The following is a 230,686-nucleotide window of genomic DNA, read 5'->3' on the forward strand; positions in this document are numbered from 1 at the left end:
GCGATGTCCATTTCTACAGGCAATGGGCGAATTTTTACGTGACCGATTTGTTGCCTATCACCATGTGCGTTTTGTAACACAAACATCACTTGGAACAGTGGTGAATAACCTGTGTTTCGTTCAGGACTCAGCTCGTCAACCAATTGTTCAAACGGAACGTCTTGATGCGTGTAAGCTGCTAAAACAGTCTCACGGGTGCGCCCTAACAATTCGTTGAATGTAAGATCGCCTGACAGATCAGTGCGCAACACGAGTGTATTGATAAAGTAACCGATCAACTTTTCCAACTCGGGGAATCTGCGGTTAGCAACCGGGCTACCGACCAAAATGTCCTCTACTCCCGTATAACGGAAGAGCCACGTTTTAAATGCCGCCAACAGCGTCATATACAACGTAACACCCTCACGTGTTCCGATTGCTTTTAAACCCTCGGTGATCTCTTTGGAAAGCATGATCGTTTCCCGAGACCCGCGGTAGGTTTGCTCGGCTGGTCGAGGATGATCTGTCGGAAGTTGCAAGATCGGCAGTTCTCCGCCTAATTTCTGCTTCCAATAGGTCATCTGCTCTTCCTTTATGTTTCCTTGCAGCCACTCACGTTGCCATACAGCAAAGTCCGCGTACTGAACTTCCAACTGTACGAATGGAGAAGGATGACCTTGGGAGAATGCTTCATACAAAACATGTAGCTCTTCCATCAGTACCCCAATCGACCAACCGTCAGATACGATATGGTGCATGTTCAGTAACAGCACATGTTCTTCTTCGCCTATTTTGACCAAGGAAACGGCAAACAACGGTGCGTTGCGCAGGTCAAACTCATGATAAACTCCCGTGGCGAGCATCTGCTGCAATTGTTCTTGACGTTGCTCTGGATCGGTTATATCGCTCAAATCTGTACATGTCATGTTCAGGCCCAGTTCTGGCAAGATCACTTGTTTGGCGATGCCATCGACTTCGACAAAGACAGTACGCAATATCTCGTGACGTCGAACAATTTCATTCAGCGCACACTCTAACACCGAAGTATCCAGCCTGCCATTCAATTGATAGAGCACTGGCATGTTATAAACGAAACGATCGGACAAGAATTGATCGATGAACCAGAGGCTTTGCTGAGCAAAAGATAATGGCAGTTGCTCCCTTGACTCTACTGCCTGTAGAACCGGTAACATAGACAACTCAACTTCAAGGTGCAGTTGTTCACACTTGATACAGAACGCAGCGAGAGTATCCGCTTCAAACAGGAGGCGAACTGGGATGTTCCAATTCAGAACTTCCAGTATGCGGGAAACGACTTGTGTTGCCAGCAACGAATGTCCACCTAATGCAAAGAAATTGTGGTTGCGGCTTATATGCGCTACATTCAACACATTTGCCCAAATTTCGGAAACCGTAATTTCCAATTCCGTAACTGGTGGCAAATACGCTTCATCAGTAGCCGTCTCCAGTTCCAGTACTGGAACTGGCAATGCTTGGCGATCCACCTTCCCGTTCGGAGTCAAAGGCATAGCTTCCAACACTACAATCGGCGACGGTATCATATACTCTGGCATGTGCTCTTTGAGCCTGTGGCGTACCTCATGAGCCGTTACTTCACCTGTAACGTATGCGACCAGACGCTTGTCTCCATCTTCACGCACGATCACGACCGCATGGCGGACTCCTGCACAAAGGCTCAAGGCGGCTTCAATCTCTTCCAATTCAATCCGGTGACCACGGATTTTCACTTGGTTGTCAGCTCTGCCCAAGTATTCAATCACTCCGGCTTTGTTCCAGCGCACCAAGTCACCCGTCTTATACAAACGCGCCGCTTGTTCCTCCGAGAAGGGATGTGAGATGAAACGCTCTGACGTCAGTTCCGGTTGATTCAAATACCCGCGTGCGAGCGCAACACCCCCTAGATACAACTCCCCTGGCACGCCGACTGGAACCGGCTGCAGATTCTGATCGAGCACGTATACCTGCGTGTTCATGATCGGCTTGCCGATTGGTGGATGGCTCTCCTCTTGCGGGTTGCAGAAATACAATGTCGCGCATACTGTCGATTCGGTCGGACCATATGCGTTGAAGAGGTTCCGGCCCTCCCCCCAGCGTTTGACCAGGTCTTGTGTGCAAGCCTCTCCCCCGACGATCAAATTGCGCAAGTCTGGCAACTCCTGTGGCGTTTGCATCGCCAAGAACGACGGAGGCAACAATGCCGCTGTGATCTTCTTCTCCCGTAACATGTCAACGAAATTGGCTCCCAGCAACGACTCTCGATCGGTCAGATACAAGGTGGCACCCGTTAACAGCGTCATCACCAGTTCCCATACAAACGCATCGAAGCTGATCGAGCTAAACTGCAAGACACGGTCTCCCGCCTGCACTCCAAAACTGCGCTTATGTTCGGTCATCAAGTTGCCGATCCCCGAATGAGTGACCACGACGCCTTTTGGTCGACCGGTTGAACCCGATGTGTAGATGACATACGCCGCATGGTCGAGTTGTGTTTCATACTGCAACCGTTCCGTGTTCTGCTCAGCGATCTGCTCCCAATCCGAGTCCAGCAAGATCGTTCTTGCTGAATGAGTCGGTAATGAATGGAGCCACTTCTCTTCTGTGACCAACACAGAAACTTGCGAGTCTTCCATCATGTACGCCAGGCGATCAGTTGGATAGTTCGGATCAAGCGGTACATACGCACCACCTGCTTTCAAGATGCCGAGCACACCAACGATCATCGAAGGCGAACGATCAAAGCTAAGACCGACCAATGTTTCCACTCCGACTCCCTGCTCGCGAAGATATCTAGCCAATTGATTCGATCGCACATCCAATTCGCAGTATGTCATCTGACCATCTGTAAACTCAATCGCCACCGCATCCTGCCTTAGCTCCACTTGCGATTCAAACAGTTCCTGGAACGTCTTTGCCGGATAGTCGAGCACCTCACAGTTCCATTCTTGAAAAAGTTGGTTCCGCTCGGCTGGTGACAACATTGGCAATTGAACAACTTGCTGATCAGGTTCGCTAACGGCCGATTCGAGCACCTGTTGGAAATGTTCTAGCATGCGCTTAATTGTTGCACCTTCAAATAAATCTCGATTGTATTCGATCGATACGTGCAGACGATCGCTCATTTCATGAACTTGCATGGTTAAATCAAACATCGTCATGCCCCGATCAAATTCATAGGCTTGCATTTGCAAGTCATCCATTTGGAACTGACCCAATCCATCACCCGAGGCATTTTGCAATACGAACATGATTTGAAACAGTGGGGAATAACCAAGACTGCGATCAGGACTTAACTCTTCGACCAATTTTTCAAACGGAACATCTTGATGTGCATACGCCTCGATTGTGACCTCACGCACACGATGCAACAGTTCTCGGAAGCTCAGTTGCTCCGACAGCTCCGTACGCAGGACCAGCGTGTTAACAAAAAACCCAATCAATTCTTCGATCTCCCGACGATTTCGGTTGGCGATCGGACTGCCGACGAGCAGGTCGTGTTGCCCGGTGTAACGGTGCAGCAGTACCTTGAAGGCTGTCAACAACGTCATGAATAAGGTGACACCTTCGCTTCGGCTCAGTTCTTGCAATGCCTGACCAAGTGCAACGGGCAATTGAATTTTCTGTTGCCCACCACGATAGGTTTGAATGTTCGGACGTGGATGATCTGTCGGCAAAAGCAACACAGGCAGTTCCCCGCTTAGTTGCTTCTTCCAGTAGTCCATCTGCTGTTGAAGTGCATCTCCTTGCATCCATTCCCGTTGCCAAGCAGCAAAATCGGAATATTGGATCGGAAGTTCTAGCAAAGGAGAGACTTGATTATGCGCAAACGCTTGGTAGAGCGATTTCAGTTCCTCAACCAACAGGCCCAGCGACCAACCATCAAAAATGATGTGATGCATAATCAAGACCAGGAAATGTCCCGTTTCTGCATATTGAATCAGGAAACCACGTACTAACGGCCCTTGCTTCAAATCAAAAGCACGCGCACATTCGCGCTGTGTAAATCGTTCCACTTCTGCCAATACATCTGTCGAACACTCTTGGAAGTCGACTTCGCTCAAGACCAAGTGCAATGCTGGTGCCACAACTTGTATCGCCACACCGTCAACGTTCGCAAATGTGGTACGCAGCGCATCATGGCGCCGAATGATCTCATTCAAACTTTTCTCGAGAGCCGCTCGATTCAATGCACCTTCGAGACGAAACGCAAACTGCACGTTGTAGATCGATGGATCTTCAAGATACTGATCGAGGAACCAGAGCCGTTCTTGAGCGAAGGACAACGGCGCACTTTCGCCGCGTCTGGCGAACATCGACTCCACTTTTTCAGATTTAACTGCGGCACGAACGACGTCTGCGAACTCCGGTATTGTCGGCGCATTAAACAGCATTCCGATTGGCACCTCGATCTGGAAGAGTTCTTTTACACGCGAACCCACTCGCGTTAAAGACAGCGAATGTGCGCCCAGATCAAAGATGTTATCTTCCGCACTGACTTGCTGCACCTGCAAAATTTCACACCAAATCTTCGCAATCTCCTCTTCAAGGGAATCGCGGAATTTTCCCGTTTCCCACTCGACTTGCTGAGCGACGTTCGGTGGTGGGAGCAACCTTTTTTCGATCTTGCCGTTCGGATTTAACGGGAATGCATCGAGGCAAACAAATGCAGACGGCATCATGTAAGGCGGCAGTTTGCCTTTCAACCAATGACGAATATTCATCACGTCGTCGAGCTGTTTATCAACTGTAAAGTAAGCGACCAAACGTTGATCATCCAACTGGTCTTCACGTAGGATCACAACCGCTTCCCTGACAGCGGGGCAGTCTCCCAACACCGCTTCAACCTCGCCAAGTTCAATACGATGTCCACGAACCTTGACTTGATTGTCAATTCGACCGATGTATTCGATCTCGCCGTCTTTTCTCCAACGAACCAAGTCGCCTGTTCTATAAACACGCTTACCAGTTTGCTCTGAGAAAGGATGCTCGATATAGCGTTCCTGGGTAAGATCAGGTCGATGTAAGTATCCACGGGCGAGACCAACTCCCCCTATATACAGTTCACCTGGTACACCAATAGGCACTGGTTGCATGTATTTGTCCAAAACGTAACTCTCTACATTGCGTATTGGACGACCGATCGCTGGGTTGGTTTCTTCTTCAACAGAGCATTGATACAGGTTTGAAGCCACCGTCGCCTCGGTTGGGCCATAAACATTAAAGAACTTTTGACCGCGTCCCCAACGTTGCACCAAATTTTTTGAACACGCCTCTCCGCCTACAATTAAATGCCGAAGGTATTTCATTTCCTTTGGCTCATGCATCGCCAAGAATGTAGGTGGCACCGTGACGGTTGTGATCTGTTTCTCATCTAATAAACCGGCAAAGTTGGGTCCTAGCAAGGTCTCTCGGTCTGTAAGGCATAAAGTAGCACCTGTCAGCAAACTTAACGTCAATTCCCAAACAAATGCATCAAAACTAATCGAGTTAAACTGTAAGACGCGGAATCCCGAACCTATTTCCAATTTCGCCACTTGTTCAGTCATCAAGTTGCCAATGCCTGCATGGGTGACTAAAACACCTTTGGGACGACCTGTAGAGCCCGAAGTGTAAATGACATAGGCAACGTTGTCGATGGTTGATTGGTGAACCAAACGCTCACTGCTTTCTTTCTCAATCAGGTTCCAATCCCCATCAATTCGCACGACTTCAATATCCTGAGTAGGCACACGGCCAATCCACTGTTCCTGCAGTATCAATACAGGTGCTGTTGTATCTGCCAACATGAAGGAGAGGCGATCCACTGGGTAAGACGGGTCAAGCGGTACATAGGCACCTCCCGCTTTTAAAATGCCGAGCAAACCAACGATTAATTCGATCGAACGGTCAACGCACAGACCGACCAATGTTTCCGGCTTGACCCCTTTACCACGCAAGTAATGAGCTAACCGATTTGAACGCTCGTCCAATTCGCGATAAGTAAGTCGTTGACCGTTAAATTCAACCGCGATTGCATCAGGAGTTCGTTCTGCCTGTTCCTCGAACAGTTGGTGAAAGCACTTGTCTGCTGGAAAGTCCTCACTTGTACGCAACCATTCATCAAACAACAATCGGCGCTCATCGGCAGTAAGGATTGAAATTTCTGACATTTTTACTTGTGGATTGTTTACAAAATCCTGCAAGAGATTACAATACCGCTCCGCAAATCCTTTAATTGTACTCTCCTCGTATAAAGAACCATTGTATTGCCAATACAGTTTGAGCGTATTACCTTGCTCCACAACGTGCAGTGCGAGATCACTTGTAAACTTCTCGTTGTTTACCCAATCATTTGAATGGTATCGATACATGATCTGAAACAGCGGGTCATCTCCCTGAGCTCCCTCGCTTTGCAACATCTCCTTGATCTGTTCAATCGACACATCAGCGTGGTCGCTTGCCTTTTCCCATGTGTCACGAACTCTGGTTAGGGATTCACAAAAACTGAGGTTTCCGCCCAAGTCCGTACGCAACACCACATCATTCTCCCATCGTTCATCTGCACCACGTGACGGACGAATGCGGGTTCCAATCCAAACATCATCGTGGTCAGTCAATCGATGTAACAGGATAAAGAAGGTGGTCATGAACATTAAAGGCCGGTCAACACATACGTCCTTACAGCACCTGGAAAGAGATTCGAGTAGATTTGGAGTCAATTCATAGCTCAACATATTCCAGTTTTCAAGGTTGCCATGCGTGCGTGGATAGTCAGTCTGAAGTTGTTGGCGCACGACATCTCCTCCTAATTTTTGTTGCCAATAGATCAACTGTTCAGTCACCTGAGCAGTTGTCTGTAGTTTATCCGACATATTGTTACTGCTCCCTTCGTGGAAACGTATTTTTCTGACTTAAATAAAATATGTCTAGATTAAAATTTACTACCATTTCAATAGAAATCCACCGAGATTATTCAGTTGATAAAACATTATCGTAAAATAGTTATTATTCGTGATTTATAATCTATTTATTATATACAACCTTGTAATTTTATACAAGTATCTTCCGAAAAATAAAATATTCCTTTTCAGGAAAACAACACAATCCCTTCATAGTATTCGTAGCTCAACTTTCGCAGCATGAAATAGGCAGATAAGCCTTGATGTAATTGGGCAGAGAAGGAATCCACTGTTGGAGTTGACGCTGAATGAGAGCCGAAAGCTTTTTCTCTGCTTTTGCGACAATTTCGTGGATCAAATCGACCAGTTGCTGTAACGACATGGCCCAGACTATCGCACCAACTTCGTCACACAGCAAATAAAACAAGCCGCCAAACGAGCGGTCGTCCGCGCTTTGCCGATGCTTCCAAGCCTGTACTATGCGCGATCATGCGTTTTCATCCGTGGAACACCATGCACGACAAACAATTGCTTGATTGTCCACCAAGAGTGCCCCGTCATATTGCCGAGCGCTTCGAAAGTTTATAGGTCTCCACAATACATGAGCACCAGCTTGTACAGATCCGGCACAAGACCTTCCAATTTGTAAGCAGAAGTCCGTCCCACCCCAACGCACCTTCGACATGTTGAAATCATCCTTTGATCGGTATAATTTTTCAAACCTTAGTCTTGACCATCGTGTCGATGGCCCCTTGCCCAAAATCTTTTTCACCGTCGCGTGCTAGCGATTACGCTTCATTGATAAACATAATACCGCCCAATGCTTTTTTGATATTGTCTCGCGTCTTTTGCGCCGTGTGTCCGATGTACTCCCCGACCAGATTGGCGCGTTCCACTTCGACCAGATGCCCTTTGGACAGCACGCCCATCTCGCGCAGAAGTTTTGCGAGAATGCGGGCGAGCGTCGTCTTTCTCGTGCCCGGGTTCCCTTTGAAAATCATTTGCAACACGATCGGCTCGGTTGCAAGGTTCGCTTGTGCGCGCTTTTGTTGGATTTGCACAAATGCGTTGCTTCCCACCTCACTTTGACAAGAGTGTTGTAAAGCCTATGTGGCTCTTGCAGGATGGTGAATGTCTTAGGTCACTCTTTCCAACGAAAAAAAAGCCGGAACTGATTTCCGGCTTGCTGAGATTCCTTGTAAAAGGAAAGTAATACTTTTCGGCCCAATTTCCCATCGGCAGTCAACGGAATATTGATCCATTTTTACAGCGGGTACGCAAAATGACACCGACTAGTAACGAAGTTCCTTCGGCGTAGGTAAACGTCAGTTGAGTAACACGCAGCCGTTCATCCCTTATAAGATAAACTTAGCTGTCAATCGAACCCAAACAGCAATTGGAAATAACTCCGGCTCCAGCCTGCCGTTTCACCAGTCGCACGAATACCTATTTATCGATACTCGTCTCGTTCAACGGTGTAAATAGAAAAGCAAATCGGCTCAAAAACATGTTTTCCGCTTTCCTTTGGTTTGTGATTGTCACAGCCAACATCGGATTGGTTTTATGCAATACGTATCTTACGAATTCAAAGGCATACGGTTCAAAACGGCAATCGCCTGTTCAACAGTATGCTGAACAATCTCGGCTGCGGAGCGGTCCGTAGCCTGTCGGACGCCTTGTCCCGCCCAAAGGGACATATACTCCGGATTGTTTGCTTTTGCGGCTGCCTGGCGAATGTCGCGTGTCAGGGCATTTTGAATCGGATAAGGAGGAATCGCACCGGAGTATTGATCCATATCCTTCACAAAATCTGTGATGATGCCTCGCGCAGCTTTGCCCGAATAGACATGGGTTATAACGGTCTCGTCCTCATGTGCCACAAGCACCTTCTGCTTGTATGCTGGGTGCGCCCCACTTTCGGTGCAAGCCAAAAATGCTGTTCCCATTTGTACAGCCGACGCGCCTAACGCCAGACTTGCGGCGAGTCCGCGTCCATCCATAATGCCTCCAGCAGCAATTACAGGTAGCGACACAGCGTCTACCATCTGCGGAACAAGCGCCATGGTGCCAACGAGCGGTTCGATCGGTTGGTTCAGAAAAGCGCCTCTGTGCCCTCCGGCTTCGCTTCCTTGGGCGACAATAGCATCCACTCCTGCCGCTTCCAGTCGAATGGCTTCTTCAACAGTTGTTGCCGTCCCGATCACCAGAGTTCCTCGCTGCTTAAGAGCCTTAATGATCCGTGATTCTGGGATACCAAACGTAAAACTGCATACAGGCACTTTCCCATCCAATACCGCTTGGACCTGCTCCTCAAACGATTCTGCATAGTTGGAGATATTAGGATTTTGCGTAATACCCAGCTGCACACGATAAGCATTGAGATGGTTTGTCACCTGATGAATCTCTTCTGCGGATTCTATGAATGGCTCTGGTACAAACAAATTTACACCAAACGGATGATCCGTCCGCTCCTTGACCTCTCGAATCGCTTGTCCAATTTGTTGCGGCGTGAGGTATCCCGCGCCTAAATTGCCCAATCCACCTGCGTTAGAGACGGCCGCGATCAAATCGGGGGTTGTTGGGCCACCGGCCATAGGCGCTTGAACGATCGGATGACGAATTTGGAGTTTCTGAGTAAATGGTGTATGCATCATGATGGAATTCCTCCTTCATTTTCATTCGAACCAAGCCTTGGAAAGAAGATGAATGCCTTCACGAATCCGCCTCTCACCTAGCCCGGCAAAACAGAGGAGGACTTGAGCGGGCTCCGCAGTAGGCGGCTGCTCGTAAAACGACGACTCCCGATAGATCCTAACCCCTCTGTTCTTTGGCAACAGCGGTAAGTTCCTGCGGTGGCATGTCATTTCCGAGTTCCACAGCAGGTGTAAACCAGAGTCCGAACCCCGAATTTCGGACGCGATCCCGCATTTTCGCCTGAAACGTTGCATGTAAAACGTGATGCCTCCCTTTTACGCCCCGTAACGGTTTTTGAGAATCACCGTAATTATCTATTATGTTCAGCATATCGAAGTAGAAATACATAAAACAAAACCGCAAAGTAGCGATCAGTGGCTATTTGTTATTCTCTCACCCAACGAAGCGTGCCGTCTGTAACTGAAGATACTGTTTGACCGTTGCAATCTGTTCGTCTGTTGGACAGTGCTAATTTTGTGGACAGTACCAAATTCGAGCGTGAATCCTTGATGAACTCACGTAGCCGCGTCATGTTGTGGTTTACTCGAGGCGAGTAGGCCGGAACGCTACACACCTGCGTACAAGCAGCCCCCCAAAAATCGTCAAGGCCTGGCGGGTAAAGTAACAAAGCAGTTTCCCCCACCAGCTCCAGATCCCAGTTCCAAAAGCAAGGGGGGGATCGCCCTCGCTTTGCAATCCAGTTCCACATAGGTCATGGACGCTTCTGCAAAATCGAGCAGGAAAGTATACATCTGCCAATCAGGTTGAACGATTTAGCGATGCTACAGATGAACGATCAACGAGACGCTGTCGAATGCAATGCTCGAATTTAAACTTTTCTTTATCTTTATCCACTTTCCCCCTTTTTCACCAGAATATAATGAACGATTGCCCATGCGTGGGAGATAAGTGGCGCGAGCTTGTCAATGTTCACTTAAACTTTGCCAGATCAACGCTGTCAATATTGCCGATCTTCACCAGTCCAGCAGGTGCCGCAGGGCCGTCTCCCATTCACAGAGCGCCGTCGAGATCTTCATTAGAGGCCTTCACTGGCTTGCCATGATAATTCATGATTGCGGCAAGGTTGTCATCGATGCCCTCCGCCCTCACTTTCAGCATAAAAAAAGCGCTTATCAGCATCGCTCTGCTCACGTACCCTTCGATTTGCAACGATCGACGGTACTTAGAGGATGTTGAAAGCGCTCAAAAACAAACGGACTCTCCTTCAAAACCTACGAATTCGCTTCGATTTCTTTTCCTTTCATCTGCACGACATCAGAGTCGGACGAACCTTTTTGCGAAGATCGTAGCGGGATTTCTTTCAAGAAGAACACGAGGAGCAACGCCACCACCAGCAACCCCGATCCATAAAGAAACACGGTGGATAAGGTGTCGGCTAATACGCTACGCAACATGCTGATCATTTGATTAAACAAAGTGAGCATTTCTTGTGGCATCGCTGCTTGCATCGACTCAAGTTTCGGTTGGTCGAGCAAGATTTGCGGATTGAGGTACGGTGCCAAGCGTTCAACAACCTGCGGATCTGCTTGCGACAGGTCCACGCCCGCCCCTTCAGCCATTGATTTTTCTAAGTTTCGGGTGAGTGTAGCGTTCATGACAGAACCAAGCACCGCGATCCCGATCGTCCCGCCCAAATTACGGAACAAGGTGGCAGTAGAGGTTGCAACTCCCAATTGATTCATCGGGACCGCATTCTGAACGGTCAATGTGAAGACTGGCATGCTCAGGCCAAGGCCCAAGCCGAATACGCACATACTTGCCACTGCCATCACAATGCTGTTCATGTAAACCATCATCAGCATCCCGATGATCATGAAGAGAATCCCAGTGATTGCGTAGCGTTTGTATTTGCCCGATTTGGACATCCAACGGCCGACCAATCCGCTAAGCACGATCATCGTTATCGACATCGGCATATTTACGAATCCAGATTGCGTCGGGGTTAACCCTTCCACGCCTTGTACAAAGAAAGGCAGGTAAACCATCGCTCCCATCATGCCTGCATTCATGAGAAAACCAACCGAGTTGGAGATGGTCACAATGCCGTTCCTAAATAATGACAGTGGTAATACTGGACTTTTCACTTTCCGTTCGATCAAAATCAGGATGACGGCAAAAACGACCGCTGCGCCAAACAAACCGAGGATTTCAGCCGAAGCCCACGCATATTTCGTGCCTGCCCAAGAAAAGCCTAACAGCAGTGAGACAATGGCCAAGGATAAGAAGAACGATCCCCCGTAATCGATCGATTCATTTTGAACGTTCCCTTTCTTGGGGAACATGCGCCAGATCATGATCATCGCGACAAAGCCCAGCGGCAGGAACATCCAGTACAACCATTTCCAATCCATATAATCTATAATGACTCCGCCTAAAGTTGGCCCGATGACGCTGGAAAAACCGAAAATCGCCATCATGAGTCCGGTCCATTTCGCTCGTTCACGAGGCGCGAACAGGTCGCCTACAGCCATGGTCGTAACCGACATGAGCACCCCGCCGCCTAAACCTTGAATCCCACGATAGGTGATCATTTGGAAAATATCATTTGATAACCCCGTCAGGAACGAACCCAACATGAACACAACGATACCGAACAGCAGAAACGGCTTTCGTCCATAAATATCGGACAGCTTCCCGACCAATACGGTCGCTACAGTAGAGGTGAGCATATAAATCATGATCACCCAGGAATAGTACTCCATTCCTCCCAAAATCGCGATGATCCTTGGCATCGCGGTACTGACGAGCGTCTGATTGATGGCTGCAAAGAACATTGAGGCCATTAATGCAATCATGATGGTAACTTTTTGTTTTTCCGATAAACTCTCCATCCCGATTCCTCATTTCTTTAGTTCCAGACTCAATATTTAGGTAGGCAACCTAAATAAATAGTATGTGATTCCCCTCAAATAATCAACCATTATTTCCCCTTTTCTTGAAAGGGCTTGTGTTGACGACTCCATTTCCTTTACTTATCATGAAGGTACACCATTATCGCAACACAGACTGGCGGTGACATGACATGAACAGTGATTCAAATAAATGTGTGGCCCATTCAAATGAAAATGCGGCTCAATTGATGGAAGTTTTCTCTCGATTCGCGAAGGCAGACTGGCGGAAGTCAACAAGATGGGGTCTCAAAGCTAGTGAAGTACGTGTCCTCCTCGCGATTAAAAAACGAAATGATCAGGGAATGGACAGGGGCATTTCGGTTTCAGAACTGAGCAAGATCTTGCAAGTCACCTCCCCAACCGTCACCCAAATGATAAATAGTTTGATCAAAGGCGGGTATATTCTTCGTTCCATCCATCCGACCGATCGTAGGATATCAGAAATCACCTTGACGGAAAAAGGTGAGCAGATCGCCCAGGAAGCCATGTCCGAATTCCGAGCCATTTTTACTGGACTGATCGACCATTTAGGCAAAGAACAGTCTGATCAATTAATCAGCATTCTAAACCAAGCGATTGATTATTTACAAAATGTAAATAAAACAGGCAATGATTGAGATCCAAATCGGGTCGAACCTGTTCAGATCTCAGATCTGCATCGAATAGAAGAAAGCCGAAACCCCATTTTTAAGGAGGTTTCGGCTTTTCTTGTCTTGACGCAGAGGTCATTGTGATAAACATTTTGATTTCACCGCAAGCGGTAGACAGACTCCCTCGTTGTAGCCCCTCTCCACTGCCTAACCCTTCAGCAGTCGCATTCTGCACGTGATTTGAAGCGAGCAATTTCCACCGTTCCTCAGACGAATGTCATCCGTCATGGCCAAGTCGAGCTTCCTGAACGGCGGTTTCTGTGCTGTTCAAGCTGTTTTTCGTGGGTCAGCTTCGGTAACCGATTGAACAGCCCCGAAAAGAAAAAATCGATACACTCCTCCTTCATTCCCCTCTCTCACACATGAAATTTAGTAGATTCACAAATCACACAAAAACATAATTAACTTTTATAGTAAACAAATATTACCCATTCTATTGACCCCTTCGTTTACACGGTGTACACTTATGCAAAAGGACAGGGCGCGGAATCCTTTAATTAAATTTGAAAATTCCGACGAAAGACAAACTAGAAAGGCGGTCGTTCCTCCTATGAAACTCACCATACGCCAAAAACTCCTTCTCGGGCTCGGCTCCTCCCTTTTGTTTACGATTCTGTCTGCATGGCTGATGTTTATCTCCCTTGATCGAGTCAAAATGACGTTTGAGGAATATGCGGATCTCAATGCCCGCAAACTATCGCTCGCCCAAGAAATTCAATACAAAGACTTATCCCGATCCTTCTCCGTGCGCGGCTTGTTGCTCAGCCCCAATAATCTCACTGAACAAAAGCGATATGCGCAAGACTTAGAAGAGATCATTCAACTCGCCACGGAGATCGAACCGTTGCTCTCAACCGCACCGGAAAAGGAAATCTTTGAGGATTTAAATCAAAAAGCCGATTCACTAGACTCGCTGGAAACGCAAATCATCGATCTGTCCAGCACAGATCTTTCACTTGCTACCGTTATGTATGAAGGTGAATACACGCTGACTCACAAATTGTTCGCAGATAAACTGCAAGAATTCAAAGAAATCCAGTATCGGCAAAACGCACAGGCTTTAGCTGAGACGCAGAAACTGATCCAGACACGTTCCTATTTCGCGCTCGGTTTTGCGATTTTCGCCTTGGTGGCCGGCAGTATCATGATTGCCCGCATCGCCCGCTCGATCATTCGGCCGTTGATGAATGTCGTAACGAAAATGCGCGAGTTGTCGGGCAACGCAGGCGACTTGACCGTTCGCTTCGAGAACACCGGGCGAGATGAGCTAGGCCAACTGGCCTCCGCCTTCAATTCCATGCTCGACACGATGCAAAGCTTGATTCGCAAAACGGTTCTCACCACCGAGCAAGTGGCTGCCGCTTCGGAACAGTTGTCGGCAAGTGCGGCTGAGACCAGCGAAGCATCGGAACACATTGCGGTGACTATCCAAGATGTTGCAGAAGGCTCCTACAAGCAGGTTCAAAGTATCGAACAGAGCTCACAGCTCATTGAGGAACTATCTGCTGGTGCCCAACAGATCGCATCATATGCAACCGATGTCTCGCATAGCGCCACGCACGCTTCCCAACTCGCGACAGAGGGCAACACAGCCATTCAAACGGCAATTACTCAGATGAGTTCGATTAACTCCACCATGCATGTCTTAGCTGACGAAGTGGAGAAGCTTGGCGGAAATTCACAACGCATCGGTGAGATCGTCACCGTGATCTCAGACATCGCGGAGCAAACGAACCTCTTGGCACTAAACGCTGCGATTGAAGCGGCGCGGGCTGGTGAGCATGGTCGTGGCTTTGCCGTCGTAGCAGGTGAAGTTCGTAAGCTTGCAGAAGGTACCACACGCTCCGCCAAACAGATTTCGGAATTGGCAACAGAGATTCAGTCGAACTCGAAGCAAACGATTCGCACGATGGAAACCAGCTCGGCCGAGGTCGCAGCAGGCATCACGCAAGTCGATCAGGCTGGAGCGTCATTCCAAGAGATTAATCACGCGGTGCAAGCGGTCAGCCTCCAGATTCAAAAAGTATCGGCAGCCGTCCAACAAATGTATGCCGGTACGGAGCAAGCCGTGCAATCGATCGATGCGATTGCCAACATCACAAACGAAACGTCGATAGCTGCGCACAACGTATCGGCCGGAGCCGAAGAGCAACTGGCCTCGATGGAAGAGATTCGCGCCTCTGCTGAACACCTCGCGCAAACTTCGGAAGAATTACAAGTGCTGATTGGTAAATTTCATGTCTAGTTCCTGAGTGCATGTTCTCACACGCACACATAGAAAAGCCCGCCTGTTATCGGCGGGCTTTTGTCATTGTACGATTCTTGAACAGATAGAAGCCTGCGAAGCTCAAGGCCAAGATCGGTATCACGATGAGGAAGCGACCGATTGACCACATCGATACATACGCAGCAACACAACCAATTCCTGCACTTGCCAACAGACTGGGAATCGAACGCTTGATCACGCCCATGACCCCCAAATAAAGGCTAAGCAGCAAGATCAAATAGAACAGCGGAATGATTAGCAAAGTTAGGGTATTCATCCTTTTCGATCGCCCCCTTTGCTATTCATTATCGCAAATTACCATGATTTAGAAAAGTGGTTTCACCATATGATCGAACAGGTAACCACTTACTGTGAGTGATTCATCGGCCAGAAAACCTCTTTTCTCATATAAACGGCGAGCTCGCTCATTGTTTTGTTCAACGAGCAAAGCTAACCGTTGCTGTCCTTCCAAGCGCGCTTTGTCTTCAAACGCTCGCATCAGTTCGGTACCGAACCCACGTCCCTCATAGGCAGAGGCGACTGCGATCGTATCGAGGTAGTATTCATCATCTTTCGCTTCTTTGGTGATCGTAAGCGTCGGGTCGCCCGTTTGTGCGATCAGACGATCGAGAAACGGTTGATCCAACTTGTACGTTTGGCTCCCCAGATAGGAGACGAGAACGCCGACGACTTGTCCTTCTTGTTCTTTGATCAGGGTGTTCTCGTAGCTGAGACGGTTGCCTTCTTGAATGAAGAAACTTTCCAACACCCGAGTCACTTCTACCGGGTCGTCAGTTCCGGCGAGCGTGTTGCCGATATTTCCGATCGTGGCGTAGATCAGTGCGATGGCAGGTTGGACGTCTTCTTTGCGAGCTGGTCGGATCATGATGGCTCCTCCTTGGTGTCTGTCATTGATTATCTACCATCTTACACGTTTCAAATAGGTAAAAAAAGACCCCTTCAACTCTTGCGCCTAGTCGGAGCAGAAACTGCTCTGCTTTTGCACGCTTTCATGACAGCTGGAAGTACCTTGCCGTGGATTTTACCCGCTCCGATGTCGTATACTCCTTCTTGAAAGGTTTTGACATCACCCTCCCCTGCCGTAATCGGTTGCTTGCTAGTTTGCCAACGTGTGGTTGGAGGGGCTTTTACGTTCCCCACTATTCTCATGTTCAGAAAAGTGTTAAGATATGAAAAGACTCTATTCCAAAAGAAGGTAGTTTTTGATGAACAGTTCAATCGACTTTTCACTCTTCGCGGGACAGATCGTGAATTCCGTTGAGTTCGACAATCTTTCCTCTCACTTAAAGTTTAGTTATGGCGCACTCCATATCGAGTGTTTTTGGAGAGTGCGCACTAGGGAATACATATTGTATGGAAAATATGATGCAGAAGCGTTGCCCCGTCTTAGGCAAGACCTGATGGGATGTACGGTGACCGCCGTTTTGCATCGCGAATTTCCGTCCGATCTGACGGTGGAATTGCGTGACGACCTGTATCTGGAAGTGATATGTTCCAGCACGCTTTCAGATAACTGGCAATTGACGAGGCCAGATGGGTTCTATTTAGTAGCCAGTCCGAGCGGGCGCTATACGTTTTGGGAACCAGAATTGAAAATAGATATCGCGGAGGATACGTAAGGAGGTGTTGGCTTGAATTTGCCGTTGCAAATTTATGATTTTATCGCCGTGCTCTTCCCTGGCGTCCTGCTGATGGCGATCATCGAGCGGGAAGCACCGTGGTTGCCATTTTGGGACAACAACATGGAAGTGGGAACGCTCGCTTTGATGCTGGTCGTCGGATACATCGTCGGACAGTTGTTGGCTCAGATCGCACGAATGATCGAAGCGGAGCCGCTGACACGGTGGATGTTGCAGTTCGGTCGCCGCAAGAGCCGTCGCAAAAAAGCGCTCGAAGGGCGTATGACCAAACTGAATTTTACCAATGAGATGAGTGAGGCGATCCTCTCTGCGCTCAGCGACTTTTATGGACGGCCCGTGCATCCCAATGACCCGGAACTGTTCAACCTCGCATTTTCTCCGGTGCAGGACAAGATGACCAAGCGCGATGTGTTCTTAGCCCTCGCCAACATGATGCGGTCGCTTGCGATCCTCGGGTTGCTGTACGCAGTCTACTTGGTCGGTGAAATGCTGCTCGGCCCCTTGTTGGGCCGCGAATTTGAGTATTATTCGATCCACCTGCTGGTGCTGAGCCTGATCGGATACTATTTCTTCCGGAAAGGCTATCAACAGTACGAAGCATTTGCAGACAAGATCCCGTTCCTCGCCTTTCTGGCCTGGTATCGACAACAGAAGATGAAAGCGTAAGAAACCGCCGTTTGCACGGCGGTTTCTTTGTTTCCCGTTATGGAAGTTGAATCTCGGAGATCGACTGCTCCGAATCGGTTACGAAAGCGACCAGAATCGATTGGTATTGCTCGATGAGTCGTTGCGCCGTCGCGAGCAGGTAGAGATCGGTGCTGAACTCGAGGAACCCTTGCAAACGTCCGTCCGATTCGATCATGGTGATCGTCAGGTCGAATTTTGCCACTTCCATCTCCGGAGAGAGCACCGAAGTTGCCACTCCCGGCAAGTCAGGCTGTTGCAGCGGCATATTTTGCAAGATGAACAAGGCGTTATACAGCGCCGATTTGCTCTGCAACCTTTGTGAGATCAGGAACTGCGGCACCATCTGATGCTCGTACGCACCGAGCGTGGATCGACGGATGCGTTGCAACAATTCGCTGACCGTCGGATCGCCAGAAAGATCGCCGCGCATCGGGACATTGCCGATAAAATACCCGATCATCTCCTCCGTCTCCTGACGGTAGCGGTTCGCCACCGGGGAACCGACAACGATGTCGTTCTGACCGCTCAGGCGGGAAAGCAGCAGCTGGTAGGCGCTCATCAGCGTCATGAACAGCGTGACCCCCTGCCGAGCGCTCAGTTCGTTGATCCGATTGGTCAGTTCTGACGACAGCTCAAAATTCAAGGTCTTACCCCGCTTGCTCGACTGTTCCGGGCGCGGCAAGTCGGTCGGATACTGCTGGGATGCACTGCCACCCAACTGATGCTCCCAATATTGCAATTTTGCTTCCAACACATCCCCTTGCAACCAGTTGCGAAGCCAAGCCGAGTAGTCGGCAAACTGGATGTCCAGTTCCGGAAGCGGCGATTCCTGCCCTGTCGAATACGCGGTATAGAGCACAGCTAATTCTTTGGAGAAAACACCCATCGACCAGCCATCGGTAATGATGTGATGAATGGTTAGCGACCAAATGTAGTCCTCTTCACCCACTTGCAGCAGTGCCGTGGAAAACAGCGGGCCAGTCGTCAGGTCGAAGTTGGTTTGCGCTTCTTGGCTGAGCAGTCGTTTCACTTCCGCTTCCTGCAGTTCGGCAGAGAGGTTGCGCAAGTCGTGGAACGCAATCGGCCAGTGACGATTCGGAAGAATTCGCTGGTAAACGCTGCCCGCTTCCTCGCCAAACACGGTGCGCAGCGATTCGTGACGTCTGACGATCTCGTTGAAGCTCTTCTCTAAACTGTCGATGTCGAGCGGTCCGGTCAAGCGCATCGCAGTTGGCACATTGTACGCCGGCGTGCCTGGGTCCATGCGGTCGAGGTACCAGACGCGCTCTTGGTTGAACGCAGTAACTAATTTTCCGCTTCTGTCGATCGGCACCATCGGCAAGGCAGAGACGTCATCACCTGCAGCCAGCACCTCAGCGATCGACTCGGCTAAAGCGGCCGCTGACGGTGCTTCGAACAGAACGCGCAATGGAAGTTGCAAATGGAACGCCTCATTGACCCGCGAGATCGCTCGTGTGGCGAGCAGCGAATGACCGCCCAGTTCGAAGAAGCTGTCGAAAATGCTGACCTGCTCCAGTTTCAGCACGTCCTGCCAAATCTCGACTACCCGTTGTTCCCGCTCATTGCGCGGCGGCTGATACTCCCCTTCTCCGCCAAAGGAGGACCAGTCTGGCGTAGGTAGTGCTCTACGGTCCACTTTGCCGTTTTGCGTAAGCGGCAAGGCGTTCAGGAACACGAAGGCGGAAGGCACCATATAGCTTGGGACACGCGCTTTCAGCGCGGCGCGCAGATCGCTTGCCGTCAGTTCTTCATTCGGATCAGTCACTACATAAGCGACCAGTTTTCCGTCCAGAGCGATGACGATGCTGTCCAGCACTCGCGCGTTCTGCCCGAGAATGCTTTCAATTTCGCTCAGCTCAATACGGAAGCCACGGATTTTTACTTGGTGGTCAAGACGACCGAGAAACTCGAGATTTCCATCGGCCAGACGGCGCACTAGGTCACCCGTGCGGTATAGGCGGTCCTCCGGTTTTTCACTGAACGGGTGGGGCAGGAAGCGCTCAGCGGTCATTTCCGGCTGGTTGAGATAGCCAAGTGCTACCCCATCCCCCCCGATATAAAGTTCGCCAGGCACACCGACCGGCAGTAGCTGGCCATTGGCGTCCAACACGTAGACTTGGGCATTGGCCACCGCCTGGCCGATCGGGACAACTTGCAGCTCTCGGTTCGCCTCGTGCACCTGATAAGCGGTCGCATAGATCGACCCTTCGGTCGGACCGTACAGGTTGGTCAGACGCGTTGTCGGCAGTTGGGTGCGCACTTTGTTGGCATGTGCGGCAGACATCGCTTCCCCGCCGATGATAAATTGCTTCACATTGCGCAGGTCGTCGATACGCTCGTCGAGCAATTGGTGGAACAAGGCGGTGGTCAGGAACAGCAAACCAACCTGCTCGTTTCGAATCACCTCGCCCAGCTCTTCAAGCGATGGCAGATACGGTGGGAAGATCACCAAGCGCATTCCGTTGAGCAGACTGCCCCAAATTTCCATTCCCGCGGCGTCAAACGAGATCGAGGAGAACTGCAAAGTTGTCTCACCCTCATGATAGTCAACCGTCGGGTTGTTCTTGAACAAGCGCACCAGGCCGCGGTGCGATACCATGACACCTTTCGGCTGGCCAGTGGAACCGGAGGTGTAGATCACGTGCAGAACATCGTCTGGGCTCAGCGTGCATGCCAGCTGGTCGGCACTTTCCGCCTCAAAGCGAGCGGCATCCGCATCGAGCAGGATCACGCGTGCCTCATGGGATGGGAGTTTGGCGACGAGATGCGCTTGGGTCAACAACACACGTACACCAGAGTCCTGCATCAAATAGGACAAACGCTCCTGCGGGTAACTCGGATCGAGGGCGACGAGCGACCCGCCCGCTTTTAGCACAGCCAGCATCGCGGTGATCATCGCAAAGGAGCGCTCACAAGCCAAGCCGACGAGGTCTCTTGCCGACACGCCCTGTTGTTGTAGGTAGCGTGCCAAGCGGTTCGAGCGCTCATCAAGTTCGCGATAGGTCATATGTTGACCTTGGAATGTAAGCGCGATCGCATCTGGTGTCGCGGCCGCCTGCGCTACAAACAGTTGGTGAATGCATTGGTTCGGATAGTCGGAGCGAGTATCGTTCCAGCCGCTCAACAACTGGTCGCGCTCCGCTATGGTAAGCATTGGCAAGTTGGTGATCAGTTGCTCCGGATGATCGGAAATCGCAACGAGCAGTGTTTCAAAATGCCCGATCAGACGGCGCACCGTTTCGCGATCATACAGGTCGGTCGCGTATTCAACGGTGCCAGTTAATTTCCCATCGACTTCTTCCATCGACAGGGTCAGATCAAATTTGGCAAACGTCTCTTCGATCTCCACTGGCATCAGTTGCAGCCCTGGCAATTCAGCGCGGGTGAACGGCGCGTTTTGCATGGCGAACATCGCTTGCACCAGCGGCGGACGGCTCAAATCGCGCTCCGGTTGCAGTTCCTCGACCAATTTTTCAAACGGTACGTCTTGATGTTCATAGGCGGAAAGCGCCGTGCTGCGGACACGTTCGAGCAACTCAACAAAGCTCGGGGCGCCCGACAGGTCGGTGCGAAGGACGAGCGTGTTGACAAAAAATCCGATCAGATTCTCTGTCGCCAATTGATTGCGTCCCGCGATCGGTGAACCGACCGCAATGTCTTCCTGTCCACTCCAGCGCATCAGCAACATTTGAAACGCGCCGAGCAAGGTCATGTACAGCGTGACATCGTGCTGCTGGCTGATCGCATGCAGCTTGGAAGTCAAGTTTTCGGACAAGGTGAACCGTTCGGTTGCTCCGGCGTGTGTCTGCATGTGCGGGCGCGGACGATCGGTCGGCAGTTGCAGAACGGGCAAGCTGTCCAGCGCTGTTCGCCAATAGTCGAGCTGCCCTTCCAACACGCCGCTATCCAACCAGTTGCGTTGCCAGACGGCATAGTCGGCGTAATGTACGGGTAACTCCGGCAGAGCGGGGTCGCCCCCTGTCACAAATGATTCGTACAGCGCAGCAAACTCGCGCACGAAAATCCCCATCGACCAACCGTCAGTCACGATATGATGCATGTTCAGTACGAGCAGATGGTCCTGCTCGGCCGTCTGGAACAGGCGGAAGCGCACCAATGGCCCCGTTGTCAAATCGAACGGTGTCTCCATCTCGTCGCGGACCAAGCGGAAGACTTCAGCATCACTCAGCTGTTGGACATCTGCAAACGCGGCTTCGACCATTTGGGAGTCGGCGATCACTTGCGTCGCTAGCCCGTTTACCGCTGGAAAACTGGTGCGCAGCGCTTCATGGCGATCGACGATCGTTTGCAGACTGCGCGTCAGTGCGATCCGGTTCAACTCGCCCTGTAGGCGCACAGTCCCCGGCATGTTGTACAGAGCGGTGCCTGGGGCAAGCTGATCCAACACCCACAGCCGCTGTTGGGCGAATGAGAGCGGCAACCCTTCGGTGCGAGAAACACGAGTGATCGGCGGTGCTTGCTCTCGACTTGGCTGTTCGGACAGCACCTGTGCCAACTCGGCCACCGTCGGCGCTTGGAACAGCGTGCGCAGTGGGATCTCCTTTGAAAAAGCATTCTGTAGTCTGGAGATCACCTGCGTCGCGAGCAGTGAGTGACCGCCTATTTCGAAGAAGTTTTCCTCCACACCCACCGCCTGCTGGCCCAACACTTCGGCAAATACGGCGGCAACTTTTGCTTCCGCCGCGTTGCGCGGCGCGAGCAGCATCGCTTCTGCGATCAGGTTTTCCGGCTTAGGAAGCGCGTGGCGATCGATTTTGCCGTTGCGGTTCACCGGCATGGCTTCCAAGAACACAAATGCGGCTGGGATCATATGCTCGGGCAGCGTTTCTTTTAGGTACCCGCGCACCTCCGCACTTGTAACCTCTTGATCTGGTTTGCTGACCACATAAGCGGCGAGGCTCTTGATACCTTTTTCGTTTTCGACGACGATCACTACCGTTTCCGAAACGGCGGGATGCTTGCTCAACACCATTTCGATCTCGCCAAGTTCGATGCGGAAACCGCGCAATTTCACTTGGTCATCAGTGCGTCCGAGGTATTCGATCCGCCCGTTCGGAAGCCAACGCCCGAGGTCGCCCGTCCGATAGAGGCGTTCTCCTTCGGCAAACGGATTGGGGAGGAACTTTTCTGCGGTCAGATCTGGGCGGTTGAGATACCCACGCGCCAGTCCGACACCGCCGATGAACAGCTCGCCTTGCACCCCGATAGGCACCGGACGCAGATTGCGGTCGAGGATATACGCCTTTTTGTTGCGCAGCGGACGACCGATGTCGGTGACAAGCAGTTCCGTCACATTTTGATAACGTGCATTTGTGGCGCTGACGGTGGTCTCTGTCGGGCCGTATTGGTTTTGCAAAACCCGCCCTTTCGACCAACGCATGATCACTTCCGGCATGACCGCTTCCCCACCGGTTGTCACGACTCGGAGGAACGGAAAGTCCGCTTCCGGAATCGCGGTCAGCACAGATGGCCCCAGATCGAGATGGGTAATTTTTTGCTCCTGCAAAAATTGAACCAGTTCCCACCCAGGCATCCGCACTTCCTCGTGTGCGATAACGAGTGTTGCGCCGACCGAAAGCGTCGTAAAGATCTCATGCACAGAAGCATCAAAATTGATCGAGATAAACTGCAATACACGGCTGTCCGTATCAAACAGATGAGTCGGATCGCTGACCAGGTTGACAACACCGCTATGCTCAATCAAGACGCCTTTGGGTCGCCCTGTCGAACCGGAGGTGTAGATCATGTAGGCCAAATTGTCAGCTTTGACCTCCGAGACGAGATTGCTCGCGTCTGCTTGCGCCAGGTCTTGGACAGTCGCTTCTTCATCGAGCACGAACAGAGGCGTCCCCGCGTCAGGCATTGCATCTCGATTTTTGGTCATCGTTACAATCAGCTGTGGGGTAGCGTCAGCGATCATGTACCGCAAGCGTTCTTCTGGATAATCCGGGTCAAGCGGCAGATAAGCGCCGCCCGCTTTGAAGACGGCGAGCATGGCGACGATCAGATCGTGCGAGCGCTCCATGAACAGTCCAACCACAATTTCAGGACCTACCCCCTGCTCTTGCAGTCGGCGTGCGAGACGATTGGCGCGCGCGTTCAGTTCCCGATAGCTCAGCACCTCGTCACGGAATTGCACAGCTGGATGCTCAGGACGAAGTTTTGCCTGCGCTTCGAACAGGTGATGGATGCATCCTGCTGGAAATTCTTGCTCCTGATCGATCCACTCGCCAAGCAATTGCTGAGACTCGGCGATGGTCAACAGCGGCAATGCAGAGATCGTCTGTTCAGCATCTGCCAACACCGCATGGAGCAGTGTGGTGAAGTGTCCGACCATACGTAAAATCGTCGTGCGGTCGAACAAACGAGTGTTGTACTCAAACTCTCCGACTAGCCCCTGTTCCCCCTCTTCCAGGCTGAGCGTCAGATCGTATTTGGCCGTATTTGTTTCGACATGGACACGCTCCACTACCAACCCTTGCAAGCGCAGTTCGGAGGCGGGCGCATTTTGCAAGACGAACATCGTTTGGAAGAGCGGCGCTACACTGCGATTGCGCTCTGGCTGCAACTCCTCGACCAGTCTCTCAAACGGTACTTCTTCATGTTCGTACGCTCCGAGCGCCGTTTCTTTGACACGACGCAGCATGTCTGCAAACGTCGGATCACCAGAGAAATCGGTGCGCATGACCAGCGTGTTGACGAAGAAGCCGATCAGCCTTTCTGTCTCGCTCCGGCCCCGTCCGGCGATCGGTGTGCCGACGAGGATGTCGTCTTGCGAGCTATACCTTGCAAGCATCGTTTGATAGACACAAAGCAGGGTCATGAACAGGGTCACACCGTGACGCTGTGACAGCTCTTGCAGTTGCTCAGTCAACGCCGCATCGAATGCAAAACGCTCCACCGCCCCGTCGTGCGTCTGCACGGGCGGGCGCGGACGGTCGAGCGGAAGTTGTAACACCGGGAGTTCGCCGCCCAATTTGTCTTTCCAATAGTCGAGTTGACGCACCAGCGCAGGTTCTGCCAAACGCTGTTGTTGCCACGCTGCGTAATCGGCATATTGCACCGGAAGCTCTGGCAACAGAGCCGCTTCTCTGCGCACCGACGCATCGTACAGCGCGACAAGCTCTTCGATAAACAACCCCACCGACCAGCCGTCAAACGCGATGTGGTGAACGTTGAACAGCAACAGGTGCTCCGTTTCGGTCAAGCGCAGCAGTGCCAAACGAAGCATCGGCCCTTGCGCAAGATCGAACGGCTTTTGGCCATGCTCTGCTGCCAAACGCGCCGCCGTTGCTTCACGTTCCTCCGCCTGCAAGGTGCTCAGATCGACAAGCGGCACCTCCACTCCGACCAACGCTGCCACTTGTTGCACCGCTTGCCCGTCCTGCTCAAGATAGGTGGTGCGCAATACTTCATGCCGCTCCCAAATGGCTTGCAGACTGTGTTTCAACGCCTCGACATCCAGCGGGCCGCGCAGTCTGAGCGCGTGCGGGATGTTATAAAATGCCGACTGCGGATTGATCTGCTCCAACATCCACAACCGCTGTTGAGCTGAAGAAAGCGGCAATTGACCGACGCGTGAAATCGGTACGATCGCATGCAGCCTTTCTCGCTCCGCTTCCAATTCCAACAGGCACTCCAGCTTTTCCGAAAACTCGGCCACCGTCGGTGCTTCAAACAGCGTGCGTAGCGGCACTTGCACACCAAACGCTTTGTTCACCCGCGCCACGACCTGTGTCGCCAGCAACGAATGGCCACCAAGCATGAAAAATTGATCGTGCACACCGACTTTTTCCACGTCAAGCACATCCGCCCAAACGGACGCAACCCGTTCCTCGACCGACGTGCGCGGTGCGAGATACTCCCCCTCGTCTTGCAAGGAAAAATCGGGAGCAGGCAACGCTCGGCGGTTGATCTTGCCGTTCGCAGTCAGCGGAAGTTCGGCAAGCATCACAAACGCAGACGGCACCATATGCTCCGGCAATTTCTCCCTTACGAACCCGCGCATCTCACTCGGGGTGATGGTTGCATCTCGCTTCGTCACCAGATAGGCGGCCAGACGCTTATCGCCCGGTCGCACCTCGCGTGCCACGACGACCGTCTCCACCACGGCCGGATGCTTGGCGATCACCGTTTCAATCTCGCCGATCTCAATGCGGAACCCGCGAATTTTCACCTGATTATCGATCCGTCCTAAAAACTCCAGCAGACCATCTGGACGGTAGCGCACCAAGTCACCCGTCTTATACAGCCGCGCACCCGGTTTCCCCGAAATATGATCGGGAATGAAGGACTGCGCCGTGCGATCCGGATTTTTTAAATAGCCGGGCCCGACCCCGATTCCGCCGATGTGCAGTTCACCGGGCACGCCAAGCGGTACCAACTGCATCTGTGCGTCGAGCACATACAGTTTCATATTCGGAATCACGCGGCCGATCGAAATATTGGTCACCTCTTGACCAGGCGGCTCTTTGATAAAATGGTGCGTCACATCATCGGAGCACTCTGTCGGCCCATACGCGTTGATCAGCCACGCGCTCGGATAGAAGGCCAGCCATTTTCGGCACAGCTCCGGCGGCAGGACTTCTCCGTTCGGGATCATCCAGCGCAGCGCCGACAGATCGGGCGGCGTTTCCCGCTCTGTCACTTCATCGATCATCGCGCGCAACAAAGAAGGCACCGTCTCGACGACGGTCAATTGTGTCGCTTCCATCTCATCAAGTTGTCGAGCCGGGTCAAAGGCCACCTCGTCTGGCAAAATGTGCGTCACAGCTCCCGCCATCCAGCCAGTCAGCAACTGCCACATCGAGATGTCAACACACTGGGAGGAGTTTTGCGCAATCCGATCTGCTGGCGTCACCTGTAGTTCATCGACTTTGGCAAGCAAGTGGTTGAGCATTCCTTTGTGCTCGACCTGTGCTCCCTTAGGACGACCTGTCGATCCGGAAGTGAAGATCACATACGCCACATCATCGGGCGTCAAGCCGCTTTTCACAGGCGCTGTACTCGCAAGCCTGATCACGTCTTGATCCGTATCCAAGCAGACGACCTGCGACGTGTGAGCAGGCAATTTTGCTACGAGGTCAGAGGTTGTCAGCATCACTTGCGGCTCGGTGTCCTCCACCATAAAGGTCAAGCGCTCCAGCGGGTATTTGGGGTCGAGCGGGACATAGATGCCGCCCGCCTTCAAGATGGCCAGCACCGCCACAGCCCACTCTAGATCGCGCTCGGCAAAATAGCCGACAGCAAGCCCTGGCACAACGCCTTTCTCTTGCAGATGGTGGGCCAGTCGATTCGCCTGCTCCTGCAACTCGCGATAGGACAGACGCGCCCCTTTGAATATCACCGCCGCATCATTCGGTGTTTTGTCTGCTTGCTCATCGAACAGATCGATCGCTGTCAAGTGATGCGGGTACGGTGCGACTTTGTCATTCAAACCATATAAAAGCCAATTCTTCTCCGCTTCTGTCAACAGCTCAAGCGTCGCCACCGGACGTTTTATAGCTTCGGGAAGACCGCTTAACAGCGTGGTGAAATGTTCTGCCATCCGCTGTGCCGTCTCCGGTAAAAAGAGGTCGGTGTTGTACTCGATGCGCCCCGTCAGCCCATCGTCCGTCTCCGCCACCGAAAGTGCCAGATCGGACTGCACAAAGCGCTGTTGCAATTCGACCGCTTCCATCACCAGATCGCCAAATGGCAACTGAGTGCCACCGTCGCCCAATGCAAATTTTGCAAAGTCTGCGCCCAGCTCAGCCAGATGCGATTTCTGGTAGGTGAACATCACCTGTACCAGCGGCGGATCGCTCGGGTCGCGGTCGGCGCCCAGTTCCTGCGCCACCAGCGGGTACGGATACTCCTGATGCGCCAGTGCCCCAAGCACTGTACGACGCACTTGTTGCAAAAAGGCTTCAAAGGTCGGTCGTCCTGAAAAATCGGCGCGCTGCACGACCGGGTTGACAAAATAGCCGATCAACTCGGCGTTCTTTACGCCGTTTCGCCCAGCTGTCGGTGAGCCGACCACCAATTCGTCCTGCCCGGTATAGCGGTGCAAAAGAACTTGGAACGCAGCCAAAAACACCATGTGCAAGGTCACTTTTTGCTCTTTGGCTAAACTCCGCAGTGCCGTAGTCAACTGCGGCGACACCTGAAAGGGTACTGCGGTTCCCACGAACGTCAGCTCCGGTGGACGAGAGAAGTCGGTCGGCAGGTTGAGCACCGGAGCCTTCCCCTGCAATTGCTCGATCCAATACTCTCGCAAATCGCGTCCGCGTGTCCCGGAGAGCAGCGCCGCTTCCTCCTGCACATGATCGGCAAAACTGCGAGATACGGCAGGCAATTCTGCCCCGCCATAAAGCGCTTGCAATTCTTTGACCAACACGCCAAGCGACCAGAAGTCGGACACGAGATGATGCACGGTCAGCAACAGCACAGCTTCCTGTGCCGAACGCAGGAACAGCATGGCGCGCAACGGGAACTCCGTCTCTAACGCAAAGGGTTGGTCGCCAAATGTCTGCAGTTGGTTCTGCAACTCCTGCTCCGACCACGTGGATGCATCGACGACGACAACCGATACTTCGTCCGCACGGCTCACAGAAAAGACTGGCTCCCCTGCTTGTTCCGTAACGAAGGCGCGTAGAAGTGGATGGCGCTCCGCTAACGCTTCGAACGCCGCGCGGAGGCGCTCCACCTCATAGGGTCCGGTCAAGCGAGCCGCCCTCGCGATATTATACGCCGCACTCTCAGGAGCCAACCGCTGCAAATACAAGAGCGCCCGCTGCCCCTTGTTCAGAGCGATCGTATTCGAAGCGGCACTCTTAGCCTCAAGCTCCTGCACGTCTGCCCCGTTTTCGATCCGCTGAAGCACCTGCTCGGCGATGCCCGCAACGGTCAACCCATCAAGCAGTTCAACCAACGGCAGGGCAACGCCAAATTCCTCTTCCACACGATGTTGCAGTTCGACTGCCGCGATCGAATCCATACCGAGCGACGTCAGGGGCTGGCTGGCATCGAGCCCTTGCGTGCCAAGGCGCAGCGCTTCTGCCGCCTTCGCCGCCAGATAAGCGGTCAACACAGCCTGCGCTTCTCCGTGCGGCAGGTTGCAGAGCTCCTCACAGCTTATCTGCTGCGCCACCTGTCCTGTCATCTCTTTTGCAGCTGCCACGCTCTGCTCCGCCTGGCCCAACACGCTTCCGTACACCACATCGAGCGCCTCTTGTAAAAAGCGTTCCTGGCACAGATGGCGCTGCACCTTCCCAGACGACGTTTTCGGAATCGAAACAGGTTTCAGCAACAGGACAGCATACAGTTGGAGGTCATGCTCTTCCGCCACCGCCTGCCGGACTGCACGCACCACCGCTTCCAGTTCGGCCTTGCGGAAAGCACGCTCAATCTCCTGCACCACGACCACGCGCTCTTCGCCGTCCACGTCAACCGCAAAAGCGGCGCCGTTGCTGTTCTTCACCGCCGGATGTGCCGACTGCACAGCAAACTCCACATCCTGCGGATAAATGTTGCGTCCGCGGACAATCATCAGATCCTTTTGCCGTCCCGTGATATACAGTTCACCGTCTTGGACAAAACCCAAGTCTCCCGTTCGCAAAAACGGACCTTCGCCCGAAGCCAGACGAGCCGCAAACGCTTGCTCCGTCTGCTCGCTGCGCTGCCAGTAGCCCCGTGCCACACTCGGCCCAGCGACCCAGATTTCACCGACGCTACCCGCTGCACAGGGCAATGCTGTCTCCCCATCGACGACCAGCACCGTCTGTCCGCTCCCAGTCAGGCGTCCGCTGCTCACCATCTCCTGACCGTCACCTTCGACCGCTCGATGCTCCTTCAAGTGCTCTCGATCGAATGTCCGCACGATTGGAGCTTCTCCTTTCAAGCCCCCCGAGACAAACAGGGTGCCCTCAGCCAAGCCGTAGCACGGATAAAACGCTTCCTTCTTAAATCCGCACGGCGCAAAAAACTCTGCAAACTTCTGCAAGGTCTCAGCCCGCACCGGTTCAGCACCTGTAAACGCGATCTGCCACGAACTCAAGTCGAGCGTATCACGCTGCTCCGGTGTGATTTTCTGCAAGCACAGTTCATAGGCAAAATTCGGCCCGCCGCTGACGGTCGCTTTCGTGCGCGAAATCGTCTCCAACCATCGCAGAGGCTTCTGAATAAAATCGACAGGTGCCATCAGCGTGACCGGATAGCCAGTAAAGAGCGGCTGTAAGATTCCACCGATCAGTCCCATGTCATGATAAGGGGGCAACCAGATCACACAACGATCTTCCGCCGACGTGCCAAAACTCCGTTCGATCTCTCCGAGGTTGTGCAACAGATTCCCGTGCGTCAGCATCACCCCTTTAGGTAGCGAGGTGGACCCCGACGTATACTGCAAAAACGCCAAATCGGCCGCCGACGTCACAGGCGGCACATATTGCGCTTCCATCTCGTCGAGCGCGTTCATCGGCACCAGCCATTCCAGCTCTTGCAACTCACGGCGATCACCAAAACGAGTCTCCACGCTTCTCAAAATGGCCGAGGTGGTCAAGGCAAACCGCGCCTGCGCATCCTGCACAACCGCCTGTAAGCGACTCAAATTTCCGTTTGCGCGTGGCGGATAGGCCGGCACTGCGATCACACCTGCGTATAAACATCCAAAAAAGGCAGCGATATACTCCATCCCCGGTGGATAGAGCAACAAGGCGCGCTCCCCAGTAGCTCCTCGTTGTTGAAGCAGTGCCGCCCATTGCCGAGCCTGACGGTCCAATTCTCCATACGTCATCTTTTGATCCGATCCATCTTCCGACACAAACGCATATGCCGCTCGTTCGCCTTGCTCCGCAGCCCTCCGTCGAAGGAGTTCTGACACCGTCATGTAAAAACCCCCAATTACCAAAGTAGTCTTGATTTCAATTCTACACGTTGCAAAAATACACCTGCCTTAAAATCTTTATTTCACAAAAAGAAAAAACCGGCTCTGCTACGCCGGTTTCTTCCTAAGCCTCTGCGGAAAAATTTTACGGAAGCGAAATTTCGGAGATCCGTTGCTCCGGATTATCCAGAAACGCCTGCACGATCGTTTCGAAATGCAGAAGCATCCGGTCGATCGTTTCCCGTTTAAACAGTTCGGTACTGTATTCGAACGATCCGACGAAGTGCCCTCCCGCATCCATCATCGTGATCGTAAAATCAAACTTCGACCCTTCCAGTGCCCCATCGACTCCATGCACCGTGAGGCCAGGCAGTTCCACATCGGAAGTTGGGAAGTTCTGCAACACGAACATGCTTTGATAGAGCGGTGTTTGACGCTGCAACGCTTCTGAGATCAGCACCTGCGGAATCATCTGGTGCTCAAAAGCGCCAAGCGTCGCCGCCCGGGTACGACGCAACAAGTCCCGCACGGTCGGATCGCCAGAGAGATCACCCCGAATCGGCGCGTTGCCGATGAAGAAGCCGATCAGATTCTCCAACTCTTTGCGATAGCGACCAGCGATCGGCGAGCCGACCGTGATATCATCGCCACCACCATTGCGCAATTGCATCGTCTGGAACGCGCTGAGCAGGTACATGAACGGCGTGATCGCATTTTGATCGCAGAACTGCTTGATTTGCGCCGTCAATTCTTCTGAGAAGCCAACTCGAATCCGGTCGCCCGTCTTCGCTGGCACTTCCGGACGTGGGAAGTCGGTCGGGTAGCTCGGCGGCTTCGCGTCGCCGAGGTGGTTGAGCCAGTATGCCATCTTGCGATCAAAGAACTCCCCTTGCATCCAGCCCCGCTGCCAGGCGGCAAAGTCTGCGTATTGGATGGTCAGTTCAGGCAACGGTGATGGCTGTCCGGACACATAGGCCGAATAGAGTACGGCAAATTCGTGGGAGAACACGCCCGTCGACCAGCCGTCGGTGATGATGTGATGCATATTTAGAATCCAAACGTGTTCTTCCTCATCGAATTTTAACAGCGCGCTGTACATCGGCGGCTCCGCTTCCAAGTCGAAGTTGCGACCCGCTTCGATTTCCATGTACCGTGCGACCTCCGCTTTGCGCTGCTCTTCGCTCAAGCCGGGCAGTTCGATCACGGTGAGCGGTGTCCAGTCTGGTGCCAACACGTTCTGACGCACGCCTTCACCCCGATCATACAAGACGGTGCGCAACGACTCGTGGCGACTGATGATCTCATTGAGCACTTTCTCCATCACCAAAACATCGAGCTTGCCTTTGAAGAGCATACCCGTCGGAATGTTGTAAATCGGCGTGCCCGGCGCCATGCGATCGAGTTGCCAGACTCGCTCTTGACCGAACGAGCAGACCAGTTCACCATTGCGGGAGACCGGAACAATCGGCGGGAAGTCCTCTTCTCGTTTATGGGTGAGCGCCACATCGATTTGCTCGGCAAGTTCTGCCACGGTCGGAGCTTCGAACAGGAGACGCAATGGCAATTGCACGTCGAACGCTTCATTGATCCGCGAAATGGTCTGTGTGGCCAACAGCGAATGACCGCCCGTCTCAAAGAAATTGTCACGGATGCCAATCTTCTCATGACCAAGCACGATCTGCCAGATCTGGCTCAATCGTTCTTCGACCTCGTTGCGCGGCGCTTCATACTGTCCCTTCAGCCCATAGTCGGCCGAATCGGGTGCAGGCAGCGCACGGCGGTCCACCTTACCGTTTTGCGTCAATGGCAGTTCGGAAAGCAGCACGAAAGCGGACGGCACCATGTAGTCGGGCAACAGATTTTTGAGATAGGTGCGCAGTTCGGACGCCATCGTGTCGTTGTCATCACCTACCACATAAGCGACCAGACGCTTGTCACCAGGGCGGTCTTCGCGGGCCAGCACGACGACAGCCTGCACGGACGGGTGCTCGCCAAGAATGCTTTCGATTTCCGCCAGTTCAATGCGGAAACCACGAATTTTCACCTGATGGTCGATTCGACCCATGAACTCCAAGCTCCCGTCGGACAGGTAACGCACCAAGTCTCCCGTCTTGTACAGCCGCGACCCGTCCGCTTTGAACGGATTGGCGATAAACATCGCTTCGGTCAACTCTGGGCGATTCAGATAGCCGCGTGCCAATCCCGGCCCTCCGACATGCAGTTCGCCCGGTACACCGACCGGAAGCGGTTGCAGATGGCGATCGAGCACGTACAATTCGTTGTTGTGAATGGCCGGGCCGATCGGCACCACCGCCGCCACCTGATCGGGATCGTTCATCCAAAGCGTGGCCGAAGCGACCGTATTCTCCGTCGGACCATACGCGTTGGCGAGCACGCAACCGGGCATTTTTTGTAAAAACTTCTTGGCGTGCGGTGCAGACATCACGTCACCGCCGACCGAGAGCAGTTTGAGGTGGCCGATGCTGTCCAGATTTGCGTCTGCCAACTGCGGCAACAGGCCAGAGGTCAACAGCGCCACGGTCACTTTTTCCTCAGCAAGCACGCGCACCACTTCATCGATCGTCGGTGTTTGCGCCGGAAACACGACCAGTTTCGCGCCATTGAGCAAGGCGCCCCACACTTCTGGCGTCGCCGCATCAAACGAGATCGCCGCCAGTTGCAAGAACACTTCATCCGCTCCGAACATCAGGTAGTTGCTGTTTTTCACCAATCGCGCGACCCCGCGATGCGGGATCAGCACGCCCTTCGGACGGCCTGTCGAACCTGACGTGTAGATCACGTAGGCAAGATGGTCGGGCGTCAAAGTCACATTGGGCGCCAACTTGCTCTGTGCCTCCACCTGCGACCAATCGCGGTCAAGACAGATCACCTCGGCACGATGTTCCGGCAACTCGGCCAGCAAACGCTCCTGTGTCAACAACACCTTGGCCCCGCTGTCTTCCAGCATGTAGGCGAGGCGTTCTTGCGGATAGGACGGGTCGAGTGGCACATACGCCCCACCTGCTTTGACAATCCCAAGCATTCCGATGACCATCTCGAGCGATCGCTCCACGCAGAGAGCAACGAGCACATCCGGCCCGACACCTTTTTGCTGCAGCATGTGTGCTAGCGCGTTCGCCCGTTCGTTCAACTCATCATAGGTGAGCGTTGCTCCGGCAAAACTCACAGCCACCTTGTGGGGAGAGCATGCCACCTGTTCCGTAAACATCTGTGGAATCGTCATGTCCTGCGGGTACTCGACCGCATTTTGATTCCACTGGACCAGTTGTTGGTGCAACTCCTCCTCCGTCAACAGCGACAAGGTCGCAATCTCTACATCGGGGTTGGCAACAATCGCTTCGATCAGTCGGGTGAAATGCCCGGTCATCCGCGAGATCGTCGCAGAATCAAACAAATCGACACTGTATTCAAAGTTCGCAACGATCCCGTGCGGGTGCTCGCTCATCGTCAGGTTAAGATCGAATTTGGCTGTGTTGAGGCCTGTCTCCAGGCCACTGATCGTCAGTTCGGATACTTTCTGCGCACCCACAGTTGCATTTGTCAGGCTGAACATCGTTTGAAACAAAGGCGTGTAGCTCAAGTTACGCTCTGGCTGAATCTCCTCGACCAGCTTTTCAAACGGCAGATCTTGATGCGCGTACGCCTCCAGCGCCGTGGTGCGCACACGCTGCAACAGCTCGCGGAAGGTCGGTCGATCGGACAGGTCGGTGCGCATGACAAGCGTGTTGACAAAAAAGCCGATCAGATCTTCGATCTGCCCGATGTTGCGCCCCGCGATCGGAGAACCGATGGTGATGTCATCCTGCCCCGTGTAGCGGTGTAGCAACACCGTATAGGCTGCCAGCATCATCATGTACATCGTGACGTTTTCCTGTTTTGCTCGTTCGCTCAACTTATCGATCAGCTTTTTAGGCAACGTAAACGGCATGAAGGCCCCGCGGTGATTCGGCACCGCCGGACGCGGGCGATCGGTTGGCAGTTGGAGCACTGGCGGATGATCGCCCAACTTCCCTTTCCAATAGGAGATCTGCCGTTCTAGCTCTTCACCTGCCAGATGCTGCATTTGCCAGTTGGTAAAATCGACATACTGGATCGGCAATTCAGGAAGCGGAGAAGGCAAGCCCCTGGAAAATGCTTCGTACAGCACCCCCACTTCCTTTTGCATCACCCCGCACGACCAGCCGTCGGAGATGATATGATGCATCGTCAGCAGCATGACATGGTCCTGCTCATCCAATTTTAACAGCGTCGATCGGATCAGCGGTCCTTTGGCCAGATTGAACGGACGGTTGGAATCTTCAGCGGCCAGCTTGCTCACTTGTTCCATCCGCGACTCGGCAGGAAGATGACGCAAATCGACAACGGGCATGGCAAACGGAATCTCTGGCAGCACAACCTGCACCGGCGCGCCATTTTCTTCTGCAAATACAGTGCGCAGCGTCTCGTGGCGCACCACGACCTCCTGCAAACTGCGCCTCATCGCCTCAATATTGAGATTGCCCAACATCCGCAAGGCAAACGGAATGTTATACATCGCACTGCCCGGCATCAACTTGTCAAGAAACCACAACCTCTGCTGTGCATACGACGCCGGAAAGACAAATGCCCCTTCTTCCAAAATCGCCTGGTTGCCTGAATGTTCCATTTCCCCTACCTCCTGGCTCTATCAAAATCCCAGTTCAACTGTTATCTAATTAATAGTCATTCGTTCTCCTTTCTATTTCTTTCTAAATCCAATCTAAACCTTCTGAAACTTTAAAAGTTCATAAAAAACGAGCCTCCCCACCGCCCGATCGGGCGATCGAAAACGCTCATTTTTCTTGCTACCGAACCAAAATCATTTTATCTGGATCATCGCGGTGCAACTTGTAAAAGGCAACCGCTTTTTCAATATAGGAATGGAAGTCGGGACACTTGATGCCTGCCGATTGCAGTACCCGTTGCGCCTCCGTTGCGTCATACTCGGCTTGGCAGGAAAAATAGACGATCGTCTCCTTTTCCACTTTTACAAATCGCCGGAACGCACCGATTGCCAAGGCAGAGCCGATCAGCGCCGACGGAAGTGTATACGTAGGCTTTTTGCCGATCAGCTCTTGGCAGATTCGCTCATACACCTCGCGCGCCCGATACGGATCAGGATCGGTCAGATGAAACACGCCGTCTGCCGCCTCGTCAGCATGAGCCAAATACACGGTCGCCTCCACGATATAGTCGATCGGCACCAGATTGATCCTCGCTTCCGAAGCGCCGACATAGGGTAGCGGGAATTTCGCAAACGCATCGAGGAAGCGCATCACAAAATACGGTCCGTCAAATTTGGCCGTTTCGCCCGTCTTTGAATCGCCCATCACGATGCCGGGACGAATGATCGTCACCGGAAGATCGGATCGCAGTTCCTGCACTCGTAATTCCGCCTCATACTTCGTCGCTTCGTAGTGATTTTTAAACTGCTGCCCCACGCTGAGCTCCGTTTCCAATATCCGTCCTGTGCGATCACCCGAAACATAGGCGGTCGAAAAATAAACGAAGCGCCGCAAATTGTGCAGACGTCTGACAAACTGGCAGACCTGCTCCGTGCCCTGCACATTGACCCGATAGGCGATGTCCTGCGGCACGGCCAGATCATAGACGGCAGCCAGGTGGAACACATGCGTCACACGGTCTTCCAGCTCATCAAGGTAATCCTCCCCGATCGCCAACCCTGTTTCGGTGATGTTGCCTGCGATCAGCACGAACCGCTCAGGATCGGCACCTTCTGCCTGGCACAGCTCATTCACCGCAGCCTGTGCCATTTCCACTCGATAGGGCTGTACCAACAGCTCAAAGCGCGCCGTTACATCTTTGTGCACCAGACTCGCGATCAGGCGGCTGGCGATAAAACCGGGAAAACCGGTGAAAAAATACGTATTCTGCACCTCTACCCTCTCCCTTCGGCATTCGGCAACAAGCTCGCGACAACCATCCGCTTACGATGTTGTAGACGTACTCGTGCCTACTTGCTCCTCAATGATCCTGTTTATGACACCGTAGCGATTGGCTCATCGCACGCCACATCACGAAGCGCGGGCATACGAGGGGCTGCTTCGCAACTTAGGCATCGATCAGCATGCTTCGCCGATCAATCGGTAGTCAAGTTCGGCAAGTCTTGACGTGATCTTGCGCTATGCGCGTCTCACTTCGATTCGCACAGGCAAGCATCTGACGGAACAACGCGCGTTTGTCCAGAGAGCAACAGCTCGGACAGCCCGGCTTTCAGCTCCTGTAATCCTTTGCGCCCGCGTTGCTCTGCGGCGATCTTCTGGTCAAAACCGCGCAAAATTTCCCCGATCCGCTTTTGTTCATCGAGAGGTGGCAGCGCGATCTGCAACTCCTCTTTAAACACTTCACTCGGCACGCGCTGGCGTCCCGTCGTGCCGCCCATCCGCGACATCGCATAGCTGCGCACCCGCTCGCTGCGCACCGTGTAGTAGAGAAATTCGGGGAGGATCTGCTCGGGCGACGGAGAGAGGACGATAAACTCCGTCGAGCCGACACCATAATTGCTCGGCAAGTCCTGCACCAGCCCGATCTTGCCATTTTCCGTGCAAGGCGTGATGCGAGCAAACAGCACGTCGCCGCTTTTAAAGCGCGAGCCACCTGGAGACTTGACCTCTCGCTCCAGAAGGTACTGAATATCGGGCAAAGTCGTGTCGAGCGCCGCCATTTCGATATATGGGTAGGTCTCACCTCTGTTCAACCGATAGCCAGGGTTGACCTTACACACTTTTTTGAGCGGCAGCGCCTGCCACGAAGCGGGCAACTCACCCAACTCGGTCTGCCGAAAGCTCTCGTGCCCGATCCCCTTTTGCAAAAGGAGATCCATCGTCCCTTGTTTGACCTCCTGCGTTTGTGCAAGTATCGCATCCGTCTTGACGAGCGCCTGATCGATCGAAGCGAGAATCTCCGCAATCCGACGTTGCTCTTTCAGCGTGGGCAAGTCGATCAGAATGCCCTCCACATCTTTCGCGCTCAGATTGGCAGGAGCACCGCCTGAAGCGAGCATGCGCAACGTTTTCTGAAAGGAGGCGCTTTTCACAAGCTGGGCCAAAAAATCGACGGAGAGCTGCGACTCATCGACCAAGAAGCGTCCGACGCGCTGGTTGAGCAGACTGGGTGTGTGCGCTTCTGTCACCTGCGCCGAAAAACCGATCGATCCGGACAGCCCGAGCAGCAGATCCCCCGGTTCGAGCAGGAAGCGTTCCAAGCCGAGCAACAACTCGTCCGGATAGCACACGGCGTCAGACAGATCAAGCCCTGCCTCCTTCATGTTCGACATGCGGACGATCGGGATGCCTCGATCTGTAAACGCAGCACTTTTAAAGGCGAAACCGCCCTGCAGGCGGCAGACGGAGCCCAAAGCGACCTGTTGCCAATCGTGGCGCTGGTCGGTCATGACAGCCCCAACTCCTTTAAGTATCCATACACCGTGCTAGTGATCTCCTCGCGCTCCGCTTCCAGCCGTCGCAGATTGGCGACCGCCTGCTCCAGATCGATCCGGTCGCCACGCTCACCGCTCTCCACATAGCGGGAGATGTTCAGGTTGTAGTCCTGTCCGCGAATGTCGGAGAGCGCGACCACCTTGCAGTATCCCGTTTGATCTTGAAACTGTTGGTAGGCGCCCACGATGTTCCTCAGATCTTCTTCGCGCAGGAAATTTTGATTTTTGCGAGCCTGATAGCCGTTCATCGCCTGAATCAGCAGCACTTTTTCCCGTCGCTCCGGTGGTTTGTTTTTCGAGAACACCAGAATCGAAGCCGGGATGCCCGTGCCGAAAAACAGGTTGGGCGGCAAGGCGATCACCGCTTCAAACAGGTCCGCTTCCAGCAGGGCTTTGCGAATCGGCTGTTCTTGCCCGCCGCGGAACAACACTCCATTTGGCATCACGACCGCCAATTTTCCCGTTTCATTGAGCGTGGCAATCATATGCTGTACAAACGCGAAATCACCATAGGAATGGCTGGGCAGTCCGTACTCAAAACGACCAAAGCGGTCCTCGCGCGCTTCCTCCAGCCCCCAATTTTTCAAAGAGAAGGGGGGATTGGCGATCACGCGGTCATAGCGTTTTAAGCGACTGCCTTCGGTGAGCTTAGGCGTGCGGATCGTGTCGCCAAACTCGATCTGGTGGTCGATCAAGCCGTGTAGAAGCAGATTCATTTTGCAGATCGCCCACGTGTTCATGTTCTTTTCCTGCCCGTGCAAGGTCAACTGCCGCTCCTGGCCGCCGCTGCGCTCCACATGCTTGGCGCATTCGATCAGCATTCCGCCCGAGCCGCAGGTCGGGTCGCAGATCATCATGCCAGCTTGTGGATCTAGCAGTTCGACGAGCAGTTGCACGACCTTGTGCGGCGTATAGTATTCGCCGCCTTTTTTACCAGCGTCATCGGCAAACTGCGCGATCAGATACTCGTAGGCCGCCCCTAAAATGTCCGGTTTTTCCAGATTGGAGTTGCCAAGGGGAGGGTTTCAAACTGGTGAATCAGCTGGGACAGCGTGCCGTCGGTGAGCGTCTTCACATCAAAATCGATCGTTTCCAGCACCCCTTCAAGCTTGTCCCGATTCGCTTTTTCAATGGCGGAAAACGCCAAATTGAGCTTTTTCCCCACCGCTGTGCGATACCGCTGTAGATCGAACCACAACGCATCTTCTGGTAGAAAAAACTGATGGGCTGTCGGCTCATACATCGCGAGGTGCAAATTGCCCGTTTGCGCGAAGATGCGCGCCGCTTCCTCTAAAAACACGTCGGACAGCCGTTTGAGAAACAACATGCCGAAAATATAGATTTTATAATCGGACGAGTCAACCGACCCCCGCAAAATGTTGGCCGCTTCCCACAGATGGGACTCTAATTGCTGTTGCGTCACGAGCGGCTGTGAACAATTCTCAATCTCTGTATGTAAATGAGTTAAATACTCGGCGGTTATCTGATCCATCGGGGAGCCTCCTACTTACGTGCAACCATTTCTCCACAACAGAAGAATATTTGACGCACTCAGGCGCATTCCTTCAAACGACACTTTTCATTTCGTGAAAAAAAGCCATTGGCACATCGCGGCCAATGGCTTTCTCGTGCATTTACACCTGTAAGAGCTCTGCTTCGGTCTTGAACACGCGATCGATCGTCGCACCGCCCAAGCAGACATCACCATCGTACAGAACGACCGATTGGCCTGGGGTGACCGCTTTTTGCGGTTGGTCAAACACGACCACACAGGTGTTGTTAGGATGAAGGTGCACGGTGACACCTTGGTCCGGCTGACGATAGCGGAATTTAGCTGTGCAGGTGAAGGTCTGCGGACGGTTCACCTCGGAGAACAGGTTGAGATCTGTCGCATACAATCCGCGTGAGAACAACTCCTCATGTTCACCTTGCTCCACATACAGCACATTGCGCTCCAAATCTTTCCCAACCACAAACCACGGATCACCCGAGCCACCGATGCCAAGCCCGTGACGTTGACCAAGGGTGTAGTACATTAGGCCGTCATGACGGCCTTTCACTTCCCCGGACAATGTCTGCATCTCCCCCGGTTGGGCCGGCAGGTAGTTGCTCAAGAACTCTTTAAAATTGCGCTCTCCAATGAAGCAAATGCCGGTCGAATCCTTTTTCTTCGCGGTGGCCAGACCTGCTTCTTCAGCGATCTTGCGCACTTCCGGTTTCGGCAGGTCGCCGATCGGAAACATCGCTTTGGAAAGCTGATATTGACTGAGCTGGTTGAGAAAATAGGTCTGATCCTTGTTCTGATCAACACCGCGCAACAAACGATATTCCCCGCCTTGCTGCTCCACGCGGGCATAATGCCCAGTCGCGATATAATCAGCTCCGAGATCGAGCGCCGCATCAAGAAACTCCTTAAACTTGATCTCGCGGTTGCACAGCACGTCCGGATTGGGCGTGCGGCCTTTTCTATATTCGTCGAGGAAGTAGGAGAACACTTTCTCGTAATATTCCTTCTCAAAATTCACCGTGTAATACGGGATGCCGATGTTATCACAAACGCGGCGCACGTCAGCAAAGTCATCCTCCGCCGTACAGTGGCCAAATTCGTCGGTGTCATCCCAATTTTTCATGAATACGCCAATCACATCGTACCCCTGTTGCTTGAGCAGCCAAGCGGTGACGGAGGAATCGACGCCCCCTGACATGCCCACGACAACCCGGGTTTCTTCCGGTCTATTACTCATATGCATCCCCAATCTAAAGAAAACGTTCTGTGTTTGTACCATAGACTATGTTGTCCATTTTAGCAAGGGTCTATTTTGATATTCCATATAAGATAAAATCGCATAGTTCCTCAACTACCTGTTCACGGTCATGCTCGCCTGCTTCCAGCACCAGCGTGTAATAGGCCATCTGATCGACCAAGGAAATGATCATCTGCGACACCAATAGCGGTGAACAGGTACGCAGTTCGCACGCTTCTTGCCCTTGTTTTAGCAGGTCAACAACGCGGGTACCGAGGATGTCACAAAACGAGCGGTATTTAAACAGTTGGAACTCGTGCCCCCGCCGGAGCGATAGACTTGCAGCAATTCTTTTTTATCAGCCAAGGCGTTGAAAATGGACCTGATGATCGTTCTTAGCACATCATCCCCGACCAGACTGTTGCCGCTGATACGCTCTACCTCTTCCCAGAGCAGGTCGGTTGTGTTGCGGAACAACTCCGTCAAAACGGACTCCAAGGAATCAAAGTACAGATAAAACGTTCCGCGAGCCATCTCACACGCCTTCACAATGTCGCTTACTGTGGTCTGCTCATAGCCCTTTTCGGCAAAGAGCCGTGCTGCTTCGGCCAGGATTCGCTCTTGGCGCGCTTCCTTTTTCTGTACATGCAATGGTCACACCTCAAATCTTTAAAAAAAGGGGCGTTCGCACGCCCCTTTCCCTAGTATTGTACCGCTTCTTCTTTCGGAACGGAAGATTTTTTCGATCGCTTCAGCGGCCACCAGTTCGCTTCACCAAACAAGATGGCAGTAGCAGGGACGATCAGTCCCATCACGATTGTGGTGTAGAGGATCAATCCGAGCAATACGGTCGCACCGATCTGCACCATCGAAGCCACACCGGAAAAGACGAGTGCGGCGAACGTGCCACCCATGATCACCGCGGCAGAAATGATCACACCGCCAGTGGTCGTCATCGCGCGTTTCATCGAGGTCATCACATCTTGGGAGTGTAGATACTCTTCACGGAAACGCGCCATCAGGAAGATCGAGTAATCGACCCCCAGAGCTACTAACAGCATGAACGCGAAGAAGGAGACGGTCCATGACAAGCCCGGCTGCCCGAGAAGATCGACGAAGATCCATTCGATGATCCCCATCGTCACCAGATAGGAGAACGCGAGCGATACCAGCAAGTAGATCGGTGCCAGCACCGAACGGAGCAACAGCGCGAGCACGATGTAAATCCCGATCAGGATCAATGCGCCCGTGCGGATGAAGTCCGCCTTCGAAATTCCGGAAAGTTCACTATATTGCGCGGTCGTGCCGGTGAACTTGATCTGCGGGTTTTTCAAAGCTGTTCCGTACGCTCCTTGTTCAATCGCCGAGCGAATCTGATCGAGCATGTTGATCGCGTCATTGGAATACGGGTTGATCGCGAGCACCACTTCGAGTTTCGCCACTTTGCCATCTGGCGACAAGTAGCTGTCGAACGCCTTCTTCAGGTCATCATTTTCGGCAACCATCTCCGGCGGCAGGTACCAGCCATCGATCTGCTTTGCACCATTTTCGACCATGCCCGTCTGTGCATCTTTGACTTGTGTTAAGCCATCAGCAATCTGACCGAGCGCGTTCGTGCCTTCGCCGAGCCCTTTGTTCAGGTCATTGAGGCCCGACTTCAATTCACCGACCCCACCGCCGGCTTGTTTCGTGCCGTCAGCCAGTTGGGTTTGACCGTCTTTGATCAGGTTCAAAGCGGAAACCGATTGGTTTAAGCCTTGCGCCAGTTGACCCATCTGCGCTGGAAGCGCCTGAACGCCTTTTTGCATTTGTCCTTGTGCGGCGGCGATCTGTCCGAGACCATTGGCGATCTCGCCCGTGCCGTCTACAAACTGCTTCATGCCTGGGTCGATCTGAGCCAACCCTTTTTGCGACTCTGACAACCCTTGCGTCACGCCCTGCTGTTTGCCTTGCAGGCTCAAGAACGCAGGATCGTTCGCCAACTGCGGGTAGTTTTGCAGGAGTTGTTGCAGGTCTGCAGACATCGACGCTGTCGTTTGCTGCAAAGTGCCAAGACCGTTCACTGCTCCATTCAAACCATCCTTCGTCTGTTGCAGACCGCCATTGATCTGTTGCAGGCCCCGTTGCATCTCAGTCGAGCTGGCCTGAAGCTTACCAAGCCCTCCGCCAAGCTCTTGTAGCTGCGGCAGACCTGCTTGAATCTGCTGCGCACCTTGCTTGAGACCTTGTGCGATCTGCTCGGTGCCCTTAGCGATTTCTGTTTGCTTCGATGCGATCGTGCCCAGACCATCTTCGAGTTTGACAATATCGCCTTGCCCGTTCGTAAGTCCGGACGATGCTTCGCTTAGACCGTCCTTCAACTCGCGAACACCCGATCTCATCTCACCAAGCGCATCGTTGACTTGATTCAACTGCTTGCTGAGCACAAGTTCCTCAAGCTGCTCCCCGAGTGGGCGTGCAGCGCTGCGAACTTCTTTGACATTCGGAACCTGGCTGGCATTGGCAGAGATCTTCTCCAGTGCCGCCAAGCTTTCTGCATTGCGCATCGATTCATCTGAAGTGATCGCCACCGTCACTGGGAACATCTCCCCTGAAGAGAAGGCGTTCTCAATGGTGCGGAAACCTTTTACCGAGCCGATCTCCGGATCGATCTCGGCGATCTCATCAAACGAGCGCTCGTTTTGGAACAGCAGGGTGAGCGGTGCGAGAATGATCACCGTGATCAACAGCACGAGCAGCGGCTTTCGCGAAACGAGCGACGCCATGCCGCCCCACAATTTCGAATCGCCGTGCCCTTGACCAGGTTTGATCTGAAACGGCCAGTACATCTTCGGCCCTAAGATCATCATCAGCGCCGGGGTCAGCGTCAAGCCAGCGATCAATGTGGCCGCCATCCCGATCGCCACGCCGACTGCCGATTGGTACAAACCGAATTTCGCAAATCCGATCATGAAAAAGCCAATCAAAACGGTCGAAGCCGAGAAAATAACCGTTTTACCAACCGTCTTCATCGTTTTCACCAGCGCATCCACGCGGTCCAATCCATTGGACAACTCTTCTCGGAAGCGGTGGATCAACAGGATACAATAGTCGGTTCCTGCACCGAACAAGACGGCCACGAGGAAGGTCTCCGTAAATGAGGAGACTGGCATCCCGAATTCTGTCGCCAGCGCCACCAGACCACGGGACAGGATAAACGACAGCCCGATGGTCAACAAGGGCACAAACGGCGCAATTGGAGAGCGGAAAACCACCAGCAAGATCGCGAGCACCAGACCGATCGTCAGGAACTCCGTCTTGCGCAAACCATCTTTCGAAGTGGTCATGTAGTCCTTCATGATGGCAGCGCCGCCTGTCACATAGGCTTGTGCACCTTCCGGGACTTCCGAAAGTCGCTCACGAAGCAAGTCAATGCTGGTTTGCGTCACTTCCGCTTGACCTTCACGCGGGAAACCGACGAGGAGCATCTGTGTCGTTTTGTCTTTGCTTTCAAACTTGTCGGCCAGCGACGGTTCTTCGTAGGCTGTTTGAGTGTTCTCGATACCGAGAGCTGATTTGTCTCGAATCAATTCTTCCCATTTTCCCTTCAACCAATCGCGGTCGTTTGCGGTCAAACCGCCGTCACGGTGCATCACTACGATGGCCGATGACTTTGCTTGATCATCTTGTGAGATCTGCTCCAGCAACTGTTTGGCCTGCTCTGATTCAGCGTCAGAAGGTACAAACGCCGATTCTGTCTCTGCGACGATCTTCCCAAGATCGGGCATCACAAAAACTGAACCTGCGACCAGCGCCACCCACAAGAGCACCACAAACCAGCGGGCCTTCGCCAAGCCGCGAATCCATGTTTCGATCAAAGGTTTCTCCCCTCCTTGACAGGACAAATGACACCGTGTCATTTTTAATCACAAGAGTTACTATACAGCGACAAATGACACGGTGTCAACATGAAAACAAAAAAGACCCAGTTCAATGAACTGAGTCTTACTTTGCCTAGCGGCGTCCTACTCTCCCAGGACCCTGCGATCCAAGTACCATACCTCCGCTCTCGCTTCGGTGGTTCTTCGCTCCACTTCGAACGTGGCACTTTTTCTATTGACCTTGGACAACGAAAAAGACCCAGTTCAGTGAACTGAGTCTTACTTTGCCTAGCGGCGTCCTACTCTCCCAGGACCCTGCGGTCCAAGTACCATACCTCCGCTTTCGCTCCGGTGGTTCTTCGCTCCGCTTCGAACGCGGCACTTTTTCTATTGACCTTGAACAACAAAAAAGACCCAGTTCATTGAACTGAGTCCTTCTCTTTGCCTAGCGGCGTCCTACTCTCCCAGGACCCTGCGGTCCAAGTACCATCGGCTCTGAGGAGCTTAACTTCTGTGTTCGGGATGGGAACAGGTGTGACCTCCACGACATTACCACTAGACGTACAAAATGGTGGGCCCAAGAAGATTCGAACTTCCGACCTCACGATTATCAGTCGTGCGCTCTAGCCAACTGAGCTATGGGCCCATTGTGGAGCGGATGATGGGAATCGAACCCACGCTGTCGGCTTGGGAAGCCGAAGTTCTACCATTGAACTACATCCGCAAATGGAGGAGAGCAAGGGATTCGAACCCTCGATACTGTTTCCAGTATACTCCCTTAGCAGGGGAGCGCCTTCGACCGACTCGGCCAACTCTCCGTGAAACATCATATGAAAATGGCGGAGCTGACGGGATTCGAACCCGCGGTCTCCCGCGTGACAGGCGGGCATGTTAGGCCACTACACCACAGCTCCATGTGGTTGCGGGGACAGGACTTGAACCTGCGACCTTCGGGTTATGAGCCCGACGAGCTGCCAACTGCTCCACCCCGCGATGATATGATGTTAGAGTACCTATGCGTAACAGAATACCGCTACAATCAATCGGATTTACTCTATTGTAAAGATGGTGGAGGTTGACGGGATCGAACCGCCGACCCTCTGCTTGTAAGGCAGATGCTCTCCCAGCTGAGCTAAACCTCCAAATGGTGACTCGTACGGGATTCGAACCCGTGAATGCCGCCTTGAAAGGGCGGTGAGTTAAGCCGCTTCTCCAACGAGCCTTACTGGCTCCCCGAACAGGACTCGAACCTGTGACCATCCGATTAACAGTCGGGCGCTCTACCAACTGAGCTATCGAGGAACAATGGTGGAGATAAGCGGATTCGAACCGCTGACCCCCTGCTTGCAAGGCAGGTGCTCTACCAACTGAGCTATACCCCCACAAAATGGCGTGCCTTGAGGGATTCGAACCCCCGGCCTTTTGATTCGTAGTCAAACGCTCTATCCAGCTGAGCTAAAGGCACATGTGAATCGAATAAAAGTGGTGCGGATGAAGGGACTCGAACCCCCACGGTCGCCCGCTGGTACCTAAAACCAGTGCGTCTGCCAATTCCGCCACATCCGCATACATAAAGTGGCTGGGGAGGAAGGGATCGAACCTTCGCATGACGGAGTCAAAGTCCGTTGCCTTACCGCTTGGCGACTCCCCACCGGCTGAGTTTATAATTTACCACATATCGCAATGCGAATCAAGTGGTAGTTGTTGTAAGAGTGGCAGGGGCAGTAGGACTTGAACCCACGACATCCGGTTTTGGAGACCGACGTTCTACCAACTGAACTATACCCCTGTATCGTGAGAACCATTCTATCACAGCCTGCATCTTCGGTCAAGCATTAATTTGTTGCCCGCCTGACGAGATATAATGTACCATGATTAGATTCCCCTTTTCAACAGCCGTGATCGAACAAAATGGCAGATTATCGTCAATTGACAACATCTAGGCTCATTTCTCTTCTCCAGAAACCATAAATCGTCCGGCACCTTCAAAGTCGCATGTTGCATAGCTTGGTAACAGCGAAGGAAGGTGAAACTGGCTCATGATGAACAATAACAACGGCAATCCGCTTGATCAGATGCGCGGACTTGGCAACATGAACGAAGGGTTACGCCGCATGTTCGGCCCACAGTTTTTGCAAAACGTCATGAAGCAGCTTCCGATGGCTGAGCTCAACAAATTACAAGCAATGCCCGATTGGCAAGGTCTGTTCGGCGGTCAAGGTTTGCATGGCACCGATGTGATGCATGACAGCCAGTTCCCGCGCATCGACATCTATCAGACCCGTCAGGAAGTTGTCGCGATCATCGAAGTACCCGGCTTAGAATCGGCCAACGACGTCAAAGTGGATGTGCAACCGGAGGAGCTGACCGTCTCGGGGTCGCTAGCCGGCCGTTTCCTCAACTTTGCCAAGGATCGCTTTCACTTGGATGAGCGGTTTCGCGGCTCCTTTGAGCGCAGCGTCACACTTCCCCACCGCGTTCGCCAGCAACAGGCACGTGCGCAGTACAAAAACGGCCTGCTCGAAGTGCGAATGATCAAAGATACTCGCAAAGGTCCGAAAAGACGCGGCCATAGCGTGCCGATCACTTTTTAATCACAAGCAATCGGCACAAAAAGACCGCAGTCGCTCCGCTGCGGTCTTTCCTATCCCTCTACGTCCAGAGGTCCTCGCCGTCATACAGGTCAGCTTCGGACGGTTCTTCTACATTGATTTCCCCCGTTTGAAACGCCTCGTGGTACCAATAGGCGAGCGAATCGACCGCGTCCGACACGGGGAGCTTGGCCGTCTTGACATCGTTTAGGATCTCGAAGATATGCTCGACGGTCATCCCTTGCGGCAGTTGATCTTGTTCGTTGTACACAGCTCTATCACCTCACCCCTCCAGTCTGCCCCACTCGCGCAGAAAATAAAAAAAGAAGTGTTCCAATGGAACACTTCCCAAGCGTTATCTATCTCAACGCTTATTCGGCAGCGTGAAAACTTACATTCTTCATCGGGGTAAACGTAGAGATTGCGTGCTTATAGACCATTTGCTGCTTGCCTTCTGACTCGACGATGATCGTGAAGTTGTCAAATGCTTTGACAACACCTCGAATTTGGAAACCGTTCACGAGGTAAATGATCACCGGAATGTTGTCCTTGCGGATTTGATTCAGAAAGTGATCTTGGATATTGATTTGTTGTTTGTTCAAAGTATTTACCCCCATCTCTTTTTATATAAGGTATTCGAACCCCTTCTACGAAATTCCTTCTAGCATGTTGCTGATTTTTCGTAAACATTCTGATTCGTTGAGGTGAGCTCCATCTTCGTTCAGATGGCCTCCATCGAACCAATGAATCCGTTCTTCACGCCGCCACCAAGACAGTTGCCGCTTGGCGTAGCGCCGCGATCCCTGTTTCACGCTTTCGACCGCTTCTTCGAACGTAGCACGCCCGTCGAGGAAATCGACGATCTCCTTGTAACCGATCGCCTGCATGCTTTGCAGGTCACGATGGTAACCTGCTGCTAATAAAGCTTTCACCTCTTCGACCAGCCCCTGCTCGATCATGATGTCCACTCGCCGATTGATGCGCTGATAGAGCTCCTGCCGATCTGCAAGGTTCAAACCGACCAGCACCGGGTCATAAGGCCCTTCCGTTGCCTGATTGGTGAACGATTGGGACAAAGGCACACCGGTCGCATGATGCACTTCCAGAGCTCGGATCACACGCTTTACATCATTTGGATGCAGACGTTCTGCAGTGATCGGATCGACCTCCTGCAGCCGTTTATGTAATGGATCGCCGCCTTGCTCCTCAGCTTGTTGCCAGAGCTGTTGACGAAACTCGGGGTCTTCTTTAGCTTCCGTAAAATCCATCGGATCGATCAGCGCTTTGACATACAGCATCGTACCGCCAACGATGATTGGCAGTTTGCCGCGCGCCTGAGTCTCTCGAATCATTCGATCTGCATACGCCTTAAACTCCACGACCGTATACGGCTGGTCTGGGTAGACGAGGTCGAGCCCAAAGTGCGGAACTCCTTCCATCTCCTCTGGCCGGATCTTTGCCGTGCCGATGTCCATGCCTTTGTAAATCTGCATCGAGTCGGCCGAGAGAATCTCGCCGTTCAAGGCTTTTGCACAGGCGAGGCTCAGCGCCGTTTTGCCAACGGCGGTGGGACCTACGATGATCAGAATTCTCGGTTTGTCTCCCATCATATGCGGTTCTCCTCCAGATCAATCACCCCATAATTTGTCGAGCCGGAAGATTTGCGTAAACGTTGGAACCCGAGGCGCGCAAATTCGGTGGAATACCAGCGCTCTTTCATCACGATGCGCCGTCTCGCCACACGCTTCGCCTCGCCGATCGCTTCCAGCAGGATCGGGCGATCATCGCCTAAGACGCGCATCGGTTCCATCGACTGCGACTTTAAAACGGTGTGGCGAAACATCGGGTCGAAATACACGATGTCCACCGAATTGTCCGGAAGCGTGCGCATATAGTCGAGATGGTCGGCTGCGACCACTTCGACGCGCCGCATCGCAACATTTACCGCTTGGACATCGACGGTGAATTCCTGCAGGCCACGCTGGACGATATAGGCGATAACCGGCGATGCTTCCACGCCGATCACCCTCCCTGTCTCGCCTACGACATGTGCAAAGACGATCGAGTCCGAGCCAAGGCCCAGCGTGCAGTCGAGAATCACATCGCCAGCCCGAGCTTCAGTATATTCGATCACGATATCATTCTCGCCAGATTTAAGCCGCTTAATTCTCGTATTGGCCATGCTGGGGTGAAAAAAGAATTCATTTTCTCCGATGTGCAACTTGACCCGTTCGGAGACGACGAGCAACGGATCACCGTACGTCTCCTGCATTTTGGCTAGAGAGTGCCTGTTGCGCTGGACGTACGTACCGCCGATCGCTTTGGCATACTCGTGCGCTTGTTTTACGTATTCATCGCGGACTTTCAGTCCGGTGGTTACGGTAATTGGACTGTGTTTCAACTACATCACCCTTTTGAATTGCTTTTCCAGATCATAGTTCGACATGTGGATGATGATCGGGCGTCCGTGCGGGCAGGTAAACGGGTTTTTCAACTCCCGCAACTGATCGCACAAAGCGATCATCTCAGGCATCGATAGCCACTGGTTCGCTTTGATCGCCGCTTTGCACGCTTTGGTGATCACTTTGTCTTCGATCAGTTGCAGTGGGCTTTTCGCACTGCCTTCCTGAAGCAGTTCATCGATCAGCTCCTGTAGGAGCCCCTGTGTGTTCAGCCCTTCCCAGATGTCGGGTACCGAACGGATCAGAAAGCTCCTGCCACCGAAGCTTTCCACCTCGATCTGGCATTCGGTCAGCGCCGGAATCTGTTCCTCCAACTGCGCCGCTTCGGCCGCTGTCAGTTCTAACGTGAGCGGAACCAGCAACGGCAACGGATTGATCTGACGAGCCGACAGCTTGCTCGAAAATTTCTCAAACAAAACTTTTTCATGCGCCGCATGTTGGTCGATTAGATACAGCCCCGTATCATCCTGTGCCACGATGTACATGCCCAACACCTGTGCGACCGGCTGAAACTGCGGGACGTTGGCACCCTCATGCCGTTCTGGTTCACCAACTGAGGTTGTCTCTTGTTGAGGAACCACTTCTTGGCGCGACACACTTGCCTGCTCGCTTGGTCGCCCATCAACAGACCGCGCCTGTCCATCCGACTGACCAGTCACCACTTCAGCTGCCCGGTCAGTTTTGTTCGAATGTGCAACACCGTCCGTCCGTTCTTCAGTCGGTCGGCGGTAGGCCCCCAATGCGGCATCGACCTGCTGACGAGTCAAAGTTGCATCGCGTTCTCGGCTGCGATCCTTGGCGCCATAAGAAGCGATCGGCGTTTCGCGCACGAGAGCGCCACCCTGTGGAAGCGATTCGCGATATTTCGGCCCGTTGGTGCCAGGCATGTATCGGGCCGGGCCGGGTGGAGTTGGTTCCGGCTGTCGAGCTGGGGAGATCACACGCAGATCCATCGTCTCTTGCGACGATTTTTCCTTCGGCTGCACATCGATCGATTTTGCTGTCGCCTTCGGAATAAAGGTCTGACCTTTTAAGGCATGTTCCACCGCCTGCTGTACGGCGGTCATCACGTCTTTTTCTTCCGAAAAGCGCACTTCCAACTTGTTGGGATGGACGTTCACATCGACCAAACCAGGATCGAGCGACAGCGACAACACCACGACAGGATAGCGATTGATCGGCAACAGCGTGTGGTAGGCCGACTGCACGGCATTCATCAATTGATAGCTTCTGACAAAGCGACCATTGATAAAAAAGGAACAATGGTTGCGATTGGCTCGGTTTAGTTCAGGGTATCCCACAACGCCTTCAATCTTGTAATCATAGGTTTCCCACTCGACAGGCACCATCTGCCGGGCCTGATCGCTGCCATAGATGGCGGCCACCGCATGCAGCAACTTCCCGTCACCTGGCGACTGAATCACCTGCCGTCCGTTGTGATACAGCCGAAACGAAATGTGCGGATGGGCCATCGCCATCCGATTGACATAGTCCAAAATGTGCCCGAGCTCCGTCTGAATCGACTTGAGGTACTTCAAGCGCGCGGGCGTGTTGAAAAACAGATCTCGAACGGCGATTTCCGTGCCCTTTTTGGCGGCGCATACATCATGAGCCACCAGTTTGCCCCCGTCGATCACCACCCGAGTGCCTTCGTTCGCCGCAAGCGTTCGCGTCTTCGCCTCCACCTTGGCCACCGAGGCGATCGACGGCAACGCCTCGCCGCGAAAGCCGAGCGTGCGGATGCGGAACAGGTCCTTATCCGTCTTGATCTTACTCGTCGCATGGCGTTCGAACGCTTTTAATGCGTCCTCGCGCTCCATGCCGACCCCGTTGTCCGAAACTTTGATCAGATCGAGGCCGCCTTGCTCAATTTCGACGATGATCTGCGTACTTTCCGCATCGATCGCATTTTCGAGCAGCTCTTTGATGACCGACGCCGGGCGTTCGACCACTTCTCCGGCGGCGATCTTGTTGGCGAGCAGGTCGCTCAGAACCTGAATGTTTCCCATCTATGCCTCGCTTTCCCGCGCTCGTTGCTGCAGTTGATAGATCAGATTGATCGCATCGAGCGGCGTCAATTTCATCACGTCAAGCGTGCGCAGTTCCGCCACGATCGGATGGTCGGCAGCCTGATCCGCAAACAAGGACAATTGCATCGAGTTAGCCGCTTCTTTTCCCGCTTTTTTCTTGCTCGGAGTCTCTTCAATAGCGGGTGCCGCCTCGCATTCCGCCTCCTCGCGCAAGATCATCGCACCGCCCAACTCCGCTTTGGGACGATACCCGCTCTGCTCGGCCCACTCCGGCTTGCCCTGCTCCAGTTCGGCCAAAATTTCCCGAGCTCGCACCAATACTTCCTGTGGTAGTCCGGCCAGTTTTGCCACTTGAATCCCGTATGAGCGGTCGGCCGCCTGCGGTAGAATCTTGCGCAAAAATACGATGCCTTCGCCTTGTTCCTGCACGTGCGTCGAATAGTGGCGCACCCCTGCAAACAGCTCCGTAAACTTCGTCAATTCATGATAATGTGTCGCAAACAACGTCTTTGCGCCCACCTTTGGATTTTGATGTAAAAATTCAACGACCGCCTGCGCGATGGAAATCCCGTCAAACGTCGAGGTTCCACGCCCGATCTCATCGAGGATGATCAAACTTTTCGGAGTCGCATGGTGCAAAATGTTGGCCAGTTCCACCATTTCGACCATAAATGTCGATTGTCCGCCAGCCAGATCGTCCGAAGCGCCGATGCGAGTAAACACGCGATCCACAATCCCGATCTCGGCGTGATCTGCCGGCACGAAGCAACCGATCTGAGCGAGCAATACGATCAGTGCCACCTGCCGCATGTAGGTTGATTTCCCCGCCATGTTCGGCCCTGTGATCAACGAAATCTGATGACTGGCATTGTCCAACACCGTATCGTTGGCAACAAAAGGTTCGCCCTTGAGCATCGCTTCCACCACCGGATGACGCCCTTCGGTGATCAAAATCCGATCATCGGTCGCAATCACAGGACGCACATAGCGGCGCTTCGCCGAAACGGTCGCCAGCGACTGCAACACGTCTACGAGCGCGATCGATTCGGCCGCCTGCTGAATCTTGGCCAGCCAAGTTGCGACCTCCTCCCGCACTTTGACAAACGTCTGGTACTCCAGATCGATCAATTTCTCTTCCGCTTCCAGAATCAGCGACTCTTTTTCCTTCAGTTCCGGCGTCACATAGCGCTCTCCATTGGTCAGCGTCTGTTTGCGCTCGTACGTGTCGGGCACATACTGCACATTCGTTCGCGACACTTCGATGTAGTAGCCAAACACCTTATTAAAGCCGACCTTGAGCGATTTGATGCCCGTCTTTTCGCGCTCGGTCGCTTCCAGGTTGGCAATCCAGCGCTTCCCTTCGCGGCTCGCCTGTTTCAGCGTGTCCAAGTACTCGTCAAACCCGTCTCGAATCACGCCACCATCTTTTAGCGAAACCGGAGGCTCGTCCACCACCGCGCGCTCAATCAGATCGACAACTGGCCCGAAATCTTCCATCCGCTCAGCGATTCCCTGCATCAGCCCGGACGCGGTGGCAGCGAGACGCTCTTTTACATGCGGCAAGATCGACAGCGACGATCCGATCGCCTGCAAATCCCTTGCATTGGCCGATCCGTACGCCACCCGCGCTACCAAGCGCTCCAGATCATAGACGAGATCGAGCAGTTGGCGCAGGTCTTCGCGCAGCAGCAGATGCTCGTGCAGTTCTCCTACCGCATCCAAGCGCTCCTCGATCCGCTGTTTGTTCGCCAGTGGCCGCTCGACAAAGCGACGTAAAAGCCTTCCGCCCATCGCCGTCACCGTCTCATCGAGAAGCCCGAGCAGTGCCCCATGCTTACCCTTGTCGCGAAGCGTCTCGATCAGCTCCAGATTGCGGCGTGAAAATGAGTCTAGCGTCATATATTCATCGCTCGTGATATAAGCGGGCATTTTCAAATGGCCTAAACTCCGCTTTTGCGTCGCGGACAGGTAAGACAGCAGCATCCCGGCCGCGGAGACTGCCAACGGGTACTGCGCCAGTCCGAACGAATCGACAGAGATCACGCCAAAATGCTCGAGCAGCGTTGCGCTGGCCCGATCATGGCGGTGAGTCTTCTCCCCGCCAGTGGTCAGAACCGTGCGCAACAGATCGTGCATGGTAATTGCATACTCGCTGTTCTCCTCTCCCGCCGGAACGACGACTTCGGCTGGCTGGAAGCGGATCATCTCATCGAGCATCGCCTGCTCATCTGCATGTTCCACAACTGACAATTCCCCCGTCGAGAGATCACAAAACGCCAACCCGAACATGCCGTCTTTGGGCACGACCGACGCGAGGTAAAGGTTGGTCTTTTCTTGAAGTGCTTTGCTTTCGATCACCGTGCCCGGCGTCACGACGCGCACGATCTCACGGCGCACGATGCCTTTAGCCGCCGATGCATCTTCCACCTGATCACAAATTGCCACCTTATAGCCTTTTTCCACCAAGCGTAGCACATAGTTCTCCGCCGAATGGTGTGGTACACCGCACATCGGAATTTTTTCATCCGACCCGCTACCCCGCCCGGTCAAGGTGATTTCGAGCTCCCGCGCAGCCGTCACCGCATCATCAAAAAACAGTTCATAAAAATCGCCTAAGCGAAAAAACAACAAGGCGTCGGGCGCCTGTGCTTTAGTATCCATATATTGCTGCATCATCGGTGTAAACTTCGCCATTCAGCTAAATCCTCCCGCTCTATGCTCATTCGTTGTCCATTATATCAAAAGTCGCGAAAATTAGTCCCTACCTTATTCAAACAAAAAAGCCTGATTCCTCTTGTGAGAAACCAGACTTTTCCATTCAATCATGTTCTTATGCTGAGCAAGTGGACGCGCTGCCGGTACAGCCTGCACTGGCGGAAACTCCGTCACAGCCAGTCGCGGGGCAGGATGAGCAACATCCGCCCTCCTGTTCCAGCACGATATCCAAACGACCCGACAGCGTCGCCGTCAAAATCTTCGTCACATGCTCAACCACTTCGGACAGCCCTTGCTGTGCGACCGAGAAATGTCGAACCACATCGAGCCCTTCCAGACTGTCGAGCAAGGTATCGACCGCCTCGCCTGCCGCTTGCTTTTGCTGCAATTCTGCAATCAGGTTCTGCGCTTCTTGGTTCTGATGCAGATCGCGTTCCGCTTGTTTAAAAATGGACATCTCCAGCGACCGCGTCACCATTGCGCCGATCTGTTCGGCACGTTCTGCGAGCACAGGATGTTCGGCGAGCACGTTGCTCATACGCCCACCCCCTGCGGAAGAATTTCACCACGCAAGTACCAAGTCTTGGCTTCGGTCACTTTCACATGGATCAGTTGGCCGATCAGCTCTTTCGAACCTACGATATGCACCAGTTTGTTCGACTCGGTACGCGCTTGCAGCACGTCTGCATTCGTCTTCGATTCGCCTTCCACCAACACTTCCAGCACTTGACCGATCAGCTTTTGGTTTTGCTCCAGCGAAATCTTGTCTTGCACATCATTCAGGCGGTACAGGCGTTGTTTTTTATCCGCTTCCGAGACATCATCGGGCAGACGGGTAGCCGGCGTGCCAGCGCGCGGAGAGTAGACGAACGTGTAGGCGCCTTCATAACGCACCTCTTCAATCAAGGTCACCGTTTCTTGGAACTGCTCTTCCGTCTCGCCTGGGAAACCGACGATGATGTCTGTGGTCAGCGCAACATCCGGAATGCGAGTTTTGATCCGGTTGACCAGATCGAGGTACTCTTCACGGGTGTACCCGCGCTTCATCCGGCGCAACACCTGCGAGGAGCCAGACTGCACCGGCAGATGGATGTAGTTTGGAATCTTCTTGTGACGAGCGATCGTATCGATCAGCTTGTCGGTGAAATTCCACGGGTTGGAGGTGGTGAAACGGATGCGTTCGATCCCTTCCACCTGCGCAGCCATCTCCAGCAGATCAGCAAAATCAACATCCTGCAGATCGATGCCGTAATCATTGACGTTTTGGCCGAGCAACGTGATCTCTTTGTAACCGTCCGCCGCCAACTGCTGGATCTCTTCGATCACATCTTGCGGCAGGCGGGAACGCTCTTCGCCGCGGGTAAACGGCACGATGCAATAGGTGCAAAACTTGTTGCAGCCATACTGAATGTTCACCCATGCGCGCACATCATCTTTGCGAACTCTCGGCAGATTTTCGATCGTGCCCTCATGCGCTGCATCCCAGACCTCAAAAATCGTCTCCTTGCTGTGGTGCGCCTCTTCGACCAAGCCAGGCAACACATGGATGTTGTGCGTACCAAAGACGAGGTCAACATGCGGGTGTGTGGTGCGGATGCGGTCACGAACTACTTCTTCCTGTGCCATGCATCCGCACAGACCGATGATCAGGTTCGGATTTCTCGCTTTCAACGGCTTCAAGGAACCGAGGTTGCCCCAGACTTTGTCCTCCGCGTTTTCACGAACGGCGCAGGTGTTATACAAAATAAAATCGGCATCAAGCATCTCACGAGCTGCCTTATAGCCCATCTCTTCCAGCATCCCGGACATGATCTCAGTATCATGTTCGTTCATCTGACAGCCGTGTGTGCGAATAAAATAGGATTTCCCCTCACCCAGGCGGCCAACTTCCTTGGCGATCTCGCGGTAATCGACGCGCTGTCGCTCCGCAATCGTCGGGCGGTGCGTGTCAGCAGCATGCTGGTCCAGATCGTCTATATGAATGAAACCTTCGTTGTTTGCGCTCATCAGAATCCCCTTCCTCTACTCGTTGACTAACTGCCATTATATCGAAATTCGCAAGTGAAATACAAGACAAGTTAACCAACCTCCTACCATATGCTGTCGATCCACGCTTGTCATCTCGGGGACTGAGACGCAACGAGGGCAGGAACATCTCGAGGTGTCATTTGCTCTGGGGGACGTCGTAGCTTGCCATACGCTCGCACAAATCAAGTGCGCGTCCTCTACTATGTAAAAAAACCCGCCTAGCCAGGGCGGGTCTTCGTCATTTTCCCTCACAAATGGTCATGAGCATTTGTGGGGGGATACCGTACAAATTTGCTCGATATCACGTTCCAAATCCAATCAGAAGGAGTACGTTGAATTTGTTGAGAACTGTTTCTTATATTAAAGAAATGTCTCCTTCTGCACAAGCTGTACATTTTTCTAGTCTTACATGATTTAACCATTCTCATGCTACGACCAGTTGAGTTCGTTCAGATGATCAGCAGCGAGCCAACCCCGCTTGTCACGAGCAGGTCCCTCGCACACCGGCGGCGCTGTTGCGCCGAAATCCGCCTCGCTCGATGTGAGGCGAAACGGACTGAGGAATCATGACGTCGCACCCATTCCTTTCCACCTTCTCCTTGCTGATGTGTGTCGCAGTCACTACTTCGCGAAGCAATCCAGTATAAAAATTCGTGCTTTAGCTCAAGTGATGACAGGATCGTTCAGGCCGCCAACGCTACCTTGATTGCGCCGCGTCTTCACCCTCACGCACTCATCCACTTTGTGTAAAGTACAAATTTTTATACCGCAAGGAACAATCCCCTCACCGCGACAACCTGCACGTCTTTGCCTGTGCAACACATCCAGACTTCGCCTAACACCTAGTCCCTATTTTTGGCAAATATAGACGAAGGCGGGCGGTACGTTCATCGGAACAAATCCGATCTTGACACTGCGAAAACGCTCTTGGAGCTGTTTTTTCATCTGTAAGGAGTATTGAAAAGCGATAAATTTACCGCCTGGCTTCAAGCTTTCTACCACTTCGCTGAGCAACTTGTCACGCATGTCCTGCTCAAAATTGGCAAACGGCAACCCAGAGAAGACAACATCGAGTTTGCCCATGCCAAACTGTTGCAACGCGTGATTCAACTCGGTCGCATCGCCCCAGTAGTTCAGGTTTGGGGACTGCTCTTTCAATCGGTTGCGCATCATCGGGTCCGCTTCAAAGATCACCGCCTGCGCTTTACGATGCATGCGACGGTTGATCGCCCGCGTAAACACGCCAGTACCCGCGCCAAGTTCAGCGACAGCGCGCACTTGGTCCCAATCGATCGGCTCTAGCATCTTGTTTGTCAAATAGCGCGAACTAGGCAGGACGGACCCGACCTGCTTGGGCGAAGTTAAAAATTTCGAAAGAAAAACAAATTTATCTGAACGTCGCGTATTTTTCACGTATTGAATATCCAAGTTACTCAATCTCCTTAGTCGGATTTTTGGTGATGATTTCATCATACGCGATAATCGGTCAGAAGTCATCGGGAAATTTTTTATAAAATAAAAAAAATAGAGCGCCTAGGCACTCTGTTTAGAATTTTCGATTTTTTATCGATAATGTCCGCCAATCTTCCCGGACCGCTCAAACGCCTGCCCCGCTTGTGTCAAAGAAGCGGCACGCACCAACGCGGTGTTGCCAAAGCGGTCTTTGATGCTGTCGATCGTGTACGCGAGACGACGTTCGCGCTCGCGATCATGGAAGAGGTCGAGTTGCTGTTCTCCGTCATCACCTAAGTTTTCCACCGAGATGCCGACGGAGCGCACCGCCGTACCTGACCATTTCTCGTGGAAAATCTGACAAGCCGCCGCATATACCTCGCGGGTGATGTTGGTCGAATAGGGCAGTGACACCTGCCGCGAAAAACCGCCGACCAAGCCATGATATCCGCAGTGCATGTGGACGGTTCGCCCGTTGCGTCCCATCCGCCGCAAGCGGCGACAGACATCCTCACACAGTTCGAGCAGCACCACCTCCACCTCGGCAGCCGTCTCGTAATCGCGAGGCAACGTCATCATATGCCCAACGCTTTTCATGTCTTGGCGAAATGTGTTTGGCGTGACCGGCGAATAATCGATGCCGTTGGCGGAGAGATGGTACACTTCGCCCATGATGCCAAACCGCTTTTTTAACAGATGCAGCGGATAGCGAGCGAGGTCGCCGATCGTCACGATGCCGCGCGAGTGAAAATGGCGCTCCATGCGGGAACCGACGCCAAACAGTTCGCGCACCGGAAGTGGATGCATCTCCCGAACGATGTCCTGCGGCTTCCACTCCCAGATCCCTTCGGAGGACTTTTTCGCCTTCGTGTCACAGCAGACCTTGGCGACCAGCTTGTTGTAGCCGATGCCCACCGAGCAGACCACGCCCGTCTCCTCCCGCACCAAGCGCCGAAACTGGCGCGCCACCTCCCAAGGCCCACCCCATAGCTTTTCCGTCCCCGACAAGTCGAGGAAAATTTCATCGATCGAAAACACTTCCACCTGTGGCGTGAAACGTTGCGCGATCTCCATAATGCGCACCGACACTTCCACATAGGTCTCCATACGCGGACGTACGATCACCGCCTGCGGACACTTTTGCTGCACCATCCACAGCGGATCGACCGTCTTGATCCCAAACTGCTTCGCCTCTTTGCTCGCCGCCAGCACAATGCCGCTGCGTCGCTCCGGATCGCCGCAGATCACGACCGGCTTGCCGCGCAACTCGAGGTTTTGCGCCTGCTCAATACTCGCGTAAAACGAATTCATATCGACCAGCAGAATCTGCCGCTTATCTGTTAAATCGTACCCTTCCACAATATCACCACCACTAAATTAAGAACAAATGTTCCTGTATTGTTCTTAGTATATGCGAACATAGGTTCGTGATGCAATCAAAAAATGTACCACTTCTCCCGAAGTGATACAGTAATATTGATGCATATTGATAGAGTGATTTAATATCGTCATTTCAACCGCCCTTTGACGCGCAGGTGCTGGAAGCTCATCGGTTCGGCCTTTTCATGGCGATGTTCATCATGAAAAACGAAGACGCCGAGCAGATAACAGCCAGCCATCGCCAGCAGTGCCACGCCATCCACCCACGGGCCATAAAAACCCACAAGGTTCATCGGATGTGAGAACATCGACAGCCACCCAGACAGCACCAGCAACAGTTGAGTATCCCAGGCCCCGCCGTTCAGCCATTTGTAAAGCAGGAACAGCCCGGCTGGGCCGTGGACGCACAGCATATACCAGAGCGACTCCGCCAGCATGCGCTCGCGCTCAAAATGGCGGGCCTGATAATAGCCGACCATCCCCATCGACAAAGCCAGCAGCGTCCCGAGCACGATCGTCGCCACATCGAGCACGACCATCGCCCCAGACGTTGCACCTAAGAAGCGCCAAACCAGATACGGCACCAGCAAAATTTTTATCAAGATAAACAGGACGATCACAACCTGAGCGGTGACAGTGTGATAAAAAAGCTGTAGATTCCTCACGCGAAGGCCCCCTTGCGCTTGTTCAAGTTCATTCTATTCAGCGCTTGGCCACAAAAGACGTACAATCTCCGACATCGTAGAGCGGATGCCTCGATCTCTACCGATAAGCAATCGAGGACCCCAACAAAAAAAGGCCTGCTCCGCACAAGGAGCAGGCAAACTATGATAGGAGTGGAGAGAAACCAGAACTAAGCTTCTTGGCAATAGAATACTCGATTCCCCTTCCGCTTGTCAATGAATTATCTGATATTTTGCACAAGTTGTGCAAACCCTGGAAACGACACATCGACCGACTCCCAGTCGCGAATCGTCGCAGGCCCGTCAGCAACCAAGGCGGCAACTGCCATCGCCATCGCGATACGGTGGTCATGGTGCGTCTCTACGATCGCACCGCCGCGCAGTTTCATGCCTCCGATAATGCGCAGACCGTCTTCCAACTCTTCCACCTGTGCGCCGAATTTGCGCAGTTCGGCTGCGGTGGTGGCGATGCGGTTGGACTCTTTGACCTTCAGCTCCTTCGCATCGCGAATCTCCGTCACACCTGCGGCTTGCGTGGCGGCGACGGCGAGCACCGGAATCTCATCGATCAGGCGAGGAATCATCGCACCGCGCACGGTGACGCCTCGTAACGCCCCGGCTCGCACGCGCAGGTCAGCGATCGGCTCGTCACCGGAGACCCGCTCGTTAAGCAACTCGATCTGCGCCCCCATCTCGCGCAGCACATCCAAGATGCCGGTCCGCGTCGGATTGATGCCGACATTGCGAATCAGCAGGTCGGAGCCGGGCAGAATGGCGGCGGCAACCAGCAAAAAGGCGGCCGAGGAAATATCGCCTGGCACTTCGATCTCCGTTGCCGTCAGCTTGGCCCCCCCGCGCACCGAGGTGTAGCCGTCCGCTTCGAATACGGGCACGCCAAACGCTCGCAGCATGCGCTCCGTATGATCGCGGGACGGTTCCGGCTCTTTGACGCCCGTGCTGCCATCCGCAAACAACCCGGCGAGCAAAATGGCCGACTTGACCTGAGCGCTTCCGACCGGAGAGTCATAGTTGATCCCGCGCAGATTGCCACCGCGCACCGACAGCGGGGCGAGCCTGCCGTCCTCACGCCCGTCGATCTTGGTGCCCATCTCCCGCAAAGGATTGGTCACGCGCCCCATCGGGCGGCGGCGAATCGAGGCATCGCCTGTGACCGTGCAGTGAAAGGGCTGTCCCGCCAAAATGCCGAGCATCAGGCGGGCGGTGGTACCAGAGTTGCCCACATCGAGCAGGTCGTCAGGCTCTTGCAATCCGTGCAAACCAGCGCCAGTGACGCGCAGTTCTGTCTCGGACAACCTCTCGATCGCCACACCCATCTTGCGAAAACAATCGATCGTGCTCAAGCAGTCTGCACCCGGCAAAAAGCCGCGCACATGTGTCACACCATCGGCCAACGCACCAAACATGACGGCGCGGTGCGAGATCGACTTATCGCCTGGCACCTCGACCTCGCCTTGCACGCGCCCGGCCGGTTCGATCACCATATCCATCGAATACTTCCTCCTCTACTTCATCCCGTCGCGAAACTCTGCCGCTTTGGAAAAAAAGTTCTCGATCTCAGGCCCTGCTTCCTGCTCTAGCATCCCCAAAAAATGATGAATGCTCTGCTGCCAGCCCTGTAGCAGGTCGCGGATCACATCGCGGTTGCTGAGCACGATGTCCCGCCAGATCAAAGGGTTACCGCTTGCGATGCGGGTCACATCGCGAAATCCGCCCGCTGCGAGCCGGGCATAGAGCGCCCCGCTTTCCGATTCCAGCGACAACTTGGCCACCTGTTCAACCAGTTGCGCCGCGATGATGTGCGGCACATGGGAGATCGCCGCCACCACCTCATCATGCAGATTGGGGTCGAGCACCATCACCTGCGCCCCGATGCGTTCAACTGCCCACTTCCATTTGGCAAACACGTCAGGATCGCTGTCCGCAAACGGAGTCAGCACATAGACGGACCCCTGAAACAAGCGCGAGGTCGCCGCTTCCACGCCAGAACGCTCCGATCCAGCCATCGGATGCCCGCCGATAAAAACAACGGAGGCAGGCAGCAAACGCCGCGCCTCCGCACAAATTTCCCGTTTGGTGGAGCCGACGTCGGTGATCAAGCAACCTGGACGAAGCGGCAGCTCGGCCAGAACTTCGAGCGTAGCAGCCATCTCGCGCACAGGTGTCGCCAGCACGATCAGGTCGGCATCTTGCACCGCGTCTTGCAGCGAATCTGCCACATGATCGACCACGGCGCGCGACAACGCCAGCTGACAGCTCTGCGGATTGAGTTCGACGGCGGTCAAATGTTTGACACAGTGGGATTGTTTCAGCGCCAAAGCGAGCGAACCGCCGATCAAGCCGCAACCGATCAACACCGCTTTTTCGAACATCGGCATCTCCTCCTTCGGGATGGGATTGAAGAATCGACAGGAATTGGGGGATTCCTGTAATTATGCTTCTTGCTTGTTCGGATACAACGGCGCTTTCAGGGAAGCCGCAAACTGAACAAGATCCTGCTTCGTCGCTTCAACAAGTGCCGCATCTCCAGCTTGAAGCGCATCGGCGATCGCAGCCGTTTTTTTCACGATAGCTGAGCCGACGACAACACCGTCTGCAAACTGACCGATGATCGCCGCATGCTCCGGTTTGCCAACACCAAAGCCGACCGCTACGGGGAGTGCGGTATGCTTTTTCACGCTGGCAACATAGCTGGACAGGTCGGCATCCAAGTTTTCACGCACGCCTGTGACGCCCAGGGCGGCGACACAGTAGATGAAACCTTGGCCTTGCGCCACAATCTTTGCGATGCGCTCCTGCGAAGTCGGAGCGACGAGCGGGATCAGATCGACCCCCGTCGCCAAACCGGCAGCGAGCGCTTCCTCGCTTTCTTCCAGCGGCAGATCGGGGATGATCACGCCGTTTGCCCCCACCTCTTTGGCGGTTTGGAAGAAGTCATGCACGCCCCACTGAAACACGGGGTTGGCATACGTAAAGAGCACGAGCGATGCTCGAACTTTCGGGCGTACGCGGCGCACCAGTTCAAACACGTCCGGCATCCGCGTGCCGCTGCTCAGCGAGCGCAAGGAACCTGCCTGAATCGTCGGGCCGTCTGCGAGCGGGTCGCTGTACGGAATGCCGATCTCGATGATGTCGGCACCGATTTTGTCCAATTCCACAATCACCTCTTCGGTGATCGCCAAGTTCGGGTCACCTGCGGTCAGAAATGGCATGAATGCTTTTTCACCCGTTTCCTGCAGTCGTCTAAACGTGTCAGCGATGCGAGTCATGCGTCGATCCCTCCCAACATCTCTGCGACTTGATGCACATCTTTGTCACCGCGCCCGGAAAGCGAGACGATGATCAAATGATCGGACGGAAGTTCTGGCGCCAGTTTGACCACCTGCGCGATCGCATGCGACGATTCGAGCGCTGGGATGATCCCTTCGACCCGGGAGAGCAGTTGGAACGCATCGAGCGCTTCTCCGTCGGTGATCGGCAGGTACGTGGCGCGACCTGAGTCGGCGAGGTGCGCATGTTCCGGACCGATGCCGGGGTAGTCGAGACCTGCGGAGATCGAGTGGGCCGGCTGAATTTGTCCGTGTTCATCTTGAAGCAGATAGGTCAGCGAGCCGTGAATGATGCCGGAGCGACCTTTGGTGATCGTCGCAGCGTGGCGCTCGGTGTCCACACCTTCGCCTGCTGCCTCCACGCCGATTAAGCGCACGCCTTCGTCTTCGAGGAACGGATAGAAAATGCCCATCGCGTTCGAACCGCCGCCCACACAAGCGACGATCGTGTCGGGCAGACGCCCCTCCTCTTTCAAAATCTGCTCACGCGCCTCATCGCCGATGATGCGTTGAAAATCCCGCACCATCATCGGATACGGATGCGGGCCGACGACCGAGCCGATGATGTAAAACGTATCTTCCACATGCTCTACCCAGTGCCGAATCGCTTCGTTGGTCGCGTCTTTCAACGTTTTCGTTCCCGATTTGGCCGGAACGACTTCAGCGCCCATCAGCTTCATCCGAAACACGTTGAGCTTTTGACGCTCCATGTCCTCTTCGCCCATGAACACGGTGCACTCCAGACCGAGCAACGCCGAAACGGTCGCCGTCGCCACACCGTGCTGACCAGCCCCAGTTTCTGCGATAACGCGTTTTTTGCCGGTCACCTTCGCGAGCAGACCTTGCGCCAAACAGTTATTGATCTTGTGGGCGCCCGTATGGTTGAGGTCTTCACGCTTCAAGTAGATCTTCGCACCGCCAAGATGCTTCGTCAGATTTTCCGCATAGTACAGCGACGTCGGGCGTCCCGAGTATTTATGGAGATAGTAGCGGAGCTGCTGCTGAAACTCCGCGTCGTTTTTGTAGTGGTTGAAATCCTGCTCCAACTGCTCCAGCGCGTTCATCAGCGTCTCTGGTACGAATTTGCCGCCGAACTTGCCAAATCGTCCTCTGATGTCTGGGAAAATGGTGCTCATTGCTGCTCCCTCACTTTCGTCACGAATGCTGTGATTTTTTCCGGGTCTTTCAAGCCGACCTTCTCCACGCCGGAAGACACATCGACGCCATCGGGGCGGTAGGTGTTGACCAGTTCGCCGACGTTGTCTGCGTCCAGCCCTCCGGCGATAAACAGCTTGGTGTCTTTCAGGTAAGCGCGCAACCGCGGGATCTCAGACCAAGCAAAAGGTACTCCCGAGCCGCCCCGCGCATTGTCGAGTAGGACCGCGTCCGCAATTCCGGCAAAAGCGCCCACTTCTTCATCGCGCTGGTCACCGCGAACACCCCAAGCTTTCCAGACCGCAAGACCCGTTTCACGTTTCACCCGTTCACAAAACTCCGGCGTCTCGTCCCCATGCAGTTGCAAAACGTGCAACCCTGCCGTTTCCGCGATCCTTTTAAGTTCGGTCGCGTCTACGTTGACGAAAACGCCGACGCGTTGCACCGTGTCGGGGAGATTTCCCCCCAGTTCTGCCGCCTCTTCCGCCGTCACCTGTCGCTTGCTCCTGGCAAACACGAATCCGACATACTCGACTGGCAGCGAGCCAACATGGTGAATCGTCTCATGCAGTCTCAGCCCGCAGACTTTGATCAACGTCATGCCTGCGCCCCGCTGCGACCGAGCAACAGATCGATCGACGGCGCGATCAACCGATCACGCATCAGCGTTTCACCGACGAGGATCGCCCCAGCCCCGGCCGCTTTGACCTGCTTGACATCCTCAAATGTCACGATGCCGCTTTCGCTGACCAACAGAGTGCCTGCTGGCACCATTTCCGCCAAGCGGGCGGTCGTGCCGAGATCAACGGTAAAGTCGCGCAGATCGCGGTTGTTGACGCCAAGCAGCCCGGCACCAGCTTCCAGCGCTCGCTCCACCTCCGCCTCATCGTGCACTTCGGTCAGCACATCGAGGCCGAGCAAAGTGGCCAGTTCGAGGTATTCCTGCATTTGTGCGGTCGAGAGGATCGCCGCGATCAATAAAATGCAGTCAGCACCGAGCAGGCGGGATTCGTAAATCTGCTTTTCGTCGATGATGAAGTCTTTGCGCAGCAGTGGCAGATCGACCGCCGCCCGCACGTTGCGCAGATAGTCGGCATGGCCTTGGAAAAATTGCTCATCGGTCAGCACAGACAGACAGTTGGCACCCGATCGCGCATAGATTTCGGCGATGGTCACCGGGTCGAAGTCGGGCCGGATGATCCCTTTGGAGGGCGATGCCTTTTTCACTTCCGCGATCAGGGCGATATACGCGTCGCTTTTGCGCAGGGCCTGCTCAAAACCGCGCGTCACCGGAAGTCCTGCAATCTCTTCTGTAACTCGCGAAAGGTCGAAGTTGCTGGCATACATCGCCACTTCTTCACGTTTGACAGCTACGATTTTGTCCAGGATCATTTAAGCCAGCTCCTTTTCCCGTACCATGCTTTGCGAGACGTTGACCAATTGCTGCAATAGTTCCTTCGCCCGGCCCGAGTCGATCGCCGCCTGCGCCAGTTGCACGCCTTCACCGATCGAAGTTGCCTGACCTGCGACATATAAGGTTGCCGCCGCATTCAGCACGACGATGTCGCGGGCCCCACCTTGTTTGCCGTCGAGAATCTGGATCAGAATCTCCGCATTCTCTTGTGCCTCCCCACCGCGAATGGCCTCGATGGGGTGCCGCTTTAGCCCAACTTCTTCTGGAGTGAACGTGAATACGCGCTCTACCTTGCCGCCGCGCACTTCCGCGATTTTCGTGGCATCGGTGACGGTGATCTCATCGAGACCGTCAGCACCGTGGACAACCAGCGCATGCTCAGTGCCCAATTCGGCCAGCGCATAGGCCATTTTCTCAACGAGGTCCGCGCCGAACGTGCCGATCACCTGCCGCTTCGTACCAGCTGGGTTGGTCAGCGGACCGAGCACGTTGAAAACGGTTCGAAACCCCAGTTCGCGGCGCGGCCCGATCGCATGTTTCATCGCCGGGTGATAGAGTTGGGCGAACAGGAAGGTCAGCCCGACTTGTTCCAGACAGTGGGCCGCCTGCGCCGGGGTCAGGTCGATATTTACCCCCAACGCTTGCAACACATCTGCGCTGCCCGAACGGGACGACACCGAACGGTTGCCATGTTTGGCGATCTTAACGCCAGCTGCAGCTGCCACAAAGGAGGCCGTGGTGGAGATGTTGAACGTGTCCGCTCCGTCTCCCCCCGTCCCGCACGTATCGACCAGCCCGCTCAGACTCGACTCAACTGGGGTGACGAACGAACGCATCGCCTTTGCAAACCCGGTGATCTCTTCCACCGTCTCACCGCGCATCCGCAGCGCGGTGAGCAACGCTGCGATCTGCGACCCGGTCGCTTCTCCCGCCATGATCTGCTCCATCGTCTGCTCTGCCAATTCTCGGGTCAGCATTTCACCGCTGATCACCGCTTGAAGTGCACGTTTGATCATCTACGCTCGCTCCTCTCAACTGTCTCTTCTCTGCTCGAAAAATTCAAAAAGGCCAGAGCAAAGACGCTCTGACCGTAAAGGACAAGAAAGAAGTACGTAGATAGATAGACCTATCCCGTAAATATAAACTCTTCTCGTCTCGGCTCGTCTGTGCTACTCTCATCTCTGCTCTGTTCAAACATGTCTCAGTTCAAAACACACCTACTACAACCTAAAAAACATACAACTCTACTCTGGCTCTAACTTAACTAATTAATATGATACTCGGCCTGCTGAGGGCCGTCAACCCTTTTGTTTCAAATCGGGTCGCAGCCCTTCCGCTTCCCGGAGGTAGATGTGACGAATCTCCTCCTGTGTCTTGACTGTGTTCACATGCAATAACAGACGAATGCACTTCGGCAGCGAGCCTGGCACCGGCACTTCCAATGCACACATCAGCGGAATGATGTCCCAGCCATCCATCGCACGGACCGCTTGGGCCGGAAACGTGGCATCGAGATCGGGAGTCACCGTAATGAAGCAGGACGCAATCTGCTCCGGTGTGATCAGATTTTCCTCCATGATCGTAAGCAGCAGTTCCCGGGTCGCTTGATGTATGCTTTCTGTCTCGTTGTGTTCGACCGTGATCGCCCCGCGAATCCCACGTACGATCATTTCCATGTCTTAGCGCTCCCTTCGGCTGGCAATCACTTCACGCACCCGCTCCGGCGGCACATCTTTGACGATCTCCACTTCGCCAATGCGGCACAGGAGCACAAAGGTCAGCGTACCACCGGATGCTTTTTTGTCCTTTTGCATCGATTTGATCAACTCTTCGGTGTTGATGTGCGCGGGAATCCTCGTCGGCAATCCGGCCCGTTCCACCATCGCTTCCACTTCGGCCGCCGCCGTTGGCGCACAATAGCCCAAGTTTACCGACAGTTCCGCCGCTGCCACCATGCCGATCGCAACCGCTTCACCGTGACGAAAATGCCCCGAACCGGCCAGCGTCTCGACCGCGTGACCGAGCGTGTGCCCAAAATTCAGGATCGCGCGCAGCCCGCGTTCCTGCTCATCGGCCGACACGACCCCCGCTTTGATCCGGCATGAGCGAGCTAGCAACTCTCCCATCGCCACCGGATCATTTTGCAAAATGGAAGGTGTCTGCTCCGTCATCCACGCAAACAGCTCGGCATCGAGAATGATCCCATGCTTGATCGCTTCGGCAAACCCGGAACGCAGTTCGCCGATCGGCAACGTTTGCAGTGCGGCGATGTCGTAGATCACCGCCAACGGCTGATGAAACGCCCCGATGATATTTTTCGCTCCAGACAGGTTGACGGCGACCTTGCCGCCGACCGCGCTGTCGTGAGCGAGCAGCGTGGTCGGCAGCTGTACAAACGAGATACCGCGCATATACGCCGCCGCAACAAATCCGGCAAAGTCACCGACCACACCGCCACCGAGCGCCAGCACGACCGAGTGGCGATCAAGACCTGCTTCGTACGCAAATTCAAACGCCTGCTCCGCAAGCTCCAGCCGTTTGGAGGCTTCACCTGCCGGAATCACAAAGACCTCCGCCCGATAACCCGCCGCTTGCAACGAAGCGAGAACGGGCGACAAGTGGCCTGCCGCCTGCACATTCGTATCGGTGATGATCAGATGCCGAGACGATGCTTTGACGTTCAATTCTTGCAAAAATTGCCCGATCTGCGCCAACAAGCCCGTACCGATGACGATGTCATATTGACTATGTCCAGTATCAACCCGTTCCCGTATCATCGCGCACCGATCATGTCAATATAGCTTTTATAGTTGCGCTCTATCTCTTCGATCGAGTCACCGCCGAATTTTTCCAAAAAGGCTTGTCCTAACACCCACGCGACCATCGCTTCCCCGACGACCGCTGCAGCCGGAACCGCACAGACGTCCGAGCGCTCAATCGTCGCCCGGTATGGCTCTTTCGTGCGCATGTCGACCGACTCCAACGGCTTATACAAGGTCGGGATCGGCTTCATCGCCGCCCGAACGATCACCGGCTGTCCGTTGGTGACGCCACCTTCCAGCCCGCCTGCGTTGTTTGTGCGGCGATAATACTCGCCTTTGCTGTGGCCGATCTCATCGTGAACTTTCGAACCTGGCGTGCGCGCCGCTTCGAAGCCGATGCCGATCTCCACACCTTTGATCGCCTGAATGCTCATCAGCGCTTGAGCCAAACGACCATCCAATTTGCGGTCTGGATGCGCATAGGAGCCAAGGCCGATCGGCAAGCCCGTGACGATGATTTCAAAAATCCCGCCCAGCGTATCGCCTGCCGCCTTCGCCGCATCGATCTCTTCGATGATTTTCTTTTCCGCTTCCGGATCGGCCACCCGCACTTCCGAACTTTCGGCGCGCTCGGCGATCTCCGGAATCGTCCCTTCCAGTCGATCCACCCGCACCGGACCCAGTTCGACCACATGGCCGTACACTTCGATCCCGAAATGGCGCAGCAACAAGCGGGCTGTAGAACCGACTGCCACCATCGTCGCTGTGTTGCGGGCACTGGCCCGCTCCAAGACGTTGCGGATGTCCTCTTGATTGTATTTTAAGGCGCCTGCGAGGTCAGCATGACCTGGGCGCGGCTTTGTAATCTCAACGACACTATCTGGCGCTTCACCTGTGATCGCCATTTTCTCCGACCAATTGCGCCAGTCTTTATTCTGGATCATCAAGGCGACAGGCGTACCCATCGTCTTGCCAAATCGCACTCCGCTCATAATCTCTACTCGATCTGACTCGATTTTCATCCGGCCCCCGCGTCCATATCCTTGCTGGCGGCGCCACAACTGATGATTGATAAAATCAAGATCAAGTGGCAGATTGCCCGGCAGTCCCTCGATGATCGCCGTAAGTGCGGGCCCATGCGACTCCCCGGCCGTCAGATACCTCAACATACTCAAAAACTCCTCTCTATTCTCAACTAGTATGCGCGAGAAGGCAGATGTGCGCAGATAAACTACATTATACCAAGAGAAAACGCCCTTGCACAGTGCAAGGGCGCTTTCGTTTACATCGAATAAGCCTGCAAAACGCGGACTGCCAGCTCCACAGTCGCTTCCACATCGCGCAGATCGACCGTCTCCGCTCCGTTTTCCACAGACACAGGAATGGACAGTGCGCCAGTCGGAATCCCATCTTCGGTCAGCAAGAGCGCTCCCGTATCGGATGTGCCTTCCGCGCTGACTTCCAACTGGTACGCGATGCCTGCCGCTTCCGCCTGCTCGATCAAAAAATGCTTGATCCGCGGCGGGACGATCGCTTGTCGGTCTACCACTTTGATCGCCGTGCCCGCTCCGACTTCCACCACCGAAGTCTGCTCGATGTTCACACCATCGAGCACCAGAGCGAAATCGGGCTTCAGCGCATAGCCTGCCGTCTTGACCCCGCGGGAGCCGACACCGTGCTGTACGGAGAAGACGACCGAGATGTCATGATGCGGCGTGCCCAAGCGTTTCAACACTTCAAGCGCAGCCGCACAACCCGCGCGATTGTCGAGCGCCTTGCCGACCAATCGATTTGGCGCCAACTCCAAAGCCTGTTGCAACGGCACGCAAGAATCGCCTACCTGCACCCGTTCTAACGCCAGTTCCTTCGTCGAGACGCCAAGATCGATGAACAGCGCGAGTGCGGTGACTTCTTTGCCTTCCTTCGCATCGGAGCCGACCGTTCCCACCGTGCCGTTTTGGAACACGACGCGCTTGTCGATCAGCGACTGCGGATCGATCGCACCGATGCCTCCAACGCGCACCCGTCCACCTTCTTCCACATGGATCGCCATCAACCCCGCTTCATCCATATGGGCGACCAGCGCCAGATGTTTTTTGTCGGCACCGTTGCCCTTTTTCGTGACGATCAGGTTGCCGACCACATCTTCGCGAACTTCGTCCGCATAGGAAGAAACTGCTTCCTTGAGCAGCGCGCGCACGATTTCTTCCTGCCCCGACGGGCCGCACGCTTCAGCCAGAGCAATGATCATCTCTTTCATGACTGAAATCCTCCTTGTTCCACACGGCGGAGAAACTGTTCCACCAGTTGAATGGTCTGCTCATAATCGTCCAGCGAAATCAGCTGCGACGGTGCATGGATGTAACGGGTGGGTACGGAGATGACGCCCGACAGAATGCCTTCCTTGGTCAGGTGAATCCGCCCGGCATCGTTACCGCCCGCCACCGTCTTGCGAATCTGGTAGGGAATGTCGGCACCTTCAGCTACTTCAATCATCTCTTTTAAAAACTTGCGGCTGTGCACCGAGCTGCCGTCCATGATCGACAGCGCCGGACCACCACCGCAGATCGTCGCCTGTCCGTGTTCCACCGTGTCCGGCACGTCCGAAGCGAGCGTCCCTTCCAGCACCAGCGCCAGGTCAGGGTTGATGCGGTAGGCGGCTGGACCTGCACCGCGCAGACCGATCTCTTCCTGCACCGTAAACGCATACACGACCGGGATGTCAAATTTCTTCTTGATCGTCTCGACCATCACGGCACAGCCGACGCGGTCATCGAACGATTTCGATTTGGCACGGCGGTGACCGATCTCTTCATAAGTCGTCGCAAAAACGGCCACATCGCCCGGCTTCACATGCTGCAACGCTTCCTCGCGGGTCGTCGCCCCGATGTCGATGCGAAGCTGGTCCAACCCGACCGGATTTTTGCGCTCACCGCTCGATTGATGATGCGGCGGCTTGGAGCCGATTACACCGTGAATTTTCTTTTCGCCGATCAGTACCGGCTTGGACAGTAGCACGCGATCATCAATCCCGCCGAGATGGCGGAACTTGATCAAGCCGTTTGCTTCCACTTGCGTGATGAACAAGCTCACCTCGTCCATATGCGCACACAGCATCACTTTCGGACCTGGACGAGTGCCGTCCACTTCGGCAAACAGGTTGCCCATCGCGTCTGTGTAGACGCGGTCTGCATAGTCTTTGACCTCTTCGTAGATCACTTGCCGAATCTCATCTTCGTACCCGGACGGGCCCATCGCTTCGGTCAGTCTTTTAAGTAGCAACTCAATCCCTCCACATACTCAGCATCAATTCCGGCAATATAGTGGGCGAGCAGTTTTCCGACTTCTTGGATGTCAGAATAGCGCACCGTCTCCACCGAAGTGTGCATATAGCGCAACGGAATCGAAACAAGCCCGGTCGGCACGCCCGCACGCTGCACCTGCATCACCCATGCGTCAGTGCCGGTGTCATCTTCCAAAAATTCGAACGTATACGCCATTTCCAGACGCTCCGCCGTCTCTGTCAGCCCTTTGGTAATCTTGCGGTGAATGTTCGGGCCAACTGCGATCGCGGGTCCCGAACCGAGCGGGAATGTAGCATCGGATGGCGACCCTGGCATCTCGCCAAAAGTCACGTCGATCGCGATCCCAATATCGGGCTGCACACCATAGACCGCCTGACCTGCCCCGACTCGGCCGCGCTCTTCCTGCACGGTGCCAACCACGTACACATCGACGCTGTGCTCCAAATTTTGCAGTTCGACCACACACTCCAACACCGAAGCGATGCTGGCGCGGTTGTCGAGCGCCTTGCCAGAGATGCGATCGAATTGCAGTTCCATCGGCTCGCGGCGAATGGTCACCGGATCACCTACGCTCACTTTTTCACGCACCATCTCTTCTGGCATGCCGATGTCGATGAACAGCTCATCGAGCGACCACGCTTTGTCGCGCTCTTCCTTTGAGGTCAGATGCGGTGGCTTCGAGCCGACGATGCCGACATAGTCACCGCTCTTCGTATGTACCATCACTTCCTGCGCTACCTGAGTGCGCGGATCGACACCGCCAAGTCTGGTCACGCGCAAAAAGCCCTGCGGCTCGATCTTCGTCACCATCAGACCGATCTCGTCCATGTGGGCCGCGAGCATCACGCTTTTGCGCGGCGCCGTGCCTTTGCCCTCAATTTTTGCGATCAGATTGCCAATTTTATCGATCCGGATGTCATCGGTAAAAGGCGTAAGCGCTTCCCGCAGTCGAGCGGCAATTCGGTCCTCATACCCCGGTATGCCCCACTCGGCCATCAAGCCTTTCATCACTTCACGAATGTTGTGCTGGCTCAAGATTTCAACCCCTTTTTCTCAAACTCCGACAATGTAGTATAACCTGACGATCATGAAAAAAAGAACGGACTAGACACCCAGTCTGCCGTTCATCATCCTTATTCACAATGCGTCTACCGCTTCGACTCCTTGGAGCGCAGCGGAGCGATCATTAAAAGCGAAAGACGGAAACTGCGCGCATGCAAATACTCGCCAAGCATGGCGGACAGCACTGTCGAAATGAAACTGACCGCTAGCACGGACGCATCTGGCCACAAGCGCTCCATCACGCTCATCGTCACAAACAAGCTGGCAGCCGTCCCTGCTGCAAGCGAACATGCATAGCCTAAGAGAGCGCTCCAAGCTTGTCCGAACAACTGGGCGCGCATCTGCAAACGAACTCCCCATGTATAGAGCAGATAAACAACTGCTGCGATCAACAAGAAATTCAGCATGATGCGCTCATCCTTTCATTGGGCAGTGGCCTACCAAAGCATACTCTTATTTTATCAATCACAGAATAGATGGTCAAATTGCGTAAAAGAGCCTGATTCTGCGCATACTAGCCCAAACTGGCTGATAAGGAAGTGTTTGCTATGAAAATGACGATTTCAGAAGCGATCGACTATTTGGAAGCAAAAGGCTTCATGGTCAAAGGGTACGACTTTCCAGAAGGCGAGTCGAGCGCAGGAGAACCTGCCTGTGCCAAACAGTATCGCGTTCTTCAAGGCGACTACGATACCGGGATGCTCGTTTCCTCGCAGTTGATCGAAGTCGCAACACGCATGAAAGCGCACTGATCCTACTCGATTCAAACCTCCCCTCTGTGCTAGACTAGTAGACATGGAGATTTCTTACAACCTACCCCTCGCATCACGTGACCTAGCACACCGCGTCAGGTAGCAAGATCAGGAGCACAATGCTCAGCAGACCTGTCACCCGACCGCGCTGCGCTGCACGACGCGGTAGTACCGTTCGCCAGCTGGGTCTTCGCTTGCTTTCCCTCGCTTCTGACGACGACCTGAGCGATCCGGTTGTTGCGCAGAAAGAAGTCAGCTGGCTACCCGAAACGACAGCAGCAGGAAAAGGATGCGCCTTTCTGGAAAAACGGTGCAGGTCACTGCATTCATCAAATCCCATCGTGGAGGCTACCAATCATGGAACCCAAATTTGCAGAAAAAGGCGCTTTTACCATCGTTGGCATAGAACTCACAGCCAACTATCTCGAGATGCACCTTGTCGGTGAACTCTGGAAACGATTCGTCCCCCGTTTCCATGAAGTGCAACATGTCATCAATTCACATAACACCTGGGGCGTCACATGGAATCGCCAAAATGACTTCACCTACGTCGCCTGCTTCGAAGTCAGCGAGCCCTCCAATCTCCCAGAAGGCATGGTCACCCGTGAAGTTCCGGGGAGCCGCTACGCGGTGTTCACGCATCATGGAAAAATCGACACCACCAGCCAAACCTACCACTATGCCTTTGACACTTGGTTCAAGCAAAGCGGCTACGAACACGACTTCACTTTGCCCAGTCTCGAACTTTATGACGACCGATTTTTAGGCACCGACAACGAGGAATCGCAGATGGAGATCTGGCTGCCGATAAAATAGAAAAAGCGCCCTTCAAATGAACATATCCGCTGTCTACTTTAACAGGAATATGTTCAAAGCGAGGGGCCTTTTTCTTTGAAAGCAAGCGGCGCGCATGTTCTTCGAGCAGGCCATTCGAGGTGTACGGCCTGTCCGTTTTCCGCTCAACTTCACGTATAAAATCGAATGTGGTACCTATATTCAAACGGTCTCCACGAGATTGTGACCCGTTCAGCGCCACTTGCCGTTCCTACGTTTTCGTACTTCTCACATCGAGTGGTTGAAACTTACTGAACGCAAAGAACGGATCGAATTCACCAACAAGCTTGGCCCTTGTGCATCGTGCACCTCGTTATTCAGGCCCACACTAAGCACCTCACTGCGCTGAGGAACCGTACCAGCTTTTGCTCCACGGACAGATCCTTTACCTCTGCCCACTTACCGCAAAATACTCATCAATCCCAGCGGCGAACTCCACCGCAAACTGTTGCTGCAGGGAGGCATCTTTCAACTTGGTCAGATCACTCGCGTTCGATAGGAAGCCAATTTCCACCAACACAGCCGGAACCGTATTTTTCCGGAGCACATAGAAATTGCTGTCCTTCGCACCGCGATTGTACGTCCCAAGCGCCCGAACTGCATGCTTTTGAATGATGCCTGCCAACTGCTTGCTTTGCACAGGAAACGGATTGACGCTACCGTCATACGTGTTGGTCGTGTTGTAGTAGGTTTCCGTTCCGTACGTTGCAGGGTTGGTAAACGAATTTGCATGTACCGAAACGAACAGGTTCGCATTGTTCGCCTTCGAAATATTTACCCGAGCCTGCAACTCCTTGACCAGATCGGACGTGTAAGGATCAACCTCCACATCGCTCTCCCTCGCCATCACGACCTTGTAGCCGCGCTTGATCAACTCTTCTTTCGCTTTCATGCTGAAGGAGAGCACAATCGACTTCTCTTGCGTTCCATCCGCGGCGATCGCCCCCGGGTCTTTCCCTCCATGACCTGGATCGAGCACGAGCGTCTTCACCGTGTAATTGTCCCACACCCACCGCTCATCCTCGATCTGACGCACCGACGATCCTGCCCACAACCGTGCATACGCGACCGCCTCGTCAAACAGTTTGTACTCTCTCAGCATCCGTTCTCCTTGATAGACCCGATACTTCGGATAGTTATCCCACAGCCAAGAACCTTGCCATGTCCGCACCGACGAACGAGCCCACAGTTTCGCGTAGTCCATGGCGGCCGATTGCGTCGTAAATTCTTTGAGCAGCCGCTCGCCTTGAAACACATGAAACCGCGGGTAGTTGTCCCACACCCACAGGTTGCCTGCAATTTTGATCACGGATGAATGATCCCACAACTTCGCATAAGCGACCGCCTCGTTGAACGTGGCGAAACTCTTCAAATAGGTACTTCTCTGCAAAACGTTATATTGATTTGTGGTCGTCGTCACTGTCGTCGTTGCAGCCTCCGTTGCCGAAACGCTCCCTACCAATAACAGTCCTGCCAATAGAAGGCTGATGTAGTTCTTCATGATCGTCATTCTTCCTCCTGGTTACCGATTTGCGCATGACCCCCTCTTCGACAAACTTCGACACGAACCTGTTCAAATTGCTACAGATAGTCCCCCCTCCGCGCAAAAATGGGGCCAATGACATATCTGGACCTGTCGGGTTCAGGACAAATCACAATAAAAAAGGTACCGGAGTAAGGAAACTGGTCGGTTGACAAAGGAAAGCGAAGTCCGAAACATGCACTTCGAGGAGGTCCAACTACTCCTGGCTTCCTCATGCCCCGATCCCATTTGGGCAAATAAAAAGCTGTCCTACAAAGGACAGCTCTCATCTATTGCTGTTCGATTCGGTCGTTCACATCAATCCCATTGGAATTTTTTAACCCCGATCAATGCACCGACGATGAAAATCCCGGCCAAAACCAGCGTCGGCATAACTGCCGCCTCGGTGTACAGATTACCAACCCAGCCAAGCTGAAGCAGATCTTTCACATAGGTCATCGGGATGAAGTTCGAGATCGTCTGCACCACAGCGGGCATCGAATCGAGCGGCATTGTAGAACCGGAGAGGAACATCATCGGATACATCGCCACCATCGAGATCGCCATCGCAGTTTGCATGCGCTTCGCAATGCTGGCGATCAGGAAACCCATCGAGAAAAACGCGAGCGAGCAAAGAATCATGGCAAGAACAAATTGGAATAGCGTATCGGTGATGGTCGCATCAAACATATATTTAGCGATCAAAATGATCTCCAGCGTACCGATCAGAATACAGAAAAACCCTTTGGTGATGATCGCAGAAAACACGTACGATGATTTGAGCGGTGTACCGCGCAGTCGTTTGTAAATGCCCTTTTCCCGGTCGATGACCACCTGTAGACCGATTGTGAAAAAGCCGGTCGTAAACATGACGATCGACACCATGCCAGGGATGTACGTATCGATGAAACTATAACCGTCGTACGTTTCCCCGCCAAACATCGTGCCGAAAAAGATAAAGCTTACCGCTGGCAAGAGGAACGTGAAGAAGACGAAGAGGATCTCGCGGAAGAAGAGCTTGATCTCCATTTTCGTATGTGTAAGCATTGCTGTCAGGTTCATCAGACCTACGCTCCCTTCGTCGCCGCAGCAATTTCCACGTACACGTCATCCATCGTACCTTGGCCGCTCGGCAACATCTTGATCAGGTTGGCTGGCGTGTCGCAAGCGACAAGTTCACCACTGCGGATCACGGCCACCCGATCACAATACTTGTTTGCTTCTTCCATATAATGAGTGGAGAGCAAAATCGTTTTGCCTTCCCCTCTTAACTGGAGGATGATCTCCCAAAGATCATGTCTCGCCTTCGGGTCCAACCCAGTCGTCGGCTCATCCAAAAAGATGATCTCCGGATCGTTGATCAGCGCCAAGGCCAGCGCAGTGCGCTGTTGCCAGCCACCCGAAAGCTTTTTTACAAATTGCTTCAGGTAGGGCTCCAAGCCGAGGAGACGAATGATCTCCTTCGAGTCGCGCGTCTTCTTATAGTACGATTGGAACAGATTGATCGCTTCGCCGACTCGGATTCGATCATAGAGCGAAGTTTTCTGCAATTGAATGCCGATCTTCTCTTTTAATTCCATCGGCTGCTTCTTTACATCATGTCCGAGCACACTCACCGAACCGGACGTCGGTTCGATCAGTCCCATCATCATCTCGAGGGTTGTCGTCTTCCCGGCACCGTTTGCTCCGATGATGCCGAGAACTTCACCCTTGTATACATTCAACGAGATACCCCGTACGGCCTGTACCGTCCCATAGGTCTTCTTGGCATCGTGTAGTTCGATCACCGTTTGTTCGTTCACGTTGCTACCTCCTCACTGATCTGCTGCTCCGCCTGGCACCCGCATACTGCACAACGCGGCTTCTTGACGATCGGATGCAGAGTCGCATCGAATGTCCGCATATCCATCTGCAGTTGTCTGTTTATCGTCAGGCTGGACTCTGTTTCAATACGTTGCGGCATGTTTCCAACAAGGTTCGGCACGTCAGATGCGAGCATTCCCGCTGCGACATCGGCAAAGGTCGGGCTGATCGAAAGCACAGCCTGTGCATCAGTATCGACGAGATGTTTGACATACTGGTCATACGAAGCCGGGTTGGCCAGCCTGCTGCGACGATCGCTTTCCAAGCAATGAAAACAGCCGGTGCGACCTGGCAGAAAAGTCGGCCCGATCTGGACGTTCCACCCGTCGATCATGATCATCGACCAAGTGATGTTCCGTTCGAGCGCCGCCCGATTCACCGCCTCATACAAAGCCGGAACAAAAGCATCCTCGGCCACAAGCACCAGCGTCCGACCTTCCATCAAACGGTGCAATCCTTCCTCATCGCGCACTTGCCAGTCATGCCCGGACGCGCGTTGCACTCCGGCCATGCGATTTAAACTGTCGGCCAGAGCCGTTGCACGCATCTCACCGAGCTCTGTGAACGCGTAAGCCATCGAATGTCGGTGGTCATCCTCGGTGACCGTTCGTCCGTCGGCGACCGCCACGTGACCTGCACCAAGCTGCATCAGACCAGCCGCCAGTCGGCTACCGATCATCCCAGCACCGAGCACGAGAATGTTCGCCTCAGCAAGCTCCTCCTGATAAAAGAATCGCGCTGTAGGACGCGTACCCATCAGATGCGGCAGCCATCGTTCCTCTCGAGTGCGTTGATCGGCAATCGGGGTCGGGGATTCTATCAAAAACGAGCGGCGCAGTGCGGCTGCAATTTTCAAACAGTCCTCGCGGCGTTCATCAGGAACGCTGGACATCATGTCCTGCAACGTGCGAGTGCCGTCCATTTCGCCAAAGACTTCTTGCAGCCAAGTCTCTCCAACATGTGCACCGATGCGGGCTAGACTGTCACCCCAATGAATGTGTCGAACCTGCATTTCATGAGCTTCTGGAAAACTAAAAAAATAACCATCGCGCAACATATAATATGAATTCAACAGCTTGGTTAGAAAACCCTCTTTATCCATTTATACTCCTCCTTCCCGCCCGATCGGAATCATGTACAGCGCCGCGCGCTCCACGCCGTCCAGCTGTAAAAACTGATTGACCCGTTCATCATAAAACCCAGCTAGCGTGACGCCCGTCATGCCAAGCGCCGTGGAAACCAACATGATGTTTTGCGCGGCATGACCCGCCTCGAGCAGCGTCAAGCGATAAGCACGCGCCCCGTATTTGTCAGACTGATGGCGAAAATCGGCCGCGAGGAAAAAATGAACGGCAGCCAGACTGTAGTCCTGCTTGATAAAGCCTGGATTGCTGTTCGGATCGGTCGAGGCGGTCATTCCGGCGATCTGCACGCTAAAGTCCCCCGCGACCTGCAGATAGAGTCGGTTTAAATACGGACAGAACCGATAGAGGCCCTGCTCCAGTCCTTGCACCTGATGCAGATAGAGATAGAACTGCACCGGATAGAGCGCACCGCCCGACGGATAGCTGCGCAGACGAAGTTGCAATTCCTTCGCTCCGTCTGGCACCGTCTTCAGCGCGTTGGTTCCCAACGCGTATTTGAGCAACAAGATCAGCTCTTCCCGTTCGATCGGCATCGTGAAATCCCATGAGCTTCTGCGACTGAGCAAGACGTCGCCAAACGCTCCTGGCAACGGCGGCAGTTCTTCAAAACGAGGGAGATCGAAGTAGTGTTCGGTCGCGTCCTCCATCACATCGGGCACCGAGTATTTGTCCAACGGCAACTGCAACGACATCAGATCGGGATCGAACTTGCTGTTTGCATGATACATTTCTGCAAGGTGAAACGGGTTGTCTATCTCGCTTCGCTTGAGCTCCATGCGCTCCTGCACAGACGAGGCCCGTCTGGATGCGGCCAGCCAACGCCCTTCGCGTATGTTATGGTGCGGCCCGTTGCTCTCCATCAGCGCCCCTCCTCTACCGTCGTGACCTGACGGGCCGCCGCCAGATGAAGCATGCAGCTCAGATAGTGTTCATAAGACATCAGCACACCCAATCGGTTGTTGGTCATATGGATCTGTGACACTGCAATCGAGGCGATCGCATAGCGTCGGCGGCGCTCATGATCGACCGGATCATCATCGTAGGGGCAGACCAGTTCACCGCGCAGTGCGATCTCTTCATAGCGAGCGAAGGCCGCCTTGAGGTGATCGACCCACTGCCGGTAGAACATGAACTCCTGATCAGAATCGACAAACTCGACCAGGGTGCGAAAGCGCGTGACCCACATGTCGCGCTGCCGTTCGAACATCTCCCCGATCTTGGCACGCTGCTCGTCCGGTTTGTCAACGAACCCCTGCCAACTGTACATGTATCGTTCAAAAAACATCCCGACATCCTCTGCGCGCACACCGAGGCAGAGCGCCGTCAAGAGCATCATGTCCATCGCGATGTTCATCCGCTTTTGGTACTCACCTCGCGTCGCCTGCAACACCTGCTCCACAATATCGCTAGAATGGGTGAACAGGTCTTCGCTCACCGCCATCGCCTTGATTCCACCATAGCGTTTGAACTCCGGTTCATAAGGCAGGTTGACGATGCTACCATTGCCATACCAAGAGAGGCTGTCTTGATCGACCGCTTCGCCGTCAAATTTGTGATTGGCATAGTACGTCGAAGCATCCATCTCCTGTTGCGGCAGATTGGCGGCGATGAAAGCGGCAGCCTGTTCCCGAATATAAGTCTCTACCTGTTCGGAAGGCTGCAAAAAGCGGATGCGGATATGGGGGCCTCCATCCCAGTAGCGCAGGAAGAACCATTCGTTACAATGACCCTCCGCCTGCAGTTTGCGCACCGCCGGCATCAGGCAGTCAAGCAGCAGGTCGTCCTGTTTTTCAAAATGGTGATAAAAAATATGGAGGGCTGTCCACTCCCGCTCCGTTGGCGCTGTCATCCTGTCTCCTCCCTTTACAAACCCATGTCAAATTCCAAATACGGCGTATCACTTTCCCCCATCACCAACTGATAGGCGACGATTTGTGTCGATTGTGCGATGCCGAGCATCTCTTCCGCTTCAGCATCGCGATAGCTTTTCAATGGTCGGGCAAACCAGCCGCGCGCCGCGGCCAATAGACACAGCGATTGTGCCAGCCGCCCCACCTTCATCAATAGAATCTGATACCCGCGATTGCCATACTTTTGCAACGTCCTCTCGAGATCAACTGCGAAATAGAAGCTGAGTGGAATCGAGCGGAAATTGATAAATTTCCCGTCTACCACGCTGGCACGTTCCATCGCCCGCCCGACATCTTCCTGAACTGTCAAGGTACACAAGGCGGGAACAGACAGATCACAGCGGTAGATCCCCGACTGCAATCCTTCAACGCGATGCGCAGCCAGATACAGGCCGACCTCTTGGGCCAGCTCGATCGCTTCTGGATTGGCAGCCAACTCACACAACAATCCGGACAGTTCGGCAAAAGGTAGCGGTCGTCCGACTGCGTTCAACCCGATGCGGTCATTGGCAGAGTTGCGCGACTTTAGCGCCTCCAGCAGATCCGGATGGCGACTTTTTGTCGAGCGCTGTACAAGCTCGACACAGGAAGCGGACGTGTGCACAAGCTCCTCAGTCACCCCTGAACTGTCGATCTCGGGTAGTTCCAGTTCAACACGGCTCGTCAATCGCGAAGCTTTCATCATCTGTTGCAAATCCGCGCATTGGTTCATCTCCCGTTCAAACCGAGTGGAGACCGACGCCATGTCAATCAGTTTCCGTTCCCGAACCAGCTCTCGTTTGGGCGACTCGCCCGCTGTCGCTTGTGGCCAAAGCACAATCACAGCGAGCGGCGTCTTCACGTCTTCGTTCATGCCCAGCAATTCCATCAAGTCTTGATCGAGAAACTGCTCATGAACGGTTGGCGTGTACCCCAAACGGGTCGCTATCATGTTCAATTGGGCGATCACATGCCCCGCTTCCAAACTGGCGATGTTGTACGCAAAGTCCGCGTAGAGCCGAGCGATGCGCCAGAAATCTGCACCCACCACCAGCACGCCTTCTGCGCCGGCCAGAGATCGCCCTAACGCATTTTCCAACACATCCCAATTCGTATGCAAATCAATACGTTCCAATGCATGCATGAGCGGATCATAGCGATAGATGCCTTCCTCGCCTAGCCAATCGGAATCGGCTGGGATCACGTACAGTTCGGTCGAATATAAACAACGCGCCGAAGGGGCCCCCCGATGAAATGGGCGTACGCTCCCGTATTCATATCGCACCAATCCAAGCGCGTTGTGCAGCAAGGTTGTCAATTTAACCAAAGGAGCCAAATGCGTCCCTTGCCGCAATTGATGCAACGGCTCGACCGTGCCGAGTTCTCGAACCGTTTCACGGCTCAACGGGACGTGTCCGCGATGAGAGGAAGCGGTGAGGAACGGCTCCGGTTCGGTGCGCACTTCTAAATCGCGCATCGTCTGAAAGCGTAGATAGCTCGTTTGTAGCCAAAAGGAGCGGCCGATCGAAAGGTTGCGATTGCTCATCCTCCGTCCCCCTTATGGGAACGGATGCGGTTGCAGATTGATTTCTTCCGGCGCGATCGGTTCCTTGCGGTATCCCATGGTGACCGGAGCTTGCTGCACACGCTCCATGACGATGCGTCTAAACTGATGGCCAAACGACATCGTCAGCATCCCTTGCACGATCACTTTGACCGCCCGAATCCCCAGCGGTTCCAACTCCGGTGGTGTCTCATCGATGATCAGAATATCCTGATGATGCTCGAGCAAACGGTCCATCAGATCGGTCAACTCGGCAGAAAAGTCCTTGGGAGGTGTGTTTTCGTACCAATTGGCGTACAGGTCGCGCACGCTTTTTACCTGACGCCCTTCGCCGAACAAAAAGTCATAGCGCGGCAACGTGTCCGGATGCGAGTAGAGCAACACGTGATCTTCCATCGTCTGCACCAGCGTCGGATCGTTCACCATCGCCTCCGCTTCATCGCGTTTTGGCGTCAACGAAATCTCGTAGATCGGCATCGAGGTCACCACTTCGACCATCGCTCCCATGATCGCTTTTTCCGGGTCGGCATGAGCTCCGGCAGCCGTATACGTTTTCACACCCGCGTCCTCTGCCGGATTGATCAGCGTCGCCCAGATACTCGGGATGCCACTTTCCATCGTCATGTCGAACAGATGCAAGCGGTACCCCATCGCTTCGACGCGGTCTTTCACAAGCAGGATGTTTTGGTCCTTTACGCCTTCCAGATCGATTTCGGTAAGCGGCAGACGATTGTACCAAGCGACGAGGAACGCATCGCGCTCGATCACTTCCATCAGACCATAGTAAATCGCTTCTTCGAGCGAACCGCCCATCGCACAGCCGTTCGAAGTCTCATAGACAAAGCGATTGACCGGAGGTTGGTCGGGCGTCGTCTGACTCAATCGATAGTAGACCATCTGTTCCGGGATCAGCACCGATTTTTGCTGACGCCACGAGTAGGCCCACACCCAGCCAACTTTTAGATCATCATCATAGGGATGGTAACGAAAGCCTGGCTCCGCGCGCTGGGCCGGATCGTGAATGCCCAGCTGAGGCGGATGGATCGCATGTTCACGGAACTCTTGATAGGAACCGAAGTTCACCGTCTTTCTGCCGCGTGGAATCATACCCGCATAACGTTCCAGCGCTTCCAAAATGGAAGTTAATTCCGAATCGTTAAACGTGACGGTGCGGCCAAATCCGATCTCCGTATGGTTCTCCGTTTCCAGAGGCAGTTCAGCGCCAGTGATCGGAATGAATTTCGAGTACGTCTCCCGATACAGGTGATGGATCAAGCCCATGCGCCAATCGTAAAATTCTTTGCGCAAATTCTCCCGGTTCAACTTGGGGTTGGGCAAACGGTAAGAGCGCGGGTCTGACTTCAGGCGCGATTCGATCCGCACCTCCGCCAATTCCGGGCTGTCATCTGGCACAACTGAACATTCAGGGCACTGCGGATGGGCGAGGAAATGATGAATCTGTCCCTTTAGATTGCCATCATATCCGGCGTACACCGCTTGTGTGAAGCGCAGCGTGCGACCTGCTGCGAACGACTCCAACTCCTCCGCGATCAACTCGCCAAACCAGTCGAGAAACGGTACGGTCCAGAGCTTAGGCGCAACCCGATACGACTCGCTTTGTTGAGCTTTGCTCACCGCGTTCCAGATCGGCTTGTTCGGATGGACATTGCGCATTCGAATCTCCGCGCACTGCAGACAACCTTCTTGCTCCGCGAACGACCACGGCCCGAGAAAGCCTCGATCGACATAGAGATAAGCGCGCAAGTAAGGAACGCCATGCGCTCGCGTCTCCCGTTGAATGTTCATCTCCCAGTCAGGGTCACGGCGATCTGACAGGCTCAATACCACACCGGGCTTGGCCCCTGACAGATCGAGCGCTTGCGAGTTCTGCAAACGAACCAGTTCAAAGTCAGCTTCCAGACGCTCGGAAACCGCTTCTGCAAAAAGACCTTCGCCTACGATCCATATCTGCCGCTTGTTCATCGCGCACTCACCTCCTCCAATCCGATCTGACCGATAAGCACGCCATACTGCAGCGGTGCTTCATCGACCAGCCAAGGCATCGAAACGACGGTGATTCCCTGGAACAGCAGTTGCTCATGCATCTCGCTGTTCCAAGCCTGCCAAGTCAGACTCTCCGCTTCTGGCACCCATTCGACCTGCTCGACGCGCTCAGGCAGTTGTGCTGGCTCAGCAGTCGCTGCCGCCGCCCGTTCCGGATGGTTTTCCTGCAGTTGACAAGCGCTCAGCGCCTGCAACAAAGCGGCTTTCAGCGCCTCACGCCGCGTGCGGCCAATTCCCGAAGCGATCCATTGATTGTCACACCAGATGCGAACCTGATGTGCTGACGAAACGCCCAGATCGACTGCGAACAGACGAACCTGCAAGCCATAACGCAGTGTCAGCATCTTCAGAAAAGACTGCTCGACATTCGCTTCCAAACGCACTCCCGTAAACTCTTCCAACCGTGTGCCAAGACGTCCAGCCCGCTCGATCAACGCTTGCAAGATCCCTCGTCCCTGCCACTCATGCACATCGCGCCCATGGCTCCAGGCCGCATCGATCGACAGGTTCACAGAAGATACTTGCTCCTCGACAAAGCGCGCATAGGCGGTCAGACCTTCCCGAACTGCCATCTCCATCGCCTCATCGATCTGCTCACCGCCAGTGACCACGGCGAGCGCTCGTCCGTCCACAGCGCCCGGCAAGCGGACGACCGCTTGCGCATGTGCGAACGGAAGCTGCCAGAGATCGCCTGGATGCAACAAGCTCAGCACACCGACCCGATCATCCTTGATCTCTTCCAAGTGTCCCAAGAAATCGCGCAGAGGTTCCGCTTCCTGTACCTGTAGGAAACGCTCCATCCCCTGCTCAGCCGAACTCTTGCCCGGTCGCTGTAGCGGTGAAGGCCAGAGGCGGTGATGCTTGGCTTCCAGTTCTCGCGGGTCGATCAGCGCAACCTGATCGCGCACGCTCAGCGTGTCCAAAGCGGTAATCGCTTTGAAAGCTTCCAAGGCGGCGACGTTTCCGATCATCACCTGAAAGATTGGCGATTCCGATTCCACCAAACGCTCACCCAGCGGCACAAAGCGATCGAGCAGACAATGCCAAGAGGTCGTCGCTTCCTCATCGAGCAGTGGCCCGATCACGCCAAGGCCAGACAACTGTGTGCCGATCAAAGCAGGAATCTTCAATTCGGCGCACACGTCAATCAGTTGGCCGACTGCCGCCTCTTCATACGCATCACTCACATGTACGACGAGCGATGGACGTTCTGTCTGTTCACGAAGCCACGTATCCTTGCGGCCCGCCGTGATCCAAGCAGGATCGAACGCCGCATCTCGTTCCTTCCAGCGATCGATCCAATTGCGCAATTCCGCATCGTCCGTCTCGGCGATCATCGGCGCCCGCAGTCCCATCTTGATCAAAGCGCGCACCAGCGCGCGGAAACTAAGCCCCGATCCGGTGAGCAGCACCTGTCGATCTCGATAGCGGCGGAACAGCTCACGACCGTTCGACGCCTGATCTTCTAAAAAGAGCAACGACTGTTTGTACAGCGTCTGTTCCGATTCGCTGATCGGCACTTCGCTGTCGCTCGTCGCATCGATGACCACGCCGCGTCGCACCAGCTCGTGCACCAGCGTGCGCACAAAATTTGCTTGCGCTTCCGGTAGCGGTGCAACCAATTCATCCAATGTCCGCTCTCCGGTGAGGTAAGGAAAGACCTGCTCCACCCATTGATAGATCGTCTGACCCTTGATGACAAATTCGTTTGTCCACGTCCGAAAATAAACACCTTCGTCTGTAGCTGCATAATGCACATGCGGTTTATACTTTGGCTTCATGCTCGTCAGGAACTCCTTCCCCACCAGATTGTCCAAACCCCTTGACCAACTCCTGCCAAGTGATCCCTTTCACACGCTCAACCGCACCGCAAAGCAGGTAGCAGAGCAGATGTTTATAGTTCGGATTGATACCAAACAAGGGTAGATAGGTGTAGAAAACATTGATCAACATTCGATAGGTGGCAAACTCCGGCGATTGGAAAAACTGCTCGTTGCCCTGTTTGGCAAACAAAGTTTTATGGAAATCGCTCATGCCAGCCTCTGGGTCATCCATCTTCCAACGATCGACCGCTTCCTGACCGATGCGCTCAGCCAGATCCTTGTAATGGTCGGTGCTCGAAGTGAGCTTCCCATCCTTCGCCATCGTGTAGCACTCCTGAAATAGATCACGAAGCGACTCCGACCAGATGCGCAGCGGACGTTCTTCTCCGATGTACACGCCGTTCGCATCCATCTTGCTCAACACGTCGCGAAGCGTCTCCTCTACGATGCCGCCAAGTTGCTCCTCCTGCTGTTTGTAGGCAGCCAGCAGTTGACCTTTTTGATCCATCTGTTTCAAAAAGCCCTCAACGTGTGAGCGGTAGGACAGATGACCGCGCAAGATTCCATCGCTCGGGAATTGCTCCGCGACCGCCGCCATCATCTTGATCATCCAGAGGTAGCGCTTGAGCGTATCACCGCGCGAGTCCTCCATGATGTCCAGCACCGCATCGAGCGCCTTCACCCAGAAGTTTTCGATGGCTGTCATCACGTTGACCCCGTTCACCACTTCCGAACGGCGCACAAACGGCAGTTCGACAACCGTATTGTCCGCCTGCAGCGGCTCGTAAGGACCCGCTTCTAACTCCCAGGCCCCAAGTGTCTTACTCAGTTGAATATACTGAGCCGGATCGAGTGTGCGAAGTGAAGGGTGCGCTTGTAGATAGGGAGCCAGCGCCTCGCGCACATAGGGCAGGATCGAATCGGTGAAACGATCATGATCCGCTTCCATCTGCAACACCACATGCGGACCAAATTTCCAGTGGCGACGCAAATGCAGTCGCTCCACGCCAAATTTCGTGCGCAGCTCTTGTAGCAGCGGACGAATGGCGTCCAGCAAGAGCGCCTCCTTTTGATCTTCATAGTAGTACACGTGAATCGCTTGCCACACCTTCCTCAACCCCTTCCACCCGGCTTGCCAAGTTCGACCGTCAATTCTGTCACATGAGTGCGACCCTGCTCGTTAAAAAACATCCCCTCAGCATCGGGTAGCATCTCTTCAATTTTCATGCCCAGCTTGGTGTCCACGATGATCTTGCCGAACAGACGAACCAGTAACGGACTTTCAAAATCGATATATTGCGGTTTAAAATTGGTGAAATTCACTTCCGTCTGCTCCGCCTCTTTCCCTTCGAACATCTGGGCAAACGGGTTCTCCTCGTCGGTCATCGGCATAAAGCGAATAAAGACGCGGCTGGGCAGCCCAAGTTTCGTACGCCACTTGTGTACACGGGAGAAGAATTCATAATCGCTCTCTTTCTTCTCACGCTCGATCAATCGACTGCGCGGCACCATCCATTTTTGACGTGAGACCACGACCTGTCCGAGACGCACGCGCGGATATCTGCGCACTTCCTGCAAACGCTGCTCATCGGTCAACGTGTGCTCATGGAAGGAGTGGAAATTGAGCGGGAGCAGCGAGTTGGTAAACAGGTTGGTGACCATGCGCACCAAGCTCGGTAGCATCAGCGGGATCAGCGTACCCAAAAATGCAGTTTGGAGCGGACCTGTTTCGGGATGATGAAGCATCACGCGGTCCGTCTGTTTGTCATAGACCCACGACAGGTCGCTCCAGCGCAGCGATTCGGGCGCCGCTTCGCTCGGCCAAGTCTGAGGCAGATCGGGAAATACCAGTTCGCGTTGGGCCAGTGGTTCGCGCAAGTTTGCGTTAAATCCGTACACACCCGATACTTCAGCAAAGGCACCGGTGCCTTCAAACAACGATTCCAAATAGGCGCGCAGTTCCTGCACTTCGTTCCCCTCTGCATACTCCAGGAAACGGGTGAAGAAGGTGAGAAAACCGTGATAGGCTTGGTTGAGCACCAGCAGGTTTTGTCCATCTGCCCGTTTCTCCCATTGAACGAAAAAGTCGTGCGCCATCGGGCGATTGCGAATGCTTTTTGGAATCCGTGACGTGAACGACTCCACATCAGCGTCGCTCAACACCACTTCTTCCCCGCTCAACAGCCGTTCGGTGATCAGGCGCCCAAACTCCAACTTCAGCTCGTTTAAGATGCGAATGTTTTCCACATCGTTCGCAAGCTTCAAATCTGCATGCAGTTCCTCCGGCACCATCGCCCGGAAGAATTCCTGATTGACCGTCACCAGTGCCTGAATCATGTCGGAAGCACGGGTGCAGACACCATCTTCCCCGTACTGCTCGCGGAACACCTGTGCCAATCTTGACTGCAGGCGGTACTTCACATCGAACAGCGGCGAGAGTTCTTGCAGGCGAGCGAGATCCTGTGCCATCGCTTGCCACTCGTCAGCAGGCAAACGAGTTGGCTCCGGCATGATCGCATCTTCATAGAGAAGCATGGCAAAACGAGTGCCGTCCGGCTCCAGGCCGACCGTCGCATACAGCCCCTCGAACAGCGCGGTCAATTGCGATAAAAGCTCCTTGCGCTCTTCCACCCCTGCCGTTTCAAACGTGGTGATCAGTGCCTGCACCGTATGCAGATCATTGGCAACTCTGTCCGTGATCTCTGTCGGCCACTGCTCAAGCCACCCCAGTACCTCGGCCAGAATATCGGGTGTCTGATCCAGTATTTCGGCGGCCGGTTCGAGAATCTGCAAGTCGATCAACTGCCCGAGGAATTTCGCGATCTCCTCTTGTTTGCCAAAACCGGACAGATCTTGGAGCAGATCGGCAAACGAGAGCCGCTCTCCCGGTGCAGATTTCACTTTATCCAAGACGGTCTGAATCGAGGGGTTATAATTAAGCGAGACGTGCGCTTCGGACGTGCGGAACACGCGCGGTCTGCGCTTCGGATTGTCTGTGCGGCGCATCATGCGGAATTGACCGTTGCTTACCATCGATGAGCGATTCGTTCGGTAGGTGAGCAGTGGACGAATCTCCGGCCGATTCAACAGCCCATCAAACAAGCGGAGCACATATGTATGATTGATCCGCAGGCGGCTGCTGTAATGTCCGACCGATGCGAGAGACTGTTTGCCGTCCTGATCCCATTCACCGAGTCCGACTAAGGTAAAGGAGCTAAAAGGTGATGTCTTAGCTCCTGTGCGCGTCAACACCGTGCTCAGGTTGTATTCCACTTTGCGCAACCGTGCACTCTGCTCTTCGATTGGTGTTTCGATGTACTTTTGCAGCTTAGTGTACAGCTCTTGACTTGTCTGCACCACGCCGTTGAGAAAATACGGATCTTTCGCCAGTTCCTGCATCTTAAGACGGCTTTGATGCAACTCGCCCTCATAGTGCGACTGAGCTTCCTGTTCCAAATCACGGTTTGATTGATAAACGACCTCCCAAGCTTGCATCTCGGCGATCAGATCGTCCGGGATATGTCCAGCAAACTCAGGAGGACGCTTTTTCGGAAAACGGCTGTTAAAAATGTCACGTTTATATTTGATCAACTGGTTGCGCACCGCATCATCGACCAGTTTGGGCACGGCGGCCTCGATGCGGTCAACAAGCGGCTGCGTATGTCTGCTCAACCAATTGGTTTGCTCCGTGATACGATAGAGGCAGTCCATCGTCTGTGGAGCTTGCCACTCCAGCAGACTCTGAATCGAGATGCCTGCCACGCGCAACATGAAGTTCGGTGCGAGCTTCGTTTCGACGCCCGCACGAACCGATGCGGTGTCAGTTGTCATTTCATTCATTTTAGATGCCCCCTTTGATGCTGGTAGAACTACCCCTAAAAAAAGAAAGAATGATTTCGAATGATATGTATTATAATAGTAGTGTAACTAGCAAAGCGCTCGATTTGACTGTATAAAGATTGGTTGGCGCTGCGGGAACAGCGTCAACCAATCGAATAAAGTATGCATAATTAGCAGCTTCCGCAGCAAGAGCTGGAACCGCAGGTGGAGCAGCCAGAGCTGGAGGAGGAACCGGACGATGCAGCAGTCTCCGGCAGAGCCATTGCATCATTCAGGTCCATTACTTCCAGACCAGTCACTTCGAGTGCTTTGATTTCCATTATGTACACCCCCCTCCTTTTTGAAATACACCCCAATCCCCATCATTAGCAGCTACCGCAGCAGGAGCTGGAACCGCAAGTGGAGCAACCGGAGCTGGAGGAGGAACCGGACGATGCAGCAGTTTCCGGCAGAGCCATAGCGTCGTTCAGGTCCATTACTTCCAAACCAGTAACTTCGAGAGCTTTGATTTCCATGTGTTTTCACCTCCTTTCAATTCAATCCCATACAACCTGTCCATCCATTAGCAGCTACCGCAGCAGGAGCTGGAACCGCAAGTGGAGCAACCGGAGCTGGAGGAGGAACCGGACGATGCAGCAGTCTCCGGCAGAGCCATTGCGTCGTTCAGATCCATTACTTCCAAGCCAGTAACTTCGAGAGCTTTGATTTCCATGTGTTTTCACCTCCTTTCAAGCAATTCCCTGCATTGTAGTCTGAATAGTAAGTTTATTCCCGCCAAAACCATACGGTTTTTAGTGTAATATTCAGATTCTAAACAAATCACATCACTGTTTATCTGATCTTTTTTCAATAGAATCTGTAGTCATTTCATTTATATTGATCTTATATTTGAATTCTATCACAAGAAACTTTCTTGTACAAGGAAATTTTAGGTTTTTCTATACATTTTTTCAATGATTATTCGACAATTATTATGTTTATTTACTTCGAATAGAGAATTATTCTAATTAATTCCAACTTCATACTCCATACGACTTGCTCATGAACCCCGTATTCATCGGTTATTTGGCACGATCGGCTGTCTGAAAGTGAAGACAAGCACTCGAATGTTTGATCACAGGACAACGACTCACGAGTTGAGAACCGATCAGTCCTGTATTCCAGCACATCACGTTTTAAAATATTCCACTATTAATTAATTTCTTAAACAAAGCCCATTCTTCACCACCGCATTTCCATTGAACATAAATAAAACACTTGAATTATCGCCACGCCTCCCCTCTTGCCTAAACTGCCTCTCGATTTGCTCTGGGTTCTATCTTCACCGCTCACTTCAAGGTGCGGACTTTATTTTTATTTCACACTCATCTTGATGCTTCCCAAATTTATTCTCCTTATGTATAATAATAACGAACACAATTGCATCACAAGGAGCGTTACAGGTGAGCATAAACCCTCTTGAAACACTCGGACAGAGAATCAAACGCCTTCGCCTTGAGAAAGGGATGACCCAAAGCGAGTTGGCCGATGACTATGTGACCGTCTCCATGATTTCCCAGATCGAACGTGGGAAAAATACGCCATCGGTCGAACTTGTCCAGCACATCGCAAAGAAACTGCAAGTTCCCTTGCACGACCTGATGAAAAATGAAGTTGAGCAGATGGAGACCGCTTGGAAGCACCAACTGGCCAAAGTGTATTTATTGACGAAACAACCGGTGGAAGCAGAACCGCTATTGCTGAGCTTGCGGGAAATGAAGGAGTTATCGCAGATACATCAGATCGAACTGACGATGGAATTGGCGGAGTGTTATTATTTGCAGAAACAGTCGGAGGATGCGTTGGCACTTTTGTTGCCCTTGGTCGAGGAGTTGGAATCGGTGACATTTGATGACATCCGCATCCTGTCCATGCTCCACAATACCCTCGGGAATGTCTATTATCAAAAACAAAACTACACAGACGCGAGCTACCATTACCGACGGGCACACGATCTGACCCTCCGCTTCCCTGTCTTCGACCAACTTGCGGCCAGGATTTCCTACAATGTCGGAATCACCTATCAACTGCATGGCCATCACGGTCAGTCCGAACTTTACCTCAAGCGCGCCTATGAGTTTTTCCAGAACACGGAACACATTTATGAAATCGCTGCAACGTTAGTAGCCAAAGGTATCACCTATAAGAATCTTCACGAGTACAAGCTCGCCTCGGAGTCGTTAACAACTGCTGCTGGAATCTTTTATGCCATGAACCTGATTCAAGAATCCTGCGATACCAAAGTCACCCTCGCGGCTGCCGTCATAGCAAAAGAAAATCCTGTCGCGGCGCTTACACAACTGGAGGAATGCCTTCGTTTTTACGAAACGGCAGAATCGTATGCTGATCTGCTCCTCGTGTACTCACAGATGGCCTTAATTCAGCTGGCAGCCAGTCAATTTGACGCAGCCTCTCAGCATTTATGCCAGGCTGCTGCCATCATCGAACGGTGCGCGGATGACCGCTCTCCTTCTATCGGAGTCTATTTTCAGACACATGCCCGCTACCACTTGCTTGTTCACAACTATTCTTTGGCGGTTGATTTCGCTTTTAAAGCGGCTGCTGCTTTTGCTTCGATCGAGCTGTTAGCCGATCAAGTCGATTCCCTGCAAATTGCTTGCGATGCCTACCACCTAAACGGTTGCGACACCCAAGCGTTTCAAACAGCACAACAATGTTGTGAGATTTTGAAACGACTAAACGGACGGAGTGATTCCTAATGAAAAAATACCTCATCTCAGCCATCCTGCTTGTGATTCTCGCCTTGAACGAAGATCCTCATGGTACTCCCATTCAGCAGCAAGCGTACGACAAGCCGATCGGCCCCTTGAGTCCACGTGCGGTCGCGGCCACTGCCCATTTCGGTTCGGAACACACGGTCAACTCCACTCTCGATACGCCAAGCGCTCTGCACGCTCGTTTGCATGGGTAGTGTTGGTGAGACCTGCACGTTCAAAAGGTCAACTTGTTGCTAAGTTGACCTTTTTATCGTTTTTTTGGCGTTGCTCAGCTCGTCTATTAACGTGCATTCAGCGACCCAGGCCGTTGAGACAGGTCTGCCGATTGACTCGATCCCTTTTCCCCCCAACAAAAAAACAACTGCCTTCTCTCCATTGAAGAGAAAGCAGTTGTCAGTCATCGTCCTGTCCTTACCGTGTTCAAAATCGTGGTAAGGAGCGCCGTTCGATTGTTTTGCTCCAACAAATAGAAGTGATCCCCCTCAAACATCTGCCACGCAAACTCCGCTCGGGTCAATTCCCCCCACGCTTGCATTCCCGATTCACTCAGCATCTCATCCTGCCAGCCACCAAATGCGAAGATCGGACAATCGAGGAGAACTCCCGCATTATATTCATACGTGTCACAAACCTCAAAATCGGCACGCACCGTGGGCAGCACCAAACGCATCAATTCTTCGTTTTCGAGCAACTCCTGCGGAGTACCGCCCAGTTTGACCAAATCCTTGATGAGGTCTTCATCCGACTTGGTGTAGTACGGATCGTCGTTGGTGTACGTATGCGGCCCTGGGTAGCCGGAGACGAAAAGATACTGCGGCTCCACCTGATCGTGTTGCTTCAAATATTGGGCGACCTCAAAGCTGACGATCGCCCCCATGCTGTGACCAAAGAATGCGAATGGCTTCTCACCCAGATGGGGACGAAGCTCATCCACCAAGGCTGTCAACAACGGAGCGAGCGACGTAAAGGGTGGTTCAAACAGCCGCCCTTCACGGCCAGGGAGTTGGATCGCGACAACTTCGATCGAATCGGGAAGCTCTTTGCTCCATTGATGAAAAGCAGAGGCACCACCGCCCGCAAAGTGGAAGCAGAAGAGGCGCATCACAGCCTGCGGATTAGGTTGTATGCAGTGAAACCATTTGGATAGTTGCGTCGCTTGGGACATGGTGTATCCTCCTCAGCTGTGCGGTCTAATTGAGCACTTCATCACGGGTCAACAAGGTGATGCTGCTCGGCAGGTTCGGTTGGTCAGAACAGATCGCAAAGCGGTAAGCATCATCTACGTCATAGCGCTGAAAATGCCAATGCGGCTGTGGTGTGCCGCTCTCATCTTTCAGCAGCACGCGGCCCGCCTTCAGACTCGGGATGTCAAATCCAAACGAGGTCAGCGGCGTGGACAAGCCCGTGCCGATCGCCTTGATATAAGCTTCTTTCAGTGTCCATAGCACGTAGAAAAAGGCGTTCTGCTCCGTCCCGTGCAAGCTGTACAGCTCGTCACGCTCTTCTGGGCAGTAACAATGTTTCGAGACATCCATCTCGATCTCCCGCAACCCTTCCACATCGACACCGAGTACGCCTTGTGTCGTAATGCCGCCGAAAATCCAATCACCCGAGTGGGAGACATTGAAATCGCCTTGCCATTGCGTCAAGCCTTGCACGTACGGACGGCCTAGGTCGCTCCGACCAATCTGCAACTCGCTCGCCGCAACCCCCAAGTGATCGGAAAGCATTTTCCGAGCCAGTTTTGCTGCGAGCAAGCCACTTTGACGGTCCTCCCAGCGTCTGTACCGCATGATGCGCTGTTGGTCTTCCAGCGGAAGGGTTTGCAGAGCCGTTTGCATGTCAGTGTCGGACAATTGTGCACCACGATGGATCGCGAAAAGCTGGATGTTTGTCATTTGTGGGGACGCTCCATTTTTCTTAATATATATTAATTTTCATTTTAGCATAACTTTCTGAGAATGTGGATAAAAAAGAGCCTGGCTGGTTTTAGCCGGGCTCTTTTTCAGCTAGCGTTTTTTGCGGGAACCAACACGGTCCAGACGTTTATAGACCGGTGTCTCCACCTTCTCTGCCGCTTCCACCGCTTCGGCAAGCTCAGCGATGGTCGTTTTTTCAAAGAGGTCACGCAGTTGGAGCGTCACTTGGAACTCTTTTTGCACCTTGACCACTAGTTGGGTGGCCATCAGGGAATGACCTCCGATGTCGAAAAAGTTGTCGTGGACAGAAATCTGCTCCACGAGTAGCAGTTCCGACCAAATCACGGCCAAGCGCTCTTCCGTCGAGTTGCGCGGCGCAACATAGGCGTCTGTGCGCTCCGCTCCCTCCGGTGCAGGAAGGAGGCGGCGATCAATTTTGCCGTTTGGCGAAAGCGGCAAGCTGTCGAGGTGCATAAAATACGCAGGGACGAGATAGGCGGGCAGACGCGTCTTCAGATAGGCACGCAACTCAGCAGCCGCAACTTCCTGACCCGAGTAATACGCGGCAAGATCTTGGCCCATAATGTTGACCACCGCCTTGGAAATGGACGGATGGTCGGCCAGTACCGCCTCGATCTCACCCAATTCAACGCGGTACCCGCGCAGTTTGACCTGTTGATCGAGTCGGCCCAAAAATTGAACATTTCCATCGGGCAGCCAGCGCGCCGCATCACCTGTTTTATAGAAGCGTTCGCCGGGCACAAATGGGTTGGCCAAGAAGCGCTCTGCTGTCAAATCTGGACGGTTATAGTACCCTCGTGCCACGCACGAACCGCCGATGTACAGTTCGCCAGCAATGCCGATCGGTTGTGGATTCAGATGCGCATCCAAAATGTACATCCGTGCGTTATCATTCGGTCGTCCGATCGGAACGGTGCTGTACAGGTGCGGGTCGAACTGCCCTGCTTCTGCCTCAAACGTGGAGGAGTCGATGGTCGTCTCCGTAATCCCGTAGCAGTTCGCGATGATCATCCGGTCACCGAAGCGCTCCAAGAGCGTCGCATAATCTGTGCTGGCCAAAGCGTCGGCGCCGGGGAGCACCACTTTGAGATGGTCGAGCGGCAAATTGTTCTGCCAGATGTAATCCATCAGCGGAATGATCAGCCCAGGCGTAGAGTCGATCACCGTCACTTTTTCGTCTTGCATCAAGCGGTGTAGCGCAGTAAAATCCAAGCGGACCTCATACGGGCAGATCACCAAGGCACCGCCTGTCAGCAGGGAGCGAATCAGGTCGCCGACAAAAACGTCGAACGACATGGATGCATATTGCAGGCCCCGAACGTTCATTTTGTCGAAACCAAATTTTCCATACCACACTTCGCTCGTGCTGTGCAACGTATCGTGCTGCACCATGACGCCTTTTGGCACCCCAGTGGAGCCCGATGTGAAGATGACGTAGGCAAGGTTGTGCGGCTCTACGCGGCTGATCGGATTTCGGGTCGGTTGTGCGGCGATGTCGCTGACCACCTCTTCCCAGGCCAAGACGCGCGTAGCCTCATGCGCACCTGACAGTTCTACCTTTTGATCGGTCAGCAACAGCGGCGGAGCACAGACGCTGAGCATCGACTCGATTCGGTCGACTGGATAGGTCGGGTCGATCGGTACATAAGCCCCACCCGCCTTCAGCACGGCGAGCGCGGAGATGACCATCAAAGGTGTGCGATCGACGCAGAGCGCGACGAGCGTTTCTTCAGTGACGCCCTGACCTTGCAGATAGTGGGCCAATTGGTTCGCACGCTCGTTCAGTTCGCGATACGTCAACCGCGCTTCGCCGCACACGACCGCTTCCGCCTCTGGCGTGCGCTCAACTTGCGCTTCAAACAGGTGGTGGAAGCACTGCACCTGTTGAGTCGGCGCTTTGATCTGCGTCCAGTCGAGCAATTGACGCTCTTCCACGTCGGTGAGCAGACGGAGTTCGTTGAGCAGGCTGTTCGGGCGAGCCGCGATGCTGGTGAGCAAGGTGACAAAATGCTCCGCCATACGCGAGATGGTAGCCGGTGCAAACAGGTCGGTGTTGTACTCGAGCACACCTCGCAGCCCGTCCGCTTCCTCCACCATATCCAAGCTCAAATCAAATTTAGCCTTGCTGTTCTCTTGCGGTTCCGGCGTCAAAGTGAGACCTTGCACTTCAAGTGTGCCTTTGGGCGCGTTTTGTAGCGCGAAGAGGACTTGGAACAGCGGAGAGTAGCTCATCTGGCGTTTGGGCTGCAACTCACCGACAAGTCGTTCGAACGGCACGTCTTGATGCGCATAAGCATCAAGCGCTGACTGGCGCACGCGTGACAACAGATCGCGGAAGGTCGGCCGCCCAGACAGGTCGGTGCGCAAGACGAGCGTGTTGACGAAGAAACCGATCAGTCCTTCGACCTCTTCTCTGCTCCGCCCAGCGATCGGCGAGCCGATCAGAATGTCGTCTTGACCCGTATAGCGATGCAGCAACGTGTTGAACGCCGCAAGCAACGTCATGTACAACGTCGCGCCTTCCTGTTGGCTCAGTTTTTTCAGACGATCCGTCAGATCGGCATCGAGTTGGAAGACCAGATTGGCCCCATTGTCGCTCAGCACAGCTGGACGTGAGAAGTCGGTCGGCAATTCCAGGATGGGCAGGTCGCCCCCGAGTTGCTGTTTCCAGTAGCCCAGTTGCTCTTGCAAAACGTCCCCTTGCAACCACTCTTTCTGCCAAGCCGCATAGTCAGCATATTGGATCACCAGCTCCGGCAAGGTCACAACATTCCCCGCGGCCAATTCGCCGTACAGCGATACCATTTCGTTAACCAGGATACCCATCGACCATTCATCGGTGATGATATGGTGCAGAGTCAGCAACAGCAGATGGTCTTCGCTACCCAACCGCAAAAGTTTGGCGCGGAGAAGCGGACCCTGTCGGAGATCGAACGGCGTTTGTGCTTCTTCCAACGCGCAGGCCCGAGCTTCCGTTTCACTTGCCACGTTTTGGATCGGCAAGTTGACGTCCACCACAGTGGCGATGATCTGCTTGACACTGCCGTCCACGCTGTCAAATGTGGTACGAAGCGATTCGTGACGTTGGACGATCATCTCGAAACTGCGAACTAGCGCTTCCGTGTCGAGCGCACCCTGCAAACGCAACGAGGCGGCCATGTTGTAGGTCGCTTGATTCGGCTGAAGTTGGTCGAGGAACCACAAGCGTTCCTGTGCATAAGAGGCAGGGCGCTCACGCTCTCTTGTGCCGGGGAGAATCGGCGCAAACTGGCGGTCGTTCACCACTGCGGACTGATGTTGCAAATAGTGAGCCATGTCGCGAACGGTCGGATTGCTGAACACATCGCGCAGTGTAAACTTCACCTTCAAATCTGTGATCACCCGCGACACAAGTTGGGTCGCCAGCAAAGAATGGCCACCAAGCGTGAAAAAGTTGTCTTGGATGCTGACTTCTTCGACAGACAGAATGTCCTTCCAGATCGAAGTGAGGGCCAGTTCGAGCGGTGTGGACGGCGGAACATAGCTTTGCTCCGATGAGAACGCGGCCGATTGGGGCGCGGGCAGAGCTTTGCGGTCCACTTTACCGCTCGGGGTCAGCGGCATCGCTTCGAGGCGAACATAAGCGGACGGTACCATATAGTCGGGCAGGTGTTCACGCAGAGCAGTACGAAGCTCTTGCACAGTCGGCATCACATCACCTTCTGTCACCACATACGCGACCAGTGTGTTGTCATGCGCGACCACGACCGACTCGCGGATCTCATCATGCTGGGAGAGTCGGGTTTCGATCTCGCCCAGTTCGATACGGTAGCCGCGCACCTTGACCTGATGGTCAAGACGGCCGAGATACTTGATCGTCCCATCCGAAAGATAGGTGGCGAGATCCCCCGTTTTATAGAGTCGCCCTGGCCCGAACGGATTCGGGATAAAGCGTTCGGCAGTCAGATCTGGACGTCCATGATAGCCTCGGGTCAGACCCGGCCCACCGATATGCATTTCCCCACCGACTCCGACAGGCACCGGTTGGAGGTATTCATCGAGAATGTAGATCGTGTAGTTGTCGATCGGACGGCCGAGCGGAATCGTGATCAGGCTTGTGTCTGTCACTTCGTATGCGGTCGAGTAGATCGTGGTTTCAGTCGGACCATACAGGTTGAACAGACGCGCGTTCGTGTGTCCTTTCAACTGTCTCGCCAGCGCGAGTGGCAACGCTTCACCGCCCAACATAATTTTTTTGAGCGGATGCAGAGCGGCCAGCCCCTCCGGCATCGCGGTGATCATACCCATCATCGACGGCGTGCATTGCAGAATCGTCGCGCCGTGGCGATGCAGTTGACTGCGCAACGAATACTCACTGTCCGATACGCCCGCTTCGAGGATGTCCTGATCGGAGAGCAAGATCACTTTCCCCCCTCTGGACATCGTCCAGAACAGTTCGACGACCGAGATGTCAAAGCCGATCGAGGTCACCGAAAGGATCGCATCTCCTGGCTGACAGCCGACCGCTTTGTCCATGGCTTCGAAGGTGTGCACCGCGTTGCGATGCTCGACGAGCACGCCTTTTGGTTGGCCGGTTGACCCGGAGGTATAAATCATATAGGCGAGGTGTTCCGGCCGCACGAGACTGTTCGGATTCGGGAGAGCAACAGATGGCTCCGCTCCTGCCAACACGATCACTTGAGCTTCTTGAGCAGGCAGTTTGTCAGCAAGCGATGCTTGCGTCAAGATCACTTTGGGCATCGAGTCCTTGATCATATAGCCCAAACGTTCCTGAGGATAACTCGGGTCGAGCGGCACATAACAGCCGCCTGCTTTTTGCGTGGCCAAAAGAGCGGTGACCATGTCCAATGAGCGTTCCAGATGAATCCCGACCCGATCGTCCGGGCTGATCCCCAGCGCTAGCAGTTGCTCGGCCACATGGTTGGCGCGATTGTTCAAGGCGCTAAAAGTCAACTCCTGATCTTCAAACACGACGGCGACCGCATCGGGGGTTCGTTCTACCTGTGCTTCAAACACATGGTTCAAGCAGGTAGAGTCAAATGATACTTCGTTCGTTTGATTCCAGTCGCTGAGTATCTTTTGCTGTTCTTCCTGCGGGAGTAGCGGAAGTGCGTGCAAAAGTTGATCCGGATTGTCCACAATTGCTTGGAGCATGGTTGTGAAATGACCGATCATGCGCGCGACCGTTTCCGCATCAAACAGATCGGAGTTGTACTGCCACTCTCCAGACAATCCGCGCTCTGTATCGTAGAACATCAGCGTGATGTCGAACATCGACGTGCCCGGATCGATCGGCTCTGGATGCAAGGTCAAGCTGTGCATCGCGAGCGAAGAAGGCGTGTTTTGCAAGATGAACATGACTTGGAACAGCGGCGAATAGGTCATGTTGCGATTGGGCTGTAATTCCTCGACCAACTTTTCAAAAGGCAGATCTTGATGGGCAAACGCTTCAAGCGTCGTCTTGCGCACGTTTTGCAAGAGGGTGCGGAAGCTCATCCCCTTTTCAACTTGGCTGCGCAGCACCAGCGTGTTGATGAACACCCCGACCAATCCTTCCACTTCTTGTCGGTTACGGTTGGCGATCGGGGAACCGATCAGGATGTCCGTTTGTCCGGCATAGCGGGCGAGAAAAGTTTGGAAGGCTGCGGTCAATGTCATGAAGAGTGACGTGCCTTCTTGCAAGGCAAGATTTTTCAAGTCTTCGCTCAAAGATTTTGACAATAAAAAATTGGTCATCACACCGTTAAACGTCTGCTGTGCCGTGCGAGGACGATCGGTCGGCAGCGCCAACGGTTCGAGTGAACCGCTCAACTGATTTTTCCAGTAAGCAAGATGTCTATCCAGCGCTTGCTGCTGTTCCGGCGATTTCTGCCAATGTGCAAAGTCGCTGTATTGAATCGGCAGTTCCGGCAGGGGCGACTGCTTTCCTTGCGCGAACGCATCATAGACGGCGGTGAACTCGCTGACCAAGATGCCGATCGACCAACCATCGCCGATGATGTGATGCATGATCAGCACAAAGAGATGCTCGGTGTCCGTTTTGCGAATCAAGGTCGCACGAACGAGCGGACCTGCGGACAAATCAAATGGGCGGCGCGCTTCGGCGGTGGCCAGTCGATCCGCCTCCGCTTTGCGCTCAGCCTCTGGAAGATGCCTGATGTCTTCGCGGTGAACCGAAAGGATCAGTTCGTCCTTGATCGCGATGTTAGGTTTTCCTTCTTTTGTATGAAACGTGGTTCGCAACGCCTCGTGGCGCGCGATCACAACGTTGATACTGCGCGTGAAAATATCAAAGTCAAGATCTCCCATGATCGTGACCGATAGCGGGATGTTATAAGTGACACTGTCCTCTTCGAGCTGTTCCATAATCCAAATGCGTTCTTGAGCGTACGATAACGGCACCTGACCTTCTGGTCGGCGGGGGATGCCCGTTTTCTTTGCAGCTGCAGAAGCAATCAATGGACCGGCTTGACCTTTGATTCGTTTTTCTAAAAGTGCGCGCTGCGCCGGGGTGAGGTTCGCTCTTTTATCCATGCTGTGCTTCCTCCTAGCTAAGCATATATTTAGGTAATAAATTTTAGTGAGTTTACAATAACTTAGTTCGTGACTACAATGCTCTTTCCTCCCTAAAAGACCACCAAGACATTAAACAGTCTTGGTGGTCTTCAACATGTCGGCCAAGAGATGAACGTGCGGTGGTTGTAGCAATCCATAGTGATCGGCCGGAATGTTTTGGATCTGCAAATCACCTGTGATTAGCTCCTGCCAACCGTGGGCTGCATCCCCTACTGCGTTGGAGCGGAAGAGAAGCAGGTCCCCCTGGTAGGCGACAGGTTGATAGTGAGTATAGGCATGAATATTCGCTTTGAAAACTTGCCACAGTCGGCGCAGACTCGCAAATTCGATCGCGATCGGCAACTGCTGTTGCAGGATTTCCAGCGCTTGATCTTCGCTTGTGATCGAGGTCGTCGGTACCTGCGGATCAACTCCCCCCAGCAGATCGCGGGCGAATACGGCAAGCAAGGTCAGGTCGTCCGCTTGTTCTTGGTAGGCGGGAACGGGAGCGAGCGAATCGAAGAGCGCGAGCAGTTCCACCTGCTCCCCTTGCATTTGCAATTGTTGGGCCAGTTCGTAGGCGATCGTGCCGCCGAGCGACCACGCTCCGATTCTGTACGGGCCATGTGGCTGAACGGAGCGAATCGCAGTTAGATAAGCAATTGCCAACTCTTCAATGGTCGTAAACGGCTCCTCCCCCGCTTCTAGCCCACAAGCCTGCAAGCCATAGAACGGTTGGTCGCTGCCCAAGCTTGCTGCCAAGGCGGAGTAGCAGAAAACACTGCCCCCGACCGGATGAATGCAGAAAAAGGGTGTCTCGGTGCCGTCCGCTTGGATCGGGATCAGCGGTGACCAGCTTCTGTGGCCCGTTTGTCGCAACAGGTTGGCCAGATGCTCGACGGTACCGCCTTCAAAAAGGGCAGAAAGCGGGAGCGTTTGGGAGAAACGGGTGGTGATCTGCGCCATCAAGCGCACAGCAAGCAACGAGTGTCCGCCGAGAGTGAAGAAATTGTCTGTAACACCAATGCCGCTTATGCTGAGCAAGTTTTCCCAGATCTGCACCAGTTCGCGCTCCAAATCACTTCGCGGCGCGACGTGGTTGTGCTCCGCTTCGAGGCGGATTCCGGCAGGTGATGGCAATGCTCGGCGGTCCAGCTTGCGGTTGGCGTTGAGCGGCATGGTGTCGAGATGCATAAACAGCGATGGAATCATGTACTCGGGCAGTTTGTCATGCAAGTAATCGCGCAGTTCCGCACTGCTTAGCGCAGGTTGCTGGCGTGCGACGAGGTAGGCGACGAGTCGTTTGTCGCCCGGGCTGAGTTCATGCGGGATGACTGCAGCTTCGAGTACATTGTGGTGCTGGCGAAGCACGCTTTCGATCTCGCCTGGTTCGATGCGGTACCCGCGGATTTTGACTTGGTGATCGAGACGGCCCAGATAGTCGATTTGACCATCGGTGCGCCAGCGGGCTCGATCGCCCGTTTTGTAGAAGCGCTCCCCTTCATGCAGGATGAAGCGCTCTGCGGTGAGCTCAGGGCGATTCAAATAGCCATTCGATAAGCACTGGCCGCCAATGCAAAGCTCACCGGGCACGCCGAGCGGGACAAATTGGTTTTGGCTATCCAAAATGCGTATCGCAGCCCCCGAGATCGGACGACCAATCGGCGGCATGGTGTCTGTTGTCTCCTCCGGCAAGCGATAGGACGTGACGACATGTGACTCGGTCGGCCCGTAATGGTTGTATAGCGTGCACCCAGGCAAACGCTGTAACAGACGTTTGATCGGGGCTGTCAGTTGCAGTTGGTCACCAGCGGTGTAGATTTCGCACAGGTGCAGACTGGTATCTCGCAGTCCCTCTGCCGCTTCGGCCAATTGCTGAAAGGCGACATAGGGCAAGAAGAGGCGCTCCACCTGCTGTGACGATAAGTAGGGGATCAACTGCATCGGATCGCGGCGCACCTCATCGGTGAGTAGCACCAATGTCCCACCGGAACAGAGCGTGGAGAAAATCTCTTGCACCGAGACATCGAACGTGATCGTAGCATATTGCAAGGTCCTTTGACCCGCAATAAATTTGGCGTCCTGAAGTTGCCAGTCGATCAGATTCTGCATGGCACGATGGGGCATGACGACCCCTTTGGGCTGCCCGGTGGTGCCCGATGTGTACAGGACGTACATCGTATTTTCCAGCGCGACGGTGCCTTGCTCGCGAGGTGCCTTCGCGTGATCGTGATGCTCTGTTCGGATCATCACGATGCTCGCACCGTTCTGGTTATCGATCGTGACGCTCGTCGATGCCGATGCTGAGATCGTATGCGCCGGACTGGTAAGTAGAACGGACACTTGGGCATCTTGCAGGATGTAAGTTTGACGCTCTTCCGGATGTGTAGGATCGACCGGTACGTAGCCGGCACCCGCCTTTAGAACGCCCAAAATGCTGATGATCAGTTCAGGCGAGCGCTCGAGGCGTATTCCGACCAGATCACCCGGTCCGACGCCTTGAGCTTGCAAGATGTTGGCCAAGCGGTTTGCCCGTTCGTTCAGTTCCGCATAGGTCAGGCGATCCTCACCCATGAGAACGGCCAGCGCTTGGGGCCATTTTTCCGCTTGTGCTTCAAAAAGCTGATGAACACAGCGGTGGTCCTTCCGCTCTACCAGTTGCCCCTGACCCAGCGCGATCAGTCCTTGACGCTCGGCGGCAGGGAGCAAGTTGAGTTCGCTCACTTTTTGTTCAGGGTTTTCGGTGATGCTGACCAGCAGTTCGTGGTAATGGGTCAGCATGCGCGCCATGGTCTCCCCATCGAAAAGGTCGGGGCTGTACTCAATCGAGCAAGTCAAACTGCCGTTGGTCTCTCCGACCGCCAGTGACAGGTCGAACATCGCCGTGTCCGTTTCTGCGATCAGCGGTGACCAAGTCAATTCAGGCAGGTGCATCTCCGTGTACAGCTCGGCGAGATGGCGGAAAAATGCTTGGAAGAGCGGCGTCTGGCTCATACTCCGTTCAACTTGCAGCTCCTCGACTAGTTTTTCAAAGGGGACGTCTTGGTTCGCAAAAGCATCGAGCGACGTTTGACGCACCTGTTGCAACAGGTCGCGGAACGTCTGCTCCCCATCGATGCGCACCCGTAGTGACAGCGAGTTGATAAACAGACCGATCAGCCCTTCGATCTCTACACGGCTCCGTCCAGCGATCGGTGTCCCGATCGAAATGTCGTCCTGTCCAGTCCAGCGGTGCAACAAGACGTGAAACCCCGCCAAGAGCAACATGAAGAGCGTGACGCCCTCTTCTTCGCAGAGCTCTTTTAGTTTGGCGGTGAGTTCATCCGGCAGCGGATGTCGCTGCTGTTCGCCTCGCGAAGATTGCTTCGGTGGGCGCAGGTGATCGGTGGTGAGTTGCAGTGCAGGCGGATGGTCACCCAATTGTTTTTTCCAGTAGGTCAGCTGTTTGGAAAGCACGTCCTCTTGATCCTGTTGCCATTTGGCATAGTCGGCATATTGAATCGGCAGCTCCGGCAACTGCGCCGACTCTCCTTGGTAATTCGCTTGATAAAGCGCGATCATCTCCTGCAACAACACGCCGAGCGACCAGCCATCCGCGACGATGTGATGCAACGTGAGCAGCAAAATGTGCTCATTTTCCGCAATGCGCAACAACGTGGCGCGAATCAACGGCCCTCGTGCTAAATCAAACGGCTTTCGTGCTTCTTCTCGGGCAAAGCGACGCCACTCGTTATCTGGTACTTCGAGCACTCGAACCTTGAGGGTCAATTCCTCGGCGATCGCTTGGTACGGCACTCCACCAGCCGCGTGGAAAGTGGTGCGGAGCGCTTCATGGCGGGCGATGATGTCGTTGATGCTTTGCGTTAGAACCTCCAACTTGAGATTACCCTGCATCTTAATGATCGAAGGGATGTTGTAGATGTGATTGCCCGGTTGAAAACGGTCGAGAAACCACAAGCGCGCTTGGGCAAAAGACAGCGCAGCCGTCGCAGCCGGTTCACGCTTGGCAATGCCTGTCGCTGCGGGCGTTTTGATCTCACCGCGCAGGCGTTTTTCAAGCAAGGCTCTTTTATCTGCGGACAAATTGGTCCGTCGTTGTAGCAGGTCTGTTTTGCGATCCATGGTGTCACCTACCTTTTTGAATGAAGGGAACCCCTTGCCCTGTTGTGCAAGGGGTTCCTTGCTTCTGACAACTAATTCTTAGATCGAACTGATCGAGAAACTAGCGACATGTTGCGCGAAAACCAACGGGAGCTCGACAATGCGATCACACGAGGTCAGATGGATCGGGTTCCCCCTGCGTGGTTGTGCCCGGCGGTTTTTGTCGATTGGCCACAGAAGTTGGCCGAACTGCCCTGCGCTCCCGAGACATCCGCTCGATGGTGATCCGCTCTCTGCGCAAGCCTTGCGACAGTTTCCCTTCGACCTCCTCGGCGATCGCGGCGACCGTCGGGCGTTCGAACAGGGTGCGAAGCGGTAGATCCACTTCGAATTCATGACGAATGCGAGAGACCAACGAAGTGGCCAGCAGAGAATGACCGCCGAGCGCAAAGAAGTTATCCTGAACACCCACTTTTTCCAAGCGTAGCACGTCCGCAAAGATCACAGCCAACTTTTCCTCGGTCGGGGTGCGCGGTGCGACATATGCCGCATCGGTTGCGCGAACTCGTTCCGGTTTGGGCAGCGCTTTGCGATTGACTTTGCCGTTGGCTAGTCGCGGCAGGACATCGAGGAACTGGAACGACCTCGGCACCATCGCAGCGAGCAAGTGACGCTCCAAATGGACACGCAGGTCTTCGGCGGTCGCCTTATGCCCCTCTTTTACTACGAGGTAAGCAACCAGTTCAGTCTGTCCAGTTTCGTCTTTCCAATCGAGCACTGCGCAGGCGTGGACAGCCTCGTGTCGCAGGAGCACAGAGGACACTTCATGCAATTGAATCCGCACACCGCGAACTTTGACCTGATCGTCCGTACGTCCGAGAATTTCCAACGACCCGTCAAGGCGATAGCGCCCTTTGTCGCCTGTGAAGTATAGCTTGTCGGCAGGATCATGCGGACAAAACGGGTTTTGCACAAAATTCGAATTCTCCTCTGGAGCGTTGACATAGCCGAGCGTACGAAACGGTGTGCGAAGAACGATCTCCCCTTGTTCACCGATCCCGCAGAGCTGTCCCGTCTCGCTCAGAACGAGCGCCTGCGTTTCTGGGAATGGAACGCCGGCCGGTTGGATTCCCGGTTCGGGCTGTTCCGGCACGACATGGTAACATTTAACCATCGTTGTTTCCGTCGGGCCATACAGGTTGATGATATTGCCGAGTGCCGGGAATGCACCGCGCAGGCGATTGACCAGCACATCGGTCAACGGTTCGCCCGCCAGGAACAGGTGGCGCAGCGAACGAAGCGAGAAGCCATGCGGATGATCGGTCGCCCACGCTTGAGCGACAGACGGTACGGTATGCAACACGGTGACCCCGACGCGCTCCAGCCACGGCAAGATCAAGTCGCCGCCTAGATCGTCTGTCGCTTCGGGGAGGCACAGCGTCGCCCCGCTGGTCAGCGGGAGGAACACATCGCGCAGCACTGCGTCAAATGACAGATGGATCAGTTGCGCGACACGGTCGCTCGGGCCGATCTGAAACGTGCTGCGCTGCCAGGCCAGGAAGTGGTTGAGCCCTTTGTGACAGCCGAGAACGCCTTTGGGCACGCCCGTCGTTCCCGAGGTGAAGAAAATATAGGCCGGGTCGTCTGGGGCCAGCGTCGGCAACACAGTTGTGTCAGGTGCCGACTTTTGCAATACGCTCCCGCTGTGTGGGTCGATGTGCACGATTTCGAAACGTAGGAACATCGTTTGCCAGTCGTCTGTCATTTCCTCATCGCTTGTGAAGAGCAGATGTTTCGCTTTCGACTGCTCGACCATCACGCTCTGACGATTCAGCGGCAGGTGAAGATCGATCGGTACCAAAACACCACCGCTCTTCAACACGCCGAGCATGGTGACGATAAATCCGAAATTGCGCGTCCCAGCCACAGCCACAGCATCGCCTGGCGCTACCCCGTTTGCGACCAGCACACGAGCCAGCGTGTCGGCGCGCTCTTGTAGGTCTCGGTAGGACCACTCTCGCCCGCCTTGCATAACGGCGCTCTGCTCAGGCGCTTCTCCCGCCCATTTGGCAAAAAGCTCGTTGATGAACGGGTAGTCCGGTTCTGCGATCGCCACGGTTGGATCGGGGAGTCGGTTCCGGCAGGAAGACGTTACCAGCGTGCAGGTATTGACCTTGCGATCCGGTTCCGCCAACATTTGCTCGAGCAGGAATTCAAATTGCTCCATGAAGGTTGCCATGCGCTCCGCTTTGAATAGCGCCGTCTGATAGACGAGGCTCATGCGCAACTGTTCGTCCTGCTCCGAGATGTAAAGCGTCATCATGAACTTGGAAGCTGGCTCTGCGCCCGCTTCAAGTCCGGAGATCGTCAGACCTGGGAGTGACAAGTCACTGCTTGGCGTGTTGACGAAGTTGACCATGACGTCGAACACCGGGTTGCGGTTCATATTGCGGTCCGGTTGGATTTCTTCAACGATCTTTTCGAACGGTACCTCTTGGCGGGCGAACGCATCCAAAGTCGTTTCACGCACACGGCTCAACAGTTCGCGGAAGGTCGGCCCGCCGCTAAAGTCGGTGCGCAGGGCAAGCGTATTCAGCAAAATGCCGATCAACCCTTCCGTCTCCACCGTACCGCGATTGGCGACCGGAGTTCCGACGATGATGTCATCCTGTCCAGTCATGCGGGCGAGCAGTGTTTTGAAAGCGGCAAGCACCGTCATGAACGGGGTCGTGCCTTCCTCCCGACCCAACTTTTTCAACTGTTGAGTCATCGATTCGGACAGCATGACCACCTGCCGAGCACTCTGTCCGCTGTTCGCTTCTGGACTAGAGTCGGTCGGCAATTCCAAAACGGGGAGGTCGCCGCCTAATTTGGTTGTCCAGTAAGCCATCTGCTCGTCCAACGTTTCACCATTCATCCAACCGCGCTGCCAGATCGCATAGTCGGCAAACTGCACGGGCAGTTCGCTAAGCGGCGAAGATTGCTGTTGCGAGTAGGCTCCATAGAGCGCCACGAACTCCTCGATCAATACGTTCATCGACCAGCCGTCCGAGATGATATGGTGCATGTTGACGAGGAGCGCGTGCTCTTCTGTCGCCAAACGGATCAAAGTAACGCGCAAAAGTGGGCCTTCGTGCAGATCAAACGGGTCGGTCGCATCCTTCTGCACCAGAAGATGCAGTTGATCGTCGCGGTCTGCTGCTGCAGTAAGGTCGATCACCGGCACATCCAGTTCCAAGACAGGCGCGATCACTTGCACCGCCTGCTCCCCTTCCATCTGGAAGGTCGTGCGCAGCGATTCATGGCGCCTGACAATCTCGTTAAAACTGCGTTTGACAGCTTCCACATCCAACACGCCCTGCAGTTTCAGTGCGGACGGCATATTGTACGCATTGCTACCCGGCGTCAATTGGTCGAGGAACCAGAGACGCTGCTGAGCGTAAGACAGCGGGATCGGCTCGTCGCGCAATGCTTTGCGAAGCGGAGGTAGTTGTACTGGCGTTACGCTTTGATTCTCATCGCTCAGCAGTTTCGCGAGCGCTGCCACCGTCGCATGATCGAACAGAGCCCGCAGCGGCATCTCGGCCTGAAACACTTCGCGAATGCGGGACACCAGACGTGTTCCGAGCAGCGAGTGACCGCCAAGTTCAAAGAAATCGTCAAAAGCTCCGACTTGTTCGACTCCCAACAGTTCTGCAAAAAGCGCTGCGATCTTCGCTTCGGCCTCGTTGCGCGGCTCGACATACTCCGTTTCCAGTTCGGGACGACCCTCTGGTGCTGGAAGCGCGCGGTAGTCCAGCTTTTGGTTGGCGGTGAGCGGGAAGGACTCGAGCGTGACAATCGCGCTTGGCACCATATAATCGGGCAGTTTGTCGAGCAAAAATTCGCGCACATCGCCAGATGATGCACTTGCCGCCGGGTCAAACACGAGGTAGGCGACAAGACGTTTCAGCCCTGGCACGTCTTCTCTTGCCATCACCGCCGCTTGGACGATGGCCGGGTGCTGTTCGATCACCGACTCCACTTCCCCGAGTTCGATGCGGAAGCCGCGAATTTTCACTTGACTGTCGATACGTCCAATAAACTCCAGCGTGCCATTTGCCAACCAGCGCACCAGATCGCCCGTCTTGTAGAGGCGCTCTTCGTGCTTGAAGGGGCTGGGCACAAACTGTTCATCTGTCAGATCGGGGCGATTCAAATAGCCGAGTGCAATCCCTTCTCCGCCGACATATAATTCTCCCACCACGCCAGTCGGCACCGGGTGCATCCGATTGTCCAACACGTAGACGCTCGTGTTCGCGATCGGTCGGCCGATCGACAGGCTGGTGCCAACATCGTCCCCCGCCCTGACCGCATGAGCGCTGGCGACAGAGGTCACCTCGGTCGGGCCGTAAAGGTTGAAGAAAGTGAGGTTCAACTGCTCGATCACCTTTTTCGCATGCGGTGCAGAGATCGCGTCACCGCCCGAAGCGAGCAAGCGTATGCCGCGCAGTCCTTCGAGATGTGCCTCGACCATCTGGTGGAATAGCCCGGCCGTCAGGAACAAAACGGTAATGCCATGTTCGCGAACCGCATGTCCGATCTCCTCCATCGACGCTTGATACGGCGGGTAGACGACCAATTTCGCACCATTCAGCAGCACACCCCAAATTTCCACCGTCGATGCATCAAAGGCGATCGGGGCATATTGCAGTCCGACATCGTCCGATATATAGGGAAGCGCGGCGCTCGGTCCGTACACCAGTCGAACGATGCCGCGATGCGGAATCAAAATGCCCTTCGGATTGCCCGTCGTACCGGACGTGTACATCACATAGGCCACACTGTCAGGAGTCACAGCTGATGTTAGATTGTCTCCACTCTCCTGCGCGAGCACCTCGTGCAACTGTTCGACGCAGACTTGCCGCGCGTTATGCGGTGGCAATTTATCGACCAGATGAGCCATCGTCACCATCACCGTGACGCCCGTGTCTTCCAGCATGTAGCGTAGACGTTCCAGTGGATAGGCTGGATCGAACGGAACATACGCCCCGCCCGCCTTTACTATCGCGAGCATTGCGATGATCAGTTCGCTCGAACGCTCCATCGCAAGCCCGACCAGATCCCCTGTCCCAACCCCTAGTTTTTGCAAATGGCGGGCCAGACGATTGGCGCTCTCATTCAGTTCACGATAGGTCAAGCGCTCCTTTTCAAACACGAGAGCCGTTCGATCTGGGGTCGCCGCAGCCTGTTGCTCGAAAAGCTCGTGTACCGCTCGCTTGGGCAGATCAACCTGTGTCTGGTTCCACTCGACAAGCAATCGTTGCTGTTCTGCTTGTGTCAAAATCGACAACTCGGAACAGGAAACGTCAGGCTGTTCGGCAACAGCATCGAGCAGTTGCTGGAAATGTTCGGCCATCCGTACAGCCGTCGCTTTGTCAAACAGATCAACGTTGTATTCTAAAATGCCATTCAGCCCTTCTGCGCCCTCTTCCATCGCCAAAGTTAAATCAAATTTGGCCAGATCCGCTTTCATTTCGATGGCGCTAAACGAAAAACCGTCCGCTTCCAATTTGCTCTCCGGAATGGTCTGCAAGGTGAACATCACTTGGAACAGCGGCGAATGGCTTTTGTTTCGATCCGGTTGCAATTCTGCCACCAACATCTCAAACGGCACCTCTTGATGCGCGTACGCTTCTAAAGTTGTCGCCTTGACGCGACGCAGCAGTTCGCTGAAGCTGTAATCGCCCGACAGGTCGGTGCGCAGCACCAACGTGTTGACTAAAAATCCGATCAAAGGCTCCAACTGCGTGTGATTGCGCCCCGCAATCGGAGAGCCGACCGCAAAGTCATCCTGCCCGCTGTAGATGTTGAGCAAGATTTTAAACACGGTCAGCAACGTCATGTAGGAGGTCGCGCCTTCCCTTCGTCCGTTGGAAAGCAGTTTCTCATACGATTCTTTACGAACCTTGAAGTAGATCGTGTGGCCGCGATTCGTCTGTACAGCAGGGCGCGGACGGTCGGTCGGCAGTTGCAGGACGCTGAGTTCCCCGCCCAGCTTTTTCCTCCAATAGGAAAGCTGATCCTCCAACACTTCGCCTTGCAAGCGCTCGCGCTGCCAATGAGCAAAGTCTGCATACTGAATCGACAACTCCGGTAGCGGCGAAGGCAATCCTTTTGCAAACGCATGATAGAGCGTCCCGATCTCCTGAATAAACACGTTCATCGACCAACCGTCCGAAATGATGTGGTGCATCGTGAACAGGAGAACATGTTCCTCCGGGGCGACTTTGATCAGAAGCAGACGCAGAAGCGGACCTTTGGCTAGGTCGAATGAGTACATCTGTTGATGATCTGCCCAACGCCTGATTTCCACTTCCTTGTTGCTCAAGTTCTGCACATCAAGCTTCGGAATGTTGCGGAACTTATATTCTTTGATCACTTGCATCGGCTCACCGTCGATCAGGCGAAACACTGTGCGCAATGACTCATGACGGTGTAGCATCTCGTTGAAACATTGTTCGAGGGCGTTCAGGTTCAATTTTCCGGTCAAACGCAAGGTGGCCGGAATGTTGTATAGCGGAGTGCCGGGGTCCATCTGATCGATCAACCACAGGCGCTGTTGGGCGAAGGAAATCGGCATCGCGATATCTTGGGCCGAATCTTCGTACCCCGCCTCTTCTGCCAACAGGTGGCTGATCTGCCTGGCATACTGCTCCTCCGCCGCCTCTGTGGCTTGCCTGCACATGCGCTCAAGATCGCCGCGCATCGCCTGTATCGCAGCCGCGTCTACATCTGGAAGTGGAGATTGCTGCCCCGTCACAAACGCGTCATAGAGCGCAGACAATTCGTGCAGGAAGACGTCTTTTGCCCATTCGGCTGTAATTACCGGATGCATGACTGCAAGGAAAACGTGCTCATCGGGTGCCCTTTTGATCAGCAACGTACGCAGCAAAAGGTCCTTTTCTACTTGGAAAGGAGTGGCTGCCTCTTGCACCAGCAGTTTCTCTAGAGACGATGTTCTGATTGCTTCAGGCAAATGAGTGAGGTCCAGCAAAGGCATAGCCACATACGGTTCCACTTGCAAAGCGGACACTGTCGTTCCATCAAGGAGAGAGACGGTCGTTCGCAACACTTCATGGCGGGAAATGATCTCGCGCACGCTTTTCGCTACTATTTCCAAATTCAACGAACCAGTGAAGCACAACACGATCTGAGTGGTTTCTTTCGCCTCTGTCGTCAGCTGTTCATCCCAACTCTTCAATGTCACCAGCTCCAGCATACGATTGTCCATGGTTCCACTCCCTCGCTCGCTTCTTGCGCACAAATTATGCTTGTGCAATATGCAATATGATTCCAACCATTCACGATATTGTCTTTTCGGTTCAATGCAAAAATTAATAATAATTGGTCAGCTAAATAACAATTACGACATGAAGATCGAACTTCCCTCTGTGAAACTTGAATGGCTTAAATAATAGTATAAAGACAATAATTCATTAGGGAAATTTTGTTTTATTTGTAATTATTATATAAGCACAAAGTTCCTCGCGACGACCATCCAACCGATCGCTCCCCTCCTGATTCAAAGTGGAAACAAAGGGCCGACTCGCGCATCCACAAATTTACGTTTCGCTCGACCTCCCCTCCCAAATGGGAAAAAGCACCCGCGATGTACGGATGCTTTTTCGTTCACTCGTCTGCTGTTTGTTCTTGCGATAAGGACGGGATGCGTCGGTCGAGCTCTTCCAGCGACCATTCGCCTTCTTCCAACCGCTTCACATCTACTTTCGTTTGTTCAGACTCTGTCGCTTGAGATCGTTGATTCTCCACCATCGTTCGATCACTCCCTGTGTTTGGGTAACACGCCTAGAGTGTACAAATTTTCGCTGAAGGATTCTCGATGATCGCCTCGATCAGGCTCAGCCAGGTTTGAGCAAAATGGTGGACAGTTTCAGCGCGGTGGAGGTCGGGGCTGTATTCGAAAAAGCATTCCAGACCCCATTCGCGTTCGACGAGCCCCAATGTCAAATCATACTTGGCAGTTCCAGCATCGAGCAGGTCGTACTCGATTTCCAAACCTGGCAGTTGCAACGGTCTGTCGTCCGCCTCTACGTAGACGAACATCGCTTGAAAGACGGGGTTGCGGCTTGAATCGACTGGCAGGTGCAACGCTTCTTTCAGCAGATGAAACGGCAATTCCTGATGGGCGAATGCACCGATCGCCGCCTCACGAACTCGATGGAGCAGATCACAAAACCTCAGCTCTCCGCTTACCTCAGTTCGGATGACAGAACTGGTCAATACATAGCCAAGCACGCGCGCCATCTCTTTGCGTCCACGATTTGCGAACGGCGTGCCGACCACGATGTCTTCTTGCCCGCAAAGACGGTGCAACAGAACTTGATAGGCCGCCAGCAAGACCATGAAGCTGGTGGCACCTTCCTGCTGTCCCAACGCTTTCAAACGCTGAAGCCCCGCTTGGGGAAGATCAAAAAACACTCTCACGCCTCGATGTGACTGCACAACAGGGCGCGGATAGTCGGTCGGCAGTTGTAACAAAAAGTCGCTCCCCGCCAATCGACCCTTCCAATAGGCTAACAACCTTTGCAACTCGTCACCTGTCAAATACTCTCGCTGCCACTCCGCATAGTCCGAATATTGAATCTCCGGTTCGGGCAGCGTTGCCCGCGCTCCCTGCACCAAAGCGCGATATAGCTCCGACAACTCCTCAAATACGATCGAAAAGGACACCCGATCTGTCACCAAATGATGCACCGTCAGCACCAAGCACCACTCATCCTGCGCCGCATGTACTAGCTTGACGCGCAGCATGGGTCCTTGTTCCAATTCGAAAGGTCGCTTGACCTCTTCCCCGATGACCTTTTGCATCGCCTGCTCCCGATCGACAAGCGCCACATCTGTCAGATCAACTTCGACCCACGGCAGGAGAATTTCAGGCATCACCACCTGCATCACCTGACCGTCGATCATCCGAAACACCGTTCGCCACGCTTCATGACGCCTGATGATTTCATGGAGCGCTCGTCGCATCGCATCAACTTTGAGCAAGCCTCTGATGCGGATCGATCCGTACACATTGTACGTAGGCAACTCTGGCGCTTGCTGGTGCAACTGCCACATTCGCTCTTGATCGAACGACAGCCGACTCGGTCCCTGATGTCCGCGACGCGAAATTGATCCCTTCCCACGCTCGCCTCGTGCGGACAAGCTCTTTCGCATCACCTGTTGCTCGAACAGGGCGCGTTGTTCCGGCGATAAGGCGGCCAGACGCTCTTGCAAACGATCCATGCTAGCATCTCCTCCACATAAAGCAGTGTCACTACTTCCCAGTCAAGATCGCTTGGGCTTCTTCTATAGACAAGCTCTCGATCTCTAGAAGCATCGCCTCCAACTCGTCCGATTCGGTATGTTCGATCTGCTGCTTGACAATGCTTTGCGCAAGACCTGCCACCGTCGGGGAATCATAGAGCATACTCATCGGCACATCCAATCCAAACGTCTGACGCAGGCGCATCACCAATTGCACGCCAAGCAGCGAGTTACCGCCCAACTCGAAGAAATTGTCCTGCACCGAAACTCGATCCAAGGTGAACAGTTCCTGCCAGAGCGCCACCACCGTCTGCTCCACTTCATTGCGCGGCGCCATGTAGGGCCGCAAAAGATCGCCTCCCGCAATCGGAGCAGTCTGGGGCAAAGATTTGAGGTAGGCGGACGTATGGAAAAATGACAGCTCTTCCAGCGCCGTTTGAAAATCTTGGGTGGACACAATCACCTGCTTCAAGCCGCTGCCCAACACGCGTTCAAACGCCACAAGCCCTTCTTCCGCCGACAAACCAAATCGCAGTTGCAACTGCTGTAAATGCTTTTGCAGCTCTGGCAAAATCATCGTCTGCGCAGCCTGCCACGCATCAAACTGCCAGCCGCTCCAATTGACGACCACTACGTCCGGCTGACTGCGAGCAAAAGCATCCAAAAACGCGCTCGCCGCCGCATTGTCCACCTGACCAAAACCGCCCGTGAAGGAAATCGTTCGCGAGAAGAGGGCGAAAAAGTCGAGTTTACAGTTGCGAAGCACCTGATGCAAAACGAGCGTTCCTTGCACTTTCGGACGCAACACACGATCTGCCAGCTCTTTTGTCTTCAGCTGGATCAGGCCGGAGCCGATCACCTCTTCGGCATGAAGCACACCATGAATCTCGCCGAAAGTTGTCAGCGCCTGCGCCACAACCGATTCCATCTGCTCAACATCTGCGACGTCGGCGTGAAAGAAGAGATGCTCCGTATCCACAACGGCCCGCGGCGTGCCGGGAGCAGCGACCAAGATCAATTTGGCCTTGACCGTTTGGGCAAGCTGTTCCGCAAACACTTTGCCCAGCGCATGACCCGCTCCTGTGAGCAGATAGACCCCGCCTTGGCGCAACTTCAAGTTTTGCAAGGCATCGGGAATACGGATCGGTTCGAACGTCTGCACGTAGCGGTGCTTTCCACGATAAGCGACAAAAGTTTCTTTGGCATCGTCCGCAGTAAACTCAGCCAACAACTGCTCGATTAGCCGATCTTCCTGTTTACCAAGCACCGCGTCTACAGCACGGCACATCAGGTTCGGGTACTCCTGCGAAATCACTTTCACCACCCCGAGCATCGTGGCCCGCTCCGGGTGAAGCACCTCATCATCTGTCACATCCTGCAAACGATTGGTGACAACAAAAATCTGACAATCTCTTCCTGATTGTTGCTCGCCAAGCGCCTGTGTGAGAAAGAGCATCGAATAGAATCCGGCATCTTGTGAAGGAGCGTCCAAGTTCCAGAGCTGGACGATCTTCGAGGGCATCACCTGCTTCAATAGCTGACTGTAGTCCGCTCGCTGCGTGGGATTGAGCGTAAAATGGCCACCCTCCAGCACAGCAAACTCCTCACCCTGTGCTACGGTACACACATCCTCCCCCGCATCACGCAACTGGCGAACCAGTTTGTCACCCCATCCGTCTTCGTCGAGAAACACCAGCCACAATGAATTGTGTTCCGTTTTCAAAACAGGTGCTGACTGTTTCCACAGCGGCAGATAAAACCATTCGGATCGATCGGCCAGTTTGCCAGCTTGACGAAACGGTTTTTTTGCGCCCGTTTCTACATAGAATTTCCGTCGCTCAAATGGATAGGTCGGCAAAGACAGACGCAGTCGACGTTCGTCCGCATGCATCGCCTGCCAGTTTACATGTACGCCGTGCAACACCAATTGCGCAACGGAGTTGAGCAAACATGCGACATCCGACTGTCCTTCGTCCCGATGGCGTGTCGTCGCCAGCACCACGGGGTGCACCTCTTTGACCAACGTGGTAAGCGACCTTCCCGGCCCGACTTCCAAAAACACACAATTTGGCTCCTGTAACACCGCCCCCACATTTTCGCCAAAGCGCACCGTTTCGCGCAGATGGCGCACATAATAGCTGGGGTCGGTCGCCTCCTCTGCCGTGATCCACGTTCCCGTCAGATTGGACAGATATCGCTTCTTTGGCGGGCTCAGCTTCATTCGCGATACAGCCGCTGCAAAGCGCTCCAGCATCGGCTCCATCATCTCCGAATGAAACGCATGCGACGTTTCCAGACGGCGATAGGTCACACCCCGCGCCGCCAAACGAACTTCCAGCGCCTCGATCGCGGCAAATGGCCCAGCGACCACTGTCGCCTTTACCCCATTGACGCATGCAATCGACAAAGAGTCGGTCCCTGCTCCTGCCGTCACCCCTGCCTCATGAGCCTGCCACGACTGCACCTCCACACCATCTTCAACCAGATCAAACGCTGCTTCTCGCTGCGCTGACTCCGCACTTCCATCACGTTCTGCCAGCAGCTTTCGAACGTCCGCCTCTCCCATCGCCAGTGCCATCATCGCCCCTGGCTGCATGTCCTGCATCAAGCGTCCGCGCACAACGATCAGTTCCAGCGCCTCTTCCAGCGACATCACGCCAGCCAATACCGCCGCCACATACTCACCGATGCTGTGTCCGATCATCGCCTGCGGTTCCACCCCCCAAGCCTGCCAGAGCTTGGCGAGCGCATAGTCAAAGACAAACAACGCAACTTGCGCATACTGCGTCTGATGCAAGTCCTCCCGTGCCCAAATCTCGAGCAGTGAACAGCCTAGATGCGACGCCGCCAATGCGGCCAAGCGATCAACCTCTTCACGAAACGCAGGCACGCTTGCATACAGCTCTTGCCCCATGTTCACATATTGCGCCCCTTGCCCAGAAAAAAGGAACACGACGAAAGGCTCCGCACTCTCGCTGACCACCCGAGTCTGCATCAAGCTAGGGTCCCGCAACGCGCGCAACGCCGCTGGAACATCCTGACAAACGACAGCCCGACGATGTCCATGCAACGTCCGCCCCACTTGGAGCGTATAGGCCACATCGGCAAGATCGATTTCCGGATGGCGTTCCAACTCATCGGCCAGCCGCGACGAAAGCGCTTCCAACGCCGAGTCCGTTTTTGCCGAAACCATCAGCAACTGATGCCCTTTTGCCGCACTCCCTTGTTCTAGGCTTGGAGCCTCTTCCAAAATCAGATGCGCATTCGTCCCCCCGATGCCAAACGAGCTGACTCCAGCCCGGCGCACGCCTTTCGTCTGCCACGCCTGCTGCTCGCCATTAATGTAAAAGGGCGAGTTGGCAAAATCGATCTGCGGGTTCGGCTCCTCGACATGTAGGGTCGCCGGTATCACCCGATGTTGCAAAGCCAGTGCAGTCTTGATCAAACCGGTCACCCCGGCCGCAGCATCGAGATGACCGACGTTCGTCTTGACCGACCCCACCGCGCAAAATCCATTCCCTGCCACACCCGACTCCCGAAACGCTTGCGTCAGTGCCGCGATCTCAATCGGGTCGCCAAGCGTCGTTCCCGTCCCATGTGCCTCCACATAGGAGATCGTCTCCGCCTCGACCTCTGCCATCGCTAACGCTTCCGAAATCACGGCCGCTTGCCGGGCTACACTCGGCGCCGTAAAGCCGACTTTTACAGAACCGTCATTGTTCACCGCCGACCCGCGAATCACCGCATAGATGTGATCGCCATCCGCCACCGCCTCGTCCAATCGCTTCAAGAGCACAACGCCTGCGCCATTGCCAACAACTGTCCCTTGCGCCTTCGCATCGAACGCCCGGCAATGTCCATCCGGTGAGAGAATCCCACCATCCTGATAGAGATAGCCTTCGACCTGCGGATCTTTTACTGCCACACCTCCGGCCAGCGCCATGTCACACTCATAGGTCAACAGGCTCTGGCATGCCAAATGAACGGCGACCATGGAGGTCGAACAGGCGGTCTGCACCGTCAAGGCAGGCCCGCGCAGGTTGAGCTTATAGGCCACGCGCGTCGCCAGATAGTCCGCATCATTTCCGATCAATGCCCCATACTTTCCGACGGCCTGCACCAGCTCCGGATTGGCGTAAATATGATTCACATACGTATTCCGACCCGTGCCGCCAAACACCCCGACAGCACCTGCAAACTGCTGTGGATCATAACCTGCATCTTCCAGCGCCTCATGGGCACACTCTAGAAACAGACGCTGTTGCGGATCGGTCACTTCCGCTTCCTTAGGCAAAAAATCGAAATAGTCCGCATCAAACAGTTCGGCCCCTTCCAGCACCGCTCCCCGCTTGACATAAAAGGGATCGCTCAAAAGCGCCGAGTCTACTCCCGCCGCCTTGAGTTCCTCCTCGGTCAGGGAACGGATCGATTCCGTTCCCACCGTTAAATTATGCCAAAACTCAGCCGTATTTTTTGCGCCCGGAAAACGTCCGGCCATCCCGATGATCGCAATTCCATGCAAAGACTGTCTCGCTGTCAACGTCACTTCCTCCTGTCTTTTCGGAACTGTTTCTGCCTGTTCAGCGCCTCCTTCTTCCGACTCGCCTTGTCGCGCAGTTGTTCGACGCCAAGCCGTGGTTCGGCCACCTCGTCACCTTGGTGTAAGAAACTGGCCAGCGCATCGATCGTCGGATGCTTGAACATCTCCACGATGGAGAACGTGTGCAAAAGTCGCTCCTGAATGGCATGGTGCGCCTTCGCCAAAGACAGCGAGTGTCCGCCCAAGTCAAAGAAATTATCGTAAATGCCGACCTGCTCGATCCCGAGCGCTTCCTGCCAAATGATCGCCAATTGTCGCTGTAGCTCATTTTTCGGAGCGGCATACTGGGTGCTCACATCGCGGCGACCGCTTTCTGGCGCAGGCAAGGCACGGCGATCGACCTTTCCGTTGCCAGTCAGCGGGAACGCGTCGATCTGCATGAACACGGATGGCACCATATACTCTGGCAACCGCTCCTTCACATAGGCTCGCAAGTCTCCGCCTGTCAAGCTCCGATCGGCGACCACATAGGCGACAAGACGCTTCTCACCTGGCACTTCGTCCCACGCCACCACCAATGCTTCGCGCACAGACGGATGCTGTTCCAACGCCGCTTCGATCTCCCCAAGCTCGATGCGAAAGCCCCGCACTTTCACTTGATGGTCGATGCGCCCGAGGTACTGCAACTGCCCGTCCGGCAGGAAACGCGCCAAGTCACCCGACTTGTACAATCGCCCTGGCCCAAATTGATTTTGCACGAAGCGCTCAGCTGTCAACTCCGCTCGGTTCAGATACCCTCGGGCCAATCCCGCACCGCCAACATACAGTTCGCCTGGCACCCCGATCGGTACCGGCTGTCCTTGCTCATCGAGCACATATACTTGCAAATCGGGAATCGGCCCGCCGATCACGCTCCCCACAGCCGTCTGCACATCCTGCATCGACAGCGCGCGATAGGTGACATGGACGGTCGTTTCGGTGATGCCATACATGTTGACCAGCACCGTTTTTTGTTCGTCGTGCCGCTCATACCAAGGTGACAAACTTGGCAAATCGAGCGCTTCCCCGCCAAAGATCACATAGCGCAGCGCAAGATCGGGCGATACGCCGACCGCTTCCTCAGCTGCGAGCAGTTGGCGGAATGCGGATGGTGTCTGGTTGAGCACCGTCACGCCTGCTTGCACCACCAGCCCGTAAAACGCCTGCGGATCGCGGCTGACCTCGTATGGCACGACAACCAGTTTGCCCCCGAACAGCAAGGCGCCCCAGATCTCCCAGACCGAGAAGTCGAACGCATAAGAGTGAAAGAGCGTCCAAACATCCTCTTCATCAAACTGAAACCAATGGTCGGTAGCATCTAACAGTCGCACCACGTTGCTGTGTTCGATCAAAACGCCTTTCGGTCGGCCCGTCGATCCCGAGGTATAAATCACATAGGCCAAGTGATTCGCCGCCGCTATACTAGGCGGATTGTCCCCGCTCGCTACGGCAATCTCGTCCTCGTCGCGGTCAAGAGCGATCACTCGCGCCGATTGTTCAGGCAGGATCGACAGATATTTCTCCTGCGTCAACAGCACCGAGATGCTGGCATCTTCCAGCACAAAAGCGATGCGCTCCGGCGGATAGGTCGGGTCGAGCGGCACATAAGCACCGCCTGCTTTTAAGATCCCGAGCACGCCGATGATCGTTTCCAGCGATCTCTCCACGCACAGTCCGACCAGCACATCCGGCCCGACACCGCAGGAGCGCAGGTAATGGGCCAACCGATTGGCCCTTTCGTTCAACTCCGCGTAGGTTAACGACTGTTCCTCATACGCCACGGCTACCCGATGAGGCGTCCGCTCCACCTGCTGTTCAAAGCGTTCATGCAAGCAGAGTTCCGACGCGAAATTCGCTTGACTATCATTCCAGCCATACAGCACTTGCTCGCGCTCAACAGGTGTCAAGAGCGGCATTTGCGAAACTTTGCGCTCCGGTGCTTCGCCAATCCCGCGCAGCAGTTCGGTCAGATGACCTGACATGCGTTCGATCGTAGCCGCATCAAACAGGTCGCTGTTATAGTCAAACGAAGCCAACAGTTCCCCATCATGCTCAGTCATCGTCAACGTCAGGTCAAACTGTGCCATCTGCCCAGCCAATGGATAGCCTGCGAACGGAAGTGCTCCTTCTAAACGAACGGTCGAATCTTGGAGCGCCAGTCCGGTCAAGCCGTCGCTGTCCAGATGTGATTTTTGCAGAACAAACATCGCTTGGAACAGCGGGGGGTAACTCAAGTCGCGTTTTGGGGCCAATTTTTCCACCAACAACGGGAGCGGATAGTCTTGATGATCCAGCGCTGCCAACACGGTCAGGCGCACCTGTTTCAGAAACTCGCTGAAGGAAGGCTGATCGCGAAAGTCTGCCCGCAACACGACCGGGTTGACGAAATACCCCACCGTATCAGCAAACTTCGCACTGCTGCGGCCGGCGGTTGGCGATCCAACGAGCAGATCATCCTGCCCGCTGTAGCGATAAAGCAGAACTTGGAACGCCGCAAGCAGTGTCATGTACAGTGTGGCCCCGTTCGCTTGGGCGAGTTGTTTTAACTGGTGCGTCACGTCTTTCGTCACGCGGAAACTTCTTGAATCACCGCGATAGGTCTGCACCGGAGGGCGCGGACGGTCGGTGGGCAGGTTCAAGAGCGGCAATGTCCCACCGAGCTGCTTTTTCCAGTAGGCGAGCAGCTCCTCACCGCGCACTCCTGCGAGCAGCTCCGCCTGACGCGCAACATGTTCGCCGTAGCTGTCGTTTGGCTGCCCCACTTCGACCGATGAGCCGCTTTGCATCAACGGGTACAGCTCACGCAGTTCCTTGACCAGCACGGCGAGCGACCAGAAATCTACGATGATGTGGTGCATCGAAAGCAGCAAAATATGTTCCTGCTCCGAACGTTTCAGCAGATAGACGCGCAGCAACGAATCACGCGCCAAATCGAACGGACGGTGGGCATAGACCGACAACCGTTCGGCCAACTCGCCTTCGCTCAGATGTGTGGCATCTTCGACGACAAAATACAACACGTTGTACTCCTGCATTTTCTGTACAGTTTCGCCGTCCTGCATCACAAAATTCATCCGCAATTGCGGGTGCCGACTCAACAACACTTCAAAGGACCGTTTCAGCGCCGCCAGATCCAACGCACCTGGAATGCTCACCGCGCGGGCGATGTTGTAGGCGGACGATTCTGGAGCTAGACGTTGCATGAACCACAGCGCACGCTGACCGTAGGACAGCTCATTTGGATGGACGGTGATCGGAGTGCTAGAACGTCCGTCGCCAGCGTTTGCCACCACCTGCTCAAGGACATCTCCGGCCAACTCCGCCACGCTCGGCCCATCGAGCAACCGTGCTAACGGCACGCTCACGCCGAAACACTCCTCCAACTCATTTTTCAACTCAACGGCCATCAACGAATCCAAACCAACCGCATTTAACGACTGGTCATTCGCCAATTGCGTAGCCGCAATCTTGAGCACCCCGGCCGCTTTTTCCAGCAAATGCGTCTCCAGTACCATTTGCCGCTCGACCGCAGGCAACGTCAACAGTTGCTCGCGATTTAAGCCTGCACCCTGATTCACTGCCAAATCTTCTGTGCTCGCAGTCACTCCATCGAGCGTGCTTTGCAAAAGCACATCCAATCCGCCCTGCACAAATCGCTCTTTGCACAGATGGCGCTGAATTTTCCCTGATGAAGTTTTGGGAATGCTGGCCGGCTTGATCAACACCACCGCATAGACTTGCAGCTCATGGTGCTTAGCCACCGCTTGCCTGATTGCTGTCGTCACTTCTTCCAGATTCGACTTGCGGTGCGTCCGTTCAACCTCTTGCACGATGACCAGACGCTCTTCACCGTCCACTTCCACCGCTACAGCCGCACCAAAACCTGCGGCGATCGCCTGATGACATTCGCCGACCGTAAACTCGAGATCCTGCGGATAGTGATTGCGCCCGCGGATGATGATCAAATCTTTTAATCGCCCCGTCACATAAAGCTCACCCTCATGCACAAAGCCAAGATCGCCCGTCCGCAAAAACGGCCCCGCGCCGTCTTGCTCCAGATAGGCTGCAAACGTTTCTGCGGTCTGCGTTGGACGGTTCCAATAGCCTTGTGCCACGCTCGGCCCAGACACCCAGATTTCGCCGACTTCATCCTCTGCACAGGTGATCCGCGTGTCTGGGTTGACAATGGCGATCTGTTGTTCGCACAACGCCACACGCCCCGAACTGACCAGCGTTCGTGTCGTATCATTCGGTGCATCTACCAAAATGACTTGGTTCTGTTCCAGCCCTTCCCCGTCATAATCCCGCACGATCGGCCGTTCCTGCCGCACACCGCCCGTCACGAACAGCGTCGCTTCCGCCAAGCCATAGCAGGGATAAAACGCCTCCTTGCGAAACCCTGCCGGAGCAAAATAATCAGCAAATTTCGCCAAAGTCTCCGGACGCACCGGCTCAGCCCCGGTAAACGCGTTCTCCCACTTGCTCAGATCGAGTGCATCGCGTTGCTCCGGTGTGACCTTTTGTACGCACAGGTCGTACGCAAAATTTGGCCCGCCGCCTAACGTCGCCCCTTTGCGTGAAATGGCTTCCAACCAGCGCACCGGTTTGGTGATAAAGGAAACGGGTGCCATCAGCGACATGTGATACCCGCCATACAGCGGCTGCAAGATTCCACCGATCAAGCCCATATCATGATACGGTGGCAGCCAAATCACGCCTTCCGTCTGTTTGGTGATGCCAAAACGCTCTTGCATCAAGGCTAAATTGTGGAGCAGATTGCCATGGCTCAACATCACGCCTTTCGGTGCGGATGTCGAACCGGATGTGTATTGCAAAAAAGCAAGCGACTCCGTTCCGATCACTGGCTCAACCCAAGTGGACGACAGCTGTTGGGACAGCGTATCGGTCACGATCCATTGTATTTTTTGCAATCCAGGCGTATCCGCAAAACGCTGCTCAATTCCAGGCAAAATCCCCGATGTGGTCAGCGCAAATTTAGCTTCGGCATCTGACACCACCGCCTGCAAGCGATCTAAATTCCCGTTCTGTCGCGGCGGATAGGCTGGAACGGCCTGCACCCCGCCGTACAAACATCCAAAAAAGGCGACCAGATACTCGAACCCTGGCTGATAAAGCAACAACGCACGTTCACCCGTTGCGCCTACGCCCTGCAAGACCGCGCCGAGCGCCCGCGCCTTTTGATCCAGTTCCTGATAGGTATAGCTTACTTCGCTCCCGTCTTCCAGCAAAAACGTATAAGCCAACTGCTCAGGCTGCTCCACCGCCCGCCAGCGCAACAATTCCACAAGTGTATGAAAGATCGTCGAAGTCTCCGCCATCGTGTCCTGCCTCCGTATCCGATTCTATTTCGAACCGTTTCTCTATTTTAAATAATACAACTTCTATTTCTAAATACCTTCTAATAGAAAAAGGCCTACCTCCGCGATCTACAACCCCAAATAAAAAGACCGTCCTCCCAAAGGAAGACGGTGCTCATTATTTCTTGCGCTTCTTATCCAGTAATTTGGACAGTGTTGACGAATCCGCTTGTTTCGACGGTTCAGGTGATGCTGGTTCTATCTTGGGCGGCGCGGTTTTCACAGGTTGCGTCACACTGCCTGTGCGGCGCTCCGTTGCCCCTTCCGCTTTGCGTTTTAGACCTTGCATCGCAGAGCTCTGCTCCACATGCTGTTGTCTCGATTGCTCGTGATGATCGGCCTTGAGCTGTTGCCTTGCTGCACGCCACGCTTGCAACCTCGAGGTGGAAAAATGTACCCGGCGCACGGCCACATCGAGCGGCCACAGACAGGCGGCCAAGAGCAGGAGCAGATAGGAAAGGTCCCGTGCCGACCATTTCGGGGGCAGATTGTCGGCATATACATCCGTTGGGTCATCAAGCACCCGACCGCCACCCGCCTGAGCGATCGCGGCCAGCGTCTCCTGCCCATTTTTCGGAAGATCGTACTCCGGAGAGTAGGCCACGGCGATTCCCGAGGATGCCGCCTTGAGCACTTTTCCTTCCTGCTCTTCGACGACCGATACGAGATAGGTACCTGGGCGGTTGGCGTTAAAATGGCCGACATACTCGCCCGGAGCTTTTAACAAAAGCGGCACCTCCTCTTTCATCGCTTCCCCGGTCACCACTTCCGCCTTGAGCACCGCGCCTGTGGCGAGCGGTTGCTGTAAGCGGATCGACAGTTCGCCTTTCCCTCCCGAGATGGCTGTGCGCAGGTCGAACGCGTCCGTCTGGTACTGTGGCAACAACCACGTCATCAACTGGTTCCAAAACGCGCTCGATCCGCTCCAAGCCGACCAGTTGTTGGACCAGACCCCTTTTGCATCGGACGTCCATGCGACAGCCCTGCCTAGTCCATACTGCCAGCGTGCTAGCACCGGTTCGCCTTTCGGATTGGCGAGCACCACATCGGCCGTCTCTTTTGCGGTGACGGCGATATGCGCGTTGATCTGGGGAAGCCCTTTTGCAAACAGAGGAGCCAGTTCCTTGGACTGCCCGATCCCCGGCGTAAACGGGTTGTCTTCGATGTAGGTCTTGCCTGCCAGCGCCGTCTCTTTTGAGAAGATCATTGGCACGCTGGCGCTGTCCACCGCCGAGTAGAAACGGCCCTTCGCCTTTTCTGCCAACTTCTCCAGCAAACCTTGATCCGCATCCTCCCCGACGGCGACCGTTGACATCGTGATGCCTTTTTCCCGCATTTTCGCCGTCAACCCGTCATAGTCGCCCTCCGGCGATTGACCGTCGGTGAGCAAAATGATGTGTTTGCGTTTCGTATCGACATCCTGTAGTTTCTTGAACGCCGCTTCTACAGCTGGATAGATCGAGGTCCCACCGCTTGCGACGATCCCAGAGATTTTATTTTGCAGCTCTTTGGGATCGGTCACTTTGGTCGGTTCGACCACCCACCAGTTGGTCGTATCAAAGGCCAGAACGCCAAGCGTGTCCTGCGCCTTTAGCATTCCAGTCGAACGGCGGGCCGCTTCTTTGGCCAACTCCATCTTATCCGTGCCCATCGATCCGGAGCGGTCGATGACGAGCATCAGGCCGAGCGATGGAATTTCTTGCTGGTTGCGCAGATCCATGTAGACCGGAAGCGCTTTTTCAATCGGCGTGTCAAAATAGCCACCGAGGCCAAAGGAATCTTCGCCGCCTGTCATCATCAAGCCGACGCCAAAATCGCGCACCGCGCTTTCGATCTGTTTTTGTACCGATTCGGCAAGATCCACGCCAGAGACGTTGGCGAGCACGATCACCGAATAGCGACGCAGATCCTCCAGCGTTTTCGGCATCGTTTCTGCCGTCGCGATCCGGTGCGGAAATTGGCCCGCGCGCAGTGCTTCGCTGAGCCACTTCGCATCACCAGGCGTCCCTTCGACGATCAGGGCCGCCGATTTGCCCAGCACTTCTCCGTAGGCGTATGCAGTATTGTTGACAGACTCCGTGTCCTCCGCAGGCAGCACTTCGACTCGGTAGCGATGAAATCCGGAATCGGTCGCCTGCAGTGGAATCGACAGGCGATTTTCGCCCTTTTGCACTTGCAACTGCGTTTTTGCGATCGGTTTGTTATCCTCATATACTTGCAAAGTCGCGCTGGTTTCCACCGTGCTTTCCACCACAGCGCTTAGAGAAAACGTTTCCCCTTGATAGAGCGTGGCTGGCACGGAGGCGTTTTTCACCAGCACCTCCGCGCCGACTTCGCGGGCGAGATAGGAAACATCCACACGAATGCCGCGCTCTTTCAGATAGCCGGCCTCGCGCACTGCGTCGCCTAAGTTTTGTTCACCGTCCGAGAGTAAGACGACGCGGGGCTGGTAATCGGCGCTGATCAAACCTTGGGCGAGACGCAACCCCGCGGAAAGGTCGGTAAAATCCTTGTTTGGCACGCCGCCGAGCTCAAATGTGCTCGACAGATCGGTGCTCAGCGGATACTCGACGGCGGGGCGTTCGCCAGTGCCGATGATGGCATACCCATCGTCCAGCCGCTTCGAACCAATCGCCGCTTGCACGAAGGCCACCGCCTGCTTTTGCGAGGTGATACTTTTCGACTCATCGACGACAAATATCACTTCCTGATGGTTGACGGGCGCTTTTAGCGTCAAGCCCGCCACCGAGCAAATCAACAGCAAAAACATCAAGGTGCGCAAGACGGCGGCCGTCTTTTTGCGGGCGCCGATCAGCCTGCGCTCCCCTTTGTACCACCAGTACATCATATAGCCTGCCGGAAGCAGTAAGCACAGCCACCAAGGGTGCAACAGATCAAATCCCACGCTTGTACACCCCCCATTCAGCAAACAGCACAAACAGCGCGAAGAACGCCAGGTAGCGCCAGATCTCGAACTGCCCGCTTTGCGCCTGATCCGATGCGCCTCGCTCTTCCGTGGCGTCAGTCGGCAGTGCTGTGCGTTGCAAGGATAGCTTCGACTCCGCTTCAGGGATGGTGACCGCCAACAGCTTTACCTCTTCGGCCGTCTTGCCTTGGAAGCGGTATAGCCCTGGCAGAGCAGGTTTGAAGCCCTGCTCGATCATCGCTTTGCTCACCACTCGTTGCTCACCGCTCGGATCGGTCACCTTCCATCCCTGTTCACGTACGGGCGGCAACAGTGCCACGCGCTCTCCTGCCGTCACCTGTCCGAGGGCAGTGCCTGAACTGGGCATGAGATATTCCTTTATCTGTTTGATCAGGATCGGGAACGCAGGAAGCAGTGGCAGGTCTGATTGATGCAGATCGAACGGGAGCATCGCGACGCGCCGTCCTTCGTGCTCACCTGCAAGCAACATCGGCCGTTCACCGCTTTTCGCAACCGTCTGCAGCCAAGGTGGGGCTTCTACTTCTCGCACCGCTTTCAGATGAATGCGCTCCAGCTCCACATGCTGCAAAAGCGGCGAATCGAGCTGAGCCGCCTGCAGTTTTCCAGGCTCGACCAGATCGCCCACCTTCAAAACTCCATCCCCCTGTGGAGGATTGATCAGCAGCACCGCTCCGTTGGGCCACGTTTTAGGAATCACACCATCATAGACATACAGCGCAGCATCATCTGGCGGAACGTCCGGGTCGGACCCGCGTTCAACTGTGGTTCCGCCGCCAATGCGCAGCGCTTTTTCCAAGAAGAGGTTGCCTGTGGTGTACAACCAGACCTTTTTTTGCGCGCTCACCTGTGGCAAAACGGTCACTCGGTCATCCAAGGAGAACGAGTCTTCTCCTTGCAACCTGATTTCATAATGCGTCTGTGCGGGCAGATGCGACCAGGTCAGCGGGGTTTGGCCGCCCGCCGCGACCTGCACCTGCTTCGCATCCACGACCTGACCTTGCTCATCGAGCACTTCCACCTCTGTCGTGATCGCTTCCTCACCATCATTTTTCACCGTCGCGACCAACTGACCCTGTGTACCGCTGACCAGTCCCGCCGCGTAGTAGATTCCGAGATTGGCGGTGACGCTCGGCGCTTCCACCGTCGGCTGGCGTCCGAACTTTGGAAACATCGCCGGTTCGATGCCCCAGTTGCCGTCCGAATAGATTCTGACATCGCTTGACGGCTCCTGTACCGACAGTGCAGCAGCGAGTGACAACGCCCCTTCGTAGTCAGCTTTGCCATACTCTTGTCCAGCTTCGTGCAACCGATTTTCCAACTCAGCCCGATCGCTGGTCGAGACGAGAACTCGCGGCTCTTGCCCCATGGCGATCAACGTCATCCGTTGAGGAGGTGTCAATCGGCCGATCAACTCGGCCGCCTGTTGCTTGCTCACCTCCAACCGCGTGCCGTTTTGCCCTTTTGCTGCCATCGAGGGCGAAAGATCGAGCACGACGATCGTGTGGTCGGCCACGGGACCGTCCCCGTTCAGCGCGGGACGCGCCAAGGCCAGTGCCAACAGCAAAGCGAGCAGCAGTTGCAACAACAACAGCAGATTGCGACGCAACTTCTGCCACGGACGGTTCGCTTCCATCTCGCGGAGCACCTGCCCCCAGAGCAGAGTGCTCGGCACCGTCACCTTTTCATAGGTCCGTTTCAACAAATATAAGATCAGGATCGCGGGCAACACAGCCAAAAAAGAAAGCATCCACGGTGAAACCAAGCTCATCGTCCGATCACCCCCGTCCGCAACAGGCGGCCAAACAGCGCCGCCTCCAGACTTTCCTCCGCGGGCACCAGCACATGATACATGCCCCGCCGACGGCAAAACTCGCCGAGCTCTGCCGTATAAGCGGTCACCGTGTCTCGATACCGCTTGAGCACAAAGGGAGACAGCGCCACATCCAGCCCTTTTCCGCTCTCACTGTCCACCAACTGCAAATCGCCCGCGTAACTCGGATCGAGTTCCTCCGCAGACAAAATCTGTATGACAACCACCTGATGCTGTGCAGCCTGTAGCCGCTTCAGTGCGTCCTCATACCCGTCAGCGAACAAAAAATCGGACAGGATCACCACCACGCCGGGCTCGGTCGGCATCGCGGAGCGGACCAACCACTGAAGCGACCCTTCCGTTCCCTCCCCAAGCGCTTTGGCCTGCTGGAGCATGGCAAACAGTCGATGCGCCGACTGCTTGCTCATCAGCCGTTCCAATTTACCGCGCACTCGGTCGGCAAAGATCAGCGCTTCCACACGGTCTTCTTCAGCAAGTCCGAGGTAGCCGATCGCCGCCGCCAAGCGCTGTGCCTGTAGCAATTTCCCGTGAAAATCCATCGAGCGAGAGGCATCGACCATCAGATACAGCAACACATCGCGCTCATCGAAAAAGGTTTTCAAAAACAGGCGGCCCAATCTGGCATACGCCCGCCAGTCCAGATGGCGCAGGTCGTCGCCCGGCAGATAGGGTCTGTATTCGGCAAATTCGACAGACGAGCCGAGCTGCTTCGAACGCCGCGCCCCACCGCGATGGCTTGGCATGTCCCGCACCTGCAATCGCAGCCGCTCGAGGCGGGCGAGAAACGCAGGCGTCAGAAACCCTTTGCTCATAAGCCCACGCTCTTGAGCAGGTGCAAGATCAGTTGCTCTACGCTGTACTGATCGGCTGCCGCTTCATAGTTCAACCCGATCCGATGGCGCAGTGCGGGCACCGCCACCTCGCGAATATCTTCGCCCGACACGTTGAGACGTCCATGCAAAAAGGCACGAGCTTTGGCAACTTTCACAATCGCCTGCGCTGCACGCGGTCCCGCGCCGTAGCGCACATAGCGGCGCACTTCCTCAGATGCACCGTCTTGGTCAGGCTGGGAGCGGAAGATCAGTTCCACGACCTGCCCGACCAATTCTGGCGTGATCAACAGCTCGCGAACCGAATCCTGCACTTCGATAATCTCCTCGCCCGAAATCAAGGCTTGCAAGGCGCCTTGCGCAGCACCTGTGGTCAATTGCACGATCTGCTGTAGTTCATCACGCGTCGGAAACGGCACCTGAATCTTCAGCAAAAAGCGGTCGAGTTGCGCTTCCGGAAGCGGATAGGTACCTTCCAACTCCAATGGGTTCTGCGTGGCGAGGACAAAAAATGGCTTGGGCAGTTTCCGCGTCTGCCCGCCGACGGTGACGGCCGCTTCCTGCATCGCTTCAAGCAGGGCGGATTGGGTCTTCGGCGTGGCCCTGTTAATCTCGTCCGCTAGGACGAGGTTGCCATGAATCGGGCCTTGCTGGAAGACGAATTTCATGCCTTCTCCCGGCTCTTCACGCAGGATTTCTGTGCCGACAATATCGGCTGGCATCAAGTCGGGAGTGAACTGAATCCGCGAATATTTCATCTCCATCACATCGGCCATCGTGCGCACGAGCAAAGTTTTGCCGAGTCCAGGTACCCCTTCAAGTAGAGCGTGACCGCCGGCGAGGATGCAATACAGCACCTGTTCCACCACGTTCTCCTGACCGATCACCTGTTTGGCGATGCCGCCTCGTACTTCATTCATGCGATCACGCTGTGTTTGCAATTGTTCCAGCATCAATCCAGTACCTCCTACGGAGCGATCTCCGAAAAATAATCGCGCACCAGTTCCTGTTCATTCAAGGGAAGCGAGCTGCGATCCACACTTTCTCGGGCATAATCTGCATATTCGCGGTATACCTCTTTGTACGGGCGCACGACACCTGGCGTCACTTGTCCGCTACCAGAGATCATCTCACCGGAGCCTTGCCCGAGCGGACCGCTCCCATCGCTGCCCTGCTCGCCGACACCAAACTCTCCGGCCGGAACCATCACCCACTCCCGACTGCCCGCTCCGTTGCCAGCGCCGGAACCACCGATTCCCGAGCCATTGCCTCCGGAACCATTGCCATTGCCGTTCCCATTTCCTGAACCGCTACCGGAGCCATTCCCGTTTCCATTTCCCAAACCGCCCTCGTTCTGCGATCCACTGCCTGAGCCTGTTGTTGACCCGTTCTGTCCACCGTTTGCGGACGAACCGGGAGAGTCGCCAGGCTGCCCTGTCCCGCCTGCGCTGGCATAGACGCCACTCGGCGTGCCGTTCGCTGCGGCAAGGGCCGTTCCCAGTTGTTGCAACCCTGCGGTCTGCGTTCCGCTCGAACCGTTCAGCATGTTTTCCAGCGAGCCGAGCATATTTTGCATCTGCTGCAAATCGCCTTGCTGCATCGCCTGTGCCGCCATCTGGAAAGCTTGTTGCAACTCCTGGTTGGATGCTTGCCCGCCTGCGTTAGCCAAAGCTTCGGCCAAGCTTTTGCGCTGTTCCTCGCTCAGCGCCGACAACTGCTCCTTCATCTGCTCCAGCGCCTTTTGCACCGCTTGCGAATCCTTTTTCTGCAGAGCCTCGCCCAGTTTCTTCGCCGCTTCAGACTGGGCCAGACTCGCTCCTGCTTTGGCGAGGTCTTTTTCACGCTGAGCCAACTCGTCTTCCAGCGCTTTGACCTTGAGCTGTGCCTTCGCGAGCGCCCGCTCCACATCTTCTTTTGTCTTCGCTTCCTTTAGCTCCTCGAGCAGTTTTTCCTTCGCTGCGTCCAATTTGGCCTGATCTTTCTCGCTGAGCGCTGCCGTTTTCTTCGCCGCCTCCAGCGCTTTTTTTGCTTCCTCTGCGACTTTTTCCGCATCTTTTTGCACCTGTTGACGCTCTTTTGCCACCAGGTTCAATGGATTGTCCCAGATGGTCAACGCCGACATCATCAGCGCCAGAACAAGCAAGATGCCTGCCGCCCGCCGTGGCACGCTAAGCTTCACAATCTGCGGAACTTCCGCACGCAATTGTAGCAGCATTCCGACAGCCTCTTGGCGCTGTAGCGCTGCGATCTTCGAATCATCTTCTGCAAAGGAAAGCGCGGTGCTCACGCGGTCTTGCAGCCCATAGCGATCGACCTCCTGTGCCGCCTGCTGATAAGACGGCGGGGTGGCCCAACTCCATACCACACCGATTAGCGCCCCACAGACGACCAAGCCACCCGCCCACAGCTCATTGCTTAGCATAGGAACGAAACGGGCGATCAGAAGCAGCAAACATGCTGCTCCCAGACCGCCGAGTACGCCAAGTCCTGTATAATTGATCGTTTGCCGAATCCACAACCGCCGTCGAACCGGGTTGAGCCCGGTGATCAATTCGCGCGGAATCATTGCGAAGCCTCTTTCTGCACAATCTTCTCACCGCTGCGGCGCTTGACCGGTGTCAACAACCGAACGCTCAGCCACATCAGCAAGACCGCAGCGACCAGGTAGACCACCGTAAAATACAACCACGGAGGCATGATCAGCAGATTGCTACCACCGCTACTGAAAAAATAGGCGTCTGAATCAAAAAGTCCCCAAATGTTCATGATCGGGTTGAGCGCCGTAATGTACATCAAGCTCGGACGCTGTCCGTAGTTGCCAGTCAGCGCGGATAAAAAGGCGTTGATCATTTCGCCTATGATCGCAGTCCCGCCTAGCAAAAACAGCGAAACCATGTACGACACGACCACAGCTATACCCGTTCGCTTGAACCACGTCGAACAAAACAGCCCGATCACGCCAAACGAGATAATGATGACCAGATAGAAACCGAACATATACAGCAGTTTGATCGGTTGCACGCCCCCGTAAAGGAGCACGATCGCATACAAAGGCAGCGTAGAAAACAACACCAGCCACAAAAATGCCATCGACGAGACCAGCTTGGAGAACAAAATCTTAAACGGTGACAGATGGGTGGTCAGCAGGATATTCAATGTCTGACGCTCCCGCTCACCGGAGATCGCCCCTGCAGTCAAGCCTGGCGCGATGAAGGCAAGCAACACCAGTTGGATGATCGCCACAGCCATCAGAATGGAGCGGTTCTCCCCCGGTCGCATCACATTGCCAATATTCGAGACGAAAATAAACGCCAACGCCAACCCGCCAAGCACGGCCAGATACAAACACAAAAGCACAATCGTCTTCGGCGTCCGCATCCGCACCCGAAACTCGCGAAGCAAGATCGGATTGGTCACAAACCCCAGCGACAACAACCGTTGGATCATGATCCCACCCCTTTCGTCACCGTCAGGAACACTTCTTCCAAATTGCCCGCTTCCTCAGCAAATGACAGCACAGGCAAGCCGTTTTTGATCAGCGCGGAAAGCAGGATCACCTGTCCCGCATCGTCACCCGTATAGGTGACGAGTAGTGCATTGCCTTCGATGTCAGCGCGGGTGACCAGTTCGGACTGCTCTAGCAGCTGTGCCGCTTCTTCCATGCGGTCGAGCAAGCGCACGCGCAACACGCGGTGCCCGGCGACTTGAGCTGCGATCTGATCGACCGGAGCCTGCGCAATCAGCTTGCCCTGTTCGATGATGCCGATCGTATCGCACATTTCGGCCAGTTCGGGCAGAATGTGTGAGGAGATCAGGATCGTCTTGCCCATGTCCCGCAACTCTTTTAGAATTTCCTTCATCTCGATGCGCGCACGCGGGTCAAGACCGGAAGCTGGTTCGTCCAAAATCAACACTTCCGGATCATGAATCAAACAGCGCGCCAATCCGAGCCGTTGCTTCATCCCTCTGGACAGCGTATCAACATAAGCGTCCGCTTTGCCAGACAGGTTGACCAACTCCAGCAAATCCTTGATCAGCGCCATGCGGTTTTCCTTCGGCACCTTGTACGCTCCAGCGTAAAACTCTAAGTACTCCACCGCCGTCAAGTTGTCATACACGCCGAAGAAGTCCGGCATGTAGCCGATCAGTTGGCGTACGTTTGACGGCTCTTCCATCACATCGAAACCGCCTACGTACGCGTGACCGGATGTCGGTTCGAGCAAAGTCGCCAAAACGGACATCGTCGTCGATTTTCCCGCACCGTTCGGCCCGACAAAACCAAAACAGGAACCTTTTGCGATATGCAAATTGAGATCATCGACCGCTTTGTACTTGCCATAAGTTTTGGTAAGACCTACCGTGCGGATCATGGTGACACCAACCCTTCCACGCCCATGCTCGGGAAATGCAGGAACGGTCCGCTTGCCAATTGCGAGTTGCCTTGCAATTGCACCCGGAACATCCCATCAGGCGACATGTACTTCTTCAAGTCGGCAGAGGTTAGTGCGGTCAACAGCTCTCCGCTCACCTTATCCCACTGCTGTGTCTGCCAGTTGAAATAACGTTTCTCAAGCAACGAGAACATCGACTCATCCAAATCGATCATCGCTTTTTCCGGAACAAAACCTGAAGCTTGCTTCAAGTTGTACTCCAAATCGATCGATCCGCCGTTGAGAATCAGTTCGATATTTCTGTTGATCACATCTCCGTCGGTGGCGATCATCTTCGGCCGCACCAACCCAAGCGGCCATTTCATCTGACCGCTACTGTGTGCCAGATTCAGTTCTTGCGTCACGAGGCTGCGCATCTCAGTACGCGGTTTGTCTCCGTTGACCGTATACAAGTCAAACGCGGTCGAGCTAAACCCGATCAGCGTCAACTCTCCTTGACCCATCTGATAGGGCAGCAAGCCGAAATCGACCAAAGCCCGTCTGCGCTCCTCTTCAATGTCTCTCGAGAGCCCAAACTGCGAGTAAGTGGGATTGATCAATCGGTCTCGCGTCATCTGAAACATTCCCATTCCTGCTGAAGGCGCCGAATACTGATACGTTGCATCGACAGACTTGCTTGCACCTGCTTTGAGATCGCCAACTTCAATTGCCGAATCACCGAGCAACAGGTAGGTGCGTTCCAAATCCAATTTGGACTTGTTGACCAGCGTCCCGGTGATTCTCCCAGTCGCGTCGAGCTTGAGGTCGCTCTCGACCAAGCCTAGCCCGCTGAGTGTCGTCGTCAGCTCCGCTTCCCGTGAGGAGAAATAATCCACTTCTTTAAAACGCACCGACTGCTGATCACCCGACTGAACGATCTGCGACTTCGGACTCCGTTCATTAATATAACGCTGCGAATTGATCGGTGCGATCCGTCCGCCTTCCAGCGCCTCGACCGAATACTCGCCGCCGTTCGGGACCACAAAAGAAGCGACTGCCAGCACGTTCGCCACGTCTTGTCCTTTGAGTTGAATCTCCCCTAACGTCTGTGTGATCGGACCTGTACCGCGCTCCAAGGAACCAAATCCGAAGATGCCAGCGGCAAAGAGGATCGATGTGACAGGGATGAGTCCCCAAGCCCATTCACTGCGGTTCTTGCGGCGCAAGAACAGATACAAGCCGGGCGCTGCGATCAGCACATACACGCCAAACGCCAGCGCCATCACCTGTACAGACGGCACGAGATTCGGAAAGCTCGCCGCCGTGCTGGCCAGATATGGGAACTGGTCGTACCGATCGGATTGCGCGATAATCGAGCTCGACACAACTCGCTCGGCCAACACCCGTTTCCATAACTCCTCATTACCAGCCCAAGAAGCGAGCGGTTCGACGCTCAAATCATACCCTGCATAAAACACTTTGCCCGCCCCAACGTGCTGCCAAGCGATCAGCGGCATGTCTCCAGACTGTATCAGCGCCTTCGCCCCTTGCTTCAGACGCGCGTCGGTCACGGTGATCGTTTCCACATTTGGCTTCTGTCCGGCGAGCTGTTCCAGACCCGACAGGTCGCTCACCTCTTTGGTACCGCTGATCGCAACGGGAGACAGATCGGTAAATTGCCCAGCTCCGCCTGGATACTGCGCGCCGCCGGACAAGACCAGATTGCCACCGCCCTGCACCCACGTTTTGATCGCTGCCATCTGCTCGACAGTCCATTTTTCTTTTGGCGCATGATTGATCACCAGCACGTCGAGCGATTTGAGCAAATCGGCTCGCTCCGGCAGATTGGTTCCGTCCAACGAGCGCACGTACACCCGATCGCCGATACCCGGTCCCGATGATTTGGTCAGAAAGGTCAAATCATTCTCTTTCGCAGCGACCGCCCCGATCAGCAATTGGTTCTCCATCGGCTTGCCGATTCCGGAGCTGTAGCTTGCCTCCACCTTGCCCTTTTCATCGACCAACTTGACGTTGACCGGCTGATACAGATAAGAGGCTGGCACTTCAAGCAGCACTTGTTTTGTCGTGCCTTTTGGCAACACGACCGGTTTCGTAAATGAACCGTAATGCCCCGAGGGCGTACCATATTGTGCATCTCTCTCTACAATTTCCACATGTCCCTGAAAATCGGGACCTTCTTGATTTTCCAGCATGACTTGTACAAGCGTCCATGTTCCGGCCTTAAACGAACCGTCAAAGCCATATTGAACATTCATCTTTACTTCAGCGTCTGCCAGTGTGGTACCAGCCAAGCTGGTCAACAGGCACGCCGTCGTGACCGCTACAGCTGCAAAACGCCACGTCCGTTTCCTTTTCCTCATGCCACTACCTCTCGAATTTTACAGGATTTTGAATTATTTCGAACATATCATTCTTTTCGACAAATGGCAAACAAAAAATGCCGTCTGCAAAGTCACAGACGACATCTATGAAATCTCCTGTAATTTATTTTTCATACTGAGCAAAGCCAGCATCAAAAACATCAGCGAAGCCGTAAGAAAAATAAAGTGCACCTCGATGTATTCCCCGCACACCCCACCGAGAAACAACCCGATTGGAGCGGCGATCCGCGCCAGCATCGACGTGGTGCCAGAGACGCGACCCAGCATATGATTGGGCGTCACTTCCTGACGAATCGTGTGGATATGGATGTTGGAAAACGTCGAAGCAGCGCCCAGAATGAACAGCCCGACGGCCAAAATCAGCCAATGCGCGGATAAAAACAGCACCGACTGACCCAACGCCGCCGTCAGTATGGCGCCGATCAGCAGTTTGCCGCGCCGTCCCCATTTCAGGCTCGGCTTGGCGACAAAAGTCGAACACATGCTGCCAAGCGCCGATGCGGACAGCACCAATCCAAGTGAACTTGATGCCAAATGCAGTTTATCGAGCGCATAAAAGACGATGACCGCACCAGCGAACGAAGATACAAAGTTCACACCGAGCACGAGCAGCGTGATCGTGAACAACTCCTTGGTCAAGAGCAGTTGTTTCCAGCCTTCACGCATCTCCTCACGAATCGATGTTTTACGCCCTTCTGGCGATGGCGGCTTTTCCACTTTAGGCAATTTCATCAACGAAGTGAACATGAACAGGATCAGAAAGCCACCGATCGTGATCAACAGTCCTAGGCGATAGTTCATCACGAGGAGTAGGCTACCTGCGATCGAAGGTCCAGCCATGGAGATCACAGTGCCCCAAAAGTTGATCGTCGCATTGGCCGACACATAGTGCTCCCGCTCCATCAACAGCGGTACAATACTGGTCGTTGAGTTTGAGAACACATAGCCAAACGTCGTCAAACAAAATCCGAGCAGATACAAAACCCAGATCTTCGCCAATCCTGCTGTGAGCAAGCCGAACATCAACAGCAAGATGGCGATTTGCAACGCCACAGCAGCCAGCATCAGTCGCTTGCGGTCGAAGCGATCGACAATCACGCCGACCAACATGCCAAACAGCACATATGGCAACATGTTCATGACCGCCATCGAACTCATCGCCAGCGTCGAACGAGACAGATCATAAATCATCAGCGGCAGTCCCAGCGTGTAAATGTGAAACGTCAGCCCGGAGAAGCAACTGCCAACCCACAAGTACAAAAACTGGCGATTGCGCCATAACGATTTGGGTTTCGCTACAGAGTTGACCTGAGCAAGCGGTGTGCTCACAGATCTCACTCCCCGCTAGAAGCCGCACAGTGCTGTGCGATCGCCGCGTCGAGTTCGAGCAATTCCTCGCGTGTTTCCAATCCAAAGCAGCTGGTCACATACCAACCGACAGGCGAGCGGACGACCATCTTCCCTTGCAAGCGAACCCAAGCGTATTCGCCAGGTGTACCGCTCGGCACAGGGATCAAATGCGCCATCATGCGCAATTTGTAGCGTGGCAACGTAGGGAGCAATTTTTCAAAAAAGCGAACCAGCTTCAACTTCTCACGCTTGGACACCAGTTTCGTCAGCTTGTTGCGGTAGATGTTGAGCACTTCGAGCAACAGCGCGTTGAACAGACCGCCGTTGTCCACATTGTACGGAATGTAATGGTAAAGACGCTTACGCCATACGTTTTGTTTGACAAACAATCTATTAGAGAAACCCTCGAGCATAAAATCGGGGATGTTCGCTTTCTGTCCGGAAACCTGCTCATAGTACTGCACCAACTGATAGAATTCCATATTCAAATGATGGCCTTTTAAACGCTCGTGCAATTTTACATAATCAAGGTTGGGAGCTTCCAGTAGCAAGTATAAATCGACCGCATCGCGCAACCTAAAAATTTTGTTGCCCACCGATTCTCCGGTGAGGATCAAGATCATGTCTTCGGCAGACGGAATCGGAACTTTTACACCATTTACCAACGTTGTTCGTGCTTCGCTCCAAAAGTCACCGGACAGCCAACTGACCTCGCCCATGACAAAAGAGCCGATGCTCACTTCCAATTCGAGCATCGTGTTCTCATCGATGCGCTTATAAAAACCAGCAGCACCAACCACTTCACCGTGCAACTGACAAATCGCCGGTGCATTTTGGTAATCGAATCCAATCCCTTCGATCAAAGCGATCAATTTCCAAAAATCATCGACCGATGGGACGACCAGGTCATAGTCGCCCATTTGACGCGGGCAACCTTCTGGGTAGAGATTTTTCATGGCGTTGCCTTTTATGTGAATATAGCGAACACCATTTTCATTTAATACCTGCGCAACTTGGGCGAACAGTTCATCCTGAGCCGCACGGTTCCGCACCCGCTCTGTATAGTCTTCGTGCAGTCCCATCGATTGCTCCAATTGCAGGATTGGCACCATCATCTTGTTGTCATTGGCGATCTTTTTGACCTCTTCCTTTAAGCCTTCGTATTCGCGGATCAGTTCCTCGTTTTTCTTATCGGGGGTCAGAGCCAGACGATACAAAAACGGAAGTAGCTGTTGTTGCACAATGGTTCACTCCTTTAGCACTTAACATCAGGAGAAAGGAGAGGAAGACTTCCTCTCCTTTCCAATCAAATGAAACGAATCACTACTTGCGGATGTTTACAAAATCAGTCTGCGGCAAAACGAAACCTTTGCGGACGTCGATAAAGTTCGGCAGTTCCATCACGATTGTGCGCTCCATAGTGGGCACCTCCTTTTTCTTGCAGGACGAGTCTTTTCGTCGTGCAAAATTACTTCTTGCGGATGTCGATGTACTCATGCGTGTACATAACGAGACCTTTGCGGATGTCGTTGAAGTACGGCAGTTCCATTACGAGTTTGCGCTCCATGTTGTGCACCTCCTTTCAATTAAATCTCGGTAAATATAGGAAGAAAAATTACTTCTTGCGGATGTCGATGTACTCAGGCGTGTGCAAAACGAGACCTTTGCGGATGTCGTTGAAGTACGGCAGTTCCATTACGAGTTTGCGCTCCATCATGTGCACCTCCTTTCAATTAAATCTTGGTGAATGTAAGAAGCAAAATTACTTCTTGCGGATGTCAATGTACTCATGCGTGTGCATAACGAGACCTTTGCGGATGTCGTTGAAGTACGGCAGTTCCATTACGAGTTTGCGCTCCATGTTGTGCACCTCCTTTACAACATTTTTTCCGAGATATCGAACTAGTGTGACGCACCACCAAGATCGTCTGATGTTGCTGAAACATTGCTCGACATTCCGGGATCATCATTACTTGCGGATATCGATAAACAATACCGGTTCTTGCCAGTACTCTTTACGGATGTCGAAAAATTCAACAGGCTCTTGCCAACGGTTACGTTCCATATTGTGCACCTCCTCTCCCAGCTAAGGCGTGTCCGATCCAATGTTACTTACGGATTTCGATGAACTCCGGCATCGTGATTGCGATACTGCGGATGTCAACAAATTCTACCGGTTGTGCTACGCGGTTACGGAACATGGTGGACACCTCCCTTAACACTTAATTAGGGACGGAAAATTTAGCAAGTTTAGTGCCTTGAAAAAACTTTCCGTTTACTCTATTATATAAATAATCAGAAAATAATCAAGCGAAGATTTGAATGTTTTTCAGTCGAATTGATTGGTGAATATTCTATACGTAAACAAAAATTATATATAAAATTCGGAAGGGTGGGAATTGAGATGAACCCGAGAAAACGATTGCGCAGTCTGATGCAGGAGCCGGATCGCATCATCCAAACGGTAGGGGCGCACAACGCGTTGGGAGCAAAGTTGGTGGAGCAGCACGGATTTGATGCGGTATGGGCGAGCGGATTTGAGATCTCCACAGCCCATGCCAAACCGGATGCAAACATCTTGACCATGGTCGAATTTCTTGAAGCTGCACGTCAGATGACCGATGCCACCCACTTACCGATCATCGCAGACTGTGACACCGGATTTGGCAATGTGAACAACGTGATCCGCATGGTGCGCGATTATGAGAAAGCGGGCATTGCAGCCGTCTGTATTGAAGATAAAGTCTTTCCAAAGATGAATTCCTTCATCCCAGGCTTCCAAACGCTCGCTCCCAAAGATGAATTTTCAGCCAAGATTCGCGCAGCAAAAGACACACAGCGCGACCCTGATTTTGTGGTGATCGCCCGCGTCGAGTCGTTGATCGCAGGACATGGGATGGAAGAGTCACTCGAACGTGCGGCCGCTTATGAGGAAGCGGGCGCCGATCTCATTTTGATCCATTCCAAACAAAAAGATCCCGGAGAGATCTTCGAATTCAGCCGCCGCTGGAACTCCGACACACCGCTGGTTATCGTGCCAACCACTTACCCGAGCATCACGCTGACCGAAATGATCGAACATAACGTCAAAATGGTCATCTATGCCAACCAAGCGTTGCGGGCGGCGGTCAAGGCCATGAATCAAGTCCTTGCCCAGCTCAAAGAGTCTGGGTCGTTGCTTGCGATTCAAGATCAATTAAGCCCGATGGATCAACTTTTTGAACTACAAGGGTTGAAAGACATGATCAAACAAGAAGAACAGTACCGCAGACAAGAGGTCAGATAAGAGGAGCGGTTAGAATTTGACAGCCAACGATTGCAAGCTGTTGCAATCTCGAAAGGAGTGCAGGAACTTGAAACCGTTTTTGGTTATTGAAGGTGTAGATGGCACCGGAAAAAGCACCGTCTGTGCAGCTTTGGAGCAGGAACAAGGGGCTGCATTTTATAAAGGGATGTCACCAGAGTGGCGCGATTTCCGCGATTTTGTCGATGAAGATGCGGATGACGATTCGCGCCTGCTATACTATTTTGCTTCGTGTATGTACACGTCGGGCAAAGTAAAAAAATCTGGTGAAAAAGTGCCGGTGATCTGTCACCGCTATTTTGCAACCTATATGGCGATCTATTCTCTGAACACCGGAACGCCGCTGGAGAAAGTGCTCGAGGCGTTTGCACCGATCCGCGAGCGCATGGTCACGCCGCACCTGTCGATTTTATTGACGGCAGACCACGAAGAATTGAAACGCCGCCTGCTCGCCCGTGTCGATGAACTAAAAGCGACCGATATGCGGGTCGTCAACTCGCACGAATATACCTTAAACTTCGAAGCGGCTCTGCGAGCAGTGATGAGTTGGGACGGGCCCTACATCGTTTTGGACACGACCGGCAAAACACCGGAACAAGTCGTGTCCGAGGTTCGTCAGCTCTGTGTCCAGCACATTCCCGGCTGGCCAACGGTCATCGAATCGTCCAACTAACACACAAGAAGAGTATCCCAGACCTGGGATACTCTTCTTGTGTGTTCTACACCAGTCTTACAACGCGATGCCGCGCTTTTGCAGATCTCCCATCAAATAATCGTGGAGTTGCTCCCAGCGGCGTGCAGACTCTTCGTATTTCCCTTGACGGTTGAGGAGACGGCAGAGTTTGCGGGTACCTTCCTCCAATTCGGAGGTCATGCCATACTGTTCGAACAATGCGAGCGCACGGTCGAGATGGGCCTGACCTTTTTGATCATCTTCTCGCTCAAAGAAGATCAGTGCTAGCAACTGATGGACTCGGCCCATGCACGGATGAAGTTCCGGCAAGCTCATTCGTGCCTTTTCCGCGTACTCACACGCTTCATCGATCGCCTCGTTCGTCAGCAAAATGGTGGCGATATCCGCATACAGCTCTCCGACCTTCGCACCTTCACAATGGTTGGTCATGGCGAGTAGCTCCTGTACGGAAGCTCTCCAGTCGATTCGATCGCGCTTGAGCAACACCGCTCTGCGCTTCCAGTCCTGATTGTGCCGAGTGTTTTCTTCCTCTTCCAGCAAGATCGTAGCCTTGGTCGCATATTCATCCGCCTTGAGGTAGTTCTTTTGACGGTAGTAGGCGTCTGCAAGCTTCAGCATCATCTTGCCTCGATCCTCCGCTTCTACCACCTGCAACGCCGCATTCCAACATTCTGCTGCTTTGTTTACCTGGCCGGTCTTCTCATGAACGTTCGCCAATTGTACCAACACTTTTGCCTGAAGCGCCGGGTCAGGCAGCTCAATCTTTTTCAATTCCTCAAGCGCACGCTCGGTGTGATATAAAGAGATTGAATATTCGCTCTTTTTTAGTGCATCCAGCCCCATATGGAGATACACTTTGGACAGCAGCTCTCCATCCTGCCGCAGAATCGCCAAGCCCTGCACCTCGTTCAAGAATGACATCGCCTCCGCGGCCCGTCCAACTTGGAGCAAGGAGAAGGCCAATTCCACCTGCACGTCCATCTTCGGAATCTGCTGGTCGGTGCTGTCGAGCAATTCCTGCAACTGCGTGATCGCCAACCCGTACTCCTTGGCTCGCACCAGCCCTTTCGCCATCTTATATTTGGTGATGTCTGCCAGATCGAGTTCAACATCTTTCAGCAAAAAGTCGAGTGGCACGCCCAATTTCTCTGCAATCCCAAACAATATTTTATACGAAGGAGTGGTTCTGTCCGACTCGATTTGCGAAATCATACTCGGCGTACAAATTCCATCTGCCAGCCCAATCTGGGTCATCCCCTTCTTCACTCTCAACTCACGAATTCTTTGTCCCAACGATGTCATCATTTTCATCGTACCTCCTCAGCGGTGAATGTCTTGAACACATTGTAACAAGAAACGGGTCAACTTTGATATATTTACAGACCATGTTATTGCAGGAAAAAAAAACGACAGAAGTTGTCTGACAATTCGCCTCCTTCAACAAAAAAAGCCCCTAAAAAGGGGCTCGTATTCGCACTTATCGTTTAAAAGTGTCTGTAAGGTATCTGAGCCTAGCCTATGTATCGTCTTGTATCATCAAAAAATGGAACCTGTAACTTCTCATCTAACGAATCAAAAAACGGCTAGATCTTCTCTTTTGGATCCTGCTCCCACGATTCTGCCTGCAAGATTCGTGCAACAGGCACATTTAGGTCCTGTGCGATTTTCTCCAACATAACGAGATAGATCGCCCGATCCCCGGTTAACATCAGCCGTAATGTTTCCCTGCTAATACTCAGGCGTTTTGCCATTGCGGAAAGACTGAAGGAGCTTTCCTTCTCCTTCATGATCTCCCGGATTCGTCTCAACCGTGGAATCTGATCTGCATTTGTATGTGTCGGTGCCATAAGTTGGCTCATCTACGGTTCCCTCACCTTCCATCTACTAAAAATTCTTGTCGAGCGGGAAACGTTTTTTCGTCAATCTCCCCTTCGATTTTCGGGTCAACACATGCCACTGCTGCAAAAACTCTTTTTGCTTAAAGGCAATCGTCAGATAGCGATACGCAAGGTACCTGCTCTTTTTCGGGTAGCTCAGATTCCGCGCCACGCCATCCGCATACCGGGTGTCTTGAGTGGCCCGGGACAGTAAGATTAGCATTCTTGCTTTTAAATCCAAGTTTTGATCAATAGGTTCCGATTGTAACGTTTTGCGAATTATTGACTCGGCTGCCTGAAATTCATGTAGTTTGATATACACTTTCGCCAATGCCTTAAACCCGCTCAGACGTACAATTTCATTTTCCCAATATTCGATCGAACCCGCGATTAGATCTCTTGCTTTCCTGTAGTTGAGATCAGCATATTCAGCCCAGGCGACATTGAGATAGGCCCGACCAATCCGATCACGATTCGTAGTTGTCAAATATAGTTCCAAACATTTATAGAGATACATTTTGGCTTCTTTATGTTCAAACGATGAGTACTTCATTTTGGCAAGTGCAACATACAAAACACCATGATTAAGCGGATCATTCTGCAAATAGGGCTCCACTTGCTCTTTGATCTCAAGTACTTTATCAAACTCATCAGTATGTGCATAAACATTCAAAAACAGGACCAAGCATCTGGAATATAATGCCTCATCTTGATAGTCCTGTTTGATTTTTTCTGCAATCACGTACAATTCTTGTAGATATTGCTTCGCTTTATCGAAATCCTGTTTCCAGAAACAGATGTATGCAATTGCAGAGAGGCTGAATGCTCTTTCCGACATACCGATCGATACAACGTGTCGAGCTTCGACTAGTTCCATGGCCTTCCCTAACTGGTTCTGTGTAATAAGTTGACGACGAAGGTCATTATTATTTTGTGCATGCAAATCTTCTTGCAACAATCGAGGCAGCTGCACTTTCAAATCTTGGGCAATCTTCTCTAATTCAAAGTTGTAGATCTCGCGTTCACCATTCAACATCAGCCGCAATGTCTCCCTGCTCATCCCAAGCCGTGCTGACATCGCTGTAATGCTGTAGGAACTGCCTTTTTCCTTCATAATCTCGCGAATTCGCCGCCAGAGCGGAATCTTATCTTCATACGTATGTGTAGGTGCTGTAAGTTGGCTCATTCATTTTCTCCTGCCATTACATATTGTTATCCAGCGAAAAAAGACGTTTCGAGTTACTCCGTTGCACCCTTGCTGACCGTGACCGACCCAGCCTTAGTATTCCTTTGTAATATCGATTGAGATAGCGCGATGCGATAAACCGTTCCTTCTTGTTGTATTGCATACCGGAGACGACTGCTTCCGCATAGCCAGGATTCCCTGTAGCTCGAAACAATAAGATAAGAAGCAAAGCTTTCACGTCCAGATGTTCAACAATCCGATCCGATTGTAAAGCTGACCGAATTACTTCCTCCGCTGCACGATTTTCTTTGAGTTTGATTAGCGTTTTTGCCAAACCTTTCTTCGCCAGAAACCAAATTTGGACAGACGGATCCGTTCTAAATACAGCTTCAAAAAGTTCTTTTGCTTTCTCATACTCGCGTGTGACATATTCAATGTACGCAATATTCATGTATCCTCGTCCGATCCTATCCGTAACCTTTGACAGCAAAAATTGTTCATGACTTTTGTAGAAATACATTTTCGCATCGGCCAGTTCATACCTCGATAATTCCATTCTAGCAAGCGTATAATACACCAATCCCATTAGAGGCGTATCGCGAAAAATTGGTTCGACCAATTCTATGAGTTCGAGCGCTTTGTCAAATTGCCCCATATTTGCATAGCAGTTCAAGAGATTATTCAGCGCTTTCTCAAGTATTTTGCTATCTTGATACTTCTTGTTAATTTCTTCTGCCATTGCATAAAATTCCAAACAATGTCGAGTTGCTTCTTCTAATTCGCCCTTCCAGAAGTGTACAAGTTGTAACCTGTTGGTCGCCTCTGCGCGCTCTGAGAGACCAATTGCAACATCGTTATGCTCCCTAGCGGCGCGCATCGACTCCTCCCACTGGCCATTAGATATATACTTCGAAAACTGTTTATCACTATGATAGTGCATCAAATCCGCTTGCGTTAGACGTGTCAACGGCACTTTCAAATCTTGTGCGATCTGCTCCAACTCGAATGTGTAAAGCCCGCGTTCGCCACTCAGCATCACTCGCAGTGTCTCACGGCTCATACCAAGACGACTTGCCATGGCTGACATGCTGTAGGAACTTCCTTTTTCTTTCATGATCTCTCGAATCCGCCGTCCCAGCGGAATTTGATCTACATAGGTATGCGTTGGCGCATCTAATTGGCTCATGTTCATTCCCCTGTCATCGCTCGTTTAAAGTTGACTGTCGAACAGATATCGTTTTTGGTCTGACTTCATGAACGATTCGCATACGGTTGTCGTCCTCTTTGAAGGTGTCACGTGCAAAGAGGAATGAGGAGCGACTCTTTCACCACAGCAGAAGCCGCTTGAAACTGGGTTGAGCGGGTGCCGCCTAATGGCGCCTCTTGATCCACTGCCATTTCTTGAACGACGATTCCAATATAGAAAAGTATACGAATCTCATTAATATTAGCATAGCTTATTTTGCAGAATAATTCCTCATACCTAACCGGAAAATTCTGTACTATATCGAATAAATAACAAATGTATAACTACGATTCAAGGCGTTTTATATCGAAAATATTTGTGATATGATAAGGTAGTAATTTCCCACCCTCATTCTGAGAGGAGATGCTGCTAGTGGAAAATTTGACTCGCCAACTTGAGCACCTGTCATTCGATTATCAACCGACGTTAAGTGAGGTCATTCATGATGAATCGATCTCCCGTTTGCACAGTGTTCTGGAAGGTCGTACCGGCTTTGATTTACCGTTTGGCACAGCACGGCTTGTGTTGCACATGTTCCCGGAAAGCGCGTTTGTTGATCCGAAGGAATACGACATTTGTCCCTTGGCTCCGCTCGCGGTCCAGGAATACATGACAGAATCTGAAACTTACAGTGAGACCTCTTTTGTCAAGATTCCCAATACCAGATCGATCATCTCGTACACCCAGTTCTTCCAAGATGGTTATATCGAAGCAGTAGACTCCTCTGATCTGACTGAAGCCCAACTTATCGAAAAGATTGTTCTTTACATGGAGGCACTCTTCAAATTTGGCGTTGACCTCCCCATTCAAATACGTCTCTACCAAATCGACGCGAACAACCGCGCTTATCAACTTCCCCCAGTCGTCACCCATGGCAACGTAGACTTGGCCGCGAAGCTTGGCAAGGTGCTGTCGTCGCAAGAAAAAGAGCCCCTCGAATGAGAGGCTCTTTTTTTACCCATTTTGACTTAGACGATCAATGTTCCTTTCCAATCGTCCTTCATACCGCCGCGGTTTTCATCACAGACGTAAAAATAGAGTTGGGCGATTTTGTCACTTGGATTTTGACGAATCACTTGCAGGAAAGCTTCACGGGCGTCATAGAATCGGCCCTGTTGGTATTTGGTAATCGCCGATTCGAACAGGTCTTTTGTCTTTTGTTTTAAACGGCGCGTCTCTTCGTCGTCCGCTTCAAAAACATCGTACAATTCGATCGGGCCGGCCAATTTGTCTTGAAGCTCGATCAGCCCAAGGCTGCGCGCTTGGAAGTTGTCTCGCTCTGGAATCGATTGCAGGACATGCGCCGGAAGCAGGATCGTCGCTCCGAGTTTGTCCGAGATCTCCTCGAGCAACATGGCAAATTGCACGCTGTCCGAGATGACGCTGACCTCAAGTCGCTCTTCCGCACCGATGATCCCAAGCATCAGCGGTCCGCGCTGGATGCCGATGCCCACTTCGATCCGCCCCTTGCCCTTCCCTTCTCGGATGTCATTATAGTCGTCTAACGAACGTTTCATCTCCACCGCCGCCGTCAGCGCCTCGCTCGGGCTATCTGGGAACACGGCGAGAATCCCATGGTTGAGGTATTTGCTCACTTCCCCGTTGTTATCATCGATGATCGGTGAAATCTCGTGCAGGAAGCGGTTGATAAAGTTGAAATTGTCGCGCGTTTTGTCTTTCATATCTTCCAAGAAGTCTTCGAAGTCACGAATGTTGATGACCAGGATGCTCATGTCCAACTCGACCTGATCGCCCAATATCACATGGCGAATATCGCGCTTGCCTAGGTAGTTTAGGAACTTCTCCGGTACGAAATGGCGATACGCATCGCGGAACTCACGCAATTCCAACACCTTTTTCTCCACATGCTCCGACATGTCGTTGAAGCTGTGCCCCAAGGCGGCCACTTCATCATGGGAGGTGACGGTCACTCGCGTGCTCCACTGGCCTTTGGCAATCTGGTTAGCGCTTGTGCTCAAGCGGCGGACCGATTTGAGTTGCAGAAGCGTCACCAACAGTACGACGAGCAAAATCAAGATCGTAAACCCGGTCAGTTTCTGTAACGTGCTGTACCAGTACTCCTCCATGCGCAGTTCAAAGCCGTGCATATTGATCCCTGCCTCATAGACCCCGATCACTTTTGTTTTGTCCGCGTTGTACAGCGGGCCGAGCGCGAACAGCCAAGTGCCATTTTGGTCTTGAGATTTACAAGTGACATACGACTGCTCTTCTAACGCTTTGTTGTAATCGAAGCCTGCATCCACAGCCTTCAAATTGCCTGTCACTTTGTCACGGGCCATACAAGCGGAAACGGCCGTTTCATCGACGGTGACCTGGAAGGAATCGAACATGCGAGTATCGTTATCATCTTCGAGCACATCGTACAGCCTGTTGTCGATGTATTTGTAGACCATCATGTAAAACTTTCCAAAGTTATCTTTAAAGGTCAGTTTGTCTTTGATCGCTTTGTAATCTTCGTTCATATAGTCCTGTGGCGAATTGATGCGCTGCAGATGCTCAGGACTGACCAGATTCTGCCCATCATGAGCGACATAGACCAGTGAGCTCCTGACTTCCCCTTCCGTGTCTTCGCGAAAATCTTGATGCACCAAAAAGGCCAAGAGCAACATTGACAAAGAAATCAACGGAATGATGATGAAGAGCTGCTTGTAAATCAGCGAGTACGGCATGATGTTGACGTACAAGATCTTCAGTACGCCAAGCAGCAATAACACCGAGACCACCGCGCCAATCCAGACCAAAAAATGACGCGTTTGGGAGCTACCCGAATATTCGAGCACCGTCATTTCCTTTTGTGGCGTATACAGCAAAGCATACTGCGCCATGGAGACGAACAAGGCGCCATCCGGGCGTATTTCCAAGCTTGCCAACGGATGGTCGATTTGAGCGGTGTCTGCAATCGATTTCCCCACCAAGAGATCCAGCGCCTCTTTTTGGGTGAACACCGTCTCGACATGAGTCGGATCATCCAAGGAAAAATGTTTGACGCTCCCGCCATACTCGTCGAGGAAGTACACGTCTCTGCCTGACACCTTGACATTCTCGGCGAATCTGCCATTTTGTCCCGTGAAATTCTGCGGGTAGAGGCGTTCACCAGCCTGGTAGATCTCACCGCGCTTCGTCGAATAGATCAACTCTTTCGATTTGACCCCGACGATGTCTGTCACACCGATGTCAGTAGCAAGATGTGTGCTGGTGATTTTTGTGAATCGATCGAGCGTTCGGTCCCATTCATGAAGAGCGAGCTCGATATCGCTTTCCTGTGTGATCAGGAACAGTTCGCCGTCTTTCAGCTCCAACGCACGAATGTTGCCGCCACGCAGCGAATTGCGTTCCGCCACGCTGTAAGGACGTGAGAAGCCAAGCCAGTTTGTATCTAGTTTCCCTTCCGCATTGTAACGGACGATGGCTTCGTGTTTCAACACCAGCGCATTGACATCCATGACCCGCACCACGACATACAGCATTCCGTCTGGAGCGGGCAAAACATGATCGTAAATGATATAGGACAGGGAATCATCGAGCAGCGTCGGGTCTTTCGAGTTCAGATTGACAAACTTTGAAAGCGACGGTGCTTTGATTTTAAATTTCTGAGTGCCATCGGCGTCGAGCTTGAGAATCGACTGCTTGGCATCCTCGATAATATACATGTTGTTTTCGCCGTCAGACGTCACTTTATACGGTTTCTTTAGGGCTACGAGCTGATTGGTCGGAAACCGCTTCAAATCATCCGCATTTCGAATGCTAAAAAAACCTAGAACTGAGAGAGCTAACAATAAAATGGTTAAGATCAGTAGATTTCGTCTCATAGATTGACCGTTCCTTTAATTTCTATCGCCTGCGTTTTGTCATGCCATACCACGTTAAGTCCCAACGCCTCAACAACGAAACGCAACGGGACGACGGTGCGTCCAGCGATCAGTCGCGGCGGTGCATCCAGTTTGACAGCCTTGCCATTGACGAGCGCTGTCATCTCCCCGATCTTGCAATAGACGGTGGTACCTTCTTTGCTGATCCAGACGCTTTGCTCGTCTTGGTTCCAGGTGACCGTCGAGCCAAAGGACTCAGAGATCGGACGAATGTGCATCAGCGTGCGATCTCCGAGGATCAGCGGCGGCATCATGAATTTGATATCCACCGTTTTGGAGATCACGTTTTCTACCGGCAAGACGGTCGCTTTCGGCTGCTCGACTTTGATCTGCTTTTGCAGGTCGGCCAAGGCGCTCAGGTCATTCGCGGTGTATTTCTGTCTTTCAATCGCTTTGATCTCCTCGATCACTGCACTCTGAGCGCTGTCGAGAGCAGGGCTAGACTTGCCACCCGTTTCCGCCTTCACTTCCATTTGTTTCTTTTCGAACTGCTCTTTAAGCAGAAAGCGCTCCGTTTTTTGTGCCTTGAGCAGTTTTGCATCGAGCACGGCGATTTCCTGATTGATCAGCACAGCTTCTGCATCGGAAGCCTGTGGCAATTTGGCGGTTAGTTTCTGCTTGCCTGCAACCAGTTGCTCGATCGAGTCTGCAACTCCTTGCTCCTCGAATATCAGCGCGGTCTCCGCCTCGACTAGTGACACCAGCAGATTGTCGGCAGATTCTGCTGCACCTTGCTCTTTGGCCTGCTTGATCTGGTCTTTGAGCGCGGTGATCAACGTTTGAAGATCAGCCATCCGAATCACTTTTCGCTCCGCTTGGATCTCATCGATGCGCAGGGCAATCGTGTTGAGTTTGGCAAGCAATTGAGCTGCTATGTCCTTTTGTCCGAGCTTTTCCGCTTTCTGAAACGTTCCTTCTACAATCTCGAACTCCGCTTGCCAAGCGGCTTTTTCTTTGAGCAGTAACGATTGCTTCGTTGCGGTGATCTCCGCTTGAATCTCCTTTCTCTCGTCGAGGCCGTTCGCCTCCTTTAGTCGCTTTTCCAGCGCGGAAACCTGTTGCGCGAGCAATCCTCTTTGCACGAGTAACAACTGCTGATCGGCAGCATCCAACTTCACCAGCAGTTCCTTCGCGAGTTGGGCCTGTGAGTTGTTGACCGCGCGATCGAGCTCCAGCGCCAGTTGCTTGCTGGCTGTTATCGCTTTGTCCACCTCGGCCGACAAGATCCCCGCTTTGAAGTCGTTCAGGTTCTTTTCGGCCTGTTTCTTCTGTTCCAACAGCTTCGCCTTCTCAGCCGGGTCGCTTGCCGATGCCAGTGCGTCTTCCACTCGTTTCAGTTCGGCTTCCAACTGCTTTTGCAAGTCGGCTTGAGCTCCCTTGACTGCGCTCTCCAGCAGTTTCTGTGGATCAGCGAGCTTTTCGAGCTCATTGCCCGCTTGCTCGCTGTTCCCAGCCTTCAACGCTTCGAGAAAAGCGACTTGTGCGCGTAACGTGGCCGCTTTGATCGCAAGTTGAATGGCGAGCGTGTCATCACCGGCTGCAACCGCTTGTTTGTTAGCCTCCTCCGCTTTCTTCTGCTGATCTTTGGCATCGGTGATCGCTTTGTCAAGCGCGGCTGCCGTGTCCAACCATTCGATCGACACCTTGCCGTCTTTCAGCCGCACCCAGATGTTGATTTTCATTTTGTCAATGTCAGCATTGGCAACCGTTGTACCGCTCGGATTGAGGATGGCCGACAGATCGTATCCGTTTTGGATGTTGAACCATGCACCGTCTGCTAGCTCCGACTTGTAATACATGCCTTGATCCGACTGGTCGATGCTCGCTTTTGCCGCATCGAGAACAGGATTGGTCAACGCCTCTTTTTGGATCAAATAGGTGCCGATCAGCAGATGCCCGCTTGCCAGCTTCGATGCTGCGGGGCGGTCGGCCGCCGACGCAGAAGGTGAGGCCGACAAGAGTGTGCCAAACAATGAGAGGGCGAGCAATAAGGTGACAAACTTACGGCGATGTTTCCTACTCATGGCGAGCCTCCTTTTACTTCTTGGTCAAAGTTCCTTTAGGAGCATAGCCTTCAAGAACGGCTTCGTCCCCTTTCTGATCTCCGTTGTACAACACGATGTACAGATCGCTGATATCGCTGAAGGCGAGGTTTAAGTGGAGCAGTTCACCTTTAATCGCAGTGCGCTCCCCGATCTGCTTGCCCGTCTTTTTCGAATGCAGCGTAAAATGGGTCGCCTGAAGGCCGTCTTTGAGATCGCCGACCGTAAACTTGCTGGTCATCCCCTCGGCAACCGGTTCGAGTTTCCAACCTCCGAGCAACAGGTCAACGCTCGGCGGCTGGACCAGCGGGTCGAGGCCACTGTCCACCTGATAGGGCAACAAACCATTGCGGTAGACAACGCTGCCTGAGGTGTCAAGGTCGAGCTTGGAAAGTGATAACTTATACGCGAGAAAAGCTGAGGTGACCATTTCTCCCGCTTGAACTTCCGACGCTTTGACCGCGTCCAATTCCTCCTGTTTTAGCACGCCAAACTTTTTCTTTTGCTCTGCATCTTTCGTTGCTTGGCGCGCATGATCCTGTGCTTTCATCGCTAAGATGTAGCTTGCTTCCGACTGCTTGACACCGAGGTAAGACGTTTTGATCTTGGTTACGAGCTTTTGGCGGGTGTCGCTTTCTTTTAAGCGCGCTTTATCAAACTCAAGCATGGCCAGTGGCAAGGAGTTCTGCATGTCTTCAAAATAGCGCATGCCTTCGTACTCCCCTTGCAGATCTTTTTTAGGCACTTGTTTCAAAAACGGGAAGGAGAAGACGAGAACCCACACTTTGCCGCGCCATTTCGCTTCGATGTTCGCCAACATTTCATTGTATTTGGCCATAAATGCCGCATAGTCGGTCTCTTTCGTGCTGCTGTAGGTCGATTCCAATATCTGCATCGTTTGGGCGCCAAATTTATTCGTATACAATTGACGGATCAGATTGACTTTCGCCTCTGCGAGGCGTCTAGCTTCAATCGCTTTCCACAGCTCAAGATCGGTCCCCTCGGCTCGAGCGATCATCTGCCAGAGCACCGTTTGATTGAGCCATGCATATTGACGTGGAACGTCAAACGTAAAATCGCCGTCGAGATCCATGCCCACCTTTTGCCCCAACTCATTGCGGCTGGACTTGAAGGCAAGCGTTGCTACCGTGACGGACGATTGCACCGTTTCCAGCTCTTTTTTCGCAGCATCGACAGCTGCTTGCTTGGCATAGCCGAAGATCGCCTTTTTGGTCAGGTCATCCACTTTCACTTGCGCCTGTTTCAGTTCGGACTGTGCCTTTTGAACGCCAAGCTGAGCTTGGTAAGCGTTTATGTAGAGTTGCTCGATTTCAAGCCCAATCTCACGTCGCTTGTTCTCGATCTCGCGTTCTGCTTTTTTCAGTTCCAGTTGCGCGTTCGGGACCTTGGTGCCGAGGTCGATGTCTCGACTCAAACTATGCTCTTTCGCATGCTTGCTCGCATCTTTCTCAGCTTGAATGTTGATCGCTTTGTAGGCTTGGATCAACTCTTGCTTCTTTTTTTCCAGATTGCTGTTTAGATCTTTCAGATCCGGACTAACTTGAATGGCGCGCGCTGTCAACTCCTGAAGGGACAAGGCGGCCGCAGCATAAACAACGGTCGAGGACTGCAAGATCGGCACTGTAGACTGGCCTGCCAGCAGGCAGGCGGTGATCAATGAGATGGCAGCCGTTTTCTTATTCAAAATAAAAATGTGAACCACTCCTGTATGCTCATCAACTTCAACATCAATTTTACTACATTTTCTTGTAGTCTAGCATCTAATTTACAAACAATAACTCAATAACTTGTGGTACATTTAGTAGAAGAGACATAAAGGAGCGAGTACAATGGGTTTTGTGGTATGCGGTGGCGCACAGATGCAGTGCAGCTTTGGTGCTGCGCCGAGTGCACTGATGCTGCTTCCGAATAATAAAGTTGTAACAACGATGCCGATTGCAAACATCATGGACAACAAGCCGATGGTAAACGTGATGCCTTTTGGAATGTGCCAATCGCTGGCCAATCCGGCGGTCGCTTCGGCCACTGCTGCGGCGTTAGGTGTGCTGACACCGATGCCCTGCATGCCGGTGACTTCTGCGCCTTGGGCGCCGGGCAGCCCAACGGTGCATATTGCGAATATGCCTGCTTTAAACAACAACTCCAAGCTGATGTGCAACTGGGGCGGCGTGATTTCGATCATCCAGCCCGGTCAGCAGACGATCCAGGTGCCCTGATGAAAGTATTGATGCAATTGTCTAACATGATCATAAGACCGGTTGTCACTCCAATAAAAGTCCGTGTCCAAAAGGTGATCACGGCGGTGAAAAATTGGCCTAGAACCGTGCAGTCCAAAGTTGAATCGATGCTCAAACCAAAAGAGCAATCGTTGAAGGACTATGTCCGCTTCGGTCGGCGTTATGTTTCAAAACGGCTGATTTTAATCATCATGATCTTGGCTTTGGCGCTCGGCGTCTTAGCGTATCAATACCTCTATCTCAACCCGCCCGCCTTTTTGCGCGAACTGCTGGGGCGCAACGTCTTTGTCGAGAACTCCCAAGAGATCGTCAAATATTCCGGCTACGGTAAAGTTGTCGATGAAAACGGGGTTCTGCTTTACGAAGGCGACCTGAAAAATGGGAAATTCACAGGCACAGGCACCATTTTCGGCCATAACGGCGAGGTATTGTACAAAGGCGAGATGAAAGACGGCAACAAGCACGGCAATGGTGAATCCTACAACGGATTGGGAGAGATCGTGTACAAGGGCAGTTTTGCTGATGACCTGTACAACGGTGAAGGCACGACCTATTACACCAACGGCGACATGCGTTATACCGGCAACTTTAAGCACGGCAAGATGAGCGGCGACGGCACGATGTATTTCCAACAAGGCAAGCTGATGTACAAAGGTCTGTTTGTTGAAGATAAATATGCGGGCAAAGGCACCGAATACTTCTTTAACGGTCAGGTCAAATATGATGGAATGTTTCTCGATAACGCCTATGAAGGTGAAGGCAAGCTATTTGCGGAAAACGGTAAAAAGGTATTTGAAGGCACGTTTTCCGGCGGCGACTATCAAGGAGCTGGGAAACTTTACGACAAGGCTGGTAAGCTCCTGTTCGAAGGCGGGTTTAAAGAAGGACAGTACAACGGTGACGGCAAGGAATATTACAGCAATGGCCTAGTGAAATATGAAGGGCAGTATGCAGCCGGCAAGTTCCATGGAGTCGGGACACTGACCACAGAAAAAGGCAAACCGCAATATGTCGGCTCCTTTGTCGAAGGTAAGTATGACGGCGAAGGCGAACTGTTCACCGCAGAAGGCACACTGCGTTACAAAGGCCAGTTTCAAGCTGGTCGTGAGAGCGGGCAAGGGGAACGTTACAATGCGAAAGGCATGGTGGTATTCAAAGGCCAGTTCCAAGATGGGTATCCCTTCTACCCTGGCTTCCTCGATCTCGCCCCGCAGAAAGTGGAAGAATTGCTCGGCAAGGCTACAGATGTGCGAATCTCTGAGCAAGGTGTTCCGGCATTGGAGATGGTCTATGCGGGCAACAACATGCTGTTCCGCTTCGAACTTGACCCTGCCAATCTCGATCCCGATCCGGAGAAGCAAAAGGAAGCAAAAGTTACCTCGATCCAACTCTGGGGCTCGGAGCAGTTGGCAGAGCTGCAGCAGATGCTAAAAGAGAAGCAGGAAGCCGCCACTAAAACTACCAGCGGTGCCGCTTCGCCCACCTCACCAGGCGGCAAGACGGGGGACGCTTCAAAAGATCAGCCGACTTCTCCGCCGCTGAAACTGGTACGCGAATCGGGCAATGTGAAAGTGTATGCAATCGGCGACGATTGGTATTACTGTTCCTACAATGGAAAAGTGATCGCGCGAGCTGAAATCGCCAAAGCAATTAAATAAGAACCCACTCGTCCAAATGTGACCCTATAAAAAAGCCCTCCAGACGGAGGGCTTTTTGCTGTCAATTCTGTTGCTTACAATTTCAAACTCGCCGCTTTGCGGCCCACTTCGTCAGCATCTTGCTCTAGCTTGGGGTCATCATTGACGGGGAGTCCGCCCACCGTCGTGGTCGGTTGAACGAGACCTTTTGCTTGTTGATCGACGTGTTTGAGTTCGTGACCGAGCAGTTCTTGGCCAGTTTGAGTATCAGGTTGATACTGTCCTCGGGCAAAGTAGATGTCCTTGCCCTGTGCAACGGCCAATGCCCCGACTTTTGAGGCTTCGTCCCCTTCATGAATCTCCACGTCAGAGAAGTCGGCATTCATCGCCGTCTCCATTTTCAACTGCACATCTTCCGGCATTTTGCTCGATGACGCGCTGCGTTGCAAAGGCGCGGCCGGTTTCATCTGCAGTTCCTCTTCATCCAATGCCATCCGCTGTGCCGGATCTGCTTTCAGTTGCAGTTCCTCTTCGTCCATTGCCATCCGCTGTGCTGGGTCTTGTTTCAATTGCAGTTCTTCCTCTTCAAGCGCAGACATCTGGAGCGCCTTGCGTTGGATTTGGCCGCTGAGAAAGCGAGTGGTGGCTTGATTGCCGTATGAACGCTGCATTTGCATCAAGGTGCTTTGTATCGGTGAACCTGTGTTTACCTGTGCGGCTTTCTTTTTCTGTTTGACTTGGGATGTATTTGAAATACCGGCAATGCCGCGATGCATCTTCCTTGCCACAGTCATCCCCTCCTAGAGCTCGTCGTCCGCAGGAGCTGCTTCTCGCTGGAACGGTCGTTGTGCAGCGGTCCCTTCCTCCGGATCTTGTACTGCCCACCAACGGATGCGCACTTTGCTCATCTCTGTTCCGCCGAACAGTTTCACACCGATGCGGAACGTGCCTTTTTTCGGATAGACAAGCACGCCGACCGACAGCTTCGGCATGAAGGATTCAAAATCGCTACCCGAAAACACGTCCTGATCTCCATAATAAACGGCCTCACCTTGATTGAGCAAGGAGTCGCACTCTTCCGCGCCAGCCTGCACAAACACATTCCCCGTGCCAAGACCGTGCTCAATCTCATCCGAATAGTAGGTGCGCTCCCCTCTGGCAAACGGATTGATGCCCGTGCGTTGTGTGGGGAACAAATGGATGTCGGTCGTGCCAGCCGCCGTTCGCGGCACTTGGCCTTTGCTGACGTTCGAGCTGCCACCCTGCACTGGCTTGACCTCAGGGACGCCGAGAGTAAAGGTAAATTCCTGCTTGGTCGGATCGAATGTCACATCGAACTGCGGCTCGGCATCGGACGGCAGTTTTTCCGACTGCGACTGCACGCTGAAGTTGGGCATTGCCATTTCGCTGCTGTCGAGCGGAGCCGACGAACCATTATCGAGACCGAGGTTCGTCAAAAGCGAATGGTTGTAGATGTGATCCCCAAACGGTACCGTCTCGATGCGGTCGATCATAAAGACCGCCCCAGCCTGCTGCAGATGAATCTTCGCCAGGTACAAGCATGGTTCGCTGTCCGCTTCCAACGCTTTGTCGAGCGAACGGGCAAAATACTCTTCCAGCACGCGCTCTCGGGCAGACGATGCGACCAGTTCGATGTTCTGAATGCTGACCTGCCCGACTTTCACCACTTCATTGCCGACCCCAAGCATCGAGTTCTCCGGCAAGATTGCTACGGTCGCATCATGACCTGGCGTATCATGCGCACGCAGTTGGTAGGTGAACTCAGAACGGGTTTCGCTTTGCCCCTGCATTTTAAAGGAGAGCTTGTTGCCACCGATCGCGTCGCAGCCTTTGGTCATCAGTTCAAACTCCAACTGCAATTCTGGAGTCTGCACCGATTTTTCCACGATCACTTTCGCTTCAAAAACACTGCCCGCCTGCACATAGCGCGGCACTTGATGCAAGATGCGAATCCCACCAGCCTGAAGCACCTCTTTTGTCGTGTGCGCCAAGTTGTGATGTTCGAACGCCGACAGTTCAGGCGCCTGTTCGCGGACGAACACTTTGTAACCTTCGAACATGCGGTTATATTCGTTTACTTCGTCTTTGCGCACGGTAGTATTAGCGATTGAGAAAACAGGCTCTTTGCCCTTTTCATCGTAGGCGAGACAAAGATAGATGTGCTTGCTGTAGTCGCCGTTGTTCACAAAACCCGGCACAACAGACAGATTGAAAGTCATCGGTTCGGGCACGACGATCTCGCGCCCGAGATGGTCAAGCGCTACACCCGCCTGGAGTGAAAATGATCGCTCATCGACACGGATCACCTGCAGTCCCGCGATGACACCAGTGCCATACAGCAGACGGTTGAGCAGGCGACGCTTGTCGTTAAAATAGGTCTGCTCCGATTCGAAATCGCGAACGGTAAGCAGTTTCCCGTAAAAATAACGATTGCGTTCGAATGGATAAAATCGTGATTTTTGCATCTCCAAACTCCTTTTTCTCCCGATTTATTCTAAATTGGCGTCCAGTTCTAGACGTGTATGCAAGCCGATCCGATTGTCGCGATCGAGATCGATCAGCACGGTGTTGTTCGGCATCGTCGTACGGTCATCGAGAACGAGTAGCGTAGGCTCTGAGAGGAACGTATTGATGCCCAGATAAGAATGCGTGCCCAGATAGATGCGCGGTTCCAGCACGACCAGCTGTGCCTCAGAAAAAGCTGGTTTTTCTTCGTCGATGATCTTTTGCAGAATCTTACGTTCTTCTTCACTCTTCACCACTTCCGGCTTGATCAGCACACAGAAGCGGTACGGATCGAGACCGTAGAGCTGCTCCATGTATTCTTTGACCTGCGCTTTTTCGAGCAGGTACTTGTACTGGAAATATTCGACGATGAACGGCTTTTCGCCCGTAAAGACTTCAATCATCTCTTCGAGCCCTTGTCGCGTTCCACGCTTTTTGAACAGCTCTGGACTTTTTTTCATCAGCCTGCGAATCTGTTCTTCACTCCAGCGCTCGTCAACAGCGATGCCAAGCCAGGTTGCCAACCACTTCAACAGATCACCTGACGAGGAATCGACGTCGAAAAAGCGGGACATGTGGTCGATCGTCTCTTCTATCTCATCGAAGAAGGTGCCAAACAAGGACAGATAGCGCTCCAGAAAATCGCGGCTTCCAGAGTCTTGCTGATACACGCCTGGCAGGTAGTCCAGATAGGAGTTGCGCGGGAAGTACACCCGGAGTTTTTTCATCAGCGGCGACTTGCGGTCATTGCCGCTCCACTCGACCTTGAACCAGATATAGCGTCCCTTTGCTCGCAACAAGGCATCTTTCGGATTGACGATTGGGACGGAGTACAGTTGGTCAAGCACCGGCAGTTTCTCTGCAAGCGGAATGTGTTCATCCTGTAGATAATCATCCAGCTGCACGCGTCGGCCGCCAACTATCAACTCTGTTTGGTCGGATGCATAGTAGGAGATGCGCAGTTGCGTTTCATTTGGTAATTCGCTGTCCACCGTGATTTTGTGCCAGACCGTTTCGGTTTCCGTACTATCGAACGCATGGGAGAAGTAGACCCCTTTTAAAGCACCTTGTCTACCCAGCGGCTGTGTCCGGCGCTTCTGTTCGAGCACGGTGATCAAGTTTTCATCTTCGTTCCAGACATACATCTTGCGAGCATAACCGGCCAGCAATTTCATCGCTTGGCCGCGGAAGCCGGTCACTTCATCGACATAGCCACCGTCTTCGTTAAATTGCAAGATAAAGCGATTGTCCTCCCAGGCCTGCTCGATCGGATGGTTATCACCGACATAGAGTGCGCCATGCGGATCGACGCCGATCCCCGACGGTGACCCACCGTACATTTGGATGCGCGAACACTTTTCATACTTGCCGTCCGCATGAAAGGACGTAACCTCTCGCTCCTTGCTGTCGAGGATGAAAAGTTTGCCATCCGGTCCGACCGTGATGTGGAAGCGCTCCTGCAAGTTGTGCAGCCTGCTCGCTTTCTTAATCATCAACGTGTGATGCTGATACAGATGTAGCGGCTGGCCGCCCGAGTTGACTTTTAACACGCCGTAAAACGAGTTGTCGGCCGCCTGAACAACGCCTTCGCGTCGGACTGGATCAAGTGGGAGCAATACGTAGGCATCGCCGTTCCGGTCGGTCGTGATCGCCAGCGGATGGACAGGGATGCCGCTGTATCGGTTCATCCGCCATACCGCTTGCCCCGTTCCCGGCGAGTAGGCGACCAACCGATTGATCCCTTCACTCTCAGCGATCAACAGGTGGCTGCCCACCCTCGTCAGCTTGGCTTGTGGAGAGAACAGACTGTGTCCGGCGCGGAAGATAAGATCGGCATAATGGTTCTCATAATCGTAGAGAAAAACATTGCTAGAGCGGTCAAGCAAGTAAATTTTATCGTTTTCCCCAAGGGCGAAATCGGCAACTCGATCCAAACCTTCGATGCGGTCAAGCCGGATCGTATGATAGAAGCCGTAGCGCTCAGAGCGTTGAATCCGCACGCCCCGCTCCGTGAAGACCAGGTTATGCAGTGCGCCTTTCTCCCAGTCAGCCTGCCGATTTAAGGAGAAAAAGGTCGTGTCAACATACAACGGGAATCACCTCCATTTCACCCGCTTTTTTACACGTCCATTCGGGAAACCAGTTCGATCTGGTGCTGGCCGGAGTAGACCACCCCGTGCGGCGGCAACAAAATGTCTCCGCTCGGGTCTTTGTGTACGCCTCGCCCTTCCGCTTCAAACCAGAGCGTCTGGATATACTCGACGCCCGGCATCTGGTTGATCATCGCGTAAATGTCACCTTTGTAGACCGCACGTCCGAACTCCCAGCCACGGCTGGGGTCCGACTCGTCGAGCACATCGAAATAGTTGTGCAGTACATTTTTGATCCGAGCGGCCAGATCTTTTGTATCGGGATTGACGACCACCACCGTATGCAAAGTGATCTTCACATACTCTGGTGGCACGACGTGAACTTCGGTAGTCAGCAGCCGGTGTTGGTCGAGATGGTTTTGCACCGTGCTCAGGAACCCTTTGCTTGGCATCGGCTTCGGGTCCTCGCTGTATGGCACGACGACGACCGTCACCTGTGCAGGCGCTTGTTGCTGCGGATATTCGCGCAAGCCGACCGTATAGAGCGGCACCGCTTTGACACGGGCGACACGCAAGCCAGGCGTGGCAAGGGCGATGTTTTCAAAATCCTCGCTGGTCACCGCTCGCGTCGGCAACTTCAGCTCACGGCGGATTCTCGCTTTCGCTTCGTCTAGCTTCTCACGCTCCGTACCACCTTTGGCAAAGTCGTGGTTGGTCAAGGTGATCGAAGCAAACAGCTCCGGTTGCGCAAACTCAGTGATCAGGTGCCGCTGCACATTGCCGCGATCGCCGCCCCCCAGTTGCAGTGCGATCAGACGAATGTTGTCATACTCACAGACATCTGGAATCTGCCCGTTTTCGCTGTTGCCAAAATAAATCTCACCGCTGGCCGCATCGAGTACAAAATGACGGTCGTCCGGGCCGGAGTGTTCAAAATCATCGACCCGCGACCAATCCTGCCAGTACCAGTCGCGCCCATCCGCCGAGCGCACCCCGACTTGAAGGCGCAGCGACTCGGGCAAGATCGGCGTGCCGACAAGTTCAAATTGCTGTCCGGGCAATCCATTGCTGCGCCCGATCAACATGTGCTCGCGATACTCTTTTTCATTAGCGATCACACGGATCGTCTGCGAGCCGCGCTGCGGAATCCTCCCGTGATCGCCATTTCCAAATCGCAAGTAGAAGCACTGTTTTTCATCATCGCGGTACAGCACGCAGCATCTGTCGTCCGGGCCGTACTCGTTCAAATCCTCGACCTGTTTCCAGATGCTCCACACTCCCCGCTCCTCAGTCTGCACCTGTACTTCGACCTCGCCATAGTAGGGAAGATACCCGTTGATCACCTCATTTTGAAACATCTCCCCCGTACCGTCGAACGACTGAATGAGGCTTTTTGTGTCGCAATGCACCGCTTGGACGGTGTTCAAGAGAATCTTTTCGATCTTCGGCGGGATTTCATAACCTGGTTCGTCCAGCGTGGCGCAAATCCAATAGCGGTCCTTATCGTTAGCTGGGTGCATCCGCATACCTGCCATCGCTTTCGGCAACGTGAAGCTGATCCGACCGCTTTTGGAGAGCTGCAGTGTTTCATCGCGATCGATGGGCAATGGTAACAAGCGCAGCGGACGACTTTCAACCGACTCGTCGATCGAGGAGAAGCTCCATTTCACTTTTGCGGGCGGAATCAGTTCCTCTTCCCCCTCTGCTAACGGGTTGACCGGAACTTGGTAGTTGTTAAAAAGATTGAAGGTCAAGGTGATCTGCTGTCCGACCGGAAGTTTGCGGTCAAAGGCGATGTAAAGGCGGCTACCCTGCAACGCGCTCGTGCCAAATGCGAAATAACCCACTTTGCTGTTTTCATTAGCCGATGTGTGATCGGTGATCTCCGCCTGCGCGCTGACCAAGATGCGGTCGATCTTCGCCGGAACGAGCAGAAGCGGTTCGGTCGTTTCAAACGGCTCGTTCAAACCGCGCAGTTTGGTGCCCTGCGGCATCCAATAGGAAGTCGTGGCCTGGTCAAAGGACACATCGACATGGGCAGACTTTGCTTCTTGTAGACGAATCCCCAACATCCGCAGAAATTTCAGCTCGTTTTTGGCGGTGACACGGTTGAGATAGTATTGCTGCATCTCCGAGAGGTGTGAAAACAGTTCCACCAGCGTGATTCCAGGGTCGTGGGCGTTTTCGTCCGTCCACTGCGGACTGAGTTTGGGAATCATCTTGCGGGCTTCGGCTACGATCTCATCAAAGAGGCGGTCATCTAAATTTGGCAACGGAAGCATGGGCTCACCACCTTTTTCTTACATGAAATAATGCATTTACAGCAGATCGACTTCAATCTGGTGCTTGCCGTTGATCACAATGCCGTGCTGGATGCGTATCGCTTGGTCCAGCGTCAGTTCGGTGCGGGTACGATCTTCGACTTTGTGCACGGTCAGTGAAAGCTTTTTAACATGGTTGACGCCTTGCACGCCTTTGAGCAACCCGTAAAAGACGGAAGAGTGTATCTGCTGACCGATCTCCCAACCCTTCCCGTCATAGTTTCCATTGTAAGGATCGAGAAAACGATCGAGCTTTTGCACAGCCGATATTTCGGCCGGGACGATCTGATCCATCGACGTGACAACAAGTTGGGCAAAGATCGAAATCTCCAAGTAAACAGGCTCAATCACAGCGATGCGACTGGCCGTGGCGATCGTATTTGCGGAACGCTCTTGCAAGTATTCTTCGACTCGCCGTTTCAACTGCGGGAAAAACGGTCTGCCATTTTCTCCGCCGCTGGCCAGCACGGCCAACGTAATACAGCCGTTCTCCCGCTGCATCTTGGCGTTAAATCCGGGCAAGCATTTGACTTTCGCAATATCGTGGTACGCTTGACGAGCCAGCCACTCATAATCGAGAGCGGTGATCGCACGGTCGCGGTGGCGCACCGTCTGCGGGCCGCGCTGCAAGGTGGTTTTCAGCGGTTCAATGTCGCTTCCGCCCCCTGTCGGCTCGATGTTGACCACCTCTTGCACAAAGGCGATCGACTGTTGCAGCGCATTGATCCTTCCGGCCTCCACATTGCCGCGCTTGCCGGCAATTTTTTTGTAATGCACCATCACCGGTTCCGGACCGTCATTCGGCAACGCTTTGCCATGCACGCCATCTCCGAAGCGAAGCGATCCTGTCGAGCGATCCAAGTGATAATGGCGATCGTTCGACTCGGACTGGTCAAAATGTTCGACAGGGTCGTATTTGACCCACAGTTGTAAAATCATACCCCCCGAATCGCGTATCACTTCGGTTGCTCTAGCCTCATCAGCAAGCAGAGCATCGAGGTCAAGCTCGCTCAGTTTCCCCGTCTCATCCACCCAGACTTCTTCAGAGAAGACAGGAGCGTTCTCCAATTGGAAGCGGACTTCGGTGTCACTTACGCGTATTTTTTTCGGCACTTCACGGCGGATCGTTTGCTGTTGGATCACTTTTGTCGTGTTCGGCTGGATGCCAGCCAAGTACGGACGGTGGTGATGTCCGGTTGTTTTCCGTTCAAATTGCCCATCCCGATTCAGCGCGCGAACCCAGTACAGCTCGCGGGTGAAACGGTTGCTACGGATAAAATCGGACGGCCCGACAAACTGGACCGTGCCGCTGCGAGTGAAACCGAGCGTCTCATCGATCGTTTTTAACGCCACCCACTCCGGTCCCGCTGGGCCATGGCGCAAATACTCCCACTCGATCAGCGGCAGTTCGGACGCAGTGACCGGCTGACCTTTGATCGAGAAGTACATCTGGATCGGGCCTTTGCGCGGCGCTTGGTCGAAACCCATGTAAAACGCGGGATAAGTGGCATCCAGCCTGGCAAAGGGCGCGAACAAGTTACTGCTTTGTGCCAACGTAGCGGTGTGGTCAATCACTTCCATGTTGTTTTCGGTCAAACAGCGTTCGACCGAAAAACCTGCATCCGGGAAGTAGCTGTACCGAAGGCGAACGTTTTCCATTTTGGGCGAAAGGTAAACCGGATTGTTTGTGTACAAATTTTCCACCTGCAAGACGCGGGCTCGAATCCAGCGCGCATCATGACCGTTAACCATCGTTTCGGCCATATCGGTCGGGCAGGTGAACTGCATCACCTTGTCGCTGCCCGCATCATTCGGTCGGTAAAAGATCTCTTCGTATTCCTGATTATGAAAAAGTCGAACCCAGCTGTTGCCATTCCAATATTCCCAGATGACGTGTAGCACCGAAGTCTCGTACACTTGGGGCTTGTCGAAGTCGGTCTCTTTCATGATCATCTTCCAATTGATCTTCTGCTCCTCTTCTGGGAGCAGACGGTGCTGCACCGACTTGAGTTTGAAAGACAACGTGACCACGCTGTCTTTCTTGGAGAACACTTCCTGACTGCCGATATAGAATAAGGCAAACGGAGCGAAGTGCTCACCAAAAGGATAGCAAGCGGCCGGATCGACCTGGATGTCGTTGTAAAAAAGCAATTCGGGCTCAATCCCGCCTGTGCGGTTAGCGTCGAGGTAGTTGGTCTTCACATGGAGCGCATCGATCAAAAGCGGTTGCTTTTGTGGTGAAACTTTCTCTAGCATATGCGGTTTCAGTCTACAGCGTATCCAGCGGTTCTCCACGCCTTGCAGTTCGCGAAGGGCGATCTCGCAGACTTTGTTTTTCGTGAGCAAAAGACGGTTGCCTTTGGCGGTCACTTCATCAAACGGCTCCCAACCGTGGGGGCTGAGATAGGACCATTCCAAAGCGCTCGGATCGGCGAGCTTTTCGCCGTATGTCTTTTCGATATTGCGCGCAGCCGAGCGGAAGAAATCAAGCTCGATCACGGCAGGCTGAGTGGCAATAAACAGATCGCGATGCCCGAGATAGAGGCAGTGCGACTGGAGATTTATCCCGTGCGAAAAGTCGAACAGCCGCGCAGGTTGATCAGGGCTTGGTGTCAAACGCAAGATACAGTCTTGGTCGGTCGAGGTAAGCATCGTCTCGACCAGACGGGCTGGCGTGACGAGCAGCGGAGCAGCCGTTTCGAACGGGATCGCGTCGCCGCCATCGATCGCTTCTGCCAACAGTTCGGTGCCAGCAGGGATTAGGACCGGCTTGGGCGTTCCTTCACTGACCGAAAAGGTGACATATCCGGTCGCCGGACTTGCCGGAAGTTGGGCCAATCCGGTCAGGTTGAGAAAGGCGATCAAATTTTTCATTGGAACGCGGTTTAAGCGCTCCACGTTTTGCAGATACATCTCAGCAAAGATGAAAAACAAAGCTGCACCCGCATCCGGGTCGCTTGGGGAGAATCTCCATTCCGGCGTGTAGTATGGAACCATTTCTCTCATGCGCGTGACTAAATCTTGCAAGGTGCGTTCGTCAATTCTGGGTGGCAGCATGCTCTCCCCTCCCTTCCGCTTGATGCTTATTTGGTACCTTCATGCATATAGAACGGGTAGACCTGGTTGTACAGGTTGTTGGTGGTGCGCACCACGTAGGAGACGCTGATGTGCAGTTTGCCCGCTTCGTTGTCGTCAAGACTGATTTTCACATCGATTTCGTGCACCCGCGGTTCCCATGCGGTGATCGCATCGGAAACGGCCGCCTCCATCAGCGAAATTGTGGTCGGATCGGTCGTTTCAAAAATGTAGTTGTGAATGGCACAGCCAAAATCGGGCCGCATCACCCGCTCGCCTTTTGCCGTCCAGAGGATGATCCGGATCGCTTCGGCGATGTCGTCTTCATGTTCGGACATGGCGATCCGCCCGGTGGTCGGGTCTACTTCGATTGGAAATTTCCAGCCGCGCCCTAAAAAACTTTTGCCCATGGGTTCCATCCTCCTGTTCCCGACTCTTCATCTAGTTGATCTTGACCATCGTGCCTTTGATCGTGACCATCGCGCTCGATTCGAGCGTCAGGTTACCCGTCGCTTTCAGCCCCATCATGCCAGACGATTCCAGATTGACCTGTTTCGATTTCACTTTGATCGATTTGTCGCTATCGATGATGATATCTCCATCCGCCTTCAAGGTGATGGTGGCTTTGGCCCCGCCAGAACTTTTAATCGTGATATTGCCGGAGTCCCCCCGTTGATGACGATCGAATTTTTGCTGTTCCCGTCTGCGATCGTAAGCGTATCCGCCTTATCATCGAGGACCACTTGGTGCTTCTTCGATGTTTTGATCTCGATTTTGCCTTCTTGGCCGTTGTCGTCAAACGTGATTTCATGTCCTGAACGGGTGACGATGCGACGCAGGTTGTTTTTCTCCGCATCGTATTTCGGCGGTAAATCTTTTGGATTCCACAGGGCGCCGATCACATACGGTTCGGCCATATCACCGTTATGAAACGCAACCAGAACTTCGTCGTCTACCTCCGGAACGAATACAGTACCGCGCTCTTTGCCTGCCATCAAACTGGCGATGTAGGCCCATTCGCTGACTTCTTCACCTTCGCGAATGGGGATTTTCAGTTTGACACGCCCGAGATTCTCCGGGTCTTTGTTGTCAGTAACAAGTGCGCGCACCACGCCGTGAATGTAGTTGCGCGCTTCCTGATTGGAAGGAGCTTGTGTCCACGAATAGATCATACTGCATTCCCCGCTACTTCAAATGTGGTGAGATAGCCGTCTCGGCCGATTTTGTGAGTGACGCTGCGCAGGTACATCGGTTGGCTGAATCGTGCGCCAACCCCTGTCAATTTGAGAAAACGTCCGGCGATCAACTCCGGGAGTCCGATCGAATCGCCGTTGCCTGTGATCAATTTCATCGACGCTTCTAACGCTTGGGCGTCGGCGATCGTTTGCAATTCGCTCAGGTCGGCCAAGTTGGTGTGCGTGTATTGCACTTTGTTATTGTCTGCGAATTTGCTGAGCAAGTCCTCTCCGGTCGCTGTGTTCGAGTTGATCGGTTTGATCGGTTTCGATTCTGCTTGCAGCGGCTTTTTCTCCTTTGGGTCGTAACCGTTGACGATAAACTTTTTGATTTGATGGTCAAGTTTCATCGAGGTTGAAAACGAGCGCAGGTTTTTGCCGAAGACGAGGGTGACGATCGGCGTTTTGTTTTGGTACGGCTTGCGGAAATAGACGTCTTTGCCAAGGACGAAAAATTCATAGTAGTCTTCCGCGGCCAGCTTTTTGATGAAATTGTAGTCGTCTTGACCCTGACGGTCGATTTTATTTTTGACTTTGGTGGTCGATTCGATCTTGGAGACGGACAGCGCGTACTTTTGGACGATCTCTTTGACAACGTCGCTGTTCGCTTTTTTCTCCCAAGAGTTGGCCGTTTTCTCGCCTTTGCCTTTCATCATCACGTAGGAATAGTCCATGCCCGTGATCGTCATCGTCGGTGTAGAGCCAGACGGATAGCTATACGAAACGTTTGTGATAATGCCATAGAAAAGCGTCTCCAGTTTATCAACATAGCCCATTTTGATCTCGACCGGTTTGCCGAGCACGAACGTGTCTTGCCAGTCAAATTCGCGAGAGACCCAGTTGTATGCATTGTTGATCGTAAACGAAAAATTGTTCGCTTTGTCGACGCTTTGGGTGACGGAGACGTTCGAAACGGCCGCTCCTTGCTTGACGATATCTTTGCCGCCTATGTCGATCAGAAAGGCGGGAGCGAAGAAGTTGCCATACTTTTTTTCGAGCTGGTCAAATTCGTAGGTCTGGGTGTCGAGCTTGATGGTCGGCGACATGCTTCATCACTCCAATCGCGGTATGGTCAAAGTGCGTCCTGCTTCGAGCTTTTTCGGGTTGTCGATCCCGTTGGCGTTAGCAATTTCCCGCCACTTGCTGGGATCTTCATATTCGTCGTTGGCGATCATCCAGAGTGCGTCCCCTTGACGGAGCAACTTTTGTTTGGTGCGGTCTGCCGATTGGCGCGGGATCTCCTGAAATTGTTCTTTGATCCCCTGAACCGCTTTAAACGTGACGTTTAGAGTAGCGCGGACCGGGTTGCCTTTGTTAGAGAACATGGTGAATTTTTGGGTGAGCTTTTCGATGATGCCTTGAAATTTGAGCGAACCCCAAACGAATTTGACGAGTGGCGGTGCGTGCAAGTCTTTGTCAACGTCGAGCAAGCCCGCGATCTGCCGCGTATAATTGCGGACGTCTGCATTCGCATCTTCGCCATAGCAGTCGAGGAACAGTTCCATCGACAGTGACGGCGTTTGACCGGAGACGAACTGGGCGATCGGCATGGAAAGGCCGGGGACGGTGTGCCAAGCAAATTGGTTGCTGTGGTCGAGCGAGTAGTTGTTGGGGTTGAACAGGACTTTGATCTGTGTGCCTTTTTTACCGCCATTTAATACTTCGATCACTGCTTTGGTTGTCATGTCCGGTTCTTCCTTTCCATGGGTTGATCGCGTTTAGAGACCGCGGAGGGTACGTTCAAATTCGATCCGTTTTTCCAACTCACGATAAAGTTGATCGACCAGTTCGTCCATATCGACGACGGCCAGTGGGTTGGACTTTTGCTGCTGCTCGATCGTTTCTGTCTGGAGTGGTGCTGTCGGAGTCGGCACAAGTTGAGTTGCAGGCTCCTGCGTTGGCGGTTTGAGATATTCCATTGACCCATCCTCACCCGAGTACACGCTACCTCCGCTCGGCTGTTGCGGGTGACGCAGAGTGTAACTTGCTTCCGCCGAGTAAGGTGAGGTGCTCTCATCACGCTGGCTGTCTCTGGTTTGTGGCAAATCGGCATGTTGTAGATGCTGACCGACCGTGATCGGCAAGGTTGTCGCTTGCGTGAAGATGCCCGGTGCATGATGATGGTTCATCTGCAGTGGCGTGATGCTGGCGATTGTACTCTCAGCCAAGCGATGCGTTCGCAACATGCCGCCAGAGTCGAGCGCTGTGCTTGGCAACCGATGTTGATGTTGCTTGGTCAGTTGGTTCGCCGGGCCGATCTGATCGGCGGTGCTCAGTTGGTGTATCCGTTCGGTGACTCGGTTCGCCATGCCGATCTGATCGAGGGTGCTCAGTTGGTGTATCTTCTTGGTGACTCGGTTCGCCGGGCCGATCTGCTCGGCGGTGCTCGGTTGGTGAAGCTGGTTGGTGGCTCGGTTCGCCGGGCCGATCTGATCGAGGGTGCTCAGTTGGTGTATCTGTTTGTTGGCTCGGTTCGCCGGGCCGATCTGATCGAGGGTGATCGGTTGGTGAAAATGTTTAGTGACTCGGTTCGCCGTTCCGATCTGATCGAGGGTGCCCGGTTGGTGTATCTGTTTGTTGGCTCGGTTCGCCATGCCGATCTGATCGAGGTTGCTCGGTTGGTAAAACTGTTGTGTCGATAGGTGCTTCGTGTTGATCAAATCTACTGTCTGTTGTTGGTGGACCTGTTCTGTTAACCGATTCGTGATGTTGATTGATTTCGTGATGCTTTCGTTGGTAATTTGATGAACCGCGTCGAGTGCGGTCGTTGTCAGCAAATTGAGCTGCTGTGCTCGTTGCATCACTTCACGTGCGACAAGTTGATCGATTGCAATAATTTCATCCGGTCCGCCTGGCTTGATTCGCTCAGCGTGAGTAATGTCCGGTGTATGGAAGGCGGTGTCAATTGGTTCCGCCGTGTTCGTCTTTTCGGTGTTCATTGAAGATCTGAAATCTGCTTCTTCATGGAACGTTGTGGTGTTGAGTGTGTGAATCAATTGCGCTGCGTTGATCAGTTCGTTCGGTTCGATCATGTTGAGCAGCGCAGAGACGGTGATTGGCTCGATCGATTGAATCGAGCGAATCTGCTGTGTGATGCCTTGATGTGATGCCTGGTTGGGCATGGTGGTGCTGAGCGCATTAATCAACTGGGTGGCGGTGTTGCTGTCAACTCGCTGGAGTGAGTGAAGCAATTGCGTCGTGTCACTGCCATCAAGCGCGGCCAGCCTGTTGATGAGGTTGGATGCGTTGGTGATGTCTACCTCTTGGAACATGCTCTGGATCAACTCATCTGCATTTTCCACAGCGCTCAGTGCGTGAATCAGACTCGTTGCCTCGGCGATTTCCGACGTGCTGAATTGGTGTGCCGCCAATCGGGTCATGCTGATTTCGGCTACAGGTTGCAACGTGTTGATCAGCTTGATTGCGTTCGTGACTTGGGTCGTGGTTAATCGACCGACGTGGAGGCCGTCGAGATTCACAGCCGTCAGTGTATTGATCAACTCGGACAACACCGTCATGTCTGTGGAAGTGATTCGGTCGATCCACCTGACTGCATCAAGACCGTCCGCTTCAGTAACCTTGCCAATCCAGGTTGACGTCAAGCTTTCAGACGGAGGGGTCAGTGCGGTGAGCAAATCGGATGCACGAATGTCTTCCGGCATGCTCAACATAGCAGGAGCCTCTCTTGTCTGCTCAAAATCTTGCGAAGCAAACCAATTGAACCATTCGGTCGAACCGAATATGTCCCGCGCCGAAAGCACATCGATCAATTCGGTCGTGCTAATTAGCTCCGAGGTTGTCATTGCTCCGAGCTTTTGGCTGGTGTAAACCAATTCCGGAGTCGTCAGTGCACGGAGCAGTTCGGTGGTTTGCACCATGTCAGGTGTTGAGAGCGCACCTAACACTTCAATGGAATGAATCATGTCATGCGCTGTCAGTGAACGGAGCTGATTGGTGGTAAAAATCATGTCCGGTGCGGTCAGCTCGCGGAGCAGTTTGGTGCTATGCACCATGTCCGGTGCGGTCATCGCACTGAGCAGTTCGGTGGTTTGTCTCATCTCCGGTGCTGTCAGCCCACGAAGCAGCTCGGTGGTTTGCCTTACTTCCGGTGCTGTCATTCGATTGATCAACTCGGTGGCTCTAAACACCTCCGGTTCGATCAATCGGTTGAGTGTCATCGTAGTTTCGGACACGTCCACTGTCGATAATTTTGTGAGCAATTCGCGGGTACGAGTTGCTTCCGACGCGGACAGCGTGGAGAACAAATCGGTCGCTCGGCTCACTTCCGAGTTGGTCAGAGTCTGGATCAGATCAATAGCTCCGATCAGGCTGGTGGTGTTGCGAAGTGTATGAATAAGCTGATTCACGCGGGTTACATCGATGGCTTGGAGTGCGTTGATCAGGTTGGTTGCGTTCGTGATCTCGGTATCACGAGGTACAGTCGCTCGAAAGACCTCGCCCGTGCTGTCTGTTCGGTGAAACGAGTGGATCAGTTTGATCGCATTCACAACGTTTGTGTTGTTCAGTTGGCTGATGAAGGCAGCCGTATCGGTAAGATCGGGCGCGGTAAGATCGCTCAACTGTTGCACAGCACCAGTGATCTCTTGTGCTTTCAGTTGATTCAGCAGTTTGGTTGCCTCGGTGTATTCGATCGTGCTGAGTTTGTTCAGCCGTTGTGTCACTTCAGTGAATTCTGCGGTTCGCAATTCGTCGAGCAATTTGCTCACATGAGTTAGTTCTTCAGTACGCACTTCCCGCAACAGCTTGGTCAACTTTGTGACATCTGTCGATTGCATTTCATCGAACAGTCTGACCATGGAAGACACATCTGTAGCCGACTCGTTCTCCACGGCATCGGTAGCAGAGGTCAACTTGGTCGCATACACGATGTCCGTTGCCTCAATCTCATCGACAGCATAGGCTCTGGTGATCGTGTTGATCATTTCAGATACGCTGGTGAGTTCTGCTTTGGACAGCGTGTTGATCACCTTCGTCGCGCTGGTGATATCAGTTGTGCGAAACGTGTTGATCAGTCTGCTCGCCTGACCAAGATCGGTCGTGCGCAATGTTTCGACAAGACGGATCGCGTACGACAGGTCAACGGAGCTTAGATGATCGATCAGTTCGTGTACGTGAGGAAGATTGGTACTGCGTACAGCTTCGAAAAACGATCCCATCAAGGCTGCTTCCGTGGGATCTAGCTGTTGGATCTGTTGGTTGACATGGATCATATCCAACTCGCTCAGCGCTTGTGTTACATCTTGCAACTTGGCAAGATCGGTGGTGCTCAATGTGTTGATCAGGTGATTCACACTGGTCAGGTTCGTTGTGCGAAGACTGTCGATCAACTGATTGAGCTGTGTTACTTCCGTTGTCGCAAGTTTCTGCAACATCTCCTCGACGCCGAGCAGATCGACAGATTGAAGCTGGGCAACAAATTGATTGATCGTTGTGAAGTCGGTCGTGCTAAATTCATGAACCAGTTGGTTCACATGTGATAGATCTGTACTGCTCAGCTCATCGACTTGCTGTATCGCATAGCCAAGATTGGTTGTCCCAAATCGCTGCACCAACTGACTTACGAGTGAAAGGTTTGCATCGCCCATCTTCTCGATCAACTGCGTCAATTGGGTTTGCTCAACGGCACCCGCTTCGTGAAGCAACTGGCTTACGCGTTCAAATTTGGTCACACCAAGCTCATGCACCAACTCACTCACTCGAGTGAGGTTTCGTGTACCAAATTCATGGACCAGCTCGCTCACTTGAACGAGGTTGGTGGCACCATATTCGCTGACCAGCCCACTCACTCGCATGAAGTTCGTCGCACCAAATTCATTGACCAATTTGCTCACTAATACGAGGTTGCTTGCACCCAATTCGTTGACCAAATCGCCCACTTGCACCAAGTTGGTGGTACCAAACTCGTCGATCACCCGACGCACTTGCGCGAGCTCGGTGGTGGTGATCCGATTCTGCAGATCGTTTACTTCACCAGATTCAGCACCAGCAGGATTTTGTAGCCGTCGGCTGTCTTGGGCAAGATCAGATGTGCCAAGCTCCGGCGACACTTGTGTTGCCTGCACCGCTTTGAGCAGCGGGCTCTGTAAATGGTGCTGGATGCTGGCCGACATGGTGCTCTCTGTCGTGACCAGTGATTGTATGGCTCGCGGCAACGTCCGCAACGGCCATGGAAACTCAGCGTCATCGAGCACAACTCGCTTACTCGCTGCCGCTTGCGCAGGTAGGTGCCTGCTTTTGTCCGCCAGTTTGCGCGGTACAGGCATCGGCATCCCGAGCAGGTCAGTGATCATGAGATGTCCCGCCAATTGGCGGTTCAACCGATGTTGGTTGCTAAAATAGGTTGCAAAGGGCCGCACATCCAGCAGATCAGGATGGGACTGCGACACAATCCGCAGCGCCTCCCGCACCGGATGGGCCTGGTACATGTAAGTTGTATCATGAAGCAAGCCAGCGCTTGCCTCATGGTTGCTCTCCTCTTTCATAACCGCTCGGTACTTGACCATCTGCTGACTTAGCTCAACATACGGCTGCAACACTTGCACGTGACGGCTCAGGTGCGTAGAAAAGCTTCGCAACACCTGATCGCCTCGCGAAGGTTCTAACTGCGTGCGGTCAAGTCGCGTTTGAAGCGTCTGATGATGCTCCAAAAGCGTCCGTAGCATCTCTCTCACCGTGCGCACAGTTCCATCCTCGAAAGCACTGCGCTCTGCTTGATCGAGGGCTACGGTCAACTGCCCTGTCTGAGACAGTGCGGTCATGCGTTGTGCCGCTTGGACAGGCGCTTGTGCCAACAGGGTTTTCAGTCGCTGGCGCACTGATAATAAAGGGAATGCATTGTCTTTCTTGTCTGTGTAAAAAATTTGAATCGGCGTCCGAATCCCCCCGGTCACCATGTTGGTAACCGAGTGTTTCAACACCTTCATTTCGTTTCGAACTTGCGTGGCAAATGCTCCCTTGCCCAGGGTCTCAACCGTATGCGTCGTCGCCTTGCTTTCGCGCTGCAGCATTTCGATCTGCCCGCGCAGCTGTGCCAGCAGTTCGGCCATTTCCGGACTGCCCTCTTCCGCTTCCAACAGCTCAAGTTCCCGAAACACCAGTCGTAAAAAGCCCAAGTAATCATCATGGGAAAATCCATATTTCCCAAGAATCCCTTGTGCAAAATCAGCGTTCAACAAGCTGCTAGAAGTGGTTTGCAGTTCAAACGGTTGAAGCACGTTCATCGCTGTCACTTTCCTTTGATAAACTTGATTCCCTGATGCACAAGTTCGATCGTCTCGATCGCCAAATTGCTCTGTGTTGCATTCAGATCAGGCCCCGACCATTTGACCGGGTACGCATTGACAAACGTCCAGCGGCATAACTCGTGATCCTTTTTGTCATACATGATCACCGCACCGCTTTTTTTCTGAATCTTGCCGTCTCTCGTGTTGAGAAACCATTTCCAAAGCTCGTCCCCGTTACTCACCCCGCGCTTCAATACGAGCGCCGGGTACTTCGTATGTTTCGGAAAACGGTGGACAAAAATGTTCACGCCGCCTTCCTGGTACTCTTCATACTCAATCTCTGCCTGCAAGCCGGTCACTTCGCTGAACCCGGCCACCTGGATCCCGTCCAGTTCCACTTTGAACCGAAAGCCGGCGACAACATTGCGCGGTTTGATCTGGGCCATTCGAAGTCACCTCATGTCCTTAAAACTCGCCAAATATATCAAACGGGTTATCGCTTGGCTTCTCCCCGTTCAGATTGCGGTTGATCCGCGAGATTTCATCACACCATCTGCGGCGCTCCTTGTGCTCCATCGACATGATCTCGTCATGCGACCAGTGGAAATAGTAAGCGATAAATCCTACTTCCTCATAAATCTTGTCGACGGGATATAAGGTTATGCTCCGCTCGTTCCCGGAAGAAAAGCCATGTCAACGTCAAACTCATGATCGCATTTGGGGCAAGCTGTCTTCACCTGTACACCATCTCCTTCATTAATCTGACGGTAGAAGTTTTGCAAAAACGCCAGATCGGCCGTAAAAAACCGCTCAACTGTGCGCGTGTCGATCATGTTCAAATCACCAAGACGCGTGATCACCCGCGACAGCAAAATGATCGAGAGATAACCCGGATTCGACTGAACTCGCGGATCGCGCATCGGGAGAATCTCATCGGCTGCCGTCGCCAAACGCATGACACCGCGCTTGTGCAACGTGCCTTCTTCGTCTACATACCCTTTAGGAAGAATAAATTCATATTCGGTCTGAAATGCCATTGCAAGTTCCTCCTCCATCATGCGGATAAATAGTAGGGAAAACAAGAGGACAAAAACGCCCTCTTGTTTTCCAAAAAATTACTTCGTACGTTTCATGCCTTCATGCGCGATTTCAAGCGATTCGATCGTCACTTCGGACGCGGTCGCGTTGAGATCCGGGCCGCTGTACTTCATCGGCCAAGCATTGATGATTTGGAATGCAGCTGCCTCGGCGCCTGTCTCATCCATCACGGTAATCGTGATCGACTTGCGCACGATCTCGCCTTTTTCGATGTACTGGAAGATCCAGTTGAACAGTTCCATGTTATCGGTCATACCGCGTTTGAGCGTGATGTTGCCATACTTGGTCAGGCCCGGCAATTTGCGCGGGGTCGTGACTTCGGTGCCTTCACGGTACTCGACAACATCGACAGATGCATCGTAGCCGGACACTTCGCTGAAGCCCGCCGAAACGATGCCGTCATATTCCACTTTAAATCTAAACTTGCGGTATGGATCTTTACGGTCAGACATACCTTTACCCCTTTCCTATGAAAATCGCGAATTAATTGTCGCTCGTTTTTTGCGTGAAGCGGAAGATGACAAATTCGGCAGGTTTGACCGGCGCGATACCGATCTCACAGATCAAACGGCCATTGTCGATGTCATCTTGTGTCATCGTCGTGCGCCCAATGTTGATATAGAAACCTTCGCCCGGGCTTGCCCCGACCAGAGCGCCGGTGCGCCATACGCCGGTCAAGAACACGTCCATCGTGCGTTGAACGCGTGCCCAGAGCGGCTCATCGTTCGGTTCGAATACCACCCAGTTTGTGCCGCGCAGCGTCGATTGCTCAACAAAGATGAACAGACGGCGCACGTTGACATATTTCCACAGGCCGTTGCTGGACAGGGTGCGTGCACCCCAAACGCGGATCCCTTGGCCGGTGAAAGAGCGGATCAGGTTGACGCCGATCGGGTTGAGCGACGCTTGCTCCGCGTTGTTGTACTGGCAGTACAAGCCGGTGCAGTTGCGCACCACTTCGTTCGCCGGTGCTTTGTGCACACCGCGGGTCGTGTCGGAGCGGGAGTAGATGCCCACGATCGAACCGGACGGCGGGATGTAGTTGCTGCGTTTCTCCAGCGGGTCGAATACTTGCAGCCACGGACCGTACAGCGCCGCGTAGGAGCTGTCGAAGTAGTTGCGGTGCTCGGCAACTTTGTCCACTTTGGTCGTCTCTTTCGGAAGATCGAGGACGGCGAAGCGGCTCTTCAGGTTTTCACAGTGCGCAACCAGGTTCAATTGCACGTTCGGATCGGTCACGCCAGGAATTGCCAAAATCGCAACTTCGTCGTTATCCACAAACGCTTCCAAACCGGTACGTCTGCCCGGGCCATCGTCCACGCCATTAAAGTCGGATGCGATCATCGCACGCGGATTGCCGTCAGTGCCTTGAGTCAGCACGATGTCGAACGTCTTACCGTCATCCACACGACCTGCGATGATCTGGAACGGAGTTTGTACTTCCTCCGCTTCCGAATGGGTGCGATACAAGTCGGTCACCGAGATGATGTTCGACTTGCCGAGCACGTTGACGACATAGTACGGGCTTTCGATGTTGAAGGAGAGGTTTTCAAACTTCTCCGCCTCATCGCCGTAGGACGCTTCCAACGAGAACTCGCAGGTTTGGATCGTCTTTTTCGGGATCAGGTCGTTATCGACCACTGCGCCATCCAGGGGATTAGCAAGTGTGATCACGCCGTCTTTTGCAAAGACGATTTTGTTGTACTGCTTGTTGCCTTCTGCGTCGGTGAACACCACCACATCACCTGCGAAGAAACCGTCAGCACTTTTCAGTTTGTACTTCGGCTCTGCATCTTCAACGATCGCGGTGATTTGGGTTTTCGCCTTGTTGTTGTTGCCGATGACCACGCGGACTTGGTTGCCCCATGCCCCTTGGTTCTTCGCATCGACTTGCAGGTTCAAGGTATCCTTGTTCTCCTCGGTGAGGTTGCTTGCAGCCACAGCATCGGACGGCACAACGCGCGTCACGAAGCAACGGCCACCGCCGTTCAGGAAAAAGTGCTCGACTGCGTACGCCAAGTAACGGTATTCACCGTATTGGTTTTCGGACAGGTAGCTCCCGTAGATGCGGCGGAAATCGTTAAAGCTGGTGACCAGTTGCGGCACCCCTACAGTCGGTCCGCGTTGTGCGCAACCGATGAATCCTGCGGTGCTGGTGCTGACGCCTTCCATCGGCACTGAGCCGCTGTCAAACTCTTCTACATATACTCCAGGCGTTTTGTACTCTGGCATCTATGCCCTTCCTCTCTGTTTGGATTTGATCTATCGTCAACTTGCGAAATCGTCAAGATTGACTGCGCGTAGATTGAGCAATTTACTTTCTTCGACCCTCACCTCCTTGCAGAATTCACGTTCCGCGACCCAGATGCTAAGCCGCACATCAAACGATGCGCTCTTGCAATTGCCAAAAGCGAGTGCGACTTCGCCCCGCGCATCTGTCCATGTGTCCACACATGGCAAAAGCGAGGCGCCCCGCGCATGGTTGCCCACAAGCGGCGTTGTCAGTAAGTAGGTGCGGCTCGCTTCCTTGACATCGGCGATCGACAACGTCTGCTCGCCGAGCGAGTAGCGTTCTCCGACCCGCACCCGCCCGCTCAAGCGGGACAGGAAAAGCTCGTGGGAACCACCTGTCGCTTCTTCCAAAAGTTTGGCCTTGGTCGAAGATTCCGACACCGCAACGCCACGCACCCGCACCCCTGCCATCGCAATCCCACGCTCATCCCTCAAGGCGGCGCGAATCAAGGTCGTCTCTGCTGCAAAGGGATAGGATGGCTTGGGCGTCAGCGGCACGATCACGACCGGGTACAGCGGGTCGAGTTCCTCAAGCGAGACGGTGACCGTTTCGGAAAAATAGAACTCGGCCTGCACATGAGCGGTATAGGTTCCCGTCTCCAAATTCTGAAACACATACATCCCATTTGTTTTCTGCAGCGGCGGCCGCAACAGCCCGTCCGCTTGTACAGCACACTTTCCAAGTGGAATACCTGCGTTAAAACTGTCGATCAAATGGAGCACAAGTAAGCGTTTTCCTTCTGTCATCACGCTTCTCCAAACGTATCGCCGCGCTCGACGATGCGTCCGACCGGTTTGTCCTTACCGGAATCGATGAAGATCGGACCGGCCACGAGGTTAAAGGACAGCTTGTACGGCTGATTCGGAAACAAGGTGATCGCCGTGTGCAAATTGATCGGCTCACGCATGACCACTTTAAACTCCTCATTGGCATCGGCGAGCGCTCCTTGTAGCACCGACCCTTTGACCCACGAGTTATCGTTCAACACCTGCAAGGCCCGACCCATGATTCTCTGCTCGTCGATCGATCGGGTCTGGAGGTCGGCGTTCGAGTGTGCTGTCAGCAGATAGTGCAGATCGACCGCCATCGGCGGGTCTTTCACCGAAGAGCCGTTGTCGATCAGATAGGACTGCTGAGCCATCCCATTCTGCTCAATCTGATAAAGAAAGAGGGAAAGAACAAAATCTCCCTTATCTGCAGGCGAGGCCAGACCGATCATTTCCGGCTGCGGAATCGGATCGGGCGTCATGTTCGTTCGCAACAGTTGCACGAGCGTTCTTCCGACATCAGCAACTACAGTAAAATCTGCCATGGGCCTACTCCCCCTACACGCCTAAATATTCTTGGAATTCATCAAGCTCGTGCTTGAGCAAAAGTTTTCCCGTTTTTCCAAGTTCATGCTTGATCGCTCGGATGATGTGTTTCATTCCGACGGGACTTCCCGTCTCTACCGCCAGAAACGCGGCCGAGATTACGATGTTTTTGATATTCCCACCTGCAAATTGGAACTTGTCGGCGAGATAGCGGAAATCGAGGTCGTCATCCAGCGGCGTTTCCTTGGGAAACGTGCCGCGCCAGATCATCTCCCGATGTTCAGCGTCAGGGAAGGGGAACTTGATCACATAATTGATGCGCCGCATGAACGCTTCGTCCATGTTCTGCTGAAAGTTGGAAGCCAAGATGGTAATACCTTCGTACTCTTCCATTTTTTGCAACAGATAGGCCGTTTCGACATTGGCGTATTTGTCATGCGAATCTTTCACTTCTGAGCGCTTGCCAAACAGTGCATCCGCTTCATCGAAAAACAGAATCGCGCTCGAAAGCTGCGCTTCGGCAAAGATCGCTTGCAGATTTTTTTCCGTTTCCCCAATATATTTTGAAATGACTTGTGATAGGTCAATTTTGTAGATCTCAAGGTGTAGTTCGTTGGCGATCACCTCTGCCGACATGGTCTTCCCCGTGCCCGGCGGTCCGGCGAACAGCATGGACAACCCTTTACCATATGACAATTTGCGGTCAAATCCCCACTCTCCGTAGACGATCGAGCGGAATTTCATCTGGTTGCAAGCATTTTTCAGGTTGTCCTTTTGCTCATCAGGCAGAATCAGTTGATCGAACGTGTAGCGCGGTGAGATCCGCACCGCTTTCTTCTCCAAATTATGCTGAACTTGCGCGTAACAGGCTTGGTACAAAGAAGCGAGGTCAATCGGGGCATCGGAGTCGACCTTCCAGTGTGCGTTCGCTTGGGCAGCACGCAGCGACTGCTCGATCTGGCCAATCGTAAAGCGAAACTTGCCTGCTACCGCCCGCCAATCGAGGTCGGCTGCCACCGGGTAGGTCGCACTGGCTTCCTCCCAAACCTTCTTGCGCACCAAGTCGGGAGGAGTTTGCAATGCCAAGTCGATAAAGACGTGCCCCTGCCGAAGTTCTGCCGCTTTCCAAGGCGTTTCAGACAGGAGAAACACTAACCCCTGAAAGCGGTCTAACGCACCCTTCAGCCAAAAGATATGTTTGCGCTGCAGGGCTTCCTCACCTTCGAGCAGCACGTGGACGTTCGAAAAACCGAGCGCCGCTTGCTGCAATTTTGCTTCCCGAACAGCTCGTAGCAAGATGTCGATCAAAGGTCGCTCTTGCTGCAACGCTTCGCGCAGGTTGACCAGCACCAATTTTCTACCAAGGTGCTGTGCCAAATGGCAAACTTGAAGCCTCTTCCCAGATCCAGGGTTGCCAGAGATTAGAAAAAGCAGCGCTGACTCATACCGACTGGTGTCTACAAAGCGGCGCAACCGCTCCTGTACTTCGCCTTCCCAACGCAAAGGTGGAAGTGCCGTATCAGGATCGAAACACACCGCACAGCCCGCCAATTCCTCATCGTAATCCCCGTTTTGCAACAAAAAGCGGATCATGCGCGGATCGAGGCGTAATTTGTTGGACAAGAGTGTATCTTGCGCCCCATCGTCCGCTTTCAGAAAATAGGAAACGAGCGTCCCATTCGGTGACAACTGCTCGATGACAGCCATCATCTCCTCTGGGGTCGTACACAATAGTTTGAGGATCAGATCGACCGTCGGGCTCTTGGCGGTCACATCGTCTTGCAGATAGGCATAGAGCTTTTCATATTTGCGATGCACTTCGACGGCGAGGCAGACCAACAAGATCTGCTGCTCCAATCCGGAGAGTTGAAACACGTCCGCCACATACGGCAGCGGCAAAAAGACGCCCTCCGCTTCGCTTTGCCCGAGCCGCTCCACGATCCCAGCTTCCAGATCGTACAACGCAGCCGCGCTGAGCAACGCTTCCCCCTGAAAGGAAAAGACGGGCTCTTCCAGCAAGCGGTAGACTTCCTGTTCGGAGACGACAAGCCCTTTGAACGGGTCCATCGGGTCGTCTGCAGGCAAACCTCCCGCCTGTTGTCGCTCCAAGAGCAAGCCGATTTTCACATCCAGCCATTCAAGCAGATCGGCCAGATGTTCAAGTCCGTTTTCGTATCCCCTCTGTTGTCTCATGGTGCCTCCCAATAAATTGACAAAAACCGACATAAATCTTGTTCGATTCTATTTTATACCATCTGAGCGGCTATATCTAGCTAGATTTTTCAAGTTTATGATAACTTCTTACAGAAAGATTTATATACAAGAAAAAGGAAATAAACAGATAAATGACTTGAGTTGTTTACACACCGCTCAGGATATACATGACGAATCGCAATTTGTAAGTTGGGCGCAGGCAAATGACACCCCTCACAGCTGTCCGTAATATGTTGTAGTGCTGAAGAAATAAGATTTTCTAATGATGATTATTAGATTTTCTTATGAATAAACGCACGAGGAGGACCGCTGTGAACCAATCTTGGTTGAAAAAAAGTTGGCAAGGCACGGTGCTGATCTACTTTCTGCTGCTCGTCGCCTTACCGATCATACGCGTGTATGGGGAAGGATTTTCTCTCGGTTGGGATCGCTTTTGGGAAGCGGTCGCACACCCAGTGGCCTGGCAGGCTGTGATGCTGACCGTAAAGCTGTCTGTGCTCGCCATGTTGTGCAACGTGATCATCGGCAGCCTTGTCGCTTGGGTGTTGGTTCGATACCGCTTTCCAGGGCGACGCCTCTTACATTCTTTAGTCGATTTGCCGTTTGCCCTGCCGACAGCTGTTGGCGGGTTGATGATTTTACTGCTGCTCGGTCCGTCCAGCCCACTCGGCCAATTTTTTGAAAAGAACGGCTGGGAGATCGTCTATCACCAGCCTGCGATCGTATTGGCCATGGTCTTTGTCACCTTTCCGTTCGTGGTGCGCTCGATCCAGCCCTTGCTTGAAGAACTCGACCCAGCCGAGGAAGAAGCGTCCTATACGCTCGGGGCGACACCAACGCGAACGTTCTGGCAGGTCATCCTCCCTGCGATCCGCCCAGGTGTGATCGGTGGCGCCTTGCTGGCTTTTTCCAGAGCGCTCGCCGAATTTGGGGCTGTGGTTCTCGTCGCTGGCAACCTGCCAGGCAAGACGCTGGTCGCATCGGTCTATCTCTATGGACAGATCGAGAGCTACAACCCACAAGGCGCCGCGGCGATATCGGTCGTGCTCCTCACCTTGTCCTTTCTGATCCTCTGGGGCGCCAATCTCCTTCAAGACAGGAGGTCTCGGGGATGAGAAAAGGGTTGATCCTGCTCACCTATTTCTTCTTTGTGGCCCTGTTGATCCTCCCGCTCGGAAAAATGATCGCATCGGCATGGGAAACGGGTCTGACCGGGGTGCTGGAGGTGCTCACGCGAAAAGAAGTGCTCCATGCGCTAGTGCTTTCCGGGCTCATCACCGTCATCGTCACCCTGTTGAACACGCTGTTTGGCGTCAGTTTAGCCTTGTTTTTGGTGCGCGGCAGGAGATGGAACCGACGCATCAAGCAGGTGCTGAACTCGATGGTCGACCTGCCCTTTGCAGTCTCTCCTGTGATCGGCGGTCTGATGATCTTGCTGTTGTTTGGACCCCAGACGGTGCTTGGCACGTTCTTCGAAGGAATCGGGATGCCAATTGTGTTTGCGCTGCCTGGCATGGTGATCGCGACGCTGTTTGTGACCTTCCCGCTGATGGTGCGCGAAGTGATGCCCGTGCTGCAAGAAACGGGCACCGAGCAGGAAGCAGCAGCCTATACGCTGGGGGCGAACGCCTGGCTGACCTTCTGGCGGGTGACATGGCCATCGATCCGCTTTGGTGTGCTGTATGGGTTCGTGCTGACAGCAGCCCGCTCACTCGGTGAATTTGGCGCGGTGCTGGTCGTGTCGGGAAACATCATCAATCGGACGCAGACCGCAACGACGCTGGTCTATCAGGAAGTGGAAGATTTTCATTTTGTCGCCGCCAACACGGTAGCCACCGTACTCGTGATGCTGTCGATCCTGATCTTGCTGCTGCTCGAATGGTCGAAACAGAGAAAGGACGGTATCCTTCATGCAGATTCAAACACATAACCTCAGCAAAAAGTTTGGCGCGTTTCATGCGGTGAACGATGTCTCCTTTACGATCGATTCTGGAAAACTGATCGGACTGCTTGGCCCGAGCGGCGGTGGCAAGACCACCATTTTGCGCATGCTGGCCGGACTTGAGAAACCGACCTCAGGTGAAATTCACTTCGAAGGCGCCCTCGTCAACCACTTGCCACCGCAGGAGCGCGGCATCGGCTTTGTTTTTCAAAATTACGCCTTGTTCAAACACATGAACATTTTCGAAAATATCGCATTCGGCCTCACCGTTCAAAAGAGAAACAAACGGGAGATCAAGGCGCGCGTCGATGAGTTGCTGGAGTTGACAGAGCTGGCTGGACTTGAGCAACGCTTCCCCCATCAGCTCTCCGGCGGTCAGCGTCAACGTGTCGCCTTTGCCCGTGCGCTCGCTCCTGCACCGCAGTTGTTGCTGCTCGATGAGCCGTTCGCGGCAATCGATGCGAAAGTGCGCAAAGAGTTACGTCAGTGGTTGAAAGCGATGATCGCACAGCTTGGCGTGACTTCAATCTTTGTGACGCACGATCAGGAAGAGGCGGTCGAAGTCGCCGATGAGATCATGATCATCAACCAAGGGCGCTTGGAACAAAAAGGGAGCCCTTGGGAGGTCTACAAACGCCCGGCCACTCCGTTTGTCGCCAGCTTTATCGGTGATTCGGTAGCCGTGCACGATCTGCGGGCCTTGAAAGGATTTGAAAGCGCGGTCGGCAAACTCCGTCACAACCATCAGATCTTCATCCGTCCGGAATCGATTGAAGTCGGACGAGAGCGTGAAGTTCCCTTTCCCCATGCGGCCGCTACCGGTGAGGTCAAACAGGTCCAGTTCCGCGGCCATGTCTGGCAAGTGGAAGTCGAAGTTGGCCAACAGCGTCTGCTCGCTCATCATTCGTTGGAAAAAGCACCACTGCAGATCGGAGAGGAAGTTGCCGTATTGGTGCATCAGATCCAGCTCTTCGATGCTGATGAAACTTTGCTTGTGGACAACGAACTGAAAGGGAGTGATGCGAGATGGCAGCAAAGAATTTTTGGGTAAGCGCACTGGTCGCGGTAAGTCTGGCCATTCTGCCCGCCTGTTCGGAAAAAACGGATCAGGCGGAGCTCACTCTGACACTCGGCGCCTACACCGTCCCCAAAGAAGCGTTCGGCAAAATCATTCCGAAATTTCAGGAAGCGTGGAAGGCCAAAACGGGCCAGCACGTCCTGTTTCAAGAATCCTACGAAGCGTCCGGCACGCAAGCGCGGGCCATCGTCGGCGGTTTCGAAGCGGATCTTGCCGCTCTGTCCTTAGAAGCAGACATCGATGCGATCAGCCAAGCAGGGCTGATCACCCATGACTGGAAAGCAAAGCAGCACGGCGGCATGGTCACCAACTCTGTCGTCGCACTCGGGGTTCGCGATGGCAACCCGAAAGCGATCAAGGACTGGGAAGACCTCGCAGGTCGCGGTGTGTCCGTCCTCTATCCCAATCCGAAAACGTCGGGCGGTGCGCAATGGGACATCAATGCGATCTACGGCGCAGGGCTTAAAAAATCGGAAGAGACGGGCGCAAAAAACCCCGCATTTGCCAAAGATTTGCTGCGTCGCATCCATGCGAACGTCAAATCGCTCGACAAAAGCGGACGCGCCTCGATGACCACCTTTGAATCGGGAACTGGCGATGTGGTCGTCACCTATGAAAATGAGTTGCTGGCTCGTGTCAAAGAGGGAGCGAAATACACCATCGTGGTACCCACTCATACGATCAAGATTGAAAACCCCGTTGCCATCATTGACAAAAATGTTGACAAACACGGCACTCGCGAAGTAGCCGAAGCATTTGTCAGCTTCCTCTACACCAAGGAAGCGCAGACAATTTTTGCCGAAAGTGGGTTTCGCCCGGTCGATCCTGATGTTGCACAATCGTTTTCCAACCAGTATCAAACCCCACCCGGCCTGTTCGAGATCGCCTACTTGGGCGGCTGGTCGAAAGTTCGCCATGATCTGTACGGAGAGGGAGCTTTGTGGGACCAAATTTTAGCGGGCAACTAAACGGTACCGCCGTACAAGACGAGTTCAGCATCTCGCCTTTGCTAAACCATTTTCACAGAAAAAAGCGCCTGGGGAGTGCCCCCAAGCGCTTTTGCTCGCTATTCCCACTTCTCATATTGTTTCCGGATCTTTTCCGGAAAAATTCGCGTCTTTTGCATCGGAAACGGACAGCTCATGTTATATTTCTTGATCTTCTCATTGATCGGGATGACGGCCACTTCCAGATCGACCTGCTTCCCGCTATCGAGCGCGTCGAGCACCGCCTTGATCTCATCGCGAATTTTATGCTGCAACTCAAGCCAAGGAGGCAGGACATTCGCATTTTTTAAGATCGAGTGCAACGCATAGTTCTCACTGTGATGCGCATCATCAACGGCCAACGGTTTGCCTTTGTGCTTGTTCCCTTCCAACCCACCGTTTTTCTCAAAATCATGAAATGCTTCATCGATCCAGGAGCTGACTTGTATTTCGGAGTAACGGGATTCTTCGGAACTTTCGCGCACTTCACTCGGCACAAATTGGTTTTTTTCCTTCGACATCTTCCCTGCCTCCTTTAACTTTTGCTCTCTACATCTCCATTATATGTGAATCAGTGTTGTCAGACCGGACGACCCGATCCACAAATGTGACGCTTTCCTGTCACTTCCTCGCCAGTACCATCCACTCTTCAATCTCCAGCGACTTGACTCGGCCACCCTCCACAACGATGTTGAAATACTGTTTCCAGGTCTCGTCGCCAGCGAGGATGAATGCCTCCGTCTGCCGCACCTGCTCATCGGTACAGGACATGCGCTCCATCCACGGGAGAAACTGGGACGTCTTGCGCCGCACTCTGCTCTGCACTTCGGACAGGCCCGCTTTTGCAAACAGTGCCTGCCATTCTTCCACGCTCAAGCAGCGCACGTGGCTTGGATCGCGCAGTTTCTCAATCTGGTCGCGCCACACCCCAAGCTCCGGCACAGGCGGCACCACGTTGTCGATCATCACAAATTGTCCGCCCGCTTTCAACACTCGTGCGACTTCATTCACAAATGCTTCTGGATTCGGAAAATGGTGTGGCGCAATCCGGCAGGTCACCACATCAAATGCACCGTCCACAAAAGGCAAATCCTCCGCATCTCCTCGCACAAAACACACATTTTCACAACCTGCTTCCGACAGATGATTCGACGCGGCCATAAGCATCTCACGTGTCAAATCACAAGCCACCACCTGCCCCACGTGCGGTGCTAATGCCTTGCTCACATGACCTCCACCCGTTGCGATATCTAGCGCTTTCATCCGCTTTTGCGGCTGTAGCCATTCGATCAATAGCCCGAGATCATCGCCTTTCGCATGCGCTTCACTTTGCACATAATGCGCCGCATTCTTCCCAAACTGCGTTTGCACCAGCGCCTTTGCTTCCTCCTGTTGTTTCATCGTCACAACACCTCCTGCTTCCATTCTATCCACTCATCGCCGATCTCGGTTATTGAAACTCGATATCTTGTTATCGAAAATTCGAATAAGAATATTCCTTGATAAGAATATTCTCTTTAGGGTATATTACTGATATGCATTCGACTCTGACTGCTCTCGCCGAGCCTAATCGCCTACGCATTGTCGAGCTTTTACGCGATCGCCCGCTCACCGTAGGCGAGATCGCGGATCGTCTTGGACTTCACCAGCCACAGGTATCGAAACATCTGCGCGTACTGAGCGAAGCCGGACTTGTCGAAGTACACCCGATCGCGAACCGGCGAATCTACAAACTTCGTCCCCAGCCGTTCCAAGTGTTAGACGACTGGCTGGCGACTTTTCACCGCGTCTGGGAAGATCGTTTCAACCAATTGGACGATTATCTGAACAAACTGCAAGGTAAGGATCAGGAACCTGACGACGACAAATAGTCTTGCTCGCAGTACGACCACACATTTTGCAAGGAGGGTCGTTCCGTTTTCTTTTTTTGTACACAACTATAGACAACACTTATTTGGAGGGATCACGATGTCTGAAAACATGGAATCAAACAATGAACTGGTGCTCACGCGCACCTTTGATGCACCGCGGGAGCTCGTATTTAAAGTGTGGAGCGAAGCGGAACATCTGATGCATTGGTGGGGGCCGAAAGGTTTCAAAATGGAAGTCGCCGCGTTCGATTTCCGTCCCGGTGGTGTCTTCCACTACAGCCAGCAAACCCCTGACGGCCAAAAAATGTGGGGCAAGTTTGTTTTTCAAGAGATGGTTGCACCTGAGAAACTCGTCTTCATCAATTCTTTTTCCGATGCGGAAGGCAATCTGGTACGCGCTCCCTTTAACGCGACTTGGCCGCTGGAAATCCTGAATACGCTGACGTTCGAAGAGCACGATGGCAAAACGACGTTAACGATGCGGGGATACCCGGTCAACGCCACAGAGGAAGAACGTCAAACGTTCGAGTCGATGCGCGGCGGGATTCAACAAGGTTTTGCCGGGACGTTCAACCAACTCACCGAATACCTTGCGAGTGTGCAAACCAAGTAGTCCAAAGCGGCTGATCGATTTGCCTGCATGAAAAAGAGAACCGAGTAGCTGATCCACTCATTGAGTCGGTCAGACGCTCGGTTCTCTTGTTTTGCTCGCCTTTGCTGTTGTTGCGCACACCTTACAGTTCAATCACTGTCGCAGCGCTGCGAATCTCTGTTGCAAAATCATCGGTCACCCACTCTTTGACATAGCCGAGCGGGTTGCAAATGATCTTCTTGCCGTTATGCACTTCCATCCCGTGGCGCCAATGTTTGTGTCCGAAGATGACATACTCGACATGCGCGTACTGATCGAGCAGTTCGCCAAGTTTCGTCGAGCCCATAAACGGTCGGATCAAGTTCCACACCTTGCCCATCGGATGCTCTGGTCGCTTGGAGAGCGGCACGTAGCTGGCATACGGAATGAAGTGATTCACAAACATGACCTTTCGATCCTGAAACTGCTCAAACTGCCCACGCAGCTTTTCCAGTATCAGTTCGGTCAACTCCTCATCTTCCATGCCCCAACGCGCCATCACGCTGTCTTTCCACATCATATTTTTATCCTTCACGATCTCAGCCCGCGTCTTGTGTTCCAGACCGTGTGTGTAATCGTACCAACCCATGTCGCCAACCAGCACCCACTCTTCGTTCAAGAGGAGCGGTTTATCGATCAGAGACGACTCATGGTCGCGCAATAGATTGTACTGCTTCCACGAATCGCCGTTGTCGCGCGTCGCCCAGATCGAGTGGTTGCCTGGCACATAGGAGAGCGGTACGCCCGACTTTTCCTGAATCTCTTCAATGTATCGAATGCAACGCTCTGCACCACCGGCCATATCACCGGCCACGATCACTCGGTCGGGGGCATGTTCCTTGATGCAGTCGGCAATCTCTTGTGTCAATTCGCGATTCAATTCGGTACTGTTATAATCTACATGCAAGTCAGAAAATGATAAGATCTTCAAAGCACTACCTCCCAGCCATTCAGCCTCATTCAACTATTATACCATTTCTTATCAAACTAACCTGCCTAGATTTAGACTTTGAGTTGAACCGACTGGAAACACAACAAAACCCCGATCCCTTTTTCACTCTCGCTACCTTCGAAAATTGTGGCATTGCGTAGCCCAAAATTCAAACGGAGTTTCGATCAGAACAACACTTTGAGAAATCATTATTCCTCAATTGTTTACAAAAATATTTCTCAATAGTATAATCAAAGTGTTGCTACGGCAATCTATTTTATCTCACTTAGAGGATTGGAACTTGATGGCTTCGGCTGACGAGTTCCTTTTCTCTTTTCTGCAATCATCACGATCCTGCACCATCTGCTGGTGGAAAAGGGCAGTTTCCCCCTTCTTCTGCTCATGGGGATCGGTCTGTTTGTTACGTTAGTTTTCAACAAACGGATGATCGATTCTGGCCTGATCGTAAAAGATACGGCGCTGGTCACCATTTTGGCAATCAGTTGCTATTCTTTAGGAATCGGAGCCGCTTGGATCTCGGAGCGTTATTCAAAATAACGGAAAGCGACCCGTCATGGTGAGACTGGGTCGCTTTTTCTGCTCAGGAATTGAAATGGTCACCATACTTCTCGCGTACTTCCAGAATCTCATCCAAACTCTCGAAAAACACGTCCACAAGCTGTGGATCAAAATGCTCCCCGCGCTCTTGGCGGAACAGTCCGAGAATCCGGTCAAGCTCCCAAGCTTTTTTATAGGGACGGTCGCTTGCCAAGGCGTCGAACACATCGGCGATGGCGGTAATGCGACCATACAGGTGGATCTGCTCCTCTTGCAATCCTTTGGGATAGCCTGTCCCATTCCATTTTTCATGATGTTCGATCGCAATCGTCGCCGCAGCGTTCAAAATACGGCCCTTCGAATTTTTTAATAGATGATAGCCGATCGTCGTATGTGTTTTCATCAGTTCATATTCATCTGCCGTCAACTTGCCGGGCTTGTTGAGGATCGAGTCTGGAATGGCGACCTTGCCAATATCGTGCATCGGAGACGCCGTCTTGATCAGTTCCGCCTCTTCCTCGCTCAGACCGTAGTGCAACGCTAAAATCTTCGAATATTCTGCAACCCGTTTGACATGGTTCCCCGTCTCTTTCGATCTCGACTCTCCAACTTCGCCCATCGTAAAAATGATTTCTTTTTGCGCCTCTTCGATCTCCTGTGCCAACATCGCCGACTCCAACGATTTGCCCGAATAGTACGCCGCCAGCGTCAGATGTTCTAAATCCTTTTGTGTAAACTTCCCAGCAGGCGTCATCTTATTGATCGCTTGGTATGCTCCCATCACCTTGCCCTCTTTATCCCGAATCGGGATCACCAAAATCGATCTCGTGCGATATCCAGTCTGGCGATCGACCACCGCGTTAAAGCGCTCGTCCTGATAGGCGTCATCAATGATGATCGGCTGGCCGGTGCGAATCGTGTGTCCAACGATGCCCGAGTCGACCGGAATGCGAATTTCCCCCACCTCATGCGCCACCGTTGTCCGCAATTCTTGGCGCTCTTCATCATGCAGCCACAAGGTACAGCGGTCGGCGATGATCATCTCGCGCCCCATGTCGGCCATCAGCATCAAAATGTGACTCAACCGCTTCTCCGCTGTGATCTTCGCAATATAATCAAAGATAATCTTGAGCATTTCCTCTGGATTTAAATCTACTCGTACTGTCAGCAAAGGGCCTCCCATGTTCCACCACACCTTATCGTTCCCATCAACTGAAATAATCGGAAATTACTCCTTCCTTAGTTTACCATGTCCCCCTTCAATCTGAATAGTTTTATTTAACGAATGATTCACATTTTCCTTAAAGGATAAAGTTATACATACTTATCCAGCACATACAAAGTCAAAAGATGCAACACGTTATCTGTCATGATATACAGCCACGGCAGGGGCTTCCCCCGATTGATTCGATTCACATACCAATGTACAAGACCGGTGCGATCCAACAGGTAGTGAGTTCCGTACACCCACAGAAAATGCGGCCAATCCCACCAGCCGGTAAAGACCAAGACGCTCAGTGTCCAGATCAGACAATGCAGATTGCAGGCGATCTCACCTTTTAGCGTCTTCTGCTTTTTGTTGTACGCCATCCAGTCGTTTTGCAAGAGGTAGTCCCCGACCAGATGACCGATGAACCATTCCATCCGCCTACGCCCCTGCTGCTCGCAGCGCGAGGTAGGTCCAGCATGCGGTCACAATATCAAAAACACCGACGAAGGCCGCGATGGACGGAAAGGCGCCGCTCAGCACAAACACCGTGCAAAAGGCAAACACCAGCGGACGTGTATACACGGTCCACCACATGAACTCCCTATGCTCCCTGCGCGCTGCCATAAAATAATACAAGGCTAAAAACAAAGCCATCATCCCAGAGAAGCGAATGAACACCGACGCTTCGCCCGGCACTCCGATTCCGATCAATTCAATCACCGTATTTGGCCAAATGAGGCAACTCATGCTGAGAATTAACAGGTAAATGCCAAATACGAACATGCTTTTCGCTGCACTGGTCATGTTTTCGCTCCCTCGTTGCTCCAATATTCGTCGTATCCAAATTCCAGACAATGCACACAGCGCTCGACATAGACCTGGGCCGATTGGTCATGTGGATTATGACGCAAACACTCGTCAAAGAGCGCTTTGGCCCCGACGAACTCCTGCTCCTGATACAACCGAACACCTTGTTCAAAAATCGGCTTGGTGCTTTGCTTCCCATCCCTGACGACCTGTGGATCGGCATCAAACACCTCATAGACGGAAACCGCTTCCGTCTTGCCCTTCACTTTCACACGGTCGATGATGCGAATCTGATAACGGTCTGGGTCTTGCAGGCGCGACAACGTCTGTTCTGAAATCAACAGCTGTACGCGGTACCGCTTGGTCAGTCCTTCCACGCGTGAAGCCAAGTTGACCGCATCGGAGATGACAGTCGAATCCATCCGGTTGTCGCCACCCAGCGTTCCAAGCATCAACAGCCCGCTGTTGATCCCGATGCCAAGCCCGATCTCCTGTTGCCCCGCCCGCCTGCGCGCTGCGTTGAACAAGGAGAGGCGCTTGAGCATGGACAAAGCGGCACGCACCGCATCATCCGCTCCTTGATCAAAAAGCGACATGATCGAATCCCCGATAAACTTATCAATAAATCCGTGATTTTCGGTGATCGCAGGCTCCATCTGGCTCAAAAATTCGTTGAGAAACTTAAAGTTCTCCTCTGGCGACATCTGCTCCGACAGCGTGGTAAAGGAACGGATGTCAGAAAACAGCACCGACATCTCCGTTTGCACGTAGTCGCCGAGCCGCACGTCGATGATGCTCTTTTTCTCCAAAAAGCGCAGAAACTGGTGTGGAACGAACTTCCCGTAGGCCCGATTCAGTTCGACCTGTTGGTTGTACAGTTTGGCATTCTCGATGGAGACGGCGATCTGGGATGACAGCAGGCCCATCACTTCCAGACGCGAGGAGGTGAACGCGTGGGTGGTCAGGTTGTTTTCCAGATAGAGCACGCCGACGAGCTTGCCCTGATTCAAAATCGGCATGCCGAGGATCGACTTCGGTTTGTTTTGCAGGATGTACGGATCTTTGGCAAACATGTCGGCCTCCATCGCATCATGCAGCACGACCGCTTCGCGCATCCGTCTGACATATTGGACCACAGAAGTTGCCAGATTTGGACTATCGCGGTATGGCGTGCCTTGCAAAACGCGCACCGTGTTGTCACCTGTTGTCCGTTCCGCTTCGATCAACAGACCGCCTTCCGCCTCGATCAGCAGAATGCCCTTTTCCGCCCCCGCGTTTTCGACGACGATGTGCATCATGTTTTCGAGCAATTTGTCTAACACGATCTCTCCCGAGATCGCGCCGGCTGCCTTCATCACGGTAATCAGATCGATCTTCTGCACCGAATTACCACCTGTTGTGCTGAAGCTCCCCACGCTTGTCGCCGCCACTTCGAGCGACGCTTCATGCTCAAAACGGGTCGCCAAAAGATGCGGATACGCTTGATCAAGCTGCTTGACTTTCGCCACCGCGCCCCATTTGAGGTAGCCGTACACGGCCTCCGTCATATACATCTTTGCGATCTTATGCTTGGTGCGTGATAGGTAGAACTTGGCCGCGCATTCATTGGCGAGCGCGACATTGTTCTGGAATTCATGCCGTTCTGCCGATTCGATCGCTTGGTCGTACAGCGTCATCGCCCGCTGGTCGTTGTTCGCGATTCGCGCCATCTCTGCTTTGACGAGCAAATATTTGTGCTCGGTGTTATGCGGTGCAAATCGGGCCCATTTTTTCAACTTGCGACAGTTTTTCTTGAGCTGTTTCCAATAGGCGCGCCGCTCTATTGGGGACACGTTCCCGTAGTCGGCTGCCATCGCCAGCGAATAGATGAAATAATGCTCGGGTACGTGCGGCTGAGCCATCGAGGCGGCAATAATCTTCTCCCCCTCACAGGACAGTCGCACCGCCTCAGATGGACGATCGTACAGCACACACAGCTTCGCTTTGACAAAATAGTACCAGTTGAGCTGATGCAGCCCTGCCTCCGTTTTCAACCGCTCCAGATAGGCTTCTTCCTGAAAATCATCGTCTGACAGACTGAGCAGACTGTCGGTGCGTCCGCGCAGATTTTGTACGAACGCTTTTAAGATCAGGTAATTGCTGACATGGTCATGAATCTTAGACCGCTTGGCAAAATCGAGATAGGTGCGGACTTCGCGATCGAGGGCGTCCAGTTGCGCACCGTGCATCACCATGCAGTTAATCATCTGCAAGGCCGAGAAAAAAGCTTGAATCAGATCGCCCGACTCCAGCGAGCGCTGGTGGGTTTGACGAAACATCTCGGCACAGGCTTGCAGGTGTTCTTTCCAATGCATCGTGAACAGTGCAAAAGAAAAGTCGCTCTTGTGCTTGAGCGGTGCAAAGTATTTGTCGTTGAGCTCCGTCGCCAACTTCCCATATCGATAGCCATTTTCGACATCGCCAAGCATCGTGCCGAGCAGTACACCATAGCCGCCATAGGCGATGCTGGACGCGATCGAATTGCCATGCCTGACCGTCATGTTCAGCACTTTTAGATTGAGCATGGCGAAATGCTCCGGATTCACAAAATAAAACGCGGTCGCGATGTTGAATATCTGCTTCATCGCCTCGTCCCAATACGGATCTTTCAAGAGCGGCAGGTTGAGCAATTCCTCGTGGCTGCGCTTGCGCAGGTTCCATTTCGCTTTGATCACTTCAAGCAGGAACGAGATCGGTCCTGCCTCATCTGAAAGTTTGACGCCGAGCATGCGAATGCTCTGCAGTCCTTGCTTGATCGCCTCTTCGTATTCGCCCAGGTTGATCAGCAACAGGGTTTTGATGTTGTAGACCCTGACCTGCTCCAGCCTCGTCTTGGCGTTGGCGAGGATCAGGTCGAAAAGCTGTTCGGCCCGCTCCAAGTTGCCACACAGGTACTCAACTTCCGAACACTCCAAATACAGTTGCATCGTCAACTCATACTGCTGCCCCCAAGCATCAGCGGGCAGCAGATCGATTCCTTGCGAGAGGTATTTCAGGGCTGGATCATAGGCGATGGAAGCTTTGGCGCGCTGTCCAGCCGTCAGATTGAGGGCGATCAGCTCTAAAGTCTCCTCCCCGATCTGGATCAGCTCCACCCCTTCGTTCAGGTGGTTGACCATATCGAACAGGCGCTCTTCCAGTTCCACTTTTCCCGTGCGGGCGAGCAGCAGACGTCCGATTTGCAAGTGCACCGCTTGGCGTCGCTCCTCCGTCAGCATGGCATAGGCCGCTTGCTGGACGCGATCGTGGAGAAATTTGAAGGAGACAGATAAGTCCTCACCTTCGGCGCGACCAAAGCTGTAGAGAAATTTGTAGTCGGTGCCAATCGGTTCAAGGAAGCCTTCTTGCAGGGCAGGCCAGAGTTCGTCGGCCGCTTGGTGACTCGAAAGCCCGACTGTCTGTGCTAACGTATGCAGATCAAAGGAACTGCCGATACAGGCGGCGACTTGCAGCATCTGCTGGGTATTCTCCCGCAATCCTTTGATCTTTTGCAGCATGAACTCGACCACATTGTCGGTGATGTCCGCATTTTCGATGCGCGGTGCATCCCAGGTCCATCGTCCGAGCGCCGAATCGAAGGCGATCATCTTTTGGGCATACAGCGCCTGCAAGAATTGCCGGGCGAAAAACGGGTTGCCGTTCGTCTTTTGCAAAACGAGCCGAGTGAGCGGAGCCGCCTGCTCCGCTGTACTACCGAGCGTGTCGGCGAGCAGATCGCCCATATGCTCGGGGCTCAGTGGGCGCAGCGTGATCTGTCGGTAAGGGCGCTGCTTTTGGCGCAGTCCATCCAGCATCCGCATCAGACGGTGGCCAGAGGTGACTTCGTTGTCGCGATAAGCGCCGATAAACAGAAGATACGCGGTCGCCGGGTCGCTCAGCAAATAGTCGATCATCGTGAACGAGGCCGGGTCGGCCCACTGCAGGTCGTCTAAAAAGAGCACCACAGGATGCTCGCGCTTGCAAAAAACGCTGAGCAGCTTCTGCATGGTCAGTTGGAAACGGTTTTGCGTTTCTTCGGGCGGCAGTTTTTGCACGTCAGGCTGTTTGGAGATGATCAGTTCCAGCTCGGGGACGACGTCGGTCATCACCTGACCGTTGTTGCCAAGCGCAAGCAAAATTTTGTCGCGCCACTGGGTGATCTCCTCTTCACTTTGGGTGAGCAGTTGGTTCATCAAGTTTTTCATCGCGAGAATCAGCGCGTGGTACGGAATGTGGCGCTTGAACTGGTCAAATTTTCCGCTGATGAAAAAACCGTTCTCCGCGACGACCGAAGCGTGGATTTCATGGACAAAAAAGGACTTGCCGATGCCGGAAAAACCGGACACGAGCAACAATTCGCTCGTGCCCTGCGCGGCACGGTCAAAGGAGGTACGCATCGCTGCGATATCCTGACCGCGCCCGTACAATTTTTCCGGGATGCGGAAGATTTCCGATTGATCTTGCTCACCGATTGAAAACTCACCGATCACACCATACTTCTGCAAACGTTGGCGGCAGATTTCTAAGTCTGCTTTCAGACCATATGCACTTTGGTAGCGGTCTTCCGCGTTTTTGGCAAGACAGCGCATGATGATGTCAGAAATGGCCTTTGGAATGCCGATGTTCCACTCATAGGGCTCTTGTGGCCGCTTGGCGATCTGGCAGTGGATCAGTTCCACCGGGTCTTGCGCCACATGCGGCAACTGCCCGGTGAGCATCTCATAAAAGGTCACGCCAAGCGAATAAAAGTCGGTCCGATAGTCGGTGACGCGGTTCATTCGCCCAGTCTGCTCCGGTGACATGTAGGCGGGCGTGCCTTCGAGCAGCGTGGGGTTGATCATCTCCGTCTTCTCGCTGATCAAAAGGGAGGCGATTGAAAAATCGGTCAGTTTCACGATGCCCTTTTCCAGCGCGACGATAATATTATGCGGCTTGATGTCTTTATGGACGATCTGCTGCTGATGCAAAAAGCGTAGCGTTTCGGTAAGCGATATGGCGATGTCGAGAAATTGGTGCAAGTTCAGCCGCTTCTGCTGCATGAGCTCGCTCAACGACTCACCGCCAAAATCCTCCAGCACCAGCACGACGCCGTTACCCCGCGTCTCCAGCGCCAAGGGCCGAACGATTCCGTCGCAATCGAGACTGCTGGCAATTTCATACTCGCGCTTCCAACGGACGACTTCCTGCAAAGGGGGGTATTCCGTTTTCATCGCCTTTATGATTGCGGTCTGCCCAGACTGCACGTTGCGACCGCGATAGACCAACGATTTACTGCCCTCGGCAATCTGCCCAAGAATGCGGTACCCTGCGATCGAAAACATAGCACTCCCCCCTTATGTATGTCTGACACGAAATTAAAAGATGTGCAAAATTGTTTTGCCGTCCCACGGCAGTCCTTTATCGAAGCGCTCTTGGTCATGTTTTTGCCAGATCTTGAACAGTTTGTGTTCATACATCTCAAAGATTTCACAGCGCTTGGCCTTTGATTCTGCCGTGTCGAGAATGGCGTTGACAGCGCGGCGAGCCGCCTCATTCGCCCCTTCCATCGTCGCGAGATCGGTGTTGGTGCGGACATAGTCGGAGGCGAGGAACAGGTTGGAGATCGTGGTGCTCGCTTCCGGGCGTTGCGTCCAAGTGCCTACTTTGTTGATCAACAACGGTTCGAGGTTAATCTTGTCGCGCGGGTTGATGAAGGCGATGTTTGGATCGAGGAATGTGGTATGAATCATGTCGTCACGCAGATGGATTTCATCTCCGTGGTTCAAGCTCTGTTTCAACTGGGCCCACACTTCATTGCGCAGTTGCAAGTAGTCGCATTCCATCGCAGTCAACCCGTTTAGACCTGGCATGTTCCAGTCGGAGATATCGACGGAGAGAATATCGACCACTCTGCCGTCGCCAAATTGACGCATGTCGATGTGCGGCCAGAATTGGGCCTGCGAGACGGAGGTGAGCGCCCATTGCGAGTCCATGTACAACACGTGGCCTTCGATGATCGGTGCAGGCTCTGTCAAGAAGAACTGCATGCCGGTCATCCAGTCCACCGACAGCGACAATTGTTTGAGGAAAAATAAGGTCGGGTCGGCCAAGAGCATCTCATCGGTCAGCAGGCTGGCCAACACTTCGACCGGAAGCGCAGAAATGTAGTAGTCGGCCGTCACTTCGTGTTTGACACCGTTTTCGACGATTGTCGCACCCGTGATCACGCCATCTGTACAGTGGATGCTGGTCACATCTGCATTTAGGCGGTACTCGACCCCTTGTTCGCGCAAGAAGGAAAGCCACGGATCGATCCAGACATCGTTGGTCGGACCGTTTAACACGCGGTCGTTTTTCATGCCCGGCGTGATCATGTCGAGAATCAGTTCAGCACCGACGTTGCCAACCGTTTTCGTGCTCGCTTCATGCGCTTTGGCGGCGACGAGCGTGCGGGTAAGCGCCGTGAACAGCTTCTGATAAGCTTCAGAATGCTGTTCCGCCTCAATGAAGCCCCACCACGGGATCTGCTCATACTCCTGTACTTTGCGGTCGTGGCAAGAGGTGATAATTTGCCAGAGTTTCGAAGCGGCCAGTTCCATCTCGTCGATCGACAGACCGAGGTCCGCGTCAAACATCGATTTGATGATGTCGATCACATCGTCAAGCGAAGTCGGAAAGTTGGCGACAAACTCGGTCAGCGGCAAATCATACCGAGCCAGTCCCATGCGCGGGGCGTGGACGAGGTTGTCAAAGACCGTTTTTTCTTTGCCGTTTCGGTCGATATAAGGGATGCGCTGCATCGTATCGGTCACATGTTTGTAGAATCCAGGGAAAAAACGGAACCCATGCTCGCCGGGAAGGTCTTTTCTGCCCTCTTTACCCGACCCGTACACCGGGATGCTGCGCGCTTTTCCACCAGCAATGTGTTTGTATTCATAGACGACAACATCAAATCCGCGCTGGATCAGTTCATGCGCGGCCGTCATCCCGGCGACTCCGCCGCCAAAGATCACAACTTTTTTATTGGTCGAACTCTTCTGATTCATAAAGTGGAATGATCTCCCTTCATTAGTTCTTCTTGGAGAAGAAACCTAATAACCCCACTCTATTTATATCATCAAACGGCTAGATGCTAAATAATAAATTTGTCAGGTTAAGTGGATTTTTGTAGAAAGTAGTCATCACGACAGAAAAAAGCTCCCCGCAAGGAGGAGCTGAAGCGACTAGTCGGAACCGTTGAGGTACGTTTGGATGTCGGCGTGGGTAAACGCTTTCCCGACCGCAGTGCCTGGGTTGAGCACAATTTTGACGTCTGGCGTTGCCGATGCGAAAATGTTGGTGGCTCGGAGAAGGATACAGGTGGGCTCTGCGTCAAACAGACTGCGCAGGTGGTCAGAAGCTGAGAAGACAGGAAGAACCGTCTCGCCGCCGACCTCAAAATGTGTGAGGTAGATCGTCGAATTGTCACTTGGGCAGACGGTGCCGTCTTCCTCGATGCGCGCGCTTTCTATGTGCCCGAGCACGTAGAGGTTGGATTGAAACAGTTGACGGTAGAAGTGCGGCTCCAGCTTGGGGTCTTGTTGGGCTTGCAGCAGAGCTTGATCCAATGGGACAACAACATGTTCATGGCTCTCGTCCAAGCGACAGCCTCCTTCGATCCTTTGCGTTACTCAACAACCTGCCCGCTTTGCACAAGCTGCAAGAGCGTCTGGCTATCGTTGCTCGACGGATCTTGCAGCACCGCTTGGGCGAGTCGTTTGAGCCACTGGCCGACGTGCGGGCCTTCCTCGATGCCGCAAGCGATCAGATCAAGTCCGGTGAGGGCAAGATCTGAGGTTCCCCAGATCGGCTGGCGTTTGCGGTGTTCTTCGGCGAGGGCGGTCCAGTAATCGAGCCGCTGTGCGTCGTGCATGACAGCGTAGAGCAAGCATTTACGCCAGATCGCACCATAGCCATGCGTGAACAAGAGCTGGCGCCAGCGCAGGTCGTTCCAATCGACGGGCGACTCCGCTTGCAAGGCGTACTGTTCACGAATCTCGCGTTTCAGCGCGGTGGACAGTTTGAGTCCTTGCAGATTTTTTTCCATGCGCGGCTCGTCCGTTTCGATGGCGAAAAAAATCAAGCAGTAACGAAGCGCGAGGTCGGGTGGAGACAGCGCCGTCCATGCTGCGGCGCGTTCCCATCGCGCGACCGCTAACGTGGGGCGGGAGAAAATAGAGCGCAAGGTGTCTGTCTGCCGGAGCAGGTCGAGCGCCGTGTCCGGGTGGGACAGCAACATTTTGTGCCACTCCTCGCGGATGCGCTCGCGAGAGATCTGCCGCAAGCGGTACGATTCCTCGCGAATCGCCTGCAAGGTCTCCTCTTCGATCACAAATTGCAGTTGCACAGCAAACCGAATGGCGCGAAGCATGCGCAACGCGTCCTCTTCAAAGCGCAGCAACGGGTCGCCAACCGCTCGAATCCGCTTCTCCAACAGGTCTAACTGCCCGTCAAACGGATCGTGCAACGTCCCGTCCCGCCCCAATGCCAGCGCGTTGATCGTCAAATCACGGCGTGCCAAATCGTCCAACAGCGAACGGACAAACACCACTTCGCTCGGTCTCCGCCCATCCTTATACTCACCATCCGTTCGAAAGGTCGTCACTTCGAATTGAAGATCAGCTTCGCACACCGTGACAGTTCCGTGCTTCATACCGATCGGAAGCGTGTGCGGAAACAAAGCCAACACCTCTTCCGGTCGGGCCGAGGTCGTGATGTCATAGTCGTAAATCGGCCGTTGTAACAGTTTGTCCCGCACGCAGCCGCCGACGAGATACGCCTCATGCCCGGCCTGCTCGAGCGCCTCCACCACCTGCCAAGCCACAGCTTCCGTCCGATCCACAACATCACCCCCCTGTCCCATTCGTCGCGCTCCCCGCTCGCTTAGCTTTGCTGACGACTTTCACGCCATGCCAAGTCGCCGCGGTCGAGCGCTTTGACAAGAATTTCTGCAGTGCCCATGTTGGTGGCGACCGGGATGTCATGTACGTCGCAGAGGCGGAGCAAAGCGAGGATGTCCGGCTCATGCGGCTGGGCCATCAACGGGTCGCGGAAGAACAGCACGAGGTCCATGCGGTCCTCAGCGATCAATGCCCCGATCTGCTGGTCTCCGCCTAGCGGTCCGGACAGGAATCGATTGATCGTAAGTCCTGTCGCCTCATGAATGCGCAGCCCTGTCGTGCCGGTCGCATACAGGGTCGCTTTGGCAAAGATATGCTGATAGGCGATCACAAAATTGATCAAGGTCTCTTTCTTGCGGTCATGTGCGATTAGTGCGATGTTCATCGGGACCCCTCCGTCCGTTAAAAGAGCAAGTTTTCCAGACCGTAGACCATGCCCTCATATTTCATGACTTCTTTGCAGGACAGAACAACGCCCGGCATGAACGACTCGCGGTTGATCGAGTCATGGCGAATCGTCAGCGTCTGCCCGAGGCCGCCGAAGATCACCTGTTGGTGCGCCACATAGCCTGGCAATCTCACACTATGCACGCGCATGCCTTCGATTTCACCACCGCGCGCGCCTGCGATGCTCTCATGCTCGTTCGGATGGCCCTGTCCCATCTGTTCCCGCGCTTGGCTGATCAACTCCAACGTCTTGATCGCCGTGCCAGAGGGCGCGTCCAACTTCTGATCGTGGTGCATCTCAATGATCTCCACATGCGGCAAAAAGCGGGCCGCCTCGGCCGCAAAGCGCATCATCAAAAGGGCTCCGATCGCGAAGTTCGGAGCGATCACCCCGCCGATTCCTCGCTCTTTACAAGCCTGATCCCAAGCTGCGATCTCCTCGGGTGTCATCCCCGTCGTGCCGACGACAGGTCTTACGCCGAACTGAATCGCCTTGTCGATATTCCCTTTCATCACCGCAGGCGTCGTGAAGTCAACCATCACGTCCGGCTTCGTCTCGACGAGAGTCTTCTCCACATCGTTGGAAAATTGCACGCTGCCCGCATCGACGCCGAGCACGTCCGAGACCGACACGCCGTCCAGCGTCCGATCGACAGCTCCGACCAATTCCAACTCCTCATCTTTCAAAATTGCCTGTACCGTTTCGCGGCCCATCCGGCCTTTGGCACCGATGACGACCACGCGAATTTTTTCTGCCATCTCAATCTCGTTCCCCTTTCCTTACTCCGCGTCCTTGCGCGTCCAGCGATTCGCATCGCGCGTGTTGAACTTGTGCATCACTGCGCGGTGCGCCTCCTCCAAATCGATACCAAGCGAATTGGCCATACAGGTGATCACAAAGATCATATCTGCCAGTTCCAACGCGATCGAACCGTCCGCCTCTTCCGCTCTCTTCGGTTTCTGACCGTGCGTGTGATTGACCTCGCGCGCGAGCTCGCCCAGTTCTTCTGTCAACCGCACGACCAAAGTCATCGGATGAAAATAACCTTCTTTAAATTGTGAGATGTAGTCATCTACATCTTTTTGCATCTCTTTGATTGTCAGGTCTGCCATACGCCTTGCCTCCTCAACTTGATCTTTTTTATAGAGTACCATAACTTTCCCCGATGGACGAATCCGTTCATAATGCAGGCGGGTCGTCCATATGAATGGGTAAGGGTAGTCCGTATTTTGACATGAAAAAGGAGATGAGGCTCACAATGTCCACTGCGCCGAAGCGTTCGTCAACAACGATCTTGGCCACCGTGGTCGTCTTTCTGACCTTGTCCTTGGTGTTGTACCCGCAAGAAGGGTTCAAAGCCGGGGTTGATGGGTTAAAGCTCTTCTGGGACGTTGTCTTCCCGTCCCTCTTGCCGTTCTTCATCCTCTCCGAACTGCTGCTCGGCGTAGGCATCGTGCATGCGCTCGGAGTGTTGCTCGAACCGCTGATGCGCCCGCTGTTCTCCGTACCAGGAGTCGGTGCGTTCGCCCTTTCGATGGGCCTGGCCGCCGGCTACCCGATGGATGCGGTCATCACGTCCAAATTTCGAAAGAACAAACTGTGTACCCGGATTGAAGGGGAACGGTTGCTCGCCTTTACCAATACGGCCGATCCGCTCTTTATGTTTGGCGCCGTGGCAGTCGGGATGTTTCACTCGCCGCAGCTCGGGATGCTGCTTGCTATCGCCCATTACATATCGGCTTTGCTGGTGGGCATCACCTTTAAATTCTACGGAGTGCGCTCCGAACATCGCCACATCGAAGCGGATATCGTCCGCGCCGACAAAGTGAAGGGTAACATTTTCAAACGCTCGTTCGGTGAAATGATGCGCGCTCGCGAAGAAGACGGGCGCACGCTTGGCAAACTGCTTGGCGATGCGGTCAATGACTCGGTGAAAACTCTGCTGATGATTTGTGGCTTTATCATCTTTTTCGCCGTGCTGTTCAAAGTGCTGTCCCTCTCCGGTATCGTTCCGATTCTGGCCCTGCCGATCGAGATGATCTTCCGCATGATCGGTCTCGATCTCGGTCTCGTGCAATCGTTTGTCGCCGGCATTTTCGAAATTGACATCGGTTCAGCGATGGCCGCACAAACGAGCGCGCCGCTGATCGAACAGTTGATCATCGTCTCCTTCATCATCGCTTGGTCCGGTCTGTCCGTGCATGCACAGGTCGCTTCTGTGCTCACCGGTACCGACATCCGCATGACTCCCTACGTGGTGGCCCGCCTCCTACACGCGGTGCTGGCAGGTGCGCTCACCTTGATTTTCTACAACATGGGTTGGGGTCAGACTGCCACCGAAGTGTTCGCACCGATCATGCCGATGTTGGCAGCGGTCGCCGACCCGAGCATGCAACATTGGGGACTTTCCTTAATCGTACTGAAAAACTGGTTCCTGATCTTTGGCGCTGTCATCTTGCTCGCATTGACCATTCATTTCTTTAAAAGCGCGCGCTTCGTGGCGTGGAGTTCCCGCTCTGAGCGGCGCTAAGCTTGACACGACAAAACCCCTTTCGTCCGAAAGGGGTTTTGTCGTGCCGTTAAAACTTGAACAAGAACTGTGTGAACAGTTGGTCGAGCAAGATCAAGCCACCGAGCAGCCACACATACCAGGCGAACATGCGCATTCCGCGTTTGACGATCAACGAAATCATGTACTTGATGGCAAAATAGCCGGCCACCGCTGCGGTCAACGTGCCGATGATCTCCGTCGCGCCGATCGTCATCCCCTGCTCGATCGCATCGCTCAGGTCGAACACTCCAGCACCAATGATGACGGGGATTGACATCAGAAATGAAAATTTGGCCGCAAACTCCCGGTCGAGGCCGCGCATCAAGGCCCCCATGATCGTCAGTCCCGAGCGTGACAGCGCTGGCATGATCGCAGCGCCTTGCAGCGTCCCGATGAGCAACGCGTCCACATAGCCCATCTCGCGCTCTTTTTTGAAGCCTTTGCGCACCGTGTCGGCCCACCAGATCACACATCCGGTGATGATAAATTCCATGCCGATCGTGCTCCCCGACGCGAAGACCGCATCAAAATAGTCTTTGAACAGGAAGCCGATCAAAGCGGTTGGGACCGAACCTGCGAGAATCAGGCGACCCATCTTGCCAAACGGGTTCTTGATCAACTCACGAATGTCACGCCAAAAGACGGCAAAGACGGCGAGCAAGGTGCCCAAGTGCAGCAGAATATCAAAGGTTAAGGCTCCTTCCTCAAGACCGAACAGCCGTTGAAACAAGACCAGATGACCCGAGCTTGAGATCGGCAAAAATTCGGTCAGGCCTTGTACCACTCCGAGGAATATCGCCTCCCAAAGAGACAACTGCCTCCCCTCCTCACACAAACCAGTATTTTGTCCTGTATATCTCCTATGCTCGTACAATCAAAAGCATGATTTCAGGTTTTTCATAATATGGTTGCTAGTAAGGGGGGAATCCGCTATGAATGGAACCGAGTTGAGACTTTCTCTGCAAATCGCCTTTACCTACATCGGAACGGTCGTCGGTGCCGGGTTTGCTTCCGGACAGGAGATTTTGCAGTTTTTTACTTTGCTAGGTCCGATGGCCTACCCTGCCATCCTCCTCGCTGTGGCCTTGTTTGCTTGGGTGGGTGTGCAAATGCTGATGCTTGGGCATAAACTGCGCGCCCGCTCCTATCGCGAAATGACCGCCTATCTGTTCGGCAGGAAGCTCGCCACCCTGATCGATGTCGCGATGATGGTGATGCTGTTCTTCGTCACGGTGGCAATGCTGGCAGGTGTTGGCGCGCTGTTCGAAGAGCAATTGCACCTTTCGTTTCAGATCGGCGTCCTCTTGACGATGGTACTGACTTACCTGACAATCCTGCGCGGCATGAAAGGCATCATGGCCGCCAACACGATCATCGTGCCGCTGATGCTGTTTGTGGTGATCATGATCTTCATACAGAGCTTCATGCAAACGGAGTACAAGCCGACCTTCGCACCCACCACCACGATTCACAACTATTCGTGGATCTTGTCTGCCGTCTCTTACGCGGCGCTCAATTTGGGACTTGCCGTGTCGGTGCTCGTGCCGATGGGCGGCGAGATGAAAAACACCAAGGTGCTCCAACTGGGCGGACTGCTCGGCGCGCTCGGACTCGGTATCATGCTTCTCGGCGCCCAGTACGCGATGTCAACACGAATGCCATTGATCGCCGAATATGAAGTGCCGATGGGGTTTCTATCCTCCACCTTTTCACCGCTGATGCAAGGAGTGTTTATCGTGGCGCTGTGGGGGGAAATCTACTCGACCTTGATCGCCAACGTGTTTGGTCTTCGCTCCCAACTCACCAATTCGCGCAACAGCACGCAAAGCTCGCTGATCACCATCGTCATTCTCACCGCCGCATTCTTCGTCGCCCAGATCGGATTTTCCAACATCGTGCACTACCTGTATCCCGTCTTTGGCTACGTCAGTCTGCTGTTATTGCTGCTGTTGCTGTGGCCACGGCGCATCGCGTTCAAAAAATGATAGGGGCTCGGCAGGTATGACCTCATTCGATACTCCCAGGTAGCGGCCGCGAACATACAGCCGATCTATATCCCAAAAGTCCAAACCGGCACTGCCCATCCGTTTCTCATGCTGCGTGCTCAAAGCACCGCCAGCAACATCCGATTCATGACGTACACGGACCACCCAAAGCTCGTGAGCTAGAAATCAAACTGGATTCATAAGTCCCCGCCGTTTAGTTGGCGGGGACTTATGAATGGCTCCGCAACTTTGCTGAACCGTATAAAACTTACAGAACCGTTCAATAAGCTGGTCACGACAACATCGAGCAATCATACAGTTGTTCTGAAAATGTTCTCGGTCTATAATGGGAAATACGGACACTCATAGAGTTTCTTGGACAGATTAACATGATATGACATTCTTAACAGGTATGTTGTCAAGAGAAGGGTGGTGCCTTTGGCCATCTCATGATCAAGGAAACCGTTTTAGAGCTCGTGACTACCTATGGATACCTCGGTCTATTTGTCTCGTTGGTTTTAGGTATCGTCGGCCTGCCGATCCCCGATGAGATCTTGATGACCTATTGCGGTTACTTAGTCTCTCAAGGCACGATGAACTATGTTGCCACGTTGGCTACGGCAATTTCTGGAAGCATCGTGGGCATTTCCACATCCTATTGGTTAGGCTTTCGCTTTGGCCTGCCCCTCGTCGAAAAGTACGGACGCCGCGTCGGAATCAACGAAAAGCGCTTGAACATCGTCAATCGCTGGTACAACCGCTTTGGAAAATTTGTCCTGGTGATCGGATACTTCATTCCTGGCATCCGACATGTGACCGCGTTTACAGCCGGCATGTCGCGCATGCCTTTTGCTTCCTTTGCCGTGTATGCCTACACAGGCGGCTTGATCTGGTCGCTGACCTTCATCACGCTTGGCAACCTGCTTGGCGTACATTGGACAAAGGTGGCGGAGTTAACCCACCAGTTGATGTTTTGGATCGTGGCAGTGGTGGTCGGCTGCGCAATCCTCTACGGAATTTGGTTCTATTTGCGCAAAAAGCGCAACAAAGTCGAGTAAAAGCCTTCCCAGCAGTTCGGGAAGGCTTTTTGCTGTCCTCAAGCCCTCACAACAGGTCATTGAGACTGGCGATGAAGTTGTTGACCGCATGCAGCCAGATCGGGGCCCAGAGAGAGCCTGTGATCCGGTAGAGGACACTGAATAACACGCCCATCAGGAAGATTGGGAGAAACAAGACCGGATCGGCGTGGATGAGTGAAAATGCGAGCGCCGAACCAAATACGCCGGTGTAGACACCCCACCGGGCGGTAAGTACCGATTGCAACACTCCACGAAACAGCAGTTCCTCCCCGATCGGCGCAATCACCGCCGTCGCCAAGAGCGGCAACATGGCCATCAACATGCCGAGCGCTTTCGCATCGTTCAATTCCTGCGAGATGTTTTTCTCGCGGTACGAGTTGGTATCGATGCCCACCCACTCCGAAAGGGTGGTTGTGGCAAGCGACATCGCGTACACGAAAATGAAAAACATCAGGACATAGCCGATCATTTTCCACGAGATCACCGGACGTTGCAACCCGACCTCATGAGACGACTTGCGAAAATACAACGGAATGACCAGCATCGCTGCGACCTGCATCGACACCCCACCTAAAGCGCTGGCTCCAGGTGACGTCCGAAACCAATCGGGAATCAAGTCAGCAACAGCAAAATAGTACAGAAACACGCCCCCGTAAAACATCAACCCGACCCAGCCAAACGAAAGTGACAGATCGCGCAGGGTCAGTCTGCTACGACCCGCTTTTTGTGGTTTTGTGATGCGCGTTTTGATCGCATAACCGCCGATGAACACCAACAGGCCGAGCAACACGAACAGCAGAGCCAACAGGGACCAGATCGGCGCGATCTTTTCCGCTTGGAGGAGCACTTGCCATTTGCCCTGCTCGTCACGGACGAAAGTCATCGTTGACAGCGTGAGCAAGACATCTTGTAAAAATGCCCAGACCAGCAGGATGGCCCCGGTCAGCTGTACGTTCCGCGCGAATTTTCGATTCATCCCCCGCCCTCCTTGATTTATTTTCAAAACTCAAGATTGCGTCTATTCCCAGCCACCTTGTTAGAAATTTCAGTGCTAGGTACACTAGTACCATCCTCATTGAACTATCATCCGGAGAAAGGCGGTACCAAATTGCAACGTTACCTGATCGAATCGCTCGGTATCCTCGTCGGTGCCTTTATATTCACGTTTGGCTTGAACAACTTTATCATCCAGAACGGCCTCGCAGAGGGTGGCTTTGTCGGCATCTCCATTCTTGGTTTGTATCTGTTTGATATCCCGCTCGGTCTGACCTTCCTGGTCTTGAACATCCCGTTGTTTCTGATCGGCTGGAAGCGCTTTGGCCGCGAATTTTTGTTGAAAACGATCCTCGGCGTTGTCGCCGTTTCCGTATTTGCAGAACTGACAGTCGGCTGGTTCTCGATGGGCGTGGAAGACAAACTGCTCGCCTCTCTCTACGGCGGTGTCGTAGGCGGGATCGGCTTGGGCATCATCTTCCGCTTTGGCGGCACCACCGGCGGTGCTGACATCATCGCCCGCCTCGTCAACCACTACTTTGGCTGGAGCATCGGCCGCTCCTTGTTCATGATGGACGTCGTGGTCATCACACTCGTCGCCTTCGTCATCGGCAAGGATGTGGCGATGTACTCGCTCGTCGCCCTGTTTGTCGCAGCTCGCGTCATCGATATGGTCATCGAAGGCGTTTCCACCTCCCGCGCCATGTTTATCATCTCCGACAAGAGCACCGAGATCGCCGCAGAGATTCACAATCAACTTGAGCGCGGCACCACGATGTTAAACGGCATCGGAGGCTACACGGGCCGTGACAAACAAGTCCTCTATGTGGTCGTCTCACGCGAAGAGATCAAACGTATCAATGACATCTGCCGCCAGATCGACCCACTGTCCTTCATCGTCGTCAATGATGTCCACGACGTGCTCGGCGAAGGCTTCCATCCACTCAAACACACGAAAAACTAGGAGTCCCAGGGATTCCTAGTTTTTCTTTTTGCGAAACATCCGCCAACCGAAGAAAGTTAGGAAGAGAACCCCTGCCGTTCCGTACATCATCGGGTCGAGCGTCAGTTGCAGCACCGGCAAAAACGGCGGTTCTTCAACCGTTTGAATTTGTGTGGTCATGCTACCAAGTGATGCCTTATACGCACCGAGCGCGTCTAGCAAGCCTTGCTTGTCGCTCACCTGCTCAGGGATCAACTGCGACTCGACATAGCGATGAGCCGATTGTTGCGTGTTCAGATCAGCGGGGTTACCGTGCAATTGCAGAGCCAACCCAATCTGATCCCGTTCCTGCCGCAACTTGGTCATGATCAACCGCGCAGTCTTCTGATCCCCTTTGGCGACCGCTTCGATCAGCTTCTCGAGATTGTTCTCCATCGAACGCGCCACTGGCAGCCAAGCGGACGAAGCTGGGTAGGCCAGCGAGTCAAAGGCGACAGTCACCCGATGGATGCGGTATTCTGCCACCGCCTGTTCCGGCCCTTTCACAGCGGCAAACATCGCCTTGAGCGCTATCAATTCGGTGGTAATCGCCTGTTGTCCTTCGATGCGCTGATGGATGTTGCGCGGATCAAGGCGCGTATACATGTCGGACAATGTTTCCAAAGCGGTCAGCACTTTCGCCGGACTCTCCCCTTGCTTGATCATGTTTTCAACCTCGACAGACTCTTGGTACAAGGTGATTGGATTCACCAGCTCTGCTGCAGCCTGCACAGGTGCGACTCCAAAGATCAAAAGAAAGAGGACGAGCAGCCAAGTCAGACGCCTATACATAAAAATCGCCTCCCACCACATCTATATGGAGAGAGGCGATCAATTAGACATGCCAATTTGTCCGAGCTTTCGGACGAAGCATGGCAACCAAAAGCAACGTAGCCACGCTCAAGACAGGTGTCCAGAACGTCACGTCAGCCAAGAAGCGTCCATCTTGCAAATAAGGATGAATACCATATACATAATCCACAAAATCATTAAAGAGCAGCCAGACCGCACCGACCCAGAGCCAGCGCCAGTCAAATTTATAAGCGAAGTTGTAGAGCAGCACTTCCACCGCCATCGCCCCATGCGATAGGACGAGCATCCAGTTCTGTGCTTCGATTGCGCCGTCTGCTGCGCCGTATGTAAAAATAACTCCACATGCCCAGATCCCATACTTGATGTTGGTTACCATCGACAGCATCTCCAACAGCGGAGACGATTTTTTCAGCAGCCAAAGCAGGATGAGCAGAGTAAAAAGCCCAGAGGACGTCGGACTGTCTGGAACAAAGAAGTTCCAATACCACTCCGTTGCTTCCATTTGATTGCGGTACCAATAAAAGCCGTAGATTGTGCCAAGCAGGTTGCAGATGAAGAGCAACCACAAAAAGGGACGGCTCATCAATTGCGTTCGAATCACATGTAGCACAGCGGCTACCCCCTACTAAAAAACCGACCCAGTCGCCCGGGTCGGTTTATGTTGTTATTGTTGTTTTTGTTTCGCCAGCCAATCTGCAACTTCTTTGATCTTGGCTTGGTCGGTGATACCGCCGCCCGGAGGCATGCCACCAGCTGGGAAGCCTTTGGTGATCACTTCTGCGAGCTGAGCAGCATCGTATTTGTTACCGACTCCGAGCAGGTACGGACCCATTCCGCCTTTCAAGTCGGCGCCGTGGCAGCCTGCGCAAGACTGTTTGAACACAGCAGCGCCAGCATCGCCTTCGTCTACAAGAGCGGTGTCAACCGGCATCTCTGACTTGTCCACCGGCTTCGGAGCGTGAGCAAGTGCATCTTCATGTTGTACTTCAGCTTCGTAGGTCAGCCAGATGCACAGCAGAACTGCCAGCGTCATCGCAGTCGTTGCGACCGGACGTTTAAACGGATGACGAGCTTTGCTGTTGTCGAGCCACGGAGCGATGATCAGCAAGGTGGATGCAACGCCCGGAACGACTACCGTACCCATCCAAACCATATCGCCCGGGAAGTACTTGAGCAATTGGTACAGGAAAAGGAAGTACCAGTCCGGCATCGGGATAAAGCCCGACGGGTTCGGATCGGCCGGATCGGTCAGGTGAACCGGGTTGAAAATAATCCAAAGTACAAATGCGACGAGGAAGAGCGAACCTACAATCCATTCTTTCAGAAGAAAGTTTGGAAAGAACGGTTCTGTTCCAAGCGGCTTCTTCTTATCTTTTTCTTTAAAGCGCGGTGTGCCAGGAATGCGGTCGCGAAAATGATCGTGAGCCATTCTTTTTAACCTCCTTCTCAGTTAACAGTTGAGCTAAACAACCCGCATTGATCTTAGAGAGGACCAGCGATACCTTGTTTGCGGATCATGATGAAGTGCAAGCCCAACAGCCCGAGAAGAGCAGCCGGCAGGAAGAATACGTGAATCGCAAAGAAGCGAGTCAAAGTCAGCGCACCAAGGATGTCGCCGCCGATCAGCAGAGTCTTGATGTAAGGTCCGACAAAAGGTACGGTTTCAGCAATCTGTGCACCAACGGCCGTCGCCCAGTACGCTTTTTGGTCCCACGGCAAGAGATAGCCGGTGAAGCCAAAGCCGATAACGACGAAGAAGATCAATACGCCGACAACCCAGTTCAGCTCGCGCGGAGCTTTGTAGGAACCGGTGAAGAACACGCGGAGCATGTGCAGGAACATCATAATTATTACTAATGATGCGCCCCAGAAATGCATCCCCCGAACAATGTTGCCAAGCAATACTTCATCCGTGATGTATTGTACAGAACGATAAGCGTTAACGATATCAGGTACATAATACATAGCAAGGAACATACCGGACAAAATCTGGGTAACGATGATCAGGAACGTCAGACCGCCGAAACAGTAAACGAACGCAGACATCTTGTTCGCCGGGTTGACGTGTGCCGGGACATCATGATCGGCGATGTCACGCCAAATCGGAGTCACGCCCAAGCGTTCGTCAATCCAGTCATATGTTTTTTTCAACATCTGTCTTACTCACCTACTTTCAACGTCAATTACGCTTTACGCTGGTTCAGCTTAGAGCTGATCATTACTTTGCCGCCGTCAACCTTAACCTCGAACAGGTCGAGCGGACGCGTCGGCGGTTTGGTCGGGTCTTGCACACCGTGGATGGTGTAACGACCGCCGTGGCAAGGGCAGTGGAACCACCATTTGCCGTCTGCTGCCGGTTGTGCGTTGCCGCTAGGATCAACTGTTCCTGTTACTTGGCAACCCAAGTGGGTGCAGACTGGGGACATCGCAAGGATTTGGCCTTGCTCATCCTTGATCAACCATGCGGTGTACTTCGCGTTCTCTTCAATCCAACCGTCCTTGCGGTGAACCTTGAACTCAATCAGCTGCGGCAAATCGGACTTTACATCAGACTCTTTCAAGCCTGAGTCAACAAAAGTACCACCGCCAGAGCGAGTGAGAGGATCAAGGGTGAACGGAATCAACGGCGCTGCAATCGTAGCTGCCATAAACGCGCCAGTGCCTCCCAGTGCGTAGGTGAGGAACTGCCGGCGGGAGAGTCCATCTTTCCCCTGGTTCTTTTGGTCACTCATTGTTCTAACCTCCCTACCGTTGACAAAAAATCGTGCCAGTCATCTTGCAGTCATACCGAACATGTGTGGTATGGGAAAAATGACCCGTACTATCTTCGCTTCAATCTTACATTCTGCTCTATACAGTGTCAAGCAAGCATGTGCAACTTTTCTCAAGGCTTACGTACTGGGATTTTCCCTTATCTTTCCCCCGTGTCATGCGGAGTCAAACCATAAGATCCCGGCGCTCGCCATGGAAAATGTCACAAAAAGTTACGAGTTCAGCTCCCACATGTTCGTGATCTCCTGTAGGATGCGATCACCGATCACCCCTAGCAGGCGCTCACCTTTCTCAACGCTGGCTGCAGCCGCGTTGCCCGAGTAGCCGTCAGGATACAGACGTCTGCCCATCTCGGGGAAACGGGCCTTGGTCGTCACATCGATCTCATGATTGCCTGCCAGCGATAGGTCAACCGTCCCCTGGGCCGCATGCATCACCAGCGAGGTCTCATCTTCCCCACCATGGCCCGTGCCAGGCGTGACCTGCTTGATCTCGCTTTGGTAATCGAGCCAGTAGTTGCTGACCAACACCTGCAACCCAAGCTCAGTCAGGCGCATCGCCGTTTCATTCAACGCCGTGATGTTGCCGCCGTGGCCGTTGAGGAGCACCACATGCTTGATGCCAAATCTCGAGAACGACGCGACGACCGCGTGGACATAGTCGGCGAGGATGCGATTTGGCACATCGATCGTGCCTGGGAAATCCGCAAGCACCGCACAATGTCCATATGGGATTGCAGGTGCTGTCCAGATGCGCCCAGACAGTTTGCCTTCGATGTAATCGGCGATGTGCTGCGGGATCAGGAGATCGGTGCCAAGCGGCGCGTGCGGCCCGTGCGCCTCAATAGCTCCGACCGGCAGAATCAACGTATCGATGTAGGGCTTGTACTCTTCGAAGTTTTTCATATGTACATCTGTGAGTTTCATGGTAACCTCTCCCTCCTTTCCAGTATGGAATTTCCCTCCCTTTATTATGTACAAAAAAAAGAACTGGGCTCAAGTGCCCAGTTCCATCTCTTCGCGAAGTTTGTTTGACAATTCCTCGAACGCTTTCTTGTCGCCGAGGTCGAGCGCCCTGTCGATCTTGAGCTTCAAAGCGTCGATTCGGTACGTTTTCAACGCGTAGTCGAGCACCAGTTCAGCTTGCAAGGAGACGAGTGCATCGATCGTTTCTTTCGTATCATCCATCGGGTTTTGCTCAAGGACGGAGGCATATTCGGGTGATGTCGTGCGCTCCTTGAAGAACAGGCCGATATAAATGTCTTCGCGCGGATTATGGTGAATGTCGAGAAACGCCTTTTCCACATCGGACGTTACACGCTTGTTTTTGTAAAATTTGAAAGGTGTCATCTGCACACACTTGGTAGAGATCAAAATCGTCTTGGGTAGGTTGCGGAAGTTATCAATGAAGTGAACGCGCTCGAGCAACTGATCGGATGAGGCAATATATTGCAGCAGCCACTCCGCTTCACGGTTTTGCAGATCGTACTTCTCGATAAACCACTTGATAAAGGTTTTCTTTTCAGCAATCGTAATGACTTCTCCCATCGCCGTTCCCTCCTTCATTGTCTCTTCACAACCGAATTCGATTGTCAGCCCATTTCGGAATGTTGTGAATTTTCTTAATGTATTATATTCGTTAGGGCGCTGATGTTTTCCTTTTTTCTGCAAGAAATTTGAACTTGTGCGACTACCCAATTTAGAGCGAGATCATCCCTATGCTTACATTCTATCGGTTTTTAGGTTTGTCTGTGAAGGGGGAATTGGAGGAAATAAAAGACGGGCCTGTCAAGGCCCGTCTGGGTTGTCTGATGATTCTTCGATCAGATCGGAGGGGTAACCGAGCTTCGTCAACTCCGCCTGAACGAGGGGCACTCCGCTTTCTCCGATCAGAAAATGGGTCGAGGTCAGCTCCAAACGAATGTGGCGCTTTAGTTCCGGCATGGTGCGCAAATCGCGGGCGATGCTTTCTTCGCCGCATTCGACGAGGACGGCTCGGTATAGTTTGACGCGGCCAAACTCGGCCGCCCACTGCTCGACCATCCGCTCGATGTTACCCGGCACCAGGCCGTCCGACTCTTCACGCAGGAAATCGAGCACCGTCTCGCAAGTCCAGCCGAATTCGAAGGCGCGCAGGACGCTTTTTTTGGTCAAGCGGTGGATTCGCAGCGTATCGACGCGGATCAGATCGGTCAGCTCCTCCAATTCCCAGGCGAGTCGCTCAAACGATTCTACAGGCACCAGCAGATCGAAGTTGGGCTGCACGATCACAGGCGTAGTTACCGCTTCTAAAACATCTTCTGGCTCCTCTTGGATCGACACGTTTTCGTCGAGCAGAAATTCTCGTCCGAACGAGGTCAGCTTGATCACCGCCGTGCCATCCGCCAGTTGCCCGTGTGCAAGCAATCCTTGGTGCACAAGCATTTGATAAATGCGCTGCTCCATCACCTGCTCTGCTTTGTCATAATAATAGTCTCCGACATAGGGGGACAACAGGTCGTTCATCGAAGCGACGTGCACCCAGTCCGCTTTGGTCGCTTGTGCGAGCGTGGCGATGCAGACTTTTAACTGCGGAATCGGTCTGCGATAGAGCAGTCGCCAAAAGCGAAAGAGGTCTGCCGCCCGCTCTTTTTCACTTTGCAACTGCCACTCACCCGCTTTCGACGTCACGCGGAGCTCCCCTTCGGCCGTTTCCTCAATCAGCCCGCGCGTATAGCCATAATCATAGAGCAAGGCAAATCGGTCAGGATAGTCGTGAAAGCGACGTCCGTACCCGAAGCGCCACGATACTTTGCCAAGCGGCTCTTCTTTGATCTCAAACAGAGCGAACAATTGCTGTTGGGCGCGCTTGACGATCGTTCCGTCTTTGGTGATACGAACCTCCTGTTTGCCGACAAAGTTGAGAAACAGCACCAAGTCGCGCTGAAGCGCCATATTTTCGTCGCGATAGACGATCGGCGCACACTCAGAGATTCTGACACGCGCTTTGAGACTTGCGGCCAGATGGTCGCGCATCGTGCGGCGCAAGTCGTCCGGTATGTAATAGATCTGGCGGCCGCCTTTCGTGTTCAAGCGATACAGCCAGCCGTTTTGCAGCAGGCGATAGATCTGCTCTTGTTCGTCCAACTCGTCGTGCAGTCCGGCTCGGCGCAGCATCGCCAGCACATCTTCGCGGGAAAAAGATTCACGGCGGTCGAGCATCAGCTGAGAGACCGCCTCTTTATAGGCGCTTTCCTCCAACCCAAGATAGGCGCCTTCAATAAATTTTCGGTTGTTGAAATGGGTCAAAATTTCCTGCATCAGCGCATTCTTCGAACTTAACGAGCAATCGAATCGATAGCATTCTGCAATTATTCGCAATGTGTCGATGCTAGATGAATTTAAACATTCGCTAAGCCTCATCAAAAGCTTCCCCCGATCTCTTCAGCATGTAGCACCTGATAGGTGTAGCCTTGCTCAGTCAAAAACAGCTGGCGGTGATTGGCCATTTCCCGATCGACCGTATCACGGGTGACGACCGTGTAAAAATGCGAGCTGCTACCATCACGGTTGGGACGTAAGATCCGCCCGATGCGCTGTGCCTCTTCCTGACGGGAACCAAACGTCCCGGAGATCTGAACTGCCACGTTGGCATCTGGCAGATCGATCGCCACATTGGCAACTTTGGAGACGATCAGCACAGAGATCTCTCCCGCCCGAAACTGACGAAACAGCTCTTCACGCTCGGCCAGCTTGGTTTTGCCGGTCAACACAGGAACTCCGAGCAGTTCCCCCGCTGCGTCGAGCTGCTCTATATACTGCCCGATGATCAGTACCCGATCTTCGCTGTGTTTGCGCAGCAAAGCGGCGATCACCTCATATTTTCTCGGGTTGAGCGACGCGATGCGATATTTTTGACGAGGCGCGGCCGAAGCGTAACGGATGCGCCAGTCCTGCGGTAACGGAACATCGATCTCATAGCAACAGGTCGGGGCGATAAATCCGCCAGACTCCATCACCTTCCACGGCACCTCATATTTTTTCGGGCCGATCATCGCAAACACATCAGGCTCGGCCCCGTCTTCGCGCACCAGCGTCGCGGTCAGCCCTAAGCGTCTGGTGCTCTGCACATCGGCCGTCAGACGAAAGATCGGGGCGGGCAGCAGATGTACCTCGTCATACACGATCAGACCCCAACGCCTGCTGTTTAAGCGCTCGAAGTGCGGGTAAGTTTGGCCACTGCGATAGGTCAGCATCTGGTAGGTCGTGACGGTGATCGGACGAATGTCCTTTCGCTCCGCCGAATACTCGCCGACCGCATCGGCAGGGAGGTCCGTCTTGTCGAGCAGTTCGTCGATCCACTGACGGGCTGCGAGGATATTTGGAGTCAACACCAGCGTATTGGTCTGCATTTTGGCGATCGCCGCAATGCCGACCACCGTCTTTCCCGCCCCGCAAGGTAGCACGACCACTCCGCTGCCCCCATCCACATCGCCCGCAGCAAACGCTCGCACCGCTTCCTGCTGATAGGGGCGGAGCAAAAAGGCATCGCCGCTTTCCGTCTCGGTGCACAGAGCAAGTGGCAGCGCGTCGCCATCGACATAGCCGACACGGTCTTGAACCGGGTAACCGTGCTGGGCGAGCAGACGCTTGAGCGGTCCGCGTGCGTTTTCTTTGACCTGCAACACGTTTCGTTTGCGCCCAGTCAAATACGCTTTTAACTCCGGCAACAGACGGATTTCCTCAAGCAGGTCGCGCTCGCCTTGCAGGAGGTGACAGCCCTCACCGGGAACGAGCACAAGCGATCCGTATTTGTTCATCTCCGTCAGCACCATCTGCTGCAACGTCAATGGCAACGGATAGCGGCTTTGCTCGTGCAAAACGCCAAGCACCGTCTGTACCGTCTGTCCAGCCGCGGCAGCATGCCATAGCGAAATTTTGCTGATCCGATATGTATGAAAATGCTCAGGGCTTTTCAAAAGCTCTGCAAAGCGCAACAATTGGTCGCGCACCGTCGCAAAGTCCGGATGCGCCGTCTCCACAAGGAGCGTCCCGTCCGATTGGACGATCAGCGGCTTGGCGAGCTGTTGTGAAGAGGACATACATGTCATCTCCTTCCATTCTCACCTTTGTTTTTCCCGTTTTGGGCACAAAAAAAACCCCGCGATCCTGACCGATGCGGAGTCTCAATGGTTGTTCGAGTTGTAAGAAGTGAGCGATTACATTTCCTAGTATAGCACAGTCTGTCCCGATCTGATGCAGGGAGTTCTTGGCGTAACTCCTGAAAAGTATAAATTTTCGAATTATTACCCCAATTCTCTATACATCATGATCATTCTATCATATAATTTCCATAGATTAAGAATTTGCACAGGGAGTGAAAATGTGAATGCTTCAATACCGCCTCGATGTTGACACCAATCGGATTTATGGCGAACGAGCAGAAGAAATCCTCTCGAGCCAGCATACACACAGTCTGGAACGGTTGTTGCCACTGACCAAGCCGGGCTTTACCGTCCTGATCGACCTGTCGAAGCTTAATCCTGAGCACTTGACCTTGCTGACCGACAATCACCCGATCCTGCTCGACTATGGCGTGAAACGCTGTGCCTACCTCTCTTCCGATTATGGGACGCTCGGCGTTCTGATGAAAGAGTTGCGCAAGCGGGTCGCCCCTCCTGTGGAGCGCGGATATTTCACGAGGCGTCATGACGCCTTACGATTTTTAATCGAAGAAAAAGTGGAGTACGCTCAATAGGGCGGACTCCACTTTTTATAAGCACCGATTTAGAAAAGCATCCGTTTGATCCGTTCGCCAAATCGGAGGATATCACCATTGCCTTCATTGGCCTTGTACCATTTTCGAATCGTCTCCAACACCCATGACGGAACGGTCAAACCAGGCTTATACAAGTCGAGGTAGTAGTCGTAATACGCCGCTTTCAGCATCTCCCAACGCTTGCAGGCGCCGTGTTTGCGGTAGTCGGACACATCGACCAGAATACCGCGCCCTTCGTGGACGAGCACGTTTTTCAAATGGATGTCGGCCGGATTCAGTCCGCGGCTTCGCGCGTAGGCGATCGCTTCATCTACATCTTGGATCACCTGCTCCGGAATGTGAATGCCTTGCAGCAGACAATCGTACAAGTTGGTGCCCTGCTTGTACTCCATGACGAGGAAATGATCTCCCCGTTCATAAAAATGCGGAAAATAGGGCGAATCCCCGAGCTGTTCGTAGATGGCAGCTTCCTCAGAAGCGATGTGGGTATGGGTGTCTGCGTACACTTTGATCGCGATCTGCGGATGATCTTTGGGCTGAAACACGGCGGCCGAATTGCCGACCCCGATGCAGCGCCACTGATCAGGATGTGCTCGCACATCGACCGGATCGCGCGGATTGACAGAGCGAACGCGCACCGCTGCCACAAGTTTTTGCACGTCTTCGATCATGGGGACTCTCCCTTTTCCTTACCATAAGATTCGGTTTACTTGCGCCGCAGAATGCAGGGGACGCCATATCCGATCGCGCCGGGTTCTGACATCTTCTCCATATATGCGGCCCCACGGGCGCAGACCGAGGGGCATTTCAGACAGGTATCGACCGTGACGATCGCCATCTGCAGTTGCCGTTGTGAGACATCCAACGATTTTTTCTTTTTGGAACCCGCTTTCTTTCCAGCCATCTTCGATTCCTCCAGTTGCAGTCTACTCGCAAATCTGGAATATCGTATGCTGCTGAATCCGCAGGTGTCACCGATTTCAAACTAAGCTTGTAACAGTTCGAGCAACTGTTTCGTAAAACCTGGAGAAAGCTGTGCGAACAAGGTGGAAGCGCCGCGCTCCACCACCCCGCTGCGGTTGTACATGCGCAGTTTTGTTGCCACAATTTTATAGGAGGACGATCCAAAGTGGTGAGCCACCGTCGTATCGCCCACTTGTTCCTGATAGATACCCGGAGCCTCTTCCTCACGAGAGATAACGCCGAGGATATCCTCGAGATAAATATGGTACGAAACTTCTTCGCGCAGCAGAATCATCTCTTTGGTCGTCAATCGATAGCCCACTCCACGCCTGATTTCCGTGCGTTTGAGTTCGCCGTCCATCGTCTTGACGTTTACAAATTGCTTCATCGGCTCCCCTCCTTTCGGGTGTCGTTGTACTTATCTATTTTTCCAGTGTATGTTTAGCATAAAGCTTTCGATGTCAAAAGGAAAGAAGCCGATGCTGGCATCGACTCCTTATCTTGTCAAAATATGACCAATCTTCTCGCCGAGACGGACGCGTGCTTCTAGGTGGAGATCACCGGACAGTTCAACCCGGCCTGGTTCGAACAACAAGATGATCGTCGAGCCAAACTCAAAGCGGGCCATCTCTTCCCCCTTTTCATAAGCAGGACCTGCGGGCAGGTCTTTACGCTCCAGACGGCCACCTTTGATGTTCGTGCCGGACAGCTGATCATACTCGACTTTGACCGAGCCGACGATCGTCGCTCCGACTTTGACCAATGCGACCTCACCTGCCGCTGTGTCAAAATAGGTGATCAAGCGCTCATTTTTTGCAAACAAGCCCTGTACCGCTCGCACGCCAAACGGATTGACCGGAAACAGCGTGCCCGGTACATAGGTCGAGCCTTTGACCTGACCAGTGAGCGGCATGTGAATCCGGTGATAATCGGTCGGTGACAGATAGACGGTGAGGAACGTCCCGCCGTGGTAGCGTTTCGCCCGCTCTTCGTCGCCACCGAGCAGCTCAGCCACTGTGAAAAACACACCTTTGGCCTGCACGAGATTGCCGTCTTCGATTTTGCCCAGCTGGGCAACTTTTCCATCGACCGGCGAGATCACGCTGTCAGACGCGGGATCGATCGGTCGCGCATCAGCCTTCAGACGGCGAATGAAAAACTCGACCAAGCTCGGGTAATCCTCCCACGTCTTTTCCGCTTCTTGCAAGTTGACGTTAAATTTGCGGATGTAATACGGAATAAACAGCCTACTGAAGCGACTGCCTGCGAAACGGCCTGCGAGGCGAGAGACCGTATTTTTCGGCAACAACTTCATCAAGAACAACTGAAGACGATCGTTCATCAAAATCCTCCAAGATGAGTTAGATAAAAAAGTTCATTCTTCTATATTACTCACCTGGGCAGGGTTTAGTCAAAAACTCATTGTGCCTTGGATGATCGGCACCGCTGTGCCGCCGACGCGCACGGTGCGCGGCGAGTTGGGCTCGCCATCCACTTCAACGGTCAGGAAGCTCGGTCGTCCGATCGCAAAGCCCTGTTCGACCGTCAAACGCAACCGTTCACCTGTAGGTACAAGCACGCCGTGGCGCAACAAAAACGCACCGAGAGCACCGTTTGCCGTTCCGGTTGCCGGGTCTTCCGGGATGCCGACGGCAGGCGAGAAATCGCGGGTGTGCAGATGCGATGTTTCATGAATCGTGTCAAACGAGTAGCAATGCGTAGACGTGACGCCGTGCGCGCGATTGTGCGCAGCAATTCGGCTTTGCACAGGGTTCATCCGTTCGAAAGCTGCTTGGGTCTTGATCGGCACAAACAGATCCCACACGCCCGTATAGGCGAGACCGATCGGCAGTTCTGGGTCGATGTCCGCTTCTTCCAATCCGAGCAGCTCTGCCGCTTCTCGGCGGGATAGATCACAGTCCCGAAATTGCGGGGCAGCCTGGGTCATCAAGACTTGGATGCGGCCATCTTCCGTCTTGGTCAGCATCACTGGAAGCAAACCGACGTTGGTCTCCTGCACGACGGTGATCGGCAGGTCGGAGCCAAAGCGTTCTTCCAAGCCGAGGGCGGCGAATACCGAGATCGTCGCATGCCCACAGAGATCGATCTCCTCTGTCGGCGTGAAAAAACGCACGCGCAGATCAGCACCCGGAGTTGTGGTCGAGCAGGCAAATGCCGTTTCGGAGCAGTTCATCTCGCGGGCGATCTTCTGCATTTCTTCAGGAGTCAGTCCGTCCGCATCGGGAACAACCCCTGCTGGATTGCCACCGAACGGAATGTGGGTAAAAGCGTCCATCTGGTAGATGCGTACCTGTTTCGTCATCGTTAGGTTCCTCCATTTGTTCTGTCTAGCATCTTTCCTTGTAAGTTCGCCTTTCCCATCCCGTTCCCCTTCCCTACACGCATGCACAGCAAAACACCCCGTCAGGAGACGGAGTGTTCGGTAAGAAATTCACAGTAATGCAATGTGCGCAGCAACGACTTGCCCCGGATGAACGGCTCGTCAAACTTCATCGGCTTGGCGTTGGCCTCAAAAAAATACAGCGTGCCGTCTCCAGAGACCCCGATGTCCATCGACATTTCGCCGATGTGACCGGTCTCACGGTTTTGCCCTTCGATCGTCGAGGCGATCACAAGCGCCATGCGCCGCACTTGTTCTGTGAGCTGTTTGGCCTGCTCTTTCCCAAAGACAGTCTGTAAAACCAAATCGGCTTTTTCAATCCGGCCCCCGTTCGGAACGTGCGTGGTGATCCCATCCGCATCCGCGATCCTCGCCCCCATTCCGGTCATGCTCCATTGTCCCTGTCGATCCTTTTGCATGAGCAGTCGCAAGTCAAACTGACGACCTCGATACATGGCGAGGCGGATGCCCTGTTGCAGCAGATAGGGGCGCCCTCTGCTTCCTTGAAAGGCCAGCGCTACTGCCTCTTGCCTCGAGGCGACTTGGGTGTGAGTGCGCTTACCGCTACGTTGCATCGTCACAACGTACCCTTTTCCTTCAGCTCGGATCTGGATGATCCCGTCTCCCGCCTTGCCGTCGGCAGGTTTGACGTACAGCAGTTGGTGGCGGCGCAGCATCTGTCCGATCTGCGCCTCTTTGCGCAACGATTCTGTAGCGGGTAGGTATTTCGCCGTCTCCCGATCACTTCGCAACCATTCGTGGATTTCCGCTTTGTCAAAAAAGCGCGGGTTGAACAGCGGGATGTTCTGCTCGCTCAGCCATTTCTTGACGCGGGTCACTTCCGGCAAGCTTTCCGCTGCCCGGTCGGGGACACGGTTGTAGACGACGCTTGGTAGGGGTAGCACAACCCGCTTCCACGCGGTCGCTCCCTTGCCTGTGTACACCCAACACTCCATGCGCTCGGAGGATCTGATCCCTTCCGGTGTAAAGACGACCACCGTATGACCGAGGCGTTTGCCCGCTTGGATGATCGCTTTAAAATTGGCTTTGTTGCCGCGAAACGAGGCGCTGCGATTGCGTTTCACCGTCAAGATCCCGATGATCGGGCCGAACACGCTGCCGTGGCGATTTTTCTGCTTGCGGATCGGCACCAGCAGATCGCTTGCATTCCGAGCCTTTCGCCAACTCGGTTCGACGGGCAGGCGAAGGGATGGGCCGTTTTTGCTCATTGGCACGTTCCAAGCACGCCGATGCGGCAATTGCACTTCGCGACGTGCCATCTCAGAACTTGCAAGGTACCACCGATTTTCGCCACCGTCAGCGCGCACTCCGATGTGGATCAAGTCTCTTCGGTTCATCCACGCCTCCTCCTCTGTTCAGCGGGAATTTCGAAAGGTACGCTCCATATTCGAGCACCATGCGGGCAGACCGTTTTCCCGCTTCGATCAACTCCGTGTGGCGGAAGACGGCCCGCCCTGGCTTGGCGTTCGTTTCGAACACCCAGACCTGCCCGTCTTTGTCGAGCGCCACATCGAGACCAAACTCGCCCGACTCCCCTTTTAACAACCCTTGGATCACATCGGCGACGCGAATCGAGACCTCGACGATGCGAGCTTTCATCTGCTCGGCGCGCTCTCCGTACCAAGCGCGTAGCACTTTGTCGCCCGCTACCACCCTGCCACCGTTGTGGACATGTGTGGTCACCGAGGTTGATCCTGCAACTTTGGCGCCGATGCCGGCCGCTTCCCATGCCCCGACCGAATTTTTGTGCAGATGTACGCGAAAATCCGTTTTGCGGCCTTGGTATTCCATCATTCGAATCCCCTGCTGCATCAGATAGGTGCTTTTTGGATGACTGCGCCTTCTGACGAACTGCAATACCGCTTCGGCATTGACAAAACGCGTCGTGACATGGTTCTTTTCCCGTTTGTAGCGAACGAGATAGCCTTGCTTGTCGCGCTCCACCTGATAGATGCCCATCCCTAAGCTGCCTCCGGTCGGCTTCAGATAGATTAATTGGTGCTTTAGACAAAATCGTTGCAGGCCATCTGCTGTACGCATGCGCTCAGTCTCCGGAATGTAGGTGGATGATCTCTTGTCGCCCGACAGCCAGCGATACATTTCGTTTTTGTTCAGAAAGCGCTCGTTAAACATCGGGACTCCCATCCGCTCCAAGCGCTCTTTGCACCGTTTCACGTCGGGCAGCGTCTCCGCCCGGCGGTGTGGCACGCGATTGTAGACCACTTCCGGCAGCGGAAAGCGCCCGAACGTCCACGTCTCGCGCCCCGGCGGTCCGGTCATCGTCACCCCGCTCACCGTGCCTGCGGAAAAGTTGACATCGGCCGCATTGAAGACATAGCAGAGCACATTCAGTTCTCGAGAGGCGCGAACGAAGTCACCAAGCAGCGAGGTACGCCCGCCGATCGGCTTTTTGATGTCGCGTCTGACCCCCGTGGTCATGATGCCTATCACCGGACCGATACGCAGGCCTTCTGCTTGAGAATACACGATTTGTCCGGCTACTCCCTGTATCTGCAAATCAAGCCTGCCCCCCGCCCAGCGCAGGCTCGTCGTTTGCTCCTGTTGTGCGCTTTGTTTGATTTCTGCGATCCCCTGCAGTTTACCGCAGACTAACGGTACGCTCGCGCCATCACGCAAACCCCATGCCAGCAGCGATTTGCGAGGTGCAGTGAGGATGAGGGAAGATCCGGGTTGGTTCACTCATACCCCTCCCCTAGGTTCAAGATTCTGTATTGTATGAAACAAAAGACAGCCGGGTTCCTCCGAATGCGGAGGCCCGACTGTCAAGCATTTCGGCCCCGGCGCGCGCTGACGGTCGGGCGCCTCTCCGCCGGCAGCGGCAGATTCCAAGTCTTGCGGAGGTCGGACGCTTCATTCCACGAGATGCCTTGACGTACCATTTCCGGAATGATTTGCAAGGAATTTTTGTACTGCTTATAGGTGGAGGTAGCCTCGATTCCTCGCCAGATTCGCTCAAAATTCGATTTTAATTCCCCTTTATAAGCCCGATAAAACTGGCGTTGTCGGCTCGGTTTGGAAAAGAGATCGAGATTCAATTCGCGATAGTGCATCACAACCAGATAGGAAAGATAGATGACCGCCTCGGTGATCTCCGGCGTGACCAGAAAGGAGCCAGGTGTGCGGTATTCAAAGCCACCATGATCTTTAAAGCGAACATCGCCCAAATATCCGTACTTGCGGCGGCGTTTGACCGCCGTTTGCCCGGCTTCGATCATCATCACCGGAAAGCCGACATAGTTATCTAACGCTTTCACCAGACGTGATGAAAACGTAACATCCGAAAAATGTACATGACCGCCGATTGGAAAGCGCGTAAACGGCATGCTGCCTGCGACCCATTGCACATTTCGCGCCGTGATCGCAGCCGCCGCGCTTTGCATCGTGTGCCTGATGTTGTTCATCAACTCCCCTGGGGAGCGCGCAGGACTTGGGCGAATTTCCGCAAGCGGAAAGCGCTCACCGTCCAAGTTCAAACTGCGGTCGTCACAGCCCACGGCGCCGATGCGCGGCAGGTACTTCGAAGCCAGCACCATCTTGCCGCGCGACGAACGAAGCATAAATTCCAAGTCTGTCCCGATCACGAAAGGATTGGGATTTCTGCCGTGCTGCTCAAACGAACGCTCCTCCGACCGATCACGGGTGATGAACGCCTGCAGTGCGTCTTCAAACAGTTCGAGCAGACGGCCGTTCAATTTTGGCGACGCGGTGACATCGAGGCAAATCGTGCGGTCCGTCGAGGTGATGCCGATGGAAACCATGCCAAAATCGAGTCCGAGCGCATGCAAGGAACGCAAAGAGAGCCGAACGGCACGCTCCGCGTACACATCTTCATCCATCGGCACTTCCCGAAATTTTTCCTGCGAATTGGAGACGCCACCGTCCAGCCACAACGACTTGCTGTCGGCCCGAAACACCCCAGAGCCAGCAGGTCAAAAATCGGGATGCGATAATGACGCACGATTTTGACACGATTTCCGGAGTCGAGCATCACGTCCCGTGCAACATCGGGCCGCTTCTCGTAGCTTGAAGAAACCGCCGGCGAGTACACGCCGTTTTGTTTCAGGATTCTGAGCATTCGCGAGCGGTTGATCGAGTTTTCGATCGCTTGGCGAGGATTGAGCGTCCAAGCGGCCATGCGGTCGTCACCACTCATCGTCCCCCAGCGAATCATCACATCCTGGCTGGCCACCGGGTTTACACTATCAACGCCTATGCACTCTTGTACGCGCCTAAGCAATCGTTTTGCGGAGGTCTGCCCAGAATGCAACAGCACGTAACCCATAGCCCTGTCTCCTTTCCGAGTTTATCTGAAATCTTTTTCACAGAGATAGTCCGCAAATTGTACGGGACGCTGGAAGGCGAGCAAGGCCAGATCACGCCATTCTCCCTCTTCAATATTCGGCTTTTTCCAAGGTTTCGAATTCACTTCGATCACCCAAATGTTTCCGCTCTCATCAAGCCCCAGATCAAGGCCGAGCTCGCCGATCGTGCTGTTGTTCTCCTGCTCGATCACCTTTGGAACCGCGTCAGAAATGACGCGCAACTGACTCATGATCACACGCACTTTTTTGTCATCATACATCTCTTGGAGCAGTTTTTTGACAGCCAGCGCATCGCCTCCCGTCGAGATGTTGGAGGTGATCTGGCCTTGCTGAGCAATGCGGCAGAACATTTTGGTGCGGTTCCAATTGCCCGCCCCGTCTTTTTGCAACAGGATACGGATATCAAACGGACGGCTTTGCCAGTTTTTTAGCCGCAACGTGCGCTGGATCAAGTAGGGTCCGCTTTTCAGTCGCTTTTGAAATTTTTTGAGAAACATGGAGATCGATCCTGCGTACTCCTGCCGCAGGCTACCATTCTTTTTTTTGATCTGATAAAAAATTCGACCATCCGCTCGGCGCCTTGCTCGGATGATACCGATCCCAAGCGAACCATGTACAGGCTTGAGGTACACATCTGTGTGTTGATAGAGAAAGGGGGCCGCTTGCTCAACCGATTCGAAACGGATGGCATCAGGCACATGGGATGCTGTACGCTGATCTTTGTGCAGCCATCGATGAACTTGCCATTTATCAAAATAGCCAGGGTTGAAAAAGCGTTTTTCGAGCAACCCCATCAAACGTTTGCGAGCATCGGACACCTCTTTTTTGTTCATGTAGGTGCGGGTGATGATCTGATCATAAACCACATCGGGCAAAGGGAAGCGTTTGGAGGTCCAGCCTGCTTTGCCTTCCACCCGATAGCCGAGCACGCTCCGATCGTTCCAGTCGATGTCCGCAATCGAAAACACATAACCGTACATGTTCAGATGACGGGCAACCTCCAGCAGATTTTTAAACACTTGCTGCTGCTGACCCGCAAGTTGGCCATCGACCGTCTTCACGTTGGCAAGGATGCCGAACAGGTAGCCGAAGCGCAGACCTCCGGAAGTTTTATGCAAATTGAGTTTGGTCCCGGTGGGCAAATGAAGTTCAGCGATCAGTTCTTTGCTGAGCAAGGCTGTCTCTTCCTCGCCTTTGTCAGACCCGCGCAGATCGATTCGAGCTTGTTTGGCACCGAAGAACAGCTCATAAGCGCCAGGTGTGAGATTGATTTCTTTCATGACACCGCGCGGCAGGATCATCACAAGTTTGTGCGCAAGAGAAGAGGGCTCGATACGAATCGGTTTCGAACTCGCCATGACCCCGTCCCTCCTCTCGTTGGAATGCCGCTTCCGTGCGTGGCCTAGCTGATCGTCTGCGGCTCAAAACCTGTTGTGTACTTAGCATATTCAAGATTGCGCATAAGTGACAATGCACGTACCTGCGTAGATGTCTGTTTCAGCATCTGCCGACCTGGGCGAGGATTGACTTCGATCAGATATACTTCCCCTGGCATCGTAACGGCAAAGTCGATGCCCAGTTCACCTATCCGTCCCGCTTGCGCTTCCAGAGTTCGGCAGATCTGCAAAGCGGCTGTGTCGATCCGTTGCAGCAGCGCGCGGCGCACAGACTCGTCGCGAAATCCGTTTTGGCGGAGCAGATCTTCGGCGAGCACCGCGCTGCCCCCGGTGTGCAGATTGGTTGTGATCGACCCAGAACCGCCGATGCGGGCGACGCGGGCGGTGATCCCCCAGTTGTTTCGCCCGTCTTTTTGCACCAACCAGCGAAAATCGACCGGGCGGATGCCACGATCGGCAAGCAGATCGATGCCTTGTTGAACCAGATAAGAGCGCTTTGCACAAAAGCGTTTTTGCACAAAAACTCGCCAATTCGTCCCCGAACGCTTAAAATAGCGGTTCATCGTGCGCCCCCGTAGGGAGTATTGGACGCGGACCCCACGTTTTTGCAAAGTCAGGCGGTAGATGCTCTTGCCTTGCGTGCCATAGCTCGGTTTGACATAGACGATGGGATGGCGAGTGAGCAGGTCTTCAATGTCTTCTGTACGATGAACAAGCCGGGTTTCCGGCAAGTAACCGCGGGTCGTTTCGCTCGCTTCCAACGTGCGGTGAACGTCCCATTTATGCCCGGTTGCTTTTGAGAAATGTCCGTAGGGCACGAGCTTCTCGATCTGCAACAGGTCTTGGCGCATGCGGTCGCGCCATCGCGGGGGCTGGCCCATGATTTTCGGCATCACCAGATCGGGCAGGGGGCGTTTGGTGCGCACCCAATGTTTCTCGCGCTGTTTGTAGACATAGCAGGTGGCGATTCCTGCTCGCCAGTTGATCTCGCCTGGCAAGAAGACGTAAAGCCCGATGCCCGCTTGGGCCGCAAGCACCATCATGTCTTGAAAAAGCGAAGTCAGTTCCCCAAACGGCTTGCCCGTTTTTTTTGATGGCAGCGCGTACAAGCCAAGAAATGGGCCGAAGCAAAGCTCACCGTTTTGCGCTTTCACCGCGATGCTCCCGAACGGCAGACAGAGCTGCTCGCGCAAAGATTGGGTCATCTGCACCTCCTGTTCATCCGTATATACCACCTGCGCAGTCGCTTTTCGGTTGCCTGCGCGCAGGGTCACTCTGTCATGGTGATCGACAGCGGCCAAGTGTAACTGCCATGCACCGGGCAAGGTGACGACAGACTCTGTGCTGTTCGGCCAACTGGTGATCTTACAAATGCCGAGCGCTGTACCGTTCAAGCGTGTCTCCCCTTTCCATTAAAAAGAAGTGGCGCGTCTTGCTTGAAAGAAAAAAGGCTGAGGGCAGCCCTCAGCCTTTAATCTTCAAAATCGTCATCGTCTTCGAAGACTTCATCTTCCATATCCTCATCATCCTTGAAGTGTGGTTGATCGACCGTGAGCACCCACACTTTTGTTTCGCCGACAATTTCGGTCGAAAGCTCCTTTTCGACACGCACCAAAATCTCGTTGCCGCTGTCAACAACCGTTGCATCCAAGCAGTTCGGCTGTTGCATCACTTTCACGCTGACTTTGACATGTTCTCGGGCGCAGTTCGGATCGAGTTCGCGCAGCGGGATCGTTTCCGTATAGGTAACGGTGTCTTTTGCAACCGCCGTTTCACTGTTGCCGTGGTACGAGTACCAGACGTTCACATCAAAACGACCATGTACTTCGACGACGTCGCCGATCAACTCCGCTTCGTAGGAGTGGTTCATCACCCAGCAACCCCCGATCGTAGTCGGCCGATTCGCCGGACGAATCGTATACGTCGTCTGCGAGTATTTGCTGCCCGTTCCGCAAACCGCATTGGTGATGATCTCCCGGGCGCGGTATTCTTTGTCTGTGCGTGCCATCTAGCTACCTCCTCTTTCAATTCAGGTTGATGCAGGCCATTGGATGGCAAGACATGGTACCATTTCTATGCGTGACAAGTGCCGTTGGTGCATCTGTCACGAGTAGCGGCTGCATTGCCTGCTGGTGCGCAATTGTTTAGGTCAACTGTCCCTATATCCTATGGAGCGGGTAGGCGAAATGTGCTGGTCGAAACGCCCATCCTCTTGTTCGGCAATCCTTCCTTTCTAGGTGTATTCGCCTGCTATAAAAATCTTGACACTTGACAAGGCTGGAAGGTGTTCGCTAGGGTAATGAAAAAAGGAGGGGCGATATGGCGATTCCAGTTTATCTATTGACCGGCTTTCTCGGAAGCGGGAAAACCACACTGTTGAAAACGCTGTTGCTCGCGGTGAAAGAGCAGGGCCTTAAAGCTGCCGTCTTGATGAACGAGTTTGGAAAAGTCAGTGTGGATACGCTGCTCTTGCAGGGAACTGCGGTGCCAACGGTTGACCTGATCGAAGGCTGTGTGTGCTGCACGGTGCGCGGGAGTTTGACCGGAGCGATGATGCAACTGGTGGAGGAGCATCGCCCAGACTTGATTTTTCTGGAAGCGACAGGGGTAGCACTGCCACTGGAAATTGTCGATTCGCTGCTCGATCCCCCTTTAAAAGAGGAAGTGCGGGTAGCTGGTGTTTATGCCTGCGTAGATGCGACTCGGTTTCCGTTGCAGTTGCCACCGCTGTTTGAACAGACTCCGGTGCAACAGACGATGGTACAGCAGGTCAAGCACGCCGATGTGCTTTTGCTGACCAAAACCGACTTGACGCCGCCCGATCGGCGTTTTGCACTGGAAGGAGCGTTGCGGCAGTTGAACGACTCATCGCCCATCCTCCGC

The 230,686-nt window shown here is 53.6% G+C and carries 159 protein-coding genes, 13 tRNA genes, 1 rRNA gene and 4 pseudogenes (2 of these 177 only partly in view); 26 read left to right on the plus strand and 151 right to left on the minus strand.

Going from position 1 to position 230,686, the window contains the following annotated elements; genetic code table 11:
- The 5 genes and pseudogenes from CIG75_RS10645 to CIG75_RS10670 form a co-directional block, all read right to left on the minus strand.
- Positions 1-6,848, minus strand: partial view of a non-ribosomal peptide synthetase gene (locus tag CIG75_RS10645; protein WP_094236651.1) — the 5' portion only. Its footprint begins 5,386 nt before the window's first position; only the first 6,848 of its 12,234 coding nucleotides appear in the window; its start codon is at positions 6,846-6,848; the stop codon falls past the left edge of the window.
- A gap of 253 nt (positions 6,849-7,101) precedes the next feature.
- Positions 7,102-7,356 (minus strand): annotated as a pseudogene (locus CIG75_RS21690) (IS4 family transposase); the annotation flags it as partial.
- 247 nt (positions 7,357-7,603) lie between these two features.
- Positions 7,604-7,894, minus strand: a pseudogene (locus CIG75_RS10655) (AAA family ATPase); the annotation flags it as partial.
- A 558-nt stretch (positions 7,895-8,452) separates the two neighbouring features.
- Positions 8,453-9,529, minus strand: coding sequence for an NAD(P)H-dependent flavin oxidoreductase (locus CIG75_RS10660; protein ID WP_094236652.1), 1,077 nt, complete (start codon positions 9,527-9,529; stop codon positions 8,453-8,455).
- 1,272 nt (positions 9,530-10,801) lie between these two features.
- Complete coding sequence (locus tag CIG75_RS10670; RefSeq protein ID WP_094236654.1) at positions 10,802-12,421, minus strand: MDR family MFS transporter; 1,620 nt, start codon at positions 12,419-12,421, stop codon at positions 10,802-10,804.
- A gap of 191 nt (positions 12,422-12,612) precedes the next feature.
- Here CIG75_RS10670 and CIG75_RS10675 point away from each other — a divergent pair, with 191 nt between their 5' ends.
- Together CIG75_RS10675 and CIG75_RS10680 are read left to right on the plus strand one after the other, a co-directional pair.
- Positions 12,613-13,098, plus strand: a complete 486-nt coding sequence (locus CIG75_RS10675) for a MarR family winged helix-turn-helix transcriptional regulator (RefSeq protein WP_094236655.1) — start codon at positions 12,613-12,615, stop codon at positions 13,096-13,098.
- 583 nt (positions 13,099-13,681) lie between these two features.
- Positions 13,682-15,376 carry a methyl-accepting chemotaxis protein gene (locus CIG75_RS10680; protein ID WP_172844449.1) on the plus strand — a complete coding sequence of 565 codons (1,695 nt, stop codon included), beginning with the start codon at positions 13,682-13,684 and terminating at the stop codon, positions 15,374-15,376.
- 46 nt (positions 15,377-15,422) lie between these two features.
- Here the strand turns inward: CIG75_RS10680 and CIG75_RS10685 are convergent, their stop codons facing one another.
- Together CIG75_RS10685 and CIG75_RS10690 are read right to left on the minus strand one after the other, a co-directional pair.
- Positions 15,423-15,674, minus strand: a complete 252-nt coding sequence (locus CIG75_RS10685; RefSeq protein WP_094236657.1) for a hypothetical protein — start codon at positions 15,672-15,674, stop codon at positions 15,423-15,425.
- Positions 15,675-15,722: 48 nt separating this feature from the next.
- Positions 15,723-16,283 (minus strand): GNAT family N-acetyltransferase, encoded by a 561-nt coding sequence (locus tag CIG75_RS10690; RefSeq protein ID WP_094236658.1) that lies wholly within the window; start codon positions 16,281-16,283, stop codon positions 15,723-15,725.
- A gap of 484 nt (positions 16,284-16,767) precedes the next feature.
- Between CIG75_RS10690 and CIG75_RS10695 the strand changes: the two genes are divergently transcribed.
- Both CIG75_RS10695 and CIG75_RS10700 read left to right on the plus strand, forming a co-directional pair.
- A complete protein-coding gene (locus tag CIG75_RS10695; RefSeq protein WP_157729508.1) occupies positions 16,768-17,037 on the plus strand; it encodes a hypothetical protein in 270 nt (89 codons plus the stop codon).
- A gap of 12 nt (positions 17,038-17,049) precedes the next feature.
- Complete coding sequence (locus CIG75_RS10700) at positions 17,050-17,724, plus strand: hypothetical protein (RefSeq protein ID WP_094236660.1); 675 nt, start codon at positions 17,050-17,052, stop codon at positions 17,722-17,724.
- Positions 17,725-17,761: 37 nt separating this feature from the next.
- On the opposite strand, the gene CIG75_RS10705 is transcribed toward CIG75_RS10700, so the two are convergent.
- From CIG75_RS10705 to CIG75_RS10810, 24 genes are all read right to left on the minus strand, one after another.
- Positions 17,762-30,652, minus strand: a complete 12,891-nt coding sequence (locus CIG75_RS10705; RefSeq protein WP_094236661.1) for a non-ribosomal peptide synthetase — start codon at positions 30,650-30,652, stop codon at positions 17,762-17,764.
- 142 nt (positions 30,653-30,794) lie between these two features.
- Positions 30,795-35,315 (minus strand): non-ribosomal peptide synthetase, encoded by a 4,521-nt coding sequence (locus tag CIG75_RS10710; RefSeq protein ID WP_094236662.1) that lies wholly within the window; start codon positions 35,313-35,315, stop codon positions 30,795-30,797.
- A 178-nt stretch (positions 35,316-35,493) separates the two neighbouring features.
- Positions 35,494-36,585: an SDR family oxidoreductase gene (locus CIG75_RS10715; protein WP_094236663.1), complete on the minus strand. Its 1,092-nt coding sequence runs from the start codon at positions 36,583-36,585 to the stop codon at positions 35,494-35,496.
- Positions 36,586-36,842: 257 nt separating this feature from the next.
- Entirely contained in the window at positions 36,843-38,102 is a 1,260-nt protein-coding gene (locus tag CIG75_RS10720) for a restriction endonuclease subunit S (protein ID WP_094236664.1), read from the minus strand.
- Complete coding sequence (locus tag CIG75_RS10725) at positions 38,099-39,148, minus strand: N-6 DNA methylase (RefSeq protein ID WP_322348613.1); 1,050 nt, start codon at positions 39,146-39,148, stop codon at positions 38,099-38,101. The genes CIG75_RS10720 and CIG75_RS10725 overlap by 4 nt, the downstream gene beginning before the upstream one ends.
- Entirely contained in the window at positions 39,127-39,639 is a 513-nt protein-coding gene (locus CIG75_RS21530) for a type I restriction-modification system subunit M N-terminal domain-containing protein (protein ID WP_322348581.1), read from the minus strand. Before CIG75_RS21530 ends, CIG75_RS10725 begins: the two co-directional genes overlap by 22 nt.
- A gap of 142 nt (positions 39,640-39,781) precedes the next feature.
- On the minus strand, positions 39,782-40,891 hold the full coding sequence (mnmA, locus tag CIG75_RS10730; RefSeq protein ID WP_094236665.1) for a tRNA 2-thiouridine(34) synthase MnmA: 1,110 nt from the start codon (positions 40,889-40,891) through the stop codon (positions 39,782-39,784).
- A gap of 70 nt (positions 40,892-40,961) precedes the next feature.
- Positions 40,962-41,084 (minus strand): hypothetical protein, encoded by a 123-nt coding sequence (locus CIG75_RS21435; protein WP_265415030.1) that lies wholly within the window; start codon positions 41,082-41,084, stop codon positions 40,962-40,964.
- 56 nt (positions 41,085-41,140) lie between these two features.
- Positions 41,141-41,542, minus strand: a complete 402-nt coding sequence (locus CIG75_RS10735; protein ID WP_094236666.1) for a TetR/AcrR family transcriptional regulator — start codon at positions 41,540-41,542, stop codon at positions 41,141-41,143.
- Positions 41,543-41,592: 50 nt separating this feature from the next.
- Positions 41,593-44,748 (minus strand): MMPL family transporter, encoded by a 3,156-nt coding sequence (locus CIG75_RS10740; protein WP_172844450.1) that lies wholly within the window; start codon positions 44,746-44,748, stop codon positions 41,593-41,595.
- Positions 44,749-45,194: 446 nt separating this feature from the next.
- Positions 45,195-45,311: ribosomal RNA gene (rrf, locus tag CIG75_RS10745) — 5S ribosomal RNA — on the minus strand.
- A gap of 9 nt (positions 45,312-45,320) precedes the next feature.
- Positions 45,321-45,397: transfer RNA gene (locus CIG75_RS10750), tRNA-Ile, on the minus strand.
- Positions 45,398-45,401: 4 nt separating this feature from the next.
- Positions 45,402-45,475: transfer RNA gene (locus tag CIG75_RS10755), tRNA-Gly, on the minus strand.
- Positions 45,476-45,478: 3 nt separating this feature from the next.
- Positions 45,479-45,569, minus strand: a tRNA-Ser gene (locus CIG75_RS10760).
- A gap of 19 nt (positions 45,570-45,588) precedes the next feature.
- A tRNA-Asp gene (locus CIG75_RS10765) sits at positions 45,589-45,665 on the minus strand.
- Positions 45,666-45,668: 3 nt separating this feature from the next.
- Positions 45,669-45,744 (minus strand) — tRNA-Met (locus CIG75_RS10770).
- Between the two features lie 73 nt (positions 45,745-45,817).
- Positions 45,818-45,893 (minus strand) — tRNA-Val (locus CIG75_RS10775).
- Between the two features lie 3 nt (positions 45,894-45,896).
- Positions 45,897-45,973: transfer RNA gene (locus CIG75_RS10780), tRNA-Glu, on the minus strand.
- Positions 45,974-45,977: 4 nt separating this feature from the next.
- Positions 45,978-46,053, minus strand: a tRNA-Asn gene (locus CIG75_RS10785).
- A gap of 4 nt (positions 46,054-46,057) precedes the next feature.
- Positions 46,058-46,133, minus strand: a tRNA-Ala gene (locus CIG75_RS10790).
- A 6-nt stretch (positions 46,134-46,139) separates the two neighbouring features.
- Positions 46,140-46,216 (minus strand) — tRNA-Arg (locus CIG75_RS10795).
- An 18-nt stretch (positions 46,217-46,234) separates the two neighbouring features.
- Positions 46,235-46,317 (minus strand) — tRNA-Leu (locus CIG75_RS10800).
- A gap of 10 nt (positions 46,318-46,327) precedes the next feature.
- Positions 46,328-46,402 (minus strand) — tRNA-Gln (locus CIG75_RS10805).
- A 62-nt stretch (positions 46,403-46,464) separates the two neighbouring features.
- Positions 46,465-46,540: transfer RNA gene (locus CIG75_RS10810), tRNA-Trp, on the minus strand.
- A gap of 250 nt (positions 46,541-46,790) precedes the next feature.
- Here CIG75_RS10810 and CIG75_RS10815 point away from each other — a divergent pair.
- Complete coding sequence (locus tag CIG75_RS10815; protein ID WP_094236668.1) at positions 46,791-47,345, plus strand: Hsp20/alpha crystallin family protein; 555 nt, start codon at positions 46,791-46,793, stop codon at positions 47,343-47,345.
- A gap of 58 nt (positions 47,346-47,403) precedes the next feature.
- Here the strand turns inward: CIG75_RS10815 and CIG75_RS10820 are convergent, their stop codons facing one another.
- From CIG75_RS10820 to CIG75_RS10940, 25 genes are all read right to left on the minus strand, one after another.
- A complete protein-coding gene (locus CIG75_RS10820; protein ID WP_094236669.1) occupies positions 47,404-47,613 on the minus strand; it encodes a hypothetical protein in 210 nt (69 codons plus the stop codon).
- Between the two features lie 100 nt (positions 47,614-47,713).
- Positions 47,714-47,944 (minus strand): RNA chaperone Hfq, encoded by a 231-nt coding sequence (gene hfq, locus CIG75_RS10825; protein WP_038094535.1) that lies wholly within the window; start codon positions 47,942-47,944, stop codon positions 47,714-47,716.
- A gap of 45 nt (positions 47,945-47,989) precedes the next feature.
- Positions 47,990-48,949: a tRNA (adenosine(37)-N6)-dimethylallyltransferase MiaA gene (miaA, locus tag CIG75_RS10830; protein WP_407701289.1), complete on the minus strand. Its 960-nt coding sequence runs from the start codon at positions 48,947-48,949 to the stop codon at positions 47,990-47,992.
- Positions 48,949-49,743, minus strand: coding sequence for a class I SAM-dependent methyltransferase (locus CIG75_RS10835; protein ID WP_094236671.1), 795 nt, complete (start codon positions 49,741-49,743; stop codon positions 48,949-48,951). Before CIG75_RS10835 ends, miaA begins: the two co-directional genes overlap by 1 nt.
- Positions 49,744-51,813 carry a DNA mismatch repair endonuclease MutL gene (gene mutL / locus CIG75_RS10840; RefSeq protein WP_094236672.1) on the minus strand — a complete coding sequence of 690 codons (2,070 nt, stop codon included), beginning with the start codon at positions 51,811-51,813 and terminating at the stop codon, positions 49,744-49,746.
- A complete protein-coding gene (gene mutS, locus CIG75_RS10845; RefSeq protein ID WP_172844451.1) occupies positions 51,814-54,528 on the minus strand; it encodes a DNA mismatch repair protein MutS in 2,715 nt (904 codons plus the stop codon).
- A 136-nt stretch (positions 54,529-54,664) separates the two neighbouring features.
- Positions 54,665-55,087, minus strand: a complete 423-nt coding sequence (locus CIG75_RS10850; protein ID WP_094236673.1) for a YlbF/YmcA family competence regulator — start codon at positions 55,085-55,087, stop codon at positions 54,665-54,667.
- Entirely contained in the window at positions 55,084-56,556 is a 1,473-nt protein-coding gene (miaB, locus tag CIG75_RS10855) for a tRNA (N6-isopentenyl adenosine(37)-C2)-methylthiotransferase MiaB (RefSeq protein WP_094236674.1), read from the minus strand. The genes CIG75_RS10850 and miaB overlap by 4 nt, the downstream gene beginning before the upstream one ends.
- 870 nt (positions 56,557-57,426) lie before the next feature.
- Positions 57,427-58,005, minus strand: coding sequence for a class I SAM-dependent methyltransferase (locus tag CIG75_RS10860; protein ID WP_227874202.1), 579 nt, complete (start codon positions 58,003-58,005; stop codon positions 57,427-57,429).
- Between the two features lie 135 nt (positions 58,006-58,140).
- Positions 58,141-59,388: a DNA polymerase IV gene (locus tag CIG75_RS10865; protein WP_227874203.1), complete on the minus strand. Its 1,248-nt coding sequence runs from the start codon at positions 59,386-59,388 to the stop codon at positions 58,141-58,143.
- Between the two features lie 149 nt (positions 59,389-59,537).
- The gene (locus tag CIG75_RS10870) at positions 59,538-60,074 is read right to left on the minus strand and encodes a hypothetical protein (RefSeq protein ID WP_094236675.1); all 537 of its coding nucleotides are present in this window, start codon (positions 60,072-60,074) and stop codon (positions 59,538-59,540) included.
- Positions 60,075-60,313: 239 nt separating this feature from the next.
- Positions 60,314-61,594, minus strand: coding sequence for a 3-phosphoshikimate 1-carboxyvinyltransferase (gene aroA / locus CIG75_RS10875; RefSeq protein ID WP_227874431.1), 1,281 nt, complete (start codon positions 61,592-61,594; stop codon positions 60,314-60,316).
- Between the two features lie 21 nt (positions 61,595-61,615).
- The gene (locus tag CIG75_RS10880) at positions 61,616-62,482 is read right to left on the minus strand and encodes a prephenate dehydrogenase (protein WP_157729509.1); all 867 of its coding nucleotides are present in this window, start codon (positions 62,480-62,482) and stop codon (positions 61,616-61,618) included.
- A gap of 60 nt (positions 62,483-62,542) precedes the next feature.
- A complete protein-coding gene (trpA, locus tag CIG75_RS10885; protein ID WP_094236678.1) occupies positions 62,543-63,379 on the minus strand; it encodes a tryptophan synthase subunit alpha in 837 nt (278 codons plus the stop codon).
- Complete coding sequence (gene trpB / locus CIG75_RS10890; protein ID WP_172844452.1) at positions 63,376-64,575, minus strand: tryptophan synthase subunit beta; 1,200 nt, start codon at positions 64,573-64,575, stop codon at positions 63,376-63,378. Before trpB ends, trpA begins: the two co-directional genes overlap by 4 nt.
- Positions 64,572-65,195 carry a phosphoribosylanthranilate isomerase gene (locus CIG75_RS10895; RefSeq protein WP_094236679.1) on the minus strand — a complete coding sequence of 208 codons (624 nt, stop codon included), beginning with the start codon at positions 65,193-65,195 and terminating at the stop codon, positions 64,572-64,574. Before CIG75_RS10895 ends, trpB begins: the two co-directional genes overlap by 4 nt.
- Positions 65,192-65,986: an indole-3-glycerol phosphate synthase TrpC gene (gene trpC / locus CIG75_RS10900; RefSeq protein WP_094236680.1), complete on the minus strand. Its 795-nt coding sequence runs from the start codon at positions 65,984-65,986 to the stop codon at positions 65,192-65,194. Before trpC ends, CIG75_RS10895 begins: the two co-directional genes overlap by 4 nt.
- Positions 65,987-67,024, minus strand: coding sequence for an anthranilate phosphoribosyltransferase (trpD, locus tag CIG75_RS10905; protein WP_094236681.1), 1,038 nt, complete (start codon positions 67,022-67,024; stop codon positions 65,987-65,989).
- 282 nt (positions 67,025-67,306) lie between these two features.
- Positions 67,307-67,678, minus strand: a complete 372-nt coding sequence (gene aroH / locus CIG75_RS10910) for a chorismate mutase (protein ID WP_094238415.1) — start codon at positions 67,676-67,678, stop codon at positions 67,307-67,309.
- A 9-nt stretch (positions 67,679-67,687) separates the two neighbouring features.
- Entirely contained in the window at positions 67,688-68,785 is a 1,098-nt protein-coding gene (gene aroB, locus CIG75_RS10915) for a 3-dehydroquinate synthase (RefSeq protein ID WP_094236682.1), read from the minus strand.
- On the minus strand, positions 68,782-69,939 hold the full coding sequence (gene aroC, locus CIG75_RS10920; protein ID WP_094236683.1) for a chorismate synthase: 1,158 nt from the start codon (positions 69,937-69,939) through the stop codon (positions 68,782-68,784). Before aroC ends, aroB begins: the two co-directional genes overlap by 4 nt.
- Positions 69,940-70,052: 113 nt before the next feature.
- Positions 70,053-71,030 carry a M42 family metallopeptidase gene (locus CIG75_RS10925; RefSeq protein ID WP_094236684.1) on the minus strand — a complete coding sequence of 326 codons (978 nt, stop codon included), beginning with the start codon at positions 71,028-71,030 and terminating at the stop codon, positions 70,053-70,055.
- The gene (locus CIG75_RS10930) at positions 71,027-72,052 is read right to left on the minus strand and encodes a M42 family metallopeptidase (protein ID WP_094236685.1); all 1,026 of its coding nucleotides are present in this window, start codon (positions 72,050-72,052) and stop codon (positions 71,027-71,029) included. The genes CIG75_RS10925 and CIG75_RS10930 overlap by 4 nt, the downstream gene beginning before the upstream one ends.
- Positions 72,034-73,110, minus strand: coding sequence for a M42 family metallopeptidase (locus tag CIG75_RS10935; protein ID WP_227874204.1), 1,077 nt, complete (start codon positions 73,108-73,110; stop codon positions 72,034-72,036). Before CIG75_RS10935 ends, CIG75_RS10930 begins: the two co-directional genes overlap by 19 nt.
- A gap of 113 nt (positions 73,111-73,223) precedes the next feature.
- On the minus strand, positions 73,224-73,544 hold the full coding sequence (locus CIG75_RS10940) for a hypothetical protein (protein WP_094236686.1): 321 nt from the start codon (positions 73,542-73,544) through the stop codon (positions 73,224-73,226).
- 141 nt (positions 73,545-73,685) lie between these two features.
- On the opposite strand from CIG75_RS10940, the gene CIG75_RS10945 reads away from it, so the two are divergent.
- Both CIG75_RS10945 and CIG75_RS10950 read left to right on the plus strand, forming a co-directional pair.
- Complete coding sequence (locus tag CIG75_RS10945; RefSeq protein ID WP_094236687.1) at positions 73,686-73,889, plus strand: hypothetical protein; 204 nt, start codon at positions 73,686-73,688, stop codon at positions 73,887-73,889.
- Between the two features lie 357 nt (positions 73,890-74,246).
- Positions 74,247-74,705, plus strand: a complete 459-nt coding sequence (locus CIG75_RS10950; RefSeq protein ID WP_094236688.1) for a GyrI-like domain-containing protein — start codon at positions 74,247-74,249, stop codon at positions 74,703-74,705.
- Between the two features lie 403 nt (positions 74,706-75,108).
- On the opposite strand, the gene CIG75_RS10955 is transcribed toward CIG75_RS10950, so the two are convergent.
- The 14 genes from CIG75_RS10955 to CIG75_RS11020 form a co-directional block, all read right to left on the minus strand.
- Complete coding sequence (locus CIG75_RS10955) at positions 75,109-76,233, minus strand: N-acetylmuramoyl-L-alanine amidase family protein (RefSeq protein WP_094236689.1); 1,125 nt, start codon at positions 76,231-76,233, stop codon at positions 75,109-75,111.
- A 330-nt stretch (positions 76,234-76,563) separates the two neighbouring features.
- The gene (locus tag CIG75_RS10960; RefSeq protein ID WP_227874205.1) at positions 76,564-77,307 is read right to left on the minus strand and encodes an ABC transporter permease; all 744 of its coding nucleotides are present in this window, start codon (positions 77,305-77,307) and stop codon (positions 76,564-76,566) included.
- A gap of 5 nt (positions 77,308-77,312) precedes the next feature.
- Positions 77,313-78,047 carry an ABC transporter ATP-binding protein gene (locus CIG75_RS10965; protein ID WP_094236690.1) on the minus strand — a complete coding sequence of 245 codons (735 nt, stop codon included), beginning with the start codon at positions 78,045-78,047 and terminating at the stop codon, positions 77,313-77,315.
- Entirely contained in the window at positions 78,044-79,210 is a 1,167-nt protein-coding gene (locus CIG75_RS10970; protein WP_094236691.1) for a TOMM precursor leader peptide-binding protein, read from the minus strand. The genes CIG75_RS10965 and CIG75_RS10970 overlap by 4 nt, the downstream gene beginning before the upstream one ends.
- The gene (locus tag CIG75_RS10975; protein WP_094236692.1) at positions 79,211-80,113 is read right to left on the minus strand and encodes a SagB family peptide dehydrogenase; all 903 of its coding nucleotides are present in this window, start codon (positions 80,111-80,113) and stop codon (positions 79,211-79,213) included. It abuts the gene before it with no gap.
- Positions 80,113-81,102: a thiopeptide-type bacteriocin biosynthesis protein gene (locus CIG75_RS10980; protein WP_094236693.1), complete on the minus strand. Its 990-nt coding sequence runs from the start codon at positions 81,100-81,102 to the stop codon at positions 80,113-80,115. Before CIG75_RS10980 ends, CIG75_RS10975 begins: the two co-directional genes overlap by 1 nt.
- A 14-nt stretch (positions 81,103-81,116) precedes the next feature.
- Entirely contained in the window at positions 81,117-82,688 is a 1,572-nt protein-coding gene (locus CIG75_RS10985; RefSeq protein WP_094236694.1) for a SagB family peptide dehydrogenase, read from the minus strand.
- Between the two features lie 12 nt (positions 82,689-82,700).
- Positions 82,701-84,689: a TOMM precursor leader peptide-binding protein gene (locus CIG75_RS10990; protein ID WP_094236695.1), complete on the minus strand. Its 1,989-nt coding sequence runs from the start codon at positions 84,687-84,689 to the stop codon at positions 82,701-82,703.
- The gene (locus CIG75_RS10995; RefSeq protein WP_094236696.1) at positions 84,686-86,551 is read right to left on the minus strand and encodes a hypothetical protein; all 1,866 of its coding nucleotides are present in this window, start codon (positions 86,549-86,551) and stop codon (positions 84,686-84,688) included. Before CIG75_RS10995 ends, CIG75_RS10990 begins: the two co-directional genes overlap by 4 nt.
- Positions 86,535-87,701, minus strand: a complete 1,167-nt coding sequence (locus CIG75_RS11000) for a lantibiotic dehydratase C-terminal domain-containing protein (RefSeq protein ID WP_157729510.1) — start codon at positions 87,699-87,701, stop codon at positions 86,535-86,537. The genes CIG75_RS10995 and CIG75_RS11000 overlap by 17 nt, the downstream gene beginning before the upstream one ends.
- 5 nt (positions 87,702-87,706) lie before the next feature.
- Positions 87,707-90,433, minus strand: a complete 2,727-nt coding sequence (locus tag CIG75_RS11005) for a lantibiotic dehydratase (protein WP_094236698.1) — start codon at positions 90,431-90,433, stop codon at positions 87,707-87,709.
- Positions 90,434-90,603: 170 nt separating this feature from the next.
- A complete protein-coding gene (locus tag CIG75_RS11010; RefSeq protein WP_087458043.1) occupies positions 90,604-90,753 on the minus strand; it encodes a thiazolylpeptide-type bacteriocin in 150 nt (49 codons plus the stop codon).
- A 45-nt stretch (positions 90,754-90,798) separates the two neighbouring features.
- Positions 90,799-90,948 (minus strand): thiazolylpeptide-type bacteriocin, encoded by a 150-nt coding sequence (locus CIG75_RS11015; protein ID WP_087458043.1) that lies wholly within the window; start codon positions 90,946-90,948, stop codon positions 90,799-90,801.
- Between the two features lie 47 nt (positions 90,949-90,995).
- Positions 90,996-91,145, minus strand: a complete 150-nt coding sequence (locus CIG75_RS11020; protein ID WP_087458043.1) for a thiazolylpeptide-type bacteriocin — start codon at positions 91,143-91,145, stop codon at positions 90,996-90,998.
- Between the two features lie 730 nt (positions 91,146-91,875).
- Between CIG75_RS11020 and CIG75_RS11025 the strand changes: the two genes are divergently transcribed.
- Together CIG75_RS11025 and CIG75_RS11030 are read left to right on the plus strand one after the other, a co-directional pair.
- Complete coding sequence (locus tag CIG75_RS11025) at positions 91,876-93,192, plus strand: helix-turn-helix domain-containing protein (RefSeq protein WP_094236699.1); 1,317 nt, start codon at positions 91,876-91,878, stop codon at positions 93,190-93,192.
- Positions 93,192-93,404, plus strand: coding sequence for a hypothetical protein (locus CIG75_RS11030; RefSeq protein WP_094236700.1), 213 nt, complete (start codon positions 93,192-93,194; stop codon positions 93,402-93,404). The genes CIG75_RS11025 and CIG75_RS11030 overlap by 1 nt, the downstream gene beginning before the upstream one ends.
- A gap of 203 nt (positions 93,405-93,607) precedes the next feature.
- Here the strand turns inward: CIG75_RS11030 and CIG75_RS11035 are convergent, their stop codons facing one another.
- The 20 genes and pseudogenes from CIG75_RS11035 to CIG75_RS11120 all read right to left on the minus strand — a co-directional run bounded on the left by CIG75_RS11035 (position 93,608) and on the right by CIG75_RS11120 (position 140,046).
- Positions 93,608-94,375, minus strand: coding sequence for a thioesterase II family protein (locus CIG75_RS11035; protein ID WP_094236701.1), 768 nt, complete (start codon positions 94,373-94,375; stop codon positions 93,608-93,610).
- A 25-nt stretch (positions 94,376-94,400) separates the two neighbouring features.
- Positions 94,401-95,108, minus strand: coding sequence for a 4'-phosphopantetheinyl transferase family protein (locus CIG75_RS11040; RefSeq protein ID WP_094236702.1), 708 nt, complete (start codon positions 95,106-95,108; stop codon positions 94,401-94,403).
- Between the two features lie 111 nt (positions 95,109-95,219).
- Positions 95,220-101,684 (minus strand): non-ribosomal peptide synthetase, encoded by a 6,465-nt coding sequence (locus CIG75_RS11045; protein WP_094236703.1) that lies wholly within the window; start codon positions 101,682-101,684, stop codon positions 95,220-95,222.
- Between the two features lie 111 nt (positions 101,685-101,795).
- Positions 101,796-105,827: a non-ribosomal peptide synthetase gene (locus CIG75_RS11050; protein ID WP_094236704.1), complete on the minus strand. Its 4,032-nt coding sequence runs from the start codon at positions 105,825-105,827 to the stop codon at positions 101,796-101,798.
- A 145-nt stretch (positions 105,828-105,972) separates the two neighbouring features.
- The gene (locus CIG75_RS11055) at positions 105,973-113,079 is read right to left on the minus strand and encodes a non-ribosomal peptide synthetase (protein ID WP_094236705.1); all 7,107 of its coding nucleotides are present in this window, start codon (positions 113,077-113,079) and stop codon (positions 105,973-105,975) included.
- 398 nt (positions 113,080-113,477) lie between these two features.
- Positions 113,478-113,621, minus strand: a complete 144-nt coding sequence (locus CIG75_RS20730) for a hypothetical protein (RefSeq protein WP_157729511.1) — start codon at positions 113,619-113,621, stop codon at positions 113,478-113,480.
- Positions 113,622-113,654: 33 nt separating this feature from the next.
- Positions 113,655-115,097 carry a condensation domain-containing protein gene (locus CIG75_RS11060; protein ID WP_094236706.1) on the minus strand — a complete coding sequence of 481 codons (1,443 nt, stop codon included), beginning with the start codon at positions 115,095-115,097 and terminating at the stop codon, positions 113,655-113,657.
- Between the two features lie 31 nt (positions 115,098-115,128).
- Positions 115,129-119,658, minus strand: coding sequence for a type I polyketide synthase (locus tag CIG75_RS11065; RefSeq protein ID WP_227874206.1), 4,530 nt, complete (start codon positions 119,656-119,658; stop codon positions 115,129-115,131).
- A gap of 131 nt (positions 119,659-119,789) precedes the next feature.
- Positions 119,790-121,538 (minus strand): annotated as a pseudogene (locus CIG75_RS21620) (amino acid adenylation domain-containing protein); the annotation flags it as partial.
- A 51-nt stretch (positions 121,539-121,589) separates the two neighbouring features.
- Positions 121,590-125,036, minus strand: a pseudogene (locus CIG75_RS21625) (condensation domain-containing protein); the annotation flags it as partial.
- Between the two features lie 157 nt (positions 125,037-125,193).
- Positions 125,194-127,980, minus strand: coding sequence for a VWA domain-containing protein (locus CIG75_RS11075; protein ID WP_094236708.1), 2,787 nt, complete (start codon positions 127,978-127,980; stop codon positions 125,194-125,196).
- Entirely contained in the window at positions 127,970-129,790 is a 1,821-nt protein-coding gene (locus tag CIG75_RS11080; RefSeq protein ID WP_094236709.1) for a BatA domain-containing protein, read from the minus strand. Before CIG75_RS11080 ends, CIG75_RS11075 begins: the two co-directional genes overlap by 11 nt.
- Positions 129,787-130,665, minus strand: coding sequence for a DUF58 domain-containing protein (locus CIG75_RS11085; RefSeq protein WP_094236710.1), 879 nt, complete (start codon positions 130,663-130,665; stop codon positions 129,787-129,789). The genes CIG75_RS11080 and CIG75_RS11085 overlap by 4 nt, the downstream gene beginning before the upstream one ends.
- On the minus strand, positions 130,662-131,636 hold the full coding sequence (locus CIG75_RS11090) for an AAA family ATPase (RefSeq protein ID WP_094236711.1): 975 nt from the start codon (positions 131,634-131,636) through the stop codon (positions 130,662-130,664). The genes CIG75_RS11085 and CIG75_RS11090 overlap by 4 nt, the downstream gene beginning before the upstream one ends.
- A gap of 14 nt (positions 131,637-131,650) precedes the next feature.
- Positions 131,651-133,249 (minus strand): hypothetical protein, encoded by a 1,599-nt coding sequence (locus CIG75_RS11095; protein ID WP_094236712.1) that lies wholly within the window; start codon positions 133,247-133,249, stop codon positions 131,651-131,653.
- A complete protein-coding gene (locus CIG75_RS11100; RefSeq protein WP_094236713.1) occupies positions 133,246-134,130 on the minus strand; it encodes an ABC transporter permease in 885 nt (294 codons plus the stop codon). Before CIG75_RS11100 ends, CIG75_RS11095 begins: the two co-directional genes overlap by 4 nt.
- Positions 134,127-135,053 (minus strand): ABC transporter ATP-binding protein, encoded by a 927-nt coding sequence (locus CIG75_RS11105; protein WP_094236714.1) that lies wholly within the window; start codon positions 135,051-135,053, stop codon positions 134,127-134,129. Before CIG75_RS11105 ends, CIG75_RS11100 begins: the two co-directional genes overlap by 4 nt.
- Positions 135,050-137,434, minus strand: coding sequence for a DUF7408 domain-containing protein (locus tag CIG75_RS11110; RefSeq protein WP_094236715.1), 2,385 nt, complete (start codon positions 137,432-137,434; stop codon positions 135,050-135,052). Before CIG75_RS11110 ends, CIG75_RS11105 begins: the two co-directional genes overlap by 4 nt.
- Before the next feature lie 105 nt (positions 137,435-137,539).
- Positions 137,540-138,784 (minus strand): MFS transporter, encoded by a 1,245-nt coding sequence (locus CIG75_RS11115; protein WP_157729512.1) that lies wholly within the window; start codon positions 138,782-138,784, stop codon positions 137,540-137,542.
- 5 nt (positions 138,785-138,789) lie between these two features.
- Entirely contained in the window at positions 138,790-140,046 is a 1,257-nt protein-coding gene (locus tag CIG75_RS11120) for a nucleotidyltransferase family protein (RefSeq protein ID WP_094236717.1), read from the minus strand.
- 1,163 nt (positions 140,047-141,209) lie between these two features.
- On the opposite strand from CIG75_RS11120, the gene aepX reads away from it, so the two are divergent.
- Positions 141,210-142,091, plus strand: a complete 882-nt coding sequence (aepX, locus tag CIG75_RS11125; RefSeq protein WP_094236718.1) for a phosphoenolpyruvate mutase — start codon at positions 141,210-141,212, stop codon at positions 142,089-142,091.
- 67 nt (positions 142,092-142,158) lie between these two features.
- On the plus strand, positions 142,159-142,782 hold the full coding sequence (locus CIG75_RS11130; protein ID WP_157729513.1) for an AAA family ATPase: 624 nt from the start codon (positions 142,159-142,161) through the stop codon (positions 142,780-142,782).
- A gap of 57 nt (positions 142,783-142,839) precedes the next feature.
- Here the strand turns inward: CIG75_RS11130 and CIG75_RS11135 are convergent, their stop codons facing one another.
- From CIG75_RS11135 to CIG75_RS11150, 4 genes are all read right to left on the minus strand, one after another.
- Complete coding sequence (locus tag CIG75_RS11135) at positions 142,840-144,108, minus strand: helix-turn-helix domain-containing protein (protein ID WP_172844453.1); 1,269 nt, start codon at positions 144,106-144,108, stop codon at positions 142,840-142,842.
- A gap of 278 nt (positions 144,109-144,386) precedes the next feature.
- Positions 144,387-144,662 (minus strand): helix-turn-helix domain-containing protein, encoded by a 276-nt coding sequence (locus CIG75_RS11140; protein WP_094236721.1) that lies wholly within the window; start codon positions 144,660-144,662, stop codon positions 144,387-144,389.
- A gap of 25 nt (positions 144,663-144,687) precedes the next feature.
- Entirely contained in the window at positions 144,688-145,866 is a 1,179-nt protein-coding gene (locus CIG75_RS11145; RefSeq protein WP_094236722.1) for a helix-turn-helix domain-containing protein, read from the minus strand.
- 16 nt (positions 145,867-145,882) lie between these two features.
- Entirely contained in the window at positions 145,883-147,052 is a 1,170-nt protein-coding gene (locus tag CIG75_RS11150; protein WP_094236723.1) for a tetratricopeptide repeat protein, read from the minus strand.
- Between the two features lie 432 nt (positions 147,053-147,484).
- Here CIG75_RS11150 and CIG75_RS11155 point away from each other — a divergent pair, with 432 nt between their 5' ends.
- Positions 147,485-148,054 carry a hypothetical protein gene (locus CIG75_RS11155; RefSeq protein WP_094236724.1) on the plus strand — a complete coding sequence of 190 codons (570 nt, stop codon included), beginning with the start codon at positions 147,485-147,487 and terminating at the stop codon, positions 148,052-148,054.
- A gap of 26 nt (positions 148,055-148,080) precedes the next feature.
- Here CIG75_RS11155 and CIG75_RS11160 read toward each other — a convergent pair whose 3' ends face one another.
- The 3 genes from CIG75_RS11160 to CIG75_RS11170 are packed head-to-tail and all read right to left on the minus strand — an operon-like array spanning position 148,081 to position 154,767.
- Entirely contained in the window at positions 148,081-150,942 is a 2,862-nt protein-coding gene (locus tag CIG75_RS11160) for an adenylate/guanylate cyclase domain-containing protein (protein WP_094236725.1), read from the minus strand.
- Positions 150,939-153,026 (minus strand): stalk domain-containing protein, encoded by a 2,088-nt coding sequence (locus CIG75_RS11165; RefSeq protein ID WP_094236726.1) that lies wholly within the window; start codon positions 153,024-153,026, stop codon positions 150,939-150,941. Before CIG75_RS11165 ends, CIG75_RS11160 begins: the two co-directional genes overlap by 4 nt.
- A gap of 13 nt (positions 153,027-153,039) precedes the next feature.
- Positions 153,040-154,767 (minus strand): TolC family protein, encoded by a 1,728-nt coding sequence (locus CIG75_RS11170; protein WP_157729514.1) that lies wholly within the window; start codon positions 154,765-154,767, stop codon positions 153,040-153,042.
- 127 nt (positions 154,768-154,894) lie between these two features.
- Between CIG75_RS11170 and CIG75_RS11175 the strand changes: the two genes are divergently transcribed.
- Both CIG75_RS11175 and CIG75_RS11180 read left to right on the plus strand, forming a co-directional pair.
- Positions 154,895-155,281, plus strand: coding sequence for a DUF4280 domain-containing protein (locus CIG75_RS11175; RefSeq protein WP_094236728.1), 387 nt, complete (start codon positions 154,895-154,897; stop codon positions 155,279-155,281).
- A gap of 86 nt (positions 155,282-155,367) precedes the next feature.
- Complete coding sequence (locus tag CIG75_RS11180) at positions 155,368-156,960, plus strand: MORN repeat-containing protein (RefSeq protein ID WP_094236729.1); 1,593 nt, start codon at positions 155,368-155,370, stop codon at positions 156,958-156,960.
- A gap of 74 nt (positions 156,961-157,034) precedes the next feature.
- Here the strand turns inward: CIG75_RS11180 and CIG75_RS11185 are convergent, their stop codons facing one another.
- From CIG75_RS11185 to CIG75_RS11270, 19 genes are all read right to left on the minus strand, one after another.
- Positions 157,035-157,727 carry an eCIS core domain-containing protein gene (locus CIG75_RS11185; protein ID WP_157729516.1) on the minus strand — a complete coding sequence of 231 codons (693 nt, stop codon included), beginning with the start codon at positions 157,725-157,727 and terminating at the stop codon, positions 157,035-157,037.
- A gap of 12 nt (positions 157,728-157,739) precedes the next feature.
- Positions 157,740-159,425: a hypothetical protein gene (locus CIG75_RS11190; protein WP_094236731.1), complete on the minus strand. Its 1,686-nt coding sequence runs from the start codon at positions 159,423-159,425 to the stop codon at positions 157,740-157,742.
- A 24-nt stretch (positions 159,426-159,449) separates the two neighbouring features.
- On the minus strand, positions 159,450-161,555 hold the full coding sequence (locus CIG75_RS11195) for a phage tail protein (RefSeq protein WP_094236732.1): 2,106 nt from the start codon (positions 161,553-161,555) through the stop codon (positions 159,450-159,452).
- A 29-nt stretch (positions 161,556-161,584) separates the two neighbouring features.
- Positions 161,585-163,837 carry a putative baseplate assembly protein gene (locus CIG75_RS11200; RefSeq protein WP_094236733.1) on the minus strand — a complete coding sequence of 751 codons (2,253 nt, stop codon included), beginning with the start codon at positions 163,835-163,837 and terminating at the stop codon, positions 161,585-161,587.
- A 36-nt stretch (positions 163,838-163,873) separates the two neighbouring features.
- A complete protein-coding gene (locus tag CIG75_RS11205; RefSeq protein WP_094236734.1) occupies positions 163,874-166,933 on the minus strand; it encodes a baseplate J/gp47 family protein in 3,060 nt (1,019 codons plus the stop codon).
- A gap of 26 nt (positions 166,934-166,959) precedes the next feature.
- A complete protein-coding gene (locus CIG75_RS11210; RefSeq protein ID WP_094236735.1) occupies positions 166,960-167,361 on the minus strand; it encodes a GPW/gp25 family protein in 402 nt (133 codons plus the stop codon).
- Between the two features lie 31 nt (positions 167,362-167,392).
- Positions 167,393-167,563, minus strand: a complete 171-nt coding sequence (locus tag CIG75_RS20735; RefSeq protein ID WP_157729517.1) for a hypothetical protein — start codon at positions 167,561-167,563, stop codon at positions 167,393-167,395.
- Positions 167,560-168,123 carry a phage baseplate assembly protein V gene (locus tag CIG75_RS11215; RefSeq protein WP_094236736.1) on the minus strand — a complete coding sequence of 188 codons (564 nt, stop codon included), beginning with the start codon at positions 168,121-168,123 and terminating at the stop codon, positions 167,560-167,562. Before CIG75_RS11215 ends, CIG75_RS20735 begins: the two co-directional genes overlap by 4 nt.
- Positions 168,120-169,232 (minus strand): phage late control D family protein, encoded by a 1,113-nt coding sequence (locus CIG75_RS11220; protein WP_094236737.1) that lies wholly within the window; start codon positions 169,230-169,232, stop codon positions 168,120-168,122. Before CIG75_RS11220 ends, CIG75_RS11215 begins: the two co-directional genes overlap by 4 nt.
- A 6-nt stretch (positions 169,233-169,238) precedes the next feature.
- Positions 169,239-169,871 carry a CIS tube protein gene (locus CIG75_RS11225; protein WP_094236738.1) on the minus strand — a complete coding sequence of 211 codons (633 nt, stop codon included), beginning with the start codon at positions 169,869-169,871 and terminating at the stop codon, positions 169,239-169,241.
- A 33-nt stretch (positions 169,872-169,904) separates the two neighbouring features.
- The gene (locus tag CIG75_RS11230) at positions 169,905-175,427 is read right to left on the minus strand and encodes a hypothetical protein (protein ID WP_094236739.1); all 5,523 of its coding nucleotides are present in this window, start codon (positions 175,425-175,427) and stop codon (positions 169,905-169,907) included.
- A 5-nt stretch (positions 175,428-175,432) separates the two neighbouring features.
- Entirely contained in the window at positions 175,433-175,876 is a 444-nt protein-coding gene (locus CIG75_RS11235; protein WP_094236740.1) for a phage tail protein, read from the minus strand.
- A gap of 19 nt (positions 175,877-175,895) precedes the next feature.
- On the minus strand, positions 175,896-176,093 hold the full coding sequence (locus tag CIG75_RS21535; RefSeq protein WP_094236741.1) for a DUF6760 family protein: 198 nt from the start codon (positions 176,091-176,093) through the stop codon (positions 175,896-175,898).
- A complete protein-coding gene (locus CIG75_RS11245; protein WP_094236742.1) occupies positions 176,090-176,467 on the minus strand; it encodes a hypothetical protein in 378 nt (125 codons plus the stop codon). The genes CIG75_RS21535 and CIG75_RS11245 overlap by 4 nt, the downstream gene beginning before the upstream one ends.
- Positions 176,468-176,545: 78 nt before the next feature.
- Positions 176,546-176,980, minus strand: a complete 435-nt coding sequence (locus tag CIG75_RS11250; RefSeq protein WP_094236743.1) for a phage tail protein — start codon at positions 176,978-176,980, stop codon at positions 176,546-176,548.
- Between the two features lie 31 nt (positions 176,981-177,011).
- Entirely contained in the window at positions 177,012-178,760 is a 1,749-nt protein-coding gene (locus tag CIG75_RS11255; protein ID WP_094236744.1) for a phage tail sheath family protein, read from the minus strand.
- A gap of 36 nt (positions 178,761-178,796) precedes the next feature.
- Complete coding sequence (locus CIG75_RS11260; protein WP_094236745.1) at positions 178,797-179,567, minus strand: hypothetical protein; 771 nt, start codon at positions 179,565-179,567, stop codon at positions 178,797-178,799.
- Positions 179,567-180,133, minus strand: coding sequence for a Pvc16 family protein (locus CIG75_RS11265; RefSeq protein WP_094236746.1), 567 nt, complete (start codon positions 180,131-180,133; stop codon positions 179,567-179,569). Before CIG75_RS11265 ends, CIG75_RS11260 begins: the two co-directional genes overlap by 1 nt.
- A 13-nt stretch (positions 180,134-180,146) precedes the next feature.
- The gene (locus CIG75_RS11270; RefSeq protein ID WP_157729518.1) at positions 180,147-182,327 is read right to left on the minus strand and encodes an ATP-binding protein; all 2,181 of its coding nucleotides are present in this window, start codon (positions 182,325-182,327) and stop codon (positions 180,147-180,149) included.
- A 305-nt stretch (positions 182,328-182,632) separates the two neighbouring features.
- Between CIG75_RS11270 and cysT the strand changes: the two genes are divergently transcribed.
- From cysT to CIG75_RS11290, 4 genes are read left to right on the plus strand one after another with little or no spacing between them, the layout of a single operon-like run.
- Positions 182,633-183,463 (plus strand): sulfate ABC transporter permease subunit CysT, encoded by an 831-nt coding sequence (gene cysT / locus CIG75_RS11275; RefSeq protein ID WP_094236748.1) that lies wholly within the window; start codon positions 182,633-182,635, stop codon positions 183,461-183,463.
- Positions 183,460-184,278 carry a sulfate ABC transporter permease subunit gene (locus CIG75_RS11280; protein WP_094236749.1) on the plus strand — a complete coding sequence of 273 codons (819 nt, stop codon included), beginning with the start codon at positions 183,460-183,462 and terminating at the stop codon, positions 184,276-184,278. Before cysT ends, CIG75_RS11280 begins: the two co-directional genes overlap by 4 nt.
- A complete protein-coding gene (locus CIG75_RS11285) occupies positions 184,259-185,341 on the plus strand; it encodes a sulfate/molybdate ABC transporter ATP-binding protein (protein ID WP_094236750.1) in 1,083 nt (360 codons plus the stop codon). The genes CIG75_RS11280 and CIG75_RS11285 overlap by 20 nt, the downstream gene beginning before the upstream one ends.
- The gene (locus tag CIG75_RS11290) at positions 185,317-186,336 is read left to right on the plus strand and encodes a sulfate ABC transporter substrate-binding protein (protein ID WP_094236751.1); all 1,020 of its coding nucleotides are present in this window, start codon (positions 185,317-185,319) and stop codon (positions 186,334-186,336) included. Before CIG75_RS11285 ends, CIG75_RS11290 begins: the two co-directional genes overlap by 25 nt.
- Before the next feature lie 98 nt (positions 186,337-186,434).
- Here the strand turns inward: CIG75_RS11290 and CIG75_RS11295 are convergent, their stop codons facing one another.
- Both CIG75_RS11295 and CIG75_RS11300 read right to left on the minus strand, forming a co-directional pair.
- Entirely contained in the window at positions 186,435-186,875 is a 441-nt protein-coding gene (locus CIG75_RS11295; RefSeq protein WP_094236752.1) for a DnaJ family domain-containing protein, read from the minus strand.
- Positions 186,876-186,975: 100 nt separating this feature from the next.
- Positions 186,976-187,755 carry a class I SAM-dependent methyltransferase gene (locus CIG75_RS11300; RefSeq protein WP_094236753.1) on the minus strand — a complete coding sequence of 260 codons (780 nt, stop codon included), beginning with the start codon at positions 187,753-187,755 and terminating at the stop codon, positions 186,976-186,978.
- 134 nt (positions 187,756-187,889) lie between these two features.
- Here CIG75_RS11300 and CIG75_RS11305 point away from each other — a divergent pair, with 134 nt between their 5' ends.
- The gene (locus CIG75_RS11305; protein WP_094236754.1) at positions 187,890-188,225 is read left to right on the plus strand and encodes an ArsR/SmtB family transcription factor; all 336 of its coding nucleotides are present in this window, start codon (positions 187,890-187,892) and stop codon (positions 188,223-188,225) included.
- 97 nt (positions 188,226-188,322) lie between these two features.
- Positions 188,323-188,838 carry an SRPBCC domain-containing protein gene (locus tag CIG75_RS11310; protein ID WP_094236755.1) on the plus strand — a complete coding sequence of 172 codons (516 nt, stop codon included), beginning with the start codon at positions 188,323-188,325 and terminating at the stop codon, positions 188,836-188,838.
- Between the two features lie 121 nt (positions 188,839-188,959).
- Here the strand turns inward: CIG75_RS11310 and CIG75_RS11315 are convergent, their stop codons facing one another.
- From CIG75_RS11315 to CIG75_RS11365, 11 genes are all read right to left on the minus strand, one after another.
- Positions 188,960-189,787 carry a metallophosphoesterase family protein gene (locus CIG75_RS11315; RefSeq protein WP_157729519.1) on the minus strand — a complete coding sequence of 276 codons (828 nt, stop codon included), beginning with the start codon at positions 189,785-189,787 and terminating at the stop codon, positions 188,960-188,962.
- 601 nt (positions 189,788-190,388) lie between these two features.
- The gene (locus tag CIG75_RS11320; protein ID WP_227874208.1) at positions 190,389-191,516 is read right to left on the minus strand and encodes an HD domain-containing phosphohydrolase; all 1,128 of its coding nucleotides are present in this window, start codon (positions 191,514-191,516) and stop codon (positions 190,389-190,391) included.
- A 143-nt stretch (positions 191,517-191,659) separates the two neighbouring features.
- Positions 191,660-191,989, minus strand: a complete 330-nt coding sequence (locus CIG75_RS11325; protein ID WP_094236758.1) for a DUF3307 domain-containing protein — start codon at positions 191,987-191,989, stop codon at positions 191,660-191,662.
- A gap of 4 nt (positions 191,990-191,993) precedes the next feature.
- A complete protein-coding gene (locus tag CIG75_RS11330; RefSeq protein ID WP_094236759.1) occupies positions 191,994-192,359 on the minus strand; it encodes a hypothetical protein in 366 nt (121 codons plus the stop codon).
- A complete protein-coding gene (locus CIG75_RS11335; RefSeq protein WP_094236760.1) occupies positions 192,356-197,701 on the minus strand; it encodes a protein kinase domain-containing protein in 5,346 nt (1,781 codons plus the stop codon). Before CIG75_RS11335 ends, CIG75_RS11330 begins: the two co-directional genes overlap by 4 nt.
- Before the next feature lie 33 nt (positions 197,702-197,734).
- Positions 197,735-199,405 (minus strand): hydroxysqualene dehydroxylase, encoded by a 1,671-nt coding sequence (locus CIG75_RS11340; protein WP_094236761.1) that lies wholly within the window; start codon positions 199,403-199,405, stop codon positions 197,735-197,737.
- 177 nt (positions 199,406-199,582) lie between these two features.
- On the minus strand, positions 199,583-199,999 hold the full coding sequence (locus CIG75_RS11345; RefSeq protein ID WP_157729520.1) for an SseB family protein: 417 nt from the start codon (positions 199,997-199,999) through the stop codon (positions 199,583-199,585).
- A gap of 26 nt (positions 200,000-200,025) precedes the next feature.
- On the minus strand, positions 200,026-201,240 hold the full coding sequence (locus CIG75_RS11350; protein ID WP_157729521.1) for a CCA tRNA nucleotidyltransferase: 1,215 nt from the start codon (positions 201,238-201,240) through the stop codon (positions 200,026-200,028).
- A gap of 41 nt (positions 201,241-201,281) precedes the next feature.
- Positions 201,282-201,683 (minus strand): methylglyoxal synthase, encoded by a 402-nt coding sequence (mgsA, locus tag CIG75_RS11355; protein ID WP_094236764.1) that lies wholly within the window; start codon positions 201,681-201,683, stop codon positions 201,282-201,284.
- 17 nt (positions 201,684-201,700) lie between these two features.
- Complete coding sequence (dapB, locus tag CIG75_RS11360) at positions 201,701-202,504, minus strand: 4-hydroxy-tetrahydrodipicolinate reductase (RefSeq protein ID WP_094236765.1); 804 nt, start codon at positions 202,502-202,504, stop codon at positions 201,701-201,703.
- A gap of 21 nt (positions 202,505-202,525) precedes the next feature.
- On the minus strand, positions 202,526-202,858 hold the full coding sequence (locus CIG75_RS11365) for a nucleotide pyrophosphohydrolase (RefSeq protein ID WP_094236766.1): 333 nt from the start codon (positions 202,856-202,858) through the stop codon (positions 202,526-202,528).
- A 146-nt stretch (positions 202,859-203,004) separates the two neighbouring features.
- Between CIG75_RS11365 and ylbJ the strand changes: the two genes are divergently transcribed.
- The gene (gene ylbJ / locus CIG75_RS11370) at positions 203,005-204,276 is read left to right on the plus strand and encodes a sporulation integral membrane protein YlbJ (RefSeq protein ID WP_094236767.1); all 1,272 of its coding nucleotides are present in this window, start codon (positions 203,005-203,007) and stop codon (positions 204,274-204,276) included.
- Between the two features lie 49 nt (positions 204,277-204,325).
- Here ylbJ and CIG75_RS11375 read toward each other — a convergent pair whose 3' ends face one another.
- Complete coding sequence (locus CIG75_RS11375; RefSeq protein ID WP_094236768.1) at positions 204,326-205,111, minus strand: undecaprenyl-diphosphate phosphatase; 786 nt, start codon at positions 205,109-205,111, stop codon at positions 204,326-204,328.
- A gap of 118 nt (positions 205,112-205,229) precedes the next feature.
- Between CIG75_RS11375 and CIG75_RS11380 the strand changes: the two genes are divergently transcribed.
- Both CIG75_RS11380 and CIG75_RS11385 read left to right on the plus strand, forming a co-directional pair.
- A complete protein-coding gene (locus CIG75_RS11380; protein ID WP_094236769.1) occupies positions 205,230-206,282 on the plus strand; it encodes a YkvI family membrane protein in 1,053 nt (350 codons plus the stop codon).
- Between the two features lie 449 nt (positions 206,283-206,731).
- Positions 206,732-207,340 carry a DedA family protein gene (locus tag CIG75_RS11385; protein ID WP_094236770.1) on the plus strand — a complete coding sequence of 203 codons (609 nt, stop codon included), beginning with the start codon at positions 206,732-206,734 and terminating at the stop codon, positions 207,338-207,340.
- Positions 207,341-207,386: 46 nt separating this feature from the next.
- On the opposite strand, the gene CIG75_RS11390 is transcribed toward CIG75_RS11385, so the two are convergent.
- Positions 207,387-208,337, minus strand: coding sequence for a CPBP family intramembrane glutamic endopeptidase (locus CIG75_RS11390; protein WP_094236771.1), 951 nt, complete (start codon positions 208,335-208,337; stop codon positions 207,387-207,389).
- A gap of 132 nt (positions 208,338-208,469) precedes the next feature.
- Between CIG75_RS11390 and CIG75_RS11395 the strand changes: the two genes are divergently transcribed.
- A complete protein-coding gene (locus tag CIG75_RS11395) occupies positions 208,470-209,318 on the plus strand; it encodes a YitT family protein (RefSeq protein WP_094236772.1) in 849 nt (282 codons plus the stop codon).
- Between the two features lie 15 nt (positions 209,319-209,333).
- On the opposite strand, the gene CIG75_RS11400 is transcribed toward CIG75_RS11395, so the two are convergent.
- The 9 genes from CIG75_RS11400 to CIG75_RS11440 form a co-directional block, all read right to left on the minus strand.
- On the minus strand, positions 209,334-210,128 hold the full coding sequence (locus CIG75_RS11400) for a sporulation protein YpjB (protein WP_094236773.1): 795 nt from the start codon (positions 210,126-210,128) through the stop codon (positions 209,334-209,336).
- A gap of 43 nt (positions 210,129-210,171) precedes the next feature.
- A complete protein-coding gene (locus CIG75_RS11405; RefSeq protein ID WP_094236774.1) occupies positions 210,172-210,759 on the minus strand; it encodes a DUF1405 domain-containing protein in 588 nt (195 codons plus the stop codon).
- A 54-nt stretch (positions 210,760-210,813) separates the two neighbouring features.
- Positions 210,814-211,578: a c-type cytochrome gene (locus CIG75_RS11410; RefSeq protein WP_094236775.1), complete on the minus strand. Its 765-nt coding sequence runs from the start codon at positions 211,576-211,578 to the stop codon at positions 210,814-210,816.
- 53 nt (positions 211,579-211,631) lie between these two features.
- Positions 211,632-212,303 carry a menaquinol-cytochrome c reductase cytochrome b subunit gene (qcrB, locus tag CIG75_RS11415; RefSeq protein WP_094236776.1) on the minus strand — a complete coding sequence of 224 codons (672 nt, stop codon included), beginning with the start codon at positions 212,301-212,303 and terminating at the stop codon, positions 211,632-211,634.
- A 29-nt stretch (positions 212,304-212,332) separates the two neighbouring features.
- On the minus strand, positions 212,333-212,881 hold the full coding sequence (locus tag CIG75_RS11420) for a ubiquinol-cytochrome c reductase iron-sulfur subunit (RefSeq protein ID WP_094236777.1): 549 nt from the start codon (positions 212,879-212,881) through the stop codon (positions 212,333-212,335).
- Between the two features lie 252 nt (positions 212,882-213,133).
- Entirely contained in the window at positions 213,134-213,847 is a 714-nt protein-coding gene (locus CIG75_RS11425; protein WP_094236778.1) for a creatininase family protein, read from the minus strand.
- Positions 213,848-213,916: 69 nt separating this feature from the next.
- The gene (locus tag CIG75_RS11430) at positions 213,917-214,468 is read right to left on the minus strand and encodes a ReoY family proteolytic degradation factor (RefSeq protein WP_094236779.1); all 552 of its coding nucleotides are present in this window, start codon (positions 214,466-214,468) and stop codon (positions 213,917-213,919) included.
- 240 nt (positions 214,469-214,708) lie between these two features.
- Positions 214,709-216,220 (minus strand): helicase-associated domain-containing protein, encoded by a 1,512-nt coding sequence (locus tag CIG75_RS11435; protein WP_157729522.1) that lies wholly within the window; start codon positions 216,218-216,220, stop codon positions 214,709-214,711.
- 101 nt (positions 216,221-216,321) lie between these two features.
- Positions 216,322-218,001, minus strand: coding sequence for a DNA repair helicase XPB (locus tag CIG75_RS11440; RefSeq protein ID WP_322348584.1), 1,680 nt, complete (start codon positions 217,999-218,001; stop codon positions 216,322-216,324).
- 287 nt (positions 218,002-218,288) lie between these two features.
- On the opposite strand from CIG75_RS11440, the gene CIG75_RS11445 reads away from it, so the two are divergent.
- Complete coding sequence (locus CIG75_RS11445) at positions 218,289-218,657, plus strand: hypothetical protein (protein WP_094236782.1); 369 nt, start codon at positions 218,289-218,291, stop codon at positions 218,655-218,657.
- A 29-nt stretch (positions 218,658-218,686) separates the two neighbouring features.
- Here CIG75_RS11445 and CIG75_RS11450 read toward each other — a convergent pair whose 3' ends face one another.
- The 11 genes from CIG75_RS11450 to cotE form a co-directional block, all read right to left on the minus strand.
- Positions 218,687-219,349, minus strand: coding sequence for a serine/threonine protein kinase (locus CIG75_RS11450; RefSeq protein ID WP_094236783.1), 663 nt, complete (start codon positions 219,347-219,349; stop codon positions 218,687-218,689).
- Positions 219,350-219,384: 35 nt separating this feature from the next.
- Positions 219,385-219,582 carry a hypothetical protein gene (locus tag CIG75_RS11455; RefSeq protein WP_094236784.1) on the minus strand — a complete coding sequence of 66 codons (198 nt, stop codon included), beginning with the start codon at positions 219,580-219,582 and terminating at the stop codon, positions 219,385-219,387.
- Positions 219,583-219,663: 81 nt separating this feature from the next.
- Positions 219,664-220,029 carry a hypothetical protein gene (locus CIG75_RS11460; protein WP_094236785.1) on the minus strand — a complete coding sequence of 122 codons (366 nt, stop codon included), beginning with the start codon at positions 220,027-220,029 and terminating at the stop codon, positions 219,664-219,666.
- 108 nt (positions 220,030-220,137) lie between these two features.
- Complete coding sequence (gene asd / locus CIG75_RS11465) at positions 220,138-220,983, minus strand: archaetidylserine decarboxylase (RefSeq protein WP_094236786.1); 846 nt, start codon at positions 220,981-220,983, stop codon at positions 220,138-220,140.
- A gap of 69 nt (positions 220,984-221,052) precedes the next feature.
- A complete protein-coding gene (locus CIG75_RS11470) occupies positions 221,053-221,964 on the minus strand; it encodes a PhzF family phenazine biosynthesis protein (protein WP_094236787.1) in 912 nt (303 codons plus the stop codon).
- Positions 221,965-222,065: 101 nt separating this feature from the next.
- Positions 222,066-223,400: a YheC/YheD family endospore coat-associated protein gene (locus CIG75_RS11475; protein WP_094236788.1), complete on the minus strand. Its 1,335-nt coding sequence runs from the start codon at positions 223,398-223,400 to the stop codon at positions 222,066-222,068.
- Positions 223,360-224,763 carry a YheC/YheD family endospore coat-associated protein gene (locus tag CIG75_RS11480; protein ID WP_094236789.1) on the minus strand — a complete coding sequence of 468 codons (1,404 nt, stop codon included), beginning with the start codon at positions 224,761-224,763 and terminating at the stop codon, positions 223,360-223,362. The genes CIG75_RS11475 and CIG75_RS11480 overlap by 41 nt, the downstream gene beginning before the upstream one ends.
- Positions 224,764-224,846: 83 nt before the next feature.
- Positions 224,847-225,998, minus strand: a complete 1,152-nt coding sequence (locus tag CIG75_RS11485; protein WP_094236790.1) for a putative amidoligase domain-containing protein — start codon at positions 225,996-225,998, stop codon at positions 224,847-224,849.
- Between the two features lie 389 nt (positions 225,999-226,387).
- Positions 226,388-227,764: a YheC/YheD family endospore coat-associated protein gene (locus CIG75_RS11490; protein WP_094236791.1), complete on the minus strand. Its 1,377-nt coding sequence runs from the start codon at positions 227,762-227,764 to the stop codon at positions 226,388-226,390.
- A 44-nt stretch (positions 227,765-227,808) separates the two neighbouring features.
- Complete coding sequence (locus CIG75_RS11495) at positions 227,809-229,197, minus strand: YheC/YheD family endospore coat-associated protein (protein ID WP_094236792.1); 1,389 nt, start codon at positions 229,195-229,197, stop codon at positions 227,809-227,811.
- Positions 229,198-229,274: 77 nt separating this feature from the next.
- Positions 229,275-229,811, minus strand: coding sequence for an outer spore coat protein CotE (gene cotE / locus CIG75_RS11500; RefSeq protein WP_094236793.1), 537 nt, complete (start codon positions 229,809-229,811; stop codon positions 229,275-229,277).
- Between the two features lie 311 nt (positions 229,812-230,122).
- Between cotE and CIG75_RS11505 the strand changes: the two genes are divergently transcribed.
- Positions 230,123-230,686: the 5' portion of a CobW family GTP-binding protein gene (locus CIG75_RS11505; RefSeq protein ID WP_094236794.1), read on the plus strand. It continues 429 nt past the right edge of the window; the window shows 564 of its 993 coding nt (coding positions 1-564); it begins with the start codon at positions 230,123-230,125; its stop codon lies off the right edge, out of view.

This window comes from Tumebacillus algifaecis (genome assembly GCF_002243515.1).
GTDB classification, from domain to species: domain Bacteria; phylum Bacillota; class Bacilli; order Tumebacillales; family Tumebacillaceae; genus Tumebacillus_A; species Tumebacillus_A algifaecis.

Excerpts from the sequence above, each read along its gene's own strand:
- CIG75_RS11255 (WP_094236744.1), bottom strand. The coding sequence starts at position 178,760 with ATGCCAGAGTACAAAACGCCTGGAGTATATGTAGAAGAGTTTGACAGC.
- CIG75_RS11085 (WP_094236710.1), bottom strand. The coding sequence starts at position 130,665 with ATGAGCAAAGGGTTTCTGACGCCTGCGTTTCTCGCCCGCCTCGAGCGG.
- CIG75_RS11225 (WP_094236738.1), bottom strand. The coding sequence starts at position 169,871 with ATGACAACCAAAGCAGTGATCGAAGTATTAAATGGCGGTAAAAAAGGC.
- CIG75_RS11385 (WP_094236770.1), top strand. The coding sequence starts at position 206,732 with ATGATCAAGGAAACCGTTTTAGAGCTCGTGACTACCTATGGATACCTC.
- CIG75_RS10815 (WP_094236668.1), top strand. The coding sequence starts at position 46,791 with ATGATGAACAATAACAACGGCAATCCGCTTGATCAGATGCGCGGACTT.
- CIG75_RS11020 (WP_087458043.1), bottom strand. The coding sequence starts at position 91,145 with ATGGAAATCAAAGCTCTCGAAGTTACTGGCTTGGAAGTAATGGATCTG.
- CIG75_RS10955 (WP_094236689.1), bottom strand. The coding sequence starts at position 76,233 with ATGACGATCATGAAGAACTACATCAGCCTTCTATTGGCAGGACTGTTA.
- CIG75_RS11280 (WP_094236749.1), top strand. The coding sequence starts at position 183,460 with ATGAGAAAAGGGTTGATCCTGCTCACCTATTTCTTCTTTGTGGCCCTG.
- CIG75_RS10985 (WP_094236694.1), bottom strand. The coding sequence starts at position 82,688 with ATGAGCAATCGCAACCTTTCGATCGGCCGCTCCTTTTGGCTACAAACG.
- asd (WP_094236786.1), bottom strand. The coding sequence starts at position 220,983 with ATGAACGATCGTCTTCAGTTGTTCTTGATGAAGTTGTTGCCGAAAAAT.
- ylbJ (WP_094236767.1), top strand. The coding sequence starts at position 203,005 with ATGTCCACTGCGCCGAAGCGTTCGTCAACAACGATCTTGGCCACCGTG.
- miaB (WP_094236674.1), bottom strand. The coding sequence starts at position 56,556 with ATGAGCGCAAACAACGAAGGTTTCATTCATATAGACGATCTGGACCAG.
- CIG75_RS10850 (WP_094236673.1), bottom strand. The coding sequence starts at position 55,087 with ATGAGCAACGTGCTCGCCGAACATCCTGTGCTCGCAGAACGTGCCGAA.
- CIG75_RS11040 (WP_094236702.1), bottom strand. The coding sequence starts at position 95,108 with ATGACAAACATCCAGCTTTTCGCGATCCATCGTGGTGCACAATTGTCC.
- CIG75_RS11460 (WP_094236785.1), bottom strand. The coding sequence starts at position 220,029 with ATGAAGCAATTTGTAAACGTCAAGACGATGGACGGCGAACTCAAACGC.
- CIG75_RS11325 (WP_094236758.1), bottom strand. The coding sequence starts at position 191,989 with ATGGAATGGTTCATCGGTCATCTGGTCGGGGACTACCTCTTGCAAAAC.
- CIG75_RS11035 (WP_094236701.1), bottom strand. The coding sequence starts at position 94,375 with ATGTCCCAAGCGACGCAACTATCCAAATGGTTTCACTGCATACAACCT.
- mgsA (WP_094236764.1), bottom strand. The coding sequence starts at position 201,683 with ATGAACATCGCACTAATCGCACATGACCGCAAGAAAGAGACCTTGATC.
- CIG75_RS11045 (WP_094236703.1), bottom strand. The coding sequence starts at position 101,684 with ATGGATAAAAGAGCGAACCTCACCCCGGCGCAGCGCGCACTTTTAGAA.
- cysT (WP_094236748.1), top strand. The coding sequence starts at position 182,633 with ATGAATAAACGCACGAGGAGGACCGCTGTGAACCAATCTTGGTTGAAA.
- CIG75_RS11435 (WP_157729522.1), bottom strand. The coding sequence starts at position 216,220 with ATGCAGGAAATTTTGACCCATTTCAACAACCGAAAATTTATTGAAGGC.
- CIG75_RS11410 (WP_094236775.1), bottom strand. The coding sequence starts at position 211,578 with ATGGCTCACGATCATTTTCGCGACCGCATTCCTGGCACACCGCGCTTT.
- CIG75_RS10925 (WP_094236684.1), bottom strand. The coding sequence starts at position 71,030 with ATGAAAGAGATGATCATTGCTCTGGCTGAAGCGTGCGGCCCGTCGGGG.
- CIG75_RS11105 (WP_094236714.1), bottom strand. The coding sequence starts at position 135,053 with ATGATCCGCACGGTAGGTCTTACCAAAACTTATGGCAAGTACAAAGCG.
- CIG75_RS11235 (WP_094236740.1), bottom strand. The coding sequence starts at position 175,876 with ATGGCCCAGATCAAACCGCGCAATGTTGTCGCCGGCTTTCGGTTCAAA.
- CIG75_RS11050 (WP_094236704.1), bottom strand. The coding sequence starts at position 105,827 with ATGGATCGCAAAACAGACCTGCTACAACGACGGACCAATTTGTCCGCA.
- CIG75_RS20730 (WP_157729511.1), bottom strand. The coding sequence starts at position 113,621 with ATGGTGGAGAATCAACGATCTCAAGCGACAGAGTCTGAACAAACGAAA.
- CIG75_RS10970 (WP_094236691.1), bottom strand. The coding sequence starts at position 79,210 with ATGGATAAAGAGGGTTTTCTAACCAAGCTGTTGAATTCATATTATATG.
- miaA (WP_407701289.1), bottom strand. The coding sequence starts at position 48,949 with ATGGGAGACAAACCGAGAATTCTGATCATCGTAGGTCCCACCGCCGTT.
- trpC (WP_094236680.1), bottom strand. The coding sequence starts at position 65,986 with ATGATCCTGGACAAAATCGTAGCTGTCAAACGTGAAGAAGTGGCGATG.
- CIG75_RS11095 (WP_094236712.1), bottom strand. The coding sequence starts at position 133,249 with ATGATTCCGCGCGAATTGATCACCGGGCTCAACCCGGTTCGACGGCGG.
- CIG75_RS11015 (WP_087458043.1), bottom strand. The coding sequence starts at position 90,948 with ATGGAAATCAAAGCTCTCGAAGTTACTGGTTTGGAAGTAATGGACCTG.
- CIG75_RS11290 (WP_094236751.1), top strand. The coding sequence starts at position 185,317 with ATGGCAGCAAAGAATTTTTGGGTAAGCGCACTGGTCGCGGTAAGTCTG.
- CIG75_RS11420 (WP_094236777.1), bottom strand. The coding sequence starts at position 212,881 with ATGAGTGACCAAAAGAACCAGGGGAAAGATGGACTCTCCCGCCGGCAG.
- CIG75_RS10990 (WP_094236695.1), bottom strand. The coding sequence starts at position 84,689 with ATGAACAAGCGGCAGATATGGATCGTAGGCGAAGGTCTTTTTGCAGAA.
- aepX (WP_094236718.1), top strand. The coding sequence starts at position 141,210 with ATGAACCCGAGAAAACGATTGCGCAGTCTGATGCAGGAGCCGGATCGC.
- CIG75_RS11455 (WP_094236784.1), bottom strand. The coding sequence starts at position 219,582 with ATGGCTGGAAAGAAAGCGGGTTCCAAAAAGAAAAAATCGTTGGATGTC.
- trpB (WP_172844452.1), bottom strand. The coding sequence starts at position 64,575 with ATGAGCACCATTTTCCCAGACATCAGAGGACGATTTGGCAAGTTCGGC.
- aroA (WP_227874431.1), bottom strand. The coding sequence starts at position 61,594 with ATGGTGATCGAACCGGCCGGGCGCGTGCAAGGCGAGGTCGAGGTGCCA.
- mutL (WP_094236672.1), bottom strand. The coding sequence starts at position 51,813 with ATGGGAAACATTCAGGTTCTGAGCGACCTGCTCGCCAACAAGATCGCC.
- CIG75_RS11340 (WP_094236761.1), bottom strand. The coding sequence starts at position 199,405 with ATGAATCAGAAGAGTTCGACCAATAAAAAAGTTGTGATCTTTGGCGGC.
- CIG75_RS11030 (WP_094236700.1), top strand. The coding sequence starts at position 93,192 with ATGAAAAAATACCTCATCTCAGCCATCCTGCTTGTGATTCTCGCCTTG.
- CIG75_RS10720 (WP_094236664.1), bottom strand. The coding sequence starts at position 38,102 with ATGACCGACCAGCGCCACGATTGGCAACAGGTCGCTTTGGGCTCCGTC.
- CIG75_RS10995 (WP_094236696.1), bottom strand. The coding sequence starts at position 86,551 with ATGAAGCCAAAGTATAAACCGCATGTGCATTATGCAGCTACAGACGAA.
- CIG75_RS11265 (WP_094236746.1), bottom strand. The coding sequence starts at position 180,133 with ATGGCAGATTTTACTGTAGTTGCTGATGTCGGAAGAACGCTCGTGCAA.
- CIG75_RS10895 (WP_094236679.1), bottom strand. The coding sequence starts at position 65,195 with ATGACGTTGATCAAAGTCTGCGGGCTGAGACTGCATGAGACGATTCAC.
- CIG75_RS11440 (WP_322348584.1), bottom strand. The coding sequence starts at position 218,001 with ATGTCCTCTTCACAACAGCTCGCCAAGCCGCTGATCGTCCAATCGGAC.
- CIG75_RS11080 (WP_094236709.1), bottom strand. The coding sequence starts at position 129,790 with ATGAGCTTGGTTTCACCGTGGATGCTTTCTTTTTTGGCTGTGTTGCCC.
- mutS (WP_172844451.1), bottom strand. The coding sequence starts at position 54,528 with ATGGCGAAGTTTACACCGATGATGCAGCAATATATGGATACTAAAGCA.
- CIG75_RS10690 (WP_094236658.1), bottom strand. The coding sequence starts at position 16,283 with ATGATCCGACCAGCTCGCAAAGAAGACGTCCAACCTGCCATCGCACTG.
- aroC (WP_094236683.1), bottom strand. The coding sequence starts at position 69,939 with ATGTTGAGGTATCTGACGGCCGGGGAGTCGCATGGGCCCGCACTTACG.
- CIG75_RS11260 (WP_094236745.1), bottom strand. The coding sequence starts at position 179,567 with ATGACAGAAGGAAAACGCTTACTTGTGCTCCATTTGATCGACAGTTTT.
- CIG75_RS11220 (WP_094236737.1), bottom strand. The coding sequence starts at position 169,232 with ATGTCGCCGACCATCAAGCTCGACACCCAGACCTACGAATTTGACCAG.
- CIG75_RS11055 (WP_094236705.1), bottom strand. The coding sequence starts at position 113,079 with ATGGACAATCGTATGCTGGAGCTGGTGACATTGAAGAGTTGGGATGAA.
- dapB (WP_094236765.1), bottom strand. The coding sequence starts at position 202,504 with ATGGCAGAAAAAATTCGCGTGGTCGTCATCGGTGCCAAAGGCCGGATG.
- CIG75_RS10660 (WP_094236652.1), bottom strand. The coding sequence starts at position 9,529 with ATGATGCATACACCATTTACTCAGAAACTCCAAATTCGTCATCCGATC.
- CIG75_RS11200 (WP_094236733.1), bottom strand. The coding sequence starts at position 163,837 with ATGCTTCCGTTGCCAAATTTAGATGACCGCCTCTTTGATGAGATCGTA.
- CIG75_RS10945 (WP_094236687.1), top strand. The coding sequence starts at position 73,686 with ATGAAAATGACGATTTCAGAAGCGATCGACTATTTGGAAGCAAAAGGC.
- CIG75_RS11160 (WP_094236725.1), bottom strand. The coding sequence starts at position 150,942 with ATGAGACGAAATCTACTGATCTTAACCATTTTATTGTTAGCTCTCTCA.
- CIG75_RS11145 (WP_094236722.1), bottom strand. The coding sequence starts at position 145,866 with ATGAGCCAACTTACAGCACCTACACATACGTATGAAGATAAGATTCCG.
- CIG75_RS11150 (WP_094236723.1), bottom strand. The coding sequence starts at position 147,052 with ATGAGCCAATTAGATGCGCCAACGCATACCTATGTAGATCAAATTCCG.
- CIG75_RS11140 (WP_094236721.1), bottom strand. The coding sequence starts at position 144,662 with ATGAGCCAACTTATGGCACCGACACATACAAATGCAGATCAGATTCCA.
- CIG75_RS11175 (WP_094236728.1), top strand. The coding sequence starts at position 154,895 with ATGGGTTTTGTGGTATGCGGTGGCGCACAGATGCAGTGCAGCTTTGGT.
- CIG75_RS11285 (WP_094236750.1), top strand. The coding sequence starts at position 184,259 with ATGCAGATTCAAACACATAACCTCAGCAAAAAGTTTGGCGCGTTTCAT.
- CIG75_RS11300 (WP_094236753.1), bottom strand. The coding sequence starts at position 187,755 with ATGAAACAACAGGAGGAAGCAAAGGCGCTGGTGCAAACGCAGTTTGGG.
- CIG75_RS11245 (WP_094236742.1), bottom strand. The coding sequence starts at position 176,467 with ATGGCATTTCAGACCGAATATGAATTTATTCTTCCTAAAGGGTATGTA.
- trpA (WP_094236678.1), bottom strand. The coding sequence starts at position 63,379 with ATGACTCGCATCGCTGACACGTTTAGACGACTGCAGGAAACGGGTGAA.
- trpD (WP_094236681.1), bottom strand. The coding sequence starts at position 67,024 with ATGATCAAACGTGCACTTCAAGCGGTGATCAGCGGTGAAATGCTGACC.
- CIG75_RS11430 (WP_094236779.1), bottom strand. The coding sequence starts at position 214,468 with ATGGGAGAAGTCATTACGATTGCTGAAAAGAAAACCTTTATCAAGTGG.
- CIG75_RS11335 (WP_094236760.1), bottom strand. The coding sequence starts at position 197,701 with ATGTTTTCGATCGCAGGGTACCGCATTCTTGGGCAGATTGCCGAGGGC.
- CIG75_RS11445 (WP_094236782.1), top strand. The coding sequence starts at position 218,289 with ATGCTTCAATACCGCCTCGATGTTGACACCAATCGGATTTATGGCGAA.
- CIG75_RS21530 (WP_322348581.1), bottom strand. The coding sequence starts at position 39,639 with ATGGATCAGATAACCGCCGAGTATTTAACTCATTTACATACAGAGATT.
- CIG75_RS10685 (WP_094236657.1), bottom strand. The coding sequence starts at position 15,674 with ATGAATACCCTAACTTTGCTAATCATTCCGCTGTTCTATTTGATCTTG.
- CIG75_RS10880 (WP_157729509.1), bottom strand. The coding sequence starts at position 62,482 with ATGTTCGAAAAAGCGGTGTTGATCGGTTGCGGCTTGATCGGCGGTTCG.
- CIG75_RS11005 (WP_094236698.1), bottom strand. The coding sequence starts at position 90,433 with ATGAATGAAATGACAACTGACACCGCATCGGTTCGTGCGGGCGTCGAA.
- CIG75_RS11215 (WP_094236736.1), bottom strand. The coding sequence starts at position 168,123 with ATGATCTATTCGTGGACACAAGCTCCTTCCAATCAGGAAGCGCGCAAC.
- CIG75_RS11090 (WP_094236711.1), bottom strand. The coding sequence starts at position 131,636 with ATGCTGGAACAATTGCAAACACAGCGTGATCGCATGAATGAAGTACGA.
- CIG75_RS11205 (WP_094236734.1), bottom strand. The coding sequence starts at position 166,933 with ATGCTGCCACCCAGAATTGACGAACGCACCTTGCAAGATTTAGTCACG.
- CIG75_RS10940 (WP_094236686.1), bottom strand. The coding sequence starts at position 73,544 with ATGCTGAATTTCTTGTTGATCGCAGCAGTTGTTTATCTGCTCTATACA.
- CIG75_RS10705 (WP_094236661.1), bottom strand. The coding sequence starts at position 30,652 with ATGACGGTGTCAGAACTCCTTCGACGGAGGGCTGCGGAGCAAGGCGAA.
- CIG75_RS10975 (WP_094236692.1), bottom strand. The coding sequence starts at position 80,113 with ATGGAGAGCAACGGGCCGCACCATAACATACGCGAAGGGCGTTGGCTG.
- CIG75_RS11295 (WP_094236752.1), bottom strand. The coding sequence starts at position 186,875 with ATGTCGAAGGAAAAAAACCAATTTGTGCCGAGTGAAGTGCGCGAAAGT.
- CIG75_RS11250 (WP_094236743.1), bottom strand. The coding sequence starts at position 176,980 with ATGTCTGACCGTAAAGATCCATACCGCAAGTTTAGATTTAAAGTGGAA.
- CIG75_RS11330 (WP_094236759.1), bottom strand. The coding sequence starts at position 192,359 with ATGACCAGTGCAGCGAAAAGCATGTTCGTATTTGGCATTTACCTGTTA.
- CIG75_RS11470 (WP_094236787.1), bottom strand. The coding sequence starts at position 221,964 with ATGACGAAACAGGTACGCATCTACCAGATGGACGCTTTTACCCACATT.
- CIG75_RS11475 (WP_094236788.1), bottom strand. The coding sequence starts at position 223,400 with ATGAACCGAAGAGACTTGATCCACATCGGAGTGCGCGCTGACGGTGGC.
- CIG75_RS11210 (WP_094236735.1), bottom strand. The coding sequence starts at position 167,361 with ATGGGCAAAAGTTTTTTAGGGCGCGGCTGGAAATTTCCAATCGAAGTA.
- CIG75_RS11365 (WP_094236766.1), bottom strand. The coding sequence starts at position 202,858 with ATGGCAGACCTGACAATCAAAGAGATGCAAAAAGATGTAGATGACTAC.
- CIG75_RS10980 (WP_094236693.1), bottom strand. The coding sequence starts at position 81,102 with ATGACAGCGCCAACGGAGCGGGAGTGGACAGCCCTCCATATTTTTTAT.
- aroH (WP_094238415.1), bottom strand. The coding sequence starts at position 67,678 with ATGATCGTACGTGGGATTCGCGGGGCGATCACGGTCGAACACAACGAG.
- CIG75_RS11100 (WP_094236713.1), bottom strand. The coding sequence starts at position 134,130 with ATGATCCAACGGTTGTTGTCGCTGGGGTTTGTGACCAATCCGATCTTG.
- CIG75_RS11425 (WP_094236778.1), bottom strand. The coding sequence starts at position 213,847 with ATGAAACTCACAGATGTACATATGAAAAACTTCGAAGAGTACAAGCCC.
- CIG75_RS11110 (WP_094236715.1), bottom strand. The coding sequence starts at position 137,434 with ATGAGGAAAAGGAAACGGACGTGGCGTTTTGCAGCTGTAGCGGTCACG.
- CIG75_RS11060 (WP_094236706.1), bottom strand. The coding sequence starts at position 115,097 with ATGGATCGTTTGCAAGAGCGTCTGGCCGCCTTATCGCCGGAACAACGC.
- CIG75_RS10960 (WP_227874205.1), bottom strand. The coding sequence starts at position 77,307 with ATGAACCTGACAGCAATGCTTACACATACGAAAATGGAGATCAAGCTC.
- CIG75_RS11135 (WP_172844453.1), bottom strand. The coding sequence starts at position 144,108 with ATGATGACATCGTTGGGACAAAGAATTCGTGAGTTGAGAGTGAAGAAG.
- CIG75_RS11190 (WP_094236731.1), bottom strand. The coding sequence starts at position 159,425 with ATGCAAAAATCACGATTTTATCCATTCGAACGCAATCGTTATTTTTAC.
- CIG75_RS10670 (WP_094236654.1), bottom strand. The coding sequence starts at position 12,421 with ATGGAGAGTTTATCGGAAAAACAAAAAGTTACCATCATGATTGCATTA.
- qcrB (WP_094236776.1), bottom strand. The coding sequence starts at position 212,303 with ATGTTGAAAAAAACATATGACTGGATTGACGAACGCTTGGGCGTGACT.
- CIG75_RS11380 (WP_094236769.1), top strand. The coding sequence starts at position 205,230 with ATGAATGGAACCGAGTTGAGACTTTCTCTGCAAATCGCCTTTACCTAC.
- CIG75_RS11450 (WP_094236783.1), bottom strand. The coding sequence starts at position 219,349 with ATGATCGAAGACGTGCAAAAACTTGTGGCAGCGGTGCGCGTTCGCTCT.
- CIG75_RS21435 (WP_265415030.1), bottom strand. The coding sequence starts at position 41,084 with ATGATCATTTCCTTGGTCGATCAGATGGCCTATTACACGCTGGTGCTG.
- cotE (WP_094236793.1), bottom strand. The coding sequence starts at position 229,811 with ATGGCACGCACAGACAAAGAATACCGCGCCCGGGAGATCATCACCAAT.
- CIG75_RS11010 (WP_087458043.1), bottom strand. The coding sequence starts at position 90,753 with ATGGAAATCAAAGCACTCGAAGTGACTGGTCTGGAAGTAATGGACCTG.
- CIG75_RS11310 (WP_094236755.1), top strand. The coding sequence starts at position 188,323 with ATGTCTGAAAACATGGAATCAAACAATGAACTGGTGCTCACGCGCACC.
- CIG75_RS11230 (WP_094236739.1), bottom strand. The coding sequence starts at position 175,427 with ATGAACGTGCTTCAACCGTTTGAACTGCAAACCACTTCTAGCAGCTTG.
- CIG75_RS11390 (WP_094236771.1), bottom strand. The coding sequence starts at position 208,337 with ATGAATCGAAAATTCGCGCGGAACGTACAGCTGACCGGGGCCATCCTG.
- CIG75_RS11270 (WP_157729518.1), bottom strand. The coding sequence starts at position 182,327 with ATGAGACAACAGAGGGGATACGAAAACGGACTTGAACATCTGGCCGAT.
- CIG75_RS11490 (WP_094236791.1), bottom strand. The coding sequence starts at position 227,764 with ATGGCGAGTTCGAAACCGATTCGTATCGAGCCCTCTTCTCTTGCGCAC.
- CIG75_RS11165 (WP_094236726.1), bottom strand. The coding sequence starts at position 153,026 with ATGAGTAGGAAACATCGCCGTAAGTTTGTCACCTTATTGCTCGCCCTC.
- aroB (WP_094236682.1), bottom strand. The coding sequence starts at position 68,785 with ATGATACGGGAACGGGTTGATACTGGACATAGTCAATATGACATCGTC.
- mnmA (WP_094236665.1), bottom strand. The coding sequence starts at position 40,891 with ATGAGTAATAGACCGGAAGAAACCCGGGTTGTCGTGGGCATGTCAGGG.
- CIG75_RS11305 (WP_094236754.1), top strand. The coding sequence starts at position 187,890 with ATGCATTCGACTCTGACTGCTCTCGCCGAGCCTAATCGCCTACGCATT.
- CIG75_RS10950 (WP_094236688.1), top strand. The coding sequence starts at position 74,247 with ATGGAACCCAAATTTGCAGAAAAAGGCGCTTTTACCATCGTTGGCATA.
- CIG75_RS10680 (WP_172844449.1), top strand. The coding sequence starts at position 13,682 with ATGAAACTCACCATACGCCAAAAACTCCTTCTCGGGCTCGGCTCCTCC.
- CIG75_RS10710 (WP_094236662.1), bottom strand. The coding sequence starts at position 35,315 with ATGGAACATTCAGGCAACCAGGCGATTTTGGAAGAAGGGGCATTTGTC.
- CIG75_RS10675 (WP_094236655.1), top strand. The coding sequence starts at position 12,613 with ATGAACAGTGATTCAAATAAATGTGTGGCCCATTCAAATGAAAATGCG.
- CIG75_RS11400 (WP_094236773.1), bottom strand. The coding sequence starts at position 210,128 with ATGTATAGGCGTCTGACTTGGCTGCTCGTCCTCTTTCTTTTGATCTTT.